Annotated in this window: 157 protein-coding genes, 3 tRNA genes, 1 rRNA gene, 1 other RNA gene and 2 pseudogenes; 112 read left to right on the top strand and 52 right to left on the bottom strand. The window is 72.1% G+C overall.

Translation table 11 applies throughout. The features are described 5' to 3' along the window. Both rrf and ET989_RS08685 read left to right on the top strand, forming a co-directional pair. Positions 1 to 93, top strand: a 5S ribosomal RNA gene (gene rrf / locus ET989_RS08690); the annotation flags it as partial. 425 nt (positions 94 to 518) lie between these two features. After that, positions 519 to 914, top strand: coding sequence for an OsmC family protein (locus ET989_RS08685; protein WP_131168143.1), 396 nt, complete (start codon positions 519 to 521; stop codon positions 912 to 914). Positions 915 to 1,323: 409 nt separating this feature from the next. Here ET989_RS08685 and ET989_RS15575 read toward each other — a convergent pair. Beyond that, positions 1,324 to 1,630 (bottom strand): annotated as a pseudogene (locus tag ET989_RS15575) (ISL3 family transposase); the annotation flags it as partial. 68 nt (positions 1,631 to 1,698) lie between these two features. Then, positions 1,699 to 2,805: a hypothetical protein gene (locus tag ET989_RS08680; protein ID WP_131168142.1), complete on the bottom strand. Its 1,107-nt coding sequence runs from the start codon at positions 2,803 to 2,805 to the stop codon at positions 1,699 to 1,701. Positions 2,806 to 2,973: 168 nt separating this feature from the next. On the opposite strand from ET989_RS08680, the gene ET989_RS08675 reads away from it, so the two are divergent. The 11 genes from ET989_RS08675 (at position 2,974) to ET989_RS08625 (ending at position 12,011) form a co-directional block, all read left to right on the top strand. Next, positions 2,974 to 3,864: a tetratricopeptide repeat protein gene (locus ET989_RS08675; RefSeq protein ID WP_131168141.1), complete on the top strand. Its 891-nt coding sequence runs from the start codon at positions 2,974 to 2,976 to the stop codon at positions 3,862 to 3,864. Beyond that, on the top strand, positions 3,861 to 4,850 hold the full coding sequence (locus tag ET989_RS08670; protein ID WP_131168140.1) for an HAD-IIA family hydrolase: 990 nt from the start codon (positions 3,861 to 3,863) through the stop codon (positions 4,848 to 4,850). Before ET989_RS08675 ends, ET989_RS08670 begins: the two co-directional genes overlap by 4 nt. Before the next feature lie 37 nt (positions 4,851 to 4,887). Continuing rightward, positions 4,888 to 5,511 carry a biotin transporter BioY gene (locus ET989_RS08665; protein WP_131168139.1) on the top strand — a complete coding sequence of 208 codons (624 nt, stop codon included), beginning with the start codon at positions 4,888 to 4,890 and terminating at the stop codon, positions 5,509 to 5,511. Then, positions 5,511 to 6,215: an energy-coupling factor ABC transporter ATP-binding protein gene (locus ET989_RS08660; protein WP_131168138.1), complete on the top strand. Its 705-nt coding sequence runs from the start codon at positions 5,511 to 5,513 to the stop codon at positions 6,213 to 6,215. Before ET989_RS08665 ends, ET989_RS08660 begins: the two co-directional genes overlap by 1 nt. After that, positions 6,212 to 6,829 (top strand): CbiQ family ECF transporter T component, encoded by a 618-nt coding sequence (locus tag ET989_RS08655; RefSeq protein WP_131168137.1) that lies wholly within the window; start codon positions 6,212 to 6,214, stop codon positions 6,827 to 6,829. The genes ET989_RS08660 and ET989_RS08655 overlap by 4 nt, the downstream gene beginning before the upstream one ends. Positions 6,830 to 6,851: 22 nt before the next feature. Beyond that, entirely contained in the window at positions 6,852 to 7,070 is a 219-nt protein-coding gene (locus tag ET989_RS08650) for a hypothetical protein (protein ID WP_131168136.1), read from the top strand. Position 7,071: 1 nt separating this feature from the next. After that, positions 7,072 to 7,824, top strand: coding sequence for a TlyA family RNA methyltransferase (locus ET989_RS08645; RefSeq protein WP_131168135.1), 753 nt, complete (start codon positions 7,072 to 7,074; stop codon positions 7,822 to 7,824). 10 nt (positions 7,825 to 7,834) lie between these two features. Beyond that, complete coding sequence (locus ET989_RS08640; protein ID WP_241656275.1) at positions 7,835 to 8,791, top strand: NAD kinase; 957 nt, start codon at positions 7,835 to 7,837, stop codon at positions 8,789 to 8,791. Then, on the top strand, positions 8,781 to 10,466 hold the full coding sequence (gene recN / locus ET989_RS08635; RefSeq protein WP_131168133.1) for a DNA repair protein RecN: 1,686 nt from the start codon (positions 8,781 to 8,783) through the stop codon (positions 10,464 to 10,466). The genes ET989_RS08640 and recN overlap by 11 nt, the downstream gene beginning before the upstream one ends. Positions 10,467 to 10,582: 116 nt before the next feature. Next, complete coding sequence (locus tag ET989_RS08630) at positions 10,583 to 11,080, top strand: DUF3145 domain-containing protein (protein ID WP_131168132.1); 498 nt, start codon at positions 10,583 to 10,585, stop codon at positions 11,078 to 11,080. A 106-nt stretch (positions 11,081 to 11,186) separates the two neighbouring features. Beyond that, positions 11,187 to 12,011 carry a PfkB family carbohydrate kinase gene (locus ET989_RS08625; protein WP_131168131.1) on the top strand — a complete coding sequence of 275 codons (825 nt, stop codon included), beginning with the start codon at positions 11,187 to 11,189 and terminating at the stop codon, positions 12,009 to 12,011. A 9-nt stretch (positions 12,012 to 12,020) separates the two neighbouring features. Here the strand turns inward: ET989_RS08625 and fabF are convergent, their stop codons facing one another. The 5 genes from fabF to ET989_RS08600 form a co-directional block, all read right to left on the bottom strand. After that, on the bottom strand, positions 12,021 to 13,277 hold the full coding sequence (gene fabF / locus ET989_RS08620; RefSeq protein WP_131168155.1) for a beta-ketoacyl-ACP synthase II: 1,257 nt from the start codon (positions 13,275 to 13,277) through the stop codon (positions 12,021 to 12,023). Between the two features lie 109 nt (positions 13,278 to 13,386). Next, positions 13,387 to 13,629, bottom strand: a complete 243-nt coding sequence (locus ET989_RS08615) for an acyl carrier protein (RefSeq protein ID WP_131168130.1) — start codon at positions 13,627 to 13,629, stop codon at positions 13,387 to 13,389. A gap of 59 nt (positions 13,630 to 13,688) precedes the next feature. Then, positions 13,689 to 14,681, bottom strand: coding sequence for a beta-ketoacyl-ACP synthase III (locus ET989_RS08610; RefSeq protein WP_131168129.1), 993 nt, complete (start codon positions 14,679 to 14,681; stop codon positions 13,689 to 13,691). A gap of 1 nt (position 14,682) precedes the next feature. Then, complete coding sequence (locus tag ET989_RS08605; RefSeq protein WP_131168128.1) at positions 14,683 to 15,627, bottom strand: ACP S-malonyltransferase; 945 nt, start codon at positions 15,625 to 15,627, stop codon at positions 14,683 to 14,685. 88 nt (positions 15,628 to 15,715) lie between these two features. Beyond that, positions 15,716 to 16,897 (bottom strand): PucR family transcriptional regulator, encoded by a 1,182-nt coding sequence (locus ET989_RS08600; RefSeq protein WP_131168127.1) that lies wholly within the window; start codon positions 16,895 to 16,897, stop codon positions 15,716 to 15,718. Between the two features lie 153 nt (positions 16,898 to 17,050). On the opposite strand from ET989_RS08600, the gene ET989_RS08595 reads away from it, so the two are divergent. From ET989_RS08595 to secA, 22 genes are all read left to right on the top strand, one after another. Further along, positions 17,051 to 18,094, top strand: coding sequence for a PHP domain-containing protein (locus ET989_RS08595; RefSeq protein WP_131168126.1), 1,044 nt, complete (start codon positions 17,051 to 17,053; stop codon positions 18,092 to 18,094). Positions 18,095 to 18,193: 99 nt separating this feature from the next. Continuing rightward, positions 18,194 to 20,956: a pyruvate dehydrogenase (acetyl-transferring), homodimeric type gene (gene aceE / locus ET989_RS08590; protein ID WP_131168125.1), complete on the top strand. Its 2,763-nt coding sequence runs from the start codon at positions 18,194 to 18,196 to the stop codon at positions 20,954 to 20,956. Positions 20,957 to 21,113: 157 nt separating this feature from the next. Continuing rightward, the gene (locus tag ET989_RS08585) at positions 21,114 to 21,491 is read left to right on the top strand and encodes a DUF3052 domain-containing protein (RefSeq protein WP_131168124.1); all 378 of its coding nucleotides are present in this window, start codon (positions 21,114 to 21,116) and stop codon (positions 21,489 to 21,491) included. Positions 21,492 to 21,545: 54 nt separating this feature from the next. After that, on the top strand, positions 21,546 to 22,793 hold the full coding sequence (locus ET989_RS08580) for an MFS transporter (RefSeq protein ID WP_131168123.1): 1,248 nt from the start codon (positions 21,546 to 21,548) through the stop codon (positions 22,791 to 22,793). 296 nt (positions 22,794 to 23,089) lie between these two features. Then, positions 23,090 to 23,163 (top strand) — tRNA-Val (locus ET989_RS08575). Positions 23,164 to 23,263: 100 nt separating this feature from the next. Beyond that, entirely contained in the window at positions 23,264 to 24,382 is a 1,119-nt protein-coding gene (gene prfB, locus ET989_RS08570; protein ID WP_131168122.1) for a peptide chain release factor 2, read from the top strand. Between the two features lie 136 nt (positions 24,383 to 24,518). Beyond that, positions 24,519 to 25,205: a cell division ATP-binding protein FtsE gene (gene ftsE / locus ET989_RS08565; protein WP_131168121.1), complete on the top strand. Its 687-nt coding sequence runs from the start codon at positions 24,519 to 24,521 to the stop codon at positions 25,203 to 25,205. Between the two features lie 23 nt (positions 25,206 to 25,228). Then, entirely contained in the window at positions 25,229 to 26,131 is a 903-nt protein-coding gene (gene ftsX, locus ET989_RS08560) for a permease-like cell division protein FtsX (protein WP_206662278.1), read from the top strand. A 114-nt stretch (positions 26,132 to 26,245) separates the two neighbouring features. After that, complete coding sequence (locus ET989_RS08555; RefSeq protein WP_131168120.1) at positions 26,246 to 27,571, top strand: M23 family metallopeptidase; 1,326 nt, start codon at positions 26,246 to 26,248, stop codon at positions 27,569 to 27,571. A 74-nt stretch (positions 27,572 to 27,645) separates the two neighbouring features. Beyond that, positions 27,646 to 28,119: an SsrA-binding protein SmpB gene (gene smpB / locus ET989_RS08550; protein ID WP_131168153.1), complete on the top strand. Its 474-nt coding sequence runs from the start codon at positions 27,646 to 27,648 to the stop codon at positions 28,117 to 28,119. 1 nt (position 28,120) lies between these two features. After that, on the top strand, positions 28,121 to 29,989 hold the full coding sequence (locus tag ET989_RS15165; RefSeq protein WP_180320772.1) for a DUF2207 domain-containing protein: 1,869 nt from the start codon (positions 28,121 to 28,123) through the stop codon (positions 29,987 to 29,989). Positions 29,990 to 30,004: 15 nt separating this feature from the next. After that, the gene (locus ET989_RS08540; protein ID WP_131168119.1) at positions 30,005 to 30,373 is read left to right on the top strand and encodes an FKBP-type peptidyl-prolyl cis-trans isomerase; all 369 of its coding nucleotides are present in this window, start codon (positions 30,005 to 30,007) and stop codon (positions 30,371 to 30,373) included. A gap of 88 nt (positions 30,374 to 30,461) precedes the next feature. After that, positions 30,462 to 31,031 carry a DUF1707 and DUF4870 domain-containing protein gene (locus ET989_RS08535; protein WP_131168118.1) on the top strand — a complete coding sequence of 190 codons (570 nt, stop codon included), beginning with the start codon at positions 30,462 to 30,464 and terminating at the stop codon, positions 31,029 to 31,031. Between the two features lie 78 nt (positions 31,032 to 31,109). Further along, positions 31,110 to 31,480: a transfer-messenger RNA gene (gene ssrA, locus ET989_RS08530) on the top strand. Between the two features lie 66 nt (positions 31,481 to 31,546). Further along, on the top strand, positions 31,547 to 32,122 hold the full coding sequence (locus ET989_RS08525) for a YqgE/AlgH family protein (protein WP_241656274.1): 576 nt from the start codon (positions 31,547 to 31,549) through the stop codon (positions 32,120 to 32,122). A gap of 67 nt (positions 32,123 to 32,189) precedes the next feature. Beyond that, positions 32,190 to 32,834, top strand: a complete 645-nt coding sequence (gene mtrA / locus ET989_RS08520; protein ID WP_241656282.1) for an MtrAB system response regulator MtrA — start codon at positions 32,190 to 32,192, stop codon at positions 32,832 to 32,834. Further along, a complete protein-coding gene (gene mtrB, locus ET989_RS08515; RefSeq protein WP_131168116.1) occupies positions 32,831 to 34,384 on the top strand; it encodes an MtrAB system histidine kinase MtrB in 1,554 nt (517 codons plus the stop codon). The genes mtrA and mtrB overlap by 4 nt, the downstream gene beginning before the upstream one ends. After that, positions 34,381 to 36,081, top strand: coding sequence for an LpqB family beta-propeller domain-containing protein (locus ET989_RS08510; protein ID WP_131168115.1), 1,701 nt, complete (start codon positions 34,381 to 34,383; stop codon positions 36,079 to 36,081). Before mtrB ends, ET989_RS08510 begins: the two co-directional genes overlap by 4 nt. Before the next feature lie 24 nt (positions 36,082 to 36,105). Next, on the top strand, positions 36,106 to 36,801 hold the full coding sequence (locus ET989_RS08505; RefSeq protein WP_131168114.1) for a ComF family protein: 696 nt from the start codon (positions 36,106 to 36,108) through the stop codon (positions 36,799 to 36,801). A 138-nt stretch (positions 36,802 to 36,939) separates the two neighbouring features. Then, positions 36,940 to 37,545: a ribosome hibernation-promoting factor, HPF/YfiA family gene (hpf, locus tag ET989_RS08500; RefSeq protein WP_131168113.1), complete on the top strand. Its 606-nt coding sequence runs from the start codon at positions 36,940 to 36,942 to the stop codon at positions 37,543 to 37,545. A 40-nt stretch (positions 37,546 to 37,585) separates the two neighbouring features. After that, the gene (locus ET989_RS08495) at positions 37,586 to 38,833 is read left to right on the top strand and encodes a winged helix-turn-helix domain-containing protein (RefSeq protein WP_131168112.1); all 1,248 of its coding nucleotides are present in this window, start codon (positions 37,586 to 37,588) and stop codon (positions 38,831 to 38,833) included. A 67-nt stretch (positions 38,834 to 38,900) separates the two neighbouring features. Further along, positions 38,901 to 41,588 carry a preprotein translocase subunit SecA gene (gene secA, locus ET989_RS08490; protein WP_479681049.1) on the top strand — a complete coding sequence of 896 codons (2,688 nt, stop codon included), beginning with the start codon at positions 38,901 to 38,903 and terminating at the stop codon, positions 41,586 to 41,588. 24 nt (positions 41,589 to 41,612) lie between these two features. Here secA and ET989_RS08485 read toward each other — a convergent pair whose 3' ends face one another. Beyond that, positions 41,613 to 42,095, bottom strand: a complete 483-nt coding sequence (locus tag ET989_RS08485) for an Rv3235 family protein (RefSeq protein ID WP_131168111.1) — start codon at positions 42,093 to 42,095, stop codon at positions 41,613 to 41,615. Positions 42,096 to 42,177: 82 nt separating this feature from the next. Between ET989_RS08485 and ET989_RS08480 the strand changes: the two genes are divergently transcribed. The 3 genes from ET989_RS08480 (at position 42,178) to pruA (ending at position 45,242) form a co-directional block, all read left to right on the top strand. Further along, positions 42,178 to 42,636 (top strand): DUF6912 family protein, encoded by a 459-nt coding sequence (locus ET989_RS08480; RefSeq protein WP_131168110.1) that lies wholly within the window; start codon positions 42,178 to 42,180, stop codon positions 42,634 to 42,636. Between the two features lie 5 nt (positions 42,637 to 42,641). Continuing rightward, the gene (gene ku, locus ET989_RS08475) at positions 42,642 to 43,487 is read left to right on the top strand and encodes a non-homologous end joining protein Ku (RefSeq protein ID WP_131168109.1); all 846 of its coding nucleotides are present in this window, start codon (positions 42,642 to 42,644) and stop codon (positions 43,485 to 43,487) included. A gap of 123 nt (positions 43,488 to 43,610) precedes the next feature. Continuing rightward, positions 43,611 to 45,242, top strand: coding sequence for an L-glutamate gamma-semialdehyde dehydrogenase (pruA, locus tag ET989_RS08470; RefSeq protein WP_131168108.1), 1,632 nt, complete (start codon positions 43,611 to 43,613; stop codon positions 45,240 to 45,242). Between the two features lie 52 nt (positions 45,243 to 45,294). Here pruA and ET989_RS08465 read toward each other — a convergent pair whose 3' ends face one another. Next, on the bottom strand, positions 45,295 to 45,774 hold the full coding sequence (locus ET989_RS08465) for a DUF2505 domain-containing protein (RefSeq protein ID WP_165490096.1): 480 nt from the start codon (positions 45,772 to 45,774) through the stop codon (positions 45,295 to 45,297). A 118-nt stretch (positions 45,775 to 45,892) separates the two neighbouring features. Between ET989_RS08465 and ET989_RS08460 the strand changes: the two genes are divergently transcribed. From ET989_RS08460 to ET989_RS08440, 5 genes are all read left to right on the top strand, one after another. Then, a complete protein-coding gene (locus ET989_RS08460; protein ID WP_131168106.1) occupies positions 45,893 to 50,650 on the top strand; it encodes an NAD-glutamate dehydrogenase in 4,758 nt (1,585 codons plus the stop codon). 76 nt (positions 50,651 to 50,726) lie between these two features. After that, positions 50,727 to 51,575: a PHP domain-containing protein gene (locus ET989_RS08455; protein ID WP_131168105.1), complete on the top strand. Its 849-nt coding sequence runs from the start codon at positions 50,727 to 50,729 to the stop codon at positions 51,573 to 51,575. A 148-nt stretch (positions 51,576 to 51,723) separates the two neighbouring features. Continuing rightward, positions 51,724 to 52,854 (top strand): tryptophan--tRNA ligase, encoded by a 1,131-nt coding sequence (gene trpS, locus ET989_RS08450; protein ID WP_131168104.1) that lies wholly within the window; start codon positions 51,724 to 51,726, stop codon positions 52,852 to 52,854. Next, positions 52,854 to 53,738: a hypothetical protein gene (locus ET989_RS08445; RefSeq protein ID WP_131168103.1), complete on the top strand. Its 885-nt coding sequence runs from the start codon at positions 52,854 to 52,856 to the stop codon at positions 53,736 to 53,738. The genes trpS and ET989_RS08445 overlap by 1 nt, the downstream gene beginning before the upstream one ends. A gap of 45 nt (positions 53,739 to 53,783) precedes the next feature. Then, entirely contained in the window at positions 53,784 to 54,335 is a 552-nt protein-coding gene (locus ET989_RS08440; protein ID WP_131168102.1) for a DinB family protein, read from the top strand. A gap of 76 nt (positions 54,336 to 54,411) precedes the next feature. Here the strand turns inward: ET989_RS08440 and ET989_RS08435 are convergent, their stop codons facing one another. The 3 genes from ET989_RS08435 to ligD all read right to left on the bottom strand — a co-directional run bounded on the left by ET989_RS08435 (position 54,412) and on the right by ligD (position 57,270). After that, positions 54,412 to 55,929: a DEAD/DEAH box helicase gene (locus ET989_RS08435; protein ID WP_338324534.1), complete on the bottom strand. Its 1,518-nt coding sequence runs from the start codon at positions 55,927 to 55,929 to the stop codon at positions 54,412 to 54,414. A gap of 152 nt (positions 55,930 to 56,081) precedes the next feature. Then, positions 56,082 to 56,312, bottom strand: a complete 231-nt coding sequence (locus ET989_RS08430; protein WP_131168100.1) for a DUF3107 domain-containing protein — start codon at positions 56,310 to 56,312, stop codon at positions 56,082 to 56,084. 37 nt (positions 56,313 to 56,349) lie between these two features. Then, on the bottom strand, positions 56,350 to 57,270 hold the full coding sequence (ligD, locus tag ET989_RS08425; RefSeq protein ID WP_131168099.1) for a non-homologous end-joining DNA ligase: 921 nt from the start codon (positions 57,268 to 57,270) through the stop codon (positions 56,350 to 56,352). Between the two features lie 68 nt (positions 57,271 to 57,338). Between ligD and ET989_RS08420 the strand changes: the two genes are divergently transcribed. The 5 genes from ET989_RS08420 to ET989_RS08400 all read left to right on the top strand — a co-directional run bounded on the left by ET989_RS08420 (position 57,339) and on the right by ET989_RS08400 (position 67,466). After that, the gene (locus ET989_RS08420; RefSeq protein WP_165490095.1) at positions 57,339 to 60,410 is read left to right on the top strand and encodes an ATP-dependent helicase; all 3,072 of its coding nucleotides are present in this window, start codon (positions 57,339 to 57,341) and stop codon (positions 60,408 to 60,410) included. A 1-nt stretch (position 60,411) separates the two neighbouring features. After that, the gene (locus tag ET989_RS08415; RefSeq protein ID WP_131168097.1) at positions 60,412 to 63,558 is read left to right on the top strand and encodes an ATP-dependent DNA helicase; all 3,147 of its coding nucleotides are present in this window, start codon (positions 60,412 to 60,414) and stop codon (positions 63,556 to 63,558) included. A gap of 9 nt (positions 63,559 to 63,567) precedes the next feature. Continuing rightward, on the top strand, positions 63,568 to 64,434 hold the full coding sequence (nudC, locus tag ET989_RS08410; RefSeq protein WP_131168096.1) for an NAD(+) diphosphatase: 867 nt from the start codon (positions 63,568 to 63,570) through the stop codon (positions 64,432 to 64,434). 60 nt (positions 64,435 to 64,494) lie between these two features. Further along, on the top strand, positions 64,495 to 66,849 hold the full coding sequence (locus ET989_RS08405; protein WP_131168095.1) for an ATP-binding cassette domain-containing protein: 2,355 nt from the start codon (positions 64,495 to 64,497) through the stop codon (positions 66,847 to 66,849). 203 nt (positions 66,850 to 67,052) lie between these two features. Continuing rightward, positions 67,053 to 67,466 carry a hypothetical protein gene (locus ET989_RS08400; RefSeq protein ID WP_206662277.1) on the top strand — a complete coding sequence of 138 codons (414 nt, stop codon included), beginning with the start codon at positions 67,053 to 67,055 and terminating at the stop codon, positions 67,464 to 67,466. Between the two features lie 2 nt (positions 67,467 to 67,468). On the opposite strand, the gene ET989_RS08395 is transcribed toward ET989_RS08400, so the two are convergent. The 4 genes from ET989_RS08395 to ET989_RS08380 form a co-directional block, all read right to left on the bottom strand. After that, positions 67,469 to 67,996, bottom strand: a complete 528-nt coding sequence (locus ET989_RS08395; protein ID WP_165490094.1) for a CarD family transcriptional regulator — start codon at positions 67,994 to 67,996, stop codon at positions 67,469 to 67,471. 104 nt (positions 67,997 to 68,100) lie between these two features. Next, on the bottom strand, positions 68,101 to 69,759 hold the full coding sequence (gene recD / locus ET989_RS08390; RefSeq protein ID WP_131168093.1) for an exodeoxyribonuclease V subunit alpha: 1,659 nt from the start codon (positions 69,757 to 69,759) through the stop codon (positions 68,101 to 68,103). Beyond that, positions 69,756 to 73,055 carry a UvrD-helicase domain-containing protein gene (locus ET989_RS08385; RefSeq protein WP_165490093.1) on the bottom strand — a complete coding sequence of 1,100 codons (3,300 nt, stop codon included), beginning with the start codon at positions 73,053 to 73,055 and terminating at the stop codon, positions 69,756 to 69,758. Before ET989_RS08385 ends, recD begins: the two co-directional genes overlap by 4 nt. Continuing rightward, on the bottom strand, positions 73,052 to 76,156 hold the full coding sequence (locus ET989_RS08380) for an exodeoxyribonuclease V subunit gamma (RefSeq protein WP_131168091.1): 3,105 nt from the start codon (positions 76,154 to 76,156) through the stop codon (positions 73,052 to 73,054). The genes ET989_RS08385 and ET989_RS08380 overlap by 4 nt, the downstream gene beginning before the upstream one ends. Positions 76,157 to 76,229: 73 nt before the next feature. Here ET989_RS08380 and ET989_RS08375 point away from each other — a divergent pair, with 73 nt between their 5' ends. Beyond that, positions 76,230 to 78,284, top strand: a complete 2,055-nt coding sequence (locus ET989_RS08375) for an ATP-dependent DNA helicase UvrD2 (RefSeq protein WP_131168090.1) — start codon at positions 76,230 to 76,232, stop codon at positions 78,282 to 78,284. A gap of 1 nt (position 78,285) precedes the next feature. Here the strand turns inward: ET989_RS08375 and ET989_RS08370 are convergent, their stop codons facing one another. Continuing rightward, positions 78,286 to 79,083, bottom strand: coding sequence for a hypothetical protein (locus ET989_RS08370; protein ID WP_131168089.1), 798 nt, complete (start codon positions 79,081 to 79,083; stop codon positions 78,286 to 78,288). A gap of 162 nt (positions 79,084 to 79,245) precedes the next feature. After that, entirely contained in the window at positions 79,246 to 79,407 is a 162-nt protein-coding gene (locus ET989_RS14925) for a DUF5679 domain-containing protein (RefSeq protein ID WP_165490092.1), read from the bottom strand. A gap of 249 nt (positions 79,408 to 79,656) precedes the next feature. On the opposite strand from ET989_RS14925, the gene ET989_RS08365 reads away from it, so the two are divergent. Beyond that, positions 79,657 to 80,184, top strand: a complete 528-nt coding sequence (locus ET989_RS08365) for a SprT-like domain-containing protein (RefSeq protein WP_131168088.1) — start codon at positions 79,657 to 79,659, stop codon at positions 80,182 to 80,184. A 6-nt stretch (positions 80,185 to 80,190) separates the two neighbouring features. On the opposite strand, the gene ET989_RS08360 is transcribed toward ET989_RS08365, so the two are convergent. Then, positions 80,191 to 81,558 carry a zinc-dependent metalloprotease gene (locus ET989_RS08360; protein WP_131168087.1) on the bottom strand — a complete coding sequence of 456 codons (1,368 nt, stop codon included), beginning with the start codon at positions 81,556 to 81,558 and terminating at the stop codon, positions 80,191 to 80,193. Positions 81,559 to 81,638: 80 nt separating this feature from the next. Here ET989_RS08360 and ET989_RS08355 point away from each other — a divergent pair, with 80 nt between their 5' ends. From ET989_RS08355 to ET989_RS08345, 3 genes are all read left to right on the top strand, one after another. Then, positions 81,639 to 82,688 carry a YlbL family protein gene (locus ET989_RS08355; protein WP_131168086.1) on the top strand — a complete coding sequence of 350 codons (1,050 nt, stop codon included), beginning with the start codon at positions 81,639 to 81,641 and terminating at the stop codon, positions 82,686 to 82,688. After that, positions 82,685 to 83,203 carry a PPA1309 family protein gene (locus tag ET989_RS08350; RefSeq protein WP_421958215.1) on the top strand — a complete coding sequence of 173 codons (519 nt, stop codon included), beginning with the start codon at positions 82,685 to 82,687 and terminating at the stop codon, positions 83,201 to 83,203. The genes ET989_RS08355 and ET989_RS08350 overlap by 4 nt, the downstream gene beginning before the upstream one ends. Positions 83,204 to 83,273: 70 nt before the next feature. Further along, positions 83,274 to 86,138: a UPF0182 family membrane protein gene (locus ET989_RS08345; protein ID WP_241656273.1), complete on the top strand. Its 2,865-nt coding sequence runs from the start codon at positions 83,274 to 83,276 to the stop codon at positions 86,136 to 86,138. A gap of 19 nt (positions 86,139 to 86,157) precedes the next feature. Here ET989_RS08345 and ET989_RS08340 read toward each other — a convergent pair whose 3' ends face one another. From ET989_RS08340 to ET989_RS08330, 3 genes are all read right to left on the bottom strand, one after another. Beyond that, positions 86,158 to 87,501, bottom strand: coding sequence for a M16 family metallopeptidase (locus tag ET989_RS08340; RefSeq protein ID WP_165490091.1), 1,344 nt, complete (start codon positions 87,499 to 87,501; stop codon positions 86,158 to 86,160). Between the two features lie 2 nt (positions 87,502 to 87,503). Continuing rightward, positions 87,504 to 88,802, bottom strand: a complete 1,299-nt coding sequence (locus ET989_RS08335) for a M16 family metallopeptidase (protein ID WP_131168083.1) — start codon at positions 88,800 to 88,802, stop codon at positions 87,504 to 87,506. Between the two features lie 83 nt (positions 88,803 to 88,885). After that, positions 88,886 to 88,962 (bottom strand) — tRNA-Met (locus ET989_RS08330). 110 nt (positions 88,963 to 89,072) lie between these two features. Here ET989_RS08330 and ET989_RS08325 point away from each other — a divergent pair. The 15 genes from ET989_RS08325 to ET989_RS08250 all read left to right on the top strand — a co-directional run bounded on the left by ET989_RS08325 (position 89,073) and on the right by ET989_RS08250 (position 102,565). Beyond that, a complete protein-coding gene (locus tag ET989_RS08325; protein ID WP_131168082.1) occupies positions 89,073 to 90,683 on the top strand; it encodes an ABC transporter substrate-binding protein in 1,611 nt (536 codons plus the stop codon). A 6-nt stretch (positions 90,684 to 90,689) separates the two neighbouring features. Next, positions 90,690 to 91,643, top strand: a complete 954-nt coding sequence (locus tag ET989_RS08320) for an ABC transporter permease (protein WP_131168081.1) — start codon at positions 90,690 to 90,692, stop codon at positions 91,641 to 91,643. Next, positions 91,640 to 92,452, top strand: coding sequence for an ABC transporter permease (locus ET989_RS08315; RefSeq protein WP_131168080.1), 813 nt, complete (start codon positions 91,640 to 91,642; stop codon positions 92,450 to 92,452). Before ET989_RS08320 ends, ET989_RS08315 begins: the two co-directional genes overlap by 4 nt. Beyond that, the gene (locus tag ET989_RS08310) at positions 92,449 to 93,276 is read left to right on the top strand and encodes an ABC transporter ATP-binding protein (RefSeq protein ID WP_131168079.1); all 828 of its coding nucleotides are present in this window, start codon (positions 92,449 to 92,451) and stop codon (positions 93,274 to 93,276) included. Before ET989_RS08315 ends, ET989_RS08310 begins: the two co-directional genes overlap by 4 nt. Next, a complete protein-coding gene (locus tag ET989_RS08305; RefSeq protein ID WP_131168078.1) occupies positions 93,276 to 94,061 on the top strand; it encodes an ABC transporter ATP-binding protein in 786 nt (261 codons plus the stop codon). Before ET989_RS08310 ends, ET989_RS08305 begins: the two co-directional genes overlap by 1 nt. A 10-nt stretch (positions 94,062 to 94,071) precedes the next feature. Continuing rightward, positions 94,072 to 95,262 (top strand): phosphoglycerate dehydrogenase, encoded by a 1,191-nt coding sequence (gene serA, locus ET989_RS08300; RefSeq protein ID WP_131168077.1) that lies wholly within the window; start codon positions 94,072 to 94,074, stop codon positions 95,260 to 95,262. Positions 95,263 to 96,047: 785 nt separating this feature from the next. Next, positions 96,048 to 96,932 (top strand): EamA family transporter, encoded by an 885-nt coding sequence (locus ET989_RS08290; protein ID WP_131168076.1) that lies wholly within the window; start codon positions 96,048 to 96,050, stop codon positions 96,930 to 96,932. 9 nt (positions 96,933 to 96,941) lie between these two features. Then, the gene (locus ET989_RS08285; RefSeq protein WP_131168075.1) at positions 96,942 to 97,748 is read left to right on the top strand and encodes a DUF1648 domain-containing protein; all 807 of its coding nucleotides are present in this window, start codon (positions 96,942 to 96,944) and stop codon (positions 97,746 to 97,748) included. A gap of 8 nt (positions 97,749 to 97,756) precedes the next feature. Then, the gene (locus ET989_RS08280; RefSeq protein WP_131168074.1) at positions 97,757 to 98,293 is read left to right on the top strand and encodes a metallophosphoesterase family protein; all 537 of its coding nucleotides are present in this window, start codon (positions 97,757 to 97,759) and stop codon (positions 98,291 to 98,293) included. Positions 98,294 to 98,549: 256 nt separating this feature from the next. Then, positions 98,550 to 98,759 carry a hypothetical protein gene (locus tag ET989_RS08275; RefSeq protein WP_131168073.1) on the top strand — a complete coding sequence of 70 codons (210 nt, stop codon included), beginning with the start codon at positions 98,550 to 98,552 and terminating at the stop codon, positions 98,757 to 98,759. Next, positions 98,756 to 99,025: a hypothetical protein gene (locus ET989_RS08270; RefSeq protein ID WP_131168072.1), complete on the top strand. Its 270-nt coding sequence runs from the start codon at positions 98,756 to 98,758 to the stop codon at positions 99,023 to 99,025. Before ET989_RS08275 ends, ET989_RS08270 begins: the two co-directional genes overlap by 4 nt. A gap of 169 nt (positions 99,026 to 99,194) precedes the next feature. Continuing rightward, a complete protein-coding gene (locus tag ET989_RS08265; protein ID WP_131168071.1) occupies positions 99,195 to 100,568 on the top strand; it encodes an O-acetylhomoserine aminocarboxypropyltransferase/cysteine synthase family protein in 1,374 nt (457 codons plus the stop codon). 3 nt (positions 100,569 to 100,571) lie between these two features. Next, positions 100,572 to 101,087, top strand: a complete 516-nt coding sequence (locus tag ET989_RS08260; protein ID WP_002857647.1) for a CoA-binding protein — start codon at positions 100,572 to 100,574, stop codon at positions 101,085 to 101,087. Between the two features lie 74 nt (positions 101,088 to 101,161). Then, positions 101,162 to 102,208: a formimidoylglutamase gene (gene hutG, locus ET989_RS08255; protein WP_131168070.1), complete on the top strand. Its 1,047-nt coding sequence runs from the start codon at positions 101,162 to 101,164 to the stop codon at positions 102,206 to 102,208. Positions 102,209 to 102,310: 102 nt separating this feature from the next. Then, entirely contained in the window at positions 102,311 to 102,565 is a 255-nt protein-coding gene (locus tag ET989_RS08250) for a hypothetical protein (RefSeq protein ID WP_206662276.1), read from the top strand. Positions 102,566 to 102,691: 126 nt separating this feature from the next. On the opposite strand, the pseudogene hutH reads toward ET989_RS08250, so the two are convergent. The 9 genes and pseudogenes from hutH to ET989_RS08205 all read right to left on the bottom strand — a co-directional run bounded on the left by hutH (position 102,692) and on the right by ET989_RS08205 (position 113,485). Continuing rightward, positions 102,692 to 104,303 (bottom strand): annotated as a pseudogene (gene hutH / locus ET989_RS08245) (histidine ammonia-lyase). Between the two features lie 29 nt (positions 104,304 to 104,332). Then, positions 104,333 to 105,538, bottom strand: coding sequence for an imidazolonepropionase (hutI, locus tag ET989_RS08240; RefSeq protein WP_010079574.1), 1,206 nt, complete (start codon positions 105,536 to 105,538; stop codon positions 104,333 to 104,335). Between the two features lie 47 nt (positions 105,539 to 105,585). Then, on the bottom strand, positions 105,586 to 106,962 hold the full coding sequence (locus ET989_RS08235) for a YjiH family protein (RefSeq protein WP_131168069.1): 1,377 nt from the start codon (positions 106,960 to 106,962) through the stop codon (positions 105,586 to 105,588). 117 nt (positions 106,963 to 107,079) lie between these two features. After that, positions 107,080 to 108,777, bottom strand: a complete 1,698-nt coding sequence (gene hutU / locus ET989_RS08230; RefSeq protein ID WP_131168068.1) for a urocanate hydratase — start codon at positions 108,775 to 108,777, stop codon at positions 107,080 to 107,082. A 137-nt stretch (positions 108,778 to 108,914) separates the two neighbouring features. Continuing rightward, on the bottom strand, positions 108,915 to 109,694 hold the full coding sequence (locus tag ET989_RS08225) for a hypothetical protein (RefSeq protein ID WP_131168067.1): 780 nt from the start codon (positions 109,692 to 109,694) through the stop codon (positions 108,915 to 108,917). Between the two features lie 35 nt (positions 109,695 to 109,729). After that, the gene (locus tag ET989_RS08220; protein ID WP_131168066.1) at positions 109,730 to 110,551 is read right to left on the bottom strand and encodes an inositol monophosphatase family protein; all 822 of its coding nucleotides are present in this window, start codon (positions 110,549 to 110,551) and stop codon (positions 109,730 to 109,732) included. Positions 110,552 to 110,593: 42 nt separating this feature from the next. Continuing rightward, on the bottom strand, positions 110,594 to 111,625 hold the full coding sequence (gene rsgA / locus ET989_RS08215; RefSeq protein ID WP_421958217.1) for a ribosome small subunit-dependent GTPase A: 1,032 nt from the start codon (positions 111,623 to 111,625) through the stop codon (positions 110,594 to 110,596). Then, a complete protein-coding gene (gene aroA, locus ET989_RS15250) occupies positions 111,601 to 112,857 on the bottom strand; it encodes a 3-phosphoshikimate 1-carboxyvinyltransferase (protein WP_131168065.1) in 1,257 nt (418 codons plus the stop codon). The genes rsgA and aroA overlap by 25 nt, the downstream gene beginning before the upstream one ends. A 16-nt stretch (positions 112,858 to 112,873) precedes the next feature. Further along, complete coding sequence (locus ET989_RS08205) at positions 112,874 to 113,485, bottom strand: DoxX family membrane protein (RefSeq protein WP_131168064.1); 612 nt, start codon at positions 113,483 to 113,485, stop codon at positions 112,874 to 112,876. A gap of 143 nt (positions 113,486 to 113,628) precedes the next feature. Between ET989_RS08205 and ET989_RS08200 the strand changes: the two genes are divergently transcribed. From ET989_RS08200 to ET989_RS08190, 4 genes are all read left to right on the top strand, one after another. After that, positions 113,629 to 114,255 (top strand): sigma-70 family RNA polymerase sigma factor, encoded by a 627-nt coding sequence (locus ET989_RS08200; RefSeq protein WP_241656280.1) that lies wholly within the window; start codon positions 113,629 to 113,631, stop codon positions 114,253 to 114,255. Then, a complete protein-coding gene (rsrA, locus tag ET989_RS08195; protein ID WP_131168062.1) occupies positions 114,248 to 114,514 on the top strand; it encodes a mycothiol system anti-sigma-R factor in 267 nt (88 codons plus the stop codon). The genes ET989_RS08200 and rsrA overlap by 8 nt, the downstream gene beginning before the upstream one ends. 167 nt (positions 114,515 to 114,681) lie before the next feature. After that, positions 114,682 to 114,756, top strand: coding sequence for a 50S ribosomal protein bL37 (locus tag ET989_RS15965; RefSeq protein WP_372727394.1), 75 nt, complete (start codon positions 114,682 to 114,684; stop codon positions 114,754 to 114,756). Positions 114,757 to 114,975: 219 nt separating this feature from the next. Continuing rightward, positions 114,976 to 116,457, top strand: coding sequence for a sensor histidine kinase (locus ET989_RS08190; protein ID WP_131168061.1), 1,482 nt, complete (start codon positions 114,976 to 114,978; stop codon positions 116,455 to 116,457). A 13-nt stretch (positions 116,458 to 116,470) separates the two neighbouring features. Here the strand turns inward: ET989_RS08190 and ET989_RS08185 are convergent, their stop codons facing one another. After that, positions 116,471 to 117,592: an ROK family protein gene (locus ET989_RS08185; protein WP_131168060.1), complete on the bottom strand. Its 1,122-nt coding sequence runs from the start codon at positions 117,590 to 117,592 to the stop codon at positions 116,471 to 116,473. A 49-nt stretch (positions 117,593 to 117,641) separates the two neighbouring features. Next, a complete protein-coding gene (locus ET989_RS08180) occupies positions 117,642 to 117,890 on the bottom strand; it encodes a WhiB family transcriptional regulator (RefSeq protein WP_131168059.1) in 249 nt (82 codons plus the stop codon). A 160-nt stretch (positions 117,891 to 118,050) separates the two neighbouring features. On the opposite strand from ET989_RS08180, the gene ET989_RS08175 reads away from it, so the two are divergent. After that, positions 118,051 to 118,422, top strand: coding sequence for a hypothetical protein (locus ET989_RS08175; RefSeq protein WP_131168058.1), 372 nt, complete (start codon positions 118,051 to 118,053; stop codon positions 118,420 to 118,422). Here ET989_RS08175 and galK read toward each other — a convergent pair. The 3 genes from galK to ET989_RS08160 are packed head-to-tail and all read right to left on the bottom strand — an operon-like array spanning position 118,406 to position 123,507. Then, a complete protein-coding gene (galK, locus tag ET989_RS08170) occupies positions 118,406 to 119,503 on the bottom strand; it encodes a galactokinase (protein WP_241656272.1) in 1,098 nt (365 codons plus the stop codon). The genes ET989_RS08175 and galK overlap by 17 nt on opposite strands. Beyond that, the gene (locus ET989_RS08165) at positions 119,496 to 119,681 is read right to left on the bottom strand and encodes a DUF6104 family protein (RefSeq protein ID WP_131168056.1); all 186 of its coding nucleotides are present in this window, start codon (positions 119,679 to 119,681) and stop codon (positions 119,496 to 119,498) included. The genes galK and ET989_RS08165 overlap by 8 nt, the downstream gene beginning before the upstream one ends. A 7-nt stretch (positions 119,682 to 119,688) precedes the next feature. Beyond that, positions 119,689 to 123,507: a multifunctional oxoglutarate decarboxylase/oxoglutarate dehydrogenase thiamine pyrophosphate-binding subunit/dihydrolipoyllysine-residue succinyltransferase subunit gene (locus tag ET989_RS08160; protein ID WP_131168055.1), complete on the bottom strand. Its 3,819-nt coding sequence runs from the start codon at positions 123,505 to 123,507 to the stop codon at positions 119,689 to 119,691. A 174-nt stretch (positions 123,508 to 123,681) separates the two neighbouring features. Between ET989_RS08160 and ET989_RS08155 the strand changes: the two genes are divergently transcribed. After that, positions 123,682 to 124,623, top strand: coding sequence for a lytic transglycosylase domain-containing protein (locus ET989_RS08155; RefSeq protein ID WP_206662274.1), 942 nt, complete (start codon positions 123,682 to 123,684; stop codon positions 124,621 to 124,623). Between the two features lie 18 nt (positions 124,624 to 124,641). On the opposite strand, the gene ET989_RS08150 is transcribed toward ET989_RS08155, so the two are convergent. Beyond that, positions 124,642 to 124,713 (bottom strand) — tRNA-Arg (locus tag ET989_RS08150). A 102-nt stretch (positions 124,714 to 124,815) separates the two neighbouring features. Between ET989_RS08150 and lysA the strand changes: the two genes are divergently transcribed. The 20 genes from lysA (at position 124,816) to ET989_RS08050 (ending at position 143,391) form a co-directional block, all read left to right on the top strand. Then, positions 124,816 to 126,240: a diaminopimelate decarboxylase gene (gene lysA / locus ET989_RS08145; protein ID WP_131168054.1), complete on the top strand. Its 1,425-nt coding sequence runs from the start codon at positions 124,816 to 124,818 to the stop codon at positions 126,238 to 126,240. Positions 126,241 to 126,249: 9 nt separating this feature from the next. Next, on the top strand, positions 126,250 to 127,545 hold the full coding sequence (locus ET989_RS08140) for a homoserine dehydrogenase (RefSeq protein ID WP_421958216.1): 1,296 nt from the start codon (positions 126,250 to 126,252) through the stop codon (positions 127,543 to 127,545). 2 nt (positions 127,546 to 127,547) lie between these two features. Next, on the top strand, positions 127,548 to 128,162 hold the full coding sequence (thrH, locus tag ET989_RS08135) for a bifunctional phosphoserine phosphatase/homoserine phosphotransferase ThrH (RefSeq protein ID WP_131168052.1): 615 nt from the start codon (positions 127,548 to 127,550) through the stop codon (positions 128,160 to 128,162). Further along, positions 128,146 to 129,378 (top strand): glycosyltransferase 87 family protein, encoded by a 1,233-nt coding sequence (locus ET989_RS08130; RefSeq protein ID WP_131168051.1) that lies wholly within the window; start codon positions 128,146 to 128,148, stop codon positions 129,376 to 129,378. The genes thrH and ET989_RS08130 overlap by 17 nt, the downstream gene beginning before the upstream one ends. A 128-nt stretch (positions 129,379 to 129,506) precedes the next feature. Continuing rightward, positions 129,507 to 131,336, top strand: a complete 1,830-nt coding sequence (rho, locus tag ET989_RS08125; protein ID WP_131168050.1) for a transcription termination factor Rho — start codon at positions 129,507 to 129,509, stop codon at positions 131,334 to 131,336. Positions 131,337 to 131,477: 141 nt separating this feature from the next. Then, complete coding sequence (rpmE, locus tag ET989_RS08120) at positions 131,478 to 131,693, top strand: 50S ribosomal protein L31 (protein WP_131168049.1); 216 nt, start codon at positions 131,478 to 131,480, stop codon at positions 131,691 to 131,693. A 73-nt stretch (positions 131,694 to 131,766) separates the two neighbouring features. Then, positions 131,767 to 132,843: a peptide chain release factor 1 gene (gene prfA / locus ET989_RS08115; protein ID WP_131168048.1), complete on the top strand. Its 1,077-nt coding sequence runs from the start codon at positions 131,767 to 131,769 to the stop codon at positions 132,841 to 132,843. After that, a complete protein-coding gene (gene prmC / locus ET989_RS08110; RefSeq protein WP_131168047.1) occupies positions 132,836 to 133,672 on the top strand; it encodes a peptide chain release factor N(5)-glutamine methyltransferase in 837 nt (278 codons plus the stop codon). Before prfA ends, prmC begins: the two co-directional genes overlap by 8 nt. Next, on the top strand, positions 133,669 to 134,328 hold the full coding sequence (locus tag ET989_RS08105) for an L-threonylcarbamoyladenylate synthase (protein WP_131168046.1): 660 nt from the start codon (positions 133,669 to 133,671) through the stop codon (positions 134,326 to 134,328). Before prmC ends, ET989_RS08105 begins: the two co-directional genes overlap by 4 nt. Position 134,329: 1 nt before the next feature. Next, complete coding sequence (locus ET989_RS08100) at positions 134,330 to 135,430, top strand: glycosyltransferase family 4 protein (protein WP_131168045.1); 1,101 nt, start codon at positions 134,330 to 134,332, stop codon at positions 135,428 to 135,430. Then, a complete protein-coding gene (locus tag ET989_RS08095) occupies positions 135,423 to 135,869 on the top strand; it encodes a hypothetical protein (RefSeq protein WP_131168044.1) in 447 nt (148 codons plus the stop codon). The genes ET989_RS08100 and ET989_RS08095 overlap by 8 nt, the downstream gene beginning before the upstream one ends. 126 nt (positions 135,870 to 135,995) lie before the next feature. Beyond that, on the top strand, positions 135,996 to 136,820 hold the full coding sequence (gene atpB, locus ET989_RS08090; RefSeq protein ID WP_131168043.1) for a F0F1 ATP synthase subunit A: 825 nt from the start codon (positions 135,996 to 135,998) through the stop codon (positions 136,818 to 136,820). 46 nt (positions 136,821 to 136,866) lie between these two features. Further along, on the top strand, positions 136,867 to 137,094 hold the full coding sequence (locus tag ET989_RS08085) for an ATP synthase F0 subunit C (RefSeq protein WP_131168042.1): 228 nt from the start codon (positions 136,867 to 136,869) through the stop codon (positions 137,092 to 137,094). Positions 137,095 to 137,107: 13 nt separating this feature from the next. Next, positions 137,108 to 137,647, top strand: a complete 540-nt coding sequence (locus ET989_RS08080; RefSeq protein WP_131168041.1) for a F0F1 ATP synthase subunit B — start codon at positions 137,108 to 137,110, stop codon at positions 137,645 to 137,647. Then, positions 137,644 to 138,438 (top strand): F0F1 ATP synthase subunit delta, encoded by a 795-nt coding sequence (locus tag ET989_RS08075; protein WP_131168040.1) that lies wholly within the window; start codon positions 137,644 to 137,646, stop codon positions 138,436 to 138,438. The genes ET989_RS08080 and ET989_RS08075 overlap by 4 nt, the downstream gene beginning before the upstream one ends. A 59-nt stretch (positions 138,439 to 138,497) precedes the next feature. Beyond that, positions 138,498 to 140,135 carry a F0F1 ATP synthase subunit alpha gene (atpA, locus tag ET989_RS08070; RefSeq protein ID WP_131168039.1) on the top strand — a complete coding sequence of 546 codons (1,638 nt, stop codon included), beginning with the start codon at positions 138,498 to 138,500 and terminating at the stop codon, positions 140,133 to 140,135. A 2-nt stretch (positions 140,136 to 140,137) separates the two neighbouring features. Further along, entirely contained in the window at positions 140,138 to 141,049 is a 912-nt protein-coding gene (locus tag ET989_RS08065) for a F0F1 ATP synthase subunit gamma (protein WP_131168038.1), read from the top strand. Positions 141,050 to 141,065: 16 nt separating this feature from the next. Then, positions 141,066 to 142,508: a F0F1 ATP synthase subunit beta gene (gene atpD / locus ET989_RS08060; protein ID WP_131168037.1), complete on the top strand. Its 1,443-nt coding sequence runs from the start codon at positions 141,066 to 141,068 to the stop codon at positions 142,506 to 142,508. Positions 142,509 to 142,510: 2 nt separating this feature from the next. Further along, positions 142,511 to 142,930 carry a F0F1 ATP synthase subunit epsilon gene (locus tag ET989_RS08055; RefSeq protein WP_131168036.1) on the top strand — a complete coding sequence of 140 codons (420 nt, stop codon included), beginning with the start codon at positions 142,511 to 142,513 and terminating at the stop codon, positions 142,928 to 142,930. Positions 142,931 to 142,950: 20 nt separating this feature from the next. Beyond that, positions 142,951 to 143,391: a DUF2550 domain-containing protein gene (locus ET989_RS08050; RefSeq protein ID WP_165490090.1), complete on the top strand. Its 441-nt coding sequence runs from the start codon at positions 142,951 to 142,953 to the stop codon at positions 143,389 to 143,391. Here the strand turns inward: ET989_RS08050 and ET989_RS08045 are convergent. Continuing rightward, positions 143,382 to 144,059 carry a cob(I)yrinic acid a,c-diamide adenosyltransferase gene (locus tag ET989_RS08045; protein WP_131168034.1) on the bottom strand — a complete coding sequence of 226 codons (678 nt, stop codon included), beginning with the start codon at positions 144,057 to 144,059 and terminating at the stop codon, positions 143,382 to 143,384. The two genes, ET989_RS08050 and ET989_RS08045, sit on opposite strands and share 10 nt — an antisense overlap. Positions 144,060 to 144,086: 27 nt before the next feature. Between ET989_RS08045 and ET989_RS08040 the strand changes: the two genes are divergently transcribed. Further along, complete coding sequence (locus ET989_RS08040; RefSeq protein WP_277751357.1) at positions 144,087 to 144,782, top strand: peptidylprolyl isomerase; 696 nt, start codon at positions 144,087 to 144,089, stop codon at positions 144,780 to 144,782. A 3-nt stretch (positions 144,783 to 144,785) separates the two neighbouring features. Here the strand turns inward: ET989_RS08040 and ET989_RS08035 are convergent, their stop codons facing one another. After that, positions 144,786 to 145,589 (bottom strand): alpha/beta fold hydrolase, encoded by an 804-nt coding sequence (locus ET989_RS08035; protein WP_131168033.1) that lies wholly within the window; start codon positions 145,587 to 145,589, stop codon positions 144,786 to 144,788. After that, positions 145,590 to 145,862 (bottom strand): hypothetical protein, encoded by a 273-nt coding sequence (locus tag ET989_RS08030; protein ID WP_131168032.1) that lies wholly within the window; start codon positions 145,860 to 145,862, stop codon positions 145,590 to 145,592. Between the two features lie 39 nt (positions 145,863 to 145,901). Here ET989_RS08030 and nucS point away from each other — a divergent pair, with 39 nt between their 5' ends. Continuing rightward, on the top strand, positions 145,902 to 146,588 hold the full coding sequence (nucS, locus tag ET989_RS08025; RefSeq protein ID WP_241656278.1) for an endonuclease NucS: 687 nt from the start codon (positions 145,902 to 145,904) through the stop codon (positions 146,586 to 146,588). 13 nt (positions 146,589 to 146,601) lie between these two features. Here the strand turns inward: nucS and ET989_RS08020 are convergent, their stop codons facing one another. From ET989_RS08020 to mce, 3 genes are all read right to left on the bottom strand, one after another. Next, positions 146,602 to 147,888, bottom strand: coding sequence for an AI-2E family transporter (locus tag ET989_RS08020; RefSeq protein ID WP_131168030.1), 1,287 nt, complete (start codon positions 147,886 to 147,888; stop codon positions 146,602 to 146,604). Beyond that, a complete protein-coding gene (locus ET989_RS08015) occupies positions 147,885 to 149,060 on the bottom strand; it encodes a DivIVA domain-containing protein (protein WP_131168029.1) in 1,176 nt (391 codons plus the stop codon). The genes ET989_RS08020 and ET989_RS08015 overlap by 4 nt, the downstream gene beginning before the upstream one ends. 117 nt (positions 149,061 to 149,177) lie before the next feature. Then, positions 149,178 to 149,630, bottom strand: a complete 453-nt coding sequence (gene mce, locus ET989_RS08010; RefSeq protein ID WP_131168028.1) for a methylmalonyl-CoA epimerase — start codon at positions 149,628 to 149,630, stop codon at positions 149,178 to 149,180. A gap of 110 nt (positions 149,631 to 149,740) precedes the next feature. Here mce and ET989_RS14920 point away from each other — a divergent pair, with 110 nt between their 5' ends. Together ET989_RS14920 and ET989_RS08005 are read left to right on the top strand one after the other, a co-directional pair. Next, a complete protein-coding gene (locus tag ET989_RS14920; RefSeq protein WP_165490089.1) occupies positions 149,741 to 149,899 on the top strand; it encodes a hypothetical protein in 159 nt (52 codons plus the stop codon). 1 nt (position 149,900) lies between these two features. Continuing rightward, positions 149,901 to 150,440 carry a PH domain-containing protein gene (locus ET989_RS08005; RefSeq protein WP_338324532.1) on the top strand — a complete coding sequence of 180 codons (540 nt, stop codon included), beginning with the start codon at positions 149,901 to 149,903 and terminating at the stop codon, positions 150,438 to 150,440. Positions 150,441 to 150,468: 28 nt separating this feature from the next. On the opposite strand, the gene pgm is transcribed toward ET989_RS08005, so the two are convergent. Next, positions 150,469 to 152,094, bottom strand: a complete 1,626-nt coding sequence (gene pgm, locus ET989_RS08000) for a phosphoglucomutase (alpha-D-glucose-1,6-bisphosphate-dependent) (protein WP_131168027.1) — start codon at positions 152,092 to 152,094, stop codon at positions 150,469 to 150,471. A gap of 75 nt (positions 152,095 to 152,169) precedes the next feature. Here pgm and ET989_RS07995 point away from each other — a divergent pair, with 75 nt between their 5' ends. Beyond that, entirely contained in the window at positions 152,170 to 153,057 is an 888-nt protein-coding gene (locus tag ET989_RS07995; RefSeq protein ID WP_165490088.1) for a tetratricopeptide repeat protein, read from the top strand. An 82-nt stretch (positions 153,058 to 153,139) separates the two neighbouring features. Here the strand turns inward: ET989_RS07995 and ppc are convergent, their stop codons facing one another. Genes ppc through glgX form a run of 6 tightly spaced genes read right to left on the bottom strand, consistent with a single transcriptional unit; the run spans position 153,140 to position 164,286 of the window. Further along, on the bottom strand, positions 153,140 to 155,920 hold the full coding sequence (gene ppc / locus ET989_RS07990) for a phosphoenolpyruvate carboxylase (protein ID WP_131168025.1): 2,781 nt from the start codon (positions 155,918 to 155,920) through the stop codon (positions 153,140 to 153,142). Between the two features lie 49 nt (positions 155,921 to 155,969). Then, positions 155,970 to 156,704: an NUDIX domain-containing protein gene (locus ET989_RS07985; RefSeq protein WP_131168024.1), complete on the bottom strand. Its 735-nt coding sequence runs from the start codon at positions 156,702 to 156,704 to the stop codon at positions 155,970 to 155,972. Further along, positions 156,705 to 158,753 carry a 1,4-alpha-glucan branching protein GlgB gene (glgB, locus tag ET989_RS07980; RefSeq protein ID WP_180320771.1) on the bottom strand — a complete coding sequence of 683 codons (2,049 nt, stop codon included), beginning with the start codon at positions 158,751 to 158,753 and terminating at the stop codon, positions 156,705 to 156,707. Positions 158,754 to 158,755: 2 nt separating this feature from the next. Next, entirely contained in the window at positions 158,756 to 160,060 is a 1,305-nt protein-coding gene (locus tag ET989_RS07975; RefSeq protein ID WP_131168023.1) for a phosphotransferase, read from the bottom strand. 4 nt (positions 160,061 to 160,064) lie between these two features. Next, positions 160,065 to 162,137, bottom strand: coding sequence for an alpha-1,4-glucan--maltose-1-phosphate maltosyltransferase (locus ET989_RS07970; RefSeq protein WP_277751356.1), 2,073 nt, complete (start codon positions 162,135 to 162,137; stop codon positions 160,065 to 160,067). A 37-nt stretch (positions 162,138 to 162,174) separates the two neighbouring features. Then, positions 162,175 to 164,286, bottom strand: a complete 2,112-nt coding sequence (gene glgX, locus ET989_RS07965; RefSeq protein WP_131168021.1) for a glycogen debranching protein GlgX — start codon at positions 164,284 to 164,286, stop codon at positions 162,175 to 162,177. Positions 164,287 to 164,430: 144 nt separating this feature from the next. On the opposite strand from glgX, the gene ET989_RS07960 reads away from it, so the two are divergent. The 6 genes from ET989_RS07960 to ligA are packed head-to-tail and all read left to right on the top strand — an operon-like array spanning position 164,431 to position 171,419. Then, a complete protein-coding gene (locus tag ET989_RS07960) occupies positions 164,431 to 165,591 on the top strand; it encodes a cysteine desulfurase family protein (protein ID WP_131168020.1) in 1,161 nt (386 codons plus the stop codon). After that, positions 165,581 to 165,811: a hypothetical protein gene (locus tag ET989_RS07955; RefSeq protein ID WP_131168019.1), complete on the top strand. Its 231-nt coding sequence runs from the start codon at positions 165,581 to 165,583 to the stop codon at positions 165,809 to 165,811. Before ET989_RS07960 ends, ET989_RS07955 begins: the two co-directional genes overlap by 11 nt. Before the next feature lie 29 nt (positions 165,812 to 165,840). After that, positions 165,841 to 166,914: a tRNA 2-thiouridine(34) synthase MnmA gene (gene mnmA, locus ET989_RS07950; RefSeq protein ID WP_131168144.1), complete on the top strand. Its 1,074-nt coding sequence runs from the start codon at positions 165,841 to 165,843 to the stop codon at positions 166,912 to 166,914. Continuing rightward, entirely contained in the window at positions 166,911 to 167,882 is a 972-nt protein-coding gene (locus tag ET989_RS07945; RefSeq protein ID WP_131168018.1) for a uroporphyrinogen decarboxylase/cobalamine-independent methonine synthase family protein, read from the top strand. Before mnmA ends, ET989_RS07945 begins: the two co-directional genes overlap by 4 nt. A gap of 16 nt (positions 167,883 to 167,898) precedes the next feature. Then, entirely contained in the window at positions 167,899 to 169,335 is a 1,437-nt protein-coding gene (locus tag ET989_RS07940; protein ID WP_131168017.1) for a hypothetical protein, read from the top strand. A gap of 41 nt (positions 169,336 to 169,376) precedes the next feature. Next, complete coding sequence (ligA, locus tag ET989_RS07935) at positions 169,377 to 171,419, top strand: NAD-dependent DNA ligase LigA (protein ID WP_131168016.1); 2,043 nt, start codon at positions 169,377 to 169,379, stop codon at positions 171,417 to 171,419. Between the two features lie 136 nt (positions 171,420 to 171,555). Here ligA and ET989_RS07930 read toward each other — a convergent pair whose 3' ends face one another. After that, positions 171,556 to 171,786 (bottom strand): hypothetical protein, encoded by a 231-nt coding sequence (locus ET989_RS07930; RefSeq protein WP_131168015.1) that lies wholly within the window; start codon positions 171,784 to 171,786, stop codon positions 171,556 to 171,558. Between the two features lie 229 nt (positions 171,787 to 172,015). On the opposite strand from ET989_RS07930, the gene ET989_RS07925 reads away from it, so the two are divergent. After that, complete coding sequence (locus ET989_RS07925) at positions 172,016 to 172,222, top strand: hypothetical protein (RefSeq protein WP_131168014.1); 207 nt, start codon at positions 172,016 to 172,018, stop codon at positions 172,220 to 172,222. Here the strand turns inward: ET989_RS07925 and ET989_RS07920 are convergent. Beyond that, positions 172,216 to 172,854 carry an ACT domain-containing protein gene (locus ET989_RS07920; protein ID WP_131168013.1) on the bottom strand — a complete coding sequence of 213 codons (639 nt, stop codon included), beginning with the start codon at positions 172,852 to 172,854 and terminating at the stop codon, positions 172,216 to 172,218. The two genes, ET989_RS07925 and ET989_RS07920, sit on opposite strands and share 7 nt — an antisense overlap. A gap of 176 nt (positions 172,855 to 173,030) precedes the next feature. Here ET989_RS07920 and gatC point away from each other — a divergent pair, with 176 nt between their 5' ends. The 6 genes from gatC to ET989_RS07890 form a co-directional block, all read left to right on the top strand. Next, positions 173,031 to 173,327 (top strand): Asp-tRNA(Asn)/Glu-tRNA(Gln) amidotransferase subunit GatC, encoded by a 297-nt coding sequence (gatC, locus tag ET989_RS07915; RefSeq protein ID WP_131168012.1) that lies wholly within the window; start codon positions 173,031 to 173,033, stop codon positions 173,325 to 173,327. Then, positions 173,324 to 174,835 carry an Asp-tRNA(Asn)/Glu-tRNA(Gln) amidotransferase subunit GatA gene (gene gatA, locus ET989_RS07910; protein WP_131168011.1) on the top strand — a complete coding sequence of 504 codons (1,512 nt, stop codon included), beginning with the start codon at positions 173,324 to 173,326 and terminating at the stop codon, positions 174,833 to 174,835. The genes gatC and gatA overlap by 4 nt, the downstream gene beginning before the upstream one ends. Position 174,836: 1 nt before the next feature. Next, on the top strand, positions 174,837 to 176,324 hold the full coding sequence (gene gatB / locus ET989_RS07905; protein ID WP_131168010.1) for an Asp-tRNA(Asn)/Glu-tRNA(Gln) amidotransferase subunit GatB: 1,488 nt from the start codon (positions 174,837 to 174,839) through the stop codon (positions 176,322 to 176,324). Further along, positions 176,321 to 176,713 (top strand): VanZ family protein, encoded by a 393-nt coding sequence (locus ET989_RS07900; protein WP_131168009.1) that lies wholly within the window; start codon positions 176,321 to 176,323, stop codon positions 176,711 to 176,713. The genes gatB and ET989_RS07900 overlap by 4 nt, the downstream gene beginning before the upstream one ends. 74 nt (positions 176,714 to 176,787) lie before the next feature. Further along, on the top strand, positions 176,788 to 177,861 hold the full coding sequence (locus ET989_RS07895) for a PfkB family carbohydrate kinase (protein ID WP_131168008.1): 1,074 nt from the start codon (positions 176,788 to 176,790) through the stop codon (positions 177,859 to 177,861). Positions 177,862 to 178,020: 159 nt separating this feature from the next. After that, positions 178,021 to 178,216, top strand: a 196-nt coding sequence (locus ET989_RS07890) for a hypothetical protein (protein ID WP_131168007.1), incomplete at its 3' end; no start/stop codon positions are given.

Below are 178,216 nucleotides of genomic sequence, written 5' to 3'. Positions count from 1 at the left end.
ACGCCCGGTCCCATTCCGAACCCGGAAGCTAAGCCTTGCAGCGCCGATGGTACTGCACCCGAGGGGGTGTGGGAGAGTAGGACACCGCCGAACACACCCCAACAGGGTGAACAAGAAGGCCCGAACCACCAGGTTCGGGCCTTCTTTGTGTCTACGGGTCGCCGCGGGCTCTTGCGGCTCATCGCCGTCCACGGTGTAGTTGCGATCTGAATCCGCCGGTTTCAGGAGTGCTCTGGCGGTGGAGTGGGTGAGGTTCCGCGGCGCGCTTGTTCGCGGTCCGGCCGAGGACGATGACCTCGGTCAGTGCGCCTACCGCCTGCCCACAGGAAGTACCGCACCAGCCCACGCCAGAAGCCTGTCATGTCAAGGCCTGCATCCCAAGGCAATTCCGGACGATCGGCGTGCCACCATCACGCTACGCATGCCTGGTGCGGGCCCCAAACCAGCCCCGGAAACGATCGCTCGTGCCGCCGCGAGTCCGTTGCGGTCGCCGTGGGTGCGGAGGCACGGTAGTCCCCATGGGTGAGTTTGAAGTTGCGTGCGCGGCAGGAAGCCTGCGTCTGGATCCCGCTGAAGGCGACATCGTCCACCTCGACCACCGTTGGACGGCGGGTGGGGTGGATCTGGCGATCACGTTCACCGGTGCGCATCTTCTCCATGCCTCCGTTGCGGCCTGCGTGCTCAACGACGTGTACCGGGAGGCGTCCCGACTGGGCGTTCCGGTGGAAGGAGTCAGGGTGTGCGCAGACGGAGGCTTCTCCGAGTCCTGGTCGTCCACCGGCATCGAGTACACGGTCGAGGTGGACTCTCCTGAAGAAGAGGCGACCGTGGAGGAACTCATCGCCATCGTCGCCCGAGTCGCGGAGATCCCTCGGGCCCTGCGTCACAGCGCGGTGGTCACACGAAAGTCCTGACATGCCGCTCCTCGGTCCATCGGGCTTGCCGGATGAGGGAGCCTTTCCGGCCCGCCGCAGCGAACTACGATCGGCCATGCAACCGCTGTCTGAGCTGAGTCTGACGCGACCATGGCACTGGGGGATCGCAGTTCTCGGGGACCCGCAGGCGGAGGTCCCCACAGAGTTCGGTGGGCGCGCGGTGGCACTAGGCAGCGACGTGGTCGCACTGCGCGTTCGGCATGCCCAGGACGTCGAAGCCGAACATCTGCTGGACTCAACTCCTTGGGCGGCTTGCGGACCCCGGTACACCCGGTAGTTCGTCACCCCAGCTGGGTCAGCGAACGACCAGGTCGGCGTCACGCAGCGCCCGATTCAACGGTTGCCGGGTCTGGGGGTAGTAGCTGGACGGGGCCACCGACACGCCCGCTTGGGCGACGGTCAGGTGGGCCAGCACGAGGCCTTCCAACGCCCACCGCAACCCTCGCGCGGAGAGCTTGGTCCGCGGTTCGGCGGCCTTGCTCGTGCCGCCAGCCGACGGACTACGGTGCCACGAAGGCCGCCCTCGCAGCCGCACCGCCGGCACCAGTGGTCATCATCGACGACCCAGCAGACGAGACCTCACGCCTCGGCTCGTGGTACGGGCCGACGACCGCCAGGCCGAACTCGTCGAGTCCAGCGAACGGGGTCGGGCCAAGGCGAACGACGGTAGCGTGGGCACGTCGAGGTCTTCCAATGGGCAGTGTGAGAACTTCCATCTTCGGGAGACCACGGCCCTCAATCGCGGACTGACGCGCCGCCCAAACTACCCGCCCCTCCACCTTGGATTGCGATGAGCCCTTTTGCCTTGTGCCGCGCGCGGCGGCAGACTTGCCCGGTGACTGAAGAGAACCGTGACAAGGCCCCGCGCGATCGTGGCGGCCAGGACCGACGCCCATCGGGGCCGCGAGGTGACGGCGCCGGACGGGGACGGTCGTACGGCGATCGGCCCCAAGGGCGCGACGGCGGGCAGGGATTCCGCCGCGAGGGGGGGCAGGGCCGTTCCTCCCGTGAGGGTGACGGGGAGCGTTCCGGCTTCAGGCGCGACAACGATCGGCCAGGCTTCAGGCGTGATGGGGATCGCCCGACCGGGGAGCGCTCTGGCATCCGTCGGGAGGATGACCGTCCCCGCTTCCGCCGTGACGATGACCGCCCCCGGCGCGAGGGCGATCGCCGTGACGACCGTGGCGGCCCCCGCCGGGCCGATGACCGCCCGGGGTTCCGCCGCGACGGAGACCGTCCCGGGGGCGACCGTTCCGGCTTCCGGCGCGACAACGACCGACCGGGCTTCCGGCGTGATGGCGATCGGCCGGCCTTCCGCCGCGACGACGAGCGCCCTCGCCGCGAGGGTGAGCGCCGCGACGACCGTGGCGGTTTCCGGCGTGACAACGACCGACCGGGCTTCCGGCGTGATGGCGATCGGCCGGCCTTCCGTCGCGACGACGAGCGCCCTCGCCGCGAGGGTGAGCGCCGCGACGACCGTGGCGGTTTCCGGCGTGACAACGACCGCCCGGGTTTCCGGCGCGACAACGACCGCCCGGGATTCCGGCGCGACAACGACCGCCCGGGATTCCGGCGCGACAACGACCGACCGGGATTCCGGCGCGATGGCGATCGCCCGGGCGGGGAGCGTTCCGGCTTCCGCCGCGATGACGATCATCCCCGTTTCCGCAGGGATGACGACCGCCCGCGCCAGGGGGGCGGCCGTGGGGACGACTCCCGTCCCTGGCAGCGGGACGAGCGCCCGCGCCGCGACAGTGACCGCCGCGATGACCGAGGTGGCTTCCGGCGCGACAATGATCGCCCTGCCTTCCGGCGTGATGACGACCGGCGCGGTCCGAGCGATCGTGGTGGCGACCGTCGCCCGCCCCACGGCGACGACCGGCCGCGCCGGGACGGGGAACGCCCCCGCTGGGAGAATCGGCGCGACGAGGAGCGCCGTCCGTGGCAGCGTGAGGAGCGTCCCCGAAGGGACGACCGCGACGAGCGCCGGGGCCCGCGTTCCGACCGCTTCGACGACCAGGAGGAGCGCGAGCCGTACGTGCCCCGTCCCGGCCTCGCGCCCAAGGAGGACGAGCCGGAGACCCCGACCGACCTCGACCTGCGCGACCTTCCCCGCGCGGTCCGTGCGGAACTCCGTGGTTTGACCCCCGAGCTCGCGCAGGTGGTGGGTTCGCACCTGCTGATGGCGGGGCAATTGATCGAGACTGACCCGAAGCTGGCCTACGCCCACGCCGAGGCCGCCCGGCGGCGTGCGGCGCGGCTGTCCATCACCCGCGAGGCGACCGGTGAGGCCGCTTACGCGGCGGGGGAGTACCAGGTCGCACTCCATGAGTTCCGCGCCCTGCGTCGGATGAACGGCGGCACCGAGTTCCTGGCGGCCATGGCTGACTGCGAGCGCGCGCTCGGGCGTCCGGACAAGGCGCTCAAGCTCATCCGCGAGGGGCTCGACGCCCAGCCCGACTTCAACCAGCGGGTGGAGTTGCGGCTCGTCGAGGCCGGTTGCCGGGTGGACCTGCGGCAGACGCCCGAGGCGCTGCGCCTGCTGAAGAACGAGATCGAGGCGTCCGCGGGCCGGGGCTCCCGTGGCGCCCGGGCCCGCCTGCGCTACGGCTACGCCGACCTGCTCGAGCGGACCGGTGACGCCGAGAGCGCGGAGAAGTGGTTCGCGGCAGCCGCCGCGCTCGACACCGACGGCGAGACGGACGCCGATGACCGGGTCGCGGCCCTCCGGGGGCTGGTGCTCGAAGTCGACGAGGACGCCTTGGTCGGCGAGCCCGAGCCGGTCGAGGAGATCGAGGAGGCCGTGCAGGCTGATGCGGAGCCGGCCGCGGCCGAGGTCGATGGGGCGGCCCCGCCGGACGCGGACGAGCCCGAGGAGGACCCGCGGGACGAGCAGGCGTCCGAGAAGGACGGGGAGGACGCGCGGTGACGGCGTTCGTCGACGCCTACGACGCGGTCTTCTTCGACCTCGACGGCGTCCTCTACCTCGGCCCGTTGGCCGTCGAGGGGGCGGTGGCGGGTGTCCGGCGCCTGCACGAGGCCGGCGTCGCGACCGTCTACGTGACCAACAACGCCGCCCGCAGCACGGCCCGGGTCGCCGACCACCTCAGCGAGCTGGGCTTCAACGCCCGCGAGGACGAGGTCGTCTCCAGCGCGCAGGCGGCCTCCGGGTTGCTGCGCCGCGAGCTTCCGGCCGGGTCAAAGGTGCTGGTCGCCGGCACCGACAACCTCGTCGAGCAGGTCCGTCTGGCGGGCATGGTGCCGGTCGACACGTACGCCGAGCAGCCGGCGGCGGTCATCCAGGGCTACGACCCGGCGCTGACGTGGCCCCGGCTGGACCAGGCGGCGATCGCCGTCCAGCGCGGCGCCCGGTGGTTCGCGACCAACACCGACTCCACCCGGCCCACCGAGCACGGTCTGGTGCCGGGTGCCGGCGCGGCCGTGCAGGCGATCCGCAACACGACCGACCACGACCCCGAGGTCATCGGCAAGCCGCACCGCCCGCTGATGGACGAAGCGCTGGCCCGATCGGGCGCACGGCGTCCGGTCTTCGTCGGCGACAGGATCGACACCGACATCATGGGCGCGGTGGCCGCCGGCATCGACTCCCTGATGGTGTTCACCGGGGCACACGGCGTCCGGGACCTCTGCTCGGCGCCGGAGGAGGGGCGGCCCACCGCGATCGGCTGGAACGTAGAGTCACTGTTCGAGCCGCAACGCACCGCGCAGGTGGACGCCGACGGCGCCACCTGCGGAGCCGTCCGGGTGCGGGTGGCCGACCGCGCCACGGTCGAGGGCGAGCTGGATACGCGCGAGGGCCAGTTGGACGCCGCCTGGGCGCTGGCGAACCTCGTGTGGGAAGGGCGGGTGTCCATCGACGACCCTGTGTTCGCGCGTTTCGACCAGCTGCCGTAGGCTGACTGTTGAACACCGTTCAACAGGAGATGAACACATGAACCAGCGTCGCCCGTCCACCGTCACCGACCTCGCCTTGGTCGCCGTCTTCGCCGGCGTGATCTCGGCGGCGACGTTGGCGCCCGCTATCCCTGTCGGCCCGGTCGGCGTCCCGATCACGCTGCAGACCCTCGCCGTCGCTCTGACCGCCATGATCCTCGGCCCGTGGCGCGGGTTCGCCGCCACCGCCCTGTACGTGATCGTCGGCCTCGCTGGCCTGCCCGTGTTCGCGGGCGGGGCGTCCGGCCTGGGCGTCCTGGCCAAGCCGTCGGCGGGCTACCTGCTGGCCTTCCCGCTCGCCGCCCTGCTGATCGGCTTCCTCACACGCATCGTGTTGACCCGCACCGAGGGCCGCAACGGACTGCGCTGGGCGCTGCTCCTGCTCGCCGGCCTCGCTGGCTCGTTCGCGTTCGTGCACCCCATGGGCATCGCGGGCATCGCGCTGAACGCCGGGTTGCCGCTCGACAAAGCGTTCCTGGCCGACCTCGTGTACTGGCCCGGCGACATCATCAAGAACATCGCCGCCTCGTTCGTCGCGCTGGCGGTCCACCGCGCGTTCCCGGGCCTGCTCGTGCACCCGAGCGTCCAGTTGGACCAGTTGCCGGAGGCCGTCCGCTCCTGATGATCTCGCTGCAGTCCGTCTCCGTCCGCGTCCCGGTGCCCCGTGCGCCGGGGCAGGGCTGGGGCACCCGGACGCTGCTTGACGACATCACCCTGGACCTCGGTGAGCGGCGCGTGGCGTTCGTGGGCGCCAATGGTTCCGGCAAGTCGACCCTGCTCCGCCTCCTGAACGGGCTCGTGCTGGCGTCCTCAGGGCGCGTGACGGTCGACGGGTTGGACCCGGCCACCGACGGGAAGAGCGTCCGCCGCCGGGTGGGGTTCGTCTTCACCGACCCCCTGAGCCAGCTCGTGATGCCCACTCCGCTGGAGGACGTCGAGCTCAGCCTCCGCCGTACCGTGCGCGACCGCACCGGCCGTCGCGAGGCCGCCCGGGGCCTGTTGGCAGCCCGCGGCCTGGCGCACGTCGCCGAGCAGAGCATCTACGACCTGTCGGGGGGCGAGCGCCAACTGGTCGCACTCACGGCCGTCCTGGCGGTCGAGCCCGCCGTCCTGGTGGCCGACGAGCCGACCACCCTGCTGGACTTGCGCAACCGGCTGGCGCTGCGACGCATCGTCGCCGAGCTCGACCAGCGGGTCGTCCTCGCCACGCACGACCTCGACCTGGCCCGCGACGCCGACCGGGTGCTCGTGGTGGACGAGGGTCGCATCGTCGCCGACGGCGCCCCGGCCGAGTCGATCGCCCACTACGAGCGGATGATGGCGTGAACGCGGCGCGGGCGCTCCTCGGCATCCACGTGCCGGGCACGACCGTGTGGCACCGCATGGGGGTGGGCTGGAAGTACCTGGTCTTCCTGGCGCTGACGCTCCCGGCCGTCTTCGGCGGCCCGCTGGTGGTGCTGGGCGCGCTGGCCCTGACCCTGGCGCTGGTGGCGACCACCCGGGCGCCCCTCCGGCTGGCCTGGGGCATGCCCGTTGCGCTCGTGGTGCTGTTCGCCCTGGTCGCCGGCTACCACGTGTTCTTCGGCGAGCCCGTCATGGCCGTCAAGGTCGTCGGGACGACGCTGGCCGCCCTGTACGCCGGGCGGCTGATCCTCATCACCACGCCGATGCCCAGCCTCATCGACGCGCTGGTGGCCGCCGTCGGCCCCTTGCGCCGGTTCGGCGCCAACCCCGAGCGCTTCGGGCTGGCCGTCGCCGTGCTCGTGCGGTCCATCCCGTACGTGATCGCCTCCTTCGGCGAGGTCCGCGACGCCGCCCGCGCGCGCGGCGTCGACCGCAACCCACTCGCGTCCGTCACCCCCGTGGTCGTGCAGGCGGTGGCCTACGCACGCACCACGGGGGACGCCCTCATGGCGCGCGGCCTGGGCGACGACGACTGAGCGTGCGGCTAGCATGCGGGGCGTGAGCACCGAACCCGCCAACCGCGAGCACGAGGCCGAGAGCGAGGACGCCCCGCTCGCCGCGCTGGCCGTCACCGGGCACGCCGCCATCGATGCAGCCCTGGCGGAGTTCTCCCTCTCCGACGACGTCCACGCCCACCACGACGACATCGCCGCCGTGCTCGACGTGGTCCAGCAGGCGCTGAACCCGACCCAGCAGCCGCCGCTGCCGCGACGCTGATATGGCGCGCGAGCGGCTCGACGCCGCCCTGGTCGCCCGGGGGCTGGCGCGCTCGCGCGGGCAGGCGTCCGACCTGATCGCCGCCGGCCGGGTGCTCGTCAACGGACGCCCCGCCCGCAAGGCGTCCGCGCCCGTGAACGAGGCCGACGCCATCACGGCCGAGGCGGACCCCTGGGTCTCCCGGGCCGCGCACAAGTTGATCGGGGCCCTCGACGCGTCCGCGACCGACGTGACCGGCGTGCGCGCCCTGGACGCCGGGGCGTCCACCGGCGGCTTCACCCAGGTGCTGCTGGCGCGCGGCGCCGCCCACGTCACGGCCGTCGACGTCGGGCACGGGCAGCTGGTCGACACCGTGGCGTCCGACCCCCGCGTCACGTCCCACGAGGGCCTCAACCTGCGCGACCTCACTCCCGCCCACGTGGCGGGCCCGGTCGACCTCGTGGTGGCTGACGTCTCGTTCATCTCGCTGACGCTGCTGGTCGGGCCCCTGCGCCAGGTGGCCCGCGACGGCGCCGAGGCGCTGCTCATGGTCAAGCCCCAGTTCGAGCTCGGCCGCGCCGCCCTCGACTCGCGCGGGGTCATCGCCGACCCGGCCCGGACCGGCGAGGCGGCGGACCTCGTCGCCGCGGCCGCCACCGAGGCGGGCTGGCACGAGGTCTGGCGGGGGATGAGCCGGTTGCCCGGCGAGTCGGGCAACCGCGAGGTCTTCCTCAAGCTCGTGGCCGCTCCGGTCACTGTCGGCGGGGCGCGTTAGGCTGGCGGGCGTGACTCGACGACACATCGCGCTGGGCATCCACCACCAGCGGCCCGAAGCCCTGGAGGCGGCCCGCGACTTCATCGCGCGCCTCGTCGGCCACGGTTTCGTGTGCTGGGTCCGCGACAACGCGTACGAGGCGCTGGCCGGCTCGCTGCCCGCCGAGGGCATCGAGGTGTTCTGCGAGACGCCGGGCGCCGACGTCGAGCTCGTCGTCGTGTTCGGCGGCGACGGCACGATCCTTCGGGCCGCCGAGTGGGCGGTGCTCGCCGGCTACCCCATGCTGGGCGTCAACCTCGGCCACGTCGGCTTCCTCGCCGAGCTGGAGACCAGCGAGGCCCACGACCTGGTCGACCGCGTCGTGAAGCGCGACTACCGGGTCGAGGAACGCCTCTGCCTCGAGGTCGAGCTGCGCGAGCAGCCGGGCGGCGCCGTGGTCTGGTCCAGTTTCGCGATCAACGAGGTGTCGCTGGAGAAGGCCGCCCGCGAGCGCATGGTCGAGGTGGTGCTCGACATCGACGGCCACCCGCTGTCGCGCTGGGGCACCGACGGCGTCCTCGTTTCCACGCCCACCGGCTCCACCGCCTACGCCTTCTCCGCCCAGGGCCCGGTCCTGTGGCCGGACCTGGACGCCCTCCTCGTGGTGCCGCTGCTGGCGCACGCGCTGTTCGCGCGGCCGCTCGTGCTCAGCCCCACTTCCACGGTCGTGATCCGCATGCTGGAGAACCCGCCCTCGGGCGGCGTCCTGTGGTGCGACGGCCGGCGCAGCACCGACGTGTCGCCGCTCAGCGAGGTCACCGTCCGCCGCAGCCCGCACAAGCTGCGGCTGGCCCGCACGTCGGAGCAGCCGTTCGTGCAGCGCCTGGTCAAGAAGTTCGCCCTGCCCATCCACGGCTGGCGCGGCCAGGCGGAGCGCGACGCCGAGGCCCGCAAGGCCGCCGCCCGCGGGGTCGAGGATGCTGACTGAGCTCCGCATCGCCCGCCTCGGCGTGATCGACGACGCCACGCTCGAGCTCGGTCCGGGGTTCACCGCCGTCACGGGCGAGACCGGCGCGGGCAAGACCATGGTCGTCTCCGGGCTCGGTCTGCTCACCGGCGGCAAGGCCGAGAGCCGCCTCATCCGCCACGGCGCCGACCGTGCCCTGGTCGAGGGACGCCTCAGCATCGACCCCGAGCTGGCCGCGGCCGTGGACGCCGCCGGCGGGCAGGTCGAGGACGCCGAGGTGCTGCTCTCGCGCGTCCTGATGCCGTCGCGGTCCCGGGCGCTGCTGGGCGGGGCCCAGGTCACCGCGCCCGGGCTGGCGGAGGCCGTGGGGGAGCGCATCACGATCCACGGCCAGAGCGAGCAGATCCGACTCGGCTCGGCCGAGCGCCAGCGCGAGGTGCTGGACGCCTTCGGCGGGCCCGAGGCGTCCGCCCTGTTGGCCGACTACCGGACGCGGTGGGTGCAACAGCGCGCCTGGGCGGCCGAACTGGTGCAGCTGACCACCGACGCGCAGGCACGCGCCCGCGAGCTGGCGCTGCTGGAGTTCGGCTTGGCCGAGGTCGAGAAGGCCGACCCCCAGCCCGGCGAGGACGCGGCACTGGTCACCGAGCAGCGCCGCCTGCAATCCGTCGACGACCTGCGCCTGGGCGCCCGCGCGGCCATCGTCGCCCTGGCCGGCGACGACGAGTCCGCCACCGACGGGCCGAGCGCTCTCGGGCTGGTGGGTACCGCCCGCAAGGCGCTGGCGGCCATCGCCCCCGAGGACGAGCAGGCGGAGTCGCTGGCCCGCCGGGTCGACGAGGCGTCCTTCCTGCTGGCGGACGCCGCGGGCGACCTGGCCTCCTACATGGCCGGCCTGGATGCCGACCCCGCCCGCCTGGAGTGGATCGCCGAGCGGCTGGCCACCCTGCAGGGGCTCACCCGCCGGTACGGCGAGACGATCGACGAGGTGCTCGCCTGGGCGCAGCAGGCCGCGGTCGACGTGACGCGGCTCACCGGCTCGGACGACCGCATCGCCCAGCTGGGGGGCCTGCTCGCGACCGGGCGCGGCGAGCTGGAGGGGCTCGCCGCCCGCATCACGGCAGCCCGCGAGGCGTCCGCGGCCGAGCTGGCTCGCCTCGTCGAGGCCGAGCTCGCCGCCCTGGCGATGCCGAACGCGCGCCTCGCGTTCGATGTCAGCCCGCTGGAGGACCTCGGCCCCCATGGCGCGGACGCCGTGGCCCTGCTCTTCTCCGCCAACCCTGGCTCCGCGCCCGCACCGCTGGCGAAGGTCGCCTCCGGCGGGGAGCTGTCGCGCGTGCGGCTGGCCCTCGAGGTCGTCCTCGCGGCGGGCGCGGACGGCCGCACGTTCGTGTTCGACGAGGTGGACGCCGGCGTCGGCGGTGCCGTGGCCCTCGAGATCGGGCGCCGTCTCGCCCGTCTGGCCGAGCACGCGCAGGTCATCGTCGTCACCCACCTGGCGCAGGTGGCCGCGTTCGCCGACCGGCACTACGTCGTCCTCAAGGCCGACGACGGCCAGGTCACCACCTCCGGCGTCCGGGAGGTCGCCCGCGCCGAGCGCGTCGACGAACTCGCCCGCATGATGGCGGGCCTCGACGGCACCGACGCCGCCCGTGCCCACGCGACGGAACTGCTGGCGGAGGCGTCCCGAGCCTGAGCGTGGCCGCGCCCCGGCTTGACGCGGGGTGCACAATGAACCACAACGGCGTGATTCCGCGCTGGTACGAGGTGATGCAGGGGAAGGCAGCACTTCAGACCAGGAGGGGGAGCGCCATGACCACGACGAACGGGGTCCTACAGGTCCTGTCCGCGCCGTCGCCGATGTGCCCGCACGTGGAGTGGGCCGTGGGCGGCGTCCTCGGTGTGCCCGTTTCCCTCGACTGGCGCCCGCAGCCGGCCGAGCGAGCCGCCTACCGCGCCGAGTACGTGTGGCGCGGACCGGTCGGCACCGCCACCACGCTCGCGAGCGCGCTCAAGCGGTGGCCGCGCCTACGCTTCGAGGTCACCGAAACCGCCACCGCGACCTCTGAGGGTGAGCGCTACGCCTATACGCCGTCGCTGGGCATCCATCACGCGACGATGGGTTTGCACGGCGACATCCTCGTGCCCGAGGACCGCATCCGCCACGCGCTGGTGACCAGCCGCGGTGACGACCGGGCCCTGCGCGCCGCCTTGGACGACCTGCTGGGCGCCGCCTGGGACGCCGAGCTCGACGTCTTCCGCCAGGCCGCCGAGGGGGAACCCGTGCGCTGGTTGACCGAGGTCGGCTGAGCGGCCGCACGCAGCCTCCTACGACACGAGGTCGTGCATTGGCTCCCCGGTGCCGCTGTTTGGTGGTGAGATGGAGGCACGCACACGGTGAAGGAGGCAGGAGGCCATGGGCCGCGTCATCGTCCTCGGTTCCATCAACGTCGACCTCGAGACCACGGTCGGCGCCTATCCGCAACCCGGTGAGAAAGTGGTCGGGCACTCCTTGTCCCGCTACGCCGGAGGCAAGGGGGCGAACCAGGCGGTCGCGGCGCGCCGGGGCGGCTCCGAGGTGGTGATGGTCGGCGCGGTGGGCGACGACGACGCCGGGCGCGCGTCGCTGAACCGGCTGTTCGCCCAGGGCATCAAGCTCCAGGTCGAGCGGATCCCGCTGGTGCCGACAGGGCACGCCATCATCCTGTCCGACGGCCACACCAACGCGATCATCGTCCTGCCGGGCGCGAACGCGAAGGTCGGCCCGAACCCACTGCGTCCCATTCGTGGGCTGGGGGAGGGAGATCTGCTGCTCACGCAGCTGGAGACGCCCGTCGACACGGTCGCGGATGCCGTGCGCTTCGCCCGCCGCTACGGTGCGCGCGTGATGGTCAACCTGGCGCCGTGGGCGGACCTGCCCGCCGACGTCATCGCGGCGGCCGACCCGCTCGTCCTGCCCGCCGCCGACCTGCCGCGGCTCGAGGCGTCCGGCGTGTGTCCGGCCTCGCTGGTCGTGCTGCGCGGCAAGGAGGGCCTGGAGTGGGACGGCCAACGGTTCACCGGGGAGGTCGTGCCCGCCGACCAGGTCGCTGACACGGTGGGCGCCGCGGACGCGCTCATCGGCACGCTGGCGTCCGCCATCGTGCAGGGGGCGGACAAGGCGACGGCTGCGCGGGCCGCGCTGGCCGCCGCGGCGGACAGCGTCCGCCACGCAGGGGCCCAGCCCGACCCGCGCCTGTGAGGCCTTCGGTCAGCGGGTGACGTTGGCGTTGGTGACCGCGACGGCGACGTTGTGCCCGCCGAAGCCGAATGAGTTGTTCAGTGCCGCGAGGTCGCCCTCGGGCAGCGGGCGCGGCTCGTTCGCCGCGACATCGATCGAGAGGCCGTCCTCGGGGTCGTGCAGGTTGATCGTCGGCGGCACCAGGCGCTCCTTGAGCGCCAGGACGGTGGCGACGGTCTCCAGCGCGCCCGCAGCGCCCAGCAGGTGACCGGTCATCGACTTGGTCGAGGTCACGACGACCTGGTCGGCGGAGGCGCCGAGCGCGCGGCGGATCGAGCCGGCCTCGGTCATGTCACCCTGCGGGGTCGAGGTGCCGTGCGCGTTCACGTGGATGATGTCGGACGCCTGCAGGCCCGAGTTGCGCAGGGCCTTCTCCATGGCGCGGGACTGGCCGAGGCCGCCCGGGTCCGGCTGCACGATGTCGTGGTTGTCGTCGGAGACGCCGGCGCCGGCGATCGTGCCGTAGATCTTGGCGCCGCGGGCCTGCGCGTGCTCCAACGACTCCAGCACCAGGACGGCCGAGCCCTCCGAGAGGACGAAGCCGTCGCGGCCCTTGTCCCACGGGCGGGACGCGGCCGCCGGGTCGTCGTTGCGCCTGCTGAGGGCCTGCATCTGCGCGAAGGCACCGATCGGCAGCGGGTGGATCGTGGCCTCGGTGCCGCCGGCCACGACGATGCCGGCGCGGCCGAGGCGGATCTGGTCTACGGCCAGCGAGATCGCCTCGTTGGACGACGCGCAGGCAGAGACCGGCGCGTGCACGGCGGCGGCCGCGTTGACCAGCAGGCCCACGTTGGCGGCGGACGCGTTGGCCATCAGCATGGGGATCGTGAAGGGCGTCACCCGTCGGGGGCCGCGCTCCTTGTACACGTCCCACTGGCCGAGCAGGGTGTGGAGGCCGCCGATGCCGCTGCCGAGGCAGACGGCCAGCGTCTCGGGGTCGATCGGGTTGTCCTCGCCGAGGCCCAGGCCGGCGTCGAGCCAGGCCTCCTCGGCGGCGATCAGGGCGAGCTGGGTGTTGCGGTCCAGGCGACGGGCCTTGACGCGGTCGATCTTCTCGCTGGGGTCGACCTTGACGTAGCCGGCGATGCGCACGGGGAGGTCGGGTGCCCACTCCTCGGTGATCTCGACGATGCCGGACTCACCGGCGAGCATGGCCTGCCAGGTGCTGGCCAGGTCGCCGCCCAGGGGGGTCGTGGCGCCCATGCCAGTGATGACGATGTCCTTCATGGGTGCAGCCTTCATCGGAGTTCCTAACGGTGGGTGGGACAGGAGGGGTGGGCGGACGCCCGGGTTCGGTGGCCTTCGACGGGCCCAGGCACCCGGGCGTCCGGCCTGGTCAGCTGTGCTGCTCGATGTAGGCGACGGCGTCGCCGACGGTCTTGAGGTTCTTGCTCTCCTCGTCGGGGATCGTCACGCCGAACTTCTCCTCGCAGCCGACGATGATCTCGACCATGGCGAGGCTGTCGACGTCGAGGTCGTCGACGAAGGACTTGTCGAGCTGCACGTCCTCGACCGGCACGCCGGCGACGTCGTTCACGAGTTCGGCGAGCTGGGCGCGGATCTCTTCGGTGGTGGCCATGTTCCTACTCCTTGTGGTTGGGTTCCTACCCGGCCGGGATCGGCCGGAAACTGGGTCGGTCAGGGGATCGTGATGACCTGGCCGGCGTAGACCAGGCCGGCGCCGAAGCCGATGATCAGGCAGGTGTCACCCGACTTCGCCTCGCCGGAGGCGATCATCGCGTCGAGCGCGATCGGGATGGACGCGGCGGAGTTGTTGCCGAAGTGGCGGATCGTCCGGCCCACGGTCACGGTGTCGGGCAGCTTCAGGTGGCGCAGCATCGAGTCGGTGATGCGGTTGTTGGCCTGGTGGGGTACGAAAAGGTCGAGCTCCTCGGGGGCGAGACCCGCCGCGTCCAGCGTGCGGCGGGCGGCGTCGGCGATGAAGCCGGTCGCCCAGCGGAACACCGCCTGGCCCTGCATCGTGAGTTGGCTGGGCAGGCCGGACTCCACCGCCTCGGGCCACGTCCGGTTCATGTTGATGACGTGGGCCTGGTCGCCGTCGGAGCCCCACACCACCGGGCCCATCGAGGGCACGTCGGAGGGGCCGACGACCGCGGCGCCGGCACCATCGGCGAACAGGAAGGCCGTCGCGCGGTCACTGGTGTCGGTGATGCGGCTGAGGGTCTCCGCGCCGATCACGAGCACCCGGCGTGCGGCGCCCGAGCGGACCAGCGAGTCGGCCTGGGCCAGGCCGTACGAGAAGCCGGCGCAGGCGGCGGCGATGTCGAAGGCCGCCGCGCCGTCGGTGCCGAGCTTGGCGGCGACGATGGCGGCCAGCGACGGGGTCTGGATCAGGTGGCTGACCGTGGAGACGATCACGGCGTCGATGTCGGAGGCCTCGACCCCGGCGTGCGCGAGCGCGTTGCGGGCGGCCTCGAGGCTCAGCGACTCGACGGTCTCGTCCTCGGCGGCCCAGCGGCGCTCGACGATTCCGGTGCGCTGCTGGATCCACTCGTCCGAGGTCTCGATGAACTGGGTCATCTCGTGGTTGTCGACGACCCGGGACGGGATGGCCGCCCCGATTCCCTCGACGCGCGCGTACGCCGCGCCGGTGCTCGCCTTGATCGGCATGTCAGTTCTCCTCGGTGGATCGGACGCCGGCGTGCCGGGCGCAGAACGCGCGGGCCTCGTCGAGCTGGTCGGGGGTGTTCAGGGTGAAGAGCTCCACGCCGGGCATGTTGCGCTTGGCGATGCCCGTCAGGGTGCCGGCGGGCGGAAGCTCGAGGATGCCGGTGACGCCGAGGTCGACCATCGTCTCCATGCACAGGTCCCACCGCACGGGGGAGGTGACCTGCGAGACGAGGCGGGCGAGGTACTCCGCGCCGGAGGCCACCGCGGCGCCGTCGGCGTTCGAGAGCAGGGTGGTGTTCGGGTCGTGGGCCGTCATGCCGGACGCCGCGGCCTCGACCCGGACGCGCCCGGGCTCCATGTGCTCGGTGTGGAAGGCGCCCGCCACGGAGAGGCCGATGACGCGCGCCTTGGCGGGCGGGTTCTCGTGGAGGGCGGCGATCTGCTCGGCGGTGCCCGCGGCGACGATCTGCCCGGCGCCGTTGTTGTTTGCGGCGGTCGCGCCGACGGCCTCGATGGCGGCCAGCACCTCGTCGCGGTCGCCGCGCACGACCGCGGCCATGGTGGTCGGGCGCAGGGCGGACGCCTCGGCCATCCCGTTCGCGCGCTCGCGCACCAGCACGATGGCGTCGCTCGCGGTCAGGACGCCGGCGGCGGCCGCCGCGGTCACCTCGCCGACGCTGTGCCCGGCGAGCACGTCCACGCCCGGGAAGGGGACGCCCCCGGCGAGGGCCTCGCCGGCGATCAGGCCGGCCGCCACGAGGAGGGGCTGAGCCACGGCGGTGTCGCGGATGGTGTCGGCATCGGCCTCGGTGCCCAGGTGGGCCAGGTCGAGGTCGACGAGGGCCGACAGCTCCGCCAGACGGGCGGCAACTGCGGCGTCCTCGAGCCAGGGGGCGAGGAAACCGGGGGTCTGGGCGCCCTGTCCGGGCGCGACGATCGCAAGCACGTGTTCCATCTTGGCGGCGCGGCCGCCGGGTCGCGTCCGATTGCCACACAGTGTTTGGCGAGGGACTTTGTGGGTTTCCCACAAAGAGTCAGTCGAGGAGGCGGCCCAATGTCCCGGCGAGGCGGAGCACGTACGAGCCGCGCGGATCGCTGGGGGCGTACCCGGTGAGATCCTCGATGCGGCCGAGACGGTAGCGGACCGTGTTGGGGTGGATGAACAAACGCCGGGCGGTCGCCTCGATGGACGTGCCGGAGGCCCAGTAGGCCTCCAGCGTGGAGACGAGGTCGCCCGCGTGCCCGGCCAGGGGCCCGAAGATGTCGTGGGCCAGCTCGCGGCGGGCGTGGCCGTCGCCGGCCAGGGCGCGCTCGGGCAGCAGCGCCCGGGCCGAGACCGGGCGGGGGGCGTCCGCCCAGGCGGGGGCAGCCCGGCGACCCGACGTCGCCGCCCGGGCGCTGATCACGGCCTCGACGAGGTCGCCGACGACCGGGCCGACGACCACGGGGCCGTCACCGAACGATCCGGTCAGGTCGGCGACGTGGTCGAGGGCCTCGTCCTCTGTCTGGAAGTCGCCACCGAGCAGCACGACCAGCCGCGGCCCCTGGACCGACGCCAGCACGTCCAGCCCCGCCTTGGCGGCGTGCGTGCGCAGCTCGCGCAGGGCGGCGTCCGAGGCCGGCAGCTCGCCGATGACGACGCAGAGGCCCTCGGGGGAGTGCCAGCCCAGCGTCGAGGCCCGCGACACGACGGACTCGTCGGCGTCGCCGCGCACGACGGCGTCCATGACGAGCGCCTCGAGGCGGGCGTCCCAGGCGCCGCGGGTCTCAGCGGCGCGGGCGTACACCTCGGCGGCGTCGAATGCGATCTCGCGGCTGTACTGGAGGACGGCCAGCGTGAGCGTCTGCCGGTCGGAGCGGGGCAGGGCTGTGTTGATCTGCTGCTCGACGGTCTCGACCGTCGTGCGGATCAGGTCGACCGTCTGCTGCAGCGCCAGTCGCGTCGTGAGGGAGCGGGGCGCGGCGGAGAAGATGTTGCGCTGCTCGGCCGACGTGGTCGTGCCGGCGAACCAGTGCACGAAGCCGTCCACGCCGGCGCGGACGACGAGCGTCACCGACGAGCGGTTGTCGGCGTCAAGGTCGGAGAACCACGGGTAACGGCGGGTGATCTCGGCCAGGGCTGCCGTCGTCATCGCGGCGGAAGCGGAGGCGAGCCGGCGGGACATGGCGGAGCGTGCGCGGGGCGCCGGCATCCAGTCCGGTTCCTCGACTCCCATCGCCACCTCCTGCTCGTGCGCACTCTAGTGCCCCCGTCCCCCCCGCCCAGGACTCGTGCAACTACCGGCGAGGACTCATGGTTGTCGTGACGACCATGAGTCCTCGGCGGTAGTTAGGGGAGTCCTCGGCGGAGGGGGTGGCACCATGGCGGGGTGCGTGACCCGATCGTCGACCTCCGCGAGATCGCCAGGCTGTTGGACCGCCACGGCGGCCAGAGCCGGCGCGCCAAGGCGTTCCGGAACGCCGCGGACGTCCTCGCGGGCCTGCCCGGCACCGAGCGCGCCCGGGTGGACGCCGCGGGCGCCTGGTCCACCCTGCCGGGCATCGGCACCACGACCGCGAAGGTCATCGGCCAGGCTTACGCCGGTCGCACGCCCGACTACCTCGCCGAGCTGCAGGCCACCGACGGCCCCCTCGTCGCGGGCCCGAACCCGTTGCTGGAACACATCCGCGGCGACCTGCACACCCACACCGAGTGGTCCGATGGGTCCAGCACCCTGGAGGAGATGGCGCTGGAGGCCGCCCGGCTCGGGCGCGAGTGGCTGGCGATCACCGACCACAGCCCGCGCCTTCGGATCGCGAACGGGCTTTCCACCGAGCGCCGGCGCGAGCAGCGCGAGCACATCGCCGCGCTGAACGAGGCCCTTCGACAGGCTCAGGGAACGGGGGACGCGGCGTTCCGCGTCCTTTCCGGGGCCGAGGTGGACATCCTCGACGACGGCTCCCTCGACGGCGAGCCGGAGGCGCTCGACCCGCTCGACGTGGTCGTCGCCTCGGTGCATTCCAAGCTGTCGATGGACGCCGACGCCATGACGGTCCGCATGGTCACCGCCATCGCCAACCCGCGCACCAACGTGCTGGGGCACTGCACCGGCCGCCTCGTGTCCGGCGACCGTGGCGTCCGCGCGCGGAGCAGCTTCGACGCCGAGGTCGTCTTCGAGGCCTGTCGGCAGTTCGACGTCGCCGTCGAAATCAACTCCCGCCCCGAGCGTCAGGACCCGCCCGACGACCTGCTGGCCCTCGCCGCGGACATGGGCTGCCTGTTCTCCATCGACACCGACGCCCACGCGCCGGGCCAGCTCGGCTTCAGCGAGTACGGGGCCGCGCGGGCGGCGTCCGTCGGCCTGGACCCTGAACGGATCGTCACCTGCTGGCCGGTCGAGCGCGTGCTGGCGTGGGCCACCATGAGCAATTGACGTGTCGCCCCTTCGCTGGGCCAGCTAGGATCAGGGTGAGTCCCGGCGGGGCCGTGTGCGCCCTGCCTGCCCTTGACGGTCTGAGAAAGGACACCTTCCGTGGCATCTCGCGACAACGCGGGCCCCATTTTGAACGGCCTGCCCACGAACCTGCCCGACATCGACTCCGACGAGACCGCCGAGTGGCTGGAATCCCTCGACGGGCTGATCGACGAGCAGGGCCGCAACAGGGCGCGCTACGTCATGCTGAAGCTCCTGGAGCGCTCGCGTGAGCGCCACCTCGGCGTCCCGTCGCTGACGGCGACCGACTACGTCAACACCATCCCGGCCGAGTCCGAGCCGTGGTACCCCGGCGACCAGGACCTCGAGCGCAAGTTCCGCCGCCTCCTGCGCTGGAACGCCGCGGTCATGGTGCACCGCGCCCAGCGCCCGGGCGTCGGCGTCGGTGGCCACATCTCGACGTTCGCCTCGTCGGCGACCCTGTACGAGGTGGGCTTCAACCACTTCTTCCGCGGCAAGGACCACCCCGGTGGCGGCGACCAGATCTTCTTCCAGGGCCACGCGAGCCCTGGCCCGTACGCCCGCGCCTTCCTCGAGGGTCGCCTCGACGAGGCCGACATGGACGGCTTCCGCCAGGAGAAGAGCCACATCGTGGACGGGAAGATCCGGGCCCTGCCCAGCTACCCGCACCCGCGCCAGATGCCCGACTTCTGGGAGTTCCCGACCGTGTCGATGGGTCTGGGCCCGATCAACGCGATCTGGCAGGCCCAGTTCAACAAGTACCTGCACAACCGGGGCATCAAGGACACCTCGCAGCAGCGCGTGTGGGCCTTCCTCGGCGACGGCGAGATGGACGAGGTCGAGAGCCGCGGTGCCCTGCAGCTGGCCTCCTACGAGGAACTCGACAACCTGACGTTCGTGGTCAACTGCAACCTGCAGCGCCTCGACGGCCCCGTGCGCGGCAACGGCAAGATCATGCAGGAGCTGGAGAGCTTCTTCCGCGGCGCCGGCTGGAACGTCATCAAGGTCGTGTGGGGCCGTGGCTGGGATCCGTTGCTCGCCGCCGACAAGGACGGCGCGCTGGTCAACCTCATGAACGCCACCTCCGACGGCGACTACCAGACGTTCAAGGCCAACGACGGCGCCTACGTCCGCGACCACTTCTTCGCGCGCGACCCGCGCGCCGCGAAGATGGTCGAGGGCTGGGAGCCGGAGCGCATCTGGAGCCTGACCCGCGGTGGCCACGACTACCAGAAGGTGTACGCAGCCTACGACGCCGCCACGAAGTTCACCGGCGCGCCGACGGTCATCCTCGCGCACACCATCAAGGGCTACTTCCTCGGCCAGCACTTCGCCGGCCGCAACGCAACGCACCAGATGAAGAAGCTGGCCCTGGACGACCTCAAGCAGTTCCGCGATCGCCTCGACATGCCGGTCACGGACGCCCAGCTCGAGGAGGATCCGTACCAGCCGCCCTACGTCCGCCCGGACGCCAGCGACGACCGCATCGCCTACGCCCTGGAGCGCCGCCGCGCCCTGGGTGGCCCCGTTCCGGAGCGCCGCAACAGCCCCAAGCCGCTGAAGCTGCCGGAAGCCAAGGCCTACGACTCGGTGAAGAAGGGCTCGGGCAAGCAGGAGGTCGCCACCACCATGGCGTGGGTCCGCCTGCTCAAGGACCTGCTGCGCGACAAGGAGTTCGGCGCCCACGTGGTGCCGATCATCCCCGACGAGGCGCGCACGTTCGGCATGGACTCGCTGTTCCCGACCATCAAGATCTACAACCCGCACGGCCAGAACTACACGCCGGTGGACCACGACCTGATGCTGTCCTACCGGGAGTCCAAGCAGGGGCAGATCATCCACACCGGCATCAACGAGGCCGGCTCGATGGCGTCCTTCACCGCGGTGGGTTCCTCCTACGCGACCCACGGCGTCCACATGGTGCCGATCTACATCTTCTACTCGATGTTCGGCTTCCAGCGCACCGGCGACGCCATCTGGGCCGCCGCCGACCAGCTGACCCGCGGGTTCATGATCGGCGCCACCGCGGGCCGTACCACGCTGACCGGTGAGGGCACCCAGCACATGGACGGCCACTCGCCCATGCTGGCCGCCACCAACCCGGCCGTCGTGCACTACGACCCGGCCTACGGCTACGAGATCGCGCACATCATGCAGGACGGCCTCGAGCGCATGTACGGCGAGAACCCCGAGGACGTCATCTACTACCTGACGGTCTACAACGAGCCGCTGGCGCAGCCGGCCGAGCCCGAGGGCGTCGACGTCGAGGGCATCAAGAAGGGCATGTACCTGCTCGCGAAGGGCAACTGGGACGGCGTCAACAGCGACGCCCGCCAGGTGCAGTTGCTCGCCTCGGGCGTCGGCGTGCCGTGGGCGCTGGAGGCCCAGCAGCTCCTGCACGACGACTGGGGCGTGGTGGCCGACGTCTGGTCGGTCACGTCGTGGACGGAGCTGCGCCGCGACGCCCTGCGCGTCGACGAGGCCCGCTTCCTGCACCCGAACGACCAGCACGCCGACAGCTGGCTGGTCGAGAAGCTGAAGGATGCCCGGGGCCCGGTCATCGCGACGTCGGACTACATGAAACAGGTCCAGGACCAGATCGCCCAGTGGGTGCCCGGTGACTACGCCTCGCTCGGTGCGGACGGCTTCGGCTTCTCCGACACCCGCGCAGCCGCCCGCCGGTTCTTCCACATCGACGGCCCCTCGATGGTCGTCAAGGCGCTGCAGATGCTGGCCGCCCGCGGCGAGGTCGATCCGGCCTGGCCCGGTCAGGCGGCCGAGAAGTACCGCCTGCTCGACGTGACCGCCGGCTCGTCCGGCAACGCCGGCGGCGAGTCCTGACGTACTGACACGGAGCGCGCGCGGCCCACGAATCCTCGCGCGCTTCGCCGTCGTCTGGCACGCTAGAGCCACGCAAGTCGATTTCGCGAGGGGGTGTCCTACGTTGGGCAGCACGCCGGTGCCCGGTAAGCAGGGTGGTGTGACGGGGGTCTTGGCCATGGGGTTCGAACCCGGCCAGATCATCCAGGAACTGGGCTGGGACACCGACGTCGACGAGTCCCTGCGCGACGCCGTGATGGACGCCATCGACGCCGACCTCGTCGAGGACGCCCTCGAGGCGGTCGACGCGGTGCTGCTGTGGTGGCGCGAGGAGGACGGCGACGTGGGCGACGGCCTCGTGGACGCCCTGCGTGACCTCTCCAGCACGGGCCACATCTGGTTGATGACCCCCAAGGTCGGCCGCGACGGCTACGTGGAGCCCGCCGACATCGCCGAGGGCACGGCGACGGCAGGGCTCGTCCTGGCGAGCCCGGCCTCGGTCTCCCGCGAGTGGCAGGCGCAGCGCATCGTGCGCCCCCGCGCTGGCAAACGCTAGGGCCGCCCCTCGCGTCGGACGCCCTCGGCGTCCCTTCGACCTAGTCTGTGCTCCGTGTCCGGACCGTCCACGCGCCGCTCCTTCGTCGCGCTCATCGCCTCCAACGTCCTCGGTGGTGTCGGCGTCGCGTCCGGCATCGCCGTGGGCTCGCTGCTGGTGGTGAGCCTGAGCTCGGTCGCCTTCGCCGGGCTGGGGCAGGCGCTGTCGGTGTTCGGGGCGGGGCTGATGGCCGTCCCGCTGGCCGGTCTGGCGGCCCGGCGCGGTCGGCGTCCGGCCCTGGCGCTCGGTTACGGAGTGGCGCTGCTCGGCGCCGCCGTGATCATCCTGGGGGCGGCGCTGGGCTGCCTGCCCGTGCTGTTCGCGGGCCTGCTGGCCTTCGGCGCCGCCCAGGCGACGAACCTGCAGACGCGGTACGCGGCGTCCGAGCTGGCCGGCACGGAGCGGCGCGGCACCTGGATGTCAATGGTGCTGTGGGCCACGACCATCGGCTCGGTCGCCGGCCCGAACCTCAGCGCCGCCGGCGGGCAGCTGGGGTCCGCTGTAGGCCTGCCCGCCCTCGCCGGCCCCTACTTTTTCTCCTTGGCTGCGTTCGCCGCCGCGGCCGCGGCCGTCCTGCTGCTGTTGGCCCGACGCCCGGCCGCCGCCGCGACCCAGGTGACGTCCGCCGCCCCGATCTCGGCCCTGGCCGCGCTGGGCTGGTCGGCCCGGCACCCGGTGGCGCGCTTCGCGGTGGCGCTCATCGTGGTGGCGCACGCGGTGATGGTCGGCATCATGTCGATGACGCCGGTGCACCTCGGCAACGGTGGGCACGGCCTGGGCGTCATCGGGCTGGTCATCAGCCTGCACATCCTCGGCATGTACGCCCTCAGCCCTGTGTTCGGGGCGCTCGCCGACCGGTCCGGGCCGATGCGGACGGCGCTGGTGGGGTTGGTGACCCTGGGGGCGTCCGCCGCGCTGGCCTTCCTGGCGCGCGACAGCCTGCTGGCCATCATCTTCGCGCTCGTGCTGCTGGGGCTGGGCTGGTCGGCGTCCATCATCTCCGGGTCTGTGCTTCTGGCCGACGTCGACTCCGGCGCCGTCCGGGTGCCCTTGCAGGGGGCGACCGACGCCCTGATGAGCTACGGGGGAGGGGCGTCGGCGATGACGGCCGGTGTCCTGCTGGCGGCGATCGGGTACGGCGGCCTGGCGCTCGTCGCCGGGGCCCTGATCATCCCGGCCGCCGCGCTGGGCTGGGTGGCGAACCGGTCACGCAGAGTCCCGTCGCGAGGTGCGAGCGCCGGCGAGCCTCACGTGAAGTCTTGAGGTGCGAGCGAAGCGAGCCGCCGAGGGCCGAGGACGTGGGCAAATGGCCTGCGGGCCGATTCGGTGGCCCGGGCGACAACTCTGGCTGACGCCTGGCGCGCCTGGGCGTGGGTGGCGTCAGCCAGATATGCAACCCGGGCTCCAGGGCGTCCCGGGCGACAATGCTGGCTGACGTATGGCGTGCCTGGGCGTGGGTTGCGTCAGCCAGATATGCAACCCGGGCCCCAAAGCCGCCACTCAGATGTGTCGCCCGAGTTGGCCCGGCCGCCGGGGGCACTGACACAATGGCGTCTCGCGGGCGCATGGCTCAGTTGGTTAGAGCACCTCCCTTACAAGGAGGGGGTCGGGGGTTCGAGTCCCTCTGCGCCCACTCGGGTGGCGGCCCTTCGAGGCTCGCTTCGCTCGCACCTCGGGGGCCTCCGGCGCTCGCGCCTCAGGGGCCACCGGGCTTCGGGGTAGAGTGGTCCCCCGTGGCAGCCCTAGACATCAGCACCGAGATCGCGGATCTCGACCGCGCCCTGACCAGCATCGAGGCCGTCCTCGACCCCGACGCAAAGCGCGCCGAGATCGCGGGCCTCCAGGAGGAGGTGGCTGCCCCCGACCTGTGGGACGACCAGGAGAACGCCCAGCGCGTCACGTCCCGGCTCTCCCGCCTGCAGTCGGAGGTGGAGCGGCTCGAGAAGCTGCGCGGACGCCTCGACGACCTGCCGATCATGTTCGAGCTCGCCGCCGAGGAGGGCGACGAGGCCTCCCGCGCCGAGGCCGAGAAGGAACTGGGCGGGCTGAAGGACGAGATCGCCGCGCTGGAGATCCGCACCCTGCTGTCAGGCGAGTACGACGAGCGGGACGCCGTGGTCACCATCCGCGCGGGCGCCGGCGGTGTGGACGCCGCTGACTTCGCCGAGATGCTGCTGCGCATGTACTTGCGCTGGGCCGAGCGGCACGGCCACGCCACCAAGGTGATGGACACCAGCTACGCCGAGGAGGCGGGCCTGAAGTCGGTCACCTTCGAGGTCAGCGCCCCCTTCGCGTTCGGCACGCTCTCGGTCGAGGGCGGCACCCACCGCCTCGTCCGGATCAGCCCGTTCGACAACCAGGGCCGGCGCCAGACGTCCTTCGCCGCCGTCGAGGTGATCCCCCTGATCGAGTCGACCGACCACGTCGACGTGCCCGAGTCCGACATCCGTGTCGACGTGTTCCGCAGTTCCGGCCCCGGCGGCCAGTCGGTCAACACCACCGACTCCGCCGTGCGCATCACCCACCTGCCCACCGGCCTGGTGGTCTCGATGCAGGACGAGAAGAGCCAGATCCAGAACCGCGCAGCCGCCATGCGCGTGCTCCAGTCGCGCCTGCTGCTGCTGAAGAAGCAGGAGGAGGACGCCAAGAAGAAGGAACTCGCGGGTGACGTCAAGGCGTCGTGGGGCGATCAGATGCGCTCCTACGTCCTGAACCCGTACCAGATGGTTAAGGACCTGCGGACCAACCACGAGGTGGGCAACCCCGACGCGGTCTTCGACGGCGACATCGACGGCTTCATCGACGCCGGCATCCGCTGGCGCAAGCAGGTCGAGCTCGGCGAGGACGTGTAAGGGGCTTCGACAGGCTCAGCCGACCGGGACGGCGTGCCGCAGTGGCGCGGGCGTCCGGGTCGCCTACGCTGAGGATCGGCCGGCCTGAAAAATCTCAGGATCCTTCCCCATCGTCGACCCCGGCTGGGACACACCTGTGATCACGTTCACCGACGTCACCAAGACGTACCCCGGGCAGAAGCGACCGGCGCTGTCCGGCGTCTCCGCCACCATCGAGGACGGGGAGTTCGTCTTCCTCGTCGGCCCGTCGGGGTCGGGGAAGTCCACCTTCCTCCGCCTCGTGTTGCGCGAGACGCGCGCCACGTCGGGCCAGGTCGTCGTGGACGGCCGCGACCTCGGACGCATGCGTGGCTGGCGGATCCCCAAGCTGCGCCGCGGCATTGGCACCGTGTTCCAGGACTTCCGGCTGCTGCCCGGCAAGACCGTCCACGAGAACGTCGCCTTCGCCCTGCAGGTGATCGGACGCCCGGGCCGCGACATCCGCCGCACCGTTCCGGCTACCCTCGAGATGGTGGGCCTGGCCGACAAGGCCGACCGCCTGCCCGAGGAGCTGTCGGGCGGCGAGCAGCAGCGGGCCGCGCTCGCCCGGGCGGTGGTGAACGCACCCCGCATCCTGCTCGCCGACGAGCCGACCGGCAACCTCGACCCGAGCACCTCGGTCGGCATCATGAAGCTCCTCGACCAGATCAACAAGGACGGGACGACCGTCCTCATGGCCACCCACGACTCCACCGTCGTCGACCAGATGCGCCGGCGCGTCATCGAGCTCAGCAACGGCGAGCTCATCCGCGACCAGGCCCAGGGCGTCTACGGGTACCAGTGATCGGGTAGGGGAGAAGACACACCATGCGCCACGCACTCACCGAGCTGTTCTCGGGGCTCCGCCGCAACGCGAGCATGAATCTCGCCGTCCTCGTCACCATGTGGGTCTCGCTGACCCTCTTCGGCCTCGGCGTGCTGGTGACCCAGCAGGTCGACCTGATCAAGGGGCGGTGGTATGACCGCATCGAGATCAACGTCTTCTTGTGCACGCCGGCCACCCAGGGCGAGAACTGCACGCCCGGTCAGGGAACGACCGACGCCGAGCGCACCGCCATCCGCGCCGCCCTGAACGGCAACCCCGAGGTGGCCGACGTCTACTACCAGAGCCAGGAAGAGGTCTTCGCCGAATTCAAGCAGACCTACGCCGATTCACCCGTCCTCGCGTCCATGAAAGCTGAGGACATGCAGGATCTTTTCAGGATCAAGCTGACGAATCCTGAGGAATATCAGAAGGTGGTTGCCGAGACGAGCATGATGCCCGGCGTCCAGAACGTGCAGGACCTGCGCCAATTCCTGGATCCGTTGTTCGAGTGGCTCAACTGGGGCCGGTGGCTCGCCATCGGGGCGTCTGGACTGCTGCTGCTGGCGGCCGCCCTGCAGATCGGCAACACCATCCGGATGGCCGTCTTCACCCGCCGCCGGGAGATCGGGATCATGCGCCTGGTCGGCGCCTCGAACACCTACATCATGTTGCCGTTCCTGCTCGAGAGCCTGATCGTGGCCCTCGGCGGGGCGGCCCTGGCGTGCGCCACGCTGGCGGCCATCCAGCAGTTCGCGATCGTGGAAAAGGCTAAACCTGCCCTTCAGGGATTCACGTGGGTCGGCTGGGACCATGTCGGGATTGCCGTGGTTTGGCTTGTGGCCGTCGCCATCGCCCTCTCTATGATCCCCACGTTGGTTGCGACCCGCCGCTTCCTGAAGGTGTGAGCCTTCTCCTGCGCGGTTCGCACACGCGAAACCGTTGGGAGTCAAGAAGTGAGCCAGGTCCACGAAGCCGTGTGCGCGTCACGTCGGGCGCGTCGGTTGGCGGGGGTGTGCACGGTGGCGGTGCTGTCCGTCGCCCTGGTCGCGCCCCTCGCGTCCGCCGAGACGCTGTCCGACCTCCGCAACCAGGTCGCCGACACCCGCACCAAGCGCAATACGGCTCAGGACAGTGTCCATTCCGCGCAGCAGAATGTGAATGCCGCGACGCAGGCACTCCTGACCTCCCAGAATGAGTTGGAAAATGCGCAGGCGGCGCTTGCCGACATTTCCGTGGAATTGGACATCGCGCGCGAGAATGACGCGCGAATCGCCGCCGAGCTCGAGGCCGCCCGCGCCGAGCTCGAGCTCGCCAAGCAGCGCGTCGCCAAGGCCGAGGCGGAGGTCGCGGCCCAGGTCGCCCTCATCGGCCAGGCCGCCCGCGAGTCCTTCCAGCAGCAGAGCGACCTGCGCGACCTGACCGTCCTGTTCGGCGCCGAGACGCCGGCCGAGATGAGCCAGCGCCTCCAGTGGAACACCACCGTGTTCGACACCCAGGCCGCCGAGAAGGCCCGACTGGACGCCGTGCGCGACGAGCTCGAGGCGGCCCGCGCCCTGCAGGCCGAGATCGAGGCCCGCATCGCCGGCGAGAAGGCCGAGTCCGAGAAGTCGGTCGCCCGCATCGCCCAGCTCGAGCGCCAGGCCGAGGCCCAGCGCGCCATGGTGGCCCGCCTGGTCGCCGCCAACGAGGTGGCCCGCACCGCAGCCCAGTCCGAGCTGGACGCCGACGAGGCCGCTTTCCGCTCGCTCCAGGCCGACGAGCAGCGACTGCAGGGCGAGATCCAGGCCGAGATCGCCCGGATCCGCGCCGAGGAGGAGGCGCGCCGCAAGGCCGAGGAGGAGGCGCGCCGCAAGGCCGAGCAGGAGGCACGGGACACCCAGAAGCCTTCGTCGGCGCAGCCGCCCCGCGCGAGCACCCCGTCCCGGTCGTCCTCGCGCGTGTCGGCTCACGGCTTCCAGCGCCCGGTCAACGCGAACTACGGCTCGCCGTTCGGCATGCGCTTCCACCCGATCCTGAAGTACTGGCGCATGCACAACGGCGTCGACCTGGGCGCCCCCACGGGCACCCCGATCTACGCCTCCCAGTCCGGCACCGTGCTGAAGTCGGGCCCCAACGGCGGCTACGGCAACTTCATCCTGATAGGCCACGGCGACGCCATCAACGGCAAGTACGTGACCACGGGGTACGCGCACAACTCACGCAACGTCGTCAGCGTCGGGCAGCGCGTCGAGCGCGGCCAGCTGATCGGCTACGTCGGCAGCACCGGCCTGTCCACCACGCCGCACCTCCACTTCGAGCTGCGTCTGGACGGCGTCCCGGTGAACGCCGTCCGCTACGTGGCCTGACGGCCGCGCGCGTTGCGAGTGCCGCCCCGCTATATGCTGGGCGGCACTCTCGCGTCAGGAAGGAGCCGTCGGCCATGCCGCGACCCGAGGGGCGCGTCCTCGTCGCCCAGAACAAGAAGGCCCGCCACGACTACCACATCGGTGACCGTGTCGAGGCCGGCCTCGTGCTGCTCGGCACGGAGGTGAAGTCGCTGCGCGCCGGCCGCGCCTCGCTGACCGACGGGTTCGCCACGATCGACGACGGTGAGGTGTGGCTGCGGGGCGTGAACATCCCGGAGTACAAGTTCGGCACCCACAGCCACGGGCCGACGCGCAACCGCAAGCTCCTGCTCCACCGCCGCGAGATCGCGAAGCTGGAGAAGGAGGTGGCCAACTCCGGCCGCACGCTGGTGCCGCTGTCCATCTACTTCAGCGACGGCTACGCCAAGGTCGAGATCGCCGTCGCCACCGGCAAGAAGGACTGGGACAAGCGCCAAACCATCGCCGAGCGGGACGCCAACCGCGAGGCCCAGCGCGCCCTGGCCTCCCGCAACAAGCGGGGGCGTTGAGGTGCGCGCGGGCCTCCGCCGCGTGTTGGCCACGCTGGCCGGCCTGCTCCTCGCGCTGGGCTGGGTCCTGGGCGTCGCGACCCCGGCGCACGCCGCCGGCGACACGTACGACCGCTTCGACGTCGACTACACGGTGACGGCGGACGGCTTGCTGAGGGTCACCGAGACCATCGAGCTGCGCTTCGGCCCGAACTCCGGGCGGCACGGCTACGAGCGCTACCTCGTCACGCGTGAGCCGTTCGACGACGACCAGGACATGTCCTACGAAGTCACGAACATCCAGGTGGCCAGCCCGAGCGACGTGTCGACGGCGTGGCAGGTGTCGAACTACTCCAACACCGAGCGCGAGTCGGTGATGCGCATCCGCATCGGCGACGCCAACCGCACGATCCGGACGCCCACCGCAACCTACGTCCTCTCCTACGACGTGCGTGGCGCGCTGCGCACCCCCCAGTCGACGGGCGTGCCGGAGCTGTACTGGGACGTGACCGGCTCGACGATGGGCGCCATCCGCTCCTCGACCGTGACCGTCACCGTGCCCGGCGGCGTCCAGGGGGCGACGTGCTTCGTGGGCCCGCCGCGCTCGACCCAGACCTGCGCCCGCGCGGTCACCTCCGGCGACACGGTCACCTTCACCCAGCCGGACGGCATCCCGACCGGCTCGCTGATGACGATCGGCGTGCAACTCGACCCGGCGTCGGTGAGCAACACCACCCCGATTGTCAGCGAGCGGGGGGACGCCGCCGAGATGCGGGCCACGCGCGTGATGCAGGGCGCCGGGGCTGCCGCGGCGGTCGCCATTCCGATCGCGGGTTTCCTCTACTACCGCCGCCGTGGCCACGACGAGCGCTACGCGGGCGTCCCGCCGGGGACGGTGCCGCTGGCGGGGGAGGCGACCCGGGTCGAGCGCAACGACCCGGACGTGCCGGTTCCGGTGTCGTTCGCGCCCCCGAAGCTGCCGCTCACCTACGCGGGCTTCCTTCTGGACGGGCGCTACAGGACCGAGCACCTCACCGCCACGCTGGTCGGCCTGGCCACGCACGGGGCGATCACGCTGGAGTCCGGCGACCGGCCCGTAGCTGAGCTGCGCGACCCGCGCCGGGCTCCCGACGACCCCAGCGCCCTGCTGCTCGGGGAACTGTTCAGCGGCGGCAAGGGCACCGTCCGGCTCGACCGAGCCGGCCAGCTGGCCGACGCCTCGGACGCCCTCGAGCGCGACGCGCGGACCGTGGCGTTGGGCAACCGCTGGTTCCGCGGCGTGGCCCGCGGGCGCAAGAGCGGCTCGATCATGGGGCTGCTGTGGATGGCGATGATCGCCTTCTTCTTCTTCGACGTCCGCCTGCTGGCGGGCTTCGGGTGGTTCCTCGTCCCGGCCACCGTCGCTCTGGTGATCACACTCATCGTCGTGCAGGGCAAGATGGCACGCGGCCAGCGCACCGCCCTGGGTCGCGCGTGGACGGACCAGGTGGAGGGGTTCCGCACCTACATCGCCACGGCTGAGGCCGACCAGCTGAAGTTCGAGGAGGGCGAGGACATCTTCACCAAGTACCTCCCCTGGGCGGTACTGTTCGGGTTGGCCGACCGCTGGGTCCGCGTCTGCGAGCAGGCGATCGCGATGGGCCGCATGGCCCGCCCGGACGCCTCCTGGTACGGGGCGTCCACCTTCGACGCCCACCTGCTGCTGTGGCACCTCGACTCGCTGAGCCACACGATCCCGACCTCGACGGCCCCCTCGGTGGCCTCGCACGGCCCGAGCTTCAGCAACGACATCGGCTTCGGCGGTGGCGGTTCGGCCTTCGGCGGTGGCGGCGGCTTCGGTGGCGGCTTCTCTGGCGGCGGTGGCGGCGGAGGCGGCGGCGGCAGCTGGTGAGTAGGGTTGGGGCCCATGGACAAGCCAACCATTGAGATCCCCGACACCGACGCCCCGACCGAGCTCGTGCTCGACGACCTCGAGGTCGGCACCGGCCCCGAGGCGAAGCCGGGCCAGCAGGTCGCCGTGCACTACGTCGGCGTCGCCTGGTCCGACGGCTCCGAGTTCGACAACTCCTACGACCGCGGTGAGCCGCTGGTCTTCGGCCTGGGCGCCGGCCAGGTCATCCAGGGCTGGGACTCCGGCATCGCCGGCATGAAGGTGGGCGGACGCCGCCGCATCACCATCCCGGCGCACCTCGGCTACGGCGCGCGCGGCGCCGGGGGCGTCATCAAGCCCAACGAGACCCTCGTCTTCGTCTGCGACCTCGTCGGCGTCCGCTGACGCCGGGGCCACCTCCGATGCCCCCGTTCAGGGGGCGTCGGGGGGAAGGCCCGATGGGGATCCGCTGATCGCCGGGCAGACTGGCCGCATGACCAACCTTCCTTCCCGCGACCTGCGCGTGGGAGACGCCGAACGCCTCCGCGCGGAGACGCTGCTACAGGACGCCTACTGCGACGGGCGACTCGACGAGTTCGAACTCGACCAGCGGCTGGGGATGGTGATGTCGGCACAGACCCGACGCGACCTCAACGCCGGCCTCGCGGGCCTCCCCGCGCGGATCATGGCCCCGCGACCCGTGGTCGCCAAGCACCCGCAGGTCACCGGCCTGGGCGCCGTCGCGCACCTGTCGGCGCTGGTCAGCTGGATCTTCGGGCCGCTGTTCCTCTACGCGGTCGCCACACCCGGCACGCCGGGGCGACGCGAGGCGGCCAAGGCGTTCAACTTCCAACTCGTCTCCGGCCTGGCGTGCATCGTCACCGCGGTCGTCGGGGGACTGCTCCTGCCGGGGGAGCTGGTGGCCACGCTGATGGTCACCGGCTGGCTCGGCTGGCTCGTCCTCACCGTGATGGGCGGAGCCCGGGCCCTGTCCGGCCAGCCGTTCCACAACCCGGTGATGCAAGTCCTGCGCGTCGCGCCGCTGCGCACCGACGGCCGCTGATTGGGAGGTAGGCGTCGGCCGACGTATACTGGAGTGCTCCCGGGCCCTCGACAGGCGGTGCGGGAGAACAACTCAACAGGGGGTGACTGGTTTCGACTTGGGACGGTAGTCCCAGGAGAAGCGGGCCGAGGAGCCAGCGACATCTCGTTAACGAACGCTGGAAACCAATAACTGCCGAAACCAATCGCGCAGACTTCGCTCTCGCTGCCTGATCAGTGATCGAAGGGTCAGCCCGGGTTTAGCCTTCGACCCGGATCCTGGCCTCATCTAGAAGGCTTGCTGGTCGTCTGACGCCGTGGCGGACGATCGGGACTCAACCAGGGCTGGGCCTGTCCGTGACGTGCCGATGACGAGCACGGGGGCCGAGTAGAACGACACCATCGGCTGCGCCCGGAGAAGACCTGGTTCGCCTCTCGAGGACGCGGGTTCGACTCCCGCCACCTCCACCCCTTGCGATGCCCCGGTCCCGGCCCCACCAGGCCGGGGCCGGGGCATGTTCGTGCCATGATGCTGGGGTGGACCCGGACACCGCCAGCGCACCCCTCCAGCCCGGGACGCTGCTCGTCGCCGGCGTCGAGCTGTCCGACGGCGTCTTCGACGGGGCCGTCGTCCTGCTGCTCGACGTGGACGACTCCGGGGCGCTGGGCGTCGTGCTCAACGCCTACACGGGGATCGAGCTGTCCGGCGTCCTGCCGGGCTGGGACGCCCTGACCACGTGGCCGCACCGCCTGTTCGACGGCGGCCCGGTCTCCCAGGAGGGCGCGATCTGCCTGGCCACTCCCGTCCACCCGACCGAGGAGCCGCCCGGCTGGCGGCACCTGTTCGACCGGGTCGGCCTGCTCCACCTGGAGACGCCGCTCGAGCTCGCGGCGGGCGCCTACAGCGACCTGCGCATCTTCGCCGGGTATGCGGGCTGGGCCCCGGGCCAGCTGCAGGGCGAGGTCGCCCAAGGCATGTGGCACCCCGTCGCGGCCCGCCACGCAGACGTCTTCGACTCCGATCCGGAGTCGTTGTGGCGTCGGGTGCTGGCCCGTCAGGGCGGGGAACTAGGCTGGTTGGCAACGTGGACGCCCACACCGGAGCTGAACTGAGGGGGAATCGGTGAGTGTGACCGGCAGCAAGGTACTCGTGGTCGATGACGACGCGGCCCTGGCCGAGATGCTGCAGATCGTGCTGCAGGCATCCGGTTTCGAGACCGCGTGGGTCGGCCGGGGGGATGAGGCCGTGGACGAGTTCCGGCGGTTCAGCCCGGACCTGGTCCTGCTCGACCTCATGCTGCCCGGGCGCGACGGGGTGGACGTGTGCCGCGACCTTCGCTCCGAGTCCGACGTCCCCATCGTCATGTTGACCGCGAAGTCCGACACCACCGACGTCGTCGAGGGCCTGGAGGCCGGCGCGGACGACTACGTGCCCAAGCCTTTCAAGACCCAGGAGCTCCTGGCCCGCGTCAAGACGCGCCTGCGCCGCTCCGCGCCGCCGGGGGACGACCCGGTCGCGCTCCGCATCGGCGACATCACCATCGATGTGGACGCCCACACCGTGCACCGCGGCGACGAGCCCATCTCGCTGACGCCGCTCGAGTTCGACCTGCTCCTGGCGCTGGCCCGCAAGCCGCGCCAGGCGTTCACGCGCGAGCTCCTGCTGCAGGAGGTCTGGGGCTACCGGCACCCGGGCGACACCCGCCTGGTGAACGTCCACGTGCAGCGGCTGCGCAGCAAGATCGAGCGTGACCCGGAGCACCCCGAGACCATCGTGACCGTCCGGGGCATCGGCTACCGCGCGGGGACGCCCACCGCGCCATGAGCCGGCTGGGCCGCGTGCTCCGGGCCCCGGCCCGGTGGTGGTCACGGTCGCTGTCGTTCCGGGTCGTGACCAACAGCGTGCTGGCGGCGCTGGTCGTGTTCGGCATCACCGGCTGGCTGCTGGTCGACCAGTCCACCCGCGGCATCCTCGAGGCCAAGACCGACCAGTCGGTCTCCGAGGCGTCCGCCGTGCTGGAGGGCATGCAGGCCTCGCTGCGTGACGCCGACCTGCGCACCTCAACGGTGAACGAGCACCTGACCCGCCTGGCCCGCGACGTCGCCAGCCGCGGCAACGTGGGCGACCAGTACGACCTGATCATCTCCGGACCCGTCTCCGACATCACCTCGGCCGGCGTCGACGTGGCGTCCGTGCCCGTGCCGATCCGCGAGGCCGTCGCCTCCGGCGGGCAGGACCTGTTCACCACCCCGACCTCGATCGCGTTCACCGACGGCCGGACGCCGCGGGCGGGCCTGGTCGTCGGCGGTGCGCTGCTCGCGCCCGGCTCGGGCCGCTACCCGGTGTACTTCCTGTTCGGGATGGACCAGGAGCAGCAGACCCTCGAGGTCGTCCAGCGCTCGGCCCTGCTCGCCGCCGTGGTGTTCCTGCCCCTGATGACCGGCCTGATGTACCTGATCTCGCTGCAGGCGCTGCGGCCCATCCGCGCCGCCCGTGAGACGTCGGAGCGGATCGCTGCCGGCCACCTCGACGAGCGCATGGCGATCCGCGGCTCCGACGACCTGGCCGGACTGGGTCGGTCGATGAATCACATGGCGGTCGAGCTGGGCCGCAAGATCCAGGAACTGGAGAACCTCTCGCTCGTGCAACGCCAGTTCGTCTCCGACGTCAGCCACGAGCTCCGCACGCCCCTGACCACGGTGCGCATGGCCGCCGACGTGCTCTACGAGGGCCGTGACGAGTTCTCCGCCCCCGCGCGCCGCTCCACCGAACTGCTCAAGGGCGAGCTCGACCGCTTCGAGTATCTGCTCACCGAGCTGCTGGAGATCAGCCGCTTCGACGCCGGCGCCGCCGAGCTGCAGGTCGACGAGGTCGACATGGTGCAGCTCGTGGCCGCCGAGATCGCCGCGCAGCAACCGCTGGCCGAGGCGTACGACACGAAGCTCGTCCTCGACGCCCCGGATGAGGCCCGCTGCCGGGTTGACCCGCGCCGCGTCCGCCGCATCATCAGCAACCTGCTCAGCAACGCCATCGAGCACGGCGAGGGCCACGACGTGGTGCTGCGCGTTGCCACGAACACGGACGCCGTGGCCGTCACCATCCGCGACCACGGGGTCGGCTTCAGCGCCGCCCAGGCCCACCAGGTCTTCACCCGCTTCTGGCGAGCCGACTCGTCCCGCCAGCGCACCGTCGGCGGGTCCGGGCTGGGCCTCTCGATCGCGCTCGAGGACGCCCAGCTGCACGGCGGCTGGCTGAACGCGTGGGGACGCCCGGGCCACGGTGCCCAGTTCCGTCTCACCCTGCCCCTGACGCCGGGCTGTACCGTGTCCGAGTCCCCGCTGGCGGTCGTGCCGGCCGAGAGGAGGGGAGCATGAAGCGGCTCCGCCTGGTCGTCCTGCTCGTGGTGCTCGCCGTCGCGGCGGCCGGTTGCAGCGGCGTCCCGATCTCGGGGCCGGTCGAGCGCGTCTCCGCGACGCCCGGGCGCCTCAACCCCGGCGTCGAGATCGCGCCAGCCCCGCCGGGGCGCAACGCCTCACCGATCACCGTCGTGGAGGGCTTCCTCCACGCCATGGCGTCCTACCAGCCCGACTACCGGGTCGCGCGCACCTACCTGACCGAGGCGGCGTCCGACCAGTGGCGGCCGGAGGCGGGCGTCCGCATCTACGCGGAGGGCAACCCCGTGGTGGCGACCGAGGAGGGCGCCCTCCTGCGCGCCCCGGTGGTCGGCACGCTCGACCCGGCGGGGGCCTACAGCCAGTCGACCGAGACGATCGACCACGACTTCGGCCTGGTGCGCAACGCCGACGGCCAGTGGCGCATCGGTGCCCCGCCCGAGGGCCTGCTCATCTCGGAGTACCTGTTCTCCAGCGCCTTCACCCGGGTGACTCCCTACTTCTGGGGGCCGGGCAGCCGGTGGCTCGTGCCCGACCCGCGCTACTACCCACGCGGGCCCGGCGCCTACGAGGGGGCGGCGGCCGCCGCCGTCGGCGGCGCGACCGGCTGGCTGGCGCCCGCCGTTGAGCGACCCGTGCCCGGCGTCGCCCTGGATGGCGTGACCGTGTCCGCGACCGGCGTGGCCCGCGTCACCCTGCGCCGCCTCGCCGGCGACCTCACGCCGGCCGAGCAGGCGGCCCTGGCCACCCAGCTCGTGTGGAGCTACCGCTCGTTCGAGTCGGTCGTGTCCGTCGCGGTCGGCTGGGCGGGTGAGGAGCCGTGGGCGATCGCCCCCTACGGGTCCACGATCCCCGTGAGCGCGTTCCCCGAGGCCGACCCGACCGCCCGCCAGAGCAGCCGGCAGTTGTTCGCCCTGAGCGGGGGCCAGATCGTGCGTGTCGTCGAGGGGAACCAGCGCATCGACCACCTCCCGGTCGCGCCCGGCGTGACCGGCGCCACCCACGCGGCCGTCCGGCAGGACGCCCTGGTGGCCGCCGCCGTGACCGGCGACCGGTCGGTGCTCTACCTCGCCCCGCTCGGCGAGGCCGTGCTGACGCCGGTCGCCGAGTCGGCGGGCCTGCGCCGTCCGCAGTTCGACCGCCACGGCGACGTCTGGGTCAGCAACGACGCCGGCGAGCTGGCACGCGTCCCGGAGGCGGGGGGCTGGACGCCGGTGCGCGTGCAGGGTCTGGCCGAGGGCCGCATCACCTCGTTCCGCCTCTCGCCCGACGGCGCCCGCATCGCCCTGATCGTGCAGCGTCCCGGCGGCCAGCAGGTGGTGGGACTGGCCCGGGTCGTCCACGACGGCGCCGACGTGACCGTGGAGGGCTGGCGCCAGCTCAGCGTCGCCACCACGTCGGTGGCCCAGCTCACCGCCCTCGATGTCGGCTGGCGCGCGGCAGACTCGTTGCTCGTGTTGGTCAACGACGGCCGCACGACCCCGGTGCAGGCGCTGGCTCAGGACGGCGCAACCATCGTCCCCATCGGGCCGACGGACGCCAACGACCTGGTGGAGCTGGCCGTGGCCCCCGGCGTCCCGGCGATGGTCCGCGCCGCCGACGGCCGGGTGTGGCGCTACAACAGCGACCTGCGCTGGAGCCAGCACGACGTCGACCTCGCCGCGGTGTTCTACCCCTGACAGGCGCCGCCTAGTGTCTCGGACGTGCCGGGACCCTTCGTGGACGCCGCCGCCGGGCTCCTGCTCGGGGCGGCCTGCCCCGGCTGCCGGACGCCCGGGGCCGGGCTCTGCGCCGCCTGCGCCGCGCTGCTGTCCGGCGTGGAGCCCTTCGCGGTGGCCGACCCCACCTGCGGCGTCCCGGTCTGGGCGGCCGCGCCGTACGCCGACGTGTGGCGCCGCTGCGTGGTCGCCTACAAGGAGCGCACCGGCTGGTGGCTGGGCGCGCTGCTGGGGGAACTGCTCGCGCTCGGCGTCCTGGCCGCGGCCCGCGGCACCGGCGTGCCGATCGCGGGGCTGGTGCTCGTGCCGATGCCGTCCCAGGCGCGCTCGGTGCGCGAGCGCGGGCTCGACACCACCCTCACCCTCGCGCGCGTGGCGGCGCGCACGCTGGCCGGCGTCGGCGTTCGGGCGAGCGTGGAGCCACGGCTGAGGCACGCGCGTCGCGTGGCCGATCAGGCGTCGCTGGGGGAGCAGGGCCGCCGGGACAACCTCGTCGGGGCCCTCGCTGCGCGGCCCGTGGGGGAGGGTCGCGCGGGTGTCCGGGTGGTGGTCGACGACCTCACGACGACCGGCTCCAGCCTCGCCGAGGCGTGCCGCGCGCTGGCCGCGGCCGGGACGCCGGCGTCCGCCTGCGCGGTCGTGGCGGCGACTCCCCGCAGGTCCCCGGCGTCGCGCGCCTGAACCGGGACGAACACGACCGAACGCGTGATTGTGGGACTGTTCCGCGCTAGGTTGTGGGTATGGCACCAACGCCAGCCCCTGACCCACATCAGGGGAGTGGGCGCGGTGCCTTTGTGTTCCCTGAACAAGGAGGTTGACATGGACGTCATCGTCACCGGCCGTCGTATCACCATTTCCGACGACTTCCGGGAAAAGGTCGCCGAGCGCATCTCCGGGATCGAACGGTTCCGTGATCGTGTGCAGCGGGTGGAGGTGCAGGTCTCCGCGAACCAGCACAAGCAACCCGACCAAGCCACCCAGGTCGAGATCACCCTCATCGGGAAGGGACCGGTCGTCCGGTCCGTCGCGTCGGCAGACGACAAGTCCGTGGCGTTCGAGCACGCGCTCGACAAGATGAAGTCCCAGCTCCGCCGCGCTTCCGACCGGCGCAAGGTGCACCGCGGCCTCCGCGTGTCGGACACCCTCGAGGTGCCGCCGGCAGCACAGCCCGCAGCAGGGGAGGACGGGCCGCAGGTCCGACGCATCGCCGGGTTGGAGGTCACCGGTGACGGCCCGCTGGTCGTCCGGGAGAAGATCTTCCCCGCCACTCCGCTCAGCCTCGCCCAGGCGCTGGACGAGATGGAACTCGTTGGGCACGACTTCTTCCTCTACGTCGACGCCGAGTCCGGCGCGCCGAGCGTCGTCTACCGCCGCAAGGCCTACGACTACGGCGTGATCCACCTGGACGTCGACGCCGAGGGGTGACCCAGAACCACGGGGCGGCCGGGCGTCGGGAGCGATCCTGATGCCCGGCCGCCGCCTGTCCCACGCGCAGGCCCGACGCGTCGCGCTGGCAGCCCAGGGGTTCGGACGCCCGCGCCCGGCCGCGCCGAGCATGCGGCACGTCCAGGCCGAGGTCGACCGGGTCGCCCAGTTCCAGATCGACTCGGTCAACGTCGCCGTCCGTGCCCACCTGATGCCCCTGTTCGCCCGGCTCGGGCCCTACGACCCAGCGCTGCTCGAGCGGGCGTGGTCGTCCGCCCCCCGGCGCGTGTTCGAGTACTGGGGCCACGCCGCCAGCCTCATCGACGTGAAGCTGGAACCCGCCCTGCGCATCCGCAAGCGGGCCGAGGCCGCGGCCGACCACCGCCGGGTCGCCGAGATCCTGCAGCGGCACCCCGACCTCGTCGACCGTATCCTGGCCGACGTCGCGGCGTCCGGGCCGCTCACGCCGCGCGAGGTCGAGCACGACGAGGAGCGGCAGAAGGTGCACTGGGGTTGGAACTGGTCGGAGGCCAAGTACGTCCTGGAACACCTGTTCAACGTCGGCACCCTCAGCGTTGCCGGCCGCAACTCCGCCTTCGAGCGCCGCTACGACCTCACCGAGCGCGTCCTACCGCCAGCCGTGCTCGCCACGCCCGACCCGCCGGACGCCGACTGCCACGACGCCCTCGTGGCACGGGCCGCCCGCGCCCTCGGCGTCGCCGACCTCACGGCGCTGAGTGAGTACTTCTACCTGCGCAGGGCGTCCACCCGGGAGGCCGTGGCGCGACTGTCGGACCGCGGCCTGCTCGAACCCGTCGAGGTGGCCGGCGTGCCGGGGCAGCACTGGCTGTGGCACGACGCCCGAATGCCCCGCAGCCTGCACGCGCAGGCCCTGGTCAGCCCGTTCGACTCGTCGGTGTTCGAGCGGCAGCGCCTGGAGAAGCTGTTCGGCACGTACTACCGCATCGAGATCTACGTGCCCGAGCCGCAGCGCCGGTACGGGTACTACGTCTACCTGTTCTGGTACGGCGACCGGCCCGCCGCGCGCGTCGACCTCAAGGCCGACCGCGTCGGCGGCGTCCTACGGGTGCAGTCGGCGTGGGTGGAGGAGTGGGCCTCGTCGGGCCCGGCCACCCGAGGGGCTGCGACAGGCTCACCCGGCCGGGTCGCCGAGGTGGCCGCGGCGCTGGCGTCCGAACTGCACCTCATGGGGGGCTGGCTGGGGCTGGCCGATGTGGCGGTCGTCCCGCGCGGCACGCTCGCCGCGGCGTTGGCGTCCGCCGTCTGAGCCCGACCCCCTACCATGGGGGTGGCGCCGAGCCGGTTGCCGCAAGACGACGAGGAAGCACAGACACGTGGGCCTGTTGGACAAGCTGATGCACTTGGGTGAAGGGCGCCAGATCAAGCGCCTGGAGACGATCGCCAAGCAGGTGAACTCCATCGAGCCCGACTACGAGGCGATGAGCGACGAGGAGTTGCGCGCCCAGACCGACGAGTTTCGCGCGCGCCTCGAGAACGGCGAGACGCTGGACGCCATCCTGCCCGAGGCGTTCGCGACGGTGCGCGAGGCCGCCAAGCGCGTGCTCGGCAAGCGCCACTTCGACGTCCAGCTGATGGGCGGCGCGGCACTGCACCTGTGCAACATCGCCGAGATGAAAACCGGTGAGGGCAAAACCCTGACCGCCACGCTGCCCTCGTACCTGAATGCGCTGACCGGCAAGGGCGTCCACGTCGTCACGGTCAACGACTACCTGGCCAAGTACCAGTCGGAGCAGATGGGCCGCGTGCACCACTTCCTGGGGCTGAGCACCGGGGTGATCCTGCAGCACATGACCCCGGCCGAGCGCCGCGTGGCCTACGCCGCCGACATCACCTACGGCACCAACAACGAGTTCGGCTTCGACTACCTGCGCGACAACATGGCGCTCTCGCTGGAGGACTGCGTGCAGCGCGGCCACCACTACGCGATCGTGGACGAGGTCGACTCCATCCTCGTCGACGAGGCACGCACGCCCCTGATCATTTCCGGCCCCGCCGAGGACAACAAGCGTTGGTACCCCGTGTTCTCCCGCCTGGCGAAGCGGATGATCCGCGACACCCACTACGAGGTCGACGAGAAGAAGAAGACCATCTCCGTCCTGGAGCCGGGCATCGCCCTGGTCGAGGACCGCCTCGGCATCGAGAACCTCTACGAGTCGGCCAACACGCCGCTGATCAGCTACCTCAACAACGCGATCCGCGCGAAGGAGCTGTTCAAGCGCGACAAGGACTACATGGTGACCGGCGACGGCGAGGTCGTCATCGTCGACGAGTTCACCGGCCGCACCCTGGCGGGGCGCCGCTACTCCGAGGGCCTGCACCAGGCGCTGGAGGCCAAGGAGGGCGTGGAGATCAAGGAGGAGTTCCAGACCCTCGCCACGATCACGCTGCAGAACTACTTCCGCATGTACAACAAGCTCGCGGGCATGACCGGCACGGCCAAGACCGAGGAGAGCGAGTTCCAGAAGATCTACGGCCTCGGCGTCCTGCCGATCCCCACCAACCGGCCGATGGTCCGCGCCGACCAGCCCGACCTCATCTACCGCACCGAGGACGCCAAGTTCGATGCGGTCGTCGCCGACGTCGTCGAGCGCCATGCCGCCGGGCAGCCGGTGCTGCTGGGCACGGCGTCCGTGGCCAAGTCCGAGCTGCTCAGCAAGCGGCTGCTGCAGGCGGGGGTCCCGCACGAGGTGCTGAACGCGAAGAACCACGCGCGCGAGGCGGCCATCATCGCGCTCGCCGGGCGCAAGGGCGCGGTCACCGTCGCCACCAACATGGCTGGCCGCGGCACCGACATCATCCTGGGCGGCAACGCCGAGTTCCTCACCGACGCCGTGCTGCGCGACAAGGGGCTCGACCCGGTCGAGAACCCCGAGGAGTACGAGGCGGCCTGGGCCGGCCTCTACCCGCAGGTCGAGGAGCAGTGCGCCGCCGAGCACGAGCAGGTCGTGGACCTGGGCGGGCTGTACGTCGTCGGCTCCGAGCGCCACGAGAGCCGCCGCATCGACAACCAGCTCCGCGGCCGTTCCGGGCGTCAGGGTGACCCGGGCGAGTCGCGCTTCTACCTGTCGCTGCAGGACGACCTGATGCGCCTGTTCCAGGCCGACCTCATCGAGCGCGTCCTGCTGGCCCTCAACGTCCCCGACGACGTGCCCATCGAGAACAAGCAGGTCACCAACTCGGTCGCCAAGGCGCAGGAGATGGTCGAGAGCCAGAACTTCGAGATGCGCAAGAACGTCCTCAAGTACGACGACGTGATGAACCGCCAGCGCCACACGATCTACGGGGACCGCCGCCGCGTCCTCGAGGGTGCCGACGTCGATGAACAGCTGCGCAGCGCCGCCGCCAAGGTCGTCGACCAGGTCGTCCGCGAGCACACCGAGGGCTTCCCCGAGGACTGGGACCTGGAGCCGCTGTGGACTCAGCTGCGCACCCTGTACCCCGTCGGCCTCGACATGGACGACTACACCGACGGGCAGGCCACCGCCGACCAGCTGGCCGCAGACTTCGTCACCGACGTCGCGAACGCCTACGACGCGCGCGAGGAGCAGCTCACCCCCGGCGTCCTGCGCGAGGTCGAGCGTCGCGTCGTGCTGTCGGTGCTGGACCGCAAGTGGCGCGAGCACCTCTACGAGATGGACTACCTGCGCGAGGGCATCGGCCTGCGCTCGATGGCTCAGCGCGACCCGCTCGTGGAGTACCAGCGCGAGGGCGGGGACATGTTCAACGCCATGATGGACGCGTTCCTGGAGGAGTCCATCGGGTACGTGTTCAACCTCGAGGTCAACGTCACCCCGCAGGCGCCGCAGGTCGGCGTGGTGCGGGACGCCGCGGGCGCGCCGGTCGACGTGGCGGGCGCCGCGCAGCAGTTGACCTACTCCGGCCCGGACGAGACCGGCGGCATCGAGGTGCACGGCGACGAGGAGGGTACGGCCGCCGGGGCAGACGCCAGCCCCGAGCCGACCAACCGCAAGCAGCGGCGCTCCAACAAGAAGCGCAAGTAACGCCGGGATCGATGGCCCGTCCGCTCACGAGCGGGCGGGCCATCGGCCGTCCGGGGCCAGGCCCGCCTCCAGCACCGTCACCGCCCAGCGCCGGGCCCGGCGCTCCAGGCGGAACGCCAGCGCGCAGCTCCGCTCGGCACTGGCCAGACGGGCGGACGCCTCGACGACGCCGTCGCGGGGCGACTGGGGCCGCACCCGAATGAGCCGCATGCCGCCGGCCGCCCCGCCGCGGACCAGGTGCTCCAGCAGCATCCACACCCGCGGGGCGAGGAACGGGCGCAGCTGGGCGAGGGGGCGCTGCCCGGCCAGCGCCTCGGCCAGTGCGCGGGCGACCGCGTGCGCGGCCCGCTCCGCCTCCTCCGACAGCCCCGCCTGAGGCACGGACACGGCGCCCAGTTCGGCGCCGGGGAGCGGTTGTTGGGCCGGAGTGGGGGGCAGGGGCGCGGGTTCCCACACCTGGAGGGTGGGCCGGGTCCGGGGGGCGGGTGCGGCGACGAGGTGGGTCACGCGCCCAGCCTCGGGGGCCGGGCGGGCCCGGGGCCAGTGATCGCAGCTCCCACCTGTGGACGGAGCGTGACATTCTGGAGGCATGCTCGTCTTCGTCCCGCTGTCTCCGCCCGACCTGGACGCCTGGGCCTCCTCCGGCCGCCGCGACGTGTCCGGCTTCGCCGCCACGCCGGTGTTCCTGGAGACGTTCGGGCTGCCGTCGCACGACATCGAGGACGCCGACCTGACGCTGCTGGAGGTGGCCGGCGTGGCCGGACTGCTGGCCCACGGCGTCCGGCTGGTGGCCGTGTGCCAGACGGAAGCCTCGGGCTCCGAACCCGCGGAGTTCGGCGCCGTCGTGGCGGAGGGCGTCCGGTGGGGCGCCGTCGAGAGCCTCTTCGCCGACGACGCGGACGGTGCCGCCCGCGCGGCCGCCGTGGCTGCCGACCTGGCCGGGGTGGGGCTGGAGGAGGCCTGGGAGGCCGACGCGGTCAGCGACCTGCTGCGGGGCACCGAGCTGCTCTGGCACAGTTCCACCGAGTGGGAACGCCTGTCACACTAGGGGCCATGCCCAGAAGCTTGTGGAAGGGGGCCGTCTCGTTCGGCCTCGTCACGATCCCGGTCAAGTTGTTCTCCGCGACCGAGGAGAAGGACGTCACGTTCCGTCAGGTGCACCCCGCCGATGGCGGTCGCATCAAGTACAAGCGTGTCTGCGAGGTGTGCGGTGAAGAGGTGCCCTACGGCGAGATCGCCAAGGGCTACGAGGCCGCCGATGGGCGCATGGTGGTGCTCGAGGCGTCCGATTTCGATGACCTCCCGCTGCCCACGGCCAAGCAGGTCGAGATCGTCCAGTTCGTCGAGATGGGCGAGATCGACCCCACCGCGTACAACAAGTCGTACTTCCTGGAGCCCGAGGGGCCCGGCGCCAAGCCGTATGTGCTGCTGCGCGAGGCGCTGAAGAAGTCCAACAAGGTGGCCGTGGTGAAGGTGGCGCTGCGCTCGCGCGAGTCGCTGGCGCTGATCCGGGCCGCAGACGACCTGCTGGTCATGCACACCCTGCTGTGGCCCGACGAACTGCGCGACGGCGCTTTCGCGGCGCCCTCGGACGAGATCAAGGCGGGCAAGGGCGAGGTCGAGATGGCGGGCATGTTCATCGAGCAGCTGACCGCCCCCTACGACCCGACCCAGTTCACCGACTCCTACCGCGAGGCGCTGGAGCAGGTGGTGGCCGCCAAGCTGGGCGACGCGCCCGCGGTGCCAACGGCGGCCGAGGAGACCGGCGAGGGCACCGGCGATGTGGTCGACCTGGTCGCCGCGCTCAAGGCGTCCGTCGAGGCGGCCAAGAAGCGGCGCGAGGCGGCGGCGGCCGCCGGGGCCAAGGAGCCGGCCAAGAAGACGAAGAAGGCCGGCTGATGGTGATATTGCCCGTCAAGTGAGGCTGTTGCGGCAGGATTGCCCGCGGGGGACCTTTCGACCGAGGCATCCTTTCGCCGTGCTGCGGCGCGGGTGCCCCCCTGTGCGGCTATCCTCGGGGGCATGGATGCACGCACGTCGGTTCCGCAGCCCGTCAACGAGCCCGTGCTCGGGTACGCCCCGGGGTCGCCCGAGCGTGCCGAGCTGGAGGCGCGCCTGGCCGAGCTGGCCGGGGACGCCCCGGTGCCGATCGACGCCGTGATCGGGGGCGAGCACCGCCCCGGCACGGGCGAGGACACCTTCGACGTGACCATGCCGTCCGACCACGCGCACGTGCTCGGCACCGTGCAGCAGGCCGGCGGTGCGGACGCCCGCGCGGCGATCGACGCGGCCCTGGCCGCGGCTCCGTCGTGGGCGGCGCTGCCGTTCGACGAGAAGGCCGCGATCTTCCTCCGGGCGGCCGACCTGATCGCGGGTCCGTACCGGGCGACGATGAACGCGGCGACGATGCTGGGGCAGGGCAAGACCGTGCAGCAGGCCGAGATCGACTCGGCGTGTGAGCTGGTCGACTTCCTGCGGTTCAACGTGGCCTACGCGCAGCAGATCATGTCCGAGCAGCCGGCCAACTCACCCGGCGTGTGGAACCGGATGGAGTACCGGCCTCTGGAAGGCTTCGTGTACGCCATCACGCCCTTCAACTTCACCGCGATCGCGGGCAACCTGCCGACCTCGGCGGCGCTGATGGGCAACCCGGTGCTGTGGAAGCCCGCCCTGACGCAGTCGTTCGCGGCGCACTTCTTCGCCGAGGTGCTCGAGAAGGCGGGCCTGCCCGCCGGCGTCATCAACATGCTGCCGGGTCACGGCAAGGAGATCTCCGACGTGGCGCTGGCCGACCCGCACCTGGCCGGCATCCACTTCACCGGCTCCACGCCGGTGTTCCAGGGCCTGTGGAAGCAGGTCGGCACCAACATCGCCGGCTACCGCGGCTACCCGCGCCTGGTGGGGGAGACCGGCGGCAAGGACTTCGTGCTGGCCCACCCGAGCGCCGACCCCGAGGCATTGGTCACTGCTCTGGTGCGCGGCGCGTTCGAGTACTCGGGCCAGAAGTGCTCGGCCGCCTCGCGCGCGTACATCCCGACGTCGATCTGGGCGCAGATCCGTGACGAGCTGGTCCGCCAGACCGAGGCGCTGGCCGTGGGCGACGTGCGCGACCTGGCCAACTTCACCTCGGCGGTCATCGACAAGCGCTCGTTCGACAAGCTCGCGAAGGTGATCGACGCCTGCCACGCCGACGAGACCATGGAGGTGATCGCGGGCGGCACCTACGACGACAGCACCGGCTGGTACGTGCGGCCCACTGTCGTCGTCGGCACAGACCCGCTCTCGGACATCTTCTGCACCGAGTACTTCGGGCCGATCCTGGGCGTCCACGTGTACGACGACGGCGACTTCGACGACGTCATCGGCCTGGTGGACACCGCCTCGCCGTACGCGCTGACCGGGTCGATCTTCGCCACCGACCGCGCCGTCGTGCAGCGGGCGCTCGACGGGCTGCGGTTCACCGCGGGCAACTTCTACATCAACGACAAGCCGACCGGCGCCGTGGTGGGCCAGCAGCCCTTCGGCGGCGCGCGCGCCTCGGGCACCAACGACAAGGCCGGTTCGATGTGGAACCTGATCCGCTGGGCCAGCCCGCGCGCGATCAAGGAGACCCTGGTGCCCCCGACCTCGACGGGCTACCCGCACATGCAGTGAACCCGGTTCCCCGAGCCTGCCGTGGCCTCGACAGGCTCAGCCGCCGGGTGGCTCAGCCGGCCGGGCGTGCGAGCCAGGCGCGCCCGATGCGAGCCTGGTCCTCGAGTGCCTCCAGGATGGCGGGGGCGGCCTCGCGTTCGACCCGGGCGCCGACCAGTGGCAGCCTCACGGTGAGTTCGCCGTCGTAGGTGACCTCGGTGCCGGACGCCGTGGGCGCCAGCAGGGTCGTGCCCGCCACGGTGACCGGCGTGCCGGGGACGGTCATGGTGAAGGTGCCTGCACGCGTCCCGCCGGGCCGGGCGGCGCCCCAGTCGACCTCCAGCAGGACGCGCAGGGTCGCCCCGACGAAGGCCCGCACGACGTCGGGGGCCTCGATCGTCGCCTCCACCGCCGTCCGGGACGCCGAGGCCGCGACGCGGGCGTCCGGTGAGCCCATCTCGGTGGCGGCGTGCCGCAGGAACGCCTCGTCGGTGAGCATGGCGAACACGTCGGCGGGCGGCGCCGGGAAATCATGACGGCTGGTGAGCTGCATGCCCCGATTATTCCGGTAGGAACCCCACTGCGCGCACAACATGGCCGGGCGAGCCTCCCCTCCGTCGGTGACGCCGGTTAGGCTGATGGTCACGCCAACGCGAAGGAGCGGAACGTCCATGGCACCCGATGGCTCGATGACCCAGTACCTCGCCGACGTCGCAGAGGCGCTCGACAGGATCGATCGTCCCGACCGTCCCGTACCGCCCGAGGCGTTCGTCGCCGCCTACCACGGCCAGGACGTGGTCGGCGTCGACGACGTGTCCCCGCTCACCCACGCGCCCCGCCTGGCCGACCTGCACCTGGCGCTCGGGCGCGTCCGTGCGCCGGGCGAGGACCTCATCGGCATCAAGACCCCGCAGGAGGGGGCCGACGGCTGGAGCGCCGGCGGGTCGACCGTGATCCAGGTCGTCACCGAGGACCGCCCCTACATCGTCGACACCGTCACGATGGACCTGACCGAGTTGGGCTGGACGGTGCGGAGCATCCGCCACCCCATCCTCGCCGTCACCCGTGACGCCGAGGGCGTCCTCACCGGCGTGGACGACGCGACCGGGCCCGGCACGCGCGAGTCGTGGCTGTCGGTCGAGGCCTACCCGCCCCTGGGCACCGCCGCCGACGAGCTGGGCGACGCCACCCGCGTCCTGCTGGCCGAGGGCCTGTCCGCCGCCCGGGCCGCGCACGACGACCTCGGCGCCCTGCGCATCCGGTTGGAGGAGGCGATCACCCACGTCGAGGAGTCGAACCAGCCGATCGACGAGGCGTGGGTGCGGCGCATAGCCGGCCTGCTGCGCTGGATGGACGAGGACCACTTCGAGCTGCTCGGCTACCGCGAGTACACCGTCTCCGGCGACCGGTTCACGGCGGTGCCGGGCACCGGCCTGGGCCTGCTGCGCGACGCCGGCGATGACCCTTTCCATGCCACCCAGATCACCCCCGACCCCGAGGTGATGGTCGTCACCAAGGATTCCCGGCGCTCGCCGGTGCACCGCTCGGGGAACCTCGACTACGTGGCCGTCCGCAGCTACACCCCGAAGGGGGAGTTGGTCGGGGAGCGCCGCTTCCTGGGCCTGTGGTCCTCGCGCGCCTACTCCGAGCCCGTCCTGTCCATCCCGCTGGTCAAGGACAAGGCCACGTGGGTGTGGGAGAAGCTCGGCCTCGACCCGGCCTCGCACAACGGCGAGCTGGCCCGCGAGGCCATGGCGTCGCTGCCGCGCGACAACTGGTTCGCCGACACCGTCGACGACCTCGTGGGCCTCGTCCGCCGCATCGCCGGCGTCCAGGACCAGCGGCACACCCGGCTCATCGTGCAGCGGGCACCGCACGGGCGGTTCTGGTCGTGCTTCGTCTACGTGCCCCGCGACCGCTACCGCACGGTCACGCGCGAGCGCATCACGAACCTGCTCCGCGAGCGCCTCGGCGGGGATTCCGTGGAGTTCCGCGCCCTGGTCAACGAGAGCCAGATGGCCCGGCTGCTGCTGATCGTCCGCCTGCCCGACGGCGTCGAGCCCGACGTCGACTGGGCGGGGCTGGAGGCCGAGGTGGCCCGCGCGTCCCGCAGCTGGGACGACGACTTCAACGACGTGGCCGACACCCTGCCCGCCGAGCAGCGTGGCGTGGAGTTCGGCGAGGCCTACGAGTCCGCCTACACCGCCAAGCAGGCGCTGGCCGACCTCAAGCTCGCCAACGAGCTCACCGGGCCCGACGACCTGCGCTTCGCCCTGTTCAAGCCGGACGCCGCCCTCGACGACGCCGACCTGCGCTTCAAGGTGATCACCCGCTCCACGATGTCGCTGTCTCGCGTCATGCCGCACCTGGACGCCCTGGGCGTCACCGTCATCGACGAGCGGCCGTTCATGTGGGACCTGCGCGGGGAGCCCGTGTGGGTTTACGACTTCGGGTTCAACCTGCCTCCCGGCCAGACGCTGGCCGACTGGGAGCTGCCCGACCGGGAGCGGTTCGCAGAAGCCTTCGCGGCGTCCTACACCGGGCTGGCCCACGCGGGGAAGCTCAACCGCCTCGTGATGACCGCCCAGCTCACCTGGGAGCAGGTGACGTGGCTGCGCGGCATCGCCCGCTACCTGCAGCAGGCCGGCATCCCCTACAGCCAGGTGTACGTGGCGGCCGCCCTCAACGCCAACCCCGACATCGCCGCGGCGATCGTGACCGCGTTCCAGACCCGCTTCGACCCGGGCGAGCACGGCACCATGGAGGCACGATCCGAGGACCTGGGCCACGAGGTCGCCGACATCCTCAACGCGTTGGACGCCGTCGAGAGCCTCGACCAGGACCGCATCCTGCGGATGTTCGTCTCGGTGCTGCTGGCGATCAAGCGCACCAACGCGTTCGCCGAGGACCGCCCGGCGCTCGCGTTCAAGATCGCGCCCGGCGAGCTGGACCTCCTGCCCGAGCCGCGCCCGGCCCACGAGATCTTCGTGTACAGCCCGCGCGTCCAGGGCGTGCACCTGCGCTACGGCAAGGTGGCCCGCGGCGGCCTGCGCTGGTCGGACCGCGCGGAGGACTTCCGCACCGAGGTGCTCGGCCTGGTCAAGGCGCAGATGGTCAAGAACACCGTCATCGTGCCGGTGGGCGCCAAGGGCGGCTTCGTGCCGCAGAACCTGCCCGACCCCCGCGTCGACCGGGCCGCCTGGCTGGCCGAGGGCGTCGCCTGCTACGAGATCTTCATCTCCTCGCTGCTGTCACTGACGGACAACCTGGTCGACGGCGAGGTCGTCCCGCCACCGGACGTCGTGCGTCACGACGAGGACGACACCTACCTGGTGGTGGCCGCCGACAAGGGCACGGCGTCCTTCTCCGACATCGCCAACCGCATCGCCCTCCAGCGCGGGTTCTGGCTCGGTGACGCGTTCGCCTCCGGCGGCTCGGTCGGGTACGACCACAAGGGCATGGGCATCACCGCCCGGGGGGCGTGGGAGTCGGTCAAGCGCCACTTCTACGAGCTGGGGATCGACTGCCAGGCTGAGGACTTCACCTGCGTGGGCATCGGCGACATGGCCGGCGACGTGTTCGGCAACGGCATGCTGCTGAGCCCGCACACCAAGCTGGTGGCGGCGTTCAACCACCAGCACGTCTTCCTCGATCCTGACCCGGACCCCGAGATGGCGTGGGCCGAGCGCAAGCGCCTGTTCGACCTGCCGCGCTCGTCGTGGGCCGACTACGACGAGGACCTCATCTCCGCCGGCGGCGGCGTCCACGCGCGGACGGCCAAGTCGATCACCGTCACCCCGCAGGTGCGGGAGGCGCTGGGGCTGGACGCCGGCGTCCGGGCTCTGACGCCCAACGAGATGATTCGGGCCATCCTGATGGCGCCGGTCGACTTGCTGTGGAACGGCGGCATCGGCACCTACGTCAAGGCGTCCACCGAGACACACGCGCAGGTGGGCGACAAGGCCAACGACGTGCTGCGGGTGGACGGGCGCGAAGTCCGGGCCAAGGTCGCCGGCGAGGGTGGCAACCTGGGCTGGACGCAGGCAGGCCGCATCGAGTTCGCCCAGAGCGGGGGGCGGGTCAACACCGACTTCATCGACAACTCCGCGGGCGTGGACACCTCCGACCACGAGGTCAACATCAAGGTGCTGCTGCAGCCCGAGGTCGCGGCCGGACGCCTCGGCGACGACGAGCGCGTGGAACTCCTCGCGTCGATGACCGACGAGGTCGCCCAGCTGGTGCTGGCCCACAACGTCGACCAGAACCGCGCCCTGTCGACCGAGCAGGCCCAGCACGGCATGGCCGCCGCGCACGAGGACTGGATGCGGTCGCTGGAGGGCATCGGGCTGCTGGACCGAGCGCTGGAGTCGCTCCCGGGCCGCGAGGAGATGGCGACCCGCATCGCCCAGGGCGGGGCGCTCACCCGGCCCGAGCTGGCCTCGCTGCTGGCGTGGACGAAGATCCACCTCGAGAAGCTCGTCGTGGACTCGGAGCTGCCCGAGGACCCGTACCTGGCCGACCGGCTCGTCACGTACTTCCCCAAGCCGCTGCGCGCCGAGGGCTATGAGGACGCGGTGGCCGCCCACCCGCTGAGGCGCGAGATCGTGACGATGGTCACCGTCAACCGCTTCGTGAACTCCCAGGGCATCACGGCCTACAGCCGGTTGGCGAGCGAGACGTCCTCGACGATCACCGCGATCATCCGCGCCCAGCTTGCGGCGCGCACGATCTTCGGCGTGGCCCGGCACGAGCTGGCCCTCCCGGGGCTCGGCATCCCCGCCGAAGTGGAGCTGCGCATCCGCGTGGCGCTGCTGCAGATGGTGGAGCGTGCGACGCGCTGGCTGCTGCACAACCGCCGGGGCGACCTCGACATCAAGGGGGAGGCGGCCGCCTTCACCGACCCGGTCGCCGAGGTGAGCGCCGACTTCGGGCGGTACGCCACGCCGCTGCAGGCCGAGCGCGTCGACGGCGTCGCCGAGGCGCTCATCGAGGCGGGCGTCCCTGGGGAGCTCGCGCGGACGACCGCGGTGGCGCCGTACCTGCACCTGGCGCTGTCGATCGTGGACCTGTCCACCCGACTGGGGCGTCCGCTCGCGACGGTCGAGCAGGCGTACTTCGGGCTGGCGGCCCGCCTGGGCCTGGACCAGCTGATCGACCGGGTCAACGAGCTGCCGCGCACGAGCAAGTGGGAGACGATGGCGCGCGCCGCGCTCCGTGACGACCTCACCAAGCTGCACTCCGACCTGGTCGCCGGCGTTTTGGAGGCGTCGCCGGACGAGGAGGACGGCGAGGCCGCGCTGGCGGCGTGGGTGGACGCCCGCGGCGGTCTGGGGCACGAGGCGTCCCAGCTGGAGGAGATCACGGGCGAGGAGACGTCGCTCGCCCGCATGTCGGTCGCTCTGCGCACCATCCGCGCGTTGCTGGTCTGAGCTGTGGGCACCCCGGCCGCCCGTTCGGCCGGGGTGCCGCCGCGCGCCGGAGCTCCGCGTCCGGTTGAATGGTGGGGTGCGCATCGACCTCCACACCCACACGCTGGTCTCCGACGGCACCGACACGCCCACCCAACTGGTGCGCAAGGCGGCCAAGGCCGGCCTGGACGTGATCGGGCTCACCGACCACGACACGTTCGACGGGCTCCGCGAGGCCAAGCTGGCCGCCCAGGACGTGGGCGTCGAGGTGCTCGCGGGCATGGAGTTCTCGACCGAGAAGGACGGGGTGTCCGTCCACGTCGTCGCCTACGGCTGCGACCCCCACGACGAGGAGCTTCTCAACGAGCTGGCCCGCGTCCGGGTGGGCCGCTCCGACCGAGTCCCGGGCATGGTGGCGCGCCTCACCGAGCTCGGCATGCCGCTGACGGTCGACGACGTCCTCGCGCAGGCGTCCGGCACGTCGCTGGGACGCCCGCACATCGCCGACGCGATGGTCGCCCGGGGCTATGTCGCGAGCCGGGACGACGCCTTCCGGCACTGGCTGCACGAGGGCGGCCCCGCCTACGTCGACCGGTACTCGACCGAACTCACGCGCGCGATTGAGCTGATCCGGCGTGCGCGTGGCGTCGCCGTCCTGGCGCACCCGTGGGGACGCGGCCGGCGCGCCGACCTGCCCGAGTCCTACCTCACCGAGCTGGCCTACGAGCACCGCCTCGACGGTGTCGAGGTGGACCACCCCGACCACGACGAACAGACCCGCGCCGAGCTGCGCGCCGTGGCGTCCCGGCTGGGCCTGCTGACGACCGGTTCGTCGGACCACCACGGCCTGGGCAAGACCCGCAACCCGCTGGGCGCGGGGCTCACGCCGCCCGAGGTGTACGCCGAGATCGTGGACCGCATCCGCGCGCGTGGCGGGCGTCCGTGACCCCGTCCGCAGCGCGATAGGATGCGGGGCATGGAGCAGAGGGTCTGGTGGCGGCCGTAACGACGGCCCCGACACCGACCCACCACACGGCCGTCCCACGGGCGGCCGTTTTGCGTGCCGTGGGCGCGACGACGAGAAGGAGAATTCCATGACCGAGCCGGTCACCGCGAACGAGGCCGACGCCGAGGCCGCCGACGCCCTGGCCGCGTCCACGTCGGAGGCGTCCCTGCGGCGCTCCGAGGAGCGCAGCCGGGCGATCGAGGACCAGATCGCGAAGGACCCCTCAGTCTTCCGCATGCTCACCGGCGACCGCCCGACCGGCCACCTGCACATCGGCCACTACTTCGGCTCGATCCTGAACCGCGTGCGGCTGCAGGACGCCGGCGTCGAGACGCTCGTGCTCATCGCCGACTACCAGGTGATCACCGACCGCGACGGCACCGGCCCCATCCGGGAGCGCGTCCACTCGCTGGTCACCGACTACCTGTCGGTGGGCATCGACCCGGCCCGCACCACGATCTTCACCCATTCCGCGATCCCTGCGCTGAACCAGCTGATGCTGCCGTTCCTGTCGCTGGTCTCGGACTCGGAGCTGTACCGCAACCCCACCGTGAAGGCCGAGCACGACGCCACCGGCGGACGCCCCATGTCGGGCCTCCTGCTCACCTACCCGGTGCACCAGGCCGCCGACATCCTCTTCTGCAAGGCCAACCTCGTGCCCGTCGGCAAGGACCAGCTGCCGCACCTGGAGCAGACCCGCGTGGTCGCCCGCCGATTCGACGAGCGCTACGGGCGCGTCGACCCCCATGAGCCGGTGTTCCCGCAAGCCGAGGCGCTGCTGTCGTCCGGGTCGCTGATCCTGGGCATGGACGGCACCAAGATGTCCAAGTCGAAGGGCAACACCATCGAGCTGCGGATGACCGCCGACGAGACCGCCAAGGTCATCAAGCGCGCCGTCACCGACTCCGACCGCTTCATCACCTTCGACCCCGTCAACCGCCCCGAGGTCTCCAACCTGCTCACGCTGGCCGGGCTGTGCGCGGACCGCGACCCCGCCGAGATCGCCGCCGAGATCGGCGACGGCGGTGGTGGTGGCCTGAAGAAGTACCTCACCGAGGCTCTGAACGAGAAGTTGGCGCCCGTCCGGGCCCGCCGCCTCGAGCTCGAGGCCGACCCGGGCCACATCGAGGCGGTGCTCCGCGAGGGCAACCAGCGCGCGAACGCCATCGCCGACGCGACGCTGGCCGAGGTCCGCGAGGCAATGGGCATGGTGTATTGATGGCCGCCGCCACGCAGCGGGCCGCGCAGGACGCCACCTGGCTGATCTCCCGCAGCACCGGACGCCGCGGCTTCTGGGGCCTGGTCGGCGTCCTCGTCTTCGGCTGGGCTGGCGTGGCCGCGATCATCGGCTTCGTCAAGGCGCCCCACGTCGACTCCGGCGTGCTGGTGATGATCGCCCTGCCGTTCCTGGTGATGGCGGTCGTGCTGGCGCTCGAGGGGCTGGGCCAGGGCCTGGTCCGCGTCGACGAACAGGGTTACCGCACCATCCTCGGGCGCCGACGCGCGTGGTCAGACGTGCTGGGCGTCGGCACCGGCCAGCTGGAGGGACAGACCGTCCCCGTGGTGGCTGTGCGCAGCTCGGCCGGCGTCCCTGAGCAGGACTCCTTCGCCGGGTTCGCCGAGTCGGACGCCGCCACGCTCATCGACGCATTCCTGGCCCGGGTGGACCCGGCCGGGTTCTCGTCGGTCGCGCTCCCGGAGTCGTACTGGGCCGCCGTCGAGGCCGAGGCCGACCGTGCGGCGTCCGTGGTGCGGGCCGAGGGCGGGCGCGAGCCGCTCTCCCGCGACAGGGTCGAGTTCGGCTTCCCTGGTCTGCCCAGCGCCATCCGCCTCGACTACGGCACCAACGACGCCGGCGAGGGCGTGGAGCTGCTGGTGCGTGAGTCCACCGAGCTGGCACTCGTGGCGTCCGGACGCCGCTGGCTGCGGCAGAACCGCAAGCGCTCGGCCGACCCGGCCACCCAGGTGGCGGCGTTGTTCGGCCCGCACACCACCACGGCCAAGCCCTCGAAGGGCGCTGGCTTCGACCGCCTCGTCGTGCGCCCCGAGGGCGGGCGCCCGCTCGCCTTCAACGCCGAGGAGCCCGACCGCTTCGACGGCTGAGGCACCTTCCTCGGCAGATGGGTGCTGGGGCGCTAGATTGCCGCCATGGCTGAACAGAACAGCGGCGCGTCACGGCGTCCCGAGCCGCCGGCGGTGGCGGGCGAGGCGGAAACCCTCCTCGGATTCCTGGAGTTCCTCCGCGCGACGTTCGCCTGGAAGACCGACGGGCTGGACGACGAGCAACTGCGCGCCACGCTGGCCCCCAGCAGCATGACGCTGGGCGGTCTGCTCAACCACCTTGCCTTCGTCGAGGACTACTGGTTGAGCCTCAACGTCGCCCGCGTCGCGCCGATCGAGCCCTTCGCCTCGGCCGACTGGGACGCCGACCCCGACTACGACTGGACCAGCGCCGCCACCTCAACCGGGGCCGAGCTACGCGGCCGGTGGGAGGAGTGCGTCGAGCGCTCGCGCGTGATCGTGGCCGAGGCCATCGCCGACGAGGGCGCCGCCGCCCTGGACCTGACGGTGACGCGCTGGGGGAGCGACGAGCAGCTCACGCTCCGCTGGATCCTCGTGCACATGGTCGAGGAATACGCCCGCCACTGCGGGCACGCCGACCTGCTGCGTGAGTCGATCGACGGGCTGGTGGGGGAGTGACCCCGGGGCGTCCGCGCCCCGAAGCCACGTCGGTGTCGGCGTCGACGCCACCCCCGTCGACCCCGTGCGTCGGGCGTCAGGCGTCGCCGACCGGCGTCTCGGACGCCGCGGGTGCGCCATCCTCGCCCCGGCCGCGTCCACGGCGGCGACGACGGCGGGGCTGGCCCTCGCCGGCGGGCTGCTCCGCGGCGTCCGGGCCGGTGGCCCCGGCAGGAGCCGGGGTCGTGGCCGGGGCGTCCTGGCTGACGGGCTCGCCGTTGTGCAGGCGGCGACGGGTGCGCTCGCGGTGCGGGCGCTCCTCACGCGGCTTGCGCGGGGGGCGCGGCGCCTCCTCGCGCGGCTTGGGGTCGCGCAGGCGGCCCTTGGTGCCGGCGGGGATGTGCAGGTCCTCCAGCAGGTGCGGGCTCGTCGAGTAGGTCTCCGGCGGCTCGGGGTGGTCGAGGTCGAGGGTCTTGTTGATGACCTTCCAGCGGGTCACGTCCTGCCAGTCGACGAACGTGACGGCGACACCCTTGGCGCCGGCGCGGCCCGTGCGGCCGATGCGGTGGACGTAGGCCTTTTCGTCGTCGGGGCACTCGTAGTTGATGACGTGCGTGATGTCGGAGACGTCGATGCCGCGGGCGGCGACGTCGGTGGCGACGAGAACCTTGACGCGGTCCTCGCGGAACTTCGTCAGGGCCTTCTCGCGCAGCACCTGCGACAGGTCGCCGTGGATGCTCGTGGCGGAGAAGCCGCGCTCCTCGAGGTCGTCGGCCAGCCGCTGCGCGGCGCGCTTGGTGCGGGTGAAGACCATCACCTTCCCGGCGTGGTCGGCCTGGATGATGCGGGCGACGATCTCCGGCTTGTCGAGGTCGTGGGCCTGGTAGACGAACTGGGTCGTGTTCGGCACGGTCATCTCGGCGTCGTGCGCCTCGGCGCGGATGTTGACCGGCTGTGTCAGGTGGCTGCGCGACAGCCCCATGATCGCCGACGGCATCGTCGCGGAGAACAGCAACGTCTGCCGCGAGGCGGGCGTCCGGGAGATGAGGCGCTCCACGTCGGGCAGGAAGCCCAGGTCGAGCATCTCGTCAGCCTCGTCGAGGACGAGGACCTTGACGTGGGAGAGGTCGAGGCTGCGGCGGTTGGCCAGGTCGAGCAGGCGCCCGGGGGTGCCGACGACGACGTCGACGCCGCGCTCCAAGGCCTCCAGTTGCGGCTCGTAGCCGACGCCGCCGTACACGGTGAGGACGCGGGCCTTGCGGACCTGCGAGGCGTCCTCGAGGTCGCCGGTGATCTGGAGGGCGAGCTCGCGGGTGGGGGTCATGACCAGGGCCTGCGGCTTGCCGGGGAACTCCAGGGCCTCATACCCCGGGTCGGTCGGGACGACGACGCGCTCCAGCAGGCTGATGCCGAAGGCCAGCGTCTTGCCGGTGCCCGTGCGGGCCTGGCCGATCATGTCGGTGCCGCTCATCGCGATCGGCAGGCTCATGGCCTGGATCGGGAACGGGTGGGTGATGCCCTTGCGGGCCAGCGACTCCACGATCTCGGGGCGGACGCCCAGGTCGGCGAACGTCGGCTTCGTGGTGGTCTCGTTGGTGGTGTCGTCAACCTGCACGGGCAGGGTCGTGGTCTCGGTCAGGGTCGTGCCTCACTACTTTCCGGCCGCGAGGCCGGGCAACGTTACCCGCTGCGAAAGGCGCGACGCGCGTGGGTGCGCTCAGGCGGCGGGGACGCACATGAGCCGTGCGTACCCGCCCATCGTAGCGCTCAGCTGTTGAGCGCGCCGAAACCGACGGGGCGGGCGTTCTCCACCCCGAGGTCGACGTAGGCGACCTGCGCCGCCGGGATGAGCACCTTGCGGCCCTTGTCATCGGCCAGCGTGAACACGCCGTTGCCGGCGATCGCGTCGCCGAGGGAGGCCTCGAGCTCTGCCGCCGTCGCGTTGGTCTCGACGGCGACCTCGCGCGCCACGTTGCGGATGCCGACCTTGACTTCCATTCCTGACCCCTCGTCTCTTTGCCTGAGTGTGCGTCCGTCACCCTACCTGCGGCGGCAACACCCCTCGCCGTCCGGCCAGCAGCGGCTCGAACAGGTCGCCGTGCTCGGTGACCCGGGCGAGAACGTCGGCGGAGGTGAACCGCAGCGGGGCGCCGGCGGTGGCCTCCTCGACCTCCTGCCACCGCAGGGGGGTGGACGCCGTGGGCTCGCCCTTGGCGCGCAACGAGTAGGGGGTGACGGTCGTGCGGCCCGGCAGGTTCTGGTTGACGTCGATGAGGATCTTCCCGGCCCGGGCGACCTTCGCGATCTCGGTCACGAACAGGGCGGGGTGCAGCTGGACGAGGCGCTCGCCTAACCCGCGCACCCACTCCAGCACCGGCCGGACGGGGGTGGGCTCCAGCGGCACGTACAGCTGCAGGCCTTTCGAGCCCGAGGTCTTGGCGTGGGCCACGAGACCGGCGTCCCCGAGCTCGCCGGCGATGAGCAGCCCGGCGGTGGCGATCAGCGGCATCTCGACGCCCGGCCCGGGGTCGAGGTCGATGACCAGCTGGTCGACGGGCAGCGCGTCGTCGATCGTCGTCTCGTCGCTGTCGGGCGCGACACGCCACTGGTGCGTGTGAAGCTCGAGCGCGGCCAGGTTGGCCAGCCAGATGAGCGTGGGGGTGTCGTCGACGATGGGGAAGACGATGTCCTCGCTCGATCCGACGACGTGGTGGGTGCGGACCCACTCCGGCGTGCCAGCCGGCACGTTCTTCTCGAAGAAGCTCGGCTTGTCGGTGCCGTTGGGGAAGCGGATGCGGGTGACGGGTCGTCCGGCGAGGTGAGGCAGCATCACGGGCGCGATCGCGTGGTAGTAGGCGATGACCTCGCCCTTGGTGAACCCGTTGGGGTAGAGCACCTTGTCGAGGTTGGAGAGCTTGAGCGTCCGCCCCTCCACCTCGGCCATCACGTCCGCCATGACCGAAACCGTACCCGCCGACGGTCCCCGCGCGGAGAGTGTCGGTGGGGTGTGCTGGGATGGGGGACATGCGAAACGTGGTGGCCGACGCGACGGGGCCGGTGCTCGTGCTGGGCGCCGCCGGCACCGGCAAGACGACCCTTGTGGCGGACGCCGTGGCCGCGCGCATCGCGTCCGGCGCCGCGCCCGCGCTGGTCTTCGCGGCGACCCGGCAGGCGGCGTCGGAGCTGCGCGACGCCATCGTGCGACGCGCAGGGCGCACCACGCTGGCGCCGCAGGTGATGACCATCCACGCCTTCTGCCTTGCGCTGCTGCGCCGCTGGGCCGACGCGGAGGACGCGCTGCCCACCCTGCTCACCGCCCCCGAGCAGGAATTCCGCATCCGGGAGCTGCTGCGCGGGTGGCGCGGCTCCTGGCCTGCCGAGCTGGAGGCGGCCGTCGGCACCCGCGCCTTCGCCCAGCAGGTGCGCGCCGTGCTCGCCCGCGCCCGGCAGCTCGGTCTCGACCCCGACCAGGTGGCGGATGCCGGTGCCGCGGCCGGGGAGCCCGGCTGGGTGGCGCTGGGGGAGTTCCTCGCCGAGTACCTCGACGTGCTCGACGCCGAGGGCGCGCTCGACTACGCCGAGCTGGTGCACCGCGCCCGCATCCTGCTGGGGCGTCCCGAGGTGGCGGACTCCGTGCGCCGGCAGTTCGGCGCGGTGTACGTCGACGACTGGTGCGAGCTCGACCCGGCCCAGATCGCGCTCGTGCGCGGCCTGGTGCCCGACGGCATCCCCGTCGTCGCGCTGGCCGACCCCGACACCTCCATCTACCGCTTCCGTGGCGCCCACCCGCGCGCCTCGGCCGAGTTCGTCCGGCTGTTCACGACGCCGGCCGGTGCCCCCGAGGTGGCGGTGCTCGACACCGCCTGGGGGCAGGGGGTCACCCAGGCCGAGGCGCTGGCGTCCGTCGCACGCCGGCTGGGCGCCCCGGCGGTCGACGCGGGGGCCGCGCAGGCCTACCGGGCCCCGCGCCCCACGGGGCAGGGCCGCGTCCAGGCGTGCACGTTCGCCGACGGGGCCACCCAGGCGCGCCACATCGCCGGCGAGCTGCGGGCTGCCCACCTCGATGACGGCGTGCCGTGGGGCGAGATGGCCGTGCTCGTGCGCTCGGGGCGGCGGCAGATCCCGCCGCTGGCGCGGGCGCTGGCCGATGCGGGCATCCCCGTGGAGGTCGCCGGCGACGAGATCGGCCTGGCCTCCGAGCTGGCGGTCCGCCCGCTCCTGCTGGCCCTCGACGTCGCCGGTCGCGGGGGCGTCCCGGACGCCGATGAGGCCCACCGCCTGCTGCTGTCGGGCTGGGGCGGCTTCGACGCCGTCTCGATCCGCACGCTGGGGCGGCTGCTGCGCGGGGCGGACGCCGAGGTCGGCGGCACCCCGGCGCCCACGCTGGTCGCCGAGGCGCTCGCGGGGCTCCGCCCCGTGCCCGAGGGCGTCGACGACCTGGCCGACCGGCGCGACCTGCTGGCCGTGGCCGCCGCCCGGGTGACCGCCGGCGCCCGCCCCGACGAGGTCCTGTGGGAGCTGTGGGCCGGCACCGACTGGCCGGCCCGCCTGCGCGCCGAGGCCCTGCGCCCCGGAGACGGCGCCGCACGCGCCAACCGCGACCTGGACGCCATCGTGGCGTTGTTCCAGCTGGCCCATGAGTCGGCGGCACCCGGGGGCGCCGACGGCGTCCGGTGGTTTCTCGCCGAGGTCGCCCAGCAACAGATCCCGGCTGACAGCCAGCGGGAGTCGGCGGTCGCGGGCCGGGGCGTCCGCGTGCTGACGGCGCACCGGGCCAAGGGCCGGCACTGGGCGTTCACCGTGGTCGCGGGTGTCCAGGAGGGCGTGTGGCCCGACGTCCGCCGCCGTGGATCGGTGTTCGACGCCCAGCGGCTGTCCTCGGCCGGGCTGGGCGAGGGGGTCGTAACCCGCGAGCTGGTCGCCAGCGAGCGCCGGCTGTTCCTCCTCGCTTGCTCGCGGGCCCAGGGGCGCCTGCTCGTCACCGCGGTCGAGGGCACCGAGGGGGAGGACGACCGCCCCTCGCGCTTCCTCACCGAGTTGGGCGTGCCCGTGCGCCACGTCGTCGACCCGCCCGTGCGGCTGCACACCCTACGGGCGCTGGTGGCCGAGCTGCGCCGGGTGGCGCAGGACGCGGAGGCCGCCCCCGGCCTGCGCGAGGCCGCCGCCGCGCGGCTGGCCCGCCTCGCCGACGCCACCGACGCCGACGGCCGCCCGCTGGCGCCCGACGCCGACCCGGCCCGCTGGTGGGGCCTGCTCGCGCCCACGAGCCTGACCTCCCCGCCCCGCGGCGAGGTGGTGCGCCTCAGTCCCAGCCAGCTGGAGGGCGTCCTCACCTGCCCGCGGCGGTACTTCCTCAACCGCGAGGTGAAGGCAGAGCCCCCGCGCAGCTCGACGACCATCCTGGGGTCGGTCATGCACGCGGTCGCCGAACGGGCGGCCAGCGGCGAGCTGACGTACGCGACGGCGTCCGAGCTGCTGGACGCGGTGTGGGCCGACATCCCGTTCCCCGCGGCGTGGCTGTCCGCGTCCGAGCGCGCCGAGGCGGATGCGGCCGTGGAACGGTTCGTCGCCTGGCAGTCGGGCCACGAGCACGCTGACGTGGTGGGCGTCGAGGTGCCGTTCGAGGCCGCGATCGAGGTCGACGGCGAGGTGGTCGTGCTGGCCGGCAGCGTAGACCGGCTCGAACGGACGCCCACCGGCGACCTGCGCGTCGTCGACTTCAAGACCGGGCGCTCGCTGCCGACGCAGGCCGAGGCGGCGGCGTCCGTGCAGCTGGGCGTCTACCAGCTGGCCATCGAGGCCGGGGGGTTCGAGCAGCACGCGCCGGGCGCGCACTCGGCCGGGGCGAGCCTGGTCTACCTGCGCCACGACGCGACGCCGGGCTGGCCCAAGGACTACCGCCAGCCCTCTCTGGCCGAGAAGCCTCACCTCAGCGACGACCCCGACGAGCTCGCCCACCCGACCTGGGTCCATCACCAGGTCGCGCAGGCGCGGCGCGTGCTGGCCGAGGGTTCGTTCGACGCGCGCCCCGGCGGGCACTGCCAGTGGTGCCCCGTCCGGTCGAGCTGCCCGGCGCGCAGCGGGCAGGTGGTCTGACATGGCCCGGTTCACCGACCCCCGCCAGGTCTCGGACGCCCTGGGCATCCCGTTCTCCGACCAGCAGCTGACGGCGATCACCGCACCGCTCGCGCCCGGCGTGATCATCGCCGGCGCCGGCTCCGGCAAGACGACCGTGATGGCCGCCCGCGTGGTCTGGCTCGTGGGCACCGGGCAGGTGCGCCCCGAGCAGGTACTGGGGCTCACGTTCACCCGCAAGGCGGCCGCCGAGCTCAGCGTGCGCGTGCGGGACGCCCTCGCCCGCGCCGGCGTGGTCGACACCGACGGCTTCGACGACGCCGGCGAGCAGCTGATCATGACCTACGACGCGTTCGCCGCCCGGCTGGTCGCCGACCACGGCCTGCGCATCGGCGTCGAGGGTGACGCGCGGATGCTGACCGGCGCCGCCCGCTTCCGTATCGCCTCGCGGGTGGTCGCCGCCGCGCCGGGCCCGTTCCACCAGCTGGCCCGCCTGCGCCCCGAGTCGGTCACCGACAAGGTGCTCGCCCTCGACGGCGACCTGGCCTCGCACCTCGTGGCCACCGACGCGGTCGTCGCGCACACCGTTGAGTTCCTGTCCGAGGTCGAGCAGTCGCCGCGCTCGCGCACCAAGGACCTCTACGCCTCGCTGAAGAAGGCCGCCGCCGCGGCCGCCGAACGGGTCGAGGTCGCCGGCCTCGTCGACGGCTACCAGCGGCTCAAGCGCGAGCTGGGGGCGGTTGAGTTCGCCGACCAGATGGGCGTCGCCGCCGAACTCGCCCGCACCGTCCCGTCGGTCGGTGCGCTCCTGCGCGAGCAGTTCGCCGTGGTGCTCCTGGACGAGTACCAGGACACCTCCAGCGCGCAGGCCGAGCTGCTGCGCGCCCTGTTCTCGGGACCGGACGCCGGAGCGGGCCGTGGCCACCCCGTCACGGCCGTGGGCGACCCGTGCCAAGCCATCTACGGGTGGCGCGGCGCGGCGGCGGCCAACATCATCACGTTCGCCGAACAGTTCCCCAACACAGACGGCAGCCCGGCCACCCCGTACGCCCTCACGGTCAACCGCCGCTCGGGCCAGCAGATCCTGGACGCGGCCAACGCGCTCTCCGGGCCGCTGCGCGCCGACGAGGAGCTGCAGTGGGACGGCATCGACACCGACCTCGTCGCGCCCAAGGGCACGCCGCCGGGCGACATCCGGGTCGCCACCTTCGACACGTGGCCCGGTGAGGTCGCGTGGGTCGCCGACGACATCGCCGCCGCCCACGACTCCGGGCGGGCGCGCTCCTGGTCCGACATCGCGGTGCTGGCGCGCCGAAACGCCCACATCCGTCCCCTGTACGCCGAGCTGGCCGCCCGGGGCATCCCCGTCGAGATCGTGGGGTTGGACGGACTGCTGGCGGTGCCCGAGGTGGCCGACGTGGTCGCGGTCCTGCGGGTGCTGGGCGACGCGACCGCCAACCCCGACCTCGTGCGCGTCCTCACCGGCCCACGCTGGGCCATCGGGCCGGCCGACCTGGCCACGCTCGGACGCCGTGCGCGCGAGCTCGCCGGCGAGACGCGCTCGGAGGAGGTCTCGGCCGCCGAGGAGATCACCCGCATCATCGACACCACCGAGGCCGCGCACGCGCCCAGCCTGGCCGAGGCGCTCGCAGACCCCGGCGACGGCCCCTACACCGCCGAGGGGCGCCGCCGGCTGGGCGCCTGCGCCGCCGAGCTGGCCGCCCTGCGCCCCCACGCGGGCGGGCCGGTCAACGACCTGATCCGCCGCGTCGTGACCATGCTCGGGCTGGAGGTCGAGCTGGCACTGCGGGGCCCGGGGGGCACGCGCCAGCTGGACGCCTTCGTGGCGCAGGTCGCCGGCTACTCCGACGTCGACGGTGACGGGTCGCTGACCGGCCTGCTGGCGTGGCTGGCCGCCGAGGAGGACCGCGGGGTGGGCCTGGAGCAGGCCGTGCCGGCGGCGTCCGACTCGGTCAAGCTGCTCACGATCCACAAGTCGAAGGGCCTGGAATGGGAGCACGTCTACCTGCCGGCGCTGGCCGACAAGGTGTTCCCGTCCGACCGCATCCAGGGCAACTGGCTCAGCGCCTCGGCCGTGCTGCCGGCCGACCTGCGCGGCGACGCCGCCAACGTGCCCCAGCTCACCGACGTGACCGATCCGGCGACCAAGCAGTACGCCGAGGCGCTCAAGGCCGAGGCCCGGCGCGGCGACGACCGGCTCGCCTACGTGGCGGTCACTCGGGCGCGCCAGCACCTCGTGTCCACCACACACGCCTGGAGCGACCTCAAGAAGCCGCGCACGCCCTCGCCCTACCTGCGCACCCTGGAGCGGTTCGCCGCCGAGGTGCACGCCGAAGAGGTCTCGGCGGAGAACCCGCTGCTGGGCCACGACAGCGGGTTCCCGTGGCCGGCGCCCGGCGACGCAGCCGCCCGCGAACGGCGCCGGGAGGCGGCCACCGCCGTCACCCGAGCTCGGGAGGGCGCCCCGGTCGCGGACGGCGCGGGCCTGCTGCTGGACGAGGAGGCCACCGTCGCGTCCTGGGACGCCGCGGCCGACCAGCTGCTGGCCGAGGCCGCCCTCCGGCGCGCCGACGCGGCCCTGGCGCTGCCGCCCTACCTGTCCGCGACCGCGCTGATCGCGCTGGAGTCCGACGCCGAGGGCTACCTCGCCGGCCTGGCCCGGCCGATGCCCGCACCGCCCCGGCGCGCCGCGCGCGTGGGAGAGCTCTTCCACGCGTGGCTGGAGCGCCGGTTCACCGCCGCGCCCACGCTGCTCGCCGAGCCGGACGAGGAGGTGCGAACCGACGCGGGGCTGGCCGCGCTCGTCGAGGCGTTCGAGTCCGGGCCGTTCGCCGACCGGACGCCCTACGCCACCGAGGTGCCGTTCTCGCTGTTCCTCGCCGGCCAGGTCGTCCGCGGGCGCATCGACGCGGTGTTCACCGACGCCGGGCGCACCGAGGTGGTGGACTGGAAGACAGGCCGCGGGCGCCCCAATCCGCTCCAGCTCGCCGTCTACCGGCTGGCGTGGGCCGAACTGCAGGGCATCGGGGTCGCCGACGTGGATGCCGCGTTCGTGGACGTGCTCACCGGGCAGGTCGTCCGGCCCACCGGGCTGCCGGGCCGGCACGCCTTGGAGCGGATGGTGGGCAGGCTCGCCCCGGGTCGCTAGGTTGGGCCCATGGAACCGTGGGTGTCGAACAGCAGGCTCGACCGGGCCCCCGACGGGCGCCTCGACGAGGCCTGGGTTGCGGGGTTGTGGACGCACCCGGGGGCCAAGGTGATCGGCGTCGACGACCGCTCGAACGTGTCGTCCGACCCCACTGGCCACGAGCTGCGCTGGATCCGCCCCGGCGGCGACTACGACGCCGAGCACCACTACCTGGTCGGCGTGGTCGACGGCGAGCCGTGGTTCGCCGTGGCCGCCACGCCCGAGGGGCCCTCGGCCTCGCTGCGCCAGCTCGGCGGCGTCCTGCCCGAGACCGAGGCCGACATCGCCACCACCGCGGTCGCGCTGGTCAACTGGCACCGGGTCGCGCCCTACTGCGGCCGGTGCGGCACGCTCACGCAGGTGCGCGAGGGTGGCCACATGCGCTGGTGCAGCGGCTGCGAGCGCCAGCGTTTCCCGCGCACCGATCCGGCCGTGATCGTCGCGATCCTCGATGACCGCGGGCGCCTGCTGCTCGGCCACCACGCCGGCTGGGAGCCCACGCGCGTCTCGATCCTGGCCGGCTTCGTGGAGGCAGGCGAGTCGCTGGAGGCGGCCGTCCACCGCGAGATTCGCGAGGAGTCCGGCCTGGAGCTGTCCGCGCTGCGCTACGTCGGCAGCCAGCCGTGGCCGTTCCCGCGCTCCCTGATGCTCGGGTTCGTGGCGCGGGCGATCGGCGCCGAGGTCGCCGTGGACGGCGCCGAGATCGAGTGGGCGAACTTCTACACACCTGCCGAGCTGGAGAGCCTCGTGGACGCCGGCGAGCTGACGCTCCCGATGCGTTCCTCGATCGCCTCCCGCATCATCACCGCGTGGCGTGAGGGCCGACTGGACGCCTGAGGCGCCCGGGGCGGCGTATGCTGGCCCGCCCGCACCCACAGCGAGACCCGAGGGGGAGCCATGGCCCACACCGCAGACGGTCACGACGTCATCCGTGTCCGGGGGGCGCGGGTCAACAACCTGCGCGACGTCGACCTCGACATCCCCAAGCGCCGCCTGACGGTGTTCACCGGCGTGTCCGGCTCGGGCAAGAGCTCGCTGGTGTTCGACACCATCGCCGCCGAGAGCCAGCGCCTGATCAACGAGACCTACCCGGCCTTCGTTCAGGGCTTCATGCCCACCCTCGACCGCCCCGATGTCGACCACCTCGACGGACTGACCACCGCCATCGTGGTCGGGCAGGAGCGCCTGACACCCAACATCCGCTCGACCGTCGGCACCGTGACGGACGCCAACGCCCTGCTCCGCATCCTGTTCAGCAAGCTGGCCACCCCGCACATCGGGTCGCCGCAGGCCTTCTCGTTCAACGTGCCCTCGGTCACCGGCGGGGGAGCCGTGAAGGTCGACAAGGGGGTCGGCGCCGCCAAGGTCGTCAAGGAGTTCAAGGTCGTGGGCGGCATGTGCCCGCGCTGCGAGGGCACCGGCGCCATCTCCGACGTCGACGTCGACGAGCTGTACGACGCCAGCAAGTCGCTCAGCCAGGGCCCGTTCAAGATCCCCGGCTACTCGATGGACGGCTGGTACGGACGCATCTTCGCCGGGTCCGGGTTCTTCGACGTCGACAAGCCCATCGCCGACTACACCAAGCGCGAGCTGCACGACCTGCTCCACAAGGAGCCGACCAAGATCAAGGTCGAGGGCATCAACCTGACCTACGAGGGCCTGATCCCCAAGATCTCCAAGTCGATGCTCAGCAAGGACCCCGAGGCGATGCAGCCCCACGTGCGGGCGTTCGTGGAGCGCGCGGTCGTGTTCGGCACCTGCCCCGATTGCGACGGCACCCGCCTGGCCGAGGGGGCGCGTCGCGCCAAGCTGGGCGGTATCTCGATCGCGGACGCCTGCGCGATGCAGGTCAGCGACCTGGCCGTCTGGGTGCGGGGGCTGGATGCCCCGTCCGCCGGCCCGCTGCTGGACAACCTGCAGGCGCTGCTGGACTCGTTCGTCGGCATCGGCCTGGGCTACCTGAGCCTGGCCCGGCCGTCTGGGTCGTTGTCGGGTGGTGAGGCGCAGCGGTTGAAGATGATCCGCCACCTGGGGTCGTCGCTGACCGACGTGAGCTACGTGTTCGACGAGCCCACGGTCGGGCTGCACCCCCACGACATCCAGCGGATGAACGAGCTGCTGCTCCAACTGCGCGACAAGGGCAACACGGTGCTCGTCGTCGAGCACAAGCCCGAGGTGATGGCCATCGCCGACCATGTCGTCGACATCGGCCCGCGGGCGGGCTCGCACGGCGGCGAGGTCGTCTACGAGGGCGACCTGGCCGGGCTGAGGGCGTCCGGCACCCTGACCGGACGCCACCTCGACGACCGCGCCCAGCTGAAGGGGGAGGTCCGGACGCCCACCGGCGTCCTCGAGATCCGCGGGGCGTCCACCAACAACCTGGCCGACGTGGACGTGGACGTGCCCACCGGCGTCCTCGTCGTGGTGACCGGGGTGGCGGGGTCGGGGAAGAGCTCGCTGATCCACGGGGCCCTGGGCAAGCGCGAGGGCGTGGTGACGGTCGACCAGGCAGCGATCAAGGGGTCGCGCCGCTCGAACCCGGCCACCTACACCGGGCTGCTCGAGCCGATCCGCAAAGCGTTCGCCAAGGCCAACGGCGTGAAGCCCGCGTTGTTCAGCGCGAACTCCGAGGGCGCGTGCCCGACGTGCAATGGCGCGGGGCAGGTGTTCACCGAGTTGGGCTTCATGGAGACCGTCGCGAGCACCTGCGAGGAGTGCGAAGGCAAGGGCTTTCAGTCGGCGGTCCTGGGGTACAAGCTGGGCGGACGCGACATCCGCGCCGTGCTGGACATGCCGGTGGACGAGGCGCTGGCCTTCTTCGCCGACGGTGAGGCCAAGCTGCCGGCGGCGCACAAGATCCTCGCCCGCCTGGCCGACGTCGGACTCGGCTACGTGCACATCGGGCAGCCGCTGAACACCCTGTCGGGCGGCGAGCGGCAGCGGTTGAAGCTGGCCACACACATGGCGAGCGAGGGCGGCACCTACATCCTCGACGAGCCGACCTCCGGCCTCCACCTGGCCGACGTCGAGCAGTTGCTCGGCCTGCTGGACCGGCTTGTCGAGTCCGGCAAGGACGTCATCGTGATCGAGCACCACCAGGCCGTGATGGCCCACGCTGACTGGATCATCGACCTCGGCCCCGGCGCCGGCCACGACGGCGGACGCGTGGTGTTCGAGGGCACCCCCGCCCAGCTGGTGGCCGACCGCACCACCCTCACCGCCCGGCACCTCGCCACCTACGTGGGCGCCTGACCGCCCCCTGCGCCGAGAGCCCCGGGTTTGTGCGCCGAGAGCCCCTGGTTTGTGCGCCGAGAGCCCTTCGAGGCTCGCTTGGCTCGCACCTCAAGGGCCCGGGGACAAGCCCTCGGCGGTGTGAAGGCAAGCCCTCGGCGGTGTGAAGGCAAGCCCTCGGCGGTGTACGGCGCCGCGGCGCGCGAACGTGGGAGGCTGGGGGCGTGGCACAGGGACACCGGTACGTGGCGCTGCTCCGTGGGATCGCGCCGAGCGGGAAGAACATGTCCAACGCGCACTTGCGCGGGGCGATCGTCCGGGCCGCCGGGTCGATGGGGTCGCTGGCCGCAACGGACCCCTTCCCGGGGCTCACCCACGGCAAGGGCACCTACCTGACCGCCACGTTCGTCAAGGACGCGGCGTCCGTCGCGAACCCGCCACCGGAACCGCCCCAGCTCCATCTCACGGACGTCGTCGGCTTCGACCGGGCGCACGGCGTCCTGCTCACGGTGACCGACAACTCCGAACCCGGGCGGACCGGGGGATTCATGGCGTGGCTGGAACGGGCCTACGGGAAAGCGACGACCACGCGCAGTTGGCCCACCGTGCAGCGCCTCGCCGCACGGCTGTCCGACTGACGTCAGGCGCGGGCGAGGAGGCCGCGGCGGCGCAAAGCCTCGTTGCTTCGCTCGGTGACGAGGGCCTCGAGGACCGCGAGCGCGTCCTCCTCGGTGGTGTCGACGGAGAGGGCCACCTCGGCGACCAACGGCTGGGCGCCCTCGGTCAGCATCTCCTTCTCGGCCATGGAGAGCCCGCGCTCCTCCCGGCGGCGGATCAGGTCGCGGACGACCGCAGCGATGCGCAGGGGGTCACCGGTCGCGATCTCGATGCGCTGGCCCTTCACACGGCGGGACCACTGGTTCTCGGCGGGCGGGGAGTCGGCGCACAGGACGGCGGTCAGCTCGGCGATCTGGGCGGGGCAGGCCACCTTCCGGATGCCCACGTCGGCGAGGCTGGCCAGGGGCACGCTCACGGACATCGCGGTGGCCAGCACCTCGAGGTCGACGTAGTCGATCACCCGCCCCTTCAAGATCCGGCTGGCGAAGCCGCGCACGGTGGCGGGCCCATGGTGGGGGTGGATAACGGTCTGACCGATGGTGAACTGCACCGATTTCCTCTCACGTCGTCGTTCGATTGACATCCATTGTATCGAACAAACCGCGCCACTGGCCACGGTGTGCGGCAAAACCCCCAGTCAGAGCCGCTCACCCATCAGCCCAGGCGGCGGGCCAGCCCGCTCATCCGCCGGGCCGGGTGGGTGATCGCCTCGACCACCGCCTCCTCGTCGCCCAGCAGCAGCACACTGTCACGGGCACGGGACACCGCCGTGTACAGCAGTTCGCGCGTCAGCAGGGGCGAACCGGGCGGCGGCAGCACCACGCTGACGTGGGAGAACTGGCTTCCCTGGGCCTTGTGGACGGTCATCGCGTGCACGCTCGCCAGGCCGTCCAGCAGGAAGGGCGACCACGACGCGAGCCCGCCGCCTGAGGAGAACCACGCCCGGGGGCGGTCGCCGTCGTGCAGGATGACGCCCGTGTCGCCGTTGTAGAGGCCGAACTCGGTGCGGTTCGCCGTCACCATGACCGGGCGCCCGGTGTGGAACTCGCCCTCCACGGAGTAGCCGGGTACGTCCGCCAGCAGCCAGTTCTGCACCTGCCGCGTCCAGTGGGTAACCCCGAAAGGGCCCCGCCGGTGCCCGCACAGCAGGCGGTGCTGCTCCAGCGCGGCGAGCGCGTCGGCGGGTCGGTGGTCGGACGCCGCCTCGAACACCGCGGCGCCCGCTGACACCACCCGCTCCCGCAGTGCCGGGGAGCCCTCCGGCACCCCCGCCAGCCGGACGCCGGCGTCCGGCCCCGCGAGCACCGCCAGCGCCCCCTCGGCGTCGCCATCGCGGACGGCCGTGGCGAGCGTCGCGATGGCGCCGGCGAAGCGGTAGTTGCGGGTCAGGCGGGCCACGACGCCCGTCGTCGCCGGGGCGCGCGTGATGTCGGCCAGCACGCTGCCCGCGTCCACGGAGCTGAGCTGGTCGGGGTCGCCCACCATCACCAGCCGCGCCGAGGGCTTGAGCGCGGCCAGCAGCCGGTTCATCAGCACCATCGACACCATGGACATCTCATCCACGATCACCACGTCGTGCGGCAGCGGGCGCTCGGCGTCGTGCAGGAACCGGTTGCGCGAGCCGGGCTTCCAACCCAGCAGCGCGTGCAGCGTCAACGCGGTCAGCGACCCGTCGCCGAGCGACTCGGTCATGCGGGCGGCGGCTTTGCCCGTGGGGGCGGCGAGCGCGATGAGGGCGTCCGGCTGGTCGGTGCGCAGCCGCTCGATGATGCGCCGGATCGTGTACGTCTTGCCCACGCCCGGACCGCCCGCGATCACGGTGACGGGGCTGGTCAGGGCGAGGTCGACGGCGGCGTCCTGCCCCTCGGGCGTCCCGGTCGCCGGCGCCGTGGCCAGCCGCGCCAGCAGCGCCTTGCGGACGGCCTCCTGGTCGGCGAAGTGACGTTCCAGGTAGAGGGCGTCGTCGACCAGCCGCAACGGGCGGTCGCCGGCCCCCTGGTCGCCGACGGTGACAGCGGGGCTGGAGCGCAGCGCGTCCAGCCAGCCGGCTTGCTCGGGCCACCAGTCGGCTGGGATCGAGACCGCCTCCTCGCCGAGGTCGAGTTCGCGTAGCCGGTCCAGCTCGAGGCAGATCGAGCCCGAGCGGAGGGCGCGCACGGTGAGGGCGAGGGCCAGTTGGACGCGCGGGTCCTTCTCGCCGAACAGGTGGCCCAACTGCTGGGCGGGGTGGATGTCGGCCCACGTCAGGGCGCCGGCCAGGTTGAAATCGGCCAGCGGGCCGGTGGCGCTGACGGCCACGTGTGCGTCGGTCATGCGGCACCTCCGGCGAGCAGGCGGGACACCGCGACGACCAGCGCGGCGGGCGGCTTCCAGGCGAACACGCCGAGGGGTTGCCCGTCGACGACGGGGGTGTCCGGCCCCGCCATGCCGCGGACGAACAGGTAGAGGACCCCCCCCAGGTGGCGCCCGGGGTCGTAGCCGGCCATGCGCAGCCTCAGGAACCGGTGCAGGGCGACGCAGTACAGCAACGCCTGCAGCGGGTAGTGGCTGGCCATCATCGCCTCGGCCATGGCCCGGGTCGTGTAGTGGCCCAAGGTCAGGGGCTCGTCGGGCGGCGCGAGGCGGTTGGTCTTGTAGTCGACCACCAGGAAGCCGTCGGTGGCACAGCCCGTGCGCATCCGCAGGACCGAGTCGATGGACCCGGTGAGGAAGCCACGGAGCGTCTGGTCGCCCAGGCCGGGGTGGTCGAGCCGTGCCGGGTAGTCGGCCAGTGGGTCGCTGGCGGGCAGGTGATCGGCCAGGAGGCGGGCCACGTCGGCCAGCGTCGCGTCGGGGTGGTCGAGCGCGAACTCGAAGTCCATCTCGGCGAGGTGGTCGGCGTGGCCGAACGACCGCAGCGTGCGCCCGGGGGCGAGCGGGCCCAGCGGCGTGGTGAAGCTCGGCTCCAGCGCGACCGCGAGGGCGTCGGGGGCCACGCCCGTGATCGGCCAGCGGCGCAGGGCCGCCCGAACGGCCTCGGCCAGAGCCGGGCGCCACGCGTCCCCCGTGGCGTCGGTGTACTCGTACACCGCGTGCACCAAGGTGCCGAATGCCGCGCCGGCGGGCAGGTCGGCCATCGGCGAGGGCACCGACCACGCCGGGTCGGCATCGACCGCCAGGTCGTCCACGAGCTCGTCGGCGATCATCGAGTCGGCCAGGGCAGCGAAGTCGTGCGCGGCCGCGGTGAGGCCGGAGTAGGACGTCCGGCGCCACGCCCGGTCGACGGAGCGGACCCACGGGCGCACCGACAGGGTCGGCGCCTCCACGGGTGCTGCCGGAGCGGACGGCGCCGGCACGGGTTCGCCGGCTGACACGCACGCGACCTGCGAGCCCGCCAGCCAGCCGAGATGGAGCGGCGACCCACCGGCGGTCAGGTCGGTGGTGGGGTAGCTCAGGGCCGGACGCCGCGGGTGCGCCGGGTCGTGGGGCGCGTGCAGGAGCCGGTGCAGCGGCGAGGCCGCCGCGTCCCAGTGGTGGGCCCACCAGGCGACCACCCGGGACTGCGCGCGGGTGAGCCCGACGTAGAGGGCGCGCAGGGCCTCGTCGGCGTCCTCCTGCTGCCAGCGCCGCCACCGGTCGGCGCGGGCGGGGCTGCGGCGCCCGGCCACATCGAGGATGCGCGAGTCGCCGGCGGGCAGCACCAACAGGCGCCCGGTGTCGACCTCCGCCTCGCGCTGGTGCCCCACCTCTGGCAGCAGGACGACCGGCCACTGGAGCCCTTTGGCCCGGTGGATCGTCATCACCTGCACGGCGTCGGCGTCGGTGTCGCGGCGGCGCGTGGTGTCGCTGCCGCCCCCGCCGCCGTCGCGCTCGGCCACCAGCCAGGTGGCGAGGTCGCGTGCGCGGCCGGCACGGCTGCGCATGTGGTGCTGGTGCAGCAGCTCGGCGATGTGGCGGTGGTCGGTCACGAGGCGCTCGCCGTCGGGCCGCGACAGCAGCCGGGCACGGAAGTCGGCGTCGGCGTCGAAGGCGGCGAACAGGGCCGGGATCCCCGAGCGCTCCAGTACCCGCGCCCACGTGTGGATGCGCAGCGACCACGCGCCGTGCTGGTCGGCGTCCGCCAGCGCCAGGTCTCGGACCGTCGCGCCCACGAAGTCGGTCAGCAGCGCCCGCTGCAGGTAGGGGCGGCGGGGCTGGTCGAGGGCGCGCAGCAGGGTGAGCCAGTCGGCCGCGGCGTCCGAGGCCAGGACGCTGTTCGTGCCGTTGAACGTGGCGGGCAGGCCGGCGGCACGCAGCGCGGCCGCGAGCTCCTGGCCGCGGTCGTTGGTGCGCACCAGCACGGCGATGTCGGAGGGGCGCAGCGCACGGTCGTGGGCGCGCAGTGGGGATGAGGGGGCGAGGAGCCCGCCCACGAGGCCGACGAGGTCGGTGGTGATGGCGCGGCGGGCGGTGGCCGGGTGGACGGCTTTGTCCGATTCCAGCGCCCGCACCTGCACGCCCCGCTCCCAGGCAGTGCCGGGCTCGCCGACCAGGCGCGGCTCGTGGCGGTGTGCCACGGGCGGCGCGACAATGGCCTCGCCGAGCTCCACACCGGCGAACAGCAGGCCGACGCCCTCCACCACCTCGGGGTCGGAGCGGTGGTTCACGCCGAGGGTGGTGCGCCCGTCGGCCTGTTCGACCGCCAGCGAGTAGGTGTGCACGTCGCCCCCGCGGAAGCCGTAGATGGCCTGCTTGGGGTCGCCGATCAGCACCAGGGTGGAGCGGCCGCCGAACGCGCTGCGCAGCACCCGCCACTGCGTCGGGTCCGTGTCCTGGAACTCATCAACGAGCACGACGGGGAAGCGCGCGGCCAGGCGGGCCCGCGCCTGCTCGCCGCCGCCCTCGTCGGACAGCGCGTCCGCGAGGCGGGTGAGCTGGTCGTCGAAGGAGAACAGGCGGCGCTCGCGCTTGCGGCTCGCCACCTCTGCGCGGACCGCCTCGGCGAACTCCACCCGGACGCCAGCCGTGCCGGGCGTACCCGCGCCCACGAGGTCGGCGACCTCAAAAACAGCTTGGCGGGCGATGTCGCGGGCGCCGGGGTCGGCGTCCCACACCCGCCCGAAGGGGAAGGGGGCGCCCTCGGGCGCGTCGGCGAACATGCGCAGGTAGACGTCCTCGGCGGCCTCATCGGCGAGCGGACGCAGGTCCTCCACGAGCGTCGACTGCGGGGTCTGCGGCGCGAGCACGCCCAGCCCGGCGAGCATGCCGTGGCAGAACTCGTGCGTGGTCATGATCGCCGCGCGGTCGAAACGGGCGAACGCGTCGGCCAAGCGGTCACGGCGCAGCGCGACCTCCTCCGGCGGCGCGTCGGCCAGGCCGGCGGCCACCACTTCCTCCGGCCGGACGCCGTGGGTCGCGGCCCCCAGCGCGTCGGCCGTGTCGCGCAGGCGCTCGCGGACGCGGGACCGGAGCTCGGCAGTGGCGGCCCGCGAGAAGGTGATGAGCAGCAGGTCGTCGATGCCGGCGACGCCCTCGGCGATGTAGCGGGCGGCCAGGGCGGCGATGGCGAACGTCTTGCCGGTGCCGGCCGAGGCCTCGAGCACCGTGGTGCCGCGCGGCAGGGGCGCGGTCAGGTCGAAGAGGCTCCTCACGCGGCGGCCCTCCTGATCGGGTCCCAGAACCGGACGGCCAGCGCCCCGAGCTGCGTCTGTTCGCCCGGGACTCCCCACGGGTCGTCGGAGCGGCGGCGCACCGACCACGGGTTGGTCCCACGCGGGAACCACAGCCGCCACACGGCGTCCGAATCCCACTGCCAGAGCTTCTCCAGCCGTTCCTTCTGCAGCGTCGGGTCGAGACCACGGTGGCGCTGCTCGGCCCAGAACTCGGCGACGCGCGGGGGCAGGGGGAGCACCTGCTCGGTGCCGTGCCGAGCCAGCTCGACGAGGTCGGCCAGGAAGTCGTGCGCCCTTTCGACCGGCGGGGCGGCGAGCCGGCTGGGGCCGCGGCCGCCGACGAGCACGGCGTCGGTGCGGCGCCCCGTGGCGACGGTCAGCGCCAGGATCCGCACCCACGCGGCCGCGAGGTGGTCGGCCCGCACCGCGCCGTAGTGCGACTCGGCGAGCAGCCCGCCGCGGGTGACGAGCCGGCCCGTGAGCCTCACCCCGTCCACGTCCAGGTCGACCACCTGCATCCGCGGCGGGGCGTCGGCGACCTTGAGGAATCCGCGGTGCACGCTCTGTGCCTTCTCCGCGATGGAACGGATGGTGCCCGCCCCGAGCTGCCGCGGGGGCAGGTCGCCGCTCAGCCACTGCGCGGTGGTGACGGCATCGGGCCGGTGGCCGGCGCGCAGCGAGGCCAGCATGGCGTCGCCCACCTTCCACGACTCCAGCGCGTTCAACTCCAGCGGGATGGACGCGGCCAGCGGCTCGTCGTCGCCGAGGGTCAGGTCGGCGCGCTCCTTCAGCAGGAACTTGCCCGGGTGACGCAGCAGCGCGGCGAGCCGCTCGACGCCGAGCTCGGCCAGCGGCTCCGTGCGGTGCAGGTGGCCGACCGCCCACCGGTCGGGCAGGGGCGCGCGCGGCGCGACCAGGGCGCGGGCCCCGCGGAGCGCCCCGGCGTCGAACGAGGAGGGCTCGCCGGCGAAGTTGGCCGGCGCGAACGCCTGCAGCGGCGCCCGCCGGACCGCCGAGGGCCCGATCGCCTCGATGAGCTCCTGCACGCCCGCGGGCGGGTGGTGCGGCTCGGGCGTGAGCGTCGACTGCCCCTGGTAGACCACGACGAGGTGCTGGCGGGCGGCGAGAACGGCGTCCAGCACCGCCTGCCGGTCGTCGGACCCCGGGTCGGGGTCGCCGGGCGCCGGGTCGCGCGCGAGCAGGTCGTCGCCGTCGCCCAGGCCACGTCGCGGGAAGCTGCGCTCGTCGAGCCCGACCAGGCACACGACGCGGTGCGGGACGCGGGCCAGCGCCTCCAGTGAGCACACCACGAGGGCGCCGCTGCCGAACGCCGGCCGCAGACCCCGCTCCGCGAACGCGTCGGTGAGCAGGGCCAGGGCGTCGGACGGCGCCAGGCGCGCGGCGGAGGCGGCCGCGCGCGCCTCGATGGACTCCAGCACCGCCCAGACCTGCGCCAGCTGCCACCCCTCGGCGAAGGGCACGTCGGCCAGCTGCTCGACGGCCTGCCGCAGCCGGGTGACCCAATCGGCCACCGACCCGTCCACCGCGAACGAGCGGACCAGGCGGGCGGTCCGGCTGACGAGCTCGGCCAGCGCGCCCACCAGCGCGGTGTCGGTGGAGGTCACGTCGTCGACGGTGGACACGATGCCGACGCTGGCGAGGTGGTCGGCGCTGAGCGCCTCACCCAGCAGCAGCCGTTGGACGCCGAGCTGCCACGTGTTCTGCTGGATGTCGGACAGCCCGAAACGGCCGCGGTGCTCGGGGTTGATGCCCCAGCGGATGGCAGCCGCGCCGACGAGGTCGGCGAGCCGGTCCAGGTCGTCGTGGGAGAAGCCGAACCGCCGCGCGACGAACGGGTGGGACGCCAGCGCCAGCAGTTGGGTGCTCGTCGCCCGGGTCGCCCCGAGGGTGAGCACGTCGCGCAGCAGCGCGAACAGCTGGTTGGCGCCCGCGGCGTTCGCCTCGACGACCTGCAGGCGCAGCTGGGTGGCGGGGTGCTGCCAGCCCTGGGTGGCTCCGCCCCCGGTGTCGGTGAACGCGGCCGCCAGGTGCGGGGCCAGGGCGTCCGGATCCGGGCAGGCGACCACGACGTCGCGCGGCTCGAGGGTCGCGTCGTCGGCGAACAGCCCGACCAGCGCCTCGCGAAGGACCTCGACCTGGCGGCCCGGGCCGTGGCTGGCGTGGATCGTCAGGCTGCCGTCGGTGACGGGGGCCGGCACCGGCGTGCCCGCGTGGATCGCCGCCTGCAGCCGGCCCAGTGTTGTCGGCGCGACGGGGGAGCCCGGGTGCTCGACGCGGCCGTCGGCGGCCCCGGCCCAGGCAGCGTGCCACTCCCGGCCCGTGCGGCCCAGCGCGTCCGCCAGCGCGTTGGCGGTGTCAGCGCCGCCCGCGGTCGGCAGCCACACGTGGACCTCGCACCGCTCGGCGAGCGCGCGCAGCAGCGACCGGTGCACCGGGGTCGCCCGGCGGGGGGCGAACACGTGCACCGCCGGCCACGGCACCGGCACGGTTCCGTCGGCCACGGCCGCCGCGAGAGCCCGGCGCCGCTCGATGGGGTCGGGCGCGGTGATGCGGTCGCGCAGTGCCGACCAGAGCCGCACCTGCCAGCCGTCGAAGCCGAGCGCCTCGGCCCCCTCGACCGGATTCGCGGACCAGCGCGCCAGCAGGGCCGGGCGGTGGTCGGCGTAGCGGCGCAGCAGGCGGGCCACGCGCAGCGCGTTCGCGTAGCGCTGGTCGTTGGCCGCCAGGTGCGTGGCCAGCGGCTCCAGGCCGGGCACCCCCGCCTCGACGGCGCCCAGCACCGCCCAGACCAGACGCTCGGGCTGCCACGGGTCGTCGCGGAGTTCGCCGGCCAGAAGCGACTCCAGTGCCCCCAGCGGGTGGACGTCGAAGCCCGCGCTGACGCCCTCGCCGTCCGCACTGCTGCCCCGGGCCACTTGCTGGCTCAGCCACCGCTGGACGCCCGCGCCCGGCACCAGCACCAGCGGGCGCGCGAACGGGTCGCCGACCGACGCGGTGGCGGCCACGAAAGCCTCGGCCAGCCCGGCGAGGTCGGTGGAGGTGTGCAGCATCTGGTTCATCGGGACTCACCCTAGAGGGGGCCGCCGACACTTTCCGCGGCACTGTCGGTGCGGACGCCTACAGTGTCTCGATGTGACCGCCGACGCCGATCAGATCCTCTCCGGGCTGGACCCGGAGCAGCGCCGTGCCGCGCAGGCGCTGGAAGGGCCTGTGGTCGTCCTGGCCGGGGCGGGCACCGGCAAGACGCGCGCCATGACGCACCGGATCGCCTACGGCGTCGCGACCGGCGCCTTCGACCCGACGGCCGTCCTGGCCCTCACCTTCACCACCCGGGCCGCCGGCGAGCTGCGGCAGCGGCTGCGCACCCTCGGCGTCCACCGCGTGCAGGCGCGCACGTTCCACTCCGCGGCGCTGCGCCAGGCCCAGTACTTCTGGCCGCGCGCCTACGGCAGTGACCTGCCGCCGGTGGCCGACAACCGCCTCGGTCTGGTGGCGGACGCCCTGCGCCGCGAGCGCCTCGTGCCCGACACAGGCATGCTGCGCGACGTCGCCGGCGAGATCAGCTGGGCCAAGGTCAGCAACGTCGCGCCCGGCGAGTACGCCGCCCTGTCGGCCCGCCGAGGCCGGGAGGTGAACAGCCTGGCCCCCGACCAGGTCGGGCGCGTGCTGGCCCACTACGAGGCGGTCAAGGCGGCCCGCGGCGTCATCGACTTCGACGACATCCTGCTGTGCACCGCAGGCCTGCTCGCCGAGGACGCCGACGTGGCCGGCGAGGTGCGCCGCACCTACCGCCACTTCGTGGTCGACGAGTACCAGGACGTCAGCCCGCTCCAGCAGGCGCTGCTCGACCTGTGGCGCGGCGACTCGGAGGAGATCTGCGTCGTGGGCGACCCGGCCCAGACCATCCACTCCTTCGCCGGCGCCCAGGCGGGCTTCCTGACCGGCTTCACCCGCCGCCACCCGGCGGCCACGGTCGTCCAGCTCGTCCGCGACTACCGCTCCACCCCGCAGGTGGTGGCCCTGGCGAACCAGGTGATGAAGGGGAACGGCCCCGGCGTGGAGCTGCGCGCTCAGCGGCCGGACGGCCCCGAGCCGACCTATGTCGGCTCGCCCAGCGAGTCCGCGGAGGCCGCCGGCGTGGCCGACTGGCTGGCCGAGCGCCACCGCGCGGGGACGCCGTGGTCGGAGATGGCGGTGCTGTACCGCATCCACGCCCAGTCGCCCGCCCTGGAGGCGGCGCTGGCCGACGCCGGCATCCCGTTCTCGACCCGGGGGAGCGAGGGGTTCTTCGAGCGCGCCGAGGTGCGGGCCGCCCTGCGTGCGCTGGGGGGTGCCGCCAAGGCCACGCCCGACGAGGCGCCCGACGCCGTCCTGGGTGGCGCGCTGGCGGGTCTGGGCTTCACCACCGAGCCGCCCGCCGGGCAGGGCACGGCCCGCGAGCGGTGGGAGTCCTGGTCGGCGCTGGCGGGGGTCGGCGCCGAGTTCGTCCGCAGCCACCCGGACGCCGACGTGGCCGCCCTCGTCGCCGAGTTCGAGCACCGGTCGCGCGCCCAGCACGCGCCGACGGGGCAGGGGGTCACCCTGTCGACGCTGCACGCCGCCAAGGGCCTGGAGTGGGACGCCGTGGCCATCATCGGCGTCCACGAGGGCAGCCTCCCGTTCGTCCTGGCCACCGCCCCCGAGGCCGTGGCCGAGGAGCGTCGCCTCTTCTACGTCGGCGTGACGCGGGCGCGCGAGCACCTGCGCCTGTCGTGGTCGGTCACCCGCAACGGCGGTGGGCAGCGACGCAGCCCGAGCCGGTTCCTCGACGGGATCGTCGCCCCCCGGCAGGCCGCGCCCGCGGCGTCCGGTCGGCGGCGGCAGGGCCGGGGGAGCGCGCTGGCCGCCTCCTGCCGCGTCTGCGGCCGCGGGCTGACCAGTGGCGCGGAGCGCAAGCTGAAGCGGCACGCGGACTGCCCCTCCGCCTACGACGAGGCCACCTGGGAGGCGCTGCGCGCTTGGCGCAAGGCGCAGGCCGACGAGGCGTCCATGCCGGCCTTCGTGATCTTCACCGACGCGACGCTGATGGCCATCGCCGAGCAGAGGCCCGGGTCGCTCTCCGAGCTGTCCGGCATCAGCGGCGTCGGCCGCACCAAGCTGGAGCGGTACGGCCAGGCCGTCCTCGACGTGCTGGCCGCCCACGGCTGAGCTATCCCCACGCCATCGCGCAGCCGCAGTCCGGGTGGCGCGGCCACGCCCGGACGCCGTAGCCGCCGGTGTGGGCGTCCAGCTCCAGGGTCGCGCCCAGCGCCTCGGGGGTGCGGCCGGCGCGCCACGCCTCCAGCTGGGCGGACGCCACGGCCGCGGCCCATGCCGCCTGCCGGGGCGCAGGCGTGTGTTCGGAGCGGCAGAGCTGAGCGAGCAGGTGCGGAAACCCGGCGTCCAGGTCGCGTCGGACCAGGTCGGTGCACCCCACGCAGGCCGCCCGCCCCGGGACGACGAACGGCCCGACGACCGCCCGCTCCGGCTCGGCGCGCACGACGAGGTGGGCCTGGCCGGATGCCGTGAGGTCGCGCGTGAGCACACGGTCGGGCTCCGCGGTGGCCGCGCAGACCAGCACCGGCACGTCGCCCCCCACCGCACCGGAGACGCCGTCGCGCACGGCCCAGCCCTCGGCGGCCAGCAGGCGGGCCGCCTGGTCGCTGAGCGGGCCGCCGCCCAGCACCAGGACCGCGGGCGCCGTTGCCGCCTCCACCCGGCGCAGGGCGCCCGCGTCCAGAAGGGTCTCGACCAGCCCGTCCAGCCAGCCGCGGGGGAGCGCCGGCACCAGGCGGCTCACCTCGAGCAGCGTGCGGGGCTGGCGCAACGCGCGGACCGCGGCGTCCGCGCCCGGCGGGACGTCGGGGAACACCAGCCCGCCCTCGGCGTCGAGGCCGAGCTGCAGGGCGTTGTCGGGGCGGACGAGGACGCTGAGGGGACGGGCCAGCGAGAACATGGGGGTGGACATGCGCCCCACCCTGCCCGCCGCGGCTGCCCGACACGCGGTGCCCGGACGACGGACAACAACCGGACAACACCTCCTGCCGCGCGGGTGGGACGACGCCCCGAGACGGCGCGAGGGGCACCGGAGAACCGGTGCCCCTCGCGGGTCTGTTTCCTGTGCCTCGGGTCAGGCCTTCGGCAGGAAGCGGGTGAGGTTGGTGCCGCATTCGGGGCACTTGGCCTTGGCGATGCGGGTGCCCTTCTCGTTCACCGAGACGGCGCCTTCGGCCTCGCGGTGGTCCTTGCACTTCACGCAGTAGAACTTGCCGCTGTAGGTGTCATTCGACACGGGTTTCCTCCTGGCTGTTCGGTTCCCCACCGGACTCGCCCGCTGGGACTGACCCGTCCAGCATAGGGCAGGAACGCCGCGCGTCGCGGTTGGCGACAAGGCAAGACCCCCGGTGTGTCGGACGTCTGCCTTCCCCTGCGGACATCCGACCCCATCCGGGGGTCCTGCGCACAACCTAGTGGGCACCCGCGCGGGGGTCAAACGGTGCATCCGTGCCGATTGTCGGTGGGCGGTCCTAGGCTCGTCCCCATGGCGCAGGAGAGCTACGTGATCCGGTCCTCGTCCCGGCGGACGCGCACGATGACGGCGTTCCGCGAGGGCGGAGACCTGGTGGTCGTCGTGCCCGAGCACATGAGCGGCCGGCAGCGGCGCGAGATGGTGCCGGGGCTGGTCGAGCGCTTCCTGGCCAAGGAGGCCAGGCAGCGGCCGCCACGTGCCGACTCCGAGCTCACGGCCCGCGCCGTCGAGCTGTACCGCACCTACGTCGCGTCCCACACCGACGGCCCCGAGCCGGCAATAGGCGTGCGCTGGGTGGGCAACATGGCCTCGCGCTGGGGGTCGTGCACCATCCAGACCGGGGAGATCCGCATCAGCGAGCGGCTCCGCACCATGCCGAACTGGGTGGTCGACTACGTGCTGCTGCACGAGGTGACCCACTTGGCCGAGCGCGAGCACAGCGCCCGCTTCTGGGGCATCGTCAACGCGCACGCCGAGTCCCAGCGGGCGCGCGGTTTCCTGGAGGGTGTCGACTTCACGGGCCGACACGCGCAGGAGTGAGGGCGCTCAGCCCTCCCCGTCCTCGCGGGGCGCGTCCCCGTCGGAGCCGCGCTCCTGCTCGATGAGCCGGGCCAGCATCGCGTCGAGGTCGTCCATCTCCGGCGCCGCGGATCCGCCCACGTGGCCGTGCTCGGCGAAGCCCAGCGGGTCGTCCAGGTCGGCGCCGGTCGGCACGAGGTCGGGGTGCGCCCACACGGCGTCCCGACCCTCGACACCCTTGGCGCTGCGGACGGCCGCCCACACGTTGGCCGCGTCGCGGACGCGGCGGGGGCGCAGCTCGAGGTTCAGCAGCGTCTTCAGGGCCGTCTCCGACGGGCCGGCCGAGGCGCGGCGGCGGCGCACGGTCTCGAGCAGGGCGTCCGCTCGCGGCATGAGGGTGGCGGTCGTCTGCGCGACGACGTCGTCGACCCAGCCCTCGACGTTGGCCACGAGGGTCTCCAGGCGGCCGAGGATCTCCACCTGCTCGGAGGTCAGCGTCGGCTGGAACAGCCGGCCGGCCATCTGCTGGCCGAACTCCTCCATGCGCTCGGGCGTCAGCCCGCCCTGCATCTGCGCCTCCATCGCCTCCTCGAAAGCGCTGGCGTCGATGGTGATGTGGCGGGCGTAGTGCTCGATGAGGGCCAGCATCTGCGGGCCGAGCCAGGCCACGTTGGCGAACAGGCGCTGGCGGGCGGCCTCGCGGAGGGCGAGGTACAGGCGGACGTCGGCGATGGGCGTGTCGAGGCCCTCGGCGAAGTGGGCGATGTTGGTGGGCAGCAGCGCCGTGACCGGCTTGGCGGTGAGCGGGAAGCCGAGGTCGGATCCGCTCACCACGTCGGTGGCGAGCTGGCCGATGCCCTGGCCGACCTGCGCCGACAGCATGCCGGTCGCGGCCATCTTCATCATCGGCTCCATCATCGCCATCATCGGCGCGGCCTCCGGCTCGGCCCGCTGCAGCAGCGAACCGACCGCCCCGGCCAGCGACGTGGACACACTGCCGGCCAGCTGCTCCCAGGTCGCGATGGTGCCCTCGACCCACTCGGCCCGACTCCACGTCGCGGCGGGTGCGTTGGTGCGGTCGAAGGCGGTGTGCTGGTCGAGCCACAGGTCGGCCAGGCCCACGGTGTCGCGGATCGCGACGGCGTCGGACGCCGACGGGCTCGGGTCGGGACCGGCCGCGGCGGTGACCTTGCGCGCGATGTCCTTCACGAACCTCCAGTTGAGGCCGTCGCCGGAACCGGCGCCCGCGGCGGACATCTGGCGGCTGAACTGCTGCATCGCCTGCTGCAAGGGGCCCATGAGCTGGCCCAGGTCGAAGGTCCCGTCCGGTCCCGGCTGGATCCCGAACTGGCGGAGGAACTCCTCCATCGGGTTGGGCTGGTCCTCGGCTGCCATCTGGCGCTCCCTTCTTCGGCACCTCCATTGTGGGGCATCCGGGCAAGGGGGCGTCCGGGGCCCCCTGTAGGATCGCCCGCATGACCAAGCAGACGTGGACGGCCGCGGTGTCCGCGTTGCTGTTCGTGGTCGCCGCCGCGATCGTGGCCATGTGGCCCGTCGGCTTCGTCACCCTCTCCCCGGGCCCCACCCACGACCTGCTGGCCGCCCCCGAGGGCGTCCCCGTCGTCCGGGTGCAGGGCCTGGAAACCTTCGAGTCCAGCGGTCACGTCCTCGTGACGACCGCCGCGATGACGGGCGCGGACGCGCCGGTCAGCCTCCCCGAGGTCCTGTACGCGCACTGGGCCCCGGACCGCGACGTCTACCCGCGCGAGCACGTGTACCCGGCCCGCACCTCGGCCGACGACATCCGCGCGCGTGACGCCCAACTGATGGCGTCCTCTCAGGCGGACGCCGCGGCCGCGGCCCTGCGCGCCGCGGGTATCGAGGTCGAGCAGATCCCGATGGTGCAGACGGTCTCCAGCACCGGCCCGGCCGCCGGCAAGCTGTTCCCGGGCGACTTCGTCCTGGCCATCGACGACACGCCGACGCCCACCGTGGCGGACGCCCGCGCGGCCATCGAGGCCCGGGCCGCCGGCCAGGAGGTGCAGTTCACCGTCCTGCGCGATCGGGAGCCCGTCGTGGTCAAGATCGACACCGCGCCCTCCAAGACGAACGGCCTGTTGCCCGTCTGGGGCGGAAACCTTGTGATGGGCTACAGCTACGCGCCGCGCATCGAGCTCGCGCTCGACCCCTCCCTGGGCGGCACCCACGCCGGCCTGATGATGGCGTTGGCCGTGTTCGACAAGATCACGCCCGGCGACCTGACCGGCGGCCGAACCGTGGCCGGCACGGGCGCCATCGACGGCTCCGGCGTCGTGACGCGCGTCAGCGGCGTCCGCGAGAAGCTGGCCGGTGCCGAGCGCGACGGGGCGGATGTCTTCTTCGTGCCCGCCGCCAACTGTGGCGACCTGGCCGACATCGCCTCTCCGGTCCGCGTGGTGAGCGTCGCCTCGCTGGAGGACACCATCAATTCCCTCGAGATGCTGGCCGACCCGGCCACCAAGGGGCTCGTGAAGGGATGCACATGACCGACGACGCCCTCGCGGCGGCGCTGCTCGAGATCGAGCGGCACGTCACGCACGGTGGCTGGGACCAGCCCGCGCGCCTGTTCGCGCTCGTCCCGACCGCTGAGCTCGTGGCGGCCGAGCCGTCGCTGGCTGAGCAGCTTGCGCGCCCGGACGGGCTGCCCGAGGGGGCGCTGAGCTCCATCGAGCAGGACGGCTTCCACACGGGCGCGGACCTCATCGACGACCTCGACCACATCATGTGGCCCGACGCTGTCGCCGGGTGCGCGCTGGCCATCGAGCGCCTCTTCGTCCCGCCGCACGTCGAGGCCACCATCCCCGAGGACGCGGACGAGGCGGCGACCTTCGTCGCCGAACACCCCGAGCGCCGCGAGGTCCGCGTGGTCGTGGGCGTCACCCGCGCCGGGGGCCGCTACGGCGTCGCCCGCCTGCGCAGCAACCCCGAGGACCTCCTCGCCGCGGACGACCTCGTCCCCGGCCTGGGTGACGCGCTCGCCCGCACCCTGACCCAGCCGTAACCCGAAGCTACCTCCCAAGGAGCCCGCCGTCGTGCAAGTCCCAACCTCTCCCCGCCGCAGTCCCCTCGTGGTGACGGCCGTCATCCTGGCCGCCCTCATCGGCGCATTCATGCTCGCCGCGAGCCTGTGGACCGAGAAACTCTGGTTCGACTCCATCGGGTTCACCGGCGTGTTCGTGACCCAACTCGTGGTCCAGATCGTCCTGTTCGTGCTCGGCACCCTCGTCGTCGGCGGCCTGCTGTGGGGCAATATGCTCGCGGCCTACCGCACCCGCCCGGAGCACCGCCGGCGCGGGACGTCCGCCGTGCTCGACCGCTACCGCGACCTGTTGGAGCAGAACGCGGCCATCGCGATGCTGCTGCCCGCCGGCATGTTCGGCTTCATGGCCGGCCTGTCGACCGCGACGCAGACACTGCCGGTGCTCGCGTGGTGGAACCGGCAGACGTCCGGGGTGGTCGAGCCGACCTTCGGCCTCGACATCACCTTCTTCATGCTCGAGTACCCGGTCTGGCGCCTGGCGATGTCGCTGCTGATGAGCGGCTTGGTGTTCGCCTTCGTCGCTGCGGCCGCCGTGCACTTCGCCGTCGGCAACCTGGCGCCGGGCCAGGGGGACGGGCGCCGCGCCACCCGCCCGGCCACCGTGCACCTGTCGACCCTCGGCGCCGCCGTGCTGGTGGTCTACGGCCTGCAGAACCTGCTCGACCGCTACGCGCTGGTCCTGGAGCAGGGCACCCTGTTCACCGGCCTGCACTACACCGACGCCAACGCCCGGATGGACGCCAAGCTGGTCATCGCCGTCATCGCCTTCATCGTGGCGGCCCTGTTCGTGGTGAACATCTTCTGGCGGCGCACCATCGTCCCCGGCGCAGGCGTCGTGCTGATGCTCGTCTCGAGCCTGATCCTGTCGATGATCTATCCGTGGATCGTCCAGACCCTCCAGGTGCGCCCGAACGAGCCCGACCGCGAGAACGACTACATCGCACTGCACCTCGAGGCGACGAACCAGGCCTACGGCATCGCCGAGCGTGAGATCGAGGAGTACGAGGCCGTCACCCAGGTCTCACCCGGGCAGCTCAAGGAGGACGCCGCGGCCCTGCCCGGCATCCGCCTCATGGACCCGCAGGTGATCGGCCCGACGTTCGACCAGCTCCAGCAGGTGCGCGGCTACTACGCGTTCCCCGAGATCCTCGACATCGACCGGTACACCATCGACGGCGCCGAGACCGATGTGGTCGTGGCCGCCCGCGAGCTGAACCAGGCGAACATCCCCGACCCCAACTGGAACAACCTGCACACGGTGTACACCCACGGCCACGGCTTCGTGTCGGCCTACGGCAACCGCCGCCAGGGCAACGGTGAGCCGGTCTGGATCACCCGCGACATCCCGCCGGTGGGCAAGATCGAGGAGACCCAGTCCCGCATCTACTACGGCGAGCAGTCCAACAACTTCGCCATCGTGGGCCGCGCCGAGGGCCAGGCCCCGATCGAGCTCGACTCGCCCGGCGGCGCCGAGGGCGGCGGCGAGCAGTACAACGAGTACGACGGCAGCGGTGGCGTGCCCATGGGCAACCTGCTCGGACGCCTCCTGTACGCCACCCGTTTCGCCGACATCAACATCCTGCTGTCGGACCGCGTGAACGAGAACTCCAAGATCTTGTACGACCGCACACCCAAGCAGCGTGTCGAGAAGGTCGCCCCCTGGCTGACCGTGGACAGCAACACCTACCCGGCCGTCGTGGAGGGCCGCCTGGTGTGGATCGTGGACGCCTACACGACGTCGGCGACCTACCCGAACAGCCAGCGCGTCCTGCTGCGGGACGCCACGTCAACGACGCAGAGCACCGCGCTCGGCGTCCAGTTGGACCAGCCGATCAACTACATGCGCAACTCGGTCAAGGCCGTGGTGGACGCCTACGACGGCGCCGTGACGCTGTACGCGTGGGACGAGACCGACCCGCTGCTGCGCACGTGGGAGGCCGCCTTCCCGGGATCGGTCACCCCGCGCAGCGAGATCAGCGACGACCTGATGGATCACCTGCGCTACCCGGAGGACCTGTTCAAGGTGCAGCGCGAGGTCCTGGGTCGCTACCACGTCGGCAACCCGCGCGTCTGGTACAACGGCACCGACGTGTGGGAGGTCCCGATCGACCCGGTGCAGAGCAACGAGAGGCAGAAGGAACCCACCTATTACCTGTCGATCAAGTGGCCCGGCGACGATGAGCCGATCTTCAGCCAGACCGCCGTGTTCGTGCCCCAGAACCGTCAGAACCTGGCCAGCTACCTCGCGGTGAACGCCGACGCCTCCAGCCCCAACTACGGCCAGCTGCGCATCCTGCGGATGTCCGACCGCCGCCAGATCGACGGCCCGGGCCAGACGCAGAACGCGATCACGCAGAACCCCGAGGTCGCCGAGCGGTTGCTGCCGTACACCCAGACCCGGGGGTCGGCGTCCATCAAATTCGGCAACCTGCTCACGCTGCCCATGGGCAACGGCCTGCTGTACGTCGAGCCGATCTACACCGAGCGCAGCGGCAATGCGGGCGCGTACCCGGCCCTGACGTTCGTGGTCGTCCGCTTCGGCGAACACGTGGGCATCGGCAGCACGCTGCAGGAGGCGCTCGACCGCGTCTTCGTCGGTGACGCGGGTGCCGAGACGGGCGAGCTCCCGGTGACGACCCCGGACCCTGCCCAGCCGACGCCGGGGCAGACCCCGCCCCAGGCGACCCCCGCTCCGGGCCAGGCCGACCCCGGCACGTCCACCCCGCCCACGGGCGTGGTGGACGAGGCCGCCGCGATCGACGCGCTCAACCGGGCCGACACCGCCTTCGACGCTGCCGATGCGGCGCTCAAGGCCGGCGACCTGGCGGGCTACCAGGCGCGCCTGGCCGAGGCCAAGGCCGCGACCGAGGAGGCTATCCGGGCGCTGGGCCGCTGAGTGGTGGGCCGCTGATGGCTCAGATCCACACGCCGGCCGGCACCACGGTTGGCTCCCAGCCGGCGGCGCGGAGCGGTCCCTCCAGGGCGCCCGCGTCGCCGACCACGACCAGCGAGCCGGCGTCGATAGCGACGAGTTCGGCGGCCGCCGCGGACGCGCTGTCGGGCGTGACGCGACGGTAGCCCTCCAGTTGCTTCTCGACGGCGTCTGGGCCCAGTCCGGCGCCGATGAGGCTCAGCACGCCGACCGTGACGCCGGAGGCCGTCGCGTAGCGCAGGGGCGTGGTGCCCACCAGGTAGTCGCGAGCACGGGCGACCTCGTCGGGGGTGACGGGGTCGGCCGCCACGTCCAGCAACGACGGCATGAGGGAGAGCGCCTCGCCCACGACCTCGTTGCGGAACGATCCGTGCGTGTAGGTGTAACCGCCGCTGCGTAGCGGCGAGTTGACCAGGCTGACGCCGTAGCTGAAACCCTTCTCTTCCCGCAGGACGCGGTTGAGCCGACTCAGGTAGGCCCCGCCCAGCGCGTTGGTGGCGACCTGCAGGTCGGGCCAGCGCGGGTCGGTGCGGTCGATGCTGAACCAACCCCATCGCACGTCGGCCTGCACCGAACCCGGCCGGTCGATGAGCCACGCCCCGCGGGCGCGCGCGGTGGGCACCTCGTGCGCGACCGACCGCTGGTCGGGGTTTTCCCAGGAGCCGAAGGCGGCCTGCACCTCGTCCAGCACGCCCTGGTCGAAGTCGCCCGACAGCACGAGCACGCTGCCGCGAGGGCCGTTGGTCGCCGCGTGGTGGGCCCGGACATCGGCGCCCGTGACCTCGGCCAGGGCTCCCGGCATGCCGTGCTTGGCCCGCGAGGCGCGGAACCCGGGGTCGACCAGCGCGCGGCGCAGGGCGTGGTTGGCGCGCCCGGAACCCGTGGCGAGCTGCTGCTCGAGCTGGGCCAGATGGAGGATGCGGTGGCGCTCCACGTCGGCGTCGAGGAGCTGCGGCTCCCGGACGGCTTCGGCGAGCAGCCGGATCGTGGGGCGCAGGTGGGCACCGGGCACGTCGGCCAGCACGTGGACGTGGCTGTAGCCGACGCTGGCCTCGACCACCGCGCCGGACGCCTCGACCGCCTCGGTGAACGTCGTGCCGGGGTGGGAGTGGGTTCCCTCGGTCAGCGTGCTGGCCGTGAGCAGGGCCACGCCCTCGCGGTCGGCCGGTTCGCTGCTGAGGGGGACGTCGAGCAGCAGGCCCACCGACACGACATACTGGCCGGGCAGCTCGTGCACGATGACCTTCAGCCCGTTGTCGAGGGTGGTCGTGGCGCCCGTCGGGAACGACCACGGCCGGGGCTGGCGGATCGTGGGGCGTGCGGGCATCGTCACCATTGTTCGGGTCCCATCGGTCCGCGTCGGTATTCCAGGACGGCCCGGTTCTCGGGCCGGAGCCAGGTCTCAGCCGCCTCGCGCACCTCGTCGGCGCGGATGCTGCCGTACTCGACGATCCGCCGGTTCACCCGTTCCGGGTCGCCGAACATCGTCGCGTAGCCGCTGAACAGGTCAGCGCGAGACTCCAGGCGGGCGCACTCGGCCAGCCACTCCCTCTCGAACTGGATGTGGGCGCGCTGCAACTCTGCCTCGGTGGGGCCCCCGGAGCACAGGCGCGCCACCTCGGCGCACAGGGCCTCCTCGATGGCGGCGAGGTCCTGCCCGTCGAGGGCGCGGGCGTACGCCAGTGACAGCGAGTTGCCCTTCACCAGGGGGACGGACGACGAGCCGGCGCCCGAACAGCTCGCGTCGTCGCGGACCAGCCGGCGGTACAGGCGCGACACCTCGGTGGCGCCCAGTACGGAAAGTGCGATGTCGACCGCGTCGGCGGCGCGGGTGCCGCGCGGCGGGGTCAACCACTGCAGGTAGAGCATGTTGGCCGGCACCGGGGCGGACGTCACCGTGCGGGGGACGCCGGTGTGCGGCGCGAGCGGTTCCACGGCGGCGCGCTCGGGCACGTCCCGGCTGGGCAGCCCGCCGAAGTAGGCCTGTGCCTTGGCGAACCCCTCCTCGGCCGTGACGTCGCCGACGAGGGTGAGGACCGCGTTCCCGGGGGAGTACCACGTGGTGAAGAACGCGTGGGTGTCGGCCAGCGACGCGGCGTCCAGGTCCGTCATCGACCCGATCACGGTGTGGCCGTAGGGGTGGTCGGGAGGGAAGGCCAGCGCCAGCAGGTGGTCGATCGTGTCGCCGTAGGGGGCGTTGTCGTAGCGCTGCCGTTTCTCCTCCTTGACGACCTCGCGCTGCGTGTCGAGGTTCTCCTGCGTGAGGGCGGGCAGCAGGTTGGCCATCCGGTCTGCCTCCAGCCACAGGGCCAGGTCGAGCACGCCGGCGGGGACGGCCTCGAAGTAGTTCGTGCGGTCGAACCAGGTCGTCGCGTTGCCGGTCGCGCCCGAGGCCTGCAGGGTGTTGAAGTGCTCGCCGGAGGCGACGTTGGCCGAGCCCTGGAACATCACGTGTTCGAACAGGTGCGCCAGGCCGGTGCGCCCGGGCTCCTCGTCGCGGGAGCCGACGTCGTACCAGAGGTTGACCGCCACGAAGGGGACGGCGTGGTCGGGGTTCACGATCACACGCAGGCCGTTCGGCAGCGTCTGGGTATGGATCGGGTACCCGAGTGGAACGGCAGTGGTCACCTGCCCATCCAAGCACACCGCTTCGCTTGGGCCGGTGGAGAAACGACGAGGCCCGGCCCCTTGCGGGGTCGGGCCTCATACTGTGGTAGCGGGGAGGGGATTTGAACCCCTGACCTCTAGGTTATGAGCCTAGCGAGCTACCGAGCTGCTCCACCCCGCGTCGTTGTTGCTTTGACTACATTACCCCACCCGCGCACCGAACCCAAATCGGCGGCCCGTTGGGTGGTGCAGTAGGCTTGTCCGCGCCCAGCGGTGACCCGGGAGGAACGCATGGCCAAGTCAGAGCCGCCGATCGGCGCGACGCGACGCGCACGACGCACCATCGGTGCAGCCGTGGCAGCGATGGCGCTCGCGCTCACCGCGTGCACCGGCGGGGGAGCGCCCACGACGACGCCCGCGGCGCCCGACCCCGGTGCGACCGCGACACAGCAACCCGCGGAGACCCGCACCCTCGTCGTCGGCGCGACCGCCGAGCCGGCGACGCTCGACCCGACGGCCACGGACGCCGCGGCCGGCACACAGGCGCTGCTCTACAACGTCTTCGAGACGCTCGTTCGCATCGACGCCGAGGGCCACCTCAAGCCGCTGCTCGCCCAGGCCTGGGACGTGTCAGAGGACCGGCTCACCTACACGTTCAAGCTGAGCCCCAACGCCAGGTTCTCCGACGGCACCCCCGTCACGGCCGAGGCGGTCGCCGCGAACATCGACCGGATCCAGAACGGCACCACCGCACCGAAGCTGAAGAAGGCCATGTCGGTCGTCGCCGCCACCGCGGTCGTCGACCCGACCACCATCGACATCACCCTGACGCGCCCGAGCGTCACGTGGCTGTTCGACATGGCCGGCGCCGCGGGCATCGTGATGAACCCGGCCGGCTTCGCGGCCGCCAACTCCGAGACAGCCGGGTCGGGGCCGCTCACGCTGGGCCGCTGGCTGCCGGGCGACTCGATCGTCCTGGAGAAGAACGCTCAGTACTGGGGAACCCCGGCGCGCTTCGACGAGGTCACGTTCCGCTACTTCAAGGACCCGAACGCGATGAATGCGTCCATGCTCTCGGGGCAGCTCGACATCATCTCGAACCTGCAGGCCCCCGAGACCCTCGCGCAGTTCTCCGACACCTCACGCTTCACCGTCATCGAGGGCAGCACCGACGCTGAGGTGACCCTGTCGATCAACAACGGCGCCACGCCCGAGGGCGTCACGCCGGGCACCGGCAACGAGGCGCTGAAGGACGTCCGCGTCCGCAAGGCCATCACCATGGCCATCGACCGCCAGGCGCTGCTGGACACCGTGTGGTTCGGCAAGGGCACCCTGATCGGGTCGATGTCCGTGCCGACCGACGTCTGGTACGAGGACCTGACCGGCACCCACCCGTACAACCCGGAGGAGGCCAAGCGCCTCCTCGCCGAGGCCGGCCACCCGCAGCTCACCCTGCGCCTGCAGCCGGCGGCCCTCCCGTACGCCAGCAAGGCGGCCCAGTTCGTGGCCTCGCAGCTCGGCGCGGTGGGCATCACCGCCCAGGTCGAGGAGTTGCAGTTCCCGGCCCGCTGGGTCGACACCGTCCTCCAGAAGGCCGACTACGACCTGTCGATCGTCGCGCACGTCGAACCTCGCGACGTCGTCACCTACGCCAACCCGGCCTACTACTGGCGCTACGACAACCCCGCCGTCCAGGAGGCAGTGGCCCGCGCGGACGCCGGCACCGTGGCCGAGTACGAGGCCGAGATGCGCACCGCGTCCCGCCTCATCGCCGAGGACGCCGCCGCCGTATGGCTGTTTGCCCTCCCGAACCTGGTCGTCACCAAGACCGGCGTCACCGGCGTGCCGGAAAACGCGAACAGCTCGCTGGCGTTCGACGTCACCACGATCGCCAAGGCTTGACGGCAGGTGGCCCGCCAGGTGCTGGCGCGGCTGGGCATCTTCGCGCTGAGCCTGGCCCTCGCGTCCGTGGTGATCTTCGTGATCACCCAGGCGCTGCCCGGTGACGTCGCCGCCGTCATCCTCGGCCACGGCGCGACGGCGGAGCAGCTCGCCGCCAAGCGGGCCGAGCTGGGCACCGACCGGCCCTTCGTCGTCCAGTACCTCGACTGGGTGTTCGGCATGGCCACCGGGGACTTCGGGCGCTCCTGGTTCTCCGGGCTGCCCGTCGCCACCCTGATCGGCCCGCGCGCCGAGGTGACCATCTCCCTGGTGGTGGGCGGACTCCTGCTCGCCCTGCTCATCGCGCTGCCGCTCGGGGCCGTGGCGGCACTCAAGCGGCGCCAGTGGCCGGGCTTCCTCACCTCGACGGCCGCCCAGGTGGGCATGGCCGTCCCGGCCTTCTGGGCGGGCATCCTGCTCGTGTTCGTCTTCGGCGTCACGCTGGGCTGGCTGCCACCGAACGGCTACGTGCCGATCGGCCGCGACCCGGTCGCTTGGGCGCGCCACCTCGTCCTGCCGGTCACGGCGCTGGGTGTCGTTCAGGCGGCCGTGCTGGTCCGCTACGTCCGCTCGGCTTTCCTCGAGGTGCTGGGCGAGGACCACTACCGCACCGCTCGCTCCATCGGCTGGACGCGCTGGCGGGCGCTCGCACGCCACGGCGTCCGCAACGCCGCCCTCTCCCTGGTCACCGTGGTGGGCCTGCAGTTGGCCGCCGTCATCGTCGGCGCCATCGTCATCGAGCGCGTGTTCGTCCTGCCCGGCCTCGGCTCCCTGCTGCTGGACATGGTGAGCCAGCACGACCTCGCCGTCGTGCGCGGCATCGTCATGCTGCTGGTGCTCGCCGTCCTCGCGATCAACGCCCTGGTCGACGTCAGCTACGTGTTGATCGACCCCCGTCTGCGCGCCCGGGAGTCCTCGTGAAGCGCGCCGAGCTCTGGATCGGGCTGGTCCTGGTCGCGGGCGTCGTGGCGCTGGCGCTGCTGTCGTTCGTGTGGACGCCGTTCAACCCGACCGGCGTCGGTTCGGCACCGCGCCTGGCGCCGCCCGGGTGGCCGCACGTGCTGGGCACCGACCACATGGGAATCGACACGTTCAGCCGGATCCTGGTCGGCGCCCGGTCGGCGTTGTACGTGGGCATCATCGCCGTCGGCATCGCCGCCCTGGTGGGGGTGCCGCTCGGCATTCTCGCCGCGTGGCTGCCGCGCTGGGGCGCCGAGGGCATGATGCGGGCGGTCGACGTCGCCTACGCCTTCCCGGCCCTGCTCCTGGCCATCCTGCTGGCCGGCGTGTTCGGCGCCTCGACCGAGACGGCGATGCTGGCCATCGGCATCGCCACGATCCCGGCGTTCATCCGGGTCACGCGGGCGGGGGCGCTGTCGGTGCTGGCGTCCGACTACGTGCTCGCAGCGCGGGCGTCCGGCACCCCGGTGCCCGTCATCGCGGTGCGGCACGTCCTGCCCAACATCGCCCACCTCGTGGGTGTGCAGGCGTCGGTGAGCTTCGCCATGGCGATCCTCGCAGAGGCGGCCCTGAGCTACCTCGGGCTGGGCACGCCGCCGACCGTTCCCTCGTGGGGGCGCATGCTCGGGGACGCCCAGACCTACCTCTTCAGCCATCCCGGCCAGGCGGTCTGGCCCGGCCTGGCCATCGCGGGCGCCGTGCTCGGGTTCAACCTCGTCGGCGACGGCCTGCGCGACTTCCTCGACCCGAAGCTGCAGGAGGTCTCGTGACCAGCCTGTTGCAGGTGCGCGATCTGTCGATCGCGTTCGGGCGCAAGGACCCGGTCGTCCGCGGCCTCGACCTCGACCTGGCCGCGGGCCAGCGACTCGGCATCATCGGCGAGTCCGGCTCGGGCAAGACCGTGACCGCGCTGGCCATCATGGGGCTGCTGCCCGACAACGCGCGGGTGACCGGCTCGATCCGGCTCGACGGCACCGAACTGGTCGGTCTGTCCGACCGTGCGCTGTCCCGCGTGCGTGGTGACCGGATGAGCATGATCTTCCAGGAGCCCATGACGGCTCTCGACCCGACGATGACGGCCGGCCGCCAGGTGGCCGAAGCGTTCCGCCTGCACCGTGACCGCGACGCCGGCCGGGCCCGAACGGCCGTGCTCGCCATGCTGCGGGCGGTCGGTTTCGACGACGCCGAGCGCGTCGCCGACAGCTACCCTCACCAGCTCTCGGGCGGGCAGCGACAGCGCGTCGTGACGGCGATGGCGCTGGTCAACCGCCCGGGCCTGGTCATCTGCGACGAGCCCACCACCGCGCTCGACGTGACCGTGCAGGCCACCGTCCTGCGGGTGCTCGACGAGGTGCTGGAGGCCGTGGGCGCCAGCTGCCTGTTCATCAGCCACGACCTGGCCGTGGTCTCGCAGCTGTGCTCCGACGTCGTCGTGATGCTGAACGGAAGGGTCGTCGAGCGGGGGACCGCCGAGCAAGTCTTCACCGACCCGCGGCACCCCTATGCGGCCGGTTTGGTCGCCACCGCGCGCCTCGACCTGCTGGAGCCCGGCACCCGCCTGCCCACCGTCGCCGACCACGTCCGGGTGCCCTGATGACCGCCCTCTTCGAGGTCCATGGCCTCACCCGCGTGTACACCACCGGACGCCGCAGCGTTGTCGCGCTGGAAGACGTGAGCCTCACCGTCGAGCCCGGCCAGCGCCTGGGCATCGTGGGGGAGTCGGGGTCGGGAAAGTCCACGCTCGTCCGGCTGATGGCCGGCCTGGACCGGCCCACGTCCGGCACCGTCCACTTCGGCGGCCGGCCGGTCTCGGGCGTGCCCGAACGGCAGCTGGGCTTCCTGCGGGCGTCCGTGCAGTTCGTCTTCCAGGACCCGCGCAGTTCCCTGAACCCCCGCATGCGCGTGGGCGACGTCGTGGCCGAGCCTCTGCGCAGCCCGCTGGTGCGCCGCGAGCTGGGGGCCCTCGACCAGCGCCGCCGCGTCGCCGAGGTGCTGGACGCCGTGGGCCTGCCCGCCGACGCAGCAAGCCGCTACCCGCACGAGTTCTCCGGTGGGCAGCGCCAGCGCATCGCGATCGCCCGGGCGCTGGCGCCTTCGCCGCAGGTGCTCATCGCCGACGAGGCCGTCTCCGCCCTCGACGTGTCGGTGCGCGCCCACGTGCTGAACCTGCTGATGGCGCTGGTGGACGACCTCGGCCTCACCCTGCTGTTCGTCAGTCACGACCTGGCCGTCGTCCGCCACGTGTGCCCGGACGCCGTCGTCCTGCAGGGCGGACGGATCGTCGAGCGCGGCCCCACCCAGCGGCTGTTCACGGCCCCGGAGCACCCCTACACCGCCCGACTGGTGGCCGCGATCCCGACGTTCCGCGCCCGGTCGTAGAATCCCCCGGGTGAAGGCGCTCCTCCTCGAGAACATCCACCCGGCTGGCATCCGGCTCCTGACCGATCGCGGTTACGAGGTGGAGACCCTGCCGAGCGCACTCGGCGAGGACGACCTCATCGCCGCCCTCGACGGCGTCGACCTGCTGGGCATCCGCTCCAACACGATGCTGACGCCGCAGGTGTTCGCTGCGGCGCCCCGGCTGCGGGCCGTGGGGGCCTTCTGCATCGGCACCAACCAGATCGCCCTCGATGAGGCGACCCGGCACGGCGTCGCCGTGTTCAACGCCCCCTACAGCAACACCCGCTCGGTGGTGGAGTTGGCCATCGGCGAGATCATCGCGATGGCACGCCACCTGACCGACCACAACGCCCGCATGCACGCCGGCGAGTGGGTGAAGTCGGCCAAGGGCAGCCACGAGATCCGCGGGCGCTCTCTGGGCATCGTCGGCTACGGCAACATCGGCTCCCAGCTGTCGGTGGTGGCCGAGAGCCTCGGCATGCGGGTGCTGTTCTACGACATCGTCGACCGCCTCGCGCTGGGCAACGCCCGCCGGATGGAGTCGCTGGAGGAGCTGCTGTCCGAGGCCGAGACCATCTCGCTGCACGTGGACGGCCGCACCGCCAACCGGGGCATCTGGGGTGAGGCCGAGTTCTCGATGATGCGGCCCCGCTCGCTGTTCCTCAACCTGTCGCGCGGGTTCGTGGTCGACACCGACTCGCTCAAGCGCCACCTCGACTCCGGCCACATCGCCGGCGCCGCGATCGACGTGTTCCCCACCGAGCCGAAGAAGAACGGGCCCGGCTTCGACAACCCGCTGCGCGGCACCCCGAACGTCATCCTGACCCCGCACGTCGCCGGTTCCACCGAGGAGGCGCAGGAGAACATCGGGTACTTCGTGGCGAACAAGCTGGCCGACTACGCCGAGAACGGCTCCACGGTGCTGTCGGTGAACTTGCCGGCCGTCCAGGCCCAGCGCCCCGGCGCCCGCCGCATCATGCACCTGCACCGCAACGTGCCGGGTGTCCTGGCGACGATCAACACGATCCTCGCCGAGCACGGCACCAACATCGAGGGCCAGACGCTGGCGACGCGCGGCCAGACCGGCTATGTGGTGCTGGACATCGCCGGCGAGGTGTCGGACGCCGTGGTCGCGGCCCTGAAGGCGATGCCCGAGGCAGTCCGCGTCGAGGTGCGCTGACGCCCCGTGGGCGGCGGAGACGCGCGTGTGCGAGGAGAAGATCGAGCCGGTCGCGTAGAACTTGGTGCCGGTCAGGGTCCACGGGCCGTCGCCCGCGGGTGCCGGGGTGAGGACCGTGTTGAGCGTGCCCAGCGCGTTGCCGCCCTTCTCGGTGGACGCGTTGCCGACCGTGGCGCCGGCCAGGATCCGGGCATGCCAGCGCTCGCGGACGGCGGCGGGCTGGAAGCGGAGGGAGTCGAGGAAGCCCAGGTGCGAGCGGTAGAGGTGCGCGACGTTCGCGTCCGCCTCCGCGAGGTCGATCAGCAGGGGCGACGGCGGTCCGCACGTCCACACCGGGCCCACCGGCCTCCGCGGGGACCCGCAGCGTGGCGAAGCCGGCCTCGTTGAGCGCGCGGACCTCCTCGAACGGGAGGATCCGGCGGCGGTCGCGCTCGCGGGAGCCGGCGGCGATCCGCGCGAACACCGGGGCGAAGTGGCGGCGCAGGCCGGCCAGGTCGCGGGGCAGGTCGGCGGGGCGCGCGAGCGCCGGGACGGTGCCGAGCGGGGTGGGCGTGGCTGCGGGCGGCGCGGACGCGTCCGTCTGGTCGGTGAACGGCATGTCGATCTCCTCGGTCCGGAGGCGGGCACCCCGCCGGGCACGATGCCGCGGGGCGTGGGGCACGTGGAGTCCCACGCTAAGAGCGGCGCCGGGGCGGGCCGGGGGTGGCGGTCACATTCGGCGGGCCGGACGCGGGGAGCGCGCCGGCCGGGGCCGGGGCGGCGCGGCGCGCCCCTAGGCTGAGCCCGTGCGTCTCGTCCTGCTCGTCCTGCTCTCGCTGCTGAGCCAGCAGCTCGGCGCGTCCGTGGCGGGCCTGCTGTTCGACGACGTCGGCGCGTCCGCCATGGTCGCCCTGCGCGTGGTGTTCTCCGCGGCCGTGCTGCTGCTCGTCACCCGGCCGAGCCGCGCCGCCCTCGCCGGACTGGGCACCCGGGGGTGGGCCGCCGTCGTCGGGCTGGGGGCGGCCATGACCGGCATGAACCTGGCCATCTACGAGGCGTTCGCGCGGATCCCGCAGGGCGTGGCCGTGACGTTCGAGGTGCTCGGGCCGCTGGCGCTGTCCGTGGCGGCGCGGCCGTCGTGGGGGTCGGCGGCGTGGGCGGCCCTCGCGCTCGCCGGGATCGGGGTGCTCGGCCGGGAGGGGTTCAGCGCGGACGGCGGGATCGGCGGGGCGGGGCTGGACCCGGTGGGGGTGGCGCTCGCGCTGGCCGCGGCGGCGTGCTGGGCGGGGTACATCCTGCTCTCGCGGCGCGCGGGGACCCATCTGCCGGGGGTGCAGGGGCTGGCCCTGGCGACGGCGGCCGGGTCCCTCGTGGCGCTGCCGGTCGGCGTCGCGACGGCGGGGGCGGCCGTGCTCTCCCCCGTGGTGCTGGTCGTGGGGCTGGCCGTGGCCTTGCTGTCCACGGCGGTGCCGTACGGGATCGACCTGCAGGTGCTGCGCCGCATGCCGACCGCACTGTTCTCCCTGCTGACGTGCCTCTCGCCGATCGCGGCGGCGCTGACCGCGTGGGCCGTGCGCGGGCAGGAGCTCACCCCGCTGGACCTGGCGGGGATGCTGCTGGTCATCGCGGCGTGCGCAGCCGCCGTCTGGACGGGCCGATCACCGGGTGTGGCGGGCGGGGCCCGTGGCTAGCCTGGGTGGATGCCCCACCCGCCCCATCCCGCCCCCGACGACGTCCCCGCCGCCGAGCGCGACGCCCTGCGCCGTGGCCGGCTGCGTCCGTGGCTGCCGTTCCTGCTCGCGGCCGCGCTGTGCCTGGCACTGCTGGGGTGGGCCCTCGTCGCCCTGCCGGGCCTGCCGGAGCGGGTGCCCACGCACTGGGGCGTCGACGGGCGGCCGGATGCGTGGGAGGACACCTCGTTCGGCACGGTGGCGGCGGGGCCGCTGATCGGCCTCGGCATGACGGGGTTCCTGGCCCTGGTCTCCGCGATGGTCACCGCCCTGGTCCCCACGGATCCGGGGCTGTCCCCGTGGCGGCGCGTGCGCCAGGCGGGGGTGCACCGCGGGGTCCAGGAGTGCCTCGGGTGGTCGTGCGTGCTCATCGTGCTGGTGCTGGCCCCGACGACGGCCGAGGTGCTCGCCGCCGGGGCGTGGACGATGCCGTGGTGGCTCCTGCCCCTCACGCTGACCGTGCTCATGGTGGGCATCTTCCCGGCGATGCGGGCCGGCATTCGGCGGTGGACGCGCTGGTCGGACCGCGTCGCGGCGGAGCTCGGGTACCGGCCCACGGCCGCGGAGCTCGCCGAGGACGAGGTGTGGACGCCCCTGGGGCTCAAGCGCGACCCCGAGGACCCGGCCGTCTTCCCCGCCAAACGCCCCGGCTACGGCGTGGGTGTGACGGTCAACCTCGCCACCCCGGCGGGCCGGTGGCTGGTGCGCGGATTCGTGGCCGTGTTCATCGTCGGCCTGCCGCTGGCGCTCTGGCTCGGCGCGTTCGCCGCGCGGTGAGGCGGACCGTGCCCGACGACGTCGCCGTCCGCCTGCTCCTGATCGCGGACACCCACATCCCGCAGCGTGCCCGTGCCCTGCCCGCGCAGATGCGGGCCGAGGTGGCGCGGGCCGACGTCGTGCTCCACGCCGGCGACTGGGTGACCGAGGACGTGCTCGACGACCTCGACGCGCGGGCCGTCCGGCTGGTGGGCGTGTGGGGCAACAACGACGGGCCGGGGCTGCGGGCGCGGCTGCCCGAGGTGGCGCGGGTGGAGATCGGCGGGGTGCGGATCGCGATGGTCCACGAGACGGGCCCGGCGGCCGGCCGTGAGCGCCGCATGGCCGCGGCGTTCCCGGATGCGGACGTGCTGGTCTTCGGGCACAGCCACATCCCGTGGGACACCGTGGCCGGGCCGGAGACCGCGAACCCGGGCCTGCGGCTGCTGAACCCCGGCTCCTGCACGGACCGGCGGCGGCAGCCGGTGTGCACGCTGATGCGCGCGGTGGTGCGGGGCGGGCGGCTCGAGGACGTGGAGCTGGTGCCCGTGGACCGCACGCCCTGACACCCCGCCCCGACCTCTCGCCCGCACGGCTTGCCCCCACAGCCGTGCCACGCCATGGAGCGGCCATCGACGCGACGTGACGGTGTGGTCGACGCATCGCATGACACGTCTATGGTTTGCGTGGGTCGCATCACATCCGCGTGACAGCTCCGCACTCCGACGCCTGAGATCCCGGGCCCCATGGTCCGGGGGCGCGACGCCATCCCCGGTGTGCCGGACGGCGGCCCGGCATGAGCACTTCGACAAGGAGACCAGCATGAGACGTGCACAACGATGGGTGGCCGGCGTCGCGACGGCCGCGCTCCTCACCACGATGTCAGCCTCCCCTGCCGCCGCGGCCGCCGCGGGCGCAGGCGCCCCGCGGAAGCAGGACGCCGCCCGCATCTCCGGGTTCCTCGGGGGCAACGTCTGGACGCTGTTCGGCTTCGGCTCGTGCGCCGAGCTCGTGATGGAGCTCCGCCGATGAACGCGCTCCTTCTCGCCCTCCTGGCCGTCGTCGCGGTCAGCGCCTTCGTCCTCGCCTGGATGTTCACCGCGGCCCGCCGCCGCGGCGAGCAGTCGGTGCCTGTGAGCTCCGGCATCGCCGCCGTGGTGACGTTCGTGGCCGCCGTCGTCTACAGCAGCCAGTCCGCCGACGGCGGCTGGGGCGTGCGCCTCGCGGGCGTCGGCGTGCTCGTCGTCGCCCTGCTCCTCGGGGCGTTGGCGGGCCGGCGCGGCCCCGCGCAGGCCTGACCCCCACGCACCCACGCCCCGCCCCCGGACCCCCGGGGGCGGGGCGTCCGTGCCTCCGGGGTGCGGCCGGCCCCGCGTGACGCTCTGCGACGTGCCCACCCTGCCCCCGGCGCGCCTCGCCCGGGACAATGGGACGGACTGTCCCGAAGCCTCCATCGAAAGGACCCCCGTGGCTGACCACGAGTTCGGCTTCCGCACCCAGGCGCTGCACGCGGGCGCCGTCCCGGACGCCGTCCACGGCTCCCGCGCGGTGCCGATCCACCAGACCAGCTCGTTCGTGTTCGAGTCCGCCGAGGACGCCGCCAACCTCTTCGCGCTGCAGAAGTACGGCAACATCTACTCGCGGATCGGCAACCCCACGGTCGCCGCGTTCGAGGAGCGCGTCGCCACGCTGGAGGGCGGCATCGGCGCCGTCGCGACGGCGTCCGGCATGGCCGCCGAGTTCGTCACCTTCGCGGCCCTCGCCGGGGCCGGCGACCACATCGTGGCGTCCTCGAAGCTCTACGGCGGCACGATCACCCAGCTGGACGTGTCCCTGCGCCGGTTCGGCGTGGAGACCACGTTCGTGGACTCCGCCGAGGCCGCGGACTTCGAGGCCGCCCTCCAGCCCAACACCAAGGCGGTCTACACGGAGATCGTCGCCAACCCCTCCGGTGACGTCGTGGACCTGCCGGGCCTGACCGACGTCGCCCACCGGCACGGCGTGCCGCTCGTCGTGGACGCGACCCTCACCCCGCCCTACCTGATCCGGCCGATCGAGCACGGCGCGGACATCGTCATCCATTCGGCCACGAAGTTCCTCGGCGGGCAGGGCACCACGCTCGGCGGCGTCGTGGTGGAGTCCGGCCGCTTCCCGTGGGACAACGGCAAGTTCCCGTCGATGACCGAGCCCGTGCCCTCGTACGGCGGCGTCTCCTGGTGGGGGAACTTCGGCGAGTACGGCTTCCTCACCAAGCTCCGCTCGGAGCAGCTGCGCGACTTCGGCCCGTCGCTGGCCCCGCAGTCGGCGTTCCAGCTGCTGCTCGGCGTCGAGACGCTGGCCCCGCGCATGGACGGCCACCTCGCCAACGCGCAGGCCGTGGCGCAGTGGCTGGACGAGGACCCGCGCGTCTCCTGGGTCCGCTACGCGGGGCTGCCCGACCATCCGCACCACGCCCGCGCGCAGCAGCTGCTGCCCCGGGGCGTCGGCTCGGTGTTCAGCTTCGGTGTGGCCCCGGCAGCCACGGACACCGACGACGGCGCCTCCGGTCCGGAGGCCGGGCGCGCGACGGCGTCGCGCTTCATCTCCGCGCTGCAGCTGGCCTCCCACCTGGCCAACATCGGCGACGCGAAGACGCTGGTGCTGCACCCCGCCACGACGACCCATCAGCAGCTCACCGCCGAGCAGCTCGTGGCCGCGGGCATCCCGGCGGACCTGATCCGCATCTCGGTGGGCATCGAGGACGTCGAGGACATCCTCTGGGACCTGGACCAGGCCCTCACCGCGGCCACCGGCCGCACCCGCGACGACGACGGCGCCCCGGCCGCGCCGAAGGAGGCCTGAGCCGTGAGCACCACCCACCCCGAGCGCACCTGGACCGGCCCCGGCGCCCCCGAGCGCCTGGCGATCCTGCGGCGCACCCGCTCGATCGCGATCGTCGGCGCCTCGGACAAGCCGGCCCGTGCGTCCTACTTCGTGGCCACGTACCTGCTGAGCTCGACCACGTACGACGTCTACTTCGTCAATCCCGTGCTCGCCGCGGCCGGCAAGGAGATCCTCGGCCACCGCGTCTACGCCTCGCTGGACGACCTGCCCGTCACCCCGGACCTCGTGGAGGTGTTCCGCAAGTCCTCCGACGCCCCCGAGGTGGTGGCGGACGCCGCCCGCGTGGGCGCCCGGACCGTGTGGCTGCAGCTGGGCATCTGGAACGAGGACGCCGCGCGTCAGGCCGAGGCCGCGGGCCTGGAGATCGTCATGGATCGCTGCGTGAAGATCGAGCACGCCCGCTTCCACGGCGGGCTCAACCTCGCCGGCTTCGTCACCGGCGTGATCAGCTCGCGGCGCCAGGAGCTGGACCGCTAGACGGGCGACGCCCCGTGTCGGGCGTCGTCCGGCCCTCGTTGCGCACCCGCCCGTCGATGGCGTGGGATGGTCCCATGACCTCCGAGCTCCCCTCCCCGTCCCTCTCCCCCGCCTGGACCGGCCGCACCGACGGCGACGCCCCCGAGCACCTGCGCTGGCACCAGGTCGTCCGCCCCGCCGACGGCCGCGGCGATCCCACGACGACGCAGCGCCACCCCGGCGCCGGCGCTCCGACGTCGGGCGCGCGGTCCACGGCGCTCGTCGGCTTCGCCTCGGACGAGGGCGTGCGCCGGAACCACGGCCGCGTGGGCGCCGAGGACGGCCCGGAGGCGCTGCGCGGCGCACTCGCCTCGCTGGCGTACCTCGAGGGCACGGGCGCGCTCGTGGACGCGGGCGACGTGTCCGTGGCCCGCGGCGACGACGACGCCCCGGGGGAGCTCGAGGCGGGCCAGGTCGAGCTGGGCACGGTGGTCAGCGGGCTGCTGAACGCGCACGACCTGGCCGTGGTGCTCGGTGGTGGACACGAGACCGCCTACGCCTCGATCACGGGCCTGACCGGCTCGACGCGCGTGGGTGCGGGCACCCGCGTGGGCATCCTCAACCTGGACGCGCACTTCGACCTGCGCGAGGCGCCGCGGCCCAGCTCCGGCACCCCGTTCCTGCAGGCGCTGCGCGACGCCGAGGGGGCGGAGCATCAGCTCTCCTACGCGGTGGTGGGCATCAGCGAGGCCAACAACACCCGGGCCCTGTTCGACACCGCGCGCGAACGCGGGGTCACGTGGGTGACCGACGAGCAGGCCCAGACCGCCGACGTCACCGGCGTGCGCCGCTGGGTGCGCTCCTTCATCAACGCGGTGGACGTGCTCTACCTGACGATCGACCTGGATGTGCTGCCGGCCGCCGTCGCCCCGGGGGTGAGCGCACCGGCCGGCTTCGGCGTGCCGTACGAGGTGATCCACGCGTGCACGCTGGAGGCCACCCAGTCCGGGAAGCTGGCCCTGGCCGACGTCGTGGAGCTCAACCCCGCCCTGGACGTGGACGGCCGCACGGCGAAGGCCGCGGCCCGGCTGATCCACACGATCGTCAGCCGTCACCGCACGGACGCCTCGCTGCTGGCCTGAGGCGGGCCGGGGGTCCATTCAGGCGCGGGGGGGCCGCGCGCCTCAGCGTCCCTCCGCCCACGGGGCAGGGGCTCGGCGCTGCCGTGGGCCGCGCTGCTGGCCGTGGCGTTGCTGTTCGGCGTCAACGGCGCCGTCTGGTCCGAGGTGCTGCCCACGGCGGTGCGCGCCAAGGGCGTGGCCACCATGCTCTCGCTGGCCACCGCGATCTTCGGCGGCACGGCGCCGTACCTGATCACGTGGCTGACGGCGCAGGGGTGGACCAGCGTGTTCCCGATCTACCTCATGGTGGTCGGCGGCCTCACCGGGTTGACCGGCCTGTTCATGAAGGAGACGAAGGACGTGGACCTGGCGGCCTGAGCCGGGCCGACCGGGCCCGATTCCCCGGCCGCCCCCTCCGCACACAGAGTGGTCACGACACGCCGTCCATTCCAGACGCACGCGGCATGTCGTGATTACTCTGTGGCGTCGGGCCGCTCGGCAGCGTCAGTGCCCCTCGGCCCCGGCGCCCTCGGACTCCTCGGCCAGGTCCTGCGGCTCGGCGTCGGCGGACACGCCCGCGAGCGCCTCCGCCACGGCGGCCAGCACGGACCCGTCGCGCAGGGCCTGCTCGGCGGCGGCCAGCTGCGTCGCCATGTACTGGTCCGGGCCGGGGCCGGGGACACCGGCCTCGCGGATCACGCGGACGGCGGCACCGGTCGCGGCGGAGGGCTGCAGCGGGGCGCGCAGCTCGATCGCGCGGGCGGCGGCCACGAGCTCGACGGCGAGCACGCGCCGGAAGTTCTCCACGGCCGAGCGCAGCTTGCGGGCGGCGTGCCAGCCCATGGACACGTGGTCCTCCTGCATCGCGGAGGACGGGATGGAGTCCACGGACGCGGGCACGGCCAGGCGCTTCATGTCCGAGACGAGCCCGGCCTGCGTGTACTGGGCGATCATCATGCCGGAGTCCACGGCCGGGTCGTCCACGAGGAACGCGGGCAGCCCGTGCGAGCGGGCCGGGTCCAGCATGCGGTCGGTGCGGCGCTCGGACATGCTGGCGACGTCGGCCACCGGGATGGCCAGGAAGTCCAGCACGTACGCCACGGGCGCCCCGTGGAAGTTGCCGTTCGAGCTCACCCGGCCGTCGTCGAGCACCACCGGGTTGTCCACGGTGGCGGCGAGCTCACGCTCGGCCACGGTGCGCACGTACGCGAGGGTGTCGCGCAGGCCGCCGGCCACCTGCGGGGCGCAGCGCAGCGAGTAGGCGTCCTGCACGCGGGAGTCGCCCTCCTTGTGGCTGGCCACGATCGGCGAGCCCGCCAGGATCTTCAGCATCCGGTCGGCGGAGGTCGCCTGGCCCGGGTGGGGGCGCAGCGGCAGGTGCAGCTCCGGCACGAACACGCGGTCGGTGCCGAGCAGCGCCTCCACGGACATCGCGGCGGTGAGGTCCACGGTGTCGGCGAGCTCCTCGAGGTCGGCCAGCGCCATGATGAGCATGCCGAGCATGCCCTCGGTGCCGTTGACGAGGGCCAGGCCCTCCTTCTCCCGCAGCTCGACCGGCTCGATCCCGGCCTCGGCGAGCGCCTCGCCGGCCGGACGCAGCGCGCCGTCCGTCCCGACGACGTCGCCCTCGCCCATCAGCGCCAGGGCCACGTGGGAGAGCGGTGCGAGGTCACCGGAGCAGCCCAGGGAGCCGAACTCGCGCACGGCGGGGGTGATGCCCGCGTTGAGCATGGCCACGAAGGTCTCGACCACCACGGGGCCACGCCCGTGCGGCCGGAGGCGAGCGTGGTGGCCCGCAGGAACATCAGCGCGCGGACGACCTCGCGCTCCACCACGGGGCCCATGCCGGCGGCGTGGGAGCGGATCAGCGACTTCTGCAGCTGCGCGCGGGACTCGAGCGGGATGTGCTTGTCCGCGAGCGCGCCGAAGCCGGTGGAGACGCCGTAGGTGGGGTCTCGGCCTCGGCCAGCGCCTCGACGTGGCGGCGCACCGCGCCGACGGTCTCGAGCACGTCGTCGGCGAGCACCACGCGGGCGTCGTGGCGGGCCACGGCGACGACGTCGTCCAGGGTGGCCCCGGACGTGCCGAGCGTGACGGTGACGGGAGGGGTGGTCATGGTGATGCGTTCTCCTTGCTGTCGGTCGATCAGACGGCCCGGCGGCCCGCGCGCCAGACCGCGTGGGTCAGCGGCATGCCGGGGCGGTAGGCCAGGTGGATGGCGGCGGGGGCGTCGAGCACGTGCAGGTCGGCGCGCTTGCCGACCTCGAGGCTGCCGACGCGGTCCTGCGCCCGCAGGCCGAGGGCCCCGCCGAGGGTGGCGGCGCGCACGGCTTCGGCGAGGGTCAGGTGCATCTGCAGCACGGCGGTGCCCACGTTGAAGTTCATGGACGTGGTGTAGCTGGTGCCCGGGTTGCAGTTCGAGGCCAGGGAGACCTCGATGCCGGCGTCGAGCAGGCGACGCGCGGGCGCCAGCGGGGCGCGGGTGGACAGGTCGCACGCGGGCAGGCAGCCGGCCACGGTGCCGGGCGTGCCGGTGGCCGAGGCGCGGTCCCAGCCGGTCCAGGTGCCGGCCAGGGCCTCGACGTCCGCGTCGGAGAGGTGGTTGACGTGGTCCACGGAGGCGGCGCCGAACTCCACGGCCACGCCCACGCCCGGGCCCTGCTCGATCTGGTTGCCGTGCAGGCGCACGCCCAGGCCCGCCGCCACGCCGGCGGCGAGCACGCGGCGGGTCTGCTCGGCGTCGAAGGCGCCGGTGTCGCAGAACACGTCCACCCAGCCCGCGTGCTCCCGCACGGCCTCGAGCATCGGTCCGACGACGTCGTCGAGGTAGTCCTCCGCGTCCCGGCCCGGGGGCACGAGGTGGGCACCGAGGAAGGTCACCTCGTCCACGAGGCCCTCCTCGCGCAGCCCGGCCAGCAGGCGCGCGTGGCGCGCCTCCTCCTCCACGGTGAGCCCGTAGCCGGTCTTGGTCTCGAGGTAGGTGGTGCCGCCGGCCACCGCGTCGGCCACCCGGCCGCGGACCAGCTCGGCCAGGCGGTCGTCCGAGGCGGCACGGGTGGCGGAGGTGGTCACGCCGATGCCGCCGGCCGCGTAGGACTCGCCGGCCATGCGGGCCTCGAACTCGGCGGAGCGGTCCCCGTCGAACACGAGGTGCGTGTGGGAGTCCACCCAGCCGGGCAGCACGGCGCGGCCCTCGACGGACACCCGGTCGTCCGCGTCCGGGGCGTCCGCGGCGGGGCCGATCCAGGCGATGCGCTCGTCCTCGACGACGACGGCCGCGTCCGTGAGCACCCGCCCTTCGGGGTCGACGGTGGTCAGCTCGGCGATGTCGGTGATGAGCGTGGAGCGCATGGGGGCCTCTCTGCGGGACGGACAGGGGTGGGGCGGTGGGGCGGGCCTCAGGTGAGCGCGGCCACCAGGTGGGCCAGCGGCGTGGCCAGCACGATGGTGAGCGCCACGCGCTCGACCCAGATCACCAGGAGGTGCCACATCTTCACGGGGATGTCCGTGGCCAGGATGGCAGGAACCACCGCGGAGAAGAAGATGATCGCGGAGACGCAGACGACGCCGATCACGAACCGGGCGACGAGGTCCTCGTGACCGGCCGCCATCGTGGCCGGGATGAACATCTCGGCGATCGAGGTGGCGGAGGCCGAGGCCAGCAGGCCGGGGTCAGAGTAGCCCAGCGCCCAGAACAGCGGGTAGAAGATCACGCCGATCCACTCGAACACGGGCGTGTACGTGGCCAGGACCAGGGCGATCAGGCCCACGGACATGATGGAGGGCAGGATCTGGAGCACCATCACGAGGCCGTCCCGGAAGTTGACCCAGATGTTCTTCGGCAGGGGCGGAGCCTCGGCGAGGGTCTGCTCGGCGGCGCGCAGGGCCACGCGGAAGCGGTCCCGGGTGACGGCCTGCTCGGGCGAGTGCACCGCGCCGGGGTACACCTCGTCCGGGATGCGGTTCAGCGGCGGGATGCGCACGGTGATGGCCGTGACCACGAACGTCACCACGAGGGTGCCGAAGAAGTACCAGAGCCAGATGTCCATCAGGCCCAGCGTCTTGGCGACGATCACCATGAAGGTCGCGGACACCGTGGAGAAGCCGACGGCGATGATCGCCGCCTCGCGGGCCGTGTAGCGGCCCCCGGTGTACATGCGGTTCGTCAGCAGCAGGCCCAGGGCGTAGGAGCCCACGAAGGAGGCGACGGCGTCGACGGCGGCGCGGCCGGGCACGCGCCAGATCGGCCGCATGGCCGGGCGCAGGTAGACGCCCACGAACTCCATGAGGCCGTAGCCGATCACGAGGGCCAGGAAGACGCCGCCGATGGGCACGATCAGGCCCACGGGGACCACGAGCTTGTCCATCAGGAACGGGCCGATGCTCTTGTCCAGGATCCAGCTCGGGCCCACGCCGAACACGACCATCGCCGAGGCGACCAGGCCGAGCACGGCGAGGAACGCGAAGACCGTCCGCGTGGTGCTGGTCCGCCAGCGGCCCGAGGCGAACGGGTACACGGCGCCGGCGGCGATGATGGCCAGGCCCACCCAGCGGTCGGCCGGGCCGAGCAGCCCGCGCACCCAGGTCACCAGGTGGTCCAGGGGGATGGAGCTCGCCCCGTTGATCGTGACGGGCACGAAGAACATGACGATGCCGATCGCCGAGTAGACGATCATGCGCCAGCGCGCCGGCGGGCGGGGCGCGTCGGCCTCGATCGCGGCCATCGCGGTGGTGTCGGTGTGCAGCTCGTGGTCTGCGGGGCGGGACGAGTCCATCGTGGTGTCCTTTCGATCGCGAGCCGGACGGGCGGCCGCCCGTCCGGCTCGCGGCGGTGAAGTCGTCGGACGGCGGCGGCGCGGCGGCACCGTCGTCGTCCGGCGACGTGACCGGGGTCAGTCCCGGATCGTGGCCTCCATGGGCACACGGACGCCGCGCTCCTTCGCCACCTCGGCGGCGCGGGAGTAGCCGGCGTCGACGTGGCGGATGACGCCCATGCCGGGGTCGTTGGTGAGCAGCGCCTCGAGCTTGGCCGCGGCCAGCTCGGTGCCGTCGGCAACGCCCACCTGGCCGGCGTGGATGGACCGGCCGATGCCGACGCCGCCGCCGTGGTGGATCGACACCCAGGTGGCGCCGGAGGAGGTGGCGGTCAGGGCGTTCAGCAGCGGCCAGTCGGCGATCGCGTCGGAGCCGTCCAGCATGGACTCGGTCTCGCGGTACGGGGAGGCCACGGAGCCGGAGTCGAGGTGGTCGCGGCCGATCACGATCGGCGCCTTGACCCTGCCCTCGGCCACGAGCTGGTTGAAGAGCAGGCCGGCCTTGTGGCGCTCGCCGTAGCCCAGCCAGCAGATGCGGGCCGGCAGGCCCTCGAACTCCACGAACTCGGCGGCGCCGTCGAGCCAGCGGTGCAGGTGCTCGTTCTCGGGGAACAGCTCCTTCAGGGCCTCGTCGGTCACGCGGATGTCCTCCGGGTCGCCGGAGAGGGCGGCCCAGCGGAACGGGCCGAGGCCCTCGCAGAACAGCGGGCGGATGTAGGCCGGGACGAAGCCCGGGAACTCGAAGGCGCGGGAGTAGCCGGCCTTGCGGGCCTCGTCGCGGATGGAGTTGCCGTAGTCGAAGACCTCGGCGCCGATGTCCTGGAAGCCGACCATGGCCTCGACCTGGCGGGCCATGGACTCCTGGGCCTTCTTGGTGAAGGTGTCCGGGTCGGCCTCGGCCTCGGCGTGCCAGTCCTTCTCGTCGATCTCGATCGGCAGGTAGGACAGCGGGTCGTGCGCGGAGGTCTGGTCCGTGACGATGTCGATCTCGATCTCGCCGCGCTTCTGGCGCTCGAGCAGCTCGGGGAAGACCTCGGCGGCGTTGCCCACGAGGCCCAGGGAGACGGCCTCGCCGTCGTTCTTGGCCTGCATGACGCGCGCCACGGCCTTGTCGATGTCCGTCTCCACCTCGTCCAGGTAGCGCTTGCCCATGCGGCGGCGCAGGCGGTCCTCCGAGACGTCCACGATCAGGCAGACGCCCCCGTTGAGGGTGACGGCCAGGGGCTGGGCGCCGCCCATGCCGCCGCAGCCGCCGGTCAGGGTGAGGGTGCCCTTGAGGGTGCCGTCGTACTTCTTGCGGCCGATCGCGGCGAAGGTCTCGTAGGTGCCCTGCAGGATGCCCTGGGTGGCGATGTAGATCCAGGAGCCGGCGGTCATCTGGCCGTACATCATCAGGCCCTCGGCCTCGAGCTTGCGGAACTCCGGCCACGTGGCCCAGTCGCCCACGAGGTTGGAGTTGGCGATCAGCACGCGCGGGGCCCACTTGTTGGTGCGGAACACGCCCACCGGCTTGCCGGACTGCACCAGGAGGGTCTCGTCCTCCTCGAGGTCCTTGAGGGTGGCGACGATGGCGTCGTAGGCCTCCCAGGAGCGGGCCGCGCGGCCGGTGCCGCCGTAGACGACGAGGTCCTCGGGACGCTCGGCGACCTCGGGGTCCAGGTTGTTCATGAGCATCCGCAGCGGGGCCTCGGTCTGCCAGGACTTGGCGGAGAGCTCGGTGCCGCGCGGGGCGCGGATGGTGCGGGACGGGTCGTGCTGGGTGAAGCCCTCGGCCATGGCAGTTCCTCTCGACGGGGTGCGTGCGCCGCCGGGACGGGTGGCCCCGGTGATTTCACGGCTCGGCATGCATTTTCGATCATTGAAACAGTGACTCGGCTCACGCACAAGCCCGATCCGCGTGCGGCCACGGGAGCTCAGGCGCGGTCCAGCTCCGCCAGCAACCGCAGCACGGCGGGCTGCCACGAGGAGTCCGACGCACCGTCGGCGACCAGCGCCCGCCACGTCTCCAGCACGTGCGCGCGGATGGCCGCGGCGGCGTCCGGCGCCACCGAGGCGGTGTCGGCGAACAGGGCGGCGGTGAAGGCTTCCACGTCGGCCTCGGTCATGTCGTCGGGGGTGATGCGGCCCATGGCGTACAGCGCCGCCGGGATGCAGTTGACGGAGTGCTGCTTGATGTAGAGCACCGTGTCGGCGATCGCGACCGCCCCGCCGAACAGGCGGGCGCCGAGGGCGGCGTCCAGGCGGCGGTAGAAGGTCCAGGCCAGGACGACCACCATGATGTGCAGGCTGGGCACGCACAGCAGGTGCGGGTCGAAGGCGTGGATGGCGAGGAACCGCCCCCTGAGGTACCGCGGACGCCGCGTGGTCGACATGGTCGTGCCGTACACCTCGGCCGCCTCCTGGTAGCAGCGACGGATGAGGCCGAGGAACTCCACCGCGGCCCGGCGCTGCGCCGTCGCCCCGTGCAGGCGCCGCACGTCGTCCAGAGGACGGATCCAGAACGCGATGAAGTCCAGGTACACCCCGACGCGGGCGGGCTCGAAGGGCACCAGGGCGTCCAGCGGGTGGTCGACGTCGACGACCCGCACCCGGCGCAGCCCGAGGCGCACGGAGAACTGCAGCCAGAAGAAGTCCGTCAGCACGGTGGTGACGAACCGGGCCGCGGCAGCCGCGGGGTCGCGGTGCCGGATCACCTGCAGGCAAACGACCGGCGCCGACGCCGGCGTGGTCAGGGGAGTGGCTCCAGCTCGGCGGTGGGCTCGACCGGGGCCAGCGCGCCGGCCACCTCCTCGTGGAGGCGTCCGTTCGTGGCGAGCGCACCCGGGCCGGCCACGCCGTCGACGCCGTCGATGTTGGTGAAGCGGCCACCGGCCTCGCGGACGATGACGTCCAGGGCGGCCATGTCGTGCAGGGCAAGATCGGGCTCGGTCGCGATGTCGACGGCCCCCTCGGCGAGGAGCATGTAGCTCCAGAAGTCGCCGTAGGCGCGCGTGCGCCAGCACTCGCGCATGAGGTCGACGAACCCCTGCCCGCGGCCCGAGTCAACCCAGCCGTGGATCGAGGAGTACGACAGCGAGGCGTCCGCCACGGCGTCCACCGCCGAGACCTGCAGGCGCGAGGCGTTCATCAGCGACTTGCCGGTGTAGGCGCCGCCGCCCTCGGACGCCCACCAGCGGCGCTGCAGGGCCGGCGCGGAGACCAGCCCCACCACGACGCGGTCCCCCTCCATGAGCGCGATGAGCGTGGCCCACACGGGAACGCCCCGGACGAAGTTGCGGGTGCCGTCGATCGGGTCGATCACCCAGCGGCGGGGGCCCCAGCCGGTGTCCTCACGCTCCTCGCCGTGCACGGCGTCGCGCGGGCGGGCGCGCTTCAGGGTCGCGCGGATCGCGTCCTCGACGGCAATGTCGGCGTCGGTGACCTCGGTCAGGTCGGGCTTGCTCGTCACCGTCAGGTTCTGGGCCTTGAAGCGGCCCACCGTGATGGCGTCGGCGTTGTCGGCGAGGACGTGGGCGAGGCGCACGTCGTCGACGTAGGAGGCGTCCGGCATGCGTACCACCCTAGTGGTCGCGCCCACGGCAACCGGTGAGGCTCACTCCCACGCGGCAGGGCTGGTCCAGACCTTCTCCATACGGCGGAACGACTCCAGCCGCTCCGGACGCAGGCGTCCCTCGGCGACGGCGGCGTCCAGCGCGCACTCGGGGGCGGTCGAGTCGTGTTTGCAGCCGCGGGGGCACTCGTCGACGAGCTCGTAGAGGTCGTCGAAGGCGGCGAGCACCGAGTCCGTGGTCACGTGCGACAGCCCGAACGACCGGACGCCGGGGGTGTCGATCACCCAGCCACCCGGCTCGGGCAGCTCCAGGGCGATCGCCGAGGTGGACGTGTGCCGCCCGCGCCCGGTGACCTCGTTGACGACGCCGGTGGCGCGGTGGGCGTCCGGGATCAGGGCGTTGACGAGCGTGGACTTGCCGACTCCGGAGTGCCCGACGAAGACGGTGCGGTGGCCGGCCAGCAACGCGCGCAGGCGGGTGAGGTCGGCGCCGGGCTCGACGACGATGGCCTCCACGTCGAGGCCGGCGTAGGCGGCCAGCAGCTCGTCCGGCGGAGCCAGGTCGGCCTTGGTGAGCACCAGCAGCGGCTCGAGGCCGGCGTCGTAGGACGCGACGAGGATGCGGTCGATCATGCCCATCCGCGGGGGCGGGTCGGCCAGCGCGGTGACGATCGCGAGCTGGTCGGCGTTGGCGACGATCGGGCGCTCGAACGGGTCGTTGTCGTCGGCGGTGCGGCGCAGGACGGTCTCCCGCTCGGTCACCTCCACGATGCGGGCCAGCGTGCCCTCGGCGCCGGACGTGTCACCGACGACGCGGGCGCGGTCGCCGACGATGACACCCTTGCGGCCGAGCTGCCTGGCCTTCGCGGCCAGCACGCGGCGATGGCCGTGCTCGTTGTCGAGGTCGACCGAGTAGCGGCCACGGTCGACCGTGATGACCAGCCCCACCTCGGCGTCGGAGTAGTCGGGACGGTCCTTGGTGCGCGGCTTGGTGCGGCGCTGTGGGCGTCCGAAGCCGTGGTGCTCGTCGCGCTCGAGCGCCCGGCGGCTCACGCGCCCACCAGCCCGGACCAGAGGCCCGCGAAGTCGGCCATGGTCTTGGTGGTGGCGCCGATGTCGTCCAGCTCCACGCCGGGCACGGACAGCCCCAGGACGGCGCCGGCGTGGGCCATCCGGTGGTCGGCGTAGGTGCCCCAGGCGCCGCCCGCCAGCGGACGCGGCTCGATGGCCAGCCCGTCGGCGGTCTGATGGACGCCCGCCCCCCGCTGGGACAGCTCGGTCTCGAGCGCGGCGAGGCGGTCGGTCTCGTGGCCGCGGATGTGCGCGACGCCGCGGATGCTTCCCGGCCCGTCGGCGGTGGCCAGCAGGGCGGCGGCGATGCAGGTGAGCTCGCTGGCGTCGGTCAGGTCGAGGTCCGCGCCCTTCACGCGCCCGGTGCCGGACACGGTGACGTAACCGTCGGTGCGGGTGACGACGCCGCCCAGCGCGTCCAGCACGCCCAGGATGGTGTCGGCCGCCTGCACGGTGTGCCGGGGCCACGCCACGGTCACCGCCCCGGCGGTCGGCAGGGCGGCGGCCAGGAAGACGGCGGCGTTGACCAGGTCGGGCTCGATCGTCTCATCGCGGGCGTCGATGGGGCCGGGCTCGACGCGCCAGGACGCCGGGCCGACCTCCTCGGCTCCCACGCCACGGTCGCGGAGCATGGCCAGGGTCAACCCGATGTGCGGGCGGCTGGGGACCGCCTCGCCCCGGTGGTGCAGCGTGAGCCCCTCGTCGAAGCGGGCCGCCGACAGCAGCAGCCCGGAAACGAACTGGCTGGACCCGGACGCGTCGATCGTGGCCTCGCCGCCGCGCACCGACCCGGTGCCGTGGACGGTGAACGGGAGCGCGCGCCCGTCGATGCGGGCGCCGGCCTGGGCCAGCCCGTCCAGCAGGGGAGCGACGGGGCGCACCTCGGCCTCGCGGTCGCCCGTGAACGCAGTGGTGCCCTCAGCCAGCGCCGCCAGCGGGGGCACGAAGCGCATGATCGTGCCGGCCAAGCCGACGTCAACGGCCCCGGGTCGGAAGGCGTCCGGGGGCGTCACGGTCACGGTGCCGTCGTCGTGGTCGGTGTACCCGACGCCGAGCGTGGCCAGCGCACCCCGCATGAGGCGCGTGTCGCGGGCGTCCAGCGCCCCAACCAGGCGGGACGGGCCGTCGGCCAGCGCCGCCAGCACGTGGGCGCGGGCGGTCGCCGACTTGGAGCCGGGGACGATGACGGAGCCCCGGACGGGACCGGCGGCGGTGGGTGCGACCCAGCGGGTCACGGGCGGGGGGCGCCTGTCACGGCAGAGCGGACTCGAGGTTCTTCAGCGCCAGCTTCGACTGGAGCTCAGCCTGCCGCTTGAAGTGCCGGATGTCCTTGGCCAGGGCCTTGCCGGTGTTCCCGGTGCGGCGCGCCACGATGGACGCGGTGCGCTCGGCTTCGGTGGCCAGCCGCTTGCGGGTGTCGTGGGCACGCCACAGGAGGCTGGGCTGGCCGGCGGTGTCCTGCGAGACGACCAGGGCGGCACCGAGCAGGGCCAGGTTCTTGAGCAGCTGGGCGCGCATGGTCTGCTTCTCGGCCTCGGTGTTGCCCTGGGCGTTGGCGGCCAGCACGTGCGGCACGAGCGAGGCCGCAGCCAGGTAGCCGCCACCACGGCGTCCGAGGCCGGTGGCCATGCCGAGGCCGCCCAGCACCGACAGCGCGCCGTTGAGGCGCACGAGCGTGTCCGGATCCTCCGGCACGTAGGCGGACGCCTCGGGCGGGAGGGTCCGCTGCGCCAGGGGGACGAAGCGCTGCGCGATGGGTCCGGCAGCGGGGGCGAACTGGGCCGGGTCCTTGACCGCCTTGGCGCCCTGGACGATGAAGTAGCCACCCAACAACAGGCGGCCGATTCCGCGCACGAGATTCATGCCCCATTCCTACCACGGCCGCCAAGCGACGGGAACAAACACCGGCGAGGCCGCGTTCTCCCGTCATGGCTAGCACCGAGACACTTCCCGTCGCCGGGGGTGGGCTGCACGTCCCTGCGGTGTCGGCGGTACTCTGGTATGCGATGAACCTGCCGAGCACCGACGCACCTGACGAGGTCGACGTCGCCACCGAGACCCCCGAGGAGCGGGCCGCCCGCTTCGAGCGGGACGCGCTGCCGTACCTGGACCAGCTGTACGGCGCCGCCCTGCGCATGGCCCGCAACGCCGCCGACGCCGAGGACGTCGTCCAGGAGGCGTACGCCAAGGCCTTCGCATCGTTCCACCAGTTCAAGCCGGGCACGAACCTCAAGGCGTGGCTGTACCGGATCCTCACCAACACCTACATCAACAGCTACCGCAAGAAGCAACGCCAGCCCCAGGAGGGCTTCGGCGAGGACATCGAGGACTGGCAGCTCGCCGCCGCGGAGAAGCACACCTCGACCGGCCTGCGGTCGGCCGAGATGGACGCCCTGGACCGCATGCCCGACTCGGTCGTCACGGACGCGATGGGTCAGCTGGCCCCCGACTTCCGCATGGCCGTCTACCTGGCCGACGTCGAGGGCTTCTCCTACAAGGAGATCGCCGAGATCATGGGCACGCCCATCGGCACGGTGATGTCGCGGCTCAACCGTGGCCGCACCCAGCTGCGCAAGCTGCTCGCCGACCACGCGGCCTCCCTGGGCATCGCGACGGGAGGTAGCGATGCGTGAGGTCGACTGCCGCTTCGTCGAGGAGCGCGTGCACCAGTTCCTGGACGGCGAACTGACCGAGCGCGAGGCGGACGAGCTGCGCCACCACATCGACGCCTGCGCCCACTGCCTGGACGAGACCGACCTCATCGACGCCCTGCGCAAGCTCGTGCGCCGTGCGTGCGCCTGCCCGCCGGCACCCGAGACCCTGCGTCTGCGCGTGGTGACTCAGATCCACACCGTCCGCTTCACCGTCGTCGAGGGGCCCGGTACGCCCTGACCGTCGAGGGCTTGCCTCCAGCCCGCCGAGGGCTTGCCTCCAGCCCGCCGAGGGCTGCGGCTCGCCATGCGAGTCGGATCCCGGTACCCCGATTGGGCGAGCGTGCGCACCCGTGGCAGAATGGATCGTCGCGCCGCCCGGCGCACCCGACGCAGAGGAGATCCATCATGGGTAAGACCGGTCGCAAGCGCCGCGCCCGCAAGAAGAACAAGGCGAACCACGGCAAGCGCCCCAACGCCTGAGTCCTTGCCGACCAGAACCGGGAGCCTCCACCGATCGGTGGGGGCTCTTCGCATGTGCGGACCGGACCCAAGCCCTCGGCGGACCGGACCCAAGCCCTCGGCGGACCGGACCCAAGCCCTCGGCGGACTGGACCCAAGCCCTCGGCGGACTGGACCCAAGCCCTCGGCGGAAAGGCAGCACGGGCGGCGGGGCTGGGTGGGGCGGCCTACGATGGCGGCATGCTCACGTTGACCGAGGTCGTTGCCCAACACAGCGACCTGACGGCGGAGGAGACGCTGTGGCTCTCGGGGTTGATCGACCAGTGGGACGTCCTGGCCGACCTGTCGTTCAGCGACCTCATCCTGTGGATCCCCGACGAGGACCCCAACGTGTTCTGGGCCGGGGCCCAGTGCCGCCCGACGACGGGCCCCACCGCGCTCGAGGACGACGTGGTGGGCGAGGAGATCGCCTACGACCCGGAGAGCCTCGTCACCGAGGCCTACCTGTCGCAGGAGATCTGCGCGACCAGCGGCAACAAGCTCCACGCGGGCATCCCCGTGGATGTGCACGCCGTCCCGATCATCCGCGGCGAGCGGGTCATCGCGGTCGTCGAGCTGCACACCAACCGAATGGGCGTCCGCGCGCCGGGCGCGTTGGAGGACACGTACCTCGAGACCGCCCAGATCCTCATGGACATGCTGAGGTCGGCTGCGTTCCCGACCGCCGGCGACAAGCCCGTCCCGTGGGAGACCCCCCGCGTGGGCGACGGGTCGTTGCGCCTGGACCGCAACGGCATCGTCACCTTCGCCAGCCCCAATGCGATGAGCGGCTTCCGCCGGCTCGGCTGGGGCGGCGACCTCCTCGGTGACGACCTGCGCGTCATGGCGGCCGAGTTGGCCGGAGGCAGCCGCGAGCCGGTCGAGCAGGTGGCTGCGCCCCTGCTCGTGGCGCAGCGCGTCCGCGAGCAGGAGGTCGAGACCCGGGGGGGCGCGCTCCGCCTGCGGGCCCAGCCGCTGCTGCTGGAGAACCGCAACGTGGGCTGGTTCGTGACCTGCCGCGACGTGACCGACCTGCGCAACCGCGAGCGCGAGCTCGTCACCAAGGACGCCACGATCCGCGAGATCCACCACCGGGTGAAGAACAACCTCCAGACGGTGGCGGCCCTGCTCCGCCTGCAGGCCCGCCGCACCACCTCGCCCGAGGCGTCCAGCGCCCTGACCGACGCCCAGAAGCGGGTCGCGGCCATCGCGGTCGTCCACGAGATCCTGTCCAAGGGGTTCGACGAGGTCGTCTGCTTCGACGAGGTGGCCGACCGCCTCATGACGATGGTGCGCGACGTGGCGTCCTCCCGCAGCAAGGTGGCGATGACGCGCGTGGGCAGCTTCGGCTGCATGCCCGCCGATGTCGCGACCAACCTCTCGCTGGTCTTCACCGAGGTCATCCAGAACGCCCTCGAGCACGGCCTGGGGGACGCCCCGGGCGAGGTCATCGTGCGCCCCTCCCAGAGCGACGGTCAGCTCCGCGTGGACGTCGAGAACGACGGGGCCCCGCTGCCGGATGACTTCTCGCTGGAATCCTCGCGCTCGCTCGGCCTGTCGATCGTGACCACGCTCGTGGCCGACCTCGACGGGACGTTCGAGGTGGTCAGCCGCCCCGGCGCGGAGGGGACGCGCGCGCGGATCGTCATCCCGCTCGAGCGGGCACGGGAGCGCACGGCCTGACGCGGGGCCCCGCTCAGGCGTCGGGGCCCACGCCCATGTGGGCGCGGATCGCCAGCGCCGCGGCGCCGCGTGCCCACTCGTCGTCGCCGACGACATCCACGACGACCTCGGGGGCCGGCAGGTGGTCGGGGCACATGCGGGCCACCTCGGTGCGGACGCGCCCCTCACGGCCGCCCAGGAGTGGCGCGCCCTCGCCGGCCACCAGGACGACCTCGGGGGCGGTGATCGCGGCCACGGTGCCGGCGAGTTGACCCACGGCGTCCGCGACCTCGTCGAGCAGTGCGGCCAAGGTGGGGTCGTCCTCGGCCAGGTCGGGCAGCGAGGGTAGGTCCTCCATCGTGAGCGGACGCCCCAGGGCCGCGGAGATCCGCTCGATGAGGATGACGCCGGTGAGCACGTCCTCCGCCTTGCGGCCGTCCAGCACGAGCACCGGGCCGACCATGCCGGCCGCGCCCTGACGCCCGGTCACCAGTTCGTCGCGGGCGACCAGCCCGACGCCGACACCGGCGCCGATGGTCACCACGACGAAGTCGTCGGTGTCGCGGCCCGCGCCGAACCAGTGCTCGGCGACGGTGAAGGCGTTCACGTCGTTGTCGATGGTCGTGGGCAGGCCCGTCTCCGCCTCCAGCAGCGCGGCCAGGTCGACGGGGGCGTCCCAGCCGAGGAAGCGCGCGCCGCGCACGAGGCCGTCCGGCCCGACGGTGGCCCCGAGCGATGCGCCCAGCGCGTCCGGCCGGGGGCGGCCCTCGGCGAGCTCGTCGACCAACGTGCACACGGCCGCGGTGACGTCGGCGGGGGAGAGGCGATCGCCGCGGCAGGACGCCGAGGTCAGGATCGTGCCGCGCAGGTCCGTGAGGACGGCGTGCAGCCCCTCGTGCGAGATCTTGAGGCCCACGAAGGTCGCGCTCTCGGCGGCGATGTCCAGGGGCAGGGCCGGGCGGCCGGTCCTGCGGCCCTTGGGCTGGCACTCGACCAGCAGGCGGGCCTGCACCATCGGGCGCGTCAGGCGGGTGACGCTGGCGGAACTCAGACCGAGGTCACGACCGAGGTCGGTCCGGGAGATGGGGCCACGCCGCAGCACGGTCAGCGCGACGCGCTGGCTGGTCGGGTCGAGGGCCCAACGCTGGGAGGCCATGCCCCATCATCCCCTTTCGCCGCCCGCTCTCAGGGGCGGGTACGTCGCGTCAGGTGCGGACGCGGGCGCGGGCGTTGCGTCGCTTCATCGCGCGGCGCTCGTCCTCCGACAGCCCACCCCACACGCCGTGGTCCTGCCCTGCGTCGAGGGCCCACTGAAGGCATTCGGTCCGCACGTCGCAGCGCGCGCAGACCTTCTTGGCCTCAGCGATCTGCATGATGGCCGGACCCGTGTTCCCCACGGGGAAGAACAACTCCGGGTCCTCTGTCAGGCATGCAGCCTGATGGCGCCAGTCCATGCGGCAACCACTCCTCGTGATGGGAAGGTGAAACGGACGTCGCGTGCCCGCGGGGGTATTCGGGCACGCCTTACTACCTTGCCAACTTGTCGGCGCGAAAACAAGAGGGCACGGCCGATGCTGATCGGGGATGTCCGACCGGTGGACATAGAATCTGCTGGTGCCCCAGTCCACCCGCGCCCTCCCGCCCGGCGTCCTGCTGTCCGCCTTCGCCACCCTGGGCCTGGCCCTGTTCACCCTGGTGATGGCGGTCCTGTCGTTCGCCGAGGGCCACGGCGCGTTCAGCGGGGGCGTGGCCCTGGCGCTGATGCTGTGGGGCGTGCTCGTGGGGGCCGGGTCGGTGCTGCTGCTGCGCGGCGCACGCTGGGCGCGGGGCCCCGTCATCGCGGCGGGCCTGCTGCACGCGTTCGCCTTCGGGCAGTTCGCGCTCAACAACGCGCCGCTGGCCTGGCTCGGCGCCGCCGCGGGGGTGGCCGCCGTGGTCGGCCTGGTGCTGCCCGCCAGCACCGGGTGGTTCACGCGCGGGAGCTGAGTTCCATCCCACCAGCGCCGGCGCGGGTCGTGCTGACCGCGGGCAGGTCGAAGCCCCGCCGGGCGTAGGCGTCCTGCAGCGCGGCCGTGAACGCCGCGAGCCGGCCGGCCGGCAGGAGGGCGATGACCGTCCCCCCGAAGCCGCCGCCGGTCATCCGTGCGCCCAGGGCACCGGACGCCAGCGCGACCTCGACCGCCAGGTCGACGGTGGGCACGGTGATCTCGTACTCGTCGCGCATCGACGCGTGCGAGGCGGTGAGCAGCGACCCGAAGACCGCCCAGTCCCCGGCCCCCAGCCCCTCTACGGCGGCCAGGACGCGGGCGTTCTCGGTGACGACGTGGCGCGTCCGCCGCACCAGCACCTCGTCACCGAGCCGGGCCAGCGCGGCAGGCAGGTCGGCCTCGGTGACGTCGCGCAGGGCCCGGACGCCGAGGGCGTCCGCCGCGCGCGCACAGGCCGCGCGGCGCTCGGCGTAGTGGCCGTCGGCCAGCACGTGCGGGCTGCGGGTGTCCACGAGCGCCAGGACGAGGTCGTCGGGCAGGGCGAACGGCACCTGCTCGGTGGTCAGCGTGCGGCAGTCGAGCAGCAGGGCGTGGTCGGTGGTGCACCACAGGCTGGCCCGCTGGTCCATCGGGCCGGTGGGGACGCCCATGAAGCCGTTCTCCGCTGCTTGGGCGACCGCGGCGAGCTCCTGGGCGTCGAGGCCGAGGCCGGCGAGCCCGTCGAGCGCCAAGGCGGTGGCGCACTCGATGGCGGCTGAGCTCGACAGGCCCCCGCCCAGGGGCACGGCGCTGTCGATGTCGAGGGTGACGGGGCCGATGGAGTGTCCGCGTTCGCGCAGCGCCCACACCACGCCGGCGACGTACCCCCACCAGGCCCGGGGGCCGGGGGACAGCTCGTCCAGGTCCACGGACTCGCCGAGCTGCGCCGACCCCACCCGGACGCCCGTGCCGCCGGCGGTCGCGGTGACCGTCGCCACGTGGCCGAGCGCAATGGGTAGGACGAAGCCCTCGTTGTAGTCGGTGTGCTCCCCGATCAGGTTCACCCGGCCCGGGGAGACGCCGATCGAGGACTCACTCATCGAACTCGTCATCGTCGTCGAGGCGGGCCAGCCAGGTGGCCAGCCGCTCCACGGGCACCTCGAACTCGGGGTTCAGGTCGACGAACGTGCGCAACTGCTCGGCAACCCAGGCGAGGGACACCTCGTCGGCGCCCCGCCTGGCCTCGAGCTCCTCGATGCCGCGGTCGGTGAAGTACACCGCTGGATCAGATCCCCTCGAACGCCTGGTCCAGGAGCACCTTCTCCTGCGCCTGGTGCACTTTGAGCAGGCCCACCGACGGCGAGGACGCCTCGGGACGAGCGCTCGGGCGGAGCTTGATCTCGCGGCCCCCCAGGCCCTTCGACAGTGCCTCGGGCAGGTGCAGGGCCATGAACGGCCACGGGCCCTGGTTGACGGGCTCGTCCTGCACGAACCGGATGTCGGTCACGTGCGGGTAGCGCTCCAGCTCCGCGACCAGGTCGTCGGTCGGCAGCGGGTAGAGGCGCTCCAGCGCGACGATGGCCACCTTCCCCTCCAGACCCCGCTTGGCGCGCTGGGCGACGAGCTCCCATCGGATCTTGCCAGAGCAGAGGATGACCGTCTGCACGGCCGACGGGTCGGTGATCGACGCGTCGCCGATGGCCGGACGCCACTTGCCGTCGGTGAACTCCTCGACCGGCGAGGCCGCGGCCTTGGAGCGCAGCATCGACTTCGGGGTCATGATCACCAGCGGGCGGTGCCAGTTCACATAGGTGTGCGTGCGCAGCAGGTGGAAGTGGGACGCCGGCGTGGACGGCTGGCAGACTGCCAGCGCACCCTCGGAGCACAGCTGCAGCCAACGCTCGATGCGCGCCGAGCTGTGGTCCGGCCCCTGGCCCTCGTAGCCGTGCGGCAGCAGCAGCGTGACGCCGGACTTCTGGGTCCACTTGGCATCGCCGGAGGAGATGAACTCGTCGGCGATGGTCTGGGCGCCGTTGGCGAAGTCACCGAACTGGCCCTCCCACAGCACCAGCGACTGCGGCGAGGCCACCGAGTAGCCGTACTCGAAGCCCATCGCCGCGTATTCGCTCAGCAGAGAGTCGAAGACGTGGAACTGGCCCTGATCCTCGGTCAGGTGCTTCAGCGGGATGTACTCCTCGTTGGTCACACGGTCGACGACCGCGGCGAACCGCTGGGAGAACGTGCCGCGGCGGCTGTCCTGGCCGGTGAGGCGGACGGTGCGGCCCTCCATGAGCAGCGAACCTAACGCGAGCAGTTCGGCCGTGGCCCAGTCGATCGGGCCGGACACGATGGACTCCGCGCGGCGCTGCATCTGCGGCAGCACCTTCGGGTGCACCGCGAAGCCTTCGGGATAGGTCACCTGGGCGTCGGCGATGCGCTGCATCGTCTCCTTGGTGATCGACGTGCCCTGTTCCTTGCCGAGCTTCGCCGGGTAGAACGGCACCTTGCGGTAGGAGTCGTCCTCCTCGCCGGCGGACTTGACCTCCTTGAACACACCCTCGAGGCGGGCGCGGAACTTCTCCATCACGCCCTCAGCGTCGTCGGTGGAGATGTCGCCACGGCCGATGAGCGCCTCGGTGTACAGGCGGCGCACGGAGCGCTTCTGCTCGATGAGGTCGTACATCTTCGGCTGCGTGAAGCTCGGGTCGTCGCCCTCGTTGTGGCCGCGGCGGCGGTACGCGATCAGGTCGATGATGACGTCCGCGTTGAACTTCTGGCGGTACTCGAACGCGAGACGCCCGACCCGCGCGACCGCCTCGGGGTCGTCACCGTTCACGTGGAAGATCGGGGCGCCGATGGCCTTGCCGACGTCCGTGCAGTACATGGACGAGCGGGACTCCGACGGGGCGGTGGTGAAGCCGACCTGGTTGTTGACCACGATGTGGATCGTGCCGCCGGTCTTGTAACCGCGCAGCTGGCTCATCTGAAGGGTCTCGTAGACGATGCCCTGGCCGGAGAACGAGGCGTCGCCGTGCAGCAGCACGGGCAGGACTGCGCCGTCCTCGAGCGTGCCCGCGGCGTCCATCTTGGCGCGCGCGATGCCCTCGACGACCGGGTTGACGGCCTCGAGGTGGCTCGGGTTGGCGGCCACCGACGTCTTGACCGTCCGGCCGGCGAGTGAGGTGAACTGGCCCTCGGCGCCCAGGTGGTATTTGACGTCGCCGGTGCCCATGACCTGGTTCGGGTCGATGGAGCCCTCGAACTCGCGGAAGATCTGGCCGTAGCTCTTGCCGACGATGTTGGCCAGCACGTTCAGGCGGCCGCGGTGCGGCATGCCGATCGTGACCTCCTCAAGGCCCTCGTTGGCGGCCCTGTCGCAGATCTCGTCCAGCAGGACGATGGTGGACTCGGCGCCCTCGAGCGAGAAGCGCTTCTGGCCGACGAACTTGGTCTGCAGGAAGGTCTCGAAGATCTCCGCCTCGTTCAGCTTGTCGAGGATGCGGAGGTGCTCGTCGCGACCCCAGCGGATGATCGGGCTCTCGAAGTACGACTCGACCCAGCGGCGCTGGCCGGTGTCGGCGATGTGCATGTACTCGACGCCGACGTGGCCGCAGTAGGCCGTGCGGAGCTGGGCCAGCACGTCCTTCAGCCTCATGGTCTCCTTCTCGTGGCCGCCGAAGACGCCCACGGGGAACTCGCGCTCGAGGTCCCAGATGGAGAGGCCGTGCGCCTCGAGCTCGAGCTCGGGGTGGCTGCGCTGCTGGTACTCCAGCGGGTCGATGTCGGCCATCAGGTGGCCCCAGCTGCGGTACGCGTTGATCAGCTGGAGGACGCGGGTGCCCTTGGCCAGCTCGTAAGAGCGGTGCGCCGAGTCGTCGGACGCCCAGCGCAGCGGCAGGTACGGCACGCGCAGCGACAGGTAGACCTCGTCATAGAAGTCGTGGTCGCCGATGATCAGTTCGTGCATCACCTTCAGGAACTCACCCGAGGTGGCGCCCTGGATGACGCGGTGGTCGTAGGTGCTGGTCAGCGTGGTGATCTTGCTGACGCCCAGCTCCTTGATGCGCTGGTCGGACGCCGCCTGGAACTCCGGCGGGTAGTCGATCGAGCCGACGCCCAGGATGAGGCCCTGGCCGGGCATGAGGCGGGGCACCGAGTGCGACGTGCCGATGCCGCCGGGGTTGGTCAGGGACGCCGTGGTGCCGGCGAAGTCGTCGACGGTGAGTTCGTTGTTGCGAGCCTTCTTGACCATCGCCTCGTAGGCCTGCCAGAACTCGCGGAAGTTCATCTGGTCGGCGGCCTTGATGTTCGGGACGATCAGGGTGCGCGTGCCGTCCGGCTTCGGCATGTCGATCGCCAAGCCGAGGTTGATCTGGTGGTTGGTGACCTGGACGGGCTTGCCGTTCTCCTCGTCGTAGGCGACGTTCATGTCCGAGACCATCGTGATGGCCTTGACCATGGCGTAGCCGAGCAGGTGGGTGAACGACACCTTGCCGCCGGTGGTGCGCGCGAGGTGCTTGTTGATGACGTCACGCTGCTCGATGATCAGCTTCATCGGCACGTGGCGGACCGAGGTCGCCGTCGGGATGGACAGCGACAGATCCATGTTCTTGGCCGTGCGCATCGGGGCGCCGCGCATCACGGTGCGGGTCGGCTCGGCGGACGTCTCGATCTTGCGGACCGCGGACGGACGGTTGGCCGAAAGACCGCCGGCGGAGCCGGGGTTCTTCGGGCGCGTGTTCGTCTCGGTGCGCGGCTGCGGGGCCGGGCTGGTGGTCGTCGGCGCCGGGGCGGACGCCTGGGGCTCCGTCGCGGGCTTCTGCGGCGCAGCCTCGGCGGCCTTGGGGGCAGGCGCGGGCGCCGCGGGGGCGGCCTGCTGCGGCGCCTCCTTCCTGGCGGGGGCCGGGGGAGCGGACGCAGGCTGGGCCGCCGCGGGGGCGGGGGTGGACTGCCCGGCACGACTGGCGAAGAACTCGCGCCAGGACTGATCCACCGCGTTGGGATCCTTCGTGTAGGCCTCGAACATCTCTTCGATGAGCCAGTCGTTGGCCCCGAAGTTCGAGAGGTCGTCGTTGGAGTTGTTGCCGGGCGCCGTCGCCACAATCGCCTTCTTCCATCAGATCGCACAGAGGCGACCCGTCGACATCGCCCCGCTCGCGATGGTACCGAGGATTCCCGGTGACCCATAACTCCCCGTGCCGCGTGGCGGAAACGCTGGTGAGGTCCGGTGCCCGGACGAAACTTCGCGGCGGCGCGTGTTCTGGCGCACACTGGGGGCATGGAGCCCGACGCCCCCGACCTCCGGCCCGCGCCGACGCGGTCCCCGGGTCTGCTGGCGGCGGCCGGAGGGGCCCTCGTCGTCGTCGTGGTCGGCGGCATCATCGGGGGCGTGCTGGCGACGCAGCAGCCCCCTGCGCCGACCGTGTCCGCACCCGAGCCGCCCGCGGTCTCGCCGGCGGCTCCGGTCGAGCCGGCCGACCCTGTCCTGATCACGCCCGAGCCCTCGCCGCTGCCCAGCCCGGTGGACCTCTCGACGCCGACCCCCACCCCGGTGCCGCAACCCGCGCCGACCACCCCGGCCGCGCACACGGCGTCCGCCGCGCCGACGACGCAGGCACCGGCCCGCACCACCGCGCCGACGCGGGTGCCGCCGCCGGGCAGTCGCCCCGACCCGACGTGGCTCAGCCAGGTTGCGGACGCCACCGGCGTGCCGCGCCGCGCCCTGGAGGCCTACGCCACCGCCACGCTCACCCTGCAGCGCGAGAAGGCGTCGTGCTCGCTCGGCTGGAACACCCTGGCCGCCATCGGGCAGATCGAGTCGCGGCACGGGTCCTACGGCGGGGCGAGGCTGGCCGCCGACGGCAGCACGAACCCGCGCATCATCGGTCCGGCGCTGAACGGGGAGGGGTTCGCGTCCATCCCCGACACGGACAAGGGCGCCCTCGACGGCGACGCCACCTGGGACAGGGCGGTCGGCCCGATGCAGTTCATCCCCTCGACGTGGCGCTCCTACGGCGCGGACGGCAACGGCGACGGTGCGAAGGACCCCCACAACATCGACGACGCGGCCCTGGCGGCCGGGCGCTACCTGTGCGCCTCGGGAGGCATGGGGAACGCCGGCGGCTGGCGCAATGCGGTGATCGGCTACAACCGTTCGGAGCAGTACCTCGCGGACGTGGCCCGTGTCGCGAACGAGTACGCGATGCGCGTCCCGCGCTGAGTGGTTGAAGAGAAAGGGCGCCCCCTGCAGGATTCGAACCTGCGCTCCCGCCTCCGGAGGGCGGTGCTCTATCCCCTGAGCTAAGGGGGCCCTGGCCCGAATGGGCCGACGACGACTGTAGCACGGTGGCGCGGGCGTCCGAGCGCTGGCGGGCGTCCGGGCGGCCCCGGCGGGTCTGGGAAACTGACGGCCATGACCCACATGCACGTCGCCGGCTCGATCCACGCGGACGCGGTGTCCGCCGCCCCGAACTGGCTCGTCAAGCCCACCGACGCGAACACCCTGGTCGACGGCCTGTGGAGCGGCACCGTCGCGCGCGGCGACGAGGGGGCCATCCGCATCGGCGGCCTGACGGTCAACGAGATCATCGAGCAGGTCGGGACGCCCGCCTACGTCATCGACGAGGTCGACTTCCGTGGCCGCGCCCTGACGTGGCGCCAGGCATTCGAGGACTGGAAGGTCTACTACGCCTCCAAGAGCTTCCTGTGCTCCACCGTCGCCCGCTGGATCCACGACGCCGGCCTCAACCTCGACGTCGCCAGCATGGGCGAGCTCACGGTCGCGCTGCGCGCCGGGTTCGACCCCGCCCGCATCGGCCTGCACGGCAACAACAAGTCGGACGCCCTCCTGCGGGTCGCGCTCACCCAGGGGGTGGGCCGCATCGTGGTGGACTCACCGGACGAGATCGCGCGCCTGGAGCGACTGACCGCCGAGCTGGGGGTGCGGGCCGCGGTGCAGATCCGCGTCACCACGGGCGTCGAGGCGCACACGCACGAGTACATCGCCACCGCCCACGAGGACCAGAAGTTCGGGTTCTCGATCGCCGGCGGGCAGGCCCTGGTGGCCCTGGTGCGCTGTTTCGGCAGCCCCAACCTCGACCTGCGGGGCATCCACTCCCACATCGGCAGCCAGATCTTCGACACGAACGGCTTCGAGGTGGCCGCCCGGCGCACGCTGCGCCTGATGAGCCAGTTCAAGGAGGCCACCGGCGTCACGCTGCCCGAGCTGAACCTGGGCGGCGGCTTCGGTATCGCCTACACGATCGACGACTCGCCGGCCACGGCCCAGGACCTGGCCCGCGGGCTGGACGAGATCATCGAGCACGAGTGCCGCGCGTTCGGCCTCGACAAGCCGATCCTCTCGGTGGAGCCAGGCCGTTCGATCTCCGGGCCCGCGGGCACCGCGCTCTACACCGTGGGCACGACGAAGAACGTCGAGCTTGGCGGGGGACAGCAGCGCCGCTACGTCTCGGTCGACGGCGGCATGAGCGACAACATCCGTCCGGCGCTGTACGCGGCCGAGTACTCGGCGGTGCTGGCCAACCGGGTCAGCCCGGAGTCGCCGGTGCTCTCCCGCGTCGTGGGCCTGCACTGCGAGGGCGGCGACATCCTCGTCCGCGACGTGTTCCTGCCGTCCGACACCGGCATCGGCGACATCCTCGCCGTGCCTGCCTCGGGCGCCTACAGCCGCTCCATGGCGAGCAACTACAACCACACCCCGCGCCCGCCGGTGGTGTCCGTCCGGGACGGTAGGATCACGACGTTGATCCGGCGGGAGACCCTGGACGACCTGCTGGCGCTCGACGCCGGCCTCGACGACAGCTTTGGTGAGGACTGAACTTCCATGATGACCCTCGGTGATGCCCCCGTGCGCGTGGCCCTGCTGGGCTGCGGCGTGGTCGGATCGCAGGTGGCCCGCATCCTGCTCGAGCAGGCCGACGACCTGCGCGCCCGCGTCGGGCGCCCGCTCGAACTCGTCGGCATCGGCGTCCGGCGGACGACTGATCGCCCGGGCATCGACCCAGCGCTGTTCACGACCGACGTCCCGTCGCTCGTCGCGCGCGAGGACGTCGACCTGGTCATCGAGCTGATCGGCGGCATCAACCCGGCCCGCGAACTGCTGCTCGCGGCGATCCAGGGCGGCAAGTCGGTCGTCACCGCCAACAAGGCGCTGCTGGCCCAGCACGGCGCCGAGATCTACGACGCCGCGGCCGCCGCCGACGTCGACGTCTACTACGAGGCGGCCGTCGCGGGCGCCATCCCGATCATCCGGCCCCTGCGCGAGTCGCTGGTCGGCGACGCCGTCACCGCCGTCAAGGGCATCGTCAACGGCACCACCAACTACATCCTCGACCAGATGCACACCCACAAGGTGTCCTTCTCCGACGCGCTGGCAGACGCCCAGCGCCTGGGCTACGCCGAGGCAGATCCGACCGCCGACATCGAGGGCCACGACGCCGCCGCGAAGGCCGCCATCCTGGCCTCCCTGGCGTTCCACACCCGCGTCACCCTCGACGACGTGGCCTGCGAGGGCATCTCGTCGGTGACCGCGGACGACGTCCGGGCCGCCGAGTCGCTGCGCTGCGTCATCAAGCTGCTGGCCCAGTGCTCGGTCTCCCCGGACGGGACGGTCGCCGTGGGCGTCCACCCGACGATGGTGCCGCTGGAGCACCCGCTCGCCGGCATCCGCGGCGCCTACAACGCCGTGTTCATCGAGTCGGTCAACGCCGGGCGCCTCATGTTCATGGGACCGGGCGCAGGCGGGTCACCCACGGCGTCCGCCGTGCTCGGCGACGTGGTCACCGCGGCCCGCAACCGTGTCCGCGGCGTGGCCGGCCACGGCGAGTCCGCCTACTCCACGCCGGGCATCACCGACCCGTCCTCGGTCGTGTCGGCCTACTACGTGGCCATGACCGTGCGCGACGAGCCGGGCGTGCTCTCGCGCGTGGCGGACGCCATGGCCCGTCGCGGCGTCTCGATCGCGGCCGTCCGCCAGGAGCAGACCAGCGGCGGGAGCGGCGCGCGGCTCGGCATCACCACCCACCGCGCCCCCGATGGCAACGTCCGCGCGGTCGTCGACGAACTGCTCGGGGGCGGCGACGTCCTGGGCGATGTGCGCGTCCTGCGCGTGGAAGGAGCCTGACCGTGCTGGTGGCCTGCCTCGACCTCGAAGGCGTCCTCGTCCCGGAGATCTGGATCAACGTCGCCGAGCGCACCGGCGTCGACGCGCTGCGGCTCACGACGCGCGACATCGCCGACTACGACGAGCTGATGACCCACCGCCTGCGCGTGCTCGACGAGCACGGCATCACCCTGTCGCAGATCCAGGAGGTCATCGGGGGCCTCGGGCCGCTGCCCGGCGCGGCCGAGTTCCTCGACTGGCTGCGCGAGCGGTTCCAGGTCGTGATCCTGTCGGACACCTTCTACCAGTTCGGCATGCCGCTGATGGCGCAGCTGGGACACCCGACGCTGCTGTGCCACAACCTCGAGGTCGCCGACGACCGCATCGTCGCCTACCACCTTCGCCAGGCCGACCAGAAGACCAAGGCGGTGGCGGCCTTTCAGTCGCTGAACCTGCAGGTCGTCGCCACCGGTGACAGCTACAACGACACCGGCATGCTGGGCCAGGCCGAGGCCGGCATCCTGTTCAGCCCGCCGGACAACGTCGTGGCCGAGTTCCCGCAGTACCCCGTCGCCCGCGACTACGACGAACTGCGCGCCGAGTTCCTCCGGGCGGCCGAGCGTGTCGCCGCAGGCTGACCCGACACGCGTCGACGCCGAGCGCGCCCCCCTGACCGTCCGCTCGGTGCTGTGGGGGCTGCTCCTGCTCCTGCCTCCGCTGGTCTCCGGCCTGCACATCGCGGCGGTCACCATCCCCGGCGGCAGCTTCGTGCCGTGGGAGCCGGCGATGATCGACCTCGACGTCTACCGCCGCACCGGCAGCATGCTCCTGCAGGGCCAGGACTTCTACGTCGCCGAGGGCCTGCCGTGGATCTACCCCCCGTTCGCGGCGCTGTTGACCGTGCCGCTGGCGATCATCCCGCTCGCCGCCGCCGAGGTGGCGTGGATCACCGTGACCATCCTGCTCCTGATGGCCATCCTGTACCGGCTCGGGCTCTCCGGCTGGGTGCTGTCCCTGGCGGCCACCGCCGCCGTCTGGCTCGTCGAGCCCGTCCGGGAGACGCTGGGCTTCGGCCAGTTGGGGGTGCTCCTGGTAGCCGCCGCCGTCCTCGACTCGATGCCCGGACGCCGCCTCCTGCCCCAGCGGTTCCTGCCCGAGGGCGCCCTCGTGGGCGTGGCCACTGCGGTCAAGCTGACCCCGGCCACCGTCGCGGCCACCCTCTTCTTCGCCAGACGCCCGCGCCCCGGCCTTGTCGCCTTCTTCACGTTCGTCGCCGCGACCGGTCTCGGGTTCCTGCTGCTGCCGCGCGAGAGCATGCACTACTGGAGCGGCCTGGCCTCGGGCGACTCGGGCATCAACGCGGGCATCATCTTCCACACCAACCAGTCGATCATGGGCGCTTGGGCGCGCCTGTTCGGCGAGCTCAGCCGGGGCGGTCTGGTGCTGAGCGCACTCGTGGCGGTGCTGGGCATCTGGTCTGCCGCGGTGGTGTACAGGTCGGGTGAGCAGCGCCTGGCCATCTGCGTCGCCGGCATCACCAGCCTGCTGGCCTCCCCGATCAGCTGGTCCCACCACTACGTGTGGATCGTGCCGCTGGCAGTCGTCCTGCTCCAGGACCGTCACCTGGCCCGGGGGCTGCGCGTCTTCGGCCTCCTCTACGTGATCTGGGTCGTGGCGGCGCCCTTCAAGCAGCTCCCGGGCGGCGACGGCGTCGAGGCCACCTACAACGTTGGCCAGCAGGTGGTGGTCAACCTCGGCGTTGCGGCGGGCCTGGTGCTCGTGCTGGCCAGCGGCGTCGTCGCTGCGCGCCGCGTCAGGGCGGGTCGGGCTGCCGGGGACGGCGTGCTACGCTAAACACCGCACGTGAGCGTGTGATCGCCTGCACAGGTCGGGCGGCCGGTTAATTCGGCGATGACCTGTCCCTTGAACCTACGGCGCTTGCCGGGCCTCGGGCTCGCGCTGCGCCGCACACCTCGACCGGCATGGTGCCGCGCGGGGAACACGAGAGGACCTTCGTGACCAACATCGACTCGATGCTCCTGCCCGACCTGAAGAAGGTCGCCAGCTCGCTCGGCGTGAAGTCCGCCGGCCTGCGCAAGGCGGATCTCGTCGCAGCCATTCGGTCCGCCCAGGGCGGCAGCGCCCCGGCGCGGGCGACCGCGGAAGCCGCGCAGGCCCCCGCCCAGGCCGAGGGTGCCCCACGCACGCGCCGTCGCGCCGGCCGTCCCGAAGGCGCCCCCGAGGCGGCCCCCACCGCCCGGCCCGAGCAGCAGGCCGAGGCGCGCCGCGAGGAGCCCCACCAAGAGGAGTCCCGGTCGGAGGCCCCCATCGGCCAGGACGACGTCGCGTCACGCCTGGAGGCGCTCGCCGCCGAGCCGGGCCGCCGCAGCCGCAACCGGAACCGCAACCGCGACGTCGGGGGCGAGGGTGGCGCCCAGGCCGAGGGCCAGGGCGAGTCCGCCGCGTCCGAGGCCGAGCAGCGCCCCCCGCAGCAGAACCAGAACCAGGGGGGCCAGAACAACCAGTCCCGCAACGACTACGACGACGACGGCCAGGGCGGGCGACGCAACCGCCGCCGCCGCAACCGTGACCGCAACAGCACCAGCAACAACCGCCAGCGGAACAACCGCGGCCAGGGCCCCGACCTCAGCCGCATGGAGGCCGAGCCGACCGTCTCCGAGGACGACGTCCTCACCCCGATCCAGGGCATCCTCGACGTGCTGGACAGCTACGCGTTCGTCCGCACCGGCGGCTACCTGCCGGGCCCCGGCGACGCCTACGTGTCCCTGTCGATGGTCAAGAAGTGGAACCTCCGCAAGGGCGACATCGTCACCGGCGTGATGCGCTCCCAGCGCGAGGGGGAGCGGCAGAAGTACAACCCGCTCGTCCGCGTCGAGACGATCAACGGCACCGACCCCGAGCAGGCCAAGGGCCGCCCCGAGTTCAACAAGCTGACTCCGCTCTACCCGCAGGAGCGCTTCCGCCTGGAGACGACCCCGACCAACATGACCGGGCGCATCATCGACCTGGTCGCGCCCATCGGCAAGGGCCAGCGCGGCCTGATCGTGTCCCCGCCGAAGGCCGGCAAGACGATGGTGATGCAGTCGATCGCGAACGCGATCGTCGCCAACAACCCCGAAGTGCACCTCATGGTCGTGCTCGTGGACGAGCGCCCCGAGGAGGTCACCGACTTCCAGCGTTCGGTCAAGGGCGAGGTCATCGCGTCCACCTTCGACCGCCCCGCCGACGACCACACCACCGTCGCTGAACTGGCGATCGAGCGCGCCAAGCGCCTGGTCGAGCTGGGCCACGACGTGGTCGTGCTGCTGGACGGCATCACGCGCCTCTCGCGCGCCTACAACCTGGCGGCACCGGCGTCCGGCCGCATCCTGTCCGGCGGTGTCGACTCGGCCGCGCTGTACCCGCCGAAGAAGTTCTTCGGCGCCGCGCGCAACGTCGAGAACGGCGGCTCGCTGACGATCCTGGCCACGGCCCTGATCGAGACCGGCTCGAAGATGGACGAGGTGATCTTCGAGGAGTTCAAGGGCACCGGCAACATGGAGCTGCGCCTGCGACGCGAGATGGCCGACAAGCGCATCTTCCCGGCCATCGACGCCGTCGCGTCCGGCACGCGCCGCGAGGAGCAGCTGATGACCCGCGAGGAGCTCGCCATCATGTGGAAGCTCCGCCGCGTGCTGTCCGGCCTCGACGACCAGGCCGCCCTCGAGATGCTGATCAACCGCCTGAAGAAGACGCAGACCAACCTCGAGTTCCTGCACGTCATCAGCCGCACGACGCCCACGAACGACTGACTCCGCGCGCACGGCGTCCCGGTTTGGGATCGGGGCGCCCGTGCGACTACCATGGACCCTCGGTGCCGGTTCACGCCCGGGCCCCATGGCCCACCCTGTTCGTTCGGCGACCCGGCACGACACCATCGCAAGGAGACTTTCATGAAGCAGGGCATCCACCCGGACTACGTGGAGACCCAGGTCAGCTGCACCTGTGGCAACACGTTCACCACCTTCTCCACCGCCAAGGGCGGCACCATCCGCGCCGAGGTCTGCGCGGCCTGCCACCCCTTCTACACCGGCAAGCAGAAGATCCTCGACACCGGCGGCCGCGTCGCCCGCTTCGAGAAGCGCTACGGCGCCAAGAAGGGCAACTGACTTCTTCGCACGCCGGGTGCCAGCATCACGCTGGCACCCGGCGTTGTTTTCGTTCCCAAGGAGGGGAGACCAGGTGTTGACCAACGCGGACGCGCTGCGCGCCGAGTACGCCGAGCTCGAGCAGCGGATGGCCGACCCGGCCACGCATGCCGACACGGCGCTGTCCCGCAAGGTCGGACGCCGCTACTCCGAGCTGACCGGCGTCGTCCGGGCCCTGAACGAGCACGACGCCCTCACCGAGGACCTGGCGGCGGCACGTGAGCTCGCGGCCGACGACCCCGACTTCGCCGAGGAGGCGCAATCGCTCGAGGAGCGACTGGCGACGGCGTCGGAGCGCCTGGCCCAGCTGCTGGCGCCCCGCGACCCGCACGACTCCCTCGACGCGCTCGTCGAGATCAAGTCGGGCGAGGGCGGCGAGGAGTCGGCCCTGTTCGCCGGCGACCTCTTCCGCATGTACAGCAGGTACGCCGAGGCGCGTGGGTGGAGGGTCGAGGTGCTCGACTCCACCGAGTCCGACCTCGGCGGCATCAAGTCGCTCACGATGGCGGTGAAGGGCCCGGCCAGCGCCGGCCCGGACGCCTCGCCGTACGGGGTGCTGAAGTTCGAGGGCGGCGTGCACCGCGTGCAGCGGGTGCCGGTGACAGAAGCGCAGGGGCGCATCCACACCTCGGCGGCCGGCGTGCTCGTCATGCCCGACGTCGAGGACGACTCCGACCTCGACGTCTCCGAGGACGACCTGCGCGTCGACGTCTACCGCAGTTCGGGCAAGGGCGGCCAGGGCGTCAACACCACCGATTCGGCCGTCCGCCTCACCCACCTGCCTACCGGCCTGGTGGTGACCTGCCAGAACGAGCGCAGCCAGCTGCAGAACAAGGCGTCCGCGCTGCGCATCCTCAAGGCGCGCCTGGCCGCCCTGGCCGAGGAGCAGGCCGCGGCCGAGGCGTCCAGCGCGCGCAGGTCGCAGGTGCGCACGGTAGACCGCTCCGAGCGCATCCGCACGTACAACTTCCCCGAGAACCGCATCGCTGACCACCGCATCGGTTACAAGGCGCACAACCTGGACGCGGTGCTGGGCGGCGACATGTCTGGAGTGATCGAGGCCCTGCAGGCCGCAGACCTGGCCGAGCGTCTCGGTGCTGCCGGTGCCTGAGTCGGCCTCGACCCTCGTCGCGCGGCTGTCCCGCCGGGTCCCGGCCCACGAGGCGCGCATCCTGCTGGCACACGTCCTCGGCACCGAGCCCAGCCGCCTCCTGCTGGCCGGCGCCCCCGACGAGGCGCAGCGCGCCCGGCTGGACGCCCTCGTCGAGCGGCGCGTCGCGGGGGAGCCGCTGCAGCACCTGACCGGCCTGGCGCCGTTCCGCACCGTCGAGCTCGAGGTCGGCCCCGGCGTGTTCATCCCGCGCCCGGAGACCGAGGTGATGACCGGCTGGGTGTTGGAGCGCTTGGCAGGGGCGGCCCGCCCCGTCGTCGTCGAGCTGTGCGCCGGGTCGGGCGCGATCACCAAGGCGCTCGCGACGGAGTTCCCGGACGCCGCCTACCACTGCGTCGAGCTCTCCCCGGACGCGCACGCCTACCTGGTCCGCAACCTCGCCGGCCTGGACGTCGACGTGCGCCTCGGCGACATGGCCGACTCCTTCGGCGACCTGGACGGCACCGTCGACTTCGTCGTGGCCAACCCCCCCTACGTCCCGCTCGAGCACTGGGCGGACGTACCCGCCGAGGTGCGCGACTTCGACCCCACGCTCGCCCTGGTGTCGGGCGCCGACGGGCTGGACGCCATGCGCGTGGTCGCCGACGTCGCCGCCCGCCTGCTGCGGCCCGGCGGCTGGGTGGCCGCCGAACACGCCGAGGTGCAGGAGGAGTCGGCGCCGGGGGTGTTCGTGCGCCAGGGATCGTTCACGGCCGTCTCCGACCATCCCGACTTCACCGAGCGGGCACGGTTCGTGACAGCCCGGCGGGGTGGCAGGATGGCTCCGTGACCCACATCGTCCTTGACATCACGGACGCCGAGGCGGCCCACACGGCGGCGGCCGAGGCCGTGGCCCGCGGCGAGGTGATCGTGCTGCCGACCGACACCGTCTACGGCGTCGGCGCGCAGGCCACCTCGGGGGCCGCCGTGCAGCGCCTGCTCGACGCCAAGCAGCGGGGCCGCGACCTGCCCCCGCCGGTGCTCGTGGCGGAGGTGGCGATGGTGCGCGCGCTGGCGACGGACCTCGACGACCGCCTGCACGGGCTGGCCGAGGCGTTCTGGCCCGGGGCGCTCACCGTCGTCCTGCGCGCTCGCGACGCCCTGCGCATGGATTTGGGGGACCGGGGCGACACCATCGCCGTCCGCGTGCCCGACCACGCGTTCACCCGCGAGCTGCTGCGCCGCACCGGCCCGCTGGCCGTGAGCAGCGCCAACGTGCACGGGAACGACGCCGCACTCACGATCGCGGACGCCGTCGCCCAGCTCGGCGACGCGTGCTCGGTGTACCTGGACGCGGGGGAGATGGCGGGCCCGGTGCCGTCCACCATCGTCGACCTGACCGGGCCGAGGGCCCGCGTCCTGCGCGCCGGCCGCATCACCGTCCAGGAGCTCAACGAGGCCGTCCCCGGCCTGGTCGAGCAGAGCGAGGAATCGCACGAGGGCTGAGGTGCGCGAATACCTCCTGGTGCTCCTGGTCGCCGCCGGCGTCACGTACGTCGGGGCGAGCCTGGCGCGGCGGTTGGCGTTCCGCTGGAACGCGGTGGCGCTCGTGCGCGACCGCGACGTGCACACCACACCCATCCCGTACTTCGGCGGGATCGCGATGCTGGCGGGCACCACCGCCGCGCTCATCCTCGCGACCAACCTGCCGTGGCTGGGCCGCTTCGAGCTGGTCCAGCGCGACGCCTGGGCCGTGTTCTGGGCGGCGCTGCTGATCTGCACCGTGGGCGTGGCCGACGACCTGTTCGAGTTGGGCGCGATTGCCAAGCTGGCCGGCCAGACCCTCGCCGCGGGGATCGTCGTGCTCAACGGCGTGAAGTTCTACTGGATCCCGCTGCCGGACCGCATCATCGCCCTCGACAACGTCGCCTCCATCGCGGTGGCCGTCTTTGTCATCCTGGTGTGCGTGAACGCCATCAACCTCATGGACGGCCTCGACGGCCTGGCCGCCGGCGTGGTCGGCATCGGGGCCGGGGCGTTCTTCGTGTATGCCTACCTGCTCAGCTACGAGCAGGACCTGGTCCGCGCCACGACGAGCTCGCTGCTCACCGTCGCCGTGGTCGGGGTGTGCCTGGGCTTCCTGCCGCACAACATCCACCGAGCGCGCATGTTCATGGGGGACTCCGGCTCGATGCTGCTGGGCTTCCTGCTCGCCACGTCGATGATCAGCCTCACCGGCCAGCTGGACCCCTCGCGGGTGAACCCGAGCGGAGGCGTCCTCATCTCGTCCTACCTGCCGCTGCTGCTGCCGATCGCCGTGATGGCGTTGCCGTTCCTCGACCTGGTCACCGCCTACATCCGGCGCACCGCGGCCGGGCGCCTGTGGTACCAGGCCGACAAGCAGCACCTCCACCACCGCATGCTCGAGCTGGGGCACTCCCACCGCATGGCCGTCGCCCTGCTGTGGCTGTGGTCGGCGGTCATCGCGTTCGGCGTCGTGCTGATCGGCGTCGCGGACGCCTGGTGGTCGGCGCTCGTCCTGCCGGTCGGCCTGACGGTGGCCGCCCTCCTCACGTTCCGCCCCCGCAGGAGGACCCTCCATGACTGAGCCCGGGCGGCGCCGTCCGCTCAGTCCGCACGTCCGCCGCGCCCAGCAGCTGCTGCAGGCGGGCCTGGTCGGGGGACACGTCGCCGCGCTGACCATCGTCGGGCTGTTCCTCGCCCTCGGCGGCCCGAACGCCGGCGCCACGGCCGCCATCGGCGCGGCGGTGACGATCGTCTTCTACACGATCGCGCTCGGCGTTCAGATGGCGGTGGCGGACGCCTCGCCCAAGGTGGTCCTGTTCGCGTGGTTCGCCTCCTACGTCACCCGGGTGAGCCTGCTGGGCGTCTGCCTGGCCGCCGTGCTGGCGAACGCAGAGCGCTGGGCGTGGCTCGACCCGGTCGCCCTGTTCGTTGCCGTGGTGGGCACGGTGCTCGGCTGGCTGGTCCTGGAACTGTTCGTCTATTCGCGCATGAGGGTGCCCGTCTACGACGATCCGTCGTAATTCTCAGGGTGTCATCAATGTGACTCGGCGCCCGGGCCGTTGCTAGAGTCCTCCACGCACCCGGTCGTGAGCGCCAAGCGCCTGCTCCGGGGGACTGTCCGGGCGAAGGAAATGCAAGGAGGCGCAATGGGTGGGCTTGATGGGCTGATCCTTCCGCTGGAGGGCGGCGCATGGCCCCCGGGCGAGCACAGCTTCGCCTCTCGTCCCCTGTTCCCGGGAGTTCTCCCGGACTGGGTGAACAACCACGTCGCCCAGGCCGTCATCGGTGCCGTCCTGGTGATCCTGTTCTGGTTGTGGATGGCGCGCGGCCAGTCGGTCGTCCCGGGCAAGAAGCAGACCTTCGGTGAGCTCGCGTACGACTTCGTGCGCAACGGCATCGCCCGCGACATCCTGGGCCCTGAGTTCCGCAAGTATCTGCCGCTGCTGCTGACGCTGTTCTCCTTCATCCTGGTGAACAACCTGTTCGGCCAGTTCGCGCTGTTCATGTTCCCGACCTTCTCCAAGATCGGCTTCGCCTGGGGCCTGGCCCTGGTGGCGTGGCTCGTCTACAACGGTGCGGGCATCAAGAAGCACGGCCTCTTCGGCTACCTCAAGCACGCGACGCTCCCCGCAGGCGTCCCGAAGTTCCTGTGGCCGCTGATCATCCCCCTGGAGTTCCTTTCCAACATCATCGTCCGGCCGCTGACGCTCGGCCTGCGTCTGTTCGCCAACCTGTTCGCCGGCCACCTCGTCATCGTGGTGTTCGTCGTCGGTGGCACGATGCTGCTGAGCACGGCCGACCAGATGGGCACCGCCTTCCCGGTGCCGCTGCTGAACGTCGCCGGTGTCGTGTCGATCCTGTTCAGCTTCGCGATCTTTGCCCTGGAGCTGCTGGTCGGCTCCATCCAGGCCTACATCTTCACCGTCCTCACCGCCCAGTACGTGTCCTCGGCGATCGCCGAAGACCACTAAACCCACGAGCTTTCGTCAGAAAGAAACCATCCGAAAGGAACGAACCATGCTCCTCTCCCTCCTGGAGATCAACGGCTCGATCAACATGATCGGCTACGCGCTGGCGACCCTCGGCCCGGCCCTCGGTGTGGCCTGGATCTTCGCGTCGGTCATCAACGGCACCGCGCGTCAGCCCGAGGCCCGTGGCGCCATGATGGGCACCGCGTGGATCGGCTTCGCCGTGGTCGAGGCGCTCGCCATCATCGGCATCGCCCTCGCCTTCGTCCTCAGCTGATGTGAGGCCCTCCATGCTGCCCCTCGCCGGAGAATCTCCTCTGGGCCCGCTCCTCCCGGAGCACCCCGAGGAGCTCTACGTCGGCATCGTCCTCTTCCTGATCATCCTCGCGGTGATGTGGAAGGTGGTCGTGCCGATGTTCGAGAAGACGTACGCCGAGCGCACGGCCGCCATCCAGGGCGGCATCCAGAAGGCCGAGGCCGCCCAGGCCGAAGCCGCCGCCGCGCTCGAGGAGTACAAGGCCCAGCTGTCCAGCGCCCGTGAGGAGGCCTCGCGCATCCGCGAGGAGGCCAAGACCCAAGGTGCTGCGATCGTGGCCGACATGCGCCAGCAGGCCACCGAGGAGAGCAGCCGCCTGCTCGCCAATGCCAAGGCCCAGATCGAGGCCGAGCGTGCTGCAGCCGTGAACTCGCTCCGCTCCGAGATCGGTGGTCTCGCGATCACGCTGGCCGGCCGCATCGTCGGTGAGTCACTGGATGACGACGAGCGCGCCCGCCGCACGGTGGACCGCTTCATCGCCGACCTCGAGACCCAGTCGGTGGAGCAGGCATGAGCGCAGCCGCCGAGTCCCGACTGAAGGCCTTGGACGCCGTCCTGGACGCGCAACCTGCTTCCGAGGTCCTGGCCGACGAGCTGTTCGCCGTCGTGGAGGCACTGGGCGCCCAGCCCACCCTCCGCCGTGCGCTGACAGACCCGTCCACGCCGGACGCCGTGCGGTCCCAGCTCACGCAGTCGCTGTTCGGGGACCGCGTCAGCGGGGCCACGGTGGCGGTGCTGTCGGAGGCCGCGCGTGTCCGCTGGGGCACCGCCGGGTCCTTCATCACGGCGCTGGAGCGCCAGGGCGTCCGCGCCCTGCTCCGCGTCGCCCAGGAGGCCGGGCAGCTCGACGAGCTGGAGGACCAGCTCTTCAAGGTCGAGCGCCTGGTGGACGCCAACCCCGAGCTGCGCCGCACGCTCGGTGATCGTCGGACGCCGATCGAGGCCCGCCAGGCCCTTCTCGGCGACCTGATCGAGGGCCGGGTGCTCCCGACCGTCGCGAGCCTCGCCCGCCGGGCGGTGGCCGCACGGAAGCGCACCTTCGACCTCACCGTCGAGGACTACCTGAAGTCCGCCGCCGAGTTGCGCGAGCGCGCGGTGGCGACCGTGACGGTGGCCCGACCCCTCACCGAGGAGCAGCAGGCCCGCATCAAGGCCGCACTCTCCCGCCAAACTGGCCGTGACGTGAACCTGCGAGTCGTCCTCGACCCGGGTGTCATCGGCGGTGTGCACGTGACCCTGGGTGACGAGGTCATCGAGGGAACCGTGGCTGGGCGTCTGACCGACGCACAGCGCAAGCTGGCCTGACGGCCAACCCAGACCTGATCACAAGCAAGCAGCGACGCAAGCGAAGGAACGCATTCGACATGGCGGATCTGACCATTCGTCCCGACGAGATTCGGGATGCCCTCGACCGGTTTGTTTCCAACTACACGCCGGACACCTCCACCCGTGAGGAGGTCGGCACCGTCGTGACGTCGGGTGACGGCATCGCGCGCGTCGAGGGACTGCCCTCGGCCATGGCGAACGAGCTGCTGGAGTTCTCCAACGGCACGCTCGGCATCGCGCTGAACCTCGACGTCCGCGAGATCGGTGTCGTCGTGCTGGGCGAATCCGAGGGCATCGAGGAGGGCTCGCAGGTGCGCCGCACCGGCGAGGTGCTCTCCGTGCCCGTGGGTGACGGCTACCTCGGCCGCACCGTGGACGCGATGGGCAACCCCATCGACGGCCTCGGCGAGCTGGCAGGTGTGACCGACCGCCGCACGCTCGAGCTCCAGGCCGCCGGCGTCATGGACCGCCAGGAGGTCCGCGAGCCGCTCCAGACCGGCATCAAGGCCATCGACGCCATGATCCCGATCGGCCGCGGCCAGCGCCAGCTCATCATCGGCGACCGCAAGACGGGCAAGACCGCCATCGCGGTCGACGCGATCATCAACCAGAAGGCCAACTGGGCCACCGGTGACCCGACGCAGCAGGTCCGCTGCATCTACGTCGCGATCGGCCAGAAGGGCTCCACGATCGCGGCCCTGCGCAAGACGCTGGAGGAGGCCGGTGCGATGGACTACACCACCATCGTGCACGCCCCGGCGTCCGACCCCGCCGGCTTCAAGTACATCGCGCCTTACGCGGGCTCTGCGATCGGCCAGCACTGGATGTACCAGGGAAAGCACGTCCTGATCATCTTCGACGACCTCACCAAGCAGGCCGAGGCCTACCGCGCCATGTCGCTGCTGCTGCGTCGTCCCCCGGGCCGCGAGGCGTACCCCGGTGACGTCTTCTATCTCCACTCCCGCCTGCTGGAGCGCTGCGCCAAGCTGAGCGACGAGCTGGGTGGCGGTTCGATGACCGGCCTGCCGATCATCGAGACCAAGGCCAACGACGTCTCGGCGTACATCCCGACCAACGTGATCTCGATCACCGACGGCCAGATCTTCCTGCAGTCCGACCTCTTCAACGCCAACCAGCGCCCCGCGATCGACGTCGGCATCTCGGTGTCCCGCGTCGGTGGTGCCGCCCAGGTCAAGGCCATGAAGGGTGTCGCTGGCACTCTCAAGATCTCGCTGGCCCAGTACCGCGACATGCAGGCGTTCGCGATGTTCGCGTCCGACCTGGACGCCGCCTCCCGCCGCCAGCTGGACCGGGGCGCACGCCTCACCGAGTTGTTGCGCCAGGGCCAGTACCAGCCGTACCCGGTCGAGGACCAGGTCGTCTCCGTGTGGGCCGGCACCAACGGCCACTTCGACGACATCGCCGTCGAGGACGTCCTCCGCTTCGAGAGCGAGCTGCTGGAGCACCTGCGCCACAACACGCCGATCCTGGCGACCATCGCCGAGACGAAGAAGTGGGACGACGACACCGCCAACGCGGTGGTCGCCGAGATCAAGAAGGTCAAGGAGGGCTTCCGCGCCTCTGACAAGGCCGCCCCGGCAGCCGACCAGCCCGGCGCCAAGGCGCTCGGTGACGACGAGGTCGATGCCGAGAAGATCGTGATCAAGAAGGGCTGAGCATGGCGTCCAGTCTGAGGGAGCTTCGACAGCGACGTAAGTCGGTGTCGGCGACCAAGAAGATCACCAAGGCGATGGAGCTCATCGCTGCGTCCAAGGTCATCCGGGCGCAGCAGGCGGCATCCAAGGCCCTGCCCTACACCCGGGAACTGAACCGGGCGGTCTCCGCCCTGGCGACGCACTCGGCCAACCTCGAGCACCCGCTCACCACCCGGGTGGAGCGGCCGCGCCGTGCGGCCCTGCTGGTTCTCACGTCGGACCGTGGCATGAACGGCGCCTTCAACTCCAACGTCCACAAGACGGGCGCGCGCATGCGGGCCCGGCTCGAGGAGCAGGGGATGGAGGTCAAGCGCTACGTCGTCGGTCGCAAGGGCATCGGCTACATGAAGTTCCGTGAGCTGAGCATGGCGCAGACGTGGGAGGGGTTCAGCGACGCCCCCACGTTCGCCAACGCCCACGAGATCGCGGACGTGCTCATCAAGGACTTCCTCACCCCGTACGAGGAGGGCGGCGTCGACGAGATTCACGCCGTCTACACCCGTATGGAGTCCATGCTCACCCAGACCCCGCGCGTCCGTCGGCTGCTGCCGCTCGAGGTCGTGGAAGGTGTCACGGAGCTGGGGGAGCAAGACCACATCCCGCAGTACGACTTCGAACCTGATGCCGCGACGGTGCTGGACGCCGTCATGCCCGTCTACGTGCGCAGCCGCGTCTGGTTCTACCTGCTGCAGTCGTCGGCATCGATCCTGGCCAGCCAGCAGCGGGCCATGAAGTCGGCCACCGACAACGCGAACCAACTGATCGAGTCCCTGACGCGTGAGGCCAACCAGGCGCGCCAGGCGGAGATCACCCAGGAAATCACCGAGATCGTCGGTGGAGCCAGCGCGCTCGCCGAGTCGAGCGCCCAGGACTGAGGCGAGAGAGGCAACCATGACCCTGACTGCTGAGAACCCCACCACGACCGGTGTCGGCCGCGTCGCGCGTGTCATCGGCCCGGTGGTGGACGTCGAGTTCCCCGCCGACCAGATGCCCGCCATCATGAACGCGGTGAAGATCAAGATCGACGCCGGCGAGCTCTCCCGTGAGATCACGGCCGAGGTCGCGCTGCACGTCGGCGACAACATCGTCCGCGCCATCTCCCTGAAGCCCACCGACGGCATGCGTCGCGGGACCGAGGTCGTCGACACCGGCGCCCCGATCTCCGTGCCCGTCGGCGACGTCACGAAGGGCCGCGTCTGGAATGTGACCGGTGACTGCCTCAACGAGGACATCTCCGGCATCGAGATCAACGAGCGCTGGCCGATCCACCGCCCGGCACCCAAGTTCGAGGACCTCGAGCCCAGGACCGAGATGCTCGAGACCGGCATCAAGGTGCTCGACCTGCTCACCCCGTACGTGAAGGGCGGCAAGATCGGCCTGTTCGGCGGCGCCGGCGTCGGCAAGACCGTCCTCATCCAGGAGATGATCTTCCGCATCGCCCACAACTTCGGTGGCACCTCGGTGTTCGCCGGCGTGGGTGAGCGCACCCGTGAGGGCAACGACCTCATCAACGAGATGATCGAGGCCGGCGTCATGAAGGACACCGCCCTGGTGTTCGGCCAGATGGACGAGCCGCCGGGCACCCGCCTCCGCGTCGCCCTGTCGGCCCTGACGATGGCGGAGTACTTCCGCGACGTGCAGAACCAGGACGTGCTGCTCTTCATCGACAACATCTTCCGGTTCACCCAGGCAGGTTCCGAGGTCTCCACGCTGCTCGGCCGCATGCCCTCGGCCGTGGGCTACCAGCCGAACCTGGCCGACGAGATGGGCCAGCTGCAGGAGCGCATCACGTCGACTCGCGGCCACTCCATCACCTCGATGCAGGCCATCTACGTGCCCGCCGACGACTACACCGACCCGGCACCTGCGACCACCTTCGCCCACCTGGACGCCACGACCGAGCTCTCCCGTGACATCGCGTCGCGTGGCCTGTACCCGGCCGTGGACCCGCTCACCTCGACGTCGCGCATCCTCGACCCGCAGTACGTGGGCCGGGACCACTACGAGACGGCGACCCGCGTGAAGCAGATCCTTCAGCGCAACAAGGAGCTGCAGGACATCATCGCGATCCTCGGTGTCGACGAACTGTCCGAGGAGGACAAGATCGTCGTCGGTCGCGCGCGCCGCATTCAGCAGTTCCTCTCCCAAAACACCTACATGGCCACGAAGTTCACCCAGATCGAGGGCTCCACGGTGCCGCTGGCCGACACCATCGAGGCGTTCAAGATGATCTGCAACGGTGAGGTCGACCACATCGCCGAGCAGGCCTTCTTCAACGTGGGCGGCATGGACATGGTCATGGAGAACTGGGACCGCATCCAGAAGGAAGGCTGAGCATGGCGTTCGACTCCAGCCCGCTCCGGGTCGAGGTGGTCAGCGCCGACGGGCTCATCTGGGAAGGCGACGCCGACCAGGTCATCGCGCGGACGACGGAGGGTGACATCGGCATCCTGTCCCACCACGAGCCGTTCTTCGGCGTCCTGGTGCCCTCAGCCGTCGAGGTCATCACGAGCGACGGAAACCGCGAGATCATCGCGGTGGACGGAGGCTTCCTCTCCGTGGCCGAGAACCGTGTCTCGCTGCTGAACGCGTATGCGCGGCTGGCGGGCGAGATCGACCAGGCGGAGGCGGAGCGCCAGCTCAACCAGGCTCAGCTAGCGCTTGAGAAGGGGGACGTCAGCACCGAGACGATGCAGTCCTACCATCGCGCCAGCGCGCAGGTACGGGCGGCCGCGAAGGCGGCCGGCCGGCACTGAACACGTGAACGGGGCTGGGGGTGCCTGACTGGTGGAGTTGGACCGCTACGGTGGTCGGCCTGCTGGTCGTGTGCGCCCTCATCCCCGTCTTTTGGCTCATCGCCCGGCGGCGCTGGCTGGCGGGCCGGGGGAGGGTCTTCGAGTGCTCCCTCAAGCGCCCGGGCGCGGGGTGGACGCTCGGCGTCGCGCGCTTCCGCGATGAGGACCTGGAGTGGTACCGCGTCTTCGCGCTGTCCCTGCGTCCCCGCATCACCTTCCACCGGCACGAGACCAGCGTCGTGCGCGTCCGGCCCCCGGAACCCGACGAGGCCGCAGAACTGTACGACGGGCACGTCGTGACCGAGTTGGGCGGGCGCAACGCCGGCTACCTGCTGGCCATGGCGCGCCCCGACCTCACCGCCTTCTCCAGCTGGACCGAGGCGGGCGCCCCGGGCGGCCCCGAGAAGAGCACCTACCGCTGACGGGAGTCCAGGTCGGCTTGGGCCGCCTCGATCTTCTCGCGCTGGCGCTGCGCCCGCTCGCCGACCGGCGCGCGGTCCTTGCCCGGCACCCACAGCACATCACCCTCGTCGACATTGGCGACCCGGCCCAGGATGAACAGCAGGTCCGAGAGCCGGTTCAGGTAGGTGATCGCGAGCGGGTTGACACCGCCGGGCGCGTCACCGGTGCCCACCTCGAAGCCGTACTGTTCGGCGGCGGCCCAGGCCGCGCGCTCGGCCCGGCGGACGACCGTGCGGGCCAGGTGAAGATAGGCCGCACCCGGCGTGCCGCCGGGCAGGATGAAGCTGACCAGGTCGGGCAGCGGGTCGCCGAACGCGTCGCACCACGCCTCCAGGCGGTCGATGCTGGACTGGTCGATGCGCAACGGCTCCCACTTCGGCTCGGCGACAACCGGGTTGGACAGGTCGGCGCCCAGATCGAACAGCTCGTTCTGCACCTCGCGCAGGGCCGCGACCACGGCGTCCGGCAGGCCACCCAGCGTCGTCGCCAGGCCGAGGACGGCGTTCGCCTCGTCCACCTGCCCGTACGCCTCGACCCGCAGGTCCGTCTTCCGCGTCTCGGACATGTCCGAGAGCCGAGTGCTGCCGGCGTCGCCGGTGCGCGTGTAGATGCGCGTCAAGTTGACCATGCACCTACCCTATGTGAAGTTGGGCGGGTGACTTCCCGTGCCCTGGCCGCAACGTCCGCGGCCCTCCTCGTCCTCGCCACCGCCGGCTGCGCCGTCGCCCCGCAGAGCACCCGGGCGCCCGCGGCCTCGGCCGCCGCCACGACCCGCGCGGCTGCGCCCGGCACCGTCACCTGCGAGTACCGCCCCGGCGGAACGCCCGCGAAGCCGGTCGACGCCCCCGACGGCACCGACGTGCCCGCCACGGGCACCGTCTCGATGGTGATCGACCTCGGCGACGCCAAGGTCGACGTCGAGCTGGACCGGGCCGCCGCCCCCTGCACCGTGCACTCGTTCGAGAGCCTCGTGGCGCAGGGCTACTACAACGACACGGAGTGCCACCGCCTCTCGACCCAGGGCATGTTCATCCTGCAGTGCGGCGACCCGACGGGCACCGGCACCGGACGCCCGGGCTACAGCTTCGACGACGAGCTCGAGCACACCACCGGCTACCCGGCCGGCGTGCTGGCCATGGCCAATTCGGGCCCCGACACCAACGGGTCGCAGTTCTTCTTCGTCTACGACGACACCCGCCTCCAGCCCAACTACACGGTCTTCGGCAAGCTGGACGAGGCGGGCAACCAGGTGATCGCTGACCGGGCCTTCCAGGGCCACGACTCCAGCAACGGCGACGGCACCGGGCGTCCGAACCTGCCGACTGTGATCCGGTCGATCACCGCCGGCTGAGGCTCAGCGCCCCAGTTCGGGGCGCAGGCTGGCCAGGAACATCGCCAGCGACTTGCCGACGGCCTGCGGCTGCTCGGCGTGCAGCCAGTGGCCGGCGTTCTTGATGGTGACCAGCCGCGCGCGGGGGAACAGGGCCTTCATCGTGGGCACGTGCTCTTCGGTGACGTAGCCCGAGTCGCCCCCGCGCAGCCACAGCACGGGCCCGTCGTAGGTGCCCCGGATGCCCGCGGGCCAGCCGCTGATCAGGGGGAGCGCCCGTTCCAACAGGTCGAGGTTGGCCAGCCAGCGCCAGCCGCCGCCGGGCGCGCGGTGCAGGTTCTGCAGCAGGAACGACCGGACGCCCTCCTCCCGCACCTGCTCGGCGAGGGCGGCGTCGGCGTCCGCCCGCGTCTCGAAGGCGGTGAGGTCCAGGCCCTTCAGGGCGCCGATGAGCCGGTGGAAGCCGTAGCCGTGCGAGGAGTCGTCCGGGGCGATGTCGAGCACCACGAGGCCGCGCACGAGGGAGGGGTGGCGCAGCGCCATCGCCATCGCGGTCTTGCCGCCCATCGAGTGCCCGACGACGGTCACGGCCGCGGACCGCCCCAGCCGGTCGCGCAGGTCGGCGGCCACAGCGTCCGCCATCGAGGCGTAGCCGAAGTCGTCGTCCCACGGGCTGCGGCCGTGGTTGGGCAGGTCGTAGAGGAGGCCCGGGTCGGTCTCGGCGACCATCTTCGCGATGGTGGCGAGGTTCTTGCCCTGGCCCAGCAGGCCGTGCAGGTAGGCCACCCGCGGAGTCCCCCCACCGATGGACGTGGTGTGCAGGTCCACTCATCCCCTCCGGTTCCAACAGGCGGTGTGCCAGTGCCTGCGGTCGTCCACCGCGGACGCCGCGCCCACGTGCGGCGTCCGTGGCCAGGCGACGACGTGGGCGGCGCCGGCAGGGATGGAGCGGTGGCAGTCGGGGCAGGTGTATTGCTTGGTCGACCGGCCGCCGACCATGGCCTGCACCACCCAGGCGCCGTCCCGCTTGGTCTCGGCACGGGCCAGCGACGTGGACAGCGGCCGCGCGGGGCGCAGGTGCTTGCTGGGACGTCGGGCCATGCGCCCGATCGTAGACGGTAGGCTCGCCGGGTGCGCCTCATGATTGCCCGCTGCCAGGTCGACTACGCCGGCCGCCTGTCGGCGCACCTGCCGATGGCCAAGCGGCTCATCCTGCTCAAGGCGGACGGGTCGATCTCGATCCACGCCGACGACCGGGCCTACAAGCCGCTGAACTGGATGAACCCGCCCTGCACCCTGGTCAAGCGCGACGCCGACCCCGACGTGGAGGAGGAAGCGGCCCTGGAGCAGGTGTGGGAGGTGCAGAACAAGGACGCGGACCGGCTGATCATCTCGATCGCCGAGGTGCTGCACGACACCAGCCACGAGCTGGGCGTCGACCCCGGCCTGGTCAAGGACGGCGTGGAGGCCCACCTGCAAGCCCTGCTGGCCGACAACCCCGGCACCTTCGGGGAGGGCTGGACGCTGGTGCGGCGCGAGCACATGACCGCCATCGGACCGGTCGACATCCTGTTCCGCGACGCGGACGGGACGCACGTGGCCGTCGAGGTGAAGCGCCGCGGCGAGATCGACGGGGTGGAGCAGCTGTCCCGCTACCTCGAGCTGCTGAACGCCGACCCGCACCTGCGTCCGGTCCAGGGCGTGTTCGCCGCCCAGCAGATCAAGCCGCAGGCCAAAGTCGTGGCCGCCGCCCGCGGCATCAGCTGCGTGATCGTCGACTACGACGCACTGCGCGGGCTCGACGACGCCGAGGACCGCCTGTTCTGAGGTGCCGGACGCCTCAGGCGCGGTCGAGGGCGGGCACCAGCACCTCGCGGTAGATCAGCAGCAGGGAGGCGACCGTCGGGATGGCCAGCAGGGCGCCGGCGATGCCGAACAGGATGCCGCCGGAGATGGCCGCCAGCACGATGAGGGGGCCGGGGACGTTGACCGACTTCGAAAAGATTCGCGGCTGGAGCAGGTAGGCGTCGACCTGCTGGTAGAGCAGGAAGAACACCAGCGTGATGATGCCGGTCGTGGTGTTGTTCGAGAACGCGACCAGCGAGACGGTCAGCATCGAGATCGTCGGCCCCACCAGCGGGATGAACGCGAACACGGCGACCACGACGGCGAGCGCCAGGGACAGCGAGCCGAGGCCGACGGCGTTCAGGAACACGAACGCCGACCCCGTCGCCAGCAGGACGATGGTGAACAGCCCCGACATGTAGCCGCCGATGCGGCGGAACATCTCGCCGGCCAGGTATTTCACCCGCGGGCGCCGCGAGGCGGGGGCGAGCTGGTAGATCGTCTCCTTGATCGACGGCAGCGAGGCCAGGAACCACAGGGTCAGCACCAGCGTCACCACGAGGCTGAACACCACGTTGGCGATGGCCGCGCCCGCGCCCATGATGCCGCCGAACATCCACTCGACCCACGCGCCGGAGGTCAGCATCTGGCTCACCCGGTTGATGACGTCGTACTGGCCGTCGAACTCGGCCACCTGCGGGTTCTCGCGCAGGCCCTGCAGGTAGCCCGGCGCGTTCTGGATGAGGATGTTGGCCTGATCTGTCAGCAGTGGCAGCACCGCCCACGCGCCGAGGATCATCAACACGACCAGGGCCAGCGCCACGATCGTGACCGCCAGGCCGCGCGGGGCGCCGCTGCGGTGCAGCTTCTCCACCAGCGGGTTCAGGCCCAGCGCCAGGAACAGAGACAGGACGACGAGGATCAGCACGCTCTGCAGCGCCACGACGATGCCCAGCAGTCCGAAGGCCACCAGGCCACCCAGGGTCAGCAGGAAGCCGATCTGGAACGGTGAGCGGTACAACAGGCTGGTGGGGCCGGACGCCGCGGCGGCGAGGGCCAGCTCCCGGTCCGGGTCGGGCGGGGTCAGCTGACTCGTGCGGCGCAGGCGCCGCCACCAGGGCCGGGCGGCCGGGGCCGTGGCGGGACCTGCGGGGAAGGGCGCCTGCGCGGCCCCGGACGTTTCCGGCGCCGGTGCTGTGGTCTCGCTGCTCGGGGCCTCAGGGGGGTCGCTCCGGGCCGCCTCCGGCGGCTCCGCCGACTCCGGAAGGGCGGCCTGCGTCACCGACCTTCCTGACCCTCGGGCTCGTCATCGGTGGTGATGGCCTCGGCGTGCTCGGTCTGTACGGGGGCGTCCTCGGCGGGCCCGTCGACCGCCGGGTCGGCCCCGGCACCGGGCTCCTCGGCGAGCGCAGCCATGATCGGGCCGGTCATCTCGTCCTCGGGGAACTCGCTCGCCGTCTCTGTGGCGAAGCTCGACAGCTGGGCCAGCTGGGTGAGCAGGGCCTGCTTGCGCTGGCGGAGGTGCCGGTTCTCGCGCTTGAGCTGGTCGTTGCGGGCCACCAGCTCGGCGTCGGTCTCGGCGAGCTTCACCTGGGCGTCGGCCCGCGCGCGGTCGATGATGGCCGCGGCCTCGTTGATGGCGTCGGTCTTGATGCCCTCGGCCTCGGTGTAGGCGGCCTGCTGGCGGCTGCGAAGGTCCTCGCTGGCCTTGGTCAGGGCGGCGAGGAGTTCCTCGGAGCGGCTGCGCGCCTCAGCGGTGGCCGCCGTCATCTTCTCGGTCAGGGCGACTTGCTCGGCCTGGAGGGCGGCCAGCGCCTGCTCCCGCTCGCTCGCGAACTCGGCGCGGGCCTCGGCGGCCTCGCGGGTGGCGGCCTCGCGGATGGCGTCCGCCTCGCGGCGCGCGCCCTCCAGGAGGGCGGCGACCTGCTGCTCGGCATCGGCCAGGACGGTGGCGTGGTGGTTGTCGGCAGCCTCGCGGAGGCCCTGGGCCTCGGTGCGCGCGGCGTCGAGCTCGTGGGTGGTCTGGCGCTCCAGGTCGTCGCGCAGCACCTTGATGGAGGCGATGCCCTCCTGACGCGCCGACTCGATGGTCTGGGCGGCCTGGGCGCGCGTGCGCTCGACCTCGGCCTCGGCGTCCGACAGCATCGCCTGGGCCCGGGACTGGGCCCTCTGGAGCAGCTCGCCGGCCTGGGCCTCGGCGACCTTGAGCAGGTTCGCGGTGTGGGCGCCCAGCTTGCTGAAGTCGGTGTCGTCGACGCGCAGGTTCGCGGCGGTCAGCTCGCGCTGGACCTCACGCATCTGGTGTTTGGCGACCGACAGCTGCCGCTCGAGGTCGCGGATGTAGTCGTCCACGGCCTTCTTCTCGTACCCGAGCATGGCGTTGGGGAAGCCGCGTACCGCGCTGGCGTTCTGGTCGAACAGGTCGAGCCCGTGCTGGTCTTGCTCGTTCGTCACCGGTGCGTCCTCTCAAGCTCCGACGTGGAGTGCCTCGATGCTACCCGGGGAAGGTGAGTTCGGGGTCGCGACAGGCCCTCTTGCACGCGGTGTGCGGGCCTGTCGCGGCCGTCGACGTCAGTGCGAGGCGCTTGCCGCGGGCTCCACCAGCTCGAGCAGCACCCCACCGGTGCTCTTGGGGTGGGCGAACTGGATGCGGGAGCCGCCGGTGCCGATCTTCGGCTCGTCGTAGAGCAGCGTCACGCCGCGCTCGCGCAGGGTGGCGCACACCGCGTCGATGTCGCGAACGCGGTAGGCCAGCTGCTGAATGCCGCCGCGTCCACCGTTCTTCGCCAGCCACTTGCCGATGGTGGAGTTCTCCGACAGAGGGGCGAGCAGCTGGATCTGGGCGTTCTCGACGTGCTGGTCACCCGTGCCCAGCATCGCCTCCTCGACACCCTGCTCCTCGTTGCTCTCGCGGTGGAGCACGCGCCACCCGAAGACCTCGGTGTGGAGCTTGATGGCCTCGTCGAGGTTGGGGACGGCGAGGCCGACGTGGTCGATGCACACAAACAGGTCAGTGTTGTCCATGGGGTCATTGTCCCACCTCCCGGCGGCGCGCCGCACGGCCGCCAGCCCCGTCGGTACGGCAAACTGTTCCGGTAACCGCCGTTCAACCAGACTTCCCCCTGGAGGCCGCCATGGGTAAATGGATCCGCACGATCCTGCTCGCCCTTCTCGTCATGTTCGCGATCTTCTACCTGTACACACGCCCGGAGGCGGCAGCGGAATTCGTGAAGTTCATCCTCGGCACATTCGACTCGATCGGCCGCTTCTTCGACTCGCTGGCCCGAGGCTGACGTGGCCGGCCTGTCGCGATTCCTCCACCCGGAGGCGTCGCGCCGGATGCTCGTGGACGAGGGCGAGTTCATCGTCGACGAGGTGTCGCGCCACTGGGTGACACGCGTGGTGCCCGTGCTCATCGTCGTCGGCGGCATGCTGTGCTTCGCCGCCATGCCGTGGCTGGGCGCCGGCTGGTGGGTCGGGTTGCTGCTCGGCCTCGGTCTGGGCGCGTGGGGGTTCTACCGGATCCACGTGGAGTTCATGGACCGCTTCGTCATCACCAACATGCGGGTTTTCCGGGTGCACGGCGTGGTCGACCAGCACATGGCGACCATGCCGATCGCGCGCATCCTCGACATCTCGGTGCGGCAGACCCTCCTGGGCCAGCTGCTCGGGTACGGGCACTTCGTCTTCGAGTCGGCGGCCCAGGACCAGGGCCTCAAGCAGATCAACTTCGTTCCCGACATCGAGCGCCGCGACCTGACCATCCAGCGGGTCATCCAGCGCGCCGGCCTGCGCGCCCGGATGGAACCCGTGGAGGAGTTCGACGGCGTCTGACGCCGACCGCCCCGGGGCTGTCGGCGGATCAGAGGACGGCGTCCACGACCTCCTTGGCCTCCTTCTGGACCTGGGCGAGGTGCTCGGGGCCCTTGAAGGACTCGGCGTAGATCTTGTAGACGTCCTCGGTGCCCGAGGGCCGTGCGGCGAACCACGCGCTCTCGGTGACGACCTTGAGGCCACCGATGGCCGCACCGTTGCCCGGCGCCTCTGTCATCTTCGCCACGATGGCCTCGCCGGCCAGCGCGGTCGCCGTCACGTCGGCGGGGGACAGCTTGCCCAGCTTGGCCTTCTGCTCCCGGTTGGCCGGCGCGTCGATGCGGGCGTAGGCGGTCTTGCCGAACTCCGCCTCGAGCTCCGCGTAGTGCTGCGACGGGGTCTTGCCGGTGACGGCCAGAATCTCCGAGGCGAGCAGGTCGAGGATGATGCCGTCCTTGTCGGTCGTCCACGTCTTGCCGTCGAGCGTGAGGAACGAGGCGCCCGCCGACTCCTCGCCGCCGAAGCCGATCGAGCCGTCGGACAGGCCGGGCACGAACCACTTGAAGCCGACCGGGACCTCCACGAGGTTCTTGCCGAGCTTGCGGGCCACGTTGTCGATCATCGAGCTCGACACGAGGGTCTTGCCGATGCCTGCCTCGGGGTTCCAGCCGCCGCGGTGGCTGAACAGGTATTGGATCGCCACGGCGAGGTAGTGGTTCGGGTTCATCAGGCCGGCGTCAGGCGTCACGATGCCGTGGCGGTCGGAGTCGGCGTCGTTGCCGTGTGACAGGTCGAACGTGTCGCGGTTGTCGATCAGGGACGCCATCGCGTACGGCGAGGAGCAGTCCATGCGGATCTTGCCGTCCCAGTCGAGCGTCATGAACGGCCACGCCGGGTCGACCACGCGGTTGATGACGGTCAGGCCGAGGTTCATGGTGTCGGCGATGTACTCCCAGTACTGCACGGCCGCCCCGCCCATCGGGTCGGCGCCGATGTTGAGCCCGGCGCCCCGGATGGCGTCCAGGTTGATGACGTTGACGAGGTCGTCGCAGTAGGGCGTCCGGTAGTCGTGGCGCGTGATGTCGGCCGCGGCCCGCTCGTACGGCGTCCGCTTGATCGACTTCCAGTCGGCCATCAGCTCGTTCGCGCGCGCCGCGATGACCTTGGTGGCGTCGGAGTCGGCCGGGCCGCCGTGCGGCGGGTTGTACTTGAAGCCGCCGTCGGCCGGCGGGTTGTGGGACGGGGTGACCACGATGCCGTCGGCGCGGGGGCCGTCGTGGTCGCGGTTGTGGACGATGATGGCGCGGGACACGGCCGGCGTCGGCGTGTACTCGTCCTCGCGCTCGGCGCGGACATCGACCCCGTGGGCGTGCAGCACCTCCAGCGCGGTCTTCCACGCGGGCAGCGACAGGCCGTGGGTGTCCTTGCCGATGAACAGCGGCCCGGTGATGCCCTGGCTGGCGCGGTACTCGATGATCGCCTGGGTCGTGGCCGCGATGTGGGCCTCGTTGAAGGCGGTCTTCAGCGAGGAGCCGCGGTGGCCCGACGTGCCGAACACGACCATCTGGTCGGGATTGCCGGGATCCGGCACGAGGTCGTAGTACGCCGCGAGGACGTCGTCGACGTTGATGAGATCTTCCGGCAGCGCGAGCTGCCCTGCGCGTGCGTGAACCATGGCTCCATCTTGCCCGTTCCCGGGGGCGGCGGGCAGGGTTCTGGGCGATTGCCCGGCGGTGGAACAATGGTCGGCATGACTTCTGTGCCGTTCCGTGGTGGAGCCATCGACCTGTCTGCGCTCAAGCCCGCGCCGCCCGCCCCGGCGGGTGCCGTCTGGTGGGTGGAGGCGGACGACCGGACGTTCGAGTCCCACCTCGCCCTGTCGATGCAACACCCGCTGGTCGTCGAGTTCTGGTCCCCGCGCGCGCCCAACGCCGCCCGGATGTCCGCCGACCTCAAAGAACTCGCCAACGAGGCCGCGGGCGCCTTCCTCCTGGTCCGGGTGAACGTGGACGAGGCCCCGGCCATCGCGCAGGCGCTGCAGGTCAGTGCGGTGCCGATGGTGGTCGGCGTGGTGGGCGGGCAGCTCGCGCCGATGTTCCAGGGCACCACCGACAAGGCGCAGGCCAAGGCCGTGATCGACCAACTCGTCATGCTCGCCAACTCCAACGGCATGGGCGGCCGCGCCCAGCCTGTCGTCCCGGAGGGTGCCGAGGCGGCTGCGGGGCCCGACCCCCGGTTCGAGGCCGCCGACGCGGCCCTCGAGCAGGGCGACTTCGCGGGCGCGGTTGCCGAGTTCGAGAAGCTCCTCGCGGCCAACCCGGCCGACGCCGAGGCGTCCGCCGGGAAGGCGCAGGCCAGCCTCATGGTGCGCCTCCAGGGTCTGGACGCCGCCGCCACGCAGGCCGCAGCCGCGGCCGATCCCGCCGACGTGGACGCCCAGCTCGCCATGGCCGACCTGGAAGTCGCCAACGGACGCCTCGAGCCGGCCTTCGCGCGGCTGGTCGAGGCCGTCCGGCTCACCAGCGGCCCGGAGCGGGAGAAGGCCCGCACCCGTCTGCTGGAGCTCTTCGAGACCGTCGGTGCCGCCGAGCCCGCGGTCCTGTCGGCCCGCCGCGACCTGATGAGCGCGCTGTTCTGATCGGACCGGCTCCCAACGCCCTTCCTCCCTCGTCACGCTGATCCCTTCCGCGTTGCGAGGGAGGATCCGCGTCGCGGGTTTCCTAGCCCGTGTTCCTCAGGCCGGCGGCGACGCCGTTGACGGTGACCAGCAGGGCCCGCTGGAGCGAGTCCGGCACGTCGGCACCTTCGGCGTCCAGCGCCCGCACGCGCCGCAGCAACTCGACCTGGAGGTAGCTGATCGGATCGAGGTACTGGTCCCGCACCGCGAGCGTGCGCTGCAGGCGCGGCTGGCTGTCGAGCAGCACCTCCTCGCCGGTCAGGCGGGTCACCTCGGCGACGGTGAGGTCGTGCTCGGCCCGGATCAGGTCGAACACGTGGCGCAGCTCGTCCGGGACGAGGGTGTCGACGTAGTGGCCCGCGACGGCGAGGTCGGTCTTGGCCAGGGTCATCGACACGTTCGAGATGACGGTGGCGAAGAAGTGCCACTGCTGGAGCATCTCCGCGAGATCGTCGGCGTGCCCGGCCTCGCGCGCGGCCCGCAGGCCGGACCCGATGCCGAACCAGCCCGGGACGATCTGGCGCGATTGCGTCCACCCGAAAACCCACGGGATCGCCCGCAGGCCCTCGATGCCGCCGCCCGAGTCCGGGCGCTTGGCCGGCCGCGAGCCGATCTTGAGCGCGCCCAGCTGGTCGACCGGGGTGCTGGCCAGGAAGTACGCGGGCAGGTCGGGGTCGTCGACGAGGCGGCGGTAGGCGTCGAAGGCGGCGTCCGAGGCGAGCTCGAGGACGGCGTCCCAGCGCGCCAGCGCGTCGTCCGACTGCCGGGGCCCGCGGTGCAGCGCGGTGCTCTCCAGGACCGCGGCCAGGGCCAACGCGAGGTTGTCGCGGGCAAGCGCCGGGAGCGCGTACTTGTCGGAGATCACCTCGCCCTGCTCGGTGAACTTGATGGTGCCGTCCAGCACGCCGTACGGCTGGGCCAGGATGGCGTCGTAGGTCGGGCCGCCACCCCGGCCCACCGAGCCGCCGCGGCCGTGGAACAGCCGCAGCTGGACGCCGTGGCGACGGGTCACGTCGCGCAGCTTGCGCTGGGTCTGGTGGATCTCCCACTGGCTGGTCAGCACGCCGGCCTGCTTGTTCGAGTCGGAGTAGCCGAGCATGACCTCCAGGCGGTTGCCCCGCAGCTCCACCAGCCGGCGGAACGAGGCGTCCGACAGCAGGCCGTCGATGAGCTCGGCCGAGGCGCGCAGCTCCGCCACCGTCTCCAGCAGGGGCACGAAGCCGATGTCGGCGTGCGCCGTGGCCCCATCCGTGCCGCCGTGCAGGTCGACCAGGCCGGCTTCCCGGGCCAGGATCGCCGCGGCGAGGATGTCGTCGACCCCCTGCGTCATCGACACGATGTAGGTCTCGATGACCGCGCGGCCGTAGCGCTCCTGCGCCTCACCGATCGCGGCGAACACGTCGAACGTCCGGCGCTCGCGGCCGGCCAGGGGCGGGTTGGGGCCGGCCAGCGGACGCCGCGACCCGAGTTCGGCTGCCAGCACGCGTCGGCGCTGTTCGCGGGTGAGGTCGGCGTAGGGGACCGCCACGTCGCCCACGTGGTCGATGAGCGCGCCGACGGCCTCGTGGTGCGCCTCGGCGTGCTCACGGACGTCGAGGGTGGCCAGGTGCAGGCCGGTGGCCGCGATGGCCTGGGCGGCCGAGCGGACGCGTCCGTGCGCGGCCAGCGCGGCGTGGTGAGTGGCGAGCGAGTCGGCGACGAGCGCGAGGTCGGCGCGCAGCCCCTCGGCGTCGGCGTAGTCGCGCCCCGGCTCGTGGACAGCCCCGGTGCGCGTGCGGGCGCGCGTGTTCAGCAGCTTGGCGCGGATGCAGGTCAGCTTGAGTCGGTAGGGCTCCTCGGCGTTGATTTGCAGGACGCGCCGCTCCAGCCCGGGGAGCGCGTCGAGGTCGGCGCGCAGGGACGCCTCCAGCTCCGCGCTGACGCCGGCGTGCCGGGTGGAGACCGACAGGTCGGTGGTGAGGCGGTCGATCACGGCGAGCGCGTGGGTGATCGCGTGCTCGTGCTGCAGCTGCAGCACCTCACGGGTGACCTCGGGGGTGACGAACGGGTTGCCGTCGCGGTCGCCGCCGATCCACGAGCCGAACCTGATCGGGGTGCTGGACGCCTCCAGGCGCACCCCGTGCTCGACGCCCAGGGCGGCGAGGTCGTCCAGGACAGCCGGGAGGGCGTTCGCGGTGACGGTGTTCAGGTAGTACAGGGCGTTGCGGGCCTCGTCCACGGGGGTGGGGGCGTCCAGCCGCAGCTCGTCGGTCTGCCAGAGCAGGTCGATCGTCTCGGCCAGGTGCGCGTCCTGGCGGCGGCGGGCTGCGGAGCCCTCGACGGTCGGGGTGGCGAGCACGTCCGCCACGTCCTTGAGCTTGAGCAGCACCGAGCGCCGGGAGGCCTCCGTGGGGTGCGCGGTGAAGACCGGGCGCAGGTCGGTTGCGGCGATCGTGTCCGCCAGCAGCTCGGGGCCGCCCTCGGCCACGATGGCGGCGACGGCCCGGTCCAGCCACCCGCTCTCGGCGTCGGCGGCGTCGATCGCCCGGACGCGGTGGACCTGCTCGGCGGTGTTGGCCAGCTGGAAGTACGTGGCGAAGGCGCGCACCAGGGCGGTGGCGTCGTCGGCCTCCAGCCCGGTGAGGGTCTCCCGTGCGGCCGCGGCGGCGTCGTCGGACGCCTCCGTGCGGGCCCGTTTCACCTGTCGTCGCACCCGCTCCACGAGCTCGAGGAGACCGGGCCCGCCCTGGCGGACGAGGCTCTCGCCCAGCAGCGTCGCCACGCGGCGGACGTCAGAGCGGAGCTCGGGGTCGATGGCGGTGCTGTCGTCGGGTAGGTGCGTCACGGCGTCCACCCTGTCAGAAGCCGGGGGCCGCACCGAACCGTCTCGGGACTCAGGCGACGGGGGAGCCGCCCTCCAGGTAGCGGGTGCGCCCGTCGGCCAGCGCCGCCAGCGCGCCGCGGAGGCGTCCGACGGCGAAGGGGGCCAGGCGTGGCTCGGCCTCCTCGGGCGTGAGCCAGTGGATCGCGAGGATCTCCTGCCCGTCGGGCCGTACGGCTGCCACCTGGGCGTCCGTGAGGGGCGGGGCGCCGAAGACCATCTCCGTGGCGTCCTCCCACCCGAGGTGGGGGAGGAGCCAGTCGATCGCCAGCACCCGGTCGAGGGTGACGTCGATGGACATCTCCTCGACGATTTCCCGCTCGCACCCGACCCGCGGCGACTCGCCGGGCTCCACGATGCCTCCGGGCAGCTCGAAGTCACTCTTGAACGACGTCTCGCACAGCGCGAGGCGCCCCGCGGCGTCCATCAGCACTGCGTGCGCGATGAGGCGCTTGCGGGGCGTGACGGAGTTCATCACCGCGGTGAAGGTGTGCTGATCGTCGCCGGTGTCGGTGACGAGCAGGGAGAAGACGCCTATGGCCTCGCCGCGCCGCACGCCCTCGCGGCGGAACCCCGCCCGGTAGAAGGCGCGGCGGACGGACAGGGTCTCGGGCGACACCGGCACCCACGCCTCGACGCGGGCCAGGCCGGAGTCGAAGGCGGACGCCGCGATGGCCTTGAGCGCAGACGGGTCCGGGATCCCCTCGTAGGAGAGGATCCCGGACACCGGGTCGACGTGCAAAGGCACCTACTCGGACGCCTCGACGTCCTCGGCGGCGGCCGGGGCGGTCGTGTCGATCGCCGCCTCGTCCACCTCGACGACGTCGGAGACGACGCCACCGTCGGGGCTTGCCTCGCCGTCGATGATCGCGCGGCGCGGCTCGACCGCGTCGTCACCGGCCTGCTCGCCGCCGTCGTAGCGGAAGAACACCGCGCCCAGCGGCGGCACCTGCACGGTGGCGCGCGCCGGGTAGCCGCCCCACTGACCCTCGACGGCGTCCACGCCACCGAAGTTGCCGATGCCGGAGCCGTCGTAGGCGGTCGCGTCGGAGTTGAAGACCTCCGTCCAGCGGCCGACCTCGGGCAGGCCGATCTCGTAGTCGTACCAGGGCTCGGAGCTGAAGTTCACGACCACGGCGACTTGCTGCCCGTCGCCGTCACGGCGAACCCAGCTGTAGGCGTTGCGGGGAGCGTCGTCAGCGTTGATCCACTGGAACCCGTGCGGGTCGTTGTCGAGCTTCCAGAGGGCCGGGTGCGCGACGTAGAGCTCGTTGAGGTCCTTGATCATGCGCTGCAGGCCGTGGTGGCCCCACAGGTCGCTGACCCACCATTCGAGGCTGACGGCCTCGTTGAACTCCGACCGCTGGCCGAACTCCTGGCCCATGAACAGCAGCTGCTTGCCCGGGAAGGCCCACATGAACGAGTAGAACGCGCGCAGGGTGGCGAACTGGCGCCACGCATCTTGCGGGATCTTGTTGATCATCGAGCCCTTGCCGTGCACGACCTCGTCGTGGCTGATCGGCAGGATGAAATTCTCGCTGTACTGGTAGACCATCGCGAACGTCATCTCGTGGTGGTGCCACTGGCGGTAGATGGGCTCGAGCGCCAGGTAACGCAGCGAGTCGTTCATCCAGCCCATGTTCCACTTGAAGCCGAACCCGAGGCCGCCGAGGTTGGTCGGCTGGGTGACGCCGCCGAAGCTGGTGGACTCCTCGGCGATCATCGTCACGCCGGGCACCCGCTCGTACAGGTGGCGGTTCACGTAGCGCAGGAAATCGATGGCCTCGAGGTTGTGGTTGCCGCCGAACTCGTTCGGCACCCACTGCCCCGGCTCGCGGCTGTAGTCGAGGTAGAGCATCGAGGCGACGGCGTCGATGCGCAACGCGTCGAAGTGGAACTCCTGCACCCAGTACAGGGCGTTGGAGACCAGGAAACTCTTCACCTCGTTGCGGCCGTAGTTGAAGATGTAGGTGCCCCAGTCGGTGTGCTCGCCCTGGCGCGGGTCGGCGTGCTCGTACAGGGCGGTGCCGTCGAAGCGCCCCAGGGCCCACTCGTCCTTGGGGAAGTGTCCCGGGACCCAGTCCAGGATGACGCCGATGCCGGCCTGGTGCAGGCGGTCGATCAGGTAGCGCAGTTCGTCGGGCTTGCCCAGGCGGCTCTGCGGCGCGAAGTAGTTGGTGACCTGGTAGCCCCAGCTCGGCTCGAACGGGTGCTCGGTGATCGGCATGAACTCGACGTGGGTGTAGCCCTGCCAGGTCACGTACTCGACGAGTTCGTCGGCGAGCTCCAGGTAGGTCTTGCCCTTGCGCCAGCTGCCCAGGTGCACCTCGTAGATGCTCATCGGCTCGTTCTGGTAGTTCTTGGTCTTGCGCGCCTCCATCCACTCGTCGTCGCCCCAGCCCATCTTGCTGGTGTAGACGATGGAGCTGTTCGCGGGCGCCTGCTCGGCGAAGAAGGCCATCGGGTCGACCTTCTCGCGCCAGACGCCGTCCGCGCCGAGGATGTTGTACTTGTACAGCGTCCCGTCGCCCACGCCCTCGACGAACAGGGCCCAGACGCCCGAGCCCGGCACGAGCTGCATGGCGTCGCCGGTCCACCAGTTGAAGTCGGCGTTGATGCGCACCTCACGGGCGTTGGGCGCCCACACGGCGAAGCGTGTGCCGGTGACCTCCCCGCGCTCCTCGTCGTGGATCGTCACGACATGCGCGCCGAGCCGCTTCCAGAGCTCGGTGTCGCCACCGTTGTGGAATCCCTCCAGGTCCCAACCGTTCAAGCCTCCGAACGAATCGTGTGCCATCGTTACTCCTTCTCGGTGAGGGTCTCAGGTGGGTTGTCCCCGTGCGTCGCCGCCGCCCGGATGGCCCGCATGGGGATCTCCACCCAGTCGGGACGGTTGCGCAGTTCGTACAACACTTCGTACACGGCCTTGTCGATGACGTACCCGGGGAGCACGGCGTCCCCGTTGGTCACCCCACAGTAGCCAATCAGGAAGGCATCCCGAGCCGCATCCGCCCAGTTGGTGGCGGCTTCGGAATCGGGGGAGGGGTGGGCGCTGCGGACGTAGTCGAACGAGCGCACCATGCCGGCCACGTCACGCCACGGCGAGTCGGGCGCGCGCCGCTCCGCGGCGGTCTTCGCGGGCTCACCCTCGAAGTCGATGATCGTCCAGACACCGGTCCCTGACCCTGTCGCGTTCCCTGAGCCTGTCGAAGGGCTGTGGAGCGTCTGGCCGAGGTGGAAGTCGCCGTGCACGCGCTGCACCGCGAGTTCGCGGCCGCGCAGCACGTCGAAGGCGCCACGCAGGGCGTCCGCGTACGGTGCAAGCTCGCCGGCAGCCGCAACGGCGGCGACCAGCCGGGCACCCATGGTGTCGGCCACCTCGTCGCCCGCGACGGTGCCGGTGCCGAAGGCCTCCGCGAGCCGGGCGTGGACGTCGGCCAGGGCCACGCCCAGCGCGCGGGCGCGCTCGGTGAAGTCCTCGCCTGCGATGCAGGCGGCGGTCGCCAGGTCCCAGCCGTCGGTGGCATCCGGCACGCGCGCGATGACCATGCCGAGGTCGGTGGACGCCCCCGCCGGCCACGCGCACTGAAGGCGCCCGCGCACCTCGGGGACGCCGGCGCCGCCGAGCGCGATGAGCACCTCGGCGTCCAGGTTCGGGCCGGGCTCGATGCGGCGGAACAGCTTGTACAGGTCCCCGGAGCCCAGCGTGAGGGTCGTGTTCGACTGCTCGCCCGCCCAGAGCTTCACGGGGCGGTCGGCGAACGCCGGCTGGGTGGCGGCCACGAACGCCGCCAGCGCGTCCGGGTCGGTGGTGGCGTCGACGACCTGGACGGCCCGACCATCCACCTCGTCGGTGCCGACCACGGTGCCGGGCACGGCCGCACCCACCGGGTAGTGGGCCACCAGCAAGTGGTAGTGCTCGGTGTGCCCGTCGGGGTAGGACAGCTCGGCCACCTCGCTGCGCAACGCGGGCGTCGCGCCGGGGGCGGTGTACGGGGGCAGCGGTTCGCGGCCGACGAGGCGCGCGCCGGCCCCCTTACCGCCGAACCAGCGGACGGTCTCCATGTGGCGCAGCCAGGCGCCGTTCAGCTCGGTGCTCGTCACAGGATCAGAGCACCGCCAGGATGTGGGCCGGCTGGGCCGGCGTGAGCCGGACGAAGTTGCGCGCCCCCCACGTGAACTCCGCCCCCGTGAGCTCGTCGCGGACGCGCAGCGGCGCGTCCTGCGCGAGCCCCAGCTTGGACATGTCCAGGTGCACCTCGGACTCCACGGTGTTGTCCGGGTCCAGCGAGACGATGACCAGCACGCGGTCGGCGCCGTCGTCCTTGGAGAACGCGAGCACCTGCTCGTGCGGGGCGGTGTGGAAGTCGATGCGGCGCAGTTGCTGGAGCGCGGGGTGCTGGCGGCGAATGCTGTTCAGCGTGCCCATCAGCATGTTCAGATTGGGCTGCGCCGTGTAGTCGCGGGGGCGGAACTCGTACTTCTCCGAGTTCAGGTACTCCTCCCGCCCCGCGGCCAGCGGCAGGTGCTCGAACAGCTCGAACCCCGAGTAGACCCCCCACGCCGGCGACAGCATCGAGGCCAGGATCGCCCGGATGGCGAAGATGGCCGGGTTGCCCGACTGCAGGTGGAACGGGTTGATGTCGGGCGTGTTGACGAAGAAGTTCGGCCGGAAGAAGGCGTCCGTCTCGCGCGACAGCTCGAGCATGTACTCCACGAGCTCGTCCTTGGTGACGCGCCACGTGAAGTACGTGTAGCTGGTGTGGAAGCCGACCTTGCCCAGGGTATGCATCATCTCGGGCTTGGTGAACGCCTCGGCGAAGAACAGCACGTCGGGATCGGTGGCGCGGATCTGGGCGAAGATCCACGCCCAGAACTGAACGGGCTTGGTGTGCGGGTTGTCGACGCGGAAGATGCGGACGCCGTGGCTCATCCACAGGCGCAGCACGCGCAGGACCTCGTTGTAGATGCCCTCGGGGTCGTTGTCGAAGTTGATCGGGTAGATGTCCTGGTACTTCTTCGGCGGGTTCTCCGCGTACGCGATGGTGCCGTCCAGGCGGGTCGTGAACCACTCGGGGTGCTCCTCGACCCACGGGTGGTCCGGGCTGGCCTGCAAGGCGAAGTCGAGCGCGATTTCGACGCCGAGCTCCTGGGCGCGGGCCACCAGGCGGTCGAAGCTGTCCCAGTCGCCGAGTTCGGGGTGGATGGCGTCGTGGCCGCCTTCGCTCGAACCGACGGCCCAGGGCGAGCCCGGGTCCTTCTCGGTCGCGTCCAGGGTGTTGTTCTTGCCCTTCTTGAACGCCGTGCCGATCGGGTGGATCGGCGGCAAGTAGATGACGTCGAAGCCCATGGCCGCGGCGGCCTCGATGCGCGCGTGGCTGGAGTCGAAGGTGCCCGACGTCCAGGTGTCGGTGGCCTCGTCGTAGGTGGCGCCCTCCGAACGCGGGAAGAACTCGTACCAGCTCGCGAACAGCGCGCGCTTGCGGTCGACGAACACGGGGAACTCGGCGGTGGGGGTGACCAGCTCGCGGGGGCCGTACTTGCGCATGGCCTTCGCCAGGCCGCTGCCGGTGGCCACGTCGAGGAGGTCCTCGGCCGGGCGCTGCGGGATGAGCAGCTGGGCGGTGGCGCGCAGGATGGACGCCTCCACCGGGTCGCCGGCCTCGTCGGCCGTGCGGGCGGTGCGCTCGAACAGGTCGCGGCCCTCGAGGCAGACGAGCTCGATGTCGACGCCGGCGGGCAGCTTGGCCTCGGCGTTGTGCAGCCAGGTGCCCCAGGGGTCGGACCAGCCCTCGACGCGGAACGTCCAGGGTCCCTCGACGTCGAAGCGGACCCAGACCTCCCACGGGTCGAGGCCGCGGGGCTGGAGCGGGGTCATGTCGTGGCGGGTCTCGCGGCCGTGGGGGTCGGTGAGGATCACCGACGCGTTGACGGCGTCGTGGCCCTCGCGGAAGACCTTCGCGCGGATGGGGACGAGCTCACCGACGGTGGCCTTGGCGGCGTAGGCGCCGCACTCGATGACGGGGGAGACCCCGGTGACCGGGATGCGGCCGATGCCGCGCACGACGGTGGTGGTCGCCGACAGGTCGACGGGGATGCGGGTCGGCTCGGGGGCCGGGCTGGGCGTCCCGGTTGCCGTGGCGGACGATGGCTTGGGCTTGTTCACGTTGCGCTGCGTCACGCCGCTCACGCTACTGCACCTGCACCGTCAGCGCGCCCTATTCGGCGGCCCTGCGGCGGCGCACGACGGTGGCCTCCATCACCACGACGGTGCGGCCCGGCACCACCAGGTGGCGCCCCGGAGCGAGCGAGCGCTGGGTGAGTTCGTCGGGCGTGCCGGTATGGGTGACGATGCGGTAGCCGCTGGACCACGGCTCACCCGGCAGGGTGACCGTGACGGGCTCGTGGCCGGCGTGGAAGAACAGGTAGAAGGCGTCGGTCGTGTCGGAGACGTAGAACCCGAGGCTGCGGCGTCCGCCGTCGTGCCAGTCGCCGATCGTCATCTCCGTGCCGTACTCGTTGAACCAGGCCGACTCGGTGCGGCCCAGCCCCTCGCCGTGGTCGCCGACGACCTCCTGCCTCGAGCGGAAGTGGCCCGGCCGCAGGATCGGGTGCTGGGCGCGCAGCGCGAGCAGGGTGCGGGTGAGCTGGAACTGGTCGTCCCACTCCTCGCCGTCGGTCCAGTGCACCCACGACAGCGGGGTGTCCTGGCAGTACGCATTGTTGTTGCCCTGCTGGGTGCGGCCCATCTCGTCGCCGGCCAGCACCATCGGCATGCCCGAGCTCAGCAGCAGGGTCGCCATCATGTTGCGCATCGTCCGGCGGCGGGCGGCGTTGATCGCCTCGTCGTCCGTCTCGCCCTCGTAACCGTGGTTCCACGAGCGATTGTCGTCGGTGCCGTCGCGGTTGCGCTCGCCGTTGGCCTCGTTGTGCTTGAGGTCGTAGGTGACCACGTCGCGGAGGGTGAAGCCATCGTGGGCGGTGACGAAGTTGACCGAGCTGGTCGCCGGGCGCCCGTCGTGGTCGAAGATGTCCGCCGAGCCGGCCAGCCGGGTCGCGAGCTCCTCCACGCCGTGGATGGCGCCGCGCCAGAAGTCGCGGGTGAAGCCGCGGAAACGGTCGTTCCACTCGCTCCACCCCTGGCCCCAGCGGCCGACCTGGTAGCCGTAGGGGCCCAGGTCCCACGGCTCGGCGATCAGGACGGCCTTGGACAGGACGGGGTCGGTGGCCAGCGCCTCCTTGAAGGCGTGGTCCTGCTGGACGTGGTGCTGGGCGTCCCGGATCAGCGTGGTGCACAGGTCGAAGCGGAACCCGTCCACGCCCATCTCGCAGACCCAGTAGCGCAGCGAGTCCAGCACGAGGTCCAGGACACCCTCCACCGACGTGTCCACGGCGTTGCCGGTGCCCGTGACGTCGTAATCGTTGCGCATGTCGGAGGTGAGCCGGTAGTAGCCCGCGTGGTCGATGCCCCGGTAGCTGAGCGTGGGGCCCTCGTGCCCGCCCTCGGCGGTGTGGTTGTAGACCACGTCGAGGATGACGGCGATGCCCGCGTCGTGCAGGGCCGAGACCATCTCCTTGAACTCGGTGACCTGGCCGCCGAGCGTTCCGGAGCTGGAGTAGGCCGCGTGCGGGGAGAAGAAGCCCAGCGTGTTGTAGCCCCAGTAGTTGACCAGGCCCTTGCCGATCACGAACGGTTCGGAGATGAAGTGGTGCACCGGCAGGAACTCCACGGCGTTCACGCCGAGCGTCTTGATGTGCTCCACGACGGCCGGGTAGGCCATGCCCGCATACGTGCCGCGCAGGTGCTCCGGCACGGCCGGGTGGAGCTGCGTGTAGCCCTTGAGATGGGTCTCGTAGACGACCAGGTCCTCGGCGCGCACCGGCCTGGCCAGCGGTCGCGGCGGGGGCGTGTCGGCTACCACGACGCTCAGCGGGACGGACGCGAACGAGTCGCGCGGGTCGGGCAGGTAGTTCGACTCGGGGGTGTGGTCGCTGATCGGGCCGGCGTAGTCGACGCCGCCTGTGATGGCGCGCGCGTACGGGTCGACGAGCAGCTTCGCGGCGTTGAACCGCTGGCCGGTCTCGGGGCTCCAGGGGCCGTGGACGCGGTAGCCGTAGCGCTGGCCAGCACCCACCCCCGGCACGAAGACCTCCCAGACGCCGTCGGGGTTGTGCACCAGGTCGTGGTTGGTCTGCCGCCGGTCGGTGCCCACCAGGGCCAGCTCGACGCGGGTGGCGCGCGGGGCCCACAGGGCGAACCTCGTCCCGCCGTCGACGACACGGGCACCGAGGAGGGAGGAGTCCACCGGTCGAGGCAGCGTTGGGCGCACGGGTACCACTTTCCACGAAGACGAGCCCGGCCGGCCGTGATGGGGGGGGCGACGAACACCCGGGGCGCTTCATTCTGCCGCATTGGAACAAACCGGTCCATTCCCCACCACCTAGAATGCGGGAACAGGAGGAGGTGATCGTCGGTGCGGCACTACCTCGACCACGCGGCGTCCTCGCCGTTGCGCGACGAGGCACGCGAGGCGATGCTGGCCGCCTGGGAACTGACCGGGAACCCCAGCTCGCTGCACGGCAGCGGACGCCGTGCGCGGTCGCTCCTCGAGGACGCCCGCGAGCAGCTCGCCGACGCCGTCGACGCCCACCCGGGCGAAGTCGTCTTCACCAGCGGGGGGACCGAGGCCGACCACCTCGTCATCTCCGGCGCCGCCGCGTGGGGCGCCGAGCACGGGCGCCCGCGCGTGGCAGCCTCGGCCGTCGAGCACCCCGCCGTGGCCCACGCCGTCCAGGCTCTGGGCGGGGCCGGCGTCCGCCTGCCCGTGGACTCCGACGGCGTCGTTCACGGCGAAGGCTTGGCCCAGCTGCCCCCTGACGTCGGCTGGGCCTCGGTGATGTGGGTCAACAACGAGACCGGGGCGATCCAGCCGATCGACGGCTTCGTCGAGGCCTGCCGCCGCGCGGGCGTCCGTGCCCACAGCGACGCCGTCCAGGCGCTCGGCCACGTGCGCTGCTCGTTCACCGCCTCCCGCCTGGACGCCCTCAGCCTGTCCGCCCACAAGCTCGGCGGGCCCGTCGGCGTGGGGGCGCTTGTGGTGCGCCGGAACGCCCCGCTGGCCGTGGTCAGCCACGGCGGCGGGCAGGAGCGCCGGCTGCGCTCGGGCACCGTGCCGGTCGCGCTGGCCGCCGGGTTCGCCGCCGCGGCCGCGGCGTCCGTCGCCGAGCTCGCCGCCCAGGCGCCTCGGTGGGCGGGGCTGCGGCAGCGGCTGGTCGACGGGCTGACCGCCGTCGGGGGGGTCCGCGTCAACGGCGGCGCGCACACCAGCCCCGCCATCTGCCACGTCACCGTGGACGGCACGCGCGCCGACGACGTCCTCCTGCTGCTGGACGCCGCGGGCATCGACTGCTCCACCGGCTCGGCCTGCACCGCCGGCGTCCACCAGCCCAGCGAGGTCGTGCTCGCCATGGGGCTGGGGGAGGAGGCCGCCACCGCCTCGGTGCGGTTCTCGCTCGGCCACACCACCACCGCCGCCGACGTCGACGCGTTGCTCGCCGCGTGGCCCGACGTCGTCGCCCGCGCCCGCGGCGCCCGGCCCACCCAGCCCGACCCAGGAGAGACCCGTGCGACCTGACCTGCTCGGCGGCATCGCCGACGTCGACCGCCTCGACCCCGACGACTGGCGCGGCCACAACAACATCGCCGAGTCGATCCTCGCCCAGCTGGAGCGCGAGCCGCACCCGGACCGTCACCACGACACCTACTTGGACGATGCCTGGGTCGCGGCCCAGGGCTGGGACCTCGCACCCTGGCTGGACGTGCTGGCGGACGAGCTCCCCGTGCGGCCCGCGTAGACTCGCCCCTCGTGGAGGAAACGGGTCTCATGAAGGTGCTGGTCGCGATGTCAGGGGGAGTCGACTCCTCCGTCGCCGCCGCGCGCCTGGTAGCCGACGGGCACGAGGTGACCGGCGTCCACCTGGCCCTCAACCGCAACCCGGAGCTGTACCGGTCGGGCTCGCGCGGCTGCTGCTCGCTGGAGGACTCCCACGACGCCCGCCGCGTCGCCGACACCCTGGGCATCCCCTTCTACGTGTGGGACTTCTCCGACCGCTTCCACGACGACGTCGTCACCAACTTCGTCGCCGAGTACGCCGCCGGCCGGACGCCCAACCCCTGCCTGCGCTGCAACGAGAAGATCAAGTTCGCCGCGGTGCTCGAACGCGGGGTCGCCCTGGGCTTCGACGCCGTCGCCACAGGCCACTACGCCCGGCTGGAGCGCTCCGGCGACGAGGCCCTGCTGCACCGAGCGGCCGACGCCGCCAAGGACCAGAGCTACGTGCTCGGCGTCCTCACCCAGGAGCAGCTGCGCCGGTCGCTGTTCCCCTTGTACGGGACGGTCAAGGCCGACGTGCGGGCCGAGGCCGAGGCGCTCGGGCTACGCGTGGCGTCCAAGCCCGACTCCCACGACATCTGCTTCATCTCCGACGGCGACACGGCCGGCTTCCTCACCCGCGCCCTCGGCGAGCGCCCCGGCGCGATCGTCGACACCGAAGGGGCGGTCGTGGGCGAGCACGCCGGCACCCACCGGTTCACCGTGGGGCAGCGCCGCGGCCTGCGCCTGGGTGTCCCCGCCATCGACGGACAGCCCCGCTACGTCCTGGCCATCGAGCCGGTGACCAACACCGTCACCGTAGGGCCCCACGCGGGCCTCGCGGTGACCGAGATCGCGGGCATCCGGCCCACGTGGGCGGTCGCCGACCCCCGGTACGGCACCTGGCGCGGCCTCCTCCAGGTGCGCGCCCACGGGGCGCCCCTGCCGGCCACGATCGAGGCGGACGCCGCGGGCGTCCGCATCACGCTGGACGAGCCCGCCTTCGGCATCGCCCCCGGGCAGGCGGCGGTCACCTACGACGGGGACCTCGTCGTCGGGGCGTCCACGATCGCGGGCGCCGCATGAGGACGTCGGCGCTGGGCTCGCTGCCGGGCACCGACCTGGGCGCGGGCGTCCGGCTGGCGCTGGAGGCCGTCTCGGTGCCCTGGCTGCCCGAGTTCCCCGCCCGCGGGCCGTGGGCCGGCATGGTCGGACGCGCCCTCGGCCTGCTGGACGGGCTGGGGGCCGAGCTGTCGGCCGGCGAGTGGCGGCTGGCCGCCGTGCCGGGCCTCGACCAGCGCCGCGCCAAGGCCGCCCTGCGCGACGACCTCGACGTGCTCGAGGAGAACGCCCAGGGGCTCGCCGGCCCGCTCAAGGTCGCCGTGACCGGCCCGTGGACGCTGGCCTCGGCCGTCCTCCGTCCCCTCGGGGGGCGGGTGCTGGGCGACCGCGGCGCGCGCCGCGACCTGGCCCAGTCGCTCGCGTCCGGCGTGCGGGGGCTGGTGGCCGACGTCGAGCGGCGCCTGCCCGGCGTGGAGGTGCTCCTGCAGGTCGACGAGCCTTCGCTGCCGTCGGTGCTGGCCGGCGGCGTGCCCACCGAGGGCGGCTACTTCCGGCACCGGTCCGTCGACCGCCCCGAGGCGGTCGAGCTGCTGCGCGAGCTGGGCGGCGACCTGCTGCACTGCTGCGCGCCCGGCCTCGACGTCGAGCTGGCCGTCGGACGCCACGGCGCCGGTTTCACCGGCGTGTCCCTGGACCAGGACCTCATGAACCGCGCCGACTGGGACGCGCTGGGCCCGCTGCTGGAGGACGGGCGCGAGCTGTGGCTGGGGGCCGCAAGCACGGCGTCCGGCGTGGCGCCGACGGCGGACGCCCTGACCCGCCGCGTGCTGGGGGCGCTGCGACCGCTCGACCTCGGCCCGGTACTGGCCGAGCGGGTGGTGCTGACGCCGGCCTGCGGGCTGGCCGGCTGGCCGGCGTCGCAGGTCTCGGCGCTGTTGCGCGCGCTCGCGACCACGGCAGAGCGGGTCGGCGGCGAGCTCGGGGCCGGCTGAGCAGTACAGTGCGGCGGTGGACGATCCCCGCACCCGACGCGCCGGGTACGTGCCGTGCGCCACGGTCCCACGCGGGGCGGTGGTCGCGCTCGGCTGCCTGGGGTTTTTGGGCGTCGTGCTCGCCTTCTGGCGGCTCGGGCTGCCGGAGGTCTGGTACGACGAGTACGTCTACCGCACCGCCGCCCTGGCCTACCGCTCCGGCGACTTCGCCCCCAACTTCGAGCACCCGCCGCTGGGCAAGCTGATCCTGGCCGCGTGGCCCGGCCTCGACGCCGGGTACGCCGCCACGCGCGTCCTGATGGGGTTCGTCGCGCTGGCCATCGCCGGGGCGCTGTGGTGGGTCGCGGCCCACTTCGTCGGGTGGCTGTGGGGCTCGGTGGCCGGCCTGGCCTGGCTCCTGCTGCCGCACCGCTTCGAGTCGCGCGCCCGCCTGGACCACCTGGTGTTCCTCGACCCGTTCATGGTGCTCTTCCTCGTCCTGGGCTACGGCGCGGCCTGGCACTGGTTCCAGACGCGTTCGCTGCGCTGGGCCGCCGCGGCCGGCGCGCTGGTCGGTGCCGCGGCGATGGCGAAGCTGTCCGCGCTGTTCGTGCTGCCGGCGCTGCTGGTGTTCTTCGTCGGGCCCGGCCGGGCCCGGGTCGTCCTCAAGGACGTGGCGGCCTTCGCGGCCGGTGCTCTGGGCACGATGCTGCTTTTCCTGGCACCGATGGGCGGACCCGGCGCGCTGCTGCGGATGGTGGGGTACCAGCGGGAGCACAACGCCGACGGACACCCCGTGCTCGTGGCGGGCCAGGCGTTCGACGCGGCGCCGTGGTGGGCGACGTTCCGGTACGCGTGGGACGGGCTGGGCGCCTGGGCCACCGTGGTGCTGGTGGCGGCGCTGGTGCTGGCGGTGCGTTTCGTGCGGCCGCTCCGGCTCGTGGCGTTGCTGCTCGCCTCGCTGGCGAGTTTCTGGGTGCTGTTCGCGCAGTCGCGGGTGGCCCTGCCGCACTACTACTACGACTGGGTGTGGCTGCCGACCCTGGCCCTGGGGCTGGTGCTCCCCGCACTGGCCGAGGGGGCCACCCGCTGGGCGCGGACGGCGCTGGTGCTGCTGGTGGCGGGCGCCATCGTCGCCACGGGCGCCAACGCCGTGGGCGTCCTCGGCGAGCGGGAGTCCGGGCTGGTCCTCGTCGCGCACCACGTGCCGCCGGGCCGCGTCCTCGTGGCCGGGCTGCCGCCGTCGTCGTGGCCGGACGCCCACCTCGACGAGGTGATCTCCACCCTCGATGCGCCCTACGTCCAGGCCGTCGTCGTGGGGAACCACCCCCTCTCCCCGGTCCCCGAACCGCTGCGGCTGCTGGTCGATGAGCCGCCCCCCGGTGTACGGGTCGAGGAGGTCGACGGGTACCGGATCGCCACCTGGCAGGGCACACTCGCGCTGGAGGGGGACCGCTACCGCATCGTCGGCTGAGGCCCGCGACACTGTCGGCGCGGCGCGGTAGGTTTCTCGCCGTGACCGAAGTCGAGGACCGTGCCCGGCACGCCGAGCTCGCCCAACAGATCAACGACGCGCGGTTCCGGTACTACGTGCTGGACGCGCCGACGCTGTCGGACGCCGCGTTCGACGCGCTGCTGCGCGAGCTGGAGGCGCTGGAGGACGCCGTCCCTGAGCTGCGTACCCCGGACTCCCCGACGCAGCAGGTGGGGGTGATGGGGGCGACGTTCGCGCCCGTGACGCACCTGGAGCCCATGATGAGCCTCGACAACGCCTTCTCCGTCGAGGAGGTCGAGCGTTGGTCGGCGCGCGTCGGTGAGGCCGAGCTGCTGTGCGAGGTCAAGATCGACGGGCTGGCCCTCGACCTGGTCTACCGCGACCGGCGCCTGGTCAGCGCGGCCACCCGCGGCGACGGCCGCGTGGGCGAGGACGTGACGGCGAACGCCCGCACGATCGCCGCCATCCCGCAGGTGCTGGACGAGGGCGCACCCGACCTGGTCGAGGTGCGCGGCGAGGTCTTCATGCGGCCCGAGGAGTTCAAGGCACTCAACGACTCGCTCCTGGACGCGGGCAAGGCGCCGTTCGCCAACCCACGCAACTCGGCAGCCGGCTCGCTGCGCCAGAAGGACCCGAAGGTCACCGCGTCCCGCAGGCTGGCCTTCTACAGCCACGGCATCGGCGCGACGACCGGGCCCGAGATCGCGCGGCAGTCCGACGGCTACGACCTGCTGACCGCCTGGGGGCTGCCGGTCAGCGCCCACAACCGTGTGGTGCCCGACCTGGCGGCGGCCCTGGAGTACATCGCCACGTACGAGGACAAGCGGCACGACCTGGAGCACGAGATGGACGGGGTGGTGCTCAAGGTCAACGACCGCGCGCGCCAGTCCGAGCTCGGGTTCACCTCCCGGGCCCCGCGGTGGGCGATCGCGTTCAAGTACCCGCCCGAGGAGGTCAACACGAAGCTGCTGCGCATCGAGGTGAACACCGGCCGCACGGGCCGCGTGACGCCCTACGGCGTGATGGAACCGGTGACGGTCGCCGGCTCGACCGTGGAGATGGCCACGCTGCACAACGCGTCCGAGGTCGCCCGCAAGGACGTCCGGCCGGGTGACACCGTGATCCTGCGCAAGGCGGGCGACGTGATCCCCGAGATCCTGGGGCCGGTGCTCGCGCTGCGCCCCGAGGGCCTGCCTGCGTGGGTCATGCCGACCCACTGCCCCTCGTGCGGCACCGAGCTCGCGGCCCAGAAGGAAGGCGACAAGGACCTGCGCTGCCCCAACACGCGCTCGTGCCCCAGCCAGCTGCGTGAGCGGGTGTTCTTCGTCGCGTCGCGGACGGCGCTCGACATTGAGAACCTGGGCTTCCAGGCGGCGGACGCCCTCCTGTCGGCCGGGCTCATCGAGGACGAGGGCGACCTGTTCGCCCTCACCGCCGACGACCTGGTGACGTCGCCCTTCTTCACCACCAAGGCGGGCGCGTTGAACGCCAACGCGACCAAGCTGCTCGCCAACCTCGAGGGCGCGAAGACGCGGCCGTGGGCGAAGTTCCTGGTCGCGCTGTCGATCCGGCACATCAGCAAGGGCGTCGCGCCCGACGTGGCACGCGCCTTCCGGTCGGTGGAGGCGCTCGCCGCCGCGTCGGAGGAGGAGCTGTCGTCGGTCGACGGCATCGGGCCCACGCTCGCCGCGTCCATCGTGGAGTGGTTCTCGGTGGACTGGCACCGCGCGATCGTCGAGAAGTGGCAGGCGGCCGGCTGCGTCCTGGCCGACCCCGAGCCCGAGGGTGCGGACGCCTCGGGCGGGGTCGAGCAGACGCTGGCAGGGCTCACCATCGTGGTGACCGGGACGGTGCCGAACCACAACCGCGACAGCGCGCAGGAGGCCATCGAGGCTCGGGGCGGCAAGGCGGCCGGGTCGGTGTCGAAGAAGACGTCGGTGCTGGTGGCGGGGGAGTCGTCGGGGTCGAAGTACGCCAAGGCCGAGAGTCTCGGGGTGCCCATCCTGGACGCCGAGAAGTTCGAGGACCTGCTCGAGCGGGGGCTCAGCGCGCTGGACGACTGAGGTCGTTGCGATCCTGGAGCCCCTCACGAGCAGGGCGAGGTATGGCCGCGGCGAAGCCGAGGAAGAGGAGGCTGTGTCCGTCGGTTCAGTCTGCGGGCGGGGGCAAGGCCGTACTGGCCTGCCCGGCCGCCGGGGCTCACGCGGCGGCGGGCAGACGGTGGATGCCGCGGCGCGCGAACCACGACGCGGCGGCGTCCTGGCCGGGGGCGTCGGCGTCCACCTGGACGGTGACGACGTGCACGGGGAAGATCTCCATCGTCGTCACCCGGTCGGCCAGGGTGCGGACGGTGATGCCGAGCTCGGCGGCGAGCTGGGCGAGGGTGGCGCGACCGGAATCGGCGCCGACGAAGATGAGGTCGAGGGTCATGGCTGGTCTCCAGGGGCTGTGCGTATCGTCGGGAGGTTGCGGTGCGAGACTCCCGAGCACGACGGCGTCAGGGAGTCAGGCGCGACAACACGGACAACAGCCCGCGGGCACGGTGAACGACGGCAGCGCGTGGGTGCGTGCGGTCGTGGCCATGGGCGCAACCCTACGGGGAACCACACCGCCCGCGCACCTCGGTGCGCCGCATCGTGAGACGCGTACGCTGGGGCCCGTGGAGGGACTGAACACCGACCTGGACCTGAACGGGGCCGCATCACCGCGCGTGAAGCCGCGCGTGGGCGAGTGGGCTCCTGCGGACGTTCCGTCCACGAGGGCCAAGCGCAACCAGCGGTGGTGGACGATCACCGTCGCTACGATCGCCCTCGTGGCCGTCGTCGCATTCGGCTATGTCGCCTACCGGATGCTGCGCGGCTACTGAGTCGCGGGCTCGTGCTCGCTGGCCATCAGGGCCAGGTGTCGCAGGCGGGCCAGCTCCGCCTTGCGGAACTCGGGCCCGGGGCGTCCGACCACGATGCTGTGCCCGGTTCGGCACGGCGCCACCGCGATCGCCGCCTCGCCCCACCCGTCGTGCCAGTCGGCCGGGAGGTCGGCCACGTGCGCGGTGCCGAGGTCGCCGAAGACGCCGGGCGGCACCTGCGTCCCGATCGGGGCCAGCGCGCTTCGGTGCAGCACCGTCCCGTGGTCGCGGTCGACCAGCAGCGCCCAGGAGCAGTGGAAGGTCGCGGGGGCGGCGTCGGTCAGCAGCACCTCGGCGCGCTCGGGCTGCTCGGCCATGGCGTCCAGCACGTCGAGGTCGGCGTGCAGCCCCCAGTTCTCAGGATAGAAGGAGACCCAGAGCACCTCCACGTCGGGCACCCGTGCGCAGGCCGTGACGAGGGCGTCCGGGCGCACGTCGCCGGGGATCGTCAGCATGAAGTCGTCGACGGCGCGCCCGGCTCCCTTCTCGACGATCTCCACCGCGTTGATGTCGGCGTGCGCGGCGCCGAGGGCGGAAGCCACTGCGCCGAGGGAGCCCGGACGGTCGGGCAGGGCGACGCGGAGCAGGTACATGCCCCCTTGAATACCCCATGGGCAGCGGACGACCAAGCCCCCGGCCTGGCAGGGGGCGCCCTGTAGCGCGATTGAAACACCCGCGTCACAGGGGCTCGCGGTGCGGGCGTGGCCGGTGCGGGGCGACCGACCCCTAGGATGGGCGGGTCCCTGAACCGTCCTCGAGGAGTCGCACCGTGGCCCTGTCCACCGCCGACGTCGCCCGGCTCGCCGAGTTGGCGCGCATCGACCTGTCACCCCACGACCTGGAGCGCCTCGCGCCCCAGCTCGACGTCATCCTCGACGCCGTCGCGTCGGTGTCCGAGGTGGCTGGCGCGGACGTGCCGCCCACGTCGCACGCACTGCCGCTGACCAACGTCTTCCGCGCCGACCTGGTGCGCCCGAGCCTGCCCGCCGAAGCGGTACTGGGCGGCGCCCCGGCCGTCGAGGACGAGCGGTTCCGCGTGCCCCGGATCCTGGGGGAGGAGCAGTGAGCCACGCCATCCTGACGGCCACGGCGTCCGACCTCGGTCGCCGGATCGCCGCGCGCGAACTGACCGCCGTCGAGGTCGCCCGGGCCTTCCTGGACCAGATCGAGCGCACCAACGCCGAGGTCAACTCCTTCCTGCACGTCGACACCGAGGGTGCGCTGGCCCAGGCCGCCGCCGTCGACGCGCGGCTGGACGCCGGCGAGGCGCTCGGCCCGCTGGCGGGCGTCCCCGTCGCGGTGAAGGACCTGTTCTGCCAGGAGGGTGTGCCCACGACGGCCTCCTCGAGGATCCTCGAGGGCTGGCGCCCGCCGTACAGCTCCACCATCGTGCAGCGTCTGCTGGACGCCGGCCTCGTCCTGCTCGGCAAGACGAACCTCGACGAGTTCGCCATGGGCTCCTCGACCGAGACCTCGGCGTTCGGGCCGACCCACAATCCGTGGGACCTCACCCGCGTTCCCGGCGGTTCCGGCGGCGGCTCGGCTGCGGCGCTGGCCGCCTTCCAGGCCCCGCTGGCGATCGGCACCGACACCGGCGGCTCCATCCGCCAGCCCGCTTCGGTCACCGGCACGGTCGGCGTGAAGCCGACGTACGGCGCGGCGTCCCGCTACGGTGTCATCGCCATGGCGTCCAGCCTCGACCAGCCCGGCCCGTGCGCGCGCACGGTGCTGGACGCCGCCCTGCTGCACGAGGTGATGTGCGGCCACGACCCGATGGACTCCACCTCCATCGACGCGCCCGTGCCGCCGGTGGTCGACGCAGCGCGGTCGGGCGACATCTCCGGTCTGCGGGTCGGCGTGGTGAAGGAGCTGGGCGGCGAGGGCTACGAGCCCGGTGTCGAGCAGCGCTTCCGCGAGGCGCTGGCCCTGTTGGAGGGGGCCGGCGCGGAGATCGTCGAGGTCTCCTGCCCGAACTTCGCCTACGGCCTGGGCGCGTACTACCTGATCATGCCGTCGGAGGTGTCGTCGAACCTGGCCCGCTACGACGGGATGCGCTACGGCCTGCGGGTCGGCGACGACGGCGTCCGCGGCACGGAGGAGGTCATGGCGACCACGCGCGCGGTGGGCTTCGGCGACGAGGTGAAGCGCCGCATCATCCTCGGCACGTACGCCCTGAGCTCGGGCTACTACGACGCCTTCTACGGCTCGGCCCAGAAGGTGCGTACGTTGATCAGCCGCGACTTCGACGCCGCGTTCGAGCAGGCGGACGTGCTGGTCTCGCCCTCGACCCCGTTCACGGCGTTCGGCATCGGCGAGAAGCTGTCGGACCCGCTGGCGATGTACAAGTCGGACCTGTGCACGATCCCGACCAACATGGCCGGCAACACGGCCGGATCGTTCCCGTGCGGGCTGTCGCCCGACGACGGGCTGCCCGTCGGCGTCCAGGTGATGGCCCCGCCGCTGGCCGACGACCGCGTCTACCGGTTCGGTGCCGCGTTGGAGCGGCTGTACGCCGAGCGCGACGGCGGCCTCCTGACCGACCGGATCGCCGAGCGCTGGACGCAGGAGGCCTGACATGGACGAGTTGATGGACTACGACGACGCCATGGCCGCCTACGACCCCGTGCTGGGCATGGAGGTCCACGTCGAGCTGAACACGGCGTCCAAGATGTTCTGCGGCTGCGACAACAGCCCTGGCGGCGAGCCGAACACGAAGACCTGCCCGGTGTGCTTGGGCCTGCCGGGGTCGCTGCCGGTGGTCAATGGCAAGGCTGTGGAGTCGGCGATCCGCATCGGGCTGGCGCTGAACTGCCAGGTCGCGCCGTGGTGTCGGTTCGCCCGGAAGAACTACTTCTACCCGGACATGACCAAGAACTTCCAGACGTCGCAGTACGACGAGCCGATCTGCTTCGACGGCCACCTGAACCTGGAGGTCGACGGCCGGACGTACCGGATCGAGATCGAGCGCGTCCACATGGAGGAGGACGCCGGCAAGCTGACCCACGCCGGTTCCACCGGGCGCATCCACGGCGCCGAGTACAGCCTCGTCGACTACAACCGCGCGGGCACGCCGCTGATGGAGATCGTCACCAAGCCCATCCGCGGGCTGGGAGAACACGCCCCGGCCGTCGGGCGCGCCTACATGGCGCACCTGCGCGAGCTGATGCGTGCCCTCGACGTCTCCGACGCGCGCATGGAGGCCGGCAACATGCGCTGCGACGCGAACGTGTCGCTCATGCCGAAGGGCTCCGACGAACTGGGCACCCGCACCGAGACCAAGAACGTGAACTCGCTGCGCTCGGTGGAGGGTGCGCTGCGCTACGAGATCCAGCGCCAGGGCGCGATCCTCGCCGGCGGGGGCCGGGTGCACCAGGAGACCAGGCACTGGCACGAGGAGGGCTGGACCAGCCCTGGCCGCTCCAAGGAGGAGGCTGAGGACTACCGGTACTTCCCCGAGCCGGACCTCGTCCCCGTCGCCCCCAGCCGCGCATGGGTTGAGGAGCTGCGCGCCACCCTGCCCGAGCCGCCGGCCCAGCGCCGCGCCCGCCTGCAGGAGGCCTGGGGCTTCACCGACCTGGAGATGCGCGACGTCGTCGGCAACGAGGGCTCGCTCGACCTCATCGCCGCCACGGTGGCCGCCGGCGCGACGCCCGCGGCCGCCCGCAAGTGGTGGCTGGGCGAGCTCTCCCGCCGCGCGAACGAGGCCGGGGTGGACCTGTCCGGTCTCGGCGTGACGCCTGCGCAGGTCGCGGACGTCCAGGCGCTCGTGGACGCCGGCACGGTCAACGACAAGCTGGCCCGCCAGGTCTTCGACGGCGTGCTCGCAGGCGAGGGCTCGCCCGCCGAGGTGGTCGAAGGCCGTGGCCTGGCGGTCGTCTCCGACGACGGAGCGCTGGGGGCCGCCGTCGACGCGGCCATCGCCGCCAACCCGGACGTGGCCCAGAAGATCCGCGACGGCAAGGTGCAGGCCGCGGGCGCGCTCATTGGGCAGGTCATGAAGGCGATGCGGGGCAAGGCGGACGCCGCCCGCGTCCGCGCCATCTTGCTGGAGAAGCTGGCGTGATCGGGGAGCCGCGCGACCCGCAGGCGCGCGCGTGGGTGCCGTGGATCCTGGTCGTGCTCGCCTTCGGCGTGCACTTCTGGGGCCTCTACACCCCGAGCCCGCCGGACGCGGGGGCGTTGTCGTTCCCGGGCCTGGACAAGCTCGCCCACGTCGTCCTGTTCGCCGTGCCCACGTGGGCGCTGGTGAAGGTCGTGCCGAAGGCCTGGATGGCCGTGGTTCCCATGCTGGTTCACGTGCCGGTCAGCGAGATCGTGCAGGCGACGGTCCTGTCGGGCACGCGGGGCGGCGAGTGGCTGGACGCCCTGGCCGACATCGTCGGCATCGCCGTCGGTTGGTGGACGGCGGTGCGCACCGACCCCGTCCTGGGTGACGTGGAGGCAACTGAGTGAATCCCCCGGCGCGGGCGAGACCCCTTGCCTAAGCTGGCCAAAAGCCAGTTTCACAGCGCAAGAGAGGTCTGTCCATGCCAATCCGCGAAGATGCCCAGTGGGCCCTTGTTGTCCCCACGTCGATGGGCGTCCGGATCACCCCGGAGAACCGCTCCCCCGTGCACGCCTCGGACCGCTTCTTCCTGCAGGCCACCAGCGCCGAGACCAACGTCGCCACCGTCGTGTCGTACCTGGGTGAGCCCACCAAGGTGTTGACCGCCTTCGTCGAGGGCTCCCCGATCTCGGCGATGATCAAGGCAGACCTGCGCAAGCGCAATATGAGTTACGAGGGCCCGGACCTGCCTCAGGGCGACGCCTGGGGCCTGCGCCACCAGTTCAACATCGCCGACTCGGGCTTCGGTGGTCGCGCGCCGCGCGTGTGGAACGACCGCGCAGGCGAGGTCGGCCGCGAGCTGGACGTCTCCCAGTTCGACCTCGAGAAGCTTTTCGTCACCGAGGGCGTCAAGATCCTGCACCTGTCCGGTCTCATCGCCGCCCTCAGCCCGTCCACCTCGAAGTTCTGCGTCGAGCTCGCCAAGAAGGCCCGCGCCAACGGCACGCTCGTGGCGATGGACCTCAACTACCGCGCCACTTTCTGGAAGGGCCGCGAGGAGGAGCTCTCCGCCGCCTTCGACGAGATCGCCAAGAACTGCGACATCCTCTACGGCAACGAGGAGGACTTCCAGCTCTGCCTCGGCATCGAGGGCCCCGAAGCCGGCGGCGAGTCGATCGACGACAAGATCGACGAGTTCAAGAAGATGATCGGCCGGATCAAGGAGACCTACCCGGACGCCCACTGGATCGGCACCTCGCTGCGAGAGGTCAAGTCGGCCAACGCGCACGAGTGGGGCATCCTGCTGTGGAACGACGGCGAGTTCTACCTCGCCCCGCTCCGCCACATCGACGTCATGGACCGCATCGGCGGCGGCGACGGCTCCGTCGGCGGCGTGCTCTACGGCATCCTGCAGGGCTGGGACGTCGAGAAGTGCGCCCAGTTCGGCTGGGCCACCGGCGCGCTCGCCGCGACGTCGCTGTACGACTACGGCATGGCCGCCGACGAAAAGCAGGTCTGGGACCTCTGGGAGGGCAACGCGCGCGTCCAGCGCTGACCGACGGGTCGAATGACCCCCCGACGCCGTCCGCCCACCCGGGCGGGCGGCGTCCTGCGTTGTCAAGGGGTTCAGAGGACTGTGGATAGGTTGGCCGAGTTCTCCACAGGTTCGAATGTGTTGTTCTGATTGTCGGTGGTGGTGTTTAGCGTTGGGTGCATGGACCAGCTGACCCCCACCGCTACGGCGTTGGCTGGTGCGCGTTCGCTGCTGGCGAGTATCGACCATGCTGGTCGCCGTCGGTTGGACGCCGAGGTGCGGCTTGGGTTGGTGAGCGAGGTCGTCGCGCTGGGGCGTCAGGTGGAGGCTTTGCGGGTGGTGTTGATCGCCGAGGCTGATCGGGCCAAGGCTGCTG

Source organism: Propioniciclava sinopodophylli (assembly GCF_004324755.1).
Lineage (GTDB): Bacteria > Actinomycetota > Actinomycetes > Propionibacteriales > Propionibacteriaceae > Propioniciclava > Propioniciclava sinopodophylli.
Note: the sequence above shows the minus strand (reverse complement) of the source record. Positions and strands in the feature narration are given on the sequence as shown.

Coding starts and splice junctions, on each gene's coding strand:
- ET989_RS08585 (WP_131168124.1), top strand. CDS start 21,114: ATGGGGTTCGAACCCGGCCAGATCATCCAGGAACTGGGCTGGGACACC.
- ET989_RS07930 (WP_131168015.1), bottom strand. CDS start 171,786: ATGACCCTCGACCTCATCTTCGTCGGCGCCGATTCCGGTCGCGCCACC.
- ET989_RS08095 (WP_131168044.1), top strand. CDS start 135,423: ATGACTGAGCCCGGGCGGCGCCGTCCGCTCAGTCCGCACGTCCGCCGC.
- glgB (WP_180320771.1), bottom strand. CDS start 158,753: ATGGCACACGATTCGTTCGGAGGCTTGAACGGTTGGGACCTGGAGGGA.
- ET989_RS08645 (WP_131168135.1), top strand. CDS start 7,072: ATGGCGCGCGAGCGGCTCGACGCCGCCCTGGTCGCCCGGGGGCTGGCG.
- ET989_RS08625 (WP_131168131.1), top strand. CDS start 11,187: ATGGGCCGCGTCATCGTCCTCGGTTCCATCAACGTCGACCTCGAGACC.
- lysA (WP_131168054.1), top strand. CDS start 124,816: ATGACCCACATGCACGTCGCCGGCTCGATCCACGCGGACGCGGTGTCC.
- fabF (WP_131168155.1), bottom strand. CDS start 13,277: ATGAAGGACATCGTCATCACTGGCATGGGCGCCACGACCCCCCTGGGC.
- ET989_RS08615 (WP_131168130.1), bottom strand. CDS start 13,629: ATGGCCACCACCGAAGAGATCCGCGCCCAGCTCGCCGAACTCGTGAAC.
- ET989_RS07945 (WP_131168018.1), top strand. CDS start 166,911: ATGAGGACGTCGGCGCTGGGCTCGCTGCCGGGCACCGACCTGGGCGCG.
- ET989_RS08205 (WP_131168064.1), bottom strand. CDS start 113,485: ATGAATCTCGTGCGCGGAATCGGCCGCCTGTTGTTGGGTGGCTACTTC.
- ET989_RS08235 (WP_131168069.1), bottom strand. CDS start 106,962: ATGGACTCGTCCCGCCCCGCAGACCACGAGCTGCACACCGACACCACC.
- ligD (WP_131168099.1), bottom strand. CDS start 57,270: ATGGCGGACGTGATGGCCGAGGTGGAGGGGCGGACGCTCAAGCTCTCC.
- ET989_RS08190 (WP_131168061.1), top strand. CDS start 114,976: ATGCTCACGTTGACCGAGGTCGTTGCCCAACACAGCGACCTGACGGCG.
- pgm (WP_131168027.1), bottom strand. CDS start 152,094: ATGGTTCACGCACGCGCAGGGCAGCTCGCGCTGCCGGAAGATCTCATC.
- ET989_RS08495 (WP_131168112.1), top strand. CDS start 37,586: ATGCCCGGCCGCCGCCTGTCCCACGCGCAGGCCCGACGCGTCGCGCTG.
- ET989_RS08440 (WP_131168102.1), top strand. CDS start 53,784: ATGGCTGAACAGAACAGCGGCGCGTCACGGCGTCCCGAGCCGCCGGCG.
- recN (WP_131168133.1), top strand. CDS start 8,781: ATGCTGACTGAGCTCCGCATCGCCCGCCTCGGCGTGATCGACGACGCC.
- ET989_RS08415 (WP_131168097.1), top strand. CDS start 60,412: ATGGCCCGGTTCACCGACCCCCGCCAGGTCTCGGACGCCCTGGGCATC.
- ET989_RS08275 (WP_131168073.1), top strand. CDS start 98,550: ATGAGACGTGCACAACGATGGGTGGCCGGCGTCGCGACGGCCGCGCTC.
- ET989_RS08350 (WP_421958215.1), top strand. CDS start 82,685: ATGACCGACGACGCCCTCGCGGCGGCGCTGCTCGAGATCGAGCGGCAC.
- ET989_RS08540 (WP_131168119.1), top strand. CDS start 30,005: ATGGACAAGCCAACCATTGAGATCCCCGACACCGACGCCCCGACCGAG.
- hutI (WP_010079574.1), bottom strand. CDS start 105,538: ATGCGCTCCACGCTCATCACCGACATCGCCGAGCTGACCACCGTCGAC.
- ET989_RS08445 (WP_131168103.1), top strand. CDS start 52,854: ATGGCCGCCGCCACGCAGCGGGCCGCGCAGGACGCCACCTGGCTGATC.
- ET989_RS08510 (WP_131168115.1), top strand. CDS start 34,381: ATGAAGCGGCTCCGCCTGGTCGTCCTGCTCGTGGTGCTCGCCGTCGCG.
- ET989_RS08270 (WP_131168072.1), top strand. CDS start 98,756: ATGAACGCGCTCCTTCTCGCCCTCCTGGCCGTCGTCGCGGTCAGCGCC.
- rsrA (WP_131168062.1), top strand. CDS start 114,248: ATGCGTGAGGTCGACTGCCGCTTCGTCGAGGAGCGCGTGCACCAGTTC.
- ET989_RS08305 (WP_131168078.1), top strand. CDS start 93,276: ATGACCGCCCTCTTCGAGGTCCATGGCCTCACCCGCGTGTACACCACC.
- atpD (WP_131168037.1), top strand. CDS start 141,066: ATGACCCTGACTGCTGAGAACCCCACCACGACCGGTGTCGGCCGCGTC.
- galK (WP_241656272.1), bottom strand. CDS start 119,503: ATGAGTGAGTCCTCGATCGGCGTCTCCCCGGGCCGGGTGAACCTGATC.
- ET989_RS08685 (WP_131168143.1), top strand. CDS start 519: ATGGGTGAGTTTGAAGTTGCGTGCGCGGCAGGAAGCCTGCGTCTGGAT.
- ET989_RS08030 (WP_131168032.1), bottom strand. CDS start 145,862: ATGGCCCGACGTCCCAGCAAGCACCTGCGCCCCGCGCGGCCGCTGTCC.
- ET989_RS08610 (WP_131168129.1), bottom strand. CDS start 14,681: ATGCCGATCAAGGCGAGCACCGGCGCGGCGTACGCGCGCGTCGAGGGA.
- ET989_RS08220 (WP_131168066.1), bottom strand. CDS start 110,551: ATGCCGGACGCCTCCTACGTCGACGACGTGCGCCTCGCCCACGTCCTC.
- pruA (WP_131168108.1), top strand. CDS start 43,611: ATGGATGCACGCACGTCGGTTCCGCAGCCCGTCAACGAGCCCGTGCTC.
- ET989_RS08480 (WP_131168110.1), top strand. CDS start 42,178: ATGCTCGTCTTCGTCCCGCTGTCTCCGCCCGACCTGGACGCCTGGGCC.
- nucS (WP_241656278.1), top strand. CDS start 145,902: ATGATTGCCCGCTGCCAGGTCGACTACGCCGGCCGCCTGTCGGCGCAC.
- ET989_RS08630 (WP_131168132.1), top strand. CDS start 10,583: ATGACCACGACGAACGGGGTCCTACAGGTCCTGTCCGCGCCGTCGCCG.
- ET989_RS07920 (WP_131168013.1), bottom strand. CDS start 172,854: ATGTACCTGCTCCGCGTCGCCCTGCCCGACCGTCCGGGCTCCCTCGGC.
- ET989_RS08185 (WP_131168060.1), bottom strand. CDS start 117,592: ATGGCCTCCCAGCGTTGGGCCCTCGACCCGACCAGCCAGCGCGTCGCG.
- ET989_RS08325 (WP_131168082.1), top strand. CDS start 89,073: ATGGCCAAGTCAGAGCCGCCGATCGGCGCGACGCGACGCGCACGACGC.
- ET989_RS08360 (WP_131168087.1), bottom strand. CDS start 81,558: ATGGCAGCCGAGGACCAGCCCAACCCGATGGAGGAGTTCCTCCGCCAG.
- mnmA (WP_131168144.1), top strand. CDS start 165,841: ATGAAGGTGCTGGTCGCGATGTCAGGGGGAGTCGACTCCTCCGTCGCC.
- ET989_RS08365 (WP_131168088.1), top strand. CDS start 79,657: ATGGCGCAGGAGAGCTACGTGATCCGGTCCTCGTCCCGGCGGACGCGC.
- ET989_RS08665 (WP_131168139.1), top strand. CDS start 4,888: ATGAACCAGCGTCGCCCGTCCACCGTCACCGACCTCGCCTTGGTCGCC.
- ET989_RS08600 (WP_131168127.1), bottom strand. CDS start 16,897: ATGGGAGTCGAGGAACCGGACTGGATGCCGGCGCCCCGCGCACGCTCC.
- ET989_RS08045 (WP_131168034.1), bottom strand. CDS start 144,059: ATGGTCAACTTGACGCGCATCTACACGCGCACCGGCGACGCCGGCAGC.
- recD (WP_131168093.1), bottom strand. CDS start 69,759: ATGACCGACGCACACGTGGCCGTCAGCGCCACCGGCCCGCTGGCCGAT.
- ET989_RS07995 (WP_165490088.1), top strand. CDS start 152,170: ATGACTTCTGTGCCGTTCCGTGGTGGAGCCATCGACCTGTCTGCGCTC.
- ET989_RS08055 (WP_131168036.1), top strand. CDS start 142,511: ATGGCGTTCGACTCCAGCCCGCTCCGGGTCGAGGTGGTCAGCGCCGAC.
- ET989_RS08155 (WP_206662274.1), top strand. CDS start 123,682: ATGGAGCCCGACGCCCCCGACCTCCGGCCCGCGCCGACGCGGTCCCCG.
- ET989_RS08340 (WP_165490091.1), bottom strand. CDS start 87,501: ATGCCCGCACGCCCCACGATCCGCCAGCCCCGGCCGTGGTCGTTCCCG.
- mce (WP_131168028.1), bottom strand. CDS start 149,630: ATGGACAACACTGACCTGTTTGTGTGCATCGACCACGTCGGCCTCGCC.
- ET989_RS08200 (WP_241656280.1), top strand. CDS start 113,629: ATGAACCTGCCGAGCACCGACGCACCTGACGAGGTCGACGTCGCCACC.
- atpA (WP_131168039.1), top strand. CDS start 138,498: ATGGCGGATCTGACCATTCGTCCCGACGAGATTCGGGATGCCCTCGAC.
- hpf (WP_131168113.1), top strand. CDS start 36,940: ATGGACGTCATCGTCACCGGCCGTCGTATCACCATTTCCGACGACTTC.
- ET989_RS08080 (WP_131168041.1), top strand. CDS start 137,108: ATGCTGCCCCTCGCCGGAGAATCTCCTCTGGGCCCGCTCCTCCCGGAG.
- atpB (WP_131168043.1), top strand. CDS start 135,996: ATGGGTGGGCTTGATGGGCTGATCCTTCCGCTGGAGGGCGGCGCATGG.
- ET989_RS07895 (WP_131168008.1), top strand. CDS start 176,788: ATGCCAATCCGCGAAGATGCCCAGTGGGCCCTTGTTGTCCCCACGTCG.
- ET989_RS08420 (WP_165490095.1), top strand. CDS start 57,339: ATGCGAAACGTGGTGGCCGACGCGACGGGGCCGGTGCTCGTGCTGGGC.
- ET989_RS08285 (WP_131168075.1), top strand. CDS start 96,942: ATGCCCCACCCGCCCCATCCCGCCCCCGACGACGTCCCCGCCGCCGAG.
- ET989_RS08535 (WP_131168118.1), top strand. CDS start 30,462: ATGACCAACCTTCCTTCCCGCGACCTGCGCGTGGGAGACGCCGAACGC.
- ET989_RS08380 (WP_131168091.1), bottom strand. CDS start 76,156: ATGAACCAGATGCTGCACACCTCCACCGACCTCGCCGGGCTGGCCGAG.
- ET989_RS08405 (WP_131168095.1), top strand. CDS start 64,495: ATGGCCCACACCGCAGACGGTCACGACGTCATCCGTGTCCGGGGGGCG.
- mtrB (WP_131168116.1), top strand. CDS start 32,831: ATGAGCCGGCTGGGCCGCGTGCTCCGGGCCCCGGCCCGGTGGTGGTCA.
- mtrA (WP_241656282.1), top strand. CDS start 32,190: ATGCTGCAGATCGTGCTGCAGGCATCCGGTTTCGAGACCGCGTGGGTC.
- hutU (WP_131168068.1), bottom strand. CDS start 108,777: ATGGCCGAGGGCTTCACCCAGCACGACCCGTCCCGCACCATCCGCGCC.
- ET989_RS08140 (WP_421958216.1), top strand. CDS start 126,250: ATGACCCTCGGTGATGCCCCCGTGCGCGTGGCCCTGCTGGGCTGCGGC.
- ET989_RS08085 (WP_131168042.1), top strand. CDS start 136,867: ATGCTCCTCTCCCTCCTGGAGATCAACGGCTCGATCAACATGATCGGC.
- gatB (WP_131168010.1), top strand. CDS start 174,837: ATGGACGAGTTGATGGACTACGACGACGCCATGGCCGCCTACGACCCC.
- ET989_RS08180 (WP_131168059.1), bottom strand. CDS start 117,890: ATGGACTGGCGCCATCAGGCTGCATGCCTGACAGAGGACCCGGAGTTG.
- ET989_RS08355 (WP_131168086.1), top strand. CDS start 81,639: ATGACCAAGCAGACGTGGACGGCCGCGGTGTCCGCGTTGCTGTTCGTG.
- rho (WP_131168050.1), top strand. CDS start 129,507: ATGGTGCCGCGCGGGGAACACGAGAGGACCTTCGTGACCAACATCGAC.
- ET989_RS08660 (WP_131168138.1), top strand. CDS start 5,511: ATGATCTCGCTGCAGTCCGTCTCCGTCCGCGTCCCGGTGCCCCGTGCG.
- trpS (WP_131168104.1), top strand. CDS start 51,724: ATGACCGAGCCGGTCACCGCGAACGAGGCCGACGCCGAGGCCGCCGAC.
- nudC (WP_131168096.1), top strand. CDS start 63,568: ATGGAACCGTGGGTGTCGAACAGCAGGCTCGACCGGGCCCCCGACGGG.
- rpmE (WP_131168049.1), top strand. CDS start 131,478: ATGAAGCAGGGCATCCACCCGGACTACGTGGAGACCCAGGTCAGCTGC.
- ET989_RS14920 (WP_165490089.1), top strand. CDS start 149,741: ATGGGTAAATGGATCCGCACGATCCTGCTCGCCCTTCTCGTCATGTTC.
- smpB (WP_131168153.1), top strand. CDS start 27,646: ATGCCGCGACCCGAGGGGCGCGTCCTCGTCGCCCAGAACAAGAAGGCC.
- ET989_RS08430 (WP_131168100.1), bottom strand. CDS start 56,312: ATGGAAGTCAAGGTCGGCATCCGCAACGTGGCGCGCGAGGTCGCCGTC.
- hutG (WP_131168070.1), top strand. CDS start 101,162: ATGACCTCCGAGCTCCCCTCCCCGTCCCTCTCCCCCGCCTGGACCGGC.
- ET989_RS08075 (WP_131168040.1), top strand. CDS start 137,644: ATGAGCGCAGCCGCCGAGTCCCGACTGAAGGCCTTGGACGCCGTCCTG.
- ET989_RS08370 (WP_131168089.1), bottom strand. CDS start 79,083: ATGTCCACCCCCATGTTCTCGCTGGCCCGTCCCCTCAGCGTCCTCGTC.
- ku (WP_131168109.1), top strand. CDS start 42,642: ATGCCCAGAAGCTTGTGGAAGGGGGCCGTCTCGTTCGGCCTCGTCACG.
- ET989_RS08460 (WP_131168106.1), top strand. CDS start 45,893: ATGGCACCCGATGGCTCGATGACCCAGTACCTCGCCGACGTCGCAGAG.
- ET989_RS08465 (WP_165490096.1), bottom strand. CDS start 45,774: ATGCAGCTCACCAGCCGTCATGATTTCCCGGCGCCGCCCGCCGACGTG.
- ET989_RS08065 (WP_131168038.1), top strand. CDS start 140,138: ATGGCGTCCAGTCTGAGGGAGCTTCGACAGCGACGTAAGTCGGTGTCG.
- ftsX (WP_206662278.1), top strand. CDS start 25,229: ATGCGCCACGCACTCACCGAGCTGTTCTCGGGGCTCCGCCGCAACGCG.